At 33.4% G+C, this 230,686-nt stretch carries 212 protein-coding genes, 3 tRNA genes, 1 other RNA gene, 1 riboswitch and 1 other annotated feature (1 of these 218 cut by a window edge); of the genes, 26 read left to right on the top strand and 190 right to left on the bottom strand.

Features of this window, described 5'->3' with window-relative positions; genetic code table 11:
• From HSACCH_RS09510 to HSACCH_RS09420, 19 genes are all read right to left on the bottom strand, one after another.
• On the bottom strand, positions 1–135 hold the beginning of the coding sequence (locus HSACCH_RS09510; protein WP_005489444.1) for a UDP-glucose--hexose-1-phosphate uridylyltransferase. The gene continues 1,428 nt to the left of window position 1, outside the view; the window shows 135 of its 1,563 coding nt (coding positions 1–135); it begins with the start codon at positions 133–135; its stop codon lies beyond the left edge, outside the window.
• 138 nt (positions 136–273) lie between these two features.
• Positions 274–1,290, bottom strand: coding sequence for a Gfo/Idh/MocA family protein (locus HSACCH_RS09505; protein WP_005489440.1), 1,017 nt, complete (start codon positions 1,288–1,290; stop codon positions 274–276).
• Positions 1,291–1,473: 183 nt separating this feature from the next.
• Positions 1,474–2,301, bottom strand: coding sequence for a carbohydrate ABC transporter permease (locus HSACCH_RS09500; protein WP_005489438.1), 828 nt, complete (start codon positions 2,299–2,301; stop codon positions 1,474–1,476).
• A gap of 3 nt (positions 2,302–2,304) precedes the next feature.
• Positions 2,305–3,225: a carbohydrate ABC transporter permease gene (locus HSACCH_RS09495; protein ID WP_005489435.1), complete on the bottom strand. Its 921-nt coding sequence runs from the start codon at positions 3,223–3,225 to the stop codon at positions 2,305–2,307.
• Between the two features lie 124 nt (positions 3,226–3,349).
• Positions 3,350–4,609 (bottom strand): ABC transporter substrate-binding protein, encoded by a 1,260-nt coding sequence (locus HSACCH_RS09490; RefSeq protein WP_005489434.1) that lies wholly within the window; start codon positions 4,607–4,609, stop codon positions 3,350–3,352.
• A gap of 357 nt (positions 4,610–4,966) precedes the next feature.
• Positions 4,967–6,097: an iron-containing alcohol dehydrogenase family protein gene (locus HSACCH_RS09485; RefSeq protein WP_005489433.1), complete on the bottom strand. Its 1,131-nt coding sequence runs from the start codon at positions 6,095–6,097 to the stop codon at positions 4,967–4,969.
• 78 nt (positions 6,098–6,175) lie between these two features.
• Positions 6,176–7,894 (bottom strand): dihydroxy-acid dehydratase, encoded by a 1,719-nt coding sequence (ilvD, locus tag HSACCH_RS09480; protein WP_005489432.1) that lies wholly within the window; start codon positions 7,892–7,894, stop codon positions 6,176–6,178.
• A gap of 21 nt (positions 7,895–7,915) precedes the next feature.
• Positions 7,916–9,547 (bottom strand): alpha-glucosidase, encoded by a 1,632-nt coding sequence (locus tag HSACCH_RS09475; protein ID WP_005489431.1) that lies wholly within the window; start codon positions 9,545–9,547, stop codon positions 7,916–7,918.
• 10 nt (positions 9,548–9,557) lie between these two features.
• Positions 9,558–10,424, bottom strand: a complete 867-nt coding sequence (locus tag HSACCH_RS09470; protein WP_005489428.1) for a carbohydrate ABC transporter permease — start codon at positions 10,422–10,424, stop codon at positions 9,558–9,560.
• Positions 10,421–11,431, bottom strand: coding sequence for a carbohydrate ABC transporter permease (locus HSACCH_RS09465; protein WP_005489426.1), 1,011 nt, complete (start codon positions 11,429–11,431; stop codon positions 10,421–10,423). The genes HSACCH_RS09470 and HSACCH_RS09465 overlap by 4 nt, the downstream gene beginning before the upstream one ends.
• A gap of 67 nt (positions 11,432–11,498) precedes the next feature.
• Positions 11,499–12,779 (bottom strand): ABC transporter substrate-binding protein, encoded by a 1,281-nt coding sequence (locus HSACCH_RS09460; RefSeq protein ID WP_005489423.1) that lies wholly within the window; start codon positions 12,777–12,779, stop codon positions 11,499–11,501.
• Between the two features lie 75 nt (positions 12,780–12,854).
• Positions 12,855–14,477, bottom strand: a complete 1,623-nt coding sequence (locus HSACCH_RS09455; protein ID WP_005489422.1) for a glycoside hydrolase family 13 protein — start codon at positions 14,475–14,477, stop codon at positions 12,855–12,857.
• A gap of 467 nt (positions 14,478–14,944) precedes the next feature.
• Positions 14,945–15,571: a GntR family transcriptional regulator gene (locus tag HSACCH_RS09450; RefSeq protein WP_005489421.1), complete on the bottom strand. Its 627-nt coding sequence runs from the start codon at positions 15,569–15,571 to the stop codon at positions 14,945–14,947.
• A 95-nt stretch (positions 15,572–15,666) separates the two neighbouring features.
• The gene (gene uvrC / locus HSACCH_RS09445) at positions 15,667–17,517 is read right to left on the bottom strand and encodes an excinuclease ABC subunit UvrC (protein WP_005489420.1); all 1,851 of its coding nucleotides are present in this window, start codon (positions 17,515–17,517) and stop codon (positions 15,667–15,669) included.
• A gap of 46 nt (positions 17,518–17,563) precedes the next feature.
• The gene (locus HSACCH_RS09440; protein WP_005489419.1) at positions 17,564–18,142 is read right to left on the bottom strand and encodes a transposase; all 579 of its coding nucleotides are present in this window, start codon (positions 18,140–18,142) and stop codon (positions 17,564–17,566) included.
• A 120-nt stretch (positions 18,143–18,262) separates the two neighbouring features.
• A complete protein-coding gene (gene uvrA, locus HSACCH_RS09435; protein ID WP_005489418.1) occupies positions 18,263–21,073 on the bottom strand; it encodes an excinuclease ABC subunit UvrA in 2,811 nt (936 codons plus the stop codon).
• A gap of 107 nt (positions 21,074–21,180) precedes the next feature.
• Complete coding sequence (gene uvrB / locus HSACCH_RS09430) at positions 21,181–23,208, bottom strand: excinuclease ABC subunit UvrB (protein ID WP_005489417.1); 2,028 nt, start codon at positions 23,206–23,208, stop codon at positions 21,181–21,183.
• A 261-nt stretch (positions 23,209–23,469) separates the two neighbouring features.
• A complete protein-coding gene (locus HSACCH_RS09425; protein WP_005489416.1) occupies positions 23,470–24,258 on the bottom strand; it encodes a PRC-barrel domain-containing protein in 789 nt (262 codons plus the stop codon).
• 161 nt (positions 24,259–24,419) lie between these two features.
• Positions 24,420–25,151 (bottom strand): glycerophosphodiester phosphodiesterase, encoded by a 732-nt coding sequence (locus tag HSACCH_RS09420; protein ID WP_005489415.1) that lies wholly within the window; start codon positions 25,149–25,151, stop codon positions 24,420–24,422.
• A 233-nt stretch (positions 25,152–25,384) separates the two neighbouring features.
• Here HSACCH_RS09420 and HSACCH_RS09415 point away from each other — a divergent pair, with 233 nt between their 5' ends.
• The 4 genes from HSACCH_RS09415 to HSACCH_RS09400 all read left to right on the top strand — a co-directional run bounded on the left by HSACCH_RS09415 (position 25,385) and on the right by HSACCH_RS09400 (position 29,602).
• The gene (locus tag HSACCH_RS09415) at positions 25,385–26,272 is read left to right on the top strand and encodes a carbohydrate ABC transporter permease (RefSeq protein ID WP_005489414.1); all 888 of its coding nucleotides are present in this window, start codon (positions 25,385–25,387) and stop codon (positions 26,270–26,272) included.
• Between the two features lie 15 nt (positions 26,273–26,287).
• On the top strand, positions 26,288–27,115 hold the full coding sequence (locus HSACCH_RS09410; RefSeq protein WP_005489413.1) for a carbohydrate ABC transporter permease: 828 nt from the start codon (positions 26,288–26,290) through the stop codon (positions 27,113–27,115).
• A 206-nt stretch (positions 27,116–27,321) separates the two neighbouring features.
• Positions 27,322–28,617: an ABC transporter substrate-binding protein gene (locus HSACCH_RS09405; protein WP_005489412.1), complete on the top strand. Its 1,296-nt coding sequence runs from the start codon at positions 27,322–27,324 to the stop codon at positions 28,615–28,617.
• Positions 28,618–28,777: 160 nt separating this feature from the next.
• On the top strand, positions 28,778–29,602 hold the full coding sequence (locus HSACCH_RS09400; protein WP_005489410.1) for an HAD-IIA family hydrolase: 825 nt from the start codon (positions 28,778–28,780) through the stop codon (positions 29,600–29,602).
• An 84-nt stretch (positions 29,603–29,686) separates the two neighbouring features.
• On the opposite strand, the gene HSACCH_RS09395 is transcribed toward HSACCH_RS09400, so the two are convergent.
• The 19 genes from HSACCH_RS09395 to HSACCH_RS09305 all read right to left on the bottom strand — a co-directional run bounded on the left by HSACCH_RS09395 (position 29,687) and on the right by HSACCH_RS09305 (position 52,755).
• Positions 29,687–30,331 (bottom strand): helix-turn-helix transcriptional regulator, encoded by a 645-nt coding sequence (locus HSACCH_RS09395; protein WP_005489408.1) that lies wholly within the window; start codon positions 30,329–30,331, stop codon positions 29,687–29,689.
• Positions 30,332–30,528: 197 nt separating this feature from the next.
• Positions 30,529–31,962, bottom strand: coding sequence for a Na+/H+ antiporter NhaC (gene nhaC, locus HSACCH_RS09390; RefSeq protein WP_005489407.1), 1,434 nt, complete (start codon positions 31,960–31,962; stop codon positions 30,529–30,531).
• Between the two features lie 125 nt (positions 31,963–32,087).
• Complete coding sequence (locus HSACCH_RS09385; RefSeq protein WP_005489406.1) at positions 32,088–33,476, bottom strand: tyrosine phenol-lyase; 1,389 nt, start codon at positions 33,474–33,476, stop codon at positions 32,088–32,090.
• Positions 33,477–33,498: 22 nt separating this feature from the next.
• Entirely contained in the window at positions 33,499–33,882 is a 384-nt protein-coding gene (locus tag HSACCH_RS09380; RefSeq protein ID WP_005489405.1) for a RidA family protein, read from the bottom strand.
• 318 nt (positions 33,883–34,200) lie between these two features.
• The gene (locus HSACCH_RS09375) at positions 34,201–36,219 is read right to left on the bottom strand and encodes a methyl-accepting chemotaxis protein (RefSeq protein ID WP_005489403.1); all 2,019 of its coding nucleotides are present in this window, start codon (positions 36,217–36,219) and stop codon (positions 34,201–34,203) included.
• A gap of 135 nt (positions 36,220–36,354) precedes the next feature.
• A complete protein-coding gene (locus HSACCH_RS09370) occupies positions 36,355–37,590 on the bottom strand; it encodes a S41 family peptidase (protein ID WP_005489402.1) in 1,236 nt (411 codons plus the stop codon).
• Between the two features lie 81 nt (positions 37,591–37,671).
• On the bottom strand, positions 37,672–38,514 hold the full coding sequence (locus HSACCH_RS09365; RefSeq protein WP_005489401.1) for a YitT family protein: 843 nt from the start codon (positions 38,512–38,514) through the stop codon (positions 37,672–37,674).
• 29 nt (positions 38,515–38,543) lie between these two features.
• A complete protein-coding gene (locus HSACCH_RS09360) occupies positions 38,544–39,278 on the bottom strand; it encodes a WecB/TagA/CpsF family glycosyltransferase (protein ID WP_005489400.1) in 735 nt (244 codons plus the stop codon).
• The gene (csaB, locus tag HSACCH_RS09355; protein ID WP_005489399.1) at positions 39,266–40,336 is read right to left on the bottom strand and encodes a polysaccharide pyruvyl transferase CsaB; all 1,071 of its coding nucleotides are present in this window, start codon (positions 40,334–40,336) and stop codon (positions 39,266–39,268) included. The genes HSACCH_RS09360 and csaB overlap by 13 nt, the downstream gene beginning before the upstream one ends.
• A 3-nt stretch (positions 40,337–40,339) precedes the next feature.
• The gene (locus HSACCH_RS09350; RefSeq protein WP_152416010.1) at positions 40,340–42,298 is read right to left on the bottom strand and encodes a DUF5693 family protein; all 1,959 of its coding nucleotides are present in this window, start codon (positions 42,296–42,298) and stop codon (positions 40,340–40,342) included.
• Between the two features lie 16 nt (positions 42,299–42,314).
• Positions 42,315–43,413, bottom strand: a protein-coding gene (gene prfB / locus HSACCH_RS09345) for a peptide chain release factor 2 (RefSeq protein WP_235044012.1) whose coding sequence is annotated in 2 segments (ribosomal slippage) — positions 42,315–43,343 and positions 43,345–43,413 — 1,098 coding nt in all. Because the reading frame shifts where the segments join, the coding sequence is not laid out codon by codon here.
• 5 nt (positions 43,414–43,418) lie between these two features.
• The gene (secA, locus tag HSACCH_RS09340) at positions 43,419–45,986 is read right to left on the bottom strand and encodes a preprotein translocase subunit SecA (protein WP_005489395.1); all 2,568 of its coding nucleotides are present in this window, start codon (positions 45,984–45,986) and stop codon (positions 43,419–43,421) included.
• A 260-nt stretch (positions 45,987–46,246) separates the two neighbouring features.
• Positions 46,247–46,831, bottom strand: coding sequence for a ribosome hibernation-promoting factor, HPF/YfiA family (hpf, locus tag HSACCH_RS09335; protein WP_005489394.1), 585 nt, complete (start codon positions 46,829–46,831; stop codon positions 46,247–46,249).
• A 100-nt stretch (positions 46,832–46,931) separates the two neighbouring features.
• A complete protein-coding gene (locus HSACCH_RS09330; protein ID WP_005489393.1) occupies positions 46,932–47,678 on the bottom strand; it encodes a ComF family protein in 747 nt (248 codons plus the stop codon).
• Positions 47,679–47,680: 2 nt separating this feature from the next.
• Positions 47,681–48,307, bottom strand: a complete 627-nt coding sequence (gene sigH / locus HSACCH_RS09325; protein ID WP_005489392.1) for an RNA polymerase sporulation sigma factor SigH — start codon at positions 48,305–48,307, stop codon at positions 47,681–47,683.
• A gap of 126 nt (positions 48,308–48,433) precedes the next feature.
• Positions 48,434–48,919 carry a D-glycero-beta-D-manno-heptose 1-phosphate adenylyltransferase gene (rfaE2, locus tag HSACCH_RS09320; RefSeq protein ID WP_005489391.1) on the bottom strand — a complete coding sequence of 162 codons (486 nt, stop codon included), beginning with the start codon at positions 48,917–48,919 and terminating at the stop codon, positions 48,434–48,436.
• Positions 48,909–49,919, bottom strand: a complete 1,011-nt coding sequence (locus tag HSACCH_RS09315; protein ID WP_005489390.1) for a bifunctional heptose 7-phosphate kinase/heptose 1-phosphate adenyltransferase — start codon at positions 49,917–49,919, stop codon at positions 48,909–48,911. The genes rfaE2 and HSACCH_RS09315 overlap by 11 nt, the downstream gene beginning before the upstream one ends.
• A gap of 9 nt (positions 49,920–49,928) precedes the next feature.
• Positions 49,929–50,456, bottom strand: a complete 528-nt coding sequence (locus tag HSACCH_RS09310; RefSeq protein WP_005489389.1) for a hypothetical protein — start codon at positions 50,454–50,456, stop codon at positions 49,929–49,931.
• 46 nt (positions 50,457–50,502) lie between these two features.
• Complete coding sequence (locus HSACCH_RS09305; RefSeq protein WP_040477388.1) at positions 50,503–52,755, bottom strand: phosphodiester glycosidase family protein; 2,253 nt, start codon at positions 52,753–52,755, stop codon at positions 50,503–50,505.
• 217 nt (positions 52,756–52,972) lie between these two features.
• On the opposite strand from HSACCH_RS09305, the gene HSACCH_RS09300 reads away from it, so the two are divergent.
• Complete coding sequence (locus tag HSACCH_RS09300; protein WP_005489387.1) at positions 52,973–54,610, top strand: radical SAM protein; 1,638 nt, start codon at positions 52,973–52,975, stop codon at positions 54,608–54,610.
• Positions 54,611–54,657: 47 nt separating this feature from the next.
• On the opposite strand, the gene galU is transcribed toward HSACCH_RS09300, so the two are convergent.
• The 6 genes from galU to HSACCH_RS09270 all read right to left on the bottom strand — a co-directional run bounded on the left by galU (position 54,658) and on the right by HSACCH_RS09270 (position 62,120).
• On the bottom strand, positions 54,658–55,527 hold the full coding sequence (galU, locus tag HSACCH_RS09295) for a UTP--glucose-1-phosphate uridylyltransferase GalU (protein WP_005489386.1): 870 nt from the start codon (positions 55,525–55,527) through the stop codon (positions 54,658–54,660).
• Between the two features lie 142 nt (positions 55,528–55,669).
• Positions 55,670–57,415, bottom strand: coding sequence for a phospho-sugar mutase (locus HSACCH_RS09290; protein WP_005489385.1), 1,746 nt, complete (start codon positions 57,413–57,415; stop codon positions 55,670–55,672).
• Positions 57,416–57,570: 155 nt separating this feature from the next.
• Complete coding sequence (locus tag HSACCH_RS09285) at positions 57,571–58,266, bottom strand: hypothetical protein (RefSeq protein ID WP_005489384.1); 696 nt, start codon at positions 58,264–58,266, stop codon at positions 57,571–57,573.
• 103 nt (positions 58,267–58,369) lie between these two features.
• The gene (locus HSACCH_RS09280; protein WP_005489383.1) at positions 58,370–60,061 is read right to left on the bottom strand and encodes an LPS-assembly protein LptD; all 1,692 of its coding nucleotides are present in this window, start codon (positions 60,059–60,061) and stop codon (positions 58,370–58,372) included.
• A 69-nt stretch (positions 60,062–60,130) separates the two neighbouring features.
• A complete protein-coding gene (locus tag HSACCH_RS09275) occupies positions 60,131–61,063 on the bottom strand; it encodes a hypothetical protein (protein WP_005489382.1) in 933 nt (310 codons plus the stop codon).
• A 31-nt stretch (positions 61,064–61,094) separates the two neighbouring features.
• On the bottom strand, positions 61,095–62,120 hold the full coding sequence (locus tag HSACCH_RS09270) for a hypothetical protein (RefSeq protein ID WP_005489381.1): 1,026 nt from the start codon (positions 62,118–62,120) through the stop codon (positions 61,095–61,097).
• Between the two features lie 163 nt (positions 62,121–62,283).
• Here HSACCH_RS09270 and HSACCH_RS09265 point away from each other — a divergent pair, with 163 nt between their 5' ends.
• A complete protein-coding gene (locus HSACCH_RS09265; protein ID WP_005489380.1) occupies positions 62,284–62,976 on the top strand; it encodes a cytochrome c biogenesis CcdA family protein in 693 nt (230 codons plus the stop codon).
• A gap of 103 nt (positions 62,977–63,079) precedes the next feature.
• On the opposite strand, the gene HSACCH_RS09260 is transcribed toward HSACCH_RS09265, so the two are convergent.
• The 74 genes from HSACCH_RS09260 to HSACCH_RS08895 all read right to left on the bottom strand — a co-directional run bounded on the left by HSACCH_RS09260 (position 63,080) and on the right by HSACCH_RS08895 (position 139,829).
• Positions 63,080–65,101, bottom strand: coding sequence for a methyl-accepting chemotaxis protein (locus tag HSACCH_RS09260; protein ID WP_407635732.1), 2,022 nt, complete (start codon positions 65,099–65,101; stop codon positions 63,080–63,082).
• A gap of 136 nt (positions 65,102–65,237) precedes the next feature.
• The gene (locus tag HSACCH_RS09255) at positions 65,238–67,634 is read right to left on the bottom strand and encodes a bifunctional diguanylate cyclase/phosphodiesterase (protein WP_005489378.1); all 2,397 of its coding nucleotides are present in this window, start codon (positions 67,632–67,634) and stop codon (positions 65,238–65,240) included.
• Positions 67,635–67,819: 185 nt separating this feature from the next.
• Entirely contained in the window at positions 67,820–68,518 is a 699-nt protein-coding gene (locus HSACCH_RS09250) for an outer membrane protein (RefSeq protein ID WP_005489377.1), read from the bottom strand.
• A 118-nt stretch (positions 68,519–68,636) separates the two neighbouring features.
• Entirely contained in the window at positions 68,637–70,520 is a 1,884-nt protein-coding gene (locus HSACCH_RS09245; RefSeq protein WP_005489374.1) for an S-layer homology domain-containing protein, read from the bottom strand.
• Between the two features lie 319 nt (positions 70,521–70,839).
• Complete coding sequence (gene ruvX, locus HSACCH_RS09240) at positions 70,840–71,256, bottom strand: Holliday junction resolvase RuvX (protein WP_005489373.1); 417 nt, start codon at positions 71,254–71,256, stop codon at positions 70,840–70,842.
• Positions 71,249–72,541, bottom strand: coding sequence for a DUF3084 domain-containing protein (locus HSACCH_RS09235; protein ID WP_040477344.1), 1,293 nt, complete (start codon positions 72,539–72,541; stop codon positions 71,249–71,251). The genes ruvX and HSACCH_RS09235 overlap by 8 nt, the downstream gene beginning before the upstream one ends.
• Positions 72,542–72,554: 13 nt before the next feature.
• A complete protein-coding gene (locus HSACCH_RS09230) occupies positions 72,555–73,655 on the bottom strand; it encodes an LptF/LptG family permease (protein ID WP_005489371.1) in 1,101 nt (366 codons plus the stop codon).
• Positions 73,656–73,670: 15 nt separating this feature from the next.
• Positions 73,671–74,390 (bottom strand): LPS export ABC transporter ATP-binding protein, encoded by a 720-nt coding sequence (lptB, locus tag HSACCH_RS09225; protein WP_005489370.1) that lies wholly within the window; start codon positions 74,388–74,390, stop codon positions 73,671–73,673.
• Positions 74,380–75,042, bottom strand: a complete 663-nt coding sequence (locus tag HSACCH_RS09220) for an LptA/OstA family protein (RefSeq protein ID WP_005489369.1) — start codon at positions 75,040–75,042, stop codon at positions 74,380–74,382. The genes lptB and HSACCH_RS09220 overlap by 11 nt, the downstream gene beginning before the upstream one ends.
• Positions 75,035–75,640: an LPS export ABC transporter periplasmic protein LptC gene (gene lptC, locus HSACCH_RS09215; RefSeq protein WP_005489368.1), complete on the bottom strand. Its 606-nt coding sequence runs from the start codon at positions 75,638–75,640 to the stop codon at positions 75,035–75,037. The genes HSACCH_RS09220 and lptC overlap by 8 nt, the downstream gene beginning before the upstream one ends.
• Positions 75,633–76,778 carry a lipid-A-disaccharide synthase gene (gene lpxB / locus HSACCH_RS09210; protein ID WP_005489367.1) on the bottom strand — a complete coding sequence of 382 codons (1,146 nt, stop codon included), beginning with the start codon at positions 76,776–76,778 and terminating at the stop codon, positions 75,633–75,635. The genes lptC and lpxB overlap by 8 nt, the downstream gene beginning before the upstream one ends.
• Complete coding sequence (locus HSACCH_RS09205) at positions 76,772–77,602, bottom strand: LpxI family protein (protein ID WP_005489366.1); 831 nt, start codon at positions 77,600–77,602, stop codon at positions 76,772–76,774. The genes lpxB and HSACCH_RS09205 overlap by 7 nt, the downstream gene beginning before the upstream one ends.
• Positions 77,603–77,612: 10 nt before the next feature.
• The gene (gene lpxA, locus HSACCH_RS09200; protein WP_040477343.1) at positions 77,613–78,431 is read right to left on the bottom strand and encodes an acyl-ACP--UDP-N-acetylglucosamine O-acyltransferase; all 819 of its coding nucleotides are present in this window, start codon (positions 78,429–78,431) and stop codon (positions 77,613–77,615) included.
• Between the two features lie 21 nt (positions 78,432–78,452).
• A complete protein-coding gene (gene fabZ / locus HSACCH_RS09195; RefSeq protein WP_005489364.1) occupies positions 78,453–78,902 on the bottom strand; it encodes a 3-hydroxyacyl-ACP dehydratase FabZ in 450 nt (149 codons plus the stop codon).
• A gap of 1 nt (position 78,903) precedes the next feature.
• Complete coding sequence (gene lpxC / locus HSACCH_RS09190) at positions 78,904–79,770, bottom strand: UDP-3-O-acyl-N-acetylglucosamine deacetylase (protein WP_040477341.1); 867 nt, start codon at positions 79,768–79,770, stop codon at positions 78,904–78,906.
• A 65-nt stretch (positions 79,771–79,835) separates the two neighbouring features.
• A complete protein-coding gene (gene lpxD, locus HSACCH_RS09185) occupies positions 79,836–80,945 on the bottom strand; it encodes a UDP-3-O-(3-hydroxymyristoyl)glucosamine N-acyltransferase (RefSeq protein ID WP_084815757.1) in 1,110 nt (369 codons plus the stop codon).
• Entirely contained in the window at positions 80,932–81,252 is a 321-nt protein-coding gene (locus HSACCH_RS09180; RefSeq protein WP_005489360.1) for a hypothetical protein, read from the bottom strand. The genes lpxD and HSACCH_RS09180 overlap by 14 nt, the downstream gene beginning before the upstream one ends.
• 13 nt (positions 81,253–81,265) lie before the next feature.
• Positions 81,266–82,150: a hypothetical protein gene (locus HSACCH_RS09175; RefSeq protein ID WP_005489359.1), complete on the bottom strand. Its 885-nt coding sequence runs from the start codon at positions 82,148–82,150 to the stop codon at positions 81,266–81,268.
• A gap of 44 nt (positions 82,151–82,194) precedes the next feature.
• On the bottom strand, positions 82,195–82,647 hold the full coding sequence (locus HSACCH_RS09170) for an OmpH family outer membrane protein (RefSeq protein WP_005489358.1): 453 nt from the start codon (positions 82,645–82,647) through the stop codon (positions 82,195–82,197).
• 83 nt (positions 82,648–82,730) lie between these two features.
• Positions 82,731–84,452 (bottom strand): BamA/OMP85 family outer membrane protein, encoded by a 1,722-nt coding sequence (locus HSACCH_RS09165; protein ID WP_005489356.1) that lies wholly within the window; start codon positions 84,450–84,452, stop codon positions 82,731–82,733.
• 10 nt (positions 84,453–84,462) lie between these two features.
• On the bottom strand, positions 84,463–88,914 hold the full coding sequence (locus HSACCH_RS09160; protein ID WP_005489355.1) for a translocation/assembly module TamB domain-containing protein: 4,452 nt from the start codon (positions 88,912–88,914) through the stop codon (positions 84,463–84,465).
• 30 nt (positions 88,915–88,944) lie between these two features.
• Positions 88,945–90,858, bottom strand: coding sequence for a SpoIVB peptidase S55 domain-containing protein (locus HSACCH_RS09155; protein ID WP_005489354.1), 1,914 nt, complete (start codon positions 90,856–90,858; stop codon positions 88,945–88,947).
• A gap of 23 nt (positions 90,859–90,881) precedes the next feature.
• Entirely contained in the window at positions 90,882–91,916 is a 1,035-nt protein-coding gene (mreB, locus tag HSACCH_RS09150) for a rod shape-determining protein (protein WP_005489353.1), read from the bottom strand.
• 107 nt (positions 91,917–92,023) lie between these two features.
• A complete protein-coding gene (locus tag HSACCH_RS09145; protein ID WP_005489352.1) occupies positions 92,024–93,310 on the bottom strand; it encodes a cation:proton antiporter in 1,287 nt (428 codons plus the stop codon).
• A 77-nt stretch (positions 93,311–93,387) separates the two neighbouring features.
• Complete coding sequence (locus HSACCH_RS09140) at positions 93,388–94,671, bottom strand: cation:proton antiporter (RefSeq protein WP_005489351.1); 1,284 nt, start codon at positions 94,669–94,671, stop codon at positions 93,388–93,390.
• A 79-nt stretch (positions 94,672–94,750) separates the two neighbouring features.
• Complete coding sequence (locus HSACCH_RS09135; protein WP_005489349.1) at positions 94,751–95,218, bottom strand: CBS domain-containing protein; 468 nt, start codon at positions 95,216–95,218, stop codon at positions 94,751–94,753.
• Between the two features lie 3 nt (positions 95,219–95,221).
• Positions 95,222–96,175 carry a 1-phosphofructokinase family hexose kinase gene (locus HSACCH_RS09130; protein ID WP_005489348.1) on the bottom strand — a complete coding sequence of 318 codons (954 nt, stop codon included), beginning with the start codon at positions 96,173–96,175 and terminating at the stop codon, positions 95,222–95,224.
• 82 nt (positions 96,176–96,257) lie between these two features.
• Entirely contained in the window at positions 96,258–97,508 is a 1,251-nt protein-coding gene (locus tag HSACCH_RS09125) for a UDP-N-acetylglucosamine 1-carboxyvinyltransferase (protein ID WP_005489347.1), read from the bottom strand.
• A gap of 74 nt (positions 97,509–97,582) precedes the next feature.
• Positions 97,583–98,146: a YueI family protein gene (locus tag HSACCH_RS09120; RefSeq protein WP_005489346.1), complete on the bottom strand. Its 564-nt coding sequence runs from the start codon at positions 98,144–98,146 to the stop codon at positions 97,583–97,585.
• A gap of 132 nt (positions 98,147–98,278) precedes the next feature.
• A complete protein-coding gene (locus tag HSACCH_RS09115; RefSeq protein WP_005489345.1) occupies positions 98,279–98,710 on the bottom strand; it encodes a F0F1 ATP synthase subunit epsilon in 432 nt (143 codons plus the stop codon).
• A 3-nt stretch (positions 98,711–98,713) separates the two neighbouring features.
• Positions 98,714–100,126 (bottom strand): F0F1 ATP synthase subunit beta, encoded by a 1,413-nt coding sequence (gene atpD / locus HSACCH_RS09110; RefSeq protein ID WP_005489344.1) that lies wholly within the window; start codon positions 100,124–100,126, stop codon positions 98,714–98,716.
• 23 nt (positions 100,127–100,149) lie between these two features.
• Positions 100,150–101,064: an ATP synthase F1 subunit gamma gene (atpG, locus tag HSACCH_RS09105; RefSeq protein WP_005489343.1), complete on the bottom strand. Its 915-nt coding sequence runs from the start codon at positions 101,062–101,064 to the stop codon at positions 100,150–100,152.
• 2 nt (positions 101,065–101,066) lie between these two features.
• Positions 101,067–102,689 carry a F0F1 ATP synthase subunit alpha gene (gene atpA, locus HSACCH_RS09100; protein WP_005489342.1) on the bottom strand — a complete coding sequence of 541 codons (1,623 nt, stop codon included), beginning with the start codon at positions 102,687–102,689 and terminating at the stop codon, positions 101,067–101,069.
• 1 nt (position 102,690) lies between these two features.
• Positions 102,691–103,251: an ATP synthase F1 subunit delta gene (gene atpH, locus HSACCH_RS09095; RefSeq protein WP_005489341.1), complete on the bottom strand. Its 561-nt coding sequence runs from the start codon at positions 103,249–103,251 to the stop codon at positions 102,691–102,693.
• Positions 103,248–103,748, bottom strand: a complete 501-nt coding sequence (atpF, locus tag HSACCH_RS09090; RefSeq protein WP_005489337.1) for a F0F1 ATP synthase subunit B — start codon at positions 103,746–103,748, stop codon at positions 103,248–103,250. The genes atpH and atpF overlap by 4 nt, the downstream gene beginning before the upstream one ends.
• Before the next feature lie 115 nt (positions 103,749–103,863).
• Positions 103,864–104,121 (bottom strand): ATP synthase F0 subunit C, encoded by a 258-nt coding sequence (gene atpE, locus HSACCH_RS09085; RefSeq protein WP_005489336.1) that lies wholly within the window; start codon positions 104,119–104,121, stop codon positions 103,864–103,866.
• A gap of 37 nt (positions 104,122–104,158) precedes the next feature.
• Positions 104,159–104,566 (bottom strand): ATP synthase subunit I, encoded by a 408-nt coding sequence (locus HSACCH_RS09080; RefSeq protein WP_005489333.1) that lies wholly within the window; start codon positions 104,564–104,566, stop codon positions 104,159–104,161.
• A gap of 87 nt (positions 104,567–104,653) precedes the next feature.
• Positions 104,654–104,911 (bottom strand): ATP synthase F0 subunit C, encoded by a 258-nt coding sequence (atpE, locus tag HSACCH_RS09075; RefSeq protein WP_005489332.1) that lies wholly within the window; start codon positions 104,909–104,911, stop codon positions 104,654–104,656.
• A gap of 21 nt (positions 104,912–104,932) precedes the next feature.
• The gene (gene atpB / locus HSACCH_RS09070) at positions 104,933–105,592 is read right to left on the bottom strand and encodes a F0F1 ATP synthase subunit A (protein ID WP_005489331.1); all 660 of its coding nucleotides are present in this window, start codon (positions 105,590–105,592) and stop codon (positions 104,933–104,935) included.
• 100 nt (positions 105,593–105,692) lie between these two features.
• Positions 105,693–105,914 (bottom strand): AtpZ/AtpI family protein, encoded by a 222-nt coding sequence (locus tag HSACCH_RS09065; RefSeq protein ID WP_005489330.1) that lies wholly within the window; start codon positions 105,912–105,914, stop codon positions 105,693–105,695.
• A gap of 146 nt (positions 105,915–106,060) precedes the next feature.
• Positions 106,061–107,101 (bottom strand): glycosyltransferase family 4 protein, encoded by a 1,041-nt coding sequence (locus HSACCH_RS09060; RefSeq protein WP_005489329.1) that lies wholly within the window; start codon positions 107,099–107,101, stop codon positions 106,061–106,063.
• A 104-nt stretch (positions 107,102–107,205) separates the two neighbouring features.
• The gene (upp, locus tag HSACCH_RS09055) at positions 107,206–107,853 is read right to left on the bottom strand and encodes a uracil phosphoribosyltransferase (protein ID WP_407635731.1); all 648 of its coding nucleotides are present in this window, start codon (positions 107,851–107,853) and stop codon (positions 107,206–107,208) included.
• Positions 107,854–107,878: 25 nt separating this feature from the next.
• A complete protein-coding gene (locus tag HSACCH_RS09050) occupies positions 107,879–108,376 on the bottom strand; it encodes a low molecular weight protein arginine phosphatase (protein WP_084815755.1) in 498 nt (165 codons plus the stop codon).
• Complete coding sequence (locus HSACCH_RS09045) at positions 108,363–109,496, bottom strand: L-threonylcarbamoyladenylate synthase (RefSeq protein ID WP_005489326.1); 1,134 nt, start codon at positions 109,494–109,496, stop codon at positions 108,363–108,365. Before HSACCH_RS09045 ends, HSACCH_RS09050 begins: the two co-directional genes overlap by 14 nt.
• A 35-nt stretch (positions 109,497–109,531) precedes the next feature.
• On the bottom strand, positions 109,532–110,401 hold the full coding sequence (gene prmC / locus HSACCH_RS09040; RefSeq protein ID WP_005489325.1) for a peptide chain release factor N(5)-glutamine methyltransferase: 870 nt from the start codon (positions 110,399–110,401) through the stop codon (positions 109,532–109,534).
• The gene (gene prfA, locus HSACCH_RS09035; protein WP_005489323.1) at positions 110,402–111,484 is read right to left on the bottom strand and encodes a peptide chain release factor 1; all 1,083 of its coding nucleotides are present in this window, start codon (positions 111,482–111,484) and stop codon (positions 110,402–110,404) included. It abuts the gene before it with no gap.
• Positions 111,485–111,522: 38 nt separating this feature from the next.
• Positions 111,523–112,101: a thymidine kinase gene (locus tag HSACCH_RS09030; protein WP_005489322.1), complete on the bottom strand. Its 579-nt coding sequence runs from the start codon at positions 112,099–112,101 to the stop codon at positions 111,523–111,525.
• A 179-nt stretch (positions 112,102–112,280) separates the two neighbouring features.
• Positions 112,281–112,520, bottom strand: coding sequence for a 50S ribosomal protein L31 (gene rpmE, locus HSACCH_RS09025; RefSeq protein WP_005489321.1), 240 nt, complete (start codon positions 112,518–112,520; stop codon positions 112,281–112,283).
• A 187-nt stretch (positions 112,521–112,707) separates the two neighbouring features.
• Entirely contained in the window at positions 112,708–113,967 is a 1,260-nt protein-coding gene (gene rho, locus HSACCH_RS09020) for a transcription termination factor Rho (protein WP_005489320.1), read from the bottom strand.
• 53 nt (positions 113,968–114,020) lie between these two features.
• Positions 114,021–115,040, bottom strand: coding sequence for a sodium:calcium antiporter (locus HSACCH_RS09015; RefSeq protein WP_005489319.1), 1,020 nt, complete (start codon positions 115,038–115,040; stop codon positions 114,021–114,023).
• Positions 115,041–115,160: 120 nt separating this feature from the next.
• Positions 115,161–116,018, bottom strand: a complete 858-nt coding sequence (locus tag HSACCH_RS09010) for a class II fructose-1,6-bisphosphate aldolase (RefSeq protein WP_005489318.1) — start codon at positions 116,016–116,018, stop codon at positions 115,161–115,163.
• Between the two features lie 38 nt (positions 116,019–116,056).
• Positions 116,057–116,689, bottom strand: a complete 633-nt coding sequence (locus HSACCH_RS09005; RefSeq protein WP_005489317.1) for a hypothetical protein — start codon at positions 116,687–116,689, stop codon at positions 116,057–116,059.
• Between the two features lie 120 nt (positions 116,690–116,809).
• Positions 116,810–117,583 (bottom strand): enoyl-CoA hydratase/isomerase family protein, encoded by a 774-nt coding sequence (locus tag HSACCH_RS09000; RefSeq protein WP_005489316.1) that lies wholly within the window; start codon positions 117,581–117,583, stop codon positions 116,810–116,812.
• 11 nt (positions 117,584–117,594) lie between these two features.
• Complete coding sequence (locus HSACCH_RS08995; RefSeq protein ID WP_005489315.1) at positions 117,595–119,205, bottom strand: CTP synthase; 1,611 nt, start codon at positions 119,203–119,205, stop codon at positions 117,595–117,597.
• Positions 119,206–119,264: 59 nt separating this feature from the next.
• The gene (argS, locus tag HSACCH_RS08990; RefSeq protein ID WP_005489314.1) at positions 119,265–120,926 is read right to left on the bottom strand and encodes an arginine--tRNA ligase; all 1,662 of its coding nucleotides are present in this window, start codon (positions 120,924–120,926) and stop codon (positions 119,265–119,267) included.
• A gap of 13 nt (positions 120,927–120,939) precedes the next feature.
• Positions 120,940–121,380 (bottom strand): DUF1934 domain-containing protein, encoded by a 441-nt coding sequence (locus HSACCH_RS08985; RefSeq protein WP_005489313.1) that lies wholly within the window; start codon positions 121,378–121,380, stop codon positions 120,940–120,942.
• 74 nt (positions 121,381–121,454) lie between these two features.
• The gene (locus tag HSACCH_RS08980) at positions 121,455–121,862 is read right to left on the bottom strand and encodes an NADPH-dependent FMN reductase family protein (protein WP_005489312.1); all 408 of its coding nucleotides are present in this window, start codon (positions 121,860–121,862) and stop codon (positions 121,455–121,457) included.
• Between the two features lie 135 nt (positions 121,863–121,997).
• Entirely contained in the window at positions 121,998–122,318 is a 321-nt protein-coding gene (gene trxA / locus HSACCH_RS08975) for a thioredoxin (RefSeq protein WP_005489311.1), read from the bottom strand.
• A 100-nt stretch (positions 122,319–122,418) separates the two neighbouring features.
• On the bottom strand, positions 122,419–123,078 hold the full coding sequence (pdo, locus tag HSACCH_RS08970) for a protein disulfide oxidoreductase (protein WP_040477337.1): 660 nt from the start codon (positions 123,076–123,078) through the stop codon (positions 122,419–122,421).
• Between the two features lie 197 nt (positions 123,079–123,275).
• Entirely contained in the window at positions 123,276–124,676 is a 1,401-nt protein-coding gene (locus HSACCH_RS08965) for an aminopeptidase (protein ID WP_005489309.1), read from the bottom strand.
• Between the two features lie 89 nt (positions 124,677–124,765).
• Entirely contained in the window at positions 124,766–126,541 is a 1,776-nt protein-coding gene (locus HSACCH_RS08960; protein WP_005489308.1) for an ATP-binding protein, read from the bottom strand.
• Positions 126,516–127,205, bottom strand: a complete 690-nt coding sequence (locus tag HSACCH_RS08955) for a response regulator transcription factor (protein ID WP_005489307.1) — start codon at positions 127,203–127,205, stop codon at positions 126,516–126,518. The genes HSACCH_RS08960 and HSACCH_RS08955 overlap by 26 nt, the downstream gene beginning before the upstream one ends.
• 123 nt (positions 127,206–127,328) lie before the next feature.
• Positions 127,329–128,078: a SurA N-terminal domain-containing protein gene (locus HSACCH_RS08950; RefSeq protein ID WP_005489306.1), complete on the bottom strand. Its 750-nt coding sequence runs from the start codon at positions 128,076–128,078 to the stop codon at positions 127,329–127,331.
• A 214-nt stretch (positions 128,079–128,292) separates the two neighbouring features.
• Positions 128,293–129,051: a SurA N-terminal domain-containing protein gene (locus tag HSACCH_RS08945; protein ID WP_005489305.1), complete on the bottom strand. Its 759-nt coding sequence runs from the start codon at positions 129,049–129,051 to the stop codon at positions 128,293–128,295.
• A 137-nt stretch (positions 129,052–129,188) separates the two neighbouring features.
• Positions 129,189–130,388, bottom strand: coding sequence for a chorismate synthase (aroC, locus tag HSACCH_RS08940; RefSeq protein ID WP_005489303.1), 1,200 nt, complete (start codon positions 130,386–130,388; stop codon positions 129,189–129,191).
• A 65-nt stretch (positions 130,389–130,453) separates the two neighbouring features.
• A complete protein-coding gene (aroF, locus tag HSACCH_RS08935) occupies positions 130,454–131,506 on the bottom strand; it encodes a 3-deoxy-7-phosphoheptulonate synthase (RefSeq protein ID WP_005489301.1) in 1,053 nt (350 codons plus the stop codon).
• Position 131,507: 1 nt separating this feature from the next.
• The gene (hisC, locus tag HSACCH_RS08930) at positions 131,508–132,620 is read right to left on the bottom strand and encodes a histidinol-phosphate transaminase (protein ID WP_005489300.1); all 1,113 of its coding nucleotides are present in this window, start codon (positions 132,618–132,620) and stop codon (positions 131,508–131,510) included.
• The gene (gene aroA / locus HSACCH_RS08925) at positions 132,617–133,909 is read right to left on the bottom strand and encodes a 3-phosphoshikimate 1-carboxyvinyltransferase (protein ID WP_005489299.1); all 1,293 of its coding nucleotides are present in this window, start codon (positions 133,907–133,909) and stop codon (positions 132,617–132,619) included. Before aroA ends, hisC begins: the two co-directional genes overlap by 4 nt.
• 9 nt (positions 133,910–133,918) lie before the next feature.
• Entirely contained in the window at positions 133,919–134,833 is a 915-nt protein-coding gene (locus tag HSACCH_RS08920) for a prephenate dehydrogenase (protein WP_005489298.1), read from the bottom strand.
• Positions 134,826–135,875, bottom strand: a complete 1,050-nt coding sequence (gene aroF / locus HSACCH_RS08915) for a 3-deoxy-7-phosphoheptulonate synthase (protein ID WP_005489297.1) — start codon at positions 135,873–135,875, stop codon at positions 134,826–134,828. The genes HSACCH_RS08920 and aroF (HSACCH_RS08915) overlap by 8 nt, the downstream gene beginning before the upstream one ends.
• 367 nt (positions 135,876–136,242) lie before the next feature.
• The gene (gene pheA / locus HSACCH_RS08910) at positions 136,243–137,109 is read right to left on the bottom strand and encodes a prephenate dehydratase (RefSeq protein ID WP_005489295.1); all 867 of its coding nucleotides are present in this window, start codon (positions 137,107–137,109) and stop codon (positions 136,243–136,245) included.
• A gap of 65 nt (positions 137,110–137,174) precedes the next feature.
• Positions 137,175–137,426 (bottom strand) — a binding site (T-box leader).
• A gap of 122 nt (positions 137,427–137,548) precedes the next feature.
• Complete coding sequence (locus HSACCH_RS08905; protein WP_005489293.1) at positions 137,549–139,036, bottom strand: sodium:solute symporter family protein; 1,488 nt, start codon at positions 139,034–139,036, stop codon at positions 137,549–137,551.
• The gene (locus HSACCH_RS08900; protein WP_005489292.1) at positions 139,036–139,236 is read right to left on the bottom strand and encodes a hypothetical protein; all 201 of its coding nucleotides are present in this window, start codon (positions 139,234–139,236) and stop codon (positions 139,036–139,038) included. The genes HSACCH_RS08905 and HSACCH_RS08900 overlap by 1 nt, the downstream gene beginning before the upstream one ends.
• A gap of 62 nt (positions 139,237–139,298) precedes the next feature.
• A complete protein-coding gene (locus HSACCH_RS08895) occupies positions 139,299–139,829 on the bottom strand; it encodes a transcription repressor NadR (protein WP_005489291.1) in 531 nt (176 codons plus the stop codon).
• A 142-nt stretch (positions 139,830–139,971) separates the two neighbouring features.
• On the opposite strand from HSACCH_RS08895, the gene HSACCH_RS08890 reads away from it, so the two are divergent.
• Positions 139,972–140,415, top strand: a complete 444-nt coding sequence (locus tag HSACCH_RS08890; protein WP_005489287.1) for an OsmC family protein — start codon at positions 139,972–139,974, stop codon at positions 140,413–140,415.
• A 47-nt stretch (positions 140,416–140,462) separates the two neighbouring features.
• Here the strand turns inward: HSACCH_RS08890 and HSACCH_RS08885 are convergent, their stop codons facing one another.
• Both HSACCH_RS08885 and HSACCH_RS08880 read right to left on the bottom strand, forming a co-directional pair.
• Positions 140,463–140,885 carry a hypothetical protein gene (locus tag HSACCH_RS08885; RefSeq protein ID WP_005489286.1) on the bottom strand — a complete coding sequence of 141 codons (423 nt, stop codon included), beginning with the start codon at positions 140,883–140,885 and terminating at the stop codon, positions 140,463–140,465.
• Between the two features lie 14 nt (positions 140,886–140,899).
• The gene (locus HSACCH_RS08880; RefSeq protein ID WP_005489284.1) at positions 140,900–141,535 is read right to left on the bottom strand and encodes a class I SAM-dependent methyltransferase; all 636 of its coding nucleotides are present in this window, start codon (positions 141,533–141,535) and stop codon (positions 140,900–140,902) included.
• Positions 141,536–141,744: 209 nt separating this feature from the next.
• On the opposite strand from HSACCH_RS08880, the gene rpsD reads away from it, so the two are divergent.
• Positions 141,745–142,341 (top strand): 30S ribosomal protein S4, encoded by a 597-nt coding sequence (gene rpsD / locus HSACCH_RS08875; protein WP_005489281.1) that lies wholly within the window; start codon positions 141,745–141,747, stop codon positions 142,339–142,341.
• 105 nt (positions 142,342–142,446) lie between these two features.
• Here the strand turns inward: rpsD and rlmH are convergent, their stop codons facing one another.
• The 21 genes from rlmH to HSACCH_RS08780 form a co-directional block, all read right to left on the bottom strand.
• Positions 142,447–142,926 (bottom strand): 23S rRNA (pseudouridine(1915)-N(3))-methyltransferase RlmH, encoded by a 480-nt coding sequence (rlmH, locus tag HSACCH_RS08870; protein WP_005489280.1) that lies wholly within the window; start codon positions 142,924–142,926, stop codon positions 142,447–142,449.
• Positions 142,927–142,928: 2 nt separating this feature from the next.
• Positions 142,929–143,759: an MBL fold metallo-hydrolase gene (locus HSACCH_RS08865; protein ID WP_235044011.1), complete on the bottom strand. Its 831-nt coding sequence runs from the start codon at positions 143,757–143,759 to the stop codon at positions 142,929–142,931.
• Positions 143,752–144,408, bottom strand: a complete 657-nt coding sequence (locus tag HSACCH_RS08860; protein WP_005489278.1) for a redox-sensing transcriptional repressor Rex — start codon at positions 144,406–144,408, stop codon at positions 143,752–143,754. The genes HSACCH_RS08865 and HSACCH_RS08860 overlap by 8 nt, the downstream gene beginning before the upstream one ends.
• Before the next feature lie 23 nt (positions 144,409–144,431).
• Entirely contained in the window at positions 144,432–146,396 is a 1,965-nt protein-coding gene (gene metG, locus HSACCH_RS08855; protein WP_005489277.1) for a methionine--tRNA ligase, read from the bottom strand.
• Between the two features lie 24 nt (positions 146,397–146,420).
• A complete protein-coding gene (rsmI, locus tag HSACCH_RS08850; protein ID WP_005489276.1) occupies positions 146,421–147,290 on the bottom strand; it encodes a 16S rRNA (cytidine(1402)-2'-O)-methyltransferase in 870 nt (289 codons plus the stop codon).
• 47 nt (positions 147,291–147,337) lie between these two features.
• Positions 147,338–148,060, bottom strand: coding sequence for a tRNA1(Val) (adenine(37)-N6)-methyltransferase (locus HSACCH_RS08845; RefSeq protein ID WP_005489274.1), 723 nt, complete (start codon positions 148,058–148,060; stop codon positions 147,338–147,340).
• A 3-nt stretch (positions 148,061–148,063) separates the two neighbouring features.
• Positions 148,064–148,390, bottom strand: a complete 327-nt coding sequence (locus tag HSACCH_RS08840; RefSeq protein ID WP_005489270.1) for an initiation control protein YabA — start codon at positions 148,388–148,390, stop codon at positions 148,064–148,066.
• Between the two features lie 20 nt (positions 148,391–148,410).
• On the bottom strand, positions 148,411–149,217 hold the full coding sequence (locus HSACCH_RS08835; protein WP_005489269.1) for a PSP1 domain-containing protein: 807 nt from the start codon (positions 149,215–149,217) through the stop codon (positions 148,411–148,413).
• Positions 149,218–149,238: 21 nt separating this feature from the next.
• Entirely contained in the window at positions 149,239–150,228 is a 990-nt protein-coding gene (gene holB, locus HSACCH_RS08830; protein WP_005489268.1) for a DNA polymerase III subunit delta', read from the bottom strand.
• A gap of 18 nt (positions 150,229–150,246) precedes the next feature.
• On the bottom strand, positions 150,247–150,606 hold the full coding sequence (locus HSACCH_RS08825; protein ID WP_005489267.1) for a cyclic-di-AMP receptor: 360 nt from the start codon (positions 150,604–150,606) through the stop codon (positions 150,247–150,249).
• Positions 150,606–151,232, bottom strand: coding sequence for a dTMP kinase (gene tmk, locus HSACCH_RS08820; RefSeq protein ID WP_005489265.1), 627 nt, complete (start codon positions 151,230–151,232; stop codon positions 150,606–150,608). Before tmk ends, HSACCH_RS08825 begins: the two co-directional genes overlap by 1 nt.
• A gap of 222 nt (positions 151,233–151,454) precedes the next feature.
• Positions 151,455–152,510, bottom strand: coding sequence for a thioredoxin-disulfide reductase (trxB, locus tag HSACCH_RS08815; protein WP_005489264.1), 1,056 nt, complete (start codon positions 152,508–152,510; stop codon positions 151,455–151,457).
• Positions 152,511–152,727: 217 nt separating this feature from the next.
• Positions 152,728–154,191: an IMP dehydrogenase gene (gene guaB, locus HSACCH_RS08810; protein WP_005489262.1), complete on the bottom strand. Its 1,464-nt coding sequence runs from the start codon at positions 154,189–154,191 to the stop codon at positions 152,728–152,730.
• Positions 154,192–154,501: 310 nt separating this feature from the next.
• Positions 154,502–155,101 carry a recombination mediator RecR gene (gene recR, locus HSACCH_RS08805; protein WP_005489261.1) on the bottom strand — a complete coding sequence of 200 codons (600 nt, stop codon included), beginning with the start codon at positions 155,099–155,101 and terminating at the stop codon, positions 154,502–154,504.
• Positions 155,101–155,409, bottom strand: coding sequence for a YbaB/EbfC family nucleoid-associated protein (locus tag HSACCH_RS08800; protein WP_005489260.1), 309 nt, complete (start codon positions 155,407–155,409; stop codon positions 155,101–155,103). Before HSACCH_RS08800 ends, recR begins: the two co-directional genes overlap by 1 nt.
• 1 nt (position 155,410) lies before the next feature.
• Complete coding sequence (gene dnaX / locus HSACCH_RS08795; RefSeq protein WP_040477332.1) at positions 155,411–157,330, bottom strand: DNA polymerase III subunit gamma/tau; 1,920 nt, start codon at positions 157,328–157,330, stop codon at positions 155,411–155,413.
• 67 nt (positions 157,331–157,397) lie between these two features.
• Positions 157,398–157,664: signal recognition particle sRNA large type (gene ffs / locus HSACCH_RS13790), an RNA gene on the bottom strand.
• A 33-nt stretch (positions 157,665–157,697) separates the two neighbouring features.
• Positions 157,698–157,789, bottom strand: a tRNA-Ser gene (locus tag HSACCH_RS08790).
• 59 nt (positions 157,790–157,848) lie between these two features.
• Positions 157,849–157,941 (bottom strand) — tRNA-Ser (locus HSACCH_RS08785).
• Entirely contained in the window at positions 157,928–158,392 is a 465-nt protein-coding gene (tadA, locus tag HSACCH_RS13785; protein WP_005489257.1) for a tRNA adenosine(34) deaminase TadA, read from the bottom strand. The genes HSACCH_RS08785 and tadA overlap by 14 nt, the downstream gene beginning before the upstream one ends.
• A 40-nt stretch (positions 158,393–158,432) precedes the next feature.
• Positions 158,433–158,509: transfer RNA gene (locus HSACCH_RS08780), tRNA-Arg, on the bottom strand.
• A gap of 347 nt (positions 158,510–158,856) precedes the next feature.
• Here HSACCH_RS08780 and HSACCH_RS08775 point away from each other — a divergent pair.
• On the top strand, positions 158,857–159,678 hold the full coding sequence (locus HSACCH_RS08775) for a nitroreductase family protein (protein ID WP_005489256.1): 822 nt from the start codon (positions 158,857–158,859) through the stop codon (positions 159,676–159,678).
• 77 nt (positions 159,679–159,755) lie between these two features.
• Here the strand turns inward: HSACCH_RS08775 and cls are convergent, their stop codons facing one another.
• The 5 genes from cls to HSACCH_RS08750 all read right to left on the bottom strand — a co-directional run bounded on the left by cls (position 159,756) and on the right by HSACCH_RS08750 (position 167,491).
• The gene (cls, locus tag HSACCH_RS08770) at positions 159,756–161,171 is read right to left on the bottom strand and encodes a cardiolipin synthase (protein ID WP_005489255.1); all 1,416 of its coding nucleotides are present in this window, start codon (positions 161,169–161,171) and stop codon (positions 159,756–159,758) included.
• A 10-nt stretch (positions 161,172–161,181) separates the two neighbouring features.
• The gene (lnt, locus tag HSACCH_RS08765) at positions 161,182–162,594 is read right to left on the bottom strand and encodes an apolipoprotein N-acyltransferase (protein WP_005489254.1); all 1,413 of its coding nucleotides are present in this window, start codon (positions 162,592–162,594) and stop codon (positions 161,182–161,184) included.
• Position 162,595: 1 nt separating this feature from the next.
• Positions 162,596–163,033, bottom strand: a complete 438-nt coding sequence (locus HSACCH_RS08760; RefSeq protein ID WP_235044010.1) for an MgtC/SapB family protein — start codon at positions 163,031–163,033, stop codon at positions 162,596–162,598.
• A gap of 142 nt (positions 163,034–163,175) precedes the next feature.
• Complete coding sequence (nifJ, locus tag HSACCH_RS08755; RefSeq protein WP_005489252.1) at positions 163,176–166,709, bottom strand: pyruvate:ferredoxin (flavodoxin) oxidoreductase; 3,534 nt, start codon at positions 166,707–166,709, stop codon at positions 163,176–163,178.
• Positions 166,710–166,882: 173 nt separating this feature from the next.
• A complete protein-coding gene (locus HSACCH_RS08750; RefSeq protein WP_005489251.1) occupies positions 166,883–167,491 on the bottom strand; it encodes a class I SAM-dependent methyltransferase in 609 nt (202 codons plus the stop codon).
• A gap of 149 nt (positions 167,492–167,640) precedes the next feature.
• Here HSACCH_RS08750 and HSACCH_RS08745 point away from each other — a divergent pair, with 149 nt between their 5' ends.
• Together HSACCH_RS08745 and HSACCH_RS08740 are read left to right on the top strand one after the other, a co-directional pair.
• Positions 167,641–168,984 (top strand): DUF2330 domain-containing protein, encoded by a 1,344-nt coding sequence (locus HSACCH_RS08745; protein ID WP_005489250.1) that lies wholly within the window; start codon positions 167,641–167,643, stop codon positions 168,982–168,984.
• Between the two features lie 38 nt (positions 168,985–169,022).
• Entirely contained in the window at positions 169,023–169,502 is a 480-nt protein-coding gene (locus HSACCH_RS08740) for a hypothetical protein (protein WP_005489249.1), read from the top strand.
• A 58-nt stretch (positions 169,503–169,560) separates the two neighbouring features.
• Here the strand turns inward: HSACCH_RS08740 and HSACCH_RS08735 are convergent, their stop codons facing one another.
• Positions 169,561–170,727: a nucleotide sugar dehydrogenase gene (locus HSACCH_RS08735; RefSeq protein ID WP_005489248.1), complete on the bottom strand. Its 1,167-nt coding sequence runs from the start codon at positions 170,725–170,727 to the stop codon at positions 169,561–169,563.
• 232 nt (positions 170,728–170,959) lie between these two features.
• On the opposite strand from HSACCH_RS08735, the gene HSACCH_RS08730 reads away from it, so the two are divergent.
• Positions 170,960–172,222: a glutamate-cysteine ligase family protein gene (locus HSACCH_RS08730; RefSeq protein ID WP_005489247.1), complete on the top strand. Its 1,263-nt coding sequence runs from the start codon at positions 170,960–170,962 to the stop codon at positions 172,220–172,222.
• Positions 172,223–172,287: 65 nt separating this feature from the next.
• On the opposite strand, the gene HSACCH_RS08725 is transcribed toward HSACCH_RS08730, so the two are convergent.
• From HSACCH_RS08725 to HSACCH_RS08715, 3 genes are all read right to left on the bottom strand, one after another.
• Positions 172,288–173,142: a Wzz/FepE/Etk N-terminal domain-containing protein gene (locus HSACCH_RS08725; RefSeq protein ID WP_005489246.1), complete on the bottom strand. Its 855-nt coding sequence runs from the start codon at positions 173,140–173,142 to the stop codon at positions 172,288–172,290.
• An 89-nt stretch (positions 173,143–173,231) separates the two neighbouring features.
• Complete coding sequence (locus HSACCH_RS08720; protein ID WP_005489244.1) at positions 173,232–173,864, bottom strand: hypothetical protein; 633 nt, start codon at positions 173,862–173,864, stop codon at positions 173,232–173,234.
• 47 nt (positions 173,865–173,911) lie between these two features.
• Positions 173,912–174,253, bottom strand: a complete 342-nt coding sequence (locus HSACCH_RS08715; RefSeq protein ID WP_005489243.1) for a phage holin family protein — start codon at positions 174,251–174,253, stop codon at positions 173,912–173,914.
• Positions 174,254–174,512: 259 nt separating this feature from the next.
• On the opposite strand from HSACCH_RS08715, the gene cysK reads away from it, so the two are divergent.
• From cysK to HSACCH_RS08700, 3 genes are all read left to right on the top strand, one after another.
• Positions 174,513–175,424 carry a cysteine synthase A gene (gene cysK, locus HSACCH_RS08710; RefSeq protein WP_005489242.1) on the top strand — a complete coding sequence of 304 codons (912 nt, stop codon included), beginning with the start codon at positions 174,513–174,515 and terminating at the stop codon, positions 175,422–175,424.
• Positions 175,425–175,709: 285 nt separating this feature from the next.
• Positions 175,710–176,936 (top strand): EAL and HDOD domain-containing protein, encoded by a 1,227-nt coding sequence (locus HSACCH_RS08705; protein WP_005489241.1) that lies wholly within the window; start codon positions 175,710–175,712, stop codon positions 176,934–176,936.
• Between the two features lie 47 nt (positions 176,937–176,983).
• Positions 176,984–178,087, top strand: coding sequence for a DUF362 domain-containing protein (locus tag HSACCH_RS08700; RefSeq protein ID WP_005489240.1), 1,104 nt, complete (start codon positions 176,984–176,986; stop codon positions 178,085–178,087).
• Positions 178,088–178,153: 66 nt separating this feature from the next.
• Here the strand turns inward: HSACCH_RS08700 and HSACCH_RS08695 are convergent, their stop codons facing one another.
• The 6 genes from HSACCH_RS08695 to purB all read right to left on the bottom strand — a co-directional run bounded on the left by HSACCH_RS08695 (position 178,154) and on the right by purB (position 187,410).
• Positions 178,154–179,272, bottom strand: a complete 1,119-nt coding sequence (locus tag HSACCH_RS08695; RefSeq protein WP_005489239.1) for an aldo/keto reductase — start codon at positions 179,270–179,272, stop codon at positions 178,154–178,156.
• 85 nt (positions 179,273–179,357) lie between these two features.
• Complete coding sequence (locus HSACCH_RS08690; RefSeq protein ID WP_005489238.1) at positions 179,358–182,519, bottom strand: alpha-mannosidase; 3,162 nt, start codon at positions 182,517–182,519, stop codon at positions 179,358–179,360.
• Between the two features lie 132 nt (positions 182,520–182,651).
• The gene (gene cysE, locus HSACCH_RS08685) at positions 182,652–183,308 is read right to left on the bottom strand and encodes a serine O-acetyltransferase (protein ID WP_005489237.1); all 657 of its coding nucleotides are present in this window, start codon (positions 183,306–183,308) and stop codon (positions 182,652–182,654) included.
• 135 nt (positions 183,309–183,443) lie between these two features.
• Complete coding sequence (purD, locus tag HSACCH_RS08680; RefSeq protein WP_005489236.1) at positions 183,444–184,736, bottom strand: phosphoribosylamine--glycine ligase; 1,293 nt, start codon at positions 184,734–184,736, stop codon at positions 183,444–183,446.
• A gap of 22 nt (positions 184,737–184,758) precedes the next feature.
• Positions 184,759–186,030, bottom strand: a complete 1,272-nt coding sequence (locus HSACCH_RS08675; RefSeq protein ID WP_005489235.1) for an adenylosuccinate synthase — start codon at positions 186,028–186,030, stop codon at positions 184,759–184,761.
• A gap of 81 nt (positions 186,031–186,111) precedes the next feature.
• Complete coding sequence (gene purB / locus HSACCH_RS08670; protein WP_005489234.1) at positions 186,112–187,410, bottom strand: adenylosuccinate lyase; 1,299 nt, start codon at positions 187,408–187,410, stop codon at positions 186,112–186,114.
• Positions 187,411–187,718: 308 nt separating this feature from the next.
• On the opposite strand from purB, the gene HSACCH_RS08665 reads away from it, so the two are divergent.
• Genes HSACCH_RS08665 through HSACCH_RS08650 form a run of 4 tightly spaced genes read left to right on the top strand, consistent with a single transcriptional unit; the run spans position 187,719 to position 191,496 of the window.
• On the top strand, positions 187,719–188,843 hold the full coding sequence (locus HSACCH_RS08665; protein WP_005489233.1) for a DnaD domain protein: 1,125 nt from the start codon (positions 187,719–187,721) through the stop codon (positions 188,841–188,843).
• 58 nt (positions 188,844–188,901) lie between these two features.
• Positions 188,902–189,924, top strand: a complete 1,023-nt coding sequence (locus HSACCH_RS08660; RefSeq protein ID WP_005489232.1) for an ATP-binding protein — start codon at positions 188,902–188,904, stop codon at positions 189,922–189,924.
• A 2-nt stretch (positions 189,925–189,926) separates the two neighbouring features.
• Positions 189,927–191,309, top strand: coding sequence for a replicative DNA helicase (locus HSACCH_RS08655; protein WP_005489231.1), 1,383 nt, complete (start codon positions 189,927–189,929; stop codon positions 191,307–191,309).
• Complete coding sequence (locus HSACCH_RS08650; RefSeq protein WP_005489229.1) at positions 191,302–191,496, top strand: hypothetical protein; 195 nt, start codon at positions 191,302–191,304, stop codon at positions 191,494–191,496. Before HSACCH_RS08655 ends, HSACCH_RS08650 begins: the two co-directional genes overlap by 8 nt.
• Positions 191,497–191,579: 83 nt before the next feature.
• Here the strand turns inward: HSACCH_RS08650 and HSACCH_RS13610 are convergent, their stop codons facing one another.
• The 34 genes from HSACCH_RS13610 to rnpA all read right to left on the bottom strand — a co-directional run bounded on the left by HSACCH_RS13610 (position 191,580) and on the right by rnpA (position 220,081).
• Positions 191,580–191,885, bottom strand: coding sequence for a PspC domain-containing protein (locus HSACCH_RS13610; RefSeq protein WP_005489227.1), 306 nt, complete (start codon positions 191,883–191,885; stop codon positions 191,580–191,582).
• 139 nt (positions 191,886–192,024) lie between these two features.
• On the bottom strand, positions 192,025–193,077 hold the full coding sequence (locus HSACCH_RS08640) for a porin family protein (protein WP_235044009.1): 1,053 nt from the start codon (positions 193,075–193,077) through the stop codon (positions 192,025–192,027).
• Positions 193,078–193,224: 147 nt separating this feature from the next.
• Complete coding sequence (locus HSACCH_RS08635) at positions 193,225–194,007, bottom strand: outer membrane lipoprotein-sorting protein (RefSeq protein WP_005489225.1); 783 nt, start codon at positions 194,005–194,007, stop codon at positions 193,225–193,227.
• An 80-nt stretch (positions 194,008–194,087) separates the two neighbouring features.
• Complete coding sequence (locus HSACCH_RS08630) at positions 194,088–195,338, bottom strand: ABC transporter permease (RefSeq protein ID WP_005489223.1); 1,251 nt, start codon at positions 195,336–195,338, stop codon at positions 194,088–194,090.
• Positions 195,339–195,350: 12 nt separating this feature from the next.
• The gene (locus HSACCH_RS08625; RefSeq protein ID WP_005489222.1) at positions 195,351–196,586 is read right to left on the bottom strand and encodes an ABC transporter permease; all 1,236 of its coding nucleotides are present in this window, start codon (positions 196,584–196,586) and stop codon (positions 195,351–195,353) included.
• Positions 196,587–196,588: 2 nt separating this feature from the next.
• Positions 196,589–197,278, bottom strand: a complete 690-nt coding sequence (locus tag HSACCH_RS08620) for an ABC transporter ATP-binding protein (protein ID WP_005489221.1) — start codon at positions 197,276–197,278, stop codon at positions 196,589–196,591.
• Positions 197,265–197,903, bottom strand: a complete 639-nt coding sequence (locus HSACCH_RS08615; protein WP_005489220.1) for a TetR/AcrR family transcriptional regulator — start codon at positions 197,901–197,903, stop codon at positions 197,265–197,267. Before HSACCH_RS08615 ends, HSACCH_RS08620 begins: the two co-directional genes overlap by 14 nt.
• A gap of 190 nt (positions 197,904–198,093) precedes the next feature.
• Entirely contained in the window at positions 198,094–199,086 is a 993-nt protein-coding gene (locus tag HSACCH_RS08610; protein ID WP_005489219.1) for a Gfo/Idh/MocA family protein, read from the bottom strand.
• 168 nt (positions 199,087–199,254) lie between these two features.
• Complete coding sequence (locus tag HSACCH_RS08605; protein ID WP_005489217.1) at positions 199,255–199,716, bottom strand: universal stress protein; 462 nt, start codon at positions 199,714–199,716, stop codon at positions 199,255–199,257.
• Positions 199,717–199,882: 166 nt separating this feature from the next.
• Positions 199,883–200,692 carry an ATP-binding cassette domain-containing protein gene (locus HSACCH_RS08600; RefSeq protein WP_005489216.1) on the bottom strand — a complete coding sequence of 270 codons (810 nt, stop codon included), beginning with the start codon at positions 200,690–200,692 and terminating at the stop codon, positions 199,883–199,885.
• 144 nt (positions 200,693–200,836) lie between these two features.
• Positions 200,837–201,280: a 50S ribosomal protein L9 gene (gene rplI, locus HSACCH_RS08595; RefSeq protein WP_005489215.1), complete on the bottom strand. Its 444-nt coding sequence runs from the start codon at positions 201,278–201,280 to the stop codon at positions 200,837–200,839.
• A 24-nt stretch (positions 201,281–201,304) separates the two neighbouring features.
• A complete protein-coding gene (locus HSACCH_RS08590; RefSeq protein WP_005489214.1) occupies positions 201,305–202,183 on the bottom strand; it encodes a DUF2232 domain-containing protein in 879 nt (292 codons plus the stop codon).
• Positions 202,184–202,273: 90 nt separating this feature from the next.
• Positions 202,274–202,489: a 30S ribosomal protein S18 gene (gene rpsR, locus HSACCH_RS08585; RefSeq protein WP_005489213.1), complete on the bottom strand. Its 216-nt coding sequence runs from the start codon at positions 202,487–202,489 to the stop codon at positions 202,274–202,276.
• Between the two features lie 17 nt (positions 202,490–202,506).
• Complete coding sequence (locus tag HSACCH_RS08580) at positions 202,507–202,986, bottom strand: single-stranded DNA-binding protein (RefSeq protein WP_005489211.1); 480 nt, start codon at positions 202,984–202,986, stop codon at positions 202,507–202,509.
• A gap of 24 nt (positions 202,987–203,010) precedes the next feature.
• Positions 203,011–203,310: a 30S ribosomal protein S6 gene (rpsF, locus tag HSACCH_RS08575; protein ID WP_005489210.1), complete on the bottom strand. Its 300-nt coding sequence runs from the start codon at positions 203,308–203,310 to the stop codon at positions 203,011–203,013.
• 182 nt (positions 203,311–203,492) lie between these two features.
• A complete protein-coding gene (locus HSACCH_RS13605) occupies positions 203,493–203,996 on the bottom strand; it encodes a phosphatase PAP2 family protein (protein ID WP_005489209.1) in 504 nt (167 codons plus the stop codon).
• Between the two features lie 79 nt (positions 203,997–204,075).
• On the bottom strand, positions 204,076–205,167 hold the full coding sequence (gene ychF / locus HSACCH_RS08565) for a redox-regulated ATPase YchF (protein ID WP_005489208.1): 1,092 nt from the start codon (positions 205,165–205,167) through the stop codon (positions 204,076–204,078).
• Positions 205,168–205,191: 24 nt separating this feature from the next.
• The gene (locus tag HSACCH_RS08560; RefSeq protein ID WP_005489207.1) at positions 205,192–205,371 is read right to left on the bottom strand and encodes a DUF951 domain-containing protein; all 180 of its coding nucleotides are present in this window, start codon (positions 205,369–205,371) and stop codon (positions 205,192–205,194) included.
• Positions 205,372–205,421: 50 nt separating this feature from the next.
• Positions 205,422–205,973, bottom strand: coding sequence for a tetratricopeptide repeat protein (locus HSACCH_RS08555; protein WP_005489205.1), 552 nt, complete (start codon positions 205,971–205,973; stop codon positions 205,422–205,424).
• 163 nt (positions 205,974–206,136) lie between these two features.
• A complete protein-coding gene (gene gcvPB / locus HSACCH_RS08550) occupies positions 206,137–207,570 on the bottom strand; it encodes an aminomethyl-transferring glycine dehydrogenase subunit GcvPB (RefSeq protein WP_005489204.1) in 1,434 nt (477 codons plus the stop codon).
• Positions 207,571–208,908 carry an aminomethyl-transferring glycine dehydrogenase subunit GcvPA gene (gene gcvPA / locus HSACCH_RS08545; protein WP_005489202.1) on the bottom strand — a complete coding sequence of 446 codons (1,338 nt, stop codon included), beginning with the start codon at positions 208,906–208,908 and terminating at the stop codon, positions 207,571–207,573.
• A 2-nt stretch (positions 208,909–208,910) separates the two neighbouring features.
• The gene (gcvH, locus tag HSACCH_RS08540; protein ID WP_005489201.1) at positions 208,911–209,294 is read right to left on the bottom strand and encodes a glycine cleavage system protein GcvH; all 384 of its coding nucleotides are present in this window, start codon (positions 209,292–209,294) and stop codon (positions 208,911–208,913) included.
• A 60-nt stretch (positions 209,295–209,354) separates the two neighbouring features.
• Entirely contained in the window at positions 209,355–210,428 is a 1,074-nt protein-coding gene (gene gcvT, locus HSACCH_RS08535; RefSeq protein ID WP_005489199.1) for a glycine cleavage system aminomethyltransferase GcvT, read from the bottom strand.
• A 128-nt stretch (positions 210,429–210,556) separates the two neighbouring features.
• Positions 210,557–210,640, bottom strand: a riboswitch (glycine riboswitch).
• 57 nt (positions 210,641–210,697) lie between these two features.
• Positions 210,698–211,384 (bottom strand): DUF554 domain-containing protein, encoded by a 687-nt coding sequence (locus tag HSACCH_RS08530; RefSeq protein ID WP_005489198.1) that lies wholly within the window; start codon positions 211,382–211,384, stop codon positions 210,698–210,700.
• 50 nt (positions 211,385–211,434) lie between these two features.
• A complete protein-coding gene (locus HSACCH_RS08525) occupies positions 211,435–212,283 on the bottom strand; it encodes a ParB/RepB/Spo0J family partition protein (RefSeq protein ID WP_005489197.1) in 849 nt (282 codons plus the stop codon).
• On the bottom strand, positions 212,261–213,037 hold the full coding sequence (locus tag HSACCH_RS08520; RefSeq protein WP_005489195.1) for a ParA family protein: 777 nt from the start codon (positions 213,035–213,037) through the stop codon (positions 212,261–212,263). The genes HSACCH_RS08525 and HSACCH_RS08520 overlap by 23 nt, the downstream gene beginning before the upstream one ends.
• Before the next feature lie 20 nt (positions 213,038–213,057).
• Positions 213,058–213,858 carry a nucleoid occlusion protein gene (gene noc / locus HSACCH_RS08515; RefSeq protein ID WP_005489194.1) on the bottom strand — a complete coding sequence of 267 codons (801 nt, stop codon included), beginning with the start codon at positions 213,856–213,858 and terminating at the stop codon, positions 213,058–213,060.
• A 102-nt stretch (positions 213,859–213,960) separates the two neighbouring features.
• Positions 213,961–214,692, bottom strand: a complete 732-nt coding sequence (gene rsmG, locus HSACCH_RS08510) for a 16S rRNA (guanine(527)-N(7))-methyltransferase RsmG (protein WP_005489192.1) — start codon at positions 214,690–214,692, stop codon at positions 213,961–213,963.
• The gene (mnmG, locus tag HSACCH_RS08505) at positions 214,679–216,589 is read right to left on the bottom strand and encodes a tRNA uridine-5-carboxymethylaminomethyl(34) synthesis enzyme MnmG (RefSeq protein WP_005489191.1); all 1,911 of its coding nucleotides are present in this window, start codon (positions 216,587–216,589) and stop codon (positions 214,679–214,681) included. Before mnmG ends, rsmG begins: the two co-directional genes overlap by 14 nt.
• 25 nt (positions 216,590–216,614) lie before the next feature.
• Positions 216,615–218,009, bottom strand: a complete 1,395-nt coding sequence (mnmE, locus tag HSACCH_RS08500) for a tRNA uridine-5-carboxymethylaminomethyl(34) synthesis GTPase MnmE (protein ID WP_005489190.1) — start codon at positions 218,007–218,009, stop codon at positions 216,615–216,617.
• 142 nt (positions 218,010–218,151) lie between these two features.
• Positions 218,152–218,787 (bottom strand): RNA-binding cell elongation regulator Jag/EloR, encoded by a 636-nt coding sequence (gene jag / locus HSACCH_RS08495; RefSeq protein WP_005489188.1) that lies wholly within the window; start codon positions 218,785–218,787, stop codon positions 218,152–218,154.
• 2 nt (positions 218,788–218,789) lie between these two features.
• Complete coding sequence (locus tag HSACCH_RS08490) at positions 218,790–219,440, bottom strand: YidC/Oxa1 family membrane protein insertase (protein ID WP_005489187.1); 651 nt, start codon at positions 219,438–219,440, stop codon at positions 218,790–218,792.
• Between the two features lie 14 nt (positions 219,441–219,454).
• A complete protein-coding gene (yidD, locus tag HSACCH_RS08485; protein ID WP_040477328.1) occupies positions 219,455–219,664 on the bottom strand; it encodes a membrane protein insertion efficiency factor YidD in 210 nt (69 codons plus the stop codon).
• An 87-nt stretch (positions 219,665–219,751) separates the two neighbouring features.
• Entirely contained in the window at positions 219,752–220,081 is a 330-nt protein-coding gene (gene rnpA / locus HSACCH_RS08480; RefSeq protein WP_005489185.1) for a ribonuclease P protein component, read from the bottom strand.
• Between the two features lie 545 nt (positions 220,082–220,626).
• On the opposite strand from rnpA, the gene dnaA reads away from it, so the two are divergent.
• From dnaA to gyrA, 7 genes are all read left to right on the top strand, one after another.
• The gene (dnaA, locus tag HSACCH_RS08475) at positions 220,627–222,036 is read left to right on the top strand and encodes a chromosomal replication initiator protein DnaA (protein ID WP_005489184.1); all 1,410 of its coding nucleotides are present in this window, start codon (positions 220,627–220,629) and stop codon (positions 222,034–222,036) included.
• Between the two features lie 314 nt (positions 222,037–222,350).
• Positions 222,351–223,463: a DNA polymerase III subunit beta gene (gene dnaN / locus HSACCH_RS08470; protein WP_005489183.1), complete on the top strand. Its 1,113-nt coding sequence runs from the start codon at positions 222,351–222,353 to the stop codon at positions 223,461–223,463.
• Positions 223,464–223,548: 85 nt separating this feature from the next.
• Complete coding sequence (locus tag HSACCH_RS08465) at positions 223,549–223,767, top strand: RNA-binding S4 domain-containing protein (RefSeq protein ID WP_005489182.1); 219 nt, start codon at positions 223,549–223,551, stop codon at positions 223,765–223,767.
• Positions 223,768–223,770: 3 nt separating this feature from the next.
• Positions 223,771–224,889 (top strand): DNA replication/repair protein RecF, encoded by a 1,119-nt coding sequence (gene recF, locus HSACCH_RS08460; protein WP_005489181.1) that lies wholly within the window; start codon positions 223,771–223,773, stop codon positions 224,887–224,889.
• 9 nt (positions 224,890–224,898) lie between these two features.
• Positions 224,899–225,159, top strand: coding sequence for an extracellular matrix regulator RemB (remB, locus tag HSACCH_RS08455; RefSeq protein WP_005489180.1), 261 nt, complete (start codon positions 224,899–224,901; stop codon positions 225,157–225,159).
• Positions 225,159–227,081: a DNA topoisomerase (ATP-hydrolyzing) subunit B gene (gene gyrB, locus HSACCH_RS08450; protein ID WP_005489179.1), complete on the top strand. Its 1,923-nt coding sequence runs from the start codon at positions 225,159–225,161 to the stop codon at positions 227,079–227,081. The genes remB and gyrB overlap by 1 nt, the downstream gene beginning before the upstream one ends.
• Before the next feature lie 32 nt (positions 227,082–227,113).
• On the top strand, positions 227,114–229,729 hold the full coding sequence (gene gyrA, locus HSACCH_RS08445; protein WP_005489178.1) for a DNA gyrase subunit A: 2,616 nt from the start codon (positions 227,114–227,116) through the stop codon (positions 229,727–229,729).
• Positions 229,730–230,686: the final 957 nt, after the last annotated feature.

Raw genomic sequence — 230,686 nt, 5'->3', positions numbered from 1 at the left:
TGGACATTCTTCTATTTTTAAAATATCTCTAATTTCATTTCTAGCAGCAACTTTATCCCAGGGCCCCAATAAATTATTTATTTCACCATAAACCAATATTTTTTCTATTATCTGATTAACTTTTTCTGTTTTCACAATTTAACCTCCTGTCATAACCATCATCAAATCTGACTAAATTATCAAATTAAGCTTTAATAATTTTGCTTTTTAAAAATTATATAAATATATCTTAATTAATATTCTATTTGATTTGAAGATAAAAATCCAGCAAAATCAAGATTTTATGTGAAAATCATCTCTCAATTTAACAATAAGTTCTTCAGCTGCTGATTTTCGCATTGCATCCATTACCTCAAGATTCGCATAAGTTTCTGTCTCTACTTTTAAAGGAACTTCTTTATCGTTGATTACTGCTTCTGCAAAAGCTTCAACTTCCAACTGGTATTGAGGACCGGTTTCAGCAGACATTTTTTCTACTTCTCCATTTTTTTCTATTAAAAAATAATTATCTTCTTTCCAGCTGAAAAACTCTGGAATCCGAATAATTCCTTCTGTACCAATAACTTCAAGGTCCTGTTCATTGTAGGAGTTAATACTATAATATGCACTGGCAAAACGGCCTCCTGTAAAGTAAAGAGTTCCGCTCCCGCTTAAATCTACTCCTTCTGTTGTCTTTTTTTGAAAAAAATTAGCAACCTTTTTGGGCATTTCTCCCATTAGATAGCGAGAAACATTTACTGTATAGCACCCAATATCATTTAAGGCTCCTCCATCTAAATCAGCGTTAAGTCGAATATCATCCTTACGGTGGGTGATATCAAAAGCAAAATTACTCTTAATTTCTTTAATTTCACCTATTATTCCCTGGTCAATCATTTCTTTTAATCTAATTACAAAAGGCTGAAAACGATACATAAAAGCCTCCATAAGTTTTACCTTATTTTTTTTAGCTGCTGCAAACATCGCTTCAGCTTCCTTTTTATTCTTACCTGAAAGAGGCTTTTCACACAAAATATGTTTTCCTGCCTCAGCTGCTTTAATTACCCATTCTTTGTGTAATCCATTTGGAAGCGGAATATACACTGCTTCAACTTTTTCATCAGCAAGCAGTTTATCATAATCATTATAATAGACTGTCGCTCCAAAGTCATCCGCAAATTTTTGAGCCTTATCTCGACTGCGGCTTGATACAGCGTAAAGTTCAGAGTTATCTGCGCCTAAAATACCAGGAATTACAGCCTTTCTTGCTATATTTGCACAACCTAAAATACCCCATTTTATTTTTTTCATTATTTAGTCACTCCTATTATATTATTCTAAAAGTCGTAATTTTAATTTTTGTTTATTGCTCATAATAATTAATTCTTGAAAAAATATTAATTTCCTCTTTGTCTATTTACTTTTAAATTATGAGATAAAGATAAAACTCAGCCTATCTCAGACTGAGTATACCTAGCTCTATATGTTCTAAATTTAACCTTTTACAGATCCAGCCAACATACCTTTAATAAAGTAACGACCAAAAATAATGTAAACTAAAAGTGTTGGCAGTGCAGTTATAATAGCTCCACTCATCTGCACATTCCACTCAACAACCTGACTTCCTGCAAGATTAGTTAGGGCTACAGTTATCGGCTGACTTTGAGTATCAGTTAAGGTTACAGCAAAAAGAAACTCATTCCAAATATTTGTAAACTGCCAGATAAAAACAACTACAAATGAGGGAATAGAAATTGGGAAAAAGATGTGTCTATAGATACTAAAGATATTAGCTCCATCAACTTTAGCCGCTTCGGTCAGTGCATCCGGCACATCCTGATAATAATTTCTAAACATCAAGGTAGTAATCGGCAGTCCATAAACAACATGAACTAAAATTAGACCTGGGATTGAGCCATAAAGACCAATTGATTGCATAAACTGTACCAGTGGAAAAAGCACACTCTGATATGGAATAAACATTCCAAATAAAATCAGAGCAAAAAGAGTATCTGAACCTTTAAACTTCCAGTGAGATAATACATAACCATTCATTGACCCCATAATCGCTGAAAGCAGTGTAGCTGGAATTACCAGATAAAAACTATTAAGTACATTTGGAGCCAGCTTAGCAAAAGCCTCTTTAAATCCTGCAAGAGAAAAAGAGGATGGAAACTGCCACATAGTATTAATTGATACTTCGGAAAAACTTTTTAAACTCGTAGATAAAAGAACATACATCGGAGTTAGAAAAAACAAGGCAAAAATAATCAAAATAGCATATCTTATTACTTTTTCTTGTGTAGTCATTTTGTTATTCATTGGCTAATCCTCCTTAAAGCTGTGGACTAGATATGGAATAATTAGCAGTCCAACCATCATTAGAAGCACAATCGCAATTGCTGAACCTGTTGAATAGCGATTGGATCTAAAGGTTGCCTCAAACATATAAACCGCCGGTATATCTGTAACATTATTCGGTCCACTACCTGTCATTGCATAGATTAAAGCAAAGGCTTTAAGTGAAACATGAGCCAGAACTATAATCGCCGAAAGAGTAATTGGCTTTTGAATTGGAAATAGTATTTTAGTAAATATCTGCCACTTACTGGCACCATCAATCCTAGCTGCCTCAATTAACTGCTGATCAATTCCTCGAAGACCAGCCAGCCACATGGCCATTGTATAGCCGGAATACTGCCAGACAGCAGCTATAACAACTGCAATCAAGGCAATGTTAAAACCTAAAATATTTGTAGTGCTAGTAAACCATCCCCACTGCAGTGAATTTAATCCAAGCTGCTCAAAAAGCAGGTTGATCCCCTGAGGATTATTGGGCAGACGTCCAGGAGCAAAAATCCAGCGCCAGACTGTACCTGTTACAACAAAAGAAATTGCCATCGGAAATAGATAAAGGTTCTGAAAAAAGTAACCGCCTTTAGGTTTATTATTTAAGATTAATGATAATAAGATTCCAATCGCCAGACAGCCGAGAATAAAAAAGAGAGTAAAATAAAGAGTATTCCAAAGATCTGTCTGAAATCTTGATTCCCGCAGCAGACCTACATAATTATCTAAGCCCACATAATCTTGAGCCTTTTTCATAAATGCAGAAAAAGTATCCCAGTCAAGCATTGAAATTTGAACACTACGACTAATAAAACCATATACAAAAACTGCCAGGGTTATAATTGACGGTGATAAAATTGCAAGTGAAGTAAGAGATTCTTTCTGTTTTCTTTTCATTTTTACCACTCCATAAATAAATCTTCCCCTCCCACTAAATTAAAGGAGGGGAGATATTTTAATTCTTGCTTTAAATAATTACTGGATTAATATCACATTTTAATAACTATTTAATAACATTTAGTTACTGCACATATTCTTCATGATTTGCCTGGAAGTTTTCAAACGCTTGATCTACATCACCAGTTGTAATAAATGAATTAATTGTATCATTCATTGCTGTAATAAAGCCTTCTGGTGCAGCAGAACCATGAACAATAGAAGGTGTTAAGGTATCATTTGCAAAATCATCCATAGTATCTGTTAAATAAGGATCATATTTACTCTTATCAGCATCTAAACGAGCAGGTATTGAACCTTTAATTGGATTAAATGTATCCTGACCTTCTTTAGATGCGATTATTTTCAACCATTTTTTAGCATTTTCAGGATTTGGAGCACCTTTTGGTAGGCCAAAAGTATCAGTTACAACTACAAAAGAACCTTCTGTACCTGGAACTGGCATCCAACCAAAATCTTCACCTGGTGTCCAGCCTAATGTTTTTAAGTAACCTTCTGCCCAGTCACCCATAATATTAAATGCTGCTTCACCTTCGTGAACCATCTGTGTTGCATCCTGCCAGGTAAGAGCAGAGTGATCTTCATTAACATACTGCATTAGATCTTTAAAGTGTACAAGTGCTTCTCTAATTGCTGGATCATCAGCAGCTGTCTCGCCATTCCAAAGACCATTATATCCATCAGGTCCTAGAGTTGCTACTAATAATGTCTCAAAAACTTGACCAGCAGGCCATTTATTAGTATCACCTAAAGCAAGTGGAACTACACCTGCTTCATCCAATTTAGCTAAAGCATCTTTAAAGCTAGCTAAATCTGTTGGAGGTTCAACATTATTTTCTGCAAGTACTTCTTTATTGTAAAATGTAGCGTTTGAGCGGTGAACATTAACAGGAATAGAATAATATTCGCCTTCATAAGAAGACATTTCTAAAATTTGTTGATTAAATTTGTCTTTTACTCCCCATTCTTCCAGCAGACCAGTAATTGGCTGCATCATTCCAGTTTCAACATAGGTATCAACTAACTCTGCACCCCCGTGTACCTGGAATGAATCTGGAGGATTTCCCCCAACCATTCTGGTTTTAAGTACAGCTTTAGCATTAGAACCTGCACCACCAGCAACTGTAGCATTAATAACTTCAACATCAGGATATTCTTCATTGAAAAGTTCAATTAGAGCATTTAGACCTTCTTCTTCTCCACCACCGGTCCACCAACTAAAAATTTCAACTTCCTCATCTTGAGCCATAACTGAAAAACTTGAGACAAAAAGCAAAGCCACCACTAATAATACACTTAACAACATTCTCTTTTTAAATAACATTTTTTTGTCCTCCTTATTTTTTTATTCAGACTTCAATAAATGTTTAAATCGTAAAATTATATTTAAATGAACTTACCACCTCCGTATTTATTATTTAATTTGATAATTTAGCTAAACAAGATATAGATTTACAAAAACTCACTTCAATATTATTATATCATATCAGATGAAAATTAAAAGATTATTTCGAAAATTATGGATAATCCAAGCTATAATTTAAATAAATTTATTAAAGTCTATTAGATAAATAAATCTCCTTTTTGATAGACAGATTTTGTTATTTAATCTATCTACCAGCAGGAGATTATATAAATTTATAGCGTTATTTTTTTATATTTATTTTTAAATGACTAATTTTTATTCACCTTTTAATTCAAAATAATTAACTTTTGCTTCTGCTCTTTTCATTGCCTCAACAATCATTGTTTCGGTTACCTTCATCGGCATTTTTAACATAACTGTATCATTAACTGATTTAGATGCTGTTTTCTTCATATTTTCCTCTGTCAAAGAAAGTCCAAGCCCTTTAAAAGAGGGAATCAAACCAAGCTGATTGAAATAGTTTATCACATCATCTATATAGTCCTGTGGCTTTTCTTCTAAGTAGAGCTGAACTATAATCCCATAGCCAACTTTTAGGCCATGTAAAAGTTCATGTGATTCTGCTAAAGCAGTCATCCCATTGTGGATAGCGTGGGCCGCTGCTCCTCGAGAAGTGTTCTGGCCGAGACTCTGAATAATTGTGGTCAGGTAGATATTTAAATCAATAACTTCTTTTAACTCCAACCCAAGCTCATTATTTTCACACTGCTTAACAGCCTTAATAGCTTCATTTCTCATCTTATAATATAAAATCTCAGCTAAGTTCATAGCTACAACTGTTTCCAGGCTGGTATTATCTATTCCACTTGCCACTGCTTGACCCTCATACCATTTAGCCAATGAATCTAAAATTCCAGATTTTAAATATTTAGCAGGTGCCTCAGCAATAATTTGAGGATCAACCATTACCAGACGAGGGTTCTGAGTCATAAAATAATCTCTTTCAAACTGACCGTCTTCAGTATAAACTACAGCAAAAGCTGAGCCGGCAGCACAGGTGGCTGCAATTGTTGGAACTGCTGACACAGGCAGTCTCAGATCTTCGGCAGCTGCTTTGGCAGTATCAATCGCTTTTCCACCACCAACACCGATAATTAGATCAGCCTTCATCTTTTCTGCCTCTTCTTTTATCAAATCAATATTTGATTGTGAAACCTCACCCTTAAAAATATTTTTTTGCCAGTAAATACCGTGCTGATCTAAAGATTCAGTTAAATCCTTTTCTGCAGCTTTAAGTGCTCTCACACCTCCACTGATTAAAACTCTTTCTCCCCATTCACTAACATAGGCCCCAGCTTTTTTGAGAATCCCTTTTTCATTTACATACTGGGCCGGTGCAGCCTGCAAATATGCTCTCTGGGGATCTAACTTAACTTTTTTAGCCATTTTTTCACCTCATATAAAAATTATTTATATATAACTAATTGTACTACAGAAAGCTTTACTAAACTCATAATTTTAAGATTAATCCATACCAATATAAGCACCTTTAGCAGCCGAAACAGCATGGCGGACATAAAGCCCCAGAGTTCCACTATTAAATTTGAATTCTGGTTTGACCCATTTTTCTTTTCTTCGAGACAGCACAGCTTCAATTTCTGCTGCCGATTTTTCTTCACCGGCAATACCGATAATATTCAATTTGCGTTCTGGAATATCAATCTCAATCAAATCTCCATCTTCAATCAGAGCAATTGGCCCACCATCTATCGCTTCTGGGGAAACATGACCGATTGCCGGACCACGTGTAGCCCCTGAATAACGTCCATCTGTAATCAGCGCAGTAGAAGTATTTAAAACTTCATCAGAAGCTATTGCCTCACTGGTATAAAACATTTCCGGCATTCCACTTCCTTTTGGGCCTTCATAACGAATAATCACTGCATCACCGGAAACTATATCACCTGAAAGCACTGCTTCCATAGCCTTCTCTTCTGTATCAAAAGCTTTGATCTTTCCTTTAAATTTATGCATTTCCTGCTCAACAGCAGAATGTTTGACAACTGCTCCCATTGGTGCCAGATTCCCCTTGAGCACTGCTAGAGAACCCTCATCATTAATTGGCTCAGCAGCCGGAAAAATTACATCATCCGGTAAATTGGCTGGAGCCTCAGATGACATGTATTCTAAATAGCTGTAACTTTCTAGTTCAGCCAGATTTTCTCCTAGAGTCTTACCGGTGATAGTCAGCTGATCTATGTGAAGATAATCCTTAAGCTCCTTCATTACTGCCGGCAGTCCACCTGCATACCAAAAATAATGGGTTGGATACTTGCCACTGGTTTTAATATTGGCAATAAAAGGAATCTTGCGGTGTATCTCGTCAAACTCATCCAGCTCAATTTCAATTCCAAACTCATGTGCAATTGCTGGAATATGTAAAAGAGCATTGGTAGAGCCACCGATTGCTGCATGAATCATCATTGCATTTTCAAATGATTTGCGTGTAATAATATCAGAAGGTTTAAGTCCTTTTTTGACTAAATCTACTAAATAATGGCCTGCTTCTTTTGTCATCTCTGCCAGAGCTGGACTGGTTGAAGGAATTAAAGCTGCTCCCGGTAAAGCTAAACCGAGTGCTTCCGCCATCAGCTGCATTGTAGATGCTGTCCCCATAAACTGACAGGCTCCACAACTGGGACAGGCTGAATGTTGATATTCTTTAAATTTATCTTCTGTAATCTCACCCCGCTGCAGTTTTGCAGAATAGGTTCCTATCATTTCCAGGGTTAAACCATCCGGACCTGGTGCCATTGATCCTCCTGGAATATGAACTGCAGGTAGATCAAGGCGCATAATTGACATTAGATGTGCAGGCACAGATTTATCACAGCTGGAAAATAGTGCTATTCCATCATAAGGAGCTGCCATTGCCTGAATTTCAACCATGTTGGCTATCATTTCTCTAGAAACCAGAGAATAATTCATTCCATCATGACCCTGAGCAATCCCATCACAAATATCTGAGGTTGTCATTCTGCTCCCCATTACATCGATATCTTTTAATTCATTTTTTAACAATGAAACATATTTATCCAAATGAAAACTTCCCGGATGACCATTACCATAAGTATTGGCTATTACAATCTGCATTTTATCTAGATCTTCTGCTTTCCAGTCCATTCCCATCCGTAGTGCATCAATTTCTGCACCTTGTTTTCTTATTTTTTGACTTCTAAGCATATAAACAACTCCTATTTATAACTATGTTTTAGAGATATACAATCGAGCTTCATAAGGCTGCAACTTTTTACAATCATAATTATTATAATTGCATAATTCTAATTTATTTAGATCTAACTTTATCTTCTTTTTCCTTAAATCAATTAAATTCCCAGTAAAATTCAATATTATATAATAAACATTTTTATTAGAGCTTCTCTTGAAATAGTACACCTCTTTATCTTTTTTAAGTAAATCTTTGTAATCACTATATATTAGATCCTTATTATTTTTTCTAAAATAAATTAATTCTTTATAAAAATTGCATACAGAATTTGGATTATTTATACTGCGTTTTACATTAATAATTTTGTAATTGGAATTAACTTTTAACCATGGTTCTCCATTAGTAAACCCAGCATGTGTTTGATCTGACCACTGCATTGGTGTCCGTGCATTATCTCTGCTTTTTTCCTTTAATTTATCAAAAAAGTCTTCCTCAGCCAAATTTTTATTCAGCATATCATAATACTTATTGATGGTTCTAATATCATTATACTCCTCAATAGAATTAAACCCCACATTTATCATTCCTATTTCTTCCCCCTGATAAATATATGGTGTGCCAGGAAGTGTTAACAACATCATTGCAATTAGTTGTGCTGATTCTTCGCGATATTCTTCATCATTGAAAAATTTGGAAATTGGACGGGGTTGATCATGATTAGCAAAATATTGGCTTAACCATCCACCTTGTTCCTGTACTTTATACCATTTAGATTGAATATCTTTAAACTTTAAAAAATTTTTACCATCATAATTGTCTAAATTAACATGTTCAAAATGAAATATCATATCCAATTCATTTCTATTTTCATTAACATATTTATGACCATCTTCAGGAGTTACAAATGGAGTTTCTCCAACTGTCATTACATCATATTTACTTATCACTTCATTTTTTAATTCATTTAATATCTTATGACTTTTGGGTAAACTACTCCATTTTTCTGGACTATCTGGTCTTTTACTATCAGGAAGGCCTTGTTCTTTTGCTATAAAATTAATCACATCCATTCTAAAACCATCAATCCCTTTATTTAACCACCAATCTACCATTTTAAAGATATCGGTTTTCACTTTTTCGTTTTTCCAATTAAGATCAGGCTGTTTTTTGGAGAATAAATGTAAATAATACTGACCTCTTGATTCACAATACGTCCAAGCAGATCCGCTAAATCTTGATTCCCAATTGTTTGGAGGTTCTCCATCTACTGGATCTCTCCAAATGTAATAATCTGAATATTTATTGTTTTTACTTTTAGATGATTCCTTAAACCAGGGATGTTCATCTGATGTATGGTTAATTACTAAATCCATAATTAATTTCATGTTTTTTTTATGTATTTTTTCTAACAAATTATTAAAATCATCCATTGTACCAAATTCTTCCATAATACTATAATAATTAGAAATATCATATCCATTATCATCATTAGGTGATTGATAAATTGGACTTAACCAAATAACATCTATTCCTAAATTTTTAAGATAATCTAACTTTTCAGTTATACCATTTAAATCTCCAATTCCATCATTATTACTATCCTTAAAACTACGAGGATATATTTGATATACTACAGCTTCTTTCCACCATTTTCTATTTTTATTCATTTTGTCCTCCTTAACCTTTAATTGCACCAGCAGTTAGACCAGCAACTATTTTCTTTTGAAAAATAAAAACAAGTAATACTATCGGAATAGTTACGACGACAGCAGCAGCCATTATTTCTCCATAAGGTATTTGTCTTGTAACTTCCCCTGAAAATAAAGCTATTGCAACAGGTATAGTTCTTGCTGCAGGATCAATGGAAGTAAAGGTTAAAGCAAATAGATATTCATTCCAAGCTTGAATAAATGCCAGCAATCCTGTAGTAACTAAAGCAGGAGCAGTTAAAGGTAGCAAAATCATATAAAATGTTTGAAAGGGAGTAGCTCCATCTACTTGAGCTGATTGCATTAATTCTTTTGGCAATTCTCTAAAAAATGACGTCATCACCCAGGTTGTAAACGGTAAAGTAAATATCATATATGATAGTATCATACTTGGTATAGCATCAATATTTAATGTGTTTATTACTGCATATAAACCAGATAATACTGTTACCTGTGGAAACATAGTCATAGCCAATATAGTATATAAAGTTATTTTTTTTCCTTTAAATCTTAATTTACCAAGAGCAAATGCCGAAAAAGAACCTGATAATAAAGATAAAACTGTTGTGCTTATAGCTACAATTGTACTATTAATCATACCTCTCAAAAATTGATCATTTCGAAAAATATTAATATAATTTTTAAATGACAAATCAACTGAATTATTCTCAGTATTTTTAGGAACAATTGTAGTTGGTGACATCTGTAATTGAGATTCTGTTTTCAAAGATGAGTTAACTGCCCAATAAAATGGAAATACCAAATACACTACAATAATTAATAAAACAGCAACAAATAATATGTTTTGAATAATCTTATCTAGATTTTTAATCATTCGTTTTCTACCCCCAAGGTTTTCATATACATTACAGCAAAGATGAAAATTATTATAAAGATTACTACACTTATTGCTGAGGCTAATCCCATAGCTCTATTACCAATTAATTGATAATAATTATAACTAGCCATTGAATATTTTTGCTGTCCAACTAAAACCTGAAATAAACCAAAAACTCTTAGTGAAGCTAGAGTTCTAAATATTAAAGCCACCGCTAATGAAGGTTTTAATAACGGAAGTGTTATAGAAAAAAACTGTTTTACTTTTCCAGCCCCATCTACTCGAGATGCTTCATACAATTCATTTGGAATCAATTGTAAACCAGCTAGAATTAGTAATGCCATAAATGGAGTTGTTTTCCATACATCAACCATAATTAAGGAAGGAAGTTGCAAACTACTTTCAGTCAAAAAAGAAATCTGTCCGTTTCCGATTCCTAACTTACTTAAAAACATATTTAAAAATCCAATTCTACTCGGAAATAATATCCACTCCCATATTCTTGCTGAGACAACAGTTATTACTGCCCATGGCAACAACATTATTGCCCTCATAACTCCTCTCCCAATAAATTTACTATTAACTACTAAAGCAATTATAAATCCAAATAGCGTTTCCAAAAAAACAGCAAAAAAAGTGAAAATAATAGTGTTTATAATTGATTCGATAAAATCTGGATGAATAGAACCTATAACATATTGTTTATTCAAAAGCGAGAATGTTTTTAATTCTTTATACCGCTTTGGTTCTCTTGGAAGAACTTCAAATGCATATGTATCTTCAGGCATTTCTTTTATAGTTAAAGAAAATAAAGAAGTATAATTATCCAAACCAACAAATTCTGTTTCTTCAACCCCAGCAAATACTCTATTAGTAAAACTTGTATAAACTACTTGACCTAAAGGATAAACCGCCACAATTAATAAAATTAATATTGTTGGAATTAGCATTTTATAAGCTAAACTTTGTTCTTTTTTAAATAAATTGTTAGTAATTTGAGACATTTTAAACCTCCTAAAATTAATCTTAGTTTTCCCTGAAATCAGGGAAAACTAAGATAATATCTGTCATCTATTTAATTTCAAATCCAGTAATATCTTGAATTTCATATTGTAAATTTCCTAATGCTTCTGCTGCTTCCTGTTCTCCATTCAAAACAGAATGTACTGACTGAAAGAAACTTGTAGATACTTCATTATAATTAGGAGCAGTCACAGTTGAAGGTCTTGGAACTGCATTCATAAATACTCCATATAAGTCTTCAAAAAAGGGCCTTGCTGCTAAAACTTCTTCATCTTCATATAATGATTTAATAGTTGGATTGTATGACTCTTCAATTGCACGATATTTTTGTGCCTTTTCCGATGCCATAAACATTGCTACATCAGCTGCAGCCTCTTTATTTTGACTGTATTTACTTACTGCAAGCTGCCATCCACCTAAAGTAGAAGCTGACATTCCTGGTTCATCACCCGGAAGCGGAGAAACATCAAATTTACCTTTAATAGCGCTATCTTCAGAATTTCCTAAACTATATATATATGGCCAATTCCTTATAAAGGCGGCATTACCATTTTGCCAAATATGTCTAGAACTTTCTTCTTGCAATCCAGTTACGGAAGGAGGACTAATCTCTCCAACCCAAGAAGCAGCCCTATCAATAGCCTTAATTGCCTGATCATTATAAATAGTAATTTCTTTATTACTATTTACAATTTGACCACCATTATGTGATGCAACCCATTCTAAAGCATCACAAGTTAAACCTTCATAAGCATTTCCTTGCCATAAGAATCCCCAGAAATCTTGATTACCTTTTTCTCTTTCTCCAGCTTGAATAGTTGCAGCCATCTCTTCCAATTTATCCCAAGTTTTCGGAGGAGCATCATAACCATATTCTTCTAATAAATCTGTTCTGTAATATAATAATCCTCCATCAGTATACCAGGGCATTGCTATCAGTCGACCATCTAACGTATTATTTTCTACTATGGCATCAAAATGTTTATCAACAATTTTTTCAGCACCATAATCATTAAAGTCTATTAAATGATCAGCTAATATTCCTGGCCAAACAACATCAACAGTATAAACATCCACCTCAGAACTTTTCGCCTCAAAAAACTGTAGATATAAATCTAGTCTTTCAGTGGATGATGAAGGAGTTTCTAATATCTCTACATTAGTTTCAGGATTTTTCTCCATATACATATTGGCAAGTTCTTTAGCTGAATCAACTGAATTACCACCAACAGCTATAGTTACAATCTCTTGGTCCTGAGCTAATAAAGGTATTGAAAATAGTGAAATAATCAATAATGAGAAAAGTGAAATTTTAATTAATCTTTTCATTTTTTAATCCTCCTATATTTTAAGTTAATATGTTCATACTATACTCAAAAACACTTAATAACTATCCCCCTTTCCTTAAATTTTTTTTATTAAAATTTGTGCTTCATAAGGGCACAAATGATCAACTTGATTATTATAATTATTAAAAACTAATTTATAATCTTCAGATATATTTTGATCTAATTCTATTTCAGAATCTGAAAAATTCAATATTATTTTCATTTTAGTTGTCTTGGACTTTCTCAAATATATATATTTATTATTTCCAGAACTTATTTCTTTATATGATCCATAAACTAAACAATTACTATATTTTTTTCTTAAATTAATTAATTTTTTATATGTTTCTAATATAGAATTCTCATCATTCTGAGCTGATTTAACATTTATCTTTTTATAATTAGGATTAATTTTAAGCCAAGGTTTGGTATTACTAAAGCCGGCATACTTTTCAGCTGTCCACTGCATAGGTGTACGTGCATTATCTCTACTTTTATACTTCAATTTTTGGAAAAAATCTTCTTCAGAATAACCAGTTTCAATTAAGTCCCAGTATTTATTAATAGTTTTTATATCATCATAGTCCTCTATAGAATCAAAGTCTACATTTGTCATTCCAATCTCTTGCCCCTGATAAATAAATGGAGTCCCAGGTAATGTTAATAACATTGTAGCTAATAAAGTTCCTGATTCTCTTCTGAAATTTGCATCTCCATATTTTGTAATTGAACGCGGTTGATCATGATTTTCTAGATATTGAGCAATCCAAGCATTTTTAAATAATTTATCATACCAATTCTGTTGAATTTTTTTAAAATTATCAAGGTTATGTCCTTTAAAGTCAGGAAGTTTTAAATGATCAAACTGAACTACCATATTAACTTCTTTATTTTCTTCACATGTATAATTATAGGCTGTATCTAAATCAGCATAACCTATTTCTCCAACAGTCATAAGATTATTAGGAGTAAATAATTCTTCATTAAATTCATTTAATAATTCATGAACTTTTTTTCTATGAGTATATTCTGGAGCTGCAAAAAGCTGGCTTTCATCATCAAAATCATTAATATTTATATCTGTAAATTCTTGACTTTTTCCCAAATGATGAATAGCATCTAATCTAAATCCAGAAACTCCTAGATCTATCCACCAATTAATTATTTTTTTGAATTCGTTCTTTACATCTTCATTCTCCCAATTCAAATCAGGCTGTTCTTTAGAATATAAATGTAAATAATATTCATCACGTTCTTCATCATATTCCCAGGCTGGACCAGAAAAAAACGATTTCCAATTATTAGGTTTTTGTTTTTTCCAAATATAGTAATCATTTTTTTTATTCAATTCTTTTTTAGAATTTTGAAACCAGATATGTTTATGAGATGTATGATTCATAACCAAATCTATTATAATCTTAATATCTCTTTTTTTAGCTTCTTTTAATAAACTTTTAAAATCATTTAAAGTTCCAAATTCTTTCATTATTTTTTTATAATCACTTATATCATAACCATTATCATAATTTGGTGATTCATTTATTGGAGTTAACCAAATAACATCTACACCTAAGTCTTCTATATAATCAATTTTTTCTATTATACCCCTTAAGTCCCCAATTCCATCATCGTTACTATCATTAAAACTCCTTGGATAAATTTGATAAACAACTGCTTCTTTCCACCATTTTCTATTCAAAATATTCCTCCTTTAATCTTATGATTTAATATCTGAAAGATGTTTTTTTTAGGGAATATTTATCTTGATATACCCATCCCCCATTATCAGTCTTACTTTCAACTTCAGGTTCTCCCAGCTGAAAATTTCCTAATTAGTTGATATTTTAAGAAAAAGCCAGAGTTATGGAACTTTAAATAATTCTAACTTAGTAATTTTCAAAACTATCAGCTCCGCCCTAAAAGATAAACCAAATTAAATTTTTAAAATTATAATCAAACTTTATTATCTTATTAGCTTTTTTGACATCAAATATTCTTTATTTGATATGTGATATATCAGATTAAATAAAATTTTTTTATTTTAAATAAAGACTTAACTACATTATTTATAAGTAATGCCAATTAAATTGTAATTTTCTTTTTATTTTTATTATTATAATATTTAACTGTAAATTACACCTTTAATTTACAATCTTTTTCAATTTTTTAAGTTCTTTTTTTAATTTCAGCGTCCTCTGAAATTTGAACTTGATCTAGGTGCCTGAATAAAATACTGCGGGCCTTTTCTTTATTTCCTTCCAGAATGCAATCTATTAACCTTATATGTTCCTGTCTAGATGTTTCAGATCTCTTATAATTTAAATAACTAAAAAGCATAGTATAATGATTAATCATCTTTAAATAACTGTCAATCAAATAATCATTATTTGAGGCAAAAATAACCTCTTTATGCAGCTGAGTATCATAATTACTAAAATATTTCTGGTTGCCATTTTTAAATTTTTCCTTAAGTTTAGCTAACTCTTTTTTATCTATTTGATCAAAATAATTATCAAGACAGTATAATTCATGCATCTTTCTAACTTCTAAAATATTATTAATCTCTGCTTCAGAAAAATTCTTGACAAAAAATCCTACACGTGGCTTGTTTTCTACAAGTTCTTCATTTGCCAGTCGGCGCAATGCATCTCTTACAGGCATCAGAGAAATACCATTCTCCTCAGCTATTTTTCTAGTATTAAGCTGTTCACCAAGTTCTAATTCTCTATTTAAAATCTGTTCTTTGATCATTGTATATACCTGATCTGTCAAGCTTTGTTTATTAATAACCATAATAACACTTCCTAATATTTTCTGTGATATATCAGATGCTCTATATTACAACTTCAAGACTGAGATCAAATCTCCTGCAAAAATTTTAATTTTTTTTAATAAGCTCTCATATTATCTCTTAAATAATCATAAATTTTGCGGGCCGTTTTTCCACTTATACCATCTACTTCTTTTAACTGCCAGATCTTAGCTTCTCTAATTTTAGCCAGAGAACCAAAATGCTGCAGCAGAGCATTCCGTCTGGTCTCTCCTACTCCCGGAATCTCATCTAACATTGAATGAGTTAATCTACGTGATCTTAACTTGCGGTGATAGCTAACTGCAAAACGATGCGCTTCATCTCTCACCCGCTGCAGCAGCTGCAGAGTTGGAGTGTGATGTGGTAAAGTTATAGGCTTACTCTCTCCAGGTTTAAAAATTTCTTCTTCTCGTTTAGCCAGTCCTATAATCGGAAGATCTTCTATTCCTAATAACTCTAAAATTTCATAAGCAGCACTTAGCTGCCCTTTACCCCCGTCTATTAATATCAAATCCGGTAATTTCTTATCTTCCCGCAATAATCTAGCATATCTTCTTTCGACAACTTCTTTCATACTGGAAAAATCATCTGGGCCTTCTACAGTTTTAATTTTAAAACGACGATAATCCTGCTTAGAAGGGCGACCATTTTTAAAAACTACCATTGAAGCTACTGAATCTGTACCCTGAATATTAGATATATCAAAGCCTTCAATATGATAAGGATCATTTTTCATCCCCAAAATTTCTCCAAGTTTTTCTACTGCACCTGAAGTTCTTTTTTCTTCATATTTGCTGCGTATATCTTCCTTTTTAAGATTTTGCTCAGCATTACGCTCAGCCATCTGCAGCATCTTCTTTTTATCACCTTTTTGAGGATACTGAATACTCACTTTTTTTCCTTTAATATCTGCAAGGCGTTCGGCCAGCAAATCTTGATAATTAATTTCTGTATTTAACAAAAGTTCATCCGGAATTCCAGCAGCCTGTTCATAATACTGCTGCAAAAATGAAGCCATCGTTTCTGCCTTACTTTCTTCTTCTGTTCCCTGCAAAATAAAATATTCCTGACCAATCAACCGACCATTTCTTACAAGCAGCATCTGGGCACAAGCAGTATCCTCTTCACTTTGAACCAAAGCAACTACATCTTGATCAATATTTTTATCAGTCATTACTTTTTGGCTTTCACTTAACTTCTCAAAAGCCTGCAGTGCATCTCGAAAACGGGCTGCCTTTTCAAAATTTCTTTCAGCTGCCGCTTCCTTCATTTTTTCTTCAACCTGCTGTTTCAATTCTTTTTGACGTCCGGATAAAAACAGACAGACCTGATCGATTAATTCATGATAATCTTCCTTACCAACTGCTCCAATACAAGGACCCAGACACTTGTCTATATGAAAATTTAAACAAGGACGCTCTTCCGGTTGATCTGCTTTTAATTCTTTTTTGCAGCTTCTGAGTTTAAAAATATCCTTAATTACATCTAAAGTCTTATAAATTGCATCCACATCAGCAAATGGACCAAAATATTCTGCTCCATCATTTTTTACTATCCTAGTTTTAAAAACTCTTGGAAAATCAACATTTTTAGTTACTTTAATAAAAGGATATGTCTTATCATCTTTAAGCCGAATATTAAATTTAGGCTGATGTTTTTTAATTAAATTAGCCTCTAAGATATAAGCTTCCACTTCTGTATCAGTCATTATATAATCAAAATCATCTATATATTTAACCAGCATTCTGGTTTTATAAGTCTGATCATTTTTGCGAAAATAAGAACGAACCCGGCTGCGGAGAGATTTAGCCTTCCCTACATAAATAATCATTCCCGTTTCATCTTTCATCAGATAAACCCCGGGCTGGCGGGGAAGCTCCTTCAACTGGGCTTCAATATGTTTTTTACTATATTCATTATCTGTCATTTGTATCATCCTTTTATTTATTGGTACCTGGTTATAAATATTTTTTTCACAACTCACATTCCAACTTAATATCTCGGTCCAATTTTTTATTAATTTCTTCTAATTCAACATACTTTCTATATAGATATCTATTATTGTCAAAATAAGATAAAATTATCTTTTCATTAACAAGGCTGTTCTCTTTGATTCCTAGATAAACAGTATAACTACTTTTACTATATAATTCAGCTCTACTCACTATTGAAGCTGTAACTGGATTTAAATGAATATAGCGGCTAACTCCCAAATTATACAAGTTATCTTCAATTAATTTAGAAAAATATCTGCCTTGAAAAAGATGCCCCACTAAATCATATTTATAGTTAAAATATTTTGCGTAAAAAAGATTAATCCGGTGCATTAATTTCCAAATTTCAACTTCTTCAGTCTTGATCTGTAGATGAATATGATTAGTCATTAAACAATAGGAAAGTAGAGAAAAACCGCAATTGTCTTTAACTTTTCTTAAAATATCAAGATAAAAACTGTAATCTCTTCTGTCTTGAAATAGATGACATTTGCGATTGCCTCTACTGACAATATGATAAACTGCCCCCGGATACCAAACTCTCTTTTTTCGAGCCATAGTCATTCACCTTCCATTTATTGGATTTGTTGTATAAAATTATATCACAAATCCACAAACAATTAAAAGCAAATGTGAAATATTTATTCTGTACCCGGTACCAATATATCAATTTATTCACTACAGCACTTCTTTTAAAAATTTAGCTGTATATGAATTCTTATTTTGAGCTACCTCTTCTGGAGTACCTGTGGCAACAACATCTCCACCTTTTTCTCCACCTTCTGGCCCTAAATCAATAATATAATCAGCTGATTTAATTACATCGAGATTGTGTTCAATAACAATCACTGTATTACCATCTTCACGTAAACGATGTAAAACTTCTAGTAATTTTTTGATATCAGCAAAATGGAGTCCAGTTGTTGGCTCATCTAATAAATAAAGAGTCTCCCCTGTACTTCTTTTACCTAGCTCTTTGGAAATTTTAATTCTCTGTGCTTCACCACCAGAAAAAGTAGTAGCTGGCTGACCTAGTCTTATATAACCAAGCCCCACATCATACAGTGTCTGCAGGCGGCGGCGAATTGGTTCAATATTTTCAAAAAATTCTACTGCCTCTTCTACAGTCATCTCAAGCACATCTGCAATTGTTTTGCCTTTATATTTTATTTCTAGGGTTTCACGATTATAGCGCTTACCATCACAGACATCACAGGGAACATAGACATCAGGTAAAAAATGCATTTCGATTTCTTCAATCCCCTGACCTTTGCAGGCTTCACAGCGACCTCCTTTAACATTAAAACTAAAGCGTCCAATTTCATAGCCGCGCTGCTTGGCTTCAGGAGTACTTGCAAAAACATCTCTAATATAATTAAAAACTTTTGTATAAGTTACAGCATTAGAACGAGGAGTTCTACCAATTGGTGACTGGTCAATATTTATCACTTTGTCAATCTGGTCCATTCCTTCTACCTCATCATGCTCACCTGGATGCAGAGTTGAATCATGAAGTTCCCGCATCATTTTTCTCTTAAGAGTATTATTAATTAAAGTACTTTTACCTGAACCAGAAACTCCTGTAACACAAGTAAAGGTACCCAGAGGAAAATTAACATCTATATTTTTTAAATTATGCTGCCTGGCCCCTTTAATACTGAGCCACTTTTCGCCAGTTTGATATCGATCTTCAGGTACATGAATCTTCTTTTTTCCTGATAAATACTGTCCGGTAAGTGATCGCTCTTCAGCTAAAATATCCTTTAAAGAACCTTCAGCAACAATTTCTCCTCCGTGTTTACCAGCACCAGGTCCCATATCAATGATGTAGTCTGCAGCTCTTATTGTTTCTTCGTCATGTTCAACTACAATAACAGTGTTCCCTAAATCTCTGATATGCTTTAAAGTGCTAATTAAACGGTTATTATCCCTCTGGTGCAGACCAATACTGGGTTCATCTAAAATATATAATACTCCCATCAAACCAGATCCAATCTGAGTTGCCAACCTTATCCGCTGTGCTTCACCACCAGAAAGAGTACCAGCTGAACGTTCAAGACTTAAATAATCAAGTCCAACATCCAGTAGAAATCTTAATCTTTCCCTAATTTCTTTTAAAATCTCTTTACCAATTTGAGCTCGACGATCATCAAGTTCTACGCCTTTCAAAAACTCATGCGCCTCTTTTATTGTATATGAACTAAACTCAGCAATAGAAATTCCTCCAACTGTTACTGCAAGCACCTCCGGTTTTAAACGCTGTCCATGACAAACTTGACAGGGAATTTCATTCATATACCTTTCTAGCTTTCTATGAGCACTTGTACTATCAGATTTTTCCATTCTTTCTTTTAAATAACCTGTAATTCCTTTAAATCTTGTTGTGTGATCTCTGGTTCTACCATAACGGTTAGTATAAGGAAAGGTAATTTTATGATCATCACCATAAATCAACTTGTTTAATATTTTGTCATCTAAATTTTTGATTTTTGTTTCTAAACTAAAATCATATTCTTCAGCCATTGCTTTTAAAAGAGCAGGGTAATAACGGCTTGAAGAACTGGCCCAGGGAATAATTCCCCCATCATCAATTGATTTTTCTTTATCTAAAATTAAATCAGGATCAAATTCTTTTTTAACCCCCAAACCATCACAATTTTCACAGGCTCCATAAGGTGAATTAAAGGAAAACATCCTTGGAGACATTTCTTCAAGACTTATATTATGCTCTGGACAAGCAAATTTTTCACTGTAAGTTGTCAGTTCACCTTCTATTTCGTCAATCATAACTAATCCATCTGCATATTCTAAAGCAGTTTCAACAGAATCAGCCAGACGTTCTCTGATTCCTGATTTAACTACCAATCGATCAACTATAATTTCTATATCATGCTTAAAATTCTTATCTAATTTTTCTGCATCCTCCAGGAGAATTGTTTCTCCATCAACTCTTGCTCTAACAAATCCATCTCTCTGAGCTTGCAGAAAAGCACGCTCATGTTCTCCCTTGCGACCGCGCACAATAGGTGCCAGAACCTGTATTTTGGTTCGTTCTGGTAATTCCAGAACCTGATCAACTATTTCATCTACTGTTTGAGATTTAATTTCCTTACCACAGATAGGGCAGTGAGGAATTCCAACTCTGGCATAAAGTAACCGCAAATAATCATGGATTTCAGTTACTGTACCTACAGTTGAGCGTGGATTACGGCTTGTTGTTTTCTGATCAATTGAAATTGCAGGTGATAGTCCTTCTATATATTCTACCTTTGGTTTTTCCATCTGACCCAAAAATTGACGCGCATAAGCAGATAGTGATTCCACATATCGACGCTGGCCTTCTGCATAAATTGTATCAAAGGCTAATGAAGATTTACCTGAACCACTCAAACCTGTTATCACAATTAATTTATCCCGTGGTATATCTAAATCTATTTTTTTTAAATTGTGCTCTTCAGCACCCTTAACTATTAAACGTTCTAATCCCATTTTAAAAATCCACCTCTTTTATATTATTGATCCCGGACTCTTGTTAAAAATCAACTGTATTTGAATAGTTATTCCTTTTAAATTTATTATAAATGTCCGGTGCTCTATTACATTTTTTCTAATTTCTCTTCCAATTCTTCAATTTCATCTCTAATCTGAGCAGCAACTTCAAATTCTAAATCACCTGCTGCATCTTCCATTTCAGCTTCTAAATCTATAATTAAATGTTGTATTTCTTTGCGAGTCATATCATCATAATTTTGACTATTATCATCAGGATCTTCATTGTTTTGACTCTTGTCATAATAACGACTCTTATCTTCAGAAACCACCATATCGACTGGTTTTACAACATCTCTTACAGGTTTAATAATTGTTTCTGGAGTAATATTATTATCTTTATTATGCTGAATCTGTATTTCTCTTCTTCTTTCAGTTTCATCAATAGCGGTTTTCATGGAATTAGTAATTTTATCAGCATACATAATTACTTTACCACCAACATTCCTAGCCGCACGGCCAATAGTCTGAATCAATGCCCGCTGTGAACGAAGAAAGCCTTCTTTATCGGCATCTAAGATTGCCACCCTGGAAACCTCAGGTAAATCAAGTCCCTCTCGTAAAAGATTAATCCCAACAAGTACATCAAATTCTCCCAGACGAAGATCACGAATGATTTCTGAACGCTCAATTGTATCAATGTCTGAGTGAAGATAACGAACTCTAATTCCAGCTTCAGCCAGATATTCAGTTAAATCCTCTGACATTTTTTTAGTTAAAGTTGTAACCAGAACTCTTTCTCCATCGCCAACAACTTGGCGTATCTCTTCCAGCAGATCATCAATCTGACCATTAGTAGGTCGCACATCGATTTCCGGATCGACAAGACCAGTTGGGCGGATTATCTGCTCAACAATTTGCTGGCTGTGTTCTCTCTCATAAGGACCTGGAGTTGCGGATACATAAACAGCCTGTGGTACTACCTGCTGAAACTCTTCAAAATTAAGAGGCCTGTTATCAAGAGCAGATGGAAGTCTAAATCCATACTCTACCAACTTCTCTTTGCGAGAGCGATCTCCAGCGAACATTCCTCCAATCTGTGGGACTGTCATATGAGATTCATCAATTATTACCATAAAATCATCTGGAAAATAATCTAAAAGTGCCATCGGCCTGGAGCCAGGCTCACGCCCTGCTAAATGACGGGCATAGTTCTCAATCCCAGAACAAAAACCCATCTGCTCCAGCATTTCTAAATCATAGCGGGTTCGCTGTTCCAATCGCTGTGCTTCAACCAGTCTATTTTCTGCTCGTAGTTCTTTCAAACGTTCTTCCAGCTCAGCTGAAATCGTTTTGATTGCTCGCTCAACCTTATCTTTTGGAGTAACAAAGTGGCTGGCCGGATAAATTGTCATTTCATCTATCTCAGCTTCAACTTCACCTGTCACAGTATTAATTCGAGTAACCCGCTCAATTTCATCTCCAAAGAGTTCCACTCTAATTGCAACATCTCTATAAGCAGGAAAAATATCAATTACATCTCCCTTAACTCTAAAATGTCCACGAGAAGTATCCATATCATTGCGGCTGTACTGCATAAAAGTCAGGCTTCTGGTAATCTCTTTCCTATCCATAATTTTGCCAACTTCAAGATCCAGTGATAAATTCAAATAGTCATCTGGAGAACCTAGACCATAAATACAGGACACACTAGCTACGATTAATACATCTCGTCTTTCAAAGAGAGAAGTCGTAGCAGAAAGTCTAAGTTTTTCAATTTCATCATTGACAGAAGCATCTTTTTCTATATAAGTATCTGTTTGAGGTACATAAGCTTCCGGCTGATAATAATCATAATAACTAACAAAATATTCTACTGCATTATCAGGAAAAAACTCCTTAAATTCACTGGTAAGCTGAGCTGCCAGAGTCTTATTATGGGCTATAACCAGAGTTGGCTTATTAACTTCTTCCACCAGTTTAGCCATTGTGAAAGTCTTACCTGTACCTGTTGCTCCAAGCAATGTCTGATGGCTATATCCTTTTCTTATTCCTGCAGCCAGATTGTCTATAGCCTCAGGCTGATCACCTTTTGGCTCAAAAGGGGCCTTTAAATTAAACTGTCCATCCTTCACAAACTATCCCCTCCATATTATTTAAATCAAATTATTATTTTTGAAAATTAATATCCGATAATTTTTCAAAGTTAAAATTATTATACCCTGTTTTAATAAAAATATCAGTAAAATTTGAGACATTTTTATTAAAGTGAATATATGTTTAGTTATACTATATTATTATATCAATAATCATTACTAATTTAAAGCCTTATTTAATTTATATTAAAACTAAAGACAAAAAAAAAGAGCCCAACTAAGGGCCCTTATAATACTATTTTATTCCCAATATTTCTTTTCATCATAATGATCATAAAGTAATTCTTCATAATTCTTATCGATGAAATCTTTTGCTTCTTTTGGTTCTTTGTATTCTGGTGAATCTTCGATTTCTTTTTTGTCTTTATTAACAAAAATTTCTTGATCAAACCAGCTAATACTTTCAATCCAGTCTGGAGCAATTAAAACAGATTTACCTTCCATAATATTTCTAGTGTCAATTAAGAGGTATCTTATGATCCAGCTGTCTTCTTCCTCAACAAAAAGATCTTCTAGATGACCAAATTTATCATCTTTCGCGTGGATTTTATAACCTCTAACTTCTTCTAAACTTCTTAAATTAGTTGCAACTATATCTGCTTTTTGCTTGGCTTTTTCTTCTTTCTTAATGGTTTTAAAATCAAGCAACTTCTTCCGTTCTGTTATTCCTGCATGAATAAGCTCACTGTCACTTGAATGAGTTTTTTTCCAATAGTCAGGCCAACCAAAATATTCAATAAGTGCTTTTTCTTTTGCTTTTGAGATAGGCTCGTTTTGTTCTATACTTGGTGAATCTTCAAGCTGTTCTGAGGATAAATTAACATGGATTTCACTATTGTCAAAATCAACATTGTCAATAGCATGAGTTGAAATTAGAGTCTGTTCATGTTCTAGCCAGTTTCCAGTATCAATAACTAAATAACGAACTACAAACTGATTTTGATCAAAATAAAAATCATCAACTTTACCCAATTTACCATTTTTACCATTTACTACAAACGATTTAAGGGAATGTAGTTTTCTTAACATTTGGCTCACCTCTTTATAATTTTTAGCCTAAAACAACTGACAGCACTATCTAAACTAAATATTTTGTCCTAATCTATATTAGTTTCCTTAAAGCCAACTCCCTGTAAGTTAATTATACTATTTATTGAGCAAAAATTCAAACTATATAAATTAAAACTTAATTAAATATTTTTGGCATTTTTTCTTAATTTTTGAATCATCTCAATATTATCTGTTATGATCATATCGACTCCTTTTTCCAGTAAATCTACAACTGATTCTGAGTAATTAACAGTGTATGCACAAATTTTCATCCCCATAAAATGAGCCTTTTCGATTGTCTTTTGATCAATTGTTAAAAAATGCATATGTAAAGCATCAAATCCACGCTTAAAAGCATAATCAGCAGGATTAATAATTTTAGCCATCAAAAGAGCTCCAGTCTTAATTGCAGGTTGTATTTTTTTAATTTTTTCTAAACTGTAATGGTTAAAAGAAGAAATAATAACCTTATCTCGAATTTTAAACTCATCTACAAGCTTTAATACTTTTGTTTCCAAATTCGGGTAAGAAAGATGATTTTTTAATTCTATATTTATAATCTCCATATCCTTAACTATTTCTAGAACCTCTCTTAAAGTAGGTATTTTTTGATTTTTAAACTCACTACTAAAAAATTCACCCACGCTCATGTCTCTTAATTCTGCAAAGGTATGATCTTTGACCAAACCACTACCATCCATTGTCCTGTCAATAAACTCATCGTGAATGACTACAATTTCTCCATCTTTTGTTAACTGCACATCAAATTCTACCCCATCTGCTCCCAATTCAACTGCTTTTTTAAAGGCAGCCAAAGTATTTTCTGGATATCCAGCCACACCACCACGGTGTCCAATAATTTTTGTCTTCATAATATTCACTTCCTTTTATAAAACTTTACTTTATCTGACTTTAATAATTCAATTATATAATACAACTTTTTTGGTGAAGCTGCAAATTATATCTACTAATATGTGAAAATAATTTATTTTTTTACCATATTTTAAGCAGGTCTTTTCTTTTCCATAGAGAAATATAAAAATGTAAGATTATTATAACTCTATTTGAAAAATTAAAAATATTATAATTATAGGAGGTAATCAGATTGAACAGCAAGTTTGCTAAAAAATATAGATATTTGGCTTACCTTTTAATTACTCCATCGATCATTATTGTTACAACTTTTTTAATTTATCCTTCAGTCCAATCACTTTATTTAAGTTTTTTCCGCTCTACTCCTTTTGGTAACAGACAAATGTATGTGGGTTTTCAAAATTTTCACCGACTGTTAACTTCACCTGCCTATTGGAATAGTTTGACTCGCTCGCTTGTTTTTACAGCAATTACAGTTTTTATTTCTATTGCCTCTGCTTTAGTGCTTGCAGTAGTTACAAATAAGAAAATTAGAGGTGCAAAAATTTATAAAAGTCTTTTAATTTGGCCTTTTGCTTTTTCTTTCGCTTTTTCCGGTATCATCTGGGGAGTTTTAATGCACCCCAATGTTGGGCTGATGTCTTATTATCTTAAAGTATTGACTACCATTGATTTCAATTGGATTAACAATGGTACAGCAGCCTTTATCTTAATAATTATTGCTTCCAGCTGGAGAATGCTTGGCTATAATTTCATTTTTTTCATTGCTGCTTTACAAAATGTTTCTCCAACTTTATTAGAAGCTGCAGATATTGATGGTGCAAGCCCTTTTACAAAATTTTGGCGCATTACATTTCCTTTAATTTCACCGATAACATTTTTTCTGCTGATCATGAACACTCTTCAGGTCTTCTTTTTAACCTTTGGAGTTGTAGATGTTTTAACTCAAGGAGGTCCAGCTCGCGCTACAGATATAGTAACCTATAAATTATTTAGAGACGCCTTTTTAAGTATGAGAACTGGTTATGCATCTGCTCAATCAATTATCCTCTTTGTCTTTGTTGCAATTATAACAATTATTCAATTTAAATATGCTGGCGAAAAAGTATTCTATCAGTAAAGGAGCGAATTCGAAATGAAGCGCAAAAAATCAACCACAATTTTTATTCATATATTTTTAATCATTTCTGTACTTTTAGTCTCATTTCCAATACTGTATGCTTTTATGGTCAGCACGCTTAATGTAAATGAAGTCTATTCTTCCCCACCAAAAATACAGCTTGGAAATAATATGATTAATAATTACAAAGCAGCCTGGCAGCGTTCAAATATGGACAAACTTCTCTTTAACAGTGCATTTATTTCTATAGTTACAGCAGTTGGGAAAATTGTTCTTTCCATTTGTGCTGCTTTTGCCTTTGTCTATTTTGGTGATTTCCCGGGCAAAAACATACTTTTTATTATGATTTTAATTACTCATATGCTGCCACTGCCAATTAGAATTGTTCCTACTTATCAATTAATGGACAATTTAGGCTGGCTCGATACCTATTATGCACTGACAATTCCTTTTTTCGCCAGCGCTACAGGGGTGCTTTTATTCAAACAATTTTATATGACAATACCAGAATCACTTTTAGAAGCAAGTCTAATGGATGGGATTACACCTTTGAGATTTCTCTGGTCTATTTTAATTCCACTTTCTAAAAGTAATATTGTTGCTCTATTTACAATAGAATTTATCTGGGTTTGGAACCAATATTTATGGCCGCTGGTAACAACAAATAGTGCCAATGTACGTGTAGTTCAAATCGGTTTAAAAATGTTAATTCCTTCAGATGCTCAACCAGAGTGGAACGTAATCATGGCAGCTTTAATCATTGGTGTTATACCACCATTATTAGTTTATTTGACTCTGCAGAAAAGTCTGGTTGAAGGATTTGCCATGCAGCAAGATAAATAAAGATAGATATAATTTATGATCTATATTAAAGGAGGGATATGCTGAGCTGAAATCAAAAGATTAATATTTAATTGGGGGTGAGATTAAAAAAGTTCAATTTGAGAAGTTGAATGATTATCTCAAAATTATCTTGTCTATGTCATTTTCATTTTTCATCAAAAAAAGGAGGTGTAATCTTCATTTATTCAAATAAATGAAGAAAATTTATGTTTAAAAAATCTATTATTATTTTAACCTTAGTCACTCTCTTTACTTTTAGTGCAGCTATGGTTTCTGCTCAGACAATAGAATTGGAATTTTGGCATGCCATGAGTGGTGGTCGTACTGCTGCAGTAGAAAGAATTGTTGATGGATTTAATGCAGAGCATGATGATATTAATGTAACAGCTCAATTTACAGGTAGTTATGCAGAAACTTTAACACAGGGGATTTCTGCTGTACGGTCAGGTAATCCACCCCACATTATTCAGGTTTATGAAGTAGGTACTCAAACTATGTTAGATAGTGAAGCAATTGTGCCTGTTTACGAAATAGCCGAAGGTAAAATTGACTTTGGCAGTGTTATTCAGCCTATTTTAAATTACTACAGTGTTGATGGTAAATTATATTCTATGCCTTTTAACTCTTCAACTGCTATGCTTTATTATAACAAAGATGCATTTGCAGAAGCCGGTATAGAAACTGTCCCTGGAACCTGGGCTGATATTGAAGAAATGGGTCTGCAAATAATTGAGAATGACGCAGCTAATCACGGTTTATCATTTGGTTGGCCAGCCTGGATCTTAGAACAAATGCATGCTTATCATAACCAACCTTATGCCAATAATGATAATGGCAGAAGTGGTCGAGCAAGTGAAGTTTACCTTGATCGTGACTTTGCTAAAATGGTACTAGGAACCTGGACAGATTTAGTAGAAAAAGATGTGATTGCTTATGGTGGACGAGAATATTCAGCTAATCAAGACTTCTTAGCCGGTGAAGTTGCAATGTTAATTCAATCAACTTCTTCTCTAAGTTCTATTATAGAATCTGCTGATTTTGAAGTTGGCACCACTTTCTTGCCTCGTTTTGAAGGACAGGGTATTGGTAACTCAGTTATTGGTGGAGCATCACTCTGGGTAATGCAGGGACACAGTGATGCAGAATATGAAGCAGTAGTAGAATTCTTTAAATATCTGAGTTCAACCGATGTAACAATTCAGTGGCATAAAGATACAGGATATTTTCCTGCTACAAATGCAGCTGTTAAAACTTTAATGGATAATCGCTGGTTCAGTGACAATCCTAACTACCTAACTGCTTTCCTACAGGTTTTAAGTGGAGTTCAATCACCAGCAGCTAATGGTGTGCTCTTAGGTAACTTTGTAGAAATTAGAGATATTGTTGATACAGCTGTAGAAGAAGCATTTACAGGAGTTTCTTCAGCTGAGGAAGCTTTAGACAAAGCTGATGATCAGGCTGATAGTGTACTGGAAGATTATACAGAGCTATTTGGTAATTAGAATTATCAATAATATTTAAAAGATAAATGTTATAAGCTCAAAAAGAGAGCCTTAACTTTTTAGTTGGGCTCTCTTCTCATAATTATAGCGCTAATTTACTGTAAAATAATTATACCTATAAATATAGTTAAATAGTTGAAGCAATTGAAGGGAGAAGCCGATGAGTGATTTAAAAGAAATAAACTTTTTTATATTAGATATGGATGGCACCATTTATCTTGAAGATAAAATACTTTCAAAAACACTTGATTTTTTAGCAAAACTTGAAAAAACAAATAAAGATTACATATTGTTGACTAATAATTCTTCTAAAAACAGAAATGATTATCAGCAAAAACTTTCAAAAATGAATATTAATCTTCCTCCAGAAAAAATAATTAATTCTGGAGAAACTACTGCTGCTTACCTGGCAGCTCAAGGTCGAAAAAAAGGAAAAAGAATTTATCTTTTGGGAACAGATTCTCTAAAAAAAGAAATGGAACGTTTTGGACATCAGATTATAAACAAGGAAAAAAAGATTAGAGAAAAGCCAGAGAAAGTTGATTATGTAGTTTTAGGATTTGATAAAACTTTAACCTATCAAAAACTGTGGGATGCACATCAATTAATATTATCAGGTGTAAAGTATATCGCAACTCATCCAGATTTAGTCTGCCCCTTACGAGGTGGAAAAACACAACCGGATACAGGTTCAATGATAGAATTACTAGCCGCCTCTACAGGCATGAGGCCTCTAATTGTTGGTAAACCTTCTAAACTTACTGTAGAATTTATTTTAAAAAGATTTAATTTAAAAAAATCCGAATTAGCTATGGTAGGAGATCGTTTATATACTGATATGAAAATGGCTCATGAGGCAGGCATCACCGGCATTTTAGTCTTAAGCGGCGAAACTAAGCGAGAAGATCTAAAAGATTTAAACGATAATCAAAAATACTTTAATTATGTTTTCGAAGATGTCGGAGGAATTATAAACCGTTTATAAAAATTATCGATATCAAAAAGAGGATAAAAACAATCTGTAATCTAATTTTACAAGACTGTTTTTATCCTCTTAATTATTAATATATTAATGATTTAAATATCTATAAACTGTTGCTTCTGAAGTCTGGAGTTTTTTTGCAACTTTAGAAACTGAATTCTTTAACAAAAAGACTCCTCTTTTATCTAGCTTTTTAGTAATTTCTTTTTTTTCTTCAGCAGTCATTCTGCTTGGTGGAATTGATTTGCTACCAATCGAATTTTCAATCATTGAATCAATTAATTCTTCAATAGAAGAAGTGAAATTCTCAGCAAAATTTTTGTCAGTATTATTTTCTTCAATATCATTTCTTTTCCCGATCATAGTATTTAAAAGATCTCTAGCTTCAATATATCTGCTCAAATCAATATTTATACATAACATGGCAATAACCTTTTCCTTCTCATCTCTAATAAAATAAGTTGATGATCTAAGTTCCTTACCATCATGTGTTTTGCCATTATAATTAGATAAATAATCACATTCAAGATTTTCTTCATCTTTTAACACATTTAAAGCTAAATCAGTTAAAGAATCTCCAATTTTTCTACCGCTAATATGATTATTTTCAATAGCAACAATTGAATTCTCAAAATCTTCAACATCATGAAGCACAACCTCACAATGTTCACCCATAACTTCAGCTAAAAACTCTGTTAATATTTTGTATTTAGTTAAAATTTTATCCTCCACAATTCTACCTCCTCAAAATTTAAATTTGACTCTAATAATATTAAATATTATTTAATTTGAACTACTCTATGCTCTTTTCTATAAATATGTATTCCTTCATATCATAGTATAACTAATTTAAAAGACTTAGGTCAAGTTAAATTTTTTGTTTGTAATAGATAAAAGGCTCAATCAAGAGCCTTTTATCTATTATCTATTTACATTGATTGTGTTTTTTTCAATTCTTGATTTTCAAGTCCTATTTCCTTATCTTCATCTAATTTAAATACTGCTACACCTAAAAATGCATATATAATAGATATTAGTGGAGAAATGAAAGGAGTAAAGGTATATGGAATATATCCTAAACTAATATCTAAAACATTTTGTATGTAAACTGAAACTACTCCCCATGGTAATACTGCACAGCCTAAAGTAGCAGCAGATTCTAAAGTTCTAGATAAAACATTAGTTTTGATATTCATTTCCTTATACGCTGGTGATAAAGTTCTTCCTGGCAGAAGCATGGAAACCATCATTTCACCAGTAGCTAAAAGCATTATATAAGCTGATCCTAAAGTTGCTAAAATTAAGTTTCTTGGAGTCTTGATATATTTCATTAAAGAATTTAGTATCACTTTTAAAACTCCAGTTTTTTCTAATATACCACCCATTGCAGTAGCCGCCATTATAATTGCTACTGTACTCATCATACTATTTACTCCACCTTGAGTTAAAAGGCCATCGATTAGTTCAACACCTGTATTTGAAACATAACCATTGGCAGCCACATTGATTAAATCTTTAAGAGCAGCTCCTTGAGTAAAGACTGCAAAAACACTTGCTGTCATAAAGCTTGCAGTTAAAGTTTTAACCGCTGGTGTTTTATTTAAAGATAATATAATTACAACTAATGGAGGTATTAAGGTAAGTAAAGAAATATTAAAATTGTTTTGTAAAGTATTTAAAAGGGTATTTACTTGTTCTAAATTTGATTGTCCAGCCAAAAAACTACGGCCGATAAAAGTATAGAGCGCTAAACTTGTTAAAGCAGTTGGGATTGAAACATACATCATAGAACCAATATGATCAAATAAACCGGTATCACTCATTGCAGCAGCAAAGTTAGTCGAATCTGACATAGGAGATAATTTGTCACCAAAAATGGATCCCGAAACAACGGCTCCAGCTGTTACAACTGCTGGTACTCCAAGTCCTTCAGCTACTCCCATCATTACAATTCCCATTGTTGCAATAGTTCCAAATGAACTTCCAATCAAAAGTGAGGTTATTGTACAGAGTAAAAATGCACTAGGTAAGAAAATACCAGGTGATAACAATTTCAAACCATAATAGACCATAGTCTGTATGGTTCCTCCTAGTATCCAACTTCCTACAACCATTCCAATCATTATAAGAATCATTAATACTCCAAGACTATTATTTATACCACTAATCATGCCTTCTTGAATATCTTCCCATTTATAACCGAGATAAGTTGCAAATATAGCAGCAGTAATTGCACCTAAAACCATAGCTGTTTCTAATACTAATGCGGTATTAATACTAATTAAAATAACAAAAATAACTAGAGATAATGCAAAAATAGATTCCTTAAAAGTTGGTTCTCGCTTTTCTCTATTCTTTACCATTATTATATACTCCTCTCAAGTATAGCTTCCCTTTTACTATTTTCTTATTTTTCAGATTTTTCAACTTTTTAATTAAGCAGCTGAGATATTATATCTCAGCTGCTTTAAGTTTATGATTTGATTGACTATTCAGCTATTAATTGATCATTTAGTGGTTCAAATTCAGAAGTGAAGAATCTTAGTGTTGGTGGTTCATATACAAATTCCAGACCACTGATCTTGTCTCTCTTTTCATAAAGATCAATAACTGCATTAGCAACTACATCCATGTGAGCATAAGTATATACTCTTCTTGGAATAGTTAATCTTACAGTTTCTAATTTTGGATAGTGATGAGTACCATCTGCATCTCTTCCTGCAGATACAACACCTCTCTCCATAGATCTAACACCAGATTCAAGATAAATTGCTGCAGCTAAAGCCTGAGCTGGTAATTGATCCTGGCTTAAGTGTGGTAAGAATTCTCTTGCATCAATGAAAACTGCATGTCCACCCACAGGTTTTATAATAGGAATTCCAGCTTCTTCAAGCTTATCTCCTAAATAACGAACCTGCTTAATTCTATGCTCAATATAATGTGGATTAACTGACTCACGGATACCAGTAGCCATAGCTTCCATATCTCTACCAGCCATACCACCATATGTGGGCATACCTTCGTATACAACTACTAATGATGTAGCTTCTTGATACATATCTGCATCATTCATGGCTAAAAAACCACCAATGTTAACCATGCAGTCTTTTTTACCACTCATAGTAGCACCATCAAAGTGATTCATCATTTCTTTCAAGATTTCTTTAACACTTTTATCTTGATATCCATCTTCTCGTTCTTTAATATAATAAGCATTTTCAACACATCTAGTAGCATCTGACATTACCATAATATCATTTTTCTCTGAAATTTCTTTAACTTTTTTAATATTTTCCATACTTACAGGTTGTCCACCAGCCATATTTACTGTTAGAGCAACATTAATATATGGAATGTTTTCTGCACCGACTTCTTCAATTAAATTTTTATATTTCTCTATATCAACATTACCTTTAAAATCACCTTTCACATCAGGTTGGTGTGCTTCATCTACAATTACATCAACAAATTCACCGCCATTTAATTCCTGGTGAGCTTTTGTAGTTGTAAAGTACATATTACCAGGTATGTAATCTCCTTCTTCAATCATAATCTGAGATAAGATATTTTCAGCACCTCTACCCTGGTGAGTTGGAACTACATGATCAAAACCATAAATTTCTTTAACAGTTTCTTCTAATCTAAACCAGTTTTCACTACCACCATAAGCTTCATCACCGATCATTAATGATGCCCACTGCTTATCACTCATTGCAGTAGTTCCACTATCAGTTAGCAAATCAATATATACATTCTTTGAAGGAAGTAGAAATGTATTATAACCTGCATCTTTCAGAATTTCTTTTCTTTCTTCTCTGTCTGTCATTTCAATAGTCTCAACTGTTTTAATTTTAAACGGTTCTGCTGGATATTTCATAATAATTTAGCCTCCTATTTTTTTACTTTCTTTTTTTAGCAATTGCTTCTATTTCTATTAAAGAATCTTTTGGTAATTTAGATACTTCAATACAAGATCTTGCTGGTGGTGCGCCATCAAAATATTCTGCATAAATTTTATTAACTTCACTAAAATTATTTAAATCACTCAAAAATATTGTTGTTTTTAAAATGTTATTACAGTCAGAATTAGCCTCATTTAAAATGAATTTCAAATTATCTAAAGATTGTTTTGTTTGTTTTTTAATATCATTTTCAACCATTTCACCAGTTTCTGGATCCATTGGTAATTGGCCTGAAGTGAAAATAATATCATCACTTAAAATTGCCTGCGAATATGCTCCAATTGCTGCTGGAGCATTCTTAGTAGAAATTTGTTCTCTCAATTTAAATCCTCCTAATTTTATATATTTATTAAAATAATCTATTTCCTATATTGATCCATCTCAGTCCCCCTTATTTGAATTTAATTAATTAATAAATTATTTTTATTGTGATAATAACTTATTATTATAATAACAATTTATTATTATTATGTCAAGAGTTTATTATAAAATTTTGAAAATTATTTTCTTTTCAATTATTTAAAAGCTATTTAGAGCATAAAAAAAACTCCCTCTTGCAAGGGAGTATCTTTATACTATTCTTTTTTAATAACATGATCAATTTTTAAATCTATTTATCGTAATTATAGAATTTCAAATCTAAAATTCAAATTTATTAATTGATTTAGCCAGGCTTTCTGCAATTTGAGCCATATTTTTAGCAGAAGAAATAATTTCTTCAGTAGCAGCAACCTGTTCTTCAGAAGATGCTGCAACTTCTTCGGCATTACTAGCAGCTTCCTCACTTACACTATTAACCTCTTTTAGATAATTTTTAACTGTGCTGCTGTTTTCCTCTACTTTATTAGTCTTGCCATTTATTTCGTTGATGCCTTCAACTACAGCTTCAGAATCATTTTTAATATCTTCAAATACTTTACCTGTATTTTCAATATTATTTACACTCTTATCTACCTTATTTCTATTTTGATTCATCTTATTAACTGCATTTTCTACATTATCCTGAACCTTAGCAATTAAATTAGAAATATTATCTGTAGCACTTTGTGACTCTTCAGCTAACTGTCTGATTTCATCAGCAACTACTGAAAATCCACGTCCTGACTCACCTGCACGAGCTGCTTCAATTGCTGCATTTAAAGCTAATAAGTTAGTTTGATCAGCTATTCCTCTAATTAATTCAACAATTTCGCCAATTTCCTGAGAAAGCTCACCTAATTTATTAATAGTAGCTGATGCTTCTTCAGTATCTTTTTTAACTTCATTAATTCCATCAACTGACATATCAACTTGTTTAGTTCCAGATTCTATGTTATTCATAACTTTTTCAGTATCTTCTCTCATAACACTTGCTCGCTTAGAAATCTCAATCAAATATTCTTCTAAATTCTCAAAAACTTTTTCAGTTTCATCAATTTGAGCAGACTGTTCTTCCGCCCCAGAAGCTACATCCTGTATAGAGCGGCCAACATTTTCAGCACTGTCACCAACCTGTTCTCCAGCTGCTGATAGCTCCTGACTGGAAGCCGCTACCTGATCAGCCTGTTTTGAAATATCTGAAATTATTTCAATTAGACTTTCTCTCATTTTATTTAAGGCTTTCATTAATAGATTAAACTCATCTTTATTTTTAGAAACTTCCAATTCAGATTTAAGATTTCCATTTGCTATATCATTTGCAAAATCTAAGATAGATTTAATTGGACTAACAATATATTTACGGAAAGCAATAAAAATAATAATACTTAATAAAACTAATATAATGATAGAAGCAAATATAATACGACTGATTATTGTATTAGAAGCTTCTTTAATCTCACTTTCAGGAACCTCAGCCATGATATAACCTGGGATTTCATCCAATTGTCTATAGGATACCAGTCTTTTTTCAGCTTCTAACTGATAAGTAAAATATTGTTCATTATTATTTGTCAATGAACTTAAGCTGAAGTTTTGATCAATATTTTCTTTTTCTAAAACTTTTTCAATTTCTGGATGAGCTATATACTGCCCATTTTGATCAACTATATAAGATTGGCCCTGCTGCCCAACCTGAACGTCATTAACCAGGTTACTTAAAAAGTTTAAATTAACATCTCCACCTAAAACACCCTCAAACTGACCATTGATAAAAACAGGTGTTGCAATAGTAATTACAAGTTCTTCAGTTGCAGCATCTACGTAGATATCTGTCCAGATAACCTCAGAATTCGACTTTGCATCTTGGTACCAGCTGCGGTCTCTCGGATCATAATCGGAAGGTAAAGAAACTTCAGGAAAAGGATAATGATCTCCCTGTGGTGTACTAAAATACAAATAGTTGAACTGATCATTATATTCAGCTACTCTGCTGAAAATTATTTTCTTTTCCTCATAGTCACCCTCAACTATGTTCTTATTTGTTGCCAGAGTTTCAATAACCTTTCTGGTCCCTCTTAGTTGATTTTCTACCTCACTATCAATATACTCAACTGTTTTTAAATTCCTGTCTAAAGCCAGCTTAGTTGTTTCTTCCTCAACTTTATTACTAATAAAATAAGTTAAGACTGAAAAGGCTAAAATTAAAATTACCACTACAGTTAAAATTGCCTTCACCGACAAACGGTTCATAAATGAAATTTTTTCTTGATTTGAAGAATCTTTTTTATTTTTTTTCAATTTTTTTATCCTCCTGTTTTAATTTGTAATTTTCTCTTTTTAATTATTTATATATTATATTCCCTTAACACAATTAAAGAAACCAGACAGAGCTGGTTCCTTTAATTTAGAAATTTATTTTTTTTATTGATTTTTCTATTCTCCGGCAGCTTTTTTATCCTGGAAATCTCGGACAAAAATCATATTTTCCATTTCTTCAAGAGCCTTATCTAACTGCTTATCACTACCGTCTTCCTGAGCAGCTTCTAGATCTAACTCAACATTTGTGCCCGGTTCAATTCCTTTTTCGTGAATATAATTTCCATCAGGAGTATAATAACGCGCAGTAGTTATGCTGACAGCAGAACCATCTTTAAGTGGTACAACTGACTGTACAACACCCTTACCAAAGGTTGTTGTTCCAATTAACTTACCCCTATCATAATCCTGAACAGCACCTGCAACAATTTCTGAGGCACTGGCAGATCCTTGATTAATTAACACAATTAATGGAATTTGAGTATCAGATGAGATCTTTTCATTAACTTCTAAAACTCTTTCAGTCTCATCTTTTTGTCTAACAGAAACTACCACTCCCTCATCTAAAAATACTGAAGCTACATTTACAGCTTCATTCAATAAACCACCTGGGTTATTTCTTAAATCAAGAATAATTCCACGGGCTCCCTGTTCTTTTAAGTTGGCAACGGCTTTTTCAACATCTGTTCCTACATCTTCAATAAACTGAGCTAAAGATATATAACCAATGTCTTCAGTTTTCATTTCAGTCTCCACATAAGGAACTTCAATATCTTTACGAGTTATTTCCACATCAAAAGGGTCTTCATCTCCACGCTTAATGGTCAAAATAACATCTGTATCTTCTTCTCCCCTCATCATATCTACAGCTTTCATTTGTGACATTTCTGCTGTTTTCTTGCCATCAATGGCAGAAATCACATCCCCAGCCCTTAAGCCAGCTTTTTCTCCGGGAGTATTTTTTATTGGAGAAACTATAGTCAATTTATTGTCCCTCATTGTAATTACAATTCCGATACCACCATAATGACCTTCATATTCCTGCTGCATTTCCTCATATTCTGAAGCAGACATAAAATATGAATAACGATCAACTTTATTTAACATTCCGTCTATGGCACCTTCAATTAAAGTTTCAAAATCAACATCCTCAACATAATAATTCTGCAGCAAAAACATTACATCTTGAAAAGCATCTGCTTTTGTGTAATCATTTGCCTGCTGTTCTTCTGTAATTTGATCATCAACTGTTCCATCCTGCGCAGAAACTACAAAAGAAAAGGAAAAAAAGATTAATAATATTAAACTAAAAAATATTATTTTATTGTTAAAAGCTTTTCTAATTTTTTTCATTAAATCTGCCACCTACTTTCTATAATTGTATAAATCAAAAAAATTACCACAAAAAATTATAATTTCATTCTTATTCTAGTCTTAACGTACTATTTCTGTAAAACCTTCGCCAAGCACTTCGTGAACATTACTAATAATTACAAATGCATCTTTATCAATATCAGCTACTGCTCTTTTTACTTCTGAAACTTCAGAGCGGGAAATAATACAGAGCAGCACTCTCTTTTTTTCTCCAGTATAACCACCCTTAGCTGCAAACTCAGTTGTACTTCTATTTAAATCATCAACTACCATCTGATTAATTTCTTCGGCTTTATCAGAAATGATAAGTAATCCTTTTTTAAAGTTTAAACCTTCTTGTATAACATCTATAGTTTGAGAAGTAATAAAAATTGTAACTGCTGCATAAAGAGCAACTTCTAAATTGAAAAAGATTCCGGCCAGGGTTACAACAATTCCATCTGCAATCAATAACCCTTCCCCAACAGAAATGCCTGTATAATAATTTATCAATGATGCAATTAAGTCCGTACCCCCTGTAGTTCCACGGAATCTAAAAACCAGACCCAGACCAATACCTCCGACCACGCCTCCATAAATTGAAGCTAATAACAGATCATCAGTTAGAGAAGTCATATGTGGCTGCAGCAGATCAGTGAAAATAGAAAGAGAAGCTATTCCATAAATGGTTCTAACTCCAAAACTCTTTCCCATAATTTTTACCCCTGCGAGGAAAAGAGGAATATTTATAATTAACATAGTTATTCCAATTGGAAAAGATGTTATGTAATAAATAACAGTTGCTAAACCACTTACTCCCCCAGCTGCAATTCTATTTGGCACCAAAAATACAGTTAAGGCTAGAGCAATTAAAAAAGAGCCCGCCGTAATTCCTAGATACTCAATTATATTTTTTTTGTTCAAAATTTATACCCCCTGATAAACTTATACACTTATTCTAGATATTTAGATTTTAATACTAAAAAAATAAACTTAGGTAATGATAACATTCTACCAAAACGAGACGGCTCCTGCAGTAATCTGTAAAACCATTCTAAGGCAGCCTTCTGCATCCAAAGCGGTGCTCTATTGACTTCGCCTGCCAGCACATCAAAACTACCACCAACAGTCACTGCAGCCCCAACCTTCAATTTTTTTAAATTACTATCTAAAAATTTCTCCTGCAGTGGAACTCCCATTCCCACCAACAGTAAATCAATGTTTTTTGAATTAATTTCTTCAATTATTTTCTGCTGATCATCATAATCTATATAACCGTGGTGATAACCAGCTATATTTAAATTTGGATAATCTCTTTTTAAATTTTCTACTGCTCGATCAACAATACCCGGTTTGCTGCCTAAAAAATAAAAATTAATATCTTCTTCTGCAAATTCTTTGAATAAAGAGCTGATCAAATCAAAACCAGCAACTCTTTCTGGCAAAGGCTGCCCTAAAATTTTAGAAGCAATAACAACTCCAATCCCATCCGCAGTTGCCAAATCAGCAGAATTTAAGATTCTAGCAAGTTCAATATCTTCAGCTGCCATTGCTATCATTTCTGAATTTGGAGTTACAACTAAAGAACTTTTTTCGTGATCAAAAATTAGTTCTTTAATTCGCTCAACTGACTGCTCCATATTTGCCTGATCGATATTTACATCAAGTATTTTTATCAGCTTTCGCAAGAGTCAACCTCCTCTAAAACAAGCTCAGCAAAACTCTCTGCTTCAATATTTTTCTGCTTCAAAAATTCTGCATTTTTTTTGCGAAGGCTGTATTTTTCACCAAATATATATTCCAATTCATTTACTACTTTTTCTACCTCTAAATTTTCTAATTTTATTAAAGGTAAATAATCTAATTCAGACATTAATCCTTCAATTTTGGGGTCATAACTCAAAGCAAGCAGCGGAATTTTATTTAAAAGAGCAAAAATGAGACTATGTAAACGAACACCTATAAATAAATCTAGATGAGAAAATTCTTTTAGTGCTTTTTCAGGTGCTTCAGGCAAATTATTAATTTCAGCTTCAGAGTTTAATTTATTTTTTAACTGTTGAGAAATTCCTTCATCTGAGCCCTGATGCATTGGAAATATGATAAATTTAATATTCTTAGCTTGAGAAAATCTATTTAAAGCAGCAGCTAATTGATTAATATAGTCTACTGACCAGGGCCTAACAGAAACTCCGATTTCGATCTTACCTTTAATCCTTTGTCTTTTGTTATGTAAAGGATCATGAAGTCCAAAGACTGGATCAACTGTTAGCTCAATATTTTTTTTGACTCCAATTTTCTTTAATAATTGTTCAGTACCTTTATCTCTAACACCTAATAAATTAAATCTATTTAAAGTAAAAGATGTTAACATCTGGCTCCATTTTTTATTTAAAGGGCCAGCACCCTGAGCATAAAAAACAGTTTTTGTTCCCTGAATTTTTGCCAACCAGGCAAGTCCTAAATAATAAGGTACAGAAAAATTACCAGTCACATCCTGCAGTAGACTGCCACCACCACTAATAAAAAGATCTGCCTCAGCTAGTGCTGATAAAATTTCAAGAATTGAATTGCGGCTAACCGCCTTAACATTATATAATTTAGCTGTTTTGGCTGGAGAAGCTGACAAAACAGTTATCTCTAAATCTTTATTTTTCTTTTTTAATAGTGAAGTTATACCAGCTAAAATCGCCTCATCTCCGAGGTTATTAAAGCCATAATAACCAGAAATCACAATTTTTTTCATTTTTTAACCCCATAAATAATAATATTTTTTATAAAAACGATTGAATAATTTATAAATAAAAATTAAAACTAAAGCTATTACAAAACTGAGCCAATAAGCATGAAAAGTTCTCAGTAGTGATATTATAACAGGTGTATGAAGATGAGAAAAAGTGTTGACTGTTGTAATAACTCCAACTGAAGCCAGCATTAAAAATGGATAAAAATAAAGCTCTTTTCGTTTTTTAGCACTCAAATATAACGAAAATATAAAGATTGGATGTCCAATCAAAAACTCTTTAAAACGAGGTCGCACATAAAGTATTTTTTCTAAGAAACTGCGGACAGTTAATTCCCATGCAGGTACCGGCAGCAGAGGAAAATTGCCTGTTCGACCAATATAAATAATTGCTATTAAAGCCAGGCCTCCTGCAATAATTAAATGTTTAATTTTAATAACACTTTCCAGCAGCCTGGGTATTTCTTTTGTTAGTTTTTTTCTACCTGGTTGAATAAAGTAATAAAGTGAAATAATAATTAAAGGCAGCAAAAACGCTATTTTAACACCTCTAAAATCATTAATCTTAAAAATAAAATCACTGCTGTTTAGAGCGGCACTCACAAATATTCCTCCGATTAAAGCAGTTAAAACAGCTGCAGAAAAATTAAAGAACAGATAAGAAAGACTTAATCCACCCTCAAGTTCTTCCCCTCCTTTATCTTTTTCCAGTAGAAAAATAATAACAGCTACCGAAGGAAATATTATTGCTGAGCCAAGAGCAGTTATCTGTCTTAACAAAACTTCTCTTCCACTCTGTAATAAAATCATTCCAGCTCCAGCAGATAATAAGAAGAAAATATTCATAAAACTTGAATAATTAAAAGCACTAAAATAATTTAAAAGTAAAATTCCAGCAGCAGTTACTCCTAACAAAACTGTTAAAAGGTGCCAACTTGAATTACTAAAATACTTGGCTGCTTCAGAATTACCTAATTTATATCCTTCAGTCTCTAAATTAGAACTCAAAGCAGAAAGTAGATTTAAATTTCTTTCAACCAGCCGATTTCCCTTAAGATAGGGTTTATGATAAATGATTTTTACATTTCTCTCTCTAACTGAAAGTAAATAACGGCTTATTATTTCTTGATCAGCTGCCTGTTCAACTTCCTCCTGCTGCATACTGTGAGTACGAAGCATTTTATAATCATTTAATACAGCTAATTTTTCTGCTCCAGCTTGAGCAGCTATAAAAGCCTCTACTTTACCAAAAGTTAAACCATACTTCTCCATTAAAGAAGCAGTTTCTTGAATTTTATTTGGATAACCGGTTACTTCTTCACCATCAAAAATTAAAAATTTCGGTTTTATCAGTTCAAGATTACTTTTTAAAGCAGAGAAAGCATTAACTTTATTATTGCTCCTGTATGCGATCTTTAAACCAAGTTCTTTCGCTTCTTCAACCTGATTAGAATTATACCCTAAGCTTAAATCTTCAAGGCTTTGATGCCAGTTAGGAAAATAAAGTAGATCATAAGCGTTAGTCTTTATTAACTCAATTGAATATTCTGCTTTAAGTTCTGGTGCCAAATTATTAATCTGATTTTTTAGAGAATCACTAAAAACTGCAAAAATAGCTGAATTATCGAGTTGATCAACCTCTATTCCACTATTTTTTAACATATTTTGTAATTCCTCACCTGCAAAAAAAATATCCAGAGCTTCTAATCTTTTTACACTACCCTTATCTATAAAATCTTCTAAGCTCTGTTGGTAAACAGCTAAGGCTGTAATTCCATTTTCTTTTAGATTTTGCAGATTTATTCCTGGAGCCAGCGCCTTTAACTCTGTATAACTTTCACCATCCATAACTATTTCTACTCCCGGCTTTTGGTCGACCTTATTAACTCTTGCTGTTAGAGTAAAAGCTGCTGCAATAAAAGTTATTAAAATAATTCCGATCAGTATTTTCTTCAAAAAATTCACCTTTTCTATAAAATATTTACTTTGCGCTTTTATATTTTAAATATGATTCTATAAATTCATCTATATATCCATCCATCACCTTATCTACATTACCTTCCTCAAAATCGGTGCGGTGATCTTTAATCATATTATAGGGATGGAAAACATAAGAGCGAATCTGGCTGCCCCAGGCGATTTCCTTATGTTCACCGCCCAGTTCATCAATTTTTTCTGCCTGTGCCTCTTCTTTCAGCTCAAGTAGTTTAGAAGCTAAAATTTTCATCGCTGTTTCCTTATTTTTATGTTGTGACCGCTGGTTTTGACACTGAACCACAACTCCAGTCGGCTGGTGAGTAATTCTAACTGCCGAATCAGTTTTATTTACATGCTGTCCCCCAGCTCCACTGGCCCTATAAGTATCTATTTTTAAATCATTTTCATTAATATCAACTTCTATATCATCATCAATTTCTGGCATTACATCAACCGAGGCAAAAGAAGTATGTCTTCTGCCTGAAGAATCAAAGGGAGAAATCCTGACTAAACGATGAACTCCTTTTTCTCCTTTTAAATAACCATAAGCATAATCACCATTAACCATCATAGTCACACTTTTAATTCCAGCTTCTTCACCAGAATTAAAATCTAGGGTCTGCAGTTCATATCCATTTGTTTCTGCCCAGCGGCTGTACATTCTAAGCAGCATCTGCGCCCAGTCCTGAGATTCTGTTCCACCAGCACCTGGATGAATAGATACAATTGCATTATGATCATCATATGGCTCATTTAACCGCAGTTTTAATTCAAGTTTTTCCAGTTCTTTTTCAAGCTCTGTTAAAGTAAGCTTTAACTCACTATCTAAACTCTCATCTTCTTCTGCTGCCAGTTCGAAATAAACCTCTGCTTCTTCAAATTTTTCTTCCAGCTGCTCGATAACTTTTAATCTTTTTTTAATCAGATCAAGTTTCTGCGATTTTTTGCGTGCATTTTCTTTGTCATCCCAGAATCCACCAGCAGCCATCTCAGCTTCTATATCTTTTTTGTTTTGAAGCAGTTTTTCCCGGTCAAAGTAAATCACTCAAATCCTGAAATCTCTGCTTTAATTCTGTAAATTTATCTTTAAAGTTTTTGCTCACTCCAATCATCTCCCACAACATTTTTTATATTTTTTACCACTGCCACAGGGACAGGGATCATTACGACCAGGTTCTTCTTCCTTAACTACAGTATTCTGACCAATACTTCCATTGCCAGCGTTAGCTTTATCTCTGCCCTTGGCTTGACCTTCTAGAGCTGTCTCTGGCGAGGAGTAATTTAGCTGTCTTTGATTAATTTGTTCTTTTGGGATTCTTTCTTTTTCTTCAACCTCAACTTTAAAGGCAGTTTCTACTATATCTTCTCTAATCGAAGAAGTCAGTTCATTAAACATATCAAAGGATTCAAATTTATATTCTGTCAATGGATCCTTTTGCCCATAGGCTCTCAAACCAATACCCTGTCGAAGTTCATCCATATTATCAAGGTGATTCATCCATTTGCGATCTATTACTCTTAAAGATAAGAATTTAATTATTTTATTGAAACGATCTGAATCCACTTTTTCTCTTTTCGCTTCATAAGCAGCTAAAGAACTGAGTGTTATTTTTTCTTTAATGTCAGTTTTTGATATAGAGTCTAAATCATCAACATTTATTTCCTTAGCAAGACCAATACCATGTAAATATTCAAACATTCCTTCTAAATCCCATTCATCTGGGTGTAAGTCTTCTGAAATAAACATTTCCATTACATCATCTAAAAGCTGTTCCAGCATCCCAGCAATTTTTTCTTCTAATTCATCTGTAGTCAGCAGAGTTTTGCGCTGTTCGTAAATAACCTCACGCTGCTTATTTAAGATATCATCATATTCTAAAATTGCCTTTCTGAGATCAAAGTTTCGACCCTCTACTTTTTGCTGGGCTCGCTCAATAGAATTAGATATCAGCTTATGCTCAACCGGCTGATCTTCTTCTACACCCAGTTTATCTAAAATACCGTTAATTTTATCTGAACCAAAGAGTCTTAATAAATCATCTTCTAAAGAAACATAAAATCTAGAAGATCCTGGGTCTCCCTGACGACCAGCACGTCCCCGCAGCTGATTATCAATCCGACGACTTTCGTGACGCTCTGTTCCTAAAACATGTAAACCTCCGAGTTCTACTACACCTTCACCTAAAACAATATCAGTACCACGACCAGCCATATTAGTAGCAATGGTAATGCTGTTTTTCTGACCAGCATCTTTAATGATATCAGCTTCTCGTTCATGATTTTTAGCATTTAAAACTTCATGAGGTACTCTTTCTTTTTTAAGCTCTCGACTTAACATCTCCGAATTTTCTATATCAGCAGTACCAACAAGTACCGGCTGACCTTTTTCATATCTTCCTTTTATTTCTTTAATTACAGCTTTATATTTAGCCTCTTTATTTGTAAACACCAGATCAGATTTGTCATCTCTAATCATTGGTTCATTTGTTGGTACAACTACTACCGGCATATCATATATTTTAATAAACTCTTCTTCCTCAGTTTCTGCAGTACCTGTCATTCCAGAAAGTTTATCATACATTCTAAAGAAGTTCTGCAGAGTAATCTTAGCAAAAGTCTGGCTTCCTTTTTGAACTTCTACGCCTTCTTTAGCTTCTATAGCCTGATGTAAACCCTCACTATAGCGGCGACCTTCCATTACTCTACCAGTAAATTCATCAACTATTTTTACAGCTCCATCTTTAACTATATAATCTCTATCTTTTTTCATTAAAGTATGGGCTTTTAAAGCCTGGTTTAACTGATGATTGAGCTTGAAATTTTCTTCTGAATAAAGATTATCTACATTTAATTTCTTTTCTGCTTTCTTAACACCAGCTTCAGTTAATGTTACAAGTTTGTTTTTTTCATCAATCTCATAATCTTCTTCGCGCTTTAAAGCAGGAATAACTCGATTAAATTTTCGATAATCTGAACTTTTTTCCTGGACCGGACCTGAAATAATTAAGGGAGTCCGTGCCTCATCAATTAAAATACTATCTACCTCATCTAAAATTGCATAGTGATATTCCCGCTGGACTAAATCTTCTTCCTTATAGGCCATATTATCACGCAGATAATCAAAGCCAAATTCATTATTAGTACCATAGGTGATATCACAATTATAGGCCTCTCGCCTTTCGGCTGGAGACATCCCACTTAAAATTACTCCAACTGACATTCCTAAAAAGCGATAAATCTGACCCATCCATTCACTATCTCTTTCGGCCAAATAATCATTAACAGTTACTACATGTACACCTTTGCCGCTTAAAGCATTTAAATAGACAGGTAGAGTTGCAGCTAAAGTTTTACCCTCACCAGTTTTCATTTCTGCAATTTTACCCTGATGAAGTACAATTCCTCCTAAAAGCTGTACATCATAATGACGAAATCCAGCTTCAGTGGACCTCTTAGAAGCTTCGCGTACTACAGCAAAAGCCTCCGGCAGCAGTTGATCCAGACTTTCACCATTCTGATATCTATTTTTAAATTCTTCAGTTTTAGCTTTTAATTCCTGATTATTTAGAGCTTCCATTTCCGGCTCTAAAGAGTTAATTTCCTCTACAATCGGTTCTAATTTCTCTAATTCTTTTTCATTTGCATCTTTAAATAAGTTCTTGAGGAACTCAAACATTTATCTTCCTCCCTAAGGTTAACTTTAATATCCATTTGATTATATTTTTAATCGTTTTCTCTAATTAATAGCCATTTATTATTTCAATCAAAATAATTATATCATCTTAGGCTTTAAAACTCAATCAAAGCCGGAGTTCTCATGATTAGAATTTCATTAGTTTTAGTTGAGGATATTTAAACTATATTAAAAAAAGCTGAAGAACTGAAAAAAGGATGCTCAACTAAGAGCATCCTCATTAAATCATTATTATTTAATTATTAACCAAACGTAGGCTCAATTAAGCCATAATGTCCGTCTTTACGCTTATAAACCACATTGGTTTCTTCTGTATCAGCATTGTGGAAAACAAAGAAGTCATGATCTAAGAGATCCATCTGCATACAGGCCTCTTCTACATTCATTGGTTTCATTGGGAAGCGTTTTGTTCTCACAATTTGAGGTTCAAAAACATCTGTATCGACATTTTCCTCATCATTACCCAACTGATGGTTTAAAACCTGTTCTTTTCGCTTCTCCTTATATTCTTCTTTATATTCCTGTTTTTTCTCGATGTATCTATCATGAATTTTAGTTTTATATTTTCTAACCTGGCGCTCAAGTTTATCCATTACACCATCAATAGAAGCATACATATCGCCAGAAGCCTCTTCACCTCGTAGAATTAAACCCTTAACAAAAGCTGTAACTTCTACAATATGTCTTTCTTTTTCTACTTCCATGGAGATCTGAACTTCCATCGGTTCTCCATTGAAATACTTTTCTAGTTTCCGCACCTTCTCCTCTGCGTGCTTCTTTAGAGCTGGGGTAACATCAATGTTTTTACCATAAGTCATAATTTTCATGAAGCTCACTCCTCTCTTACAACTATTAGTATTGTTATATTTTACTTCTGTATATTATATTATTCTACAAATTAGATATAATTCCTGCTTAATCTTTTAATTATTCTATTTTTACCGGAACAGATGCTGTTGTCAACACATAGACATTAGCAGCTTCCATTTCTTTTAAAATAAAGTGAGATATTTCAGAAGAAGTCGTTCCGGTGGTGATAATATCATCAATAATTAAAATATTTTTATCCTTAAAAATAGCTGAATCAGTGTCTTCCTCAAGTTGAAAAGCCCCTTCCAACTCCATTTTTCTAGCCTTTTTAGTCAGTGTATAAAGTGGAAGTGAGTCTTTAACTCTTGAAATAACATCTTTATATTCAATTTTAATTTTTTTCGAAAGTGCTTGAGCTAATCTTGCTGCCTGATTATAACCACGATAATTTTTGCGTTCTCCGTGCATCGGAACTGGAATTAAATAATCTATATTTTGATCTTTAAAATATTCATCATAGTAAAGAAATAACATCTGGGAAAAAGGACCCGCTAAATCAGGTCGATGACCATATTTATATTCTAATAAAACCTCTCTTGCATAACCTGAATAAGTAAAAACACTGCGGGCAAAATTATACGGTGGTCGCTCTTCGCTGCATTCTGGACAGTGTTGCCCCTCAATTAAAACTGCTGGCACAACTTCTCTACCACAGATTGGACAGGCTTCTGTAATAAATGAAAATCGCGAAAGACAGCGATCACAAATTCCTTCAATTTCTGAGTGGTCATATTTGCGTCCACAAGCCAGGCAGACCGGTTTTTCAGGATAAATTAAATCTTTTAAAACATCAAGTACTTTCAATTTTAATTAACAACTCCTTTGAGATTGTAATGTTCACGAAGATCATCAATCTTTTTCCTGGCTCTTTGGAGAGCATTATCAACGGTTTTTACATTAATCTCAAGTTCATCAGATATTTCTTGATAAGATTGGCTATTTAAATAAAGCATAAATACATTCCACTCTAAATCTGTTAACTCTTCTGAAAGCTCATCCATAATTGTAACTAGAGTTTCCTGACAGATAAACTTTTTTTCTAGATCTTCGCCTTCATCTGGTAAAATTTCGTTGAAAGTCCTGCCAGTTTCATTACCATAGTCCAAGCTTTTATCAAGAGAAGCAGATGTATTTAATGGCATATGTTTCTGTCTATTTGCTTTTTTAATTGCAGATACCAGCTGTCTGTGTACACAAAGCTGTGAAAAGCCCCTAAAGGAAGCCCCTTTCCCTTCTTTAAAGTCTCTAATTGCCTTATATAAACCAACTCTACCTTCCTGAATTACATCATCGCGATCCAGGCCTTTGATAAAAAAGAATCTAGCCTTAGCATAGACTATATCCATATTTTGATCTATTAGATATTCAATTGCAAAGTCATTTCCAGCCTGGGCCATTTCTATAATCTCTTCTTCTTCCTTCTCTTTAAACAAGAGTATCCCCCCATCCTGGTACTAGTTTACCCTCAAAAACTAATTAGATCCTGAAATGAAATTCCTAATTCCAGCATTGTAACTCCTAAAAGTAAGAGGGTAAGCAGAATAAGAATATGAAGCTGATTATTTTTCATCTTTACTCTGCCTTATCTTTTTTATTATATTAGTTGTTGATTTACCTTTAACCTCTGTTATTAAGACTATTTTCCCACCATAACTGTAAACTGTTTCTGCTTCCGGGAGATCTTCAATTCTGTAATCTCCACCTTTAACATAAATTTGTGGTTTTATTGCTTCCAGTAAAGCCTTACAGTCAATCTCAGAAAAAAGCACCAAATAGTCAATCATCTCCAAAGCAGAAAGCATTTCCAATCTCTCCTGCTCTGGAACAAAGGGTCTATTTCCCCCTTTTAATTTCTTAACAGAACTATCACTATTAACAGCCAGCACTAATTTATCTCCTAAAGCAGCTGCTTTTTTTAGATAACGAATATGGCCGACATGTAAAATATCAAAACAGCCATTAGTAAAAACTATTAATTCTCCTGCATCTTTTTTTGCTTCAATTTCGGCTTTTAGCTCATCTAATTCCATAATTTTAGCTGTCATTTTTATTCACTTCCCTGATTAGTTCCTCAGCTGTAACTGCAGCAACTCCACTTTTGCGAACAACAATTCCCGCAGCATAATTAGCAATTCTAATTGCTATTTCGACTGCTGCTCCTGCAGCAAGTGCTAAGATTAAAGTCCCAACTACTGTATCACCAGCTCCAGTTACATCAAAAACTTCGGAAAAATTAGCTGCTGGTATATGTTCTATTTTATCTCCAGGCGCAAAAAGAGTCATTCCATCTCCACCCTGAGTTATTAATAAATACTTTAGTTCTAGTTCTTTTCTCATTTTTAAACCAGCTTTTTCTACTTCAGCCTGGCTTTTTAGTTGAGATCCATAAATTTCAGATGCCTCTTCCAAATTTGGAGTAGCAATTACTGATCCCTTAAATTGGGGTAGCTGGTAACGACTATCTACAGCAGAATATTTGCCAGCAGCTGCAGCAGTTTTAACAAATTTAGAAGTGGTATCCTGATTGAAAATCCCATTCCCATAATCAGAAAATAATATAGCATCACTCTCAGCAATATTTTTTTCTAAATAGCTGTTCAATTTATCACTCAATTCAGCGCTGATATCAAAGCTCTTAACTTTGTCAACCCTAACAACCTGCTGTCTGACTATCTGTTCTCCACCTGCTAAAATCCTTGTTTTTTCAGCAGTGGGACGGCCGCTGTCTTTAAAAATGCCATCAGTAATAATATTTCTTTGATTCAATTCTTTTTTTAATGCTGCTGCAGATAAATCATCCCCTACAACTCCCAGCAGATCAACCTGAGCTCCCAGACTTGCAATGTTAGCTGCTGCATTAGCACCACCACCAGGCAGAATTTTTTCCTGCTGATGTTTTAAAATCAAAACCGGTGCTTCCCGCGAAAGCCGCTCTGGATCTGCAATAATAAACTTATCTGCTATTAAATCACCTAAAACCATAATTTTTTTATCTTTAAATTTTTTTATATATTTTATAAGTTCTTCAGCCTGATAATTATCCATTTCATCCCCCTAGAGCTTAACCTTAATCCCAAGTTTTATTACATCATTATCTAAGTCCCAGTATTGATTAGCTACACTTATTTCTAAATCACTTCGAGGACCTATTCTGTAATTAGCGCCACCCTTATAAAAAGCATGATCATCTAGATCATCATCAATAAAATAATAAGTCTGCCAGAAAAAGCTTAAATCAGCACCACGGGTAGCAGCTGCTAAACCAAATGCCTTACCAAAATCAAGACCATCAACCTCATTTGTCAGCATCAGATTCAGATCCAACCTGAAGTTATCTTCCATTAACATGTTTAAACCCATATTTGCTCCAAAATAAAAGTCATCTCCATCAAAGGCTAAGTTAAGCTTAGCTGGATGAATGTTATTTATCATAAATTCTGGCTCTAACTCCAGAGTGTCTACATCTGATGCATCACCTGAAATAGAATAAGTAACTGAATTTAAATTAGCAGCCCCCACTGCAGAAATTGAAATGACTAAAAATACTGCTGTAAATAATAGTATCATTGATTTTTTTAACATCCTATTGCCCCTTTATTTGATATTTTAATATAAAATTTAATTAAAGTTAATTATTTTTTTCATCAACTATCACGCCATTAGAAATTAATCTCTTTTCACTTGGGTTACTCATTGTAAAACCTCGAATAACCATTCGGGCTGAGCCGCCTCCATCTAAGTTTATAGCCTCAACTGCTCCTAAACCTTTTAAAGTTTGAGCCAGCTCCTCTAAGCTCATTCCGACACTTAAATCTGACTGTCTACCATCAATAGTCAAAAGCAGCAGATGATTATCTTTAGTCAAAGCGACAGCAGTTCTGGGTGCCCGCCCATTTAAAATATCATTTTGAAAATTTTCTTCTTGACCAGTAATATTAATTTTTCCAGCTTTTAAAAGCCTTGGACCTCCACCAACTGCATGTACTATCTTATTTTCATTTAAATTTGGACTAAAATTATAATTTAAAGTAATTTTTTTATTTTTTAGTTCTGGTATAAGATTTTTAATGTCTGATCTTTGAGCCGAAAATCTTATTATAAAACCATCAGGTGGAATAGCTGTTTTCACTCCTGCTTTATTTTCTACTCCTAAAATCTTATTATCTCTAACCACAACATCATAATGGTCCTGATCTAAAGCAGACATTCTGGGACCATAGAAGTAATTGAAAACTATAATTTCTTCTTTTTTAGCTTCTCTATTTACTCCATCAATTTTTATTTTTTGCTCTGCTGGCCCGATTAATAACTCACCCTGCCAATCTACCTGAGCAAAAGAAATATTATTATCTTGATCAATTAATAAGGCACTTCTCTGGTGGATGGGCTCACTAACAAGTTCCTGATTTATATAAAGCAAACCAAGAGGTCGACCACTGTAATGAAAATAGCCACCATTGACACCAGCAATTGCCTTGTGTCTTTTAATTAAATCAGCCAAATCTTCTCGCCCAGGAACTAATCCTTGAGCTAAAACTGGTTTTAGTTTTAATCTGTCATTATCAAGATTATAGTCTATAACAGTAATTACTCTGGGACCAGACCAGCTCATCTGCCTTATTTCTTTTAAATATAATCCGCGCTCTATCCGAGCAGAAAGCTTCTCTTCACTATCAATTAAATTATTTAAATTAACTATTTCTGAGCGGTCATAATAATAATTAATAATTTCTTCGTAATTATATTCTGCTTGTGCTAAAGCAACAGTACCTGTTTTAGGTTTATTAATACTTTTCAGGGAAAAGTCTTTATTATAATAAAATTCATTATCCCGAATTAAAACTTCAGATTTTGTCGCCGCAGCAGCTTCTTTGAATGCAGGATTTAAAGAGCCAAACTTTAGATAGTTTAAATTTTCGAGTCTTGCCCCCTGTGTTTCCAGCTGATATAAAATAGAAGTTCTATACAAAACTGCCTGAGCTTTTAAAGCCCTGCTTGGGGCAGCGAGACTAAAGTAATTCTGCAGTAGATGAGCAGTTAATTCTTCTATCTCAGTTTTATAAGAAAATAAAACAGAATCTGCTAAGGGGCCCAACTGGAATTCACCCTGCATCTTTTTAGAATTCGCTTTAAATTCCCCTTCTATCTCAAAGACATAAGCTTCTTTTAATTTTTCGCCAGCTTGATTATAAAGGATTAGCCCTTCTTGTTCCGGAGGAGAATCCTCAGCTGCTCCAACTTCATTTTCCGTCTCCGCTTCATTTTCAGTCTCTACTTCAGTTTCAGTCTCTACTTCAGTTTCTGTTACTGCTTCGGCTTCAGACTTAGCAATATTTCTATTTTCAGCAAGTTCAAGCTCACGCGGCCAACCATTATAGCCTGCAGCTTCTAAATCCTGCTGCAGTTTTTCAGCCTCACTTCGCTGATCATAAAAACCTGCAACTACCTTAAAGAGCTCGTCTTCTGCTAAAATTATAAGTTCCGCTTCTATTTTCGCAGCAGCTTCAGCTTTAAAAGCTTTAGCTTTCGCTTCAGTAGAACTTGCCATAATCTGGATTCCCCAGCCGGCTTTCAGCTCTGCTGCTGTTTGAGTTTCTTTACTCTTTTTGATATCATTCTGGCTAATAAAATATATTTCTCCCGCTTTAAGGCTGATGTCCTCTTTATCTGCAGCAGATACAACAGTATCAGTGCCAGCTTCTATTTCTATTTTCTCAGCTGGTGAAAAGATAGGGATACTAATTATTTTCTCACTTTTAACAAATTCAGTCAGATTCCCCTGAAAAAATTCTGCTGCTGCAGGGGTACTCAAAATTAGCAGTGCTATAAAAATATATAAAATTATATATGAAAATTTTCTTAAATTCTGCAAGTTTTTCATCTCCATTAATAAAAGAATTAAATTTGTTTCCCTACTTATATATATTTTATCTCAAAGAGCCAAATCCTGCCTAAAAAATCAATTATTTAGCTATTTTTTCACTAAAAGCAGTTTATGTTATACTATATGTATTAGAACTTAAAATTAATGTATTAGAATTTAAAATTTAAAAAATAATTAAAATTAGAATAGATTTCATATTAGAAAGGATTTTAAAATGAAAAACAGCAAAATAAAAATAACTATTATCGATGGCTATTTAGATGAACCATCCTGCCTGGGAGTTCCACCCTACATTTCTCCACATGTTAGATATCTATGGGGAGCTTTGTTAGAAGCCGGTGTTCAGGCTGCTAATTTAAATTATATCACAATTGATGAACTACGTCAGAACAAAAATGAGGAACTCGAAAAATTAGAAAGTTTAGATCTAGTAATTTTAATTGCCGGCACAACAGTTCCCGGCCATTATTTAGGCGGCCAGCCAGCTTCTGCAGCTGAAATTAAAGAAATTGGGCAAAAGCTTTTTTATCCTACCAAAGTTTTAGCTGGTCCAATTACTCTAATTAAAAAAATGAAAGAGAAATTTGAAGATGATTATGATCTTCTTGCTTCAGAAATTGCAGCTTTAGATCTCTATCAGCGTCTGCAGGCAAAAGAAATAGCTGCAGAGCAGAGAAATGAGTATATTAACCAATTTTCTTTAACTGGAGCTCAAGTTGTCAAAGAACATCCTAATTACCCACATATCATTGCTGAACTAGAGACTTTTAGAGGCTGTCCGCGATCCAGTCACTGTGCTTTCTGCAGTGAAAGACTTAAGAAATTAACCTACAGCCGTCAACCTGAAGCTCTTAGTAATGAAGTTAAAGCTTTAGCAGCCGCTGGCATTCACCACTACCGGCTGGGCAGCCAGACAGATCTGCTGCTTTACGGGGCTCAAAAGAAAAGGGAAGATTTTATTTTAAACCCAGCTCAAATTAGAGAGCTCTATCAGGGCATACGAAAAGCTGATCCTAAACTGCAGGTATTACATATGGACAACATGAATCCTGCCGAAATAGCAAGACATCCAGAAAAAGCTGGTCAAATAATTGAAACTATTGCTAAATATAATACTCCCGGTGATACAGCTGCCTTTGGTCTGGAATCTGCTGACCCCTTAGTTTTAAAGAAAAATAACATAGATAGTACAGCTGAAGAAAATTATTTTGCCATCAAATTAATGAACGATATTGGGGGCAAACGTGAAGATGGGATTCCAAAGCTGCTGCCGGGTCTAAATTTTCTCCACGGCCTAATTGGTGAAAGAAAAGAAACTCTAAACTATAATTATGATTTTTTACAAAAACTGCTCCAGGATAATTTAATGCTCAGAAGAATCAACATCCGTCAGGTGGTTCGACTGGGTAGTTATCCTGAAATAAAATATAGCCAGGGTGAATTTAAAAAATATAAAGAAAAAATCAATCAAGAAATTAATCAAGAAATGCTTAAAAGAGTCTTTCCCACCGGTGTTATATTAAAAGATCTTTATTCCGAAAAAAAGAAAGGAAGCTTAAATTACTGCAGACAGCTTGGAACATATCCGATCTTAACAGCAGTTATTGACCAAAATGATGATTTTTTTGACCAGGTAAAAGTTATAGATCACGGTTATCGTTCAATTACTGCACTCAAATGGCCTAAAAAAGTCAATGAATACAGTAAAAAAGAACTGGAATCTATACCAGGCATCGGCAGCAAAAGAGCTTCCAGCATTATTTTAGAAAGACCACAGAATAAATTTGAATTAAAGCAGCTGCTTGGCGACAATTTTAAAGAAAAAACCTTAAATGAATTCTTTAAATTCTAAGATCCGAATCAATTCTGAATCTAATTTTTAAGCTAAATTGTAATTATTTAAAAATCTTTTGTAAGTTCTTTTAGATATTTTTTAAATTCTGGTCCTAGATCTTCTCGAACCAAAGCTAGCTCTACAGTTGTTTTGAGAAAACCCATTTTATTACCGACATCATAACGTTGACCCTCAAAGTCATAACCATAAACAGCTCGCTGATCCAGTAAAGTCTTTAAAGCATCAGTTAGCTGTATTTCTCCACCTTTACCAGGGGCAGTGTTTTCTAATATTTCAAAAATATCAGAAGTAATAATGTATCGACCCAGAATTGCAAGTTGAGATGGTGCTTCAGCTAAAGCTGGTTTTTCTATTAAATCTTGCACTTTATAGAGGTCTCCATCTTTTTGACTAAAGTCAACTATTCCATATTTATTAACATCTTTTTTAGCTACTGTTTTGCAGCCTAAAATTGCAGTTTCTTTTTTTTCATAAGCTTCCATCATCTGTTTGATTACTGGTTTTTGAGAGTGAATAATATCATCACCGAGCAAAACTGCAAAAGGCTCATCTCCTACAAAACTTTTTGCACAATGGATTGCATGGCCTAATCCTTTTTGCTCTTTTTGTCTAACTGAATGAATAGTTATCATTTGAGATATATCTTGTACTTCTTTTAATAATTGTGTCTTGCCCTGCTTTTCTAAAGCTTGTTCTAAGGCCAGGGATTTATCAAAATGATCTTCTATACTTTGTTTGTTTTTTGAGGTTATAATTAAAATATCTTCAATTCCTGCTGCAACTGCCTCTTCTACAATGTACTGAATTGAAGGTTTGTCTACAATTGGCAGCATTTCTTTCGGTTGAGCTTTTGTAGCAGGTAATAATCTAGTTCCCCAGCCTGCTGCTGGTATTACTGCTTTTTTTACTTTCATTGTACCACTCCTCACATTTTAATTATCAATTATATTATAACATTTATTTAAAAGAATGTTAAAAAAAAGAGAGGCTGCAGAGCCTCTCTTATATTGATTAATAATTATTTAGCTAAAATTGTTCTAAGATCTAATTAAAAAATTAAACATTCTCCATTATTTTATCCATTTCGGCAATAATCTTTTCTTTAAACTCAGCCAGTTTCTTTTCTGCAGCAGCCTTATCTTTATCCTTAACTGCAAAGTAGAATTTCAACTTTGGCTCAGTCCCAGAGGGTCTAATTGTAAGTTTATTATTACCCTCAAGTAAATATTGAAGAACATTAGATTTTGGAAGTTTTAGTTCTTCTTCTCTTCCTTCTTTCAGATATGAAACTTTTGATTGCTTATAATCTTTAACAACTTCAACCTCATGTCCTGCAATTTTTTCTGGGCTCTTTTCTCTTAAGTGAGCGATGGTCTTTGTTATAATCTCCTGACCTTCTTTACCTTCAAGTCGAATTGAATGAAGATCTTCAAGATAATAACCATACTCTGCTCTTAATTCTGCCAGACGCTCAAGTAAAGAAGTCCCTTCTTCCTTATATTTTAAGGCCATAATAGCAACAAGACCTGCTGCAACAGCAGCATCCTTATCTCTAGCATACTTGCCAATTAAATAACCTAAACTTTCTTCAAATCCTAAAATAAATTCTTTATCCCCTGACTTTTCGAATTCAGTCATTTTTTCCCCAATAAATTTAAATCCAGTTAGAACATCTAAAACTTCTACCCCATAATCAGCTGCAACTTCAGCAACCATATCTGTAGAAACAATTGATTTAACAATTACGCCATTATCAGGCAGTTCTCCAGCTTCTTTGGCCTCTCTTAATAGAAAATCAGCAAATAAAACTCCTGTTTCATTACCATTTAAAAACTGATAGTTACCTTCAGTATCTCTAACTGCAGGCGCCAAACGATCACAATCAGGATCTGTTGCCAAAATAATTTCTGCATCCTTTTTTTCTGCAAGTTTTAGAGCCAGTTCAAAAGCATCTCTGTCTTCAGGATTTGGACTTTCAACAGTAGAAAATTCAGAGTCGCCGTCTGCCTGTTCTTCAACAACATTTAAATTAGAAAATCCTAAGTTACTTAAAAGTTTTGGCACAACTGTACTTCCAGTTCCATGTAAAGGAGTATAAACTACTGATAAATTGCTACCCTTCTCGGCTGCTAAATCAGTATCTGGTAAAACTCCCATTAAAGTCTGCTGATAGCTCTCATCAACTTCACTACCTATATAATTTAAAAGCCCCTGATTAACGGCTTCCATTTCGTCCATTGTTTTAACAATAGAAAAATCATCTATTTCTTCAATTTCAGCAATAATATCTCTTGCCTGCTCAGGAACAACCTGACCCCCATCTTCCCAGTATAACTTATATCCGTTGTATTCGGAAGGATTATGGCTGGCAGTAATAACTATTCCACCAATTGCATCAAGTTCTCTGACAGCATAAGAAAGTTCCGGAGTTGCTCGCATTCCGGTAAATAAATATGTTTTAATTCCATTAGCAGCTAAAACTAAAGCCGCCTCTAAAGAAAATTCTGGTGAATTATGGCGGGAATCATAAGCGATAACAATTCCTTTGTCCTCTCCATTATCACTATAATTAATTATATAGTTTGCCAGTCCCTGAGTAGCTTTACGAACTACATATTTATTGATTCTATTGGTTCCAGCCCCCATTTTACCTCTCATTCCACCTGTTCCGAATTCTAAATTTTTATAGAAACGATCTTCAATTTCTGCTTCATTATCCTTAATAGCTTCAAGTTCCTCTTTTGTTTTTTCATCAAAATAATCACTTACAAGCCAATCACGATACCTGGACATATAACTCAAAATTGATCAACTCCTTTGTTGATTAACAGTACTATAGTATTGTACTACTTATTGGAAATATTATATCACAAATAAATTTTTTTATAAAGTTTTTACAGAAATCTGAGTATATTAAGTATATTTTGACAATTCGTTTTAAAGTTGGGTAAATATTATTAAAACTTATATTTAAAATTTAAGGAAATCTTACGGCCATCTTTGTCAGAACGGTTGGAATCATTGTCATTTCTCTGCCAGTCATATTGAATTTTACTGTCTAGTTTCAAATTTTGACTCAGCTGCCAGCCCCATTTTAAAGCTATCCGCTCCCGCTGATAATCAGAATCAGGGCTAAGTTCATATTCTGTCCACTGTTTTTGTAAAATTAGTTGATAATTATGAATATCATTTTTCTTATACTGTAAAGTATACTGCAGCCTGGCCAGCTGATAATCCTTATAATCATAATCTGCTTCTAAATAATCCTTATCTCGAAAAAGAACTTTGAACCTGTTTCTTAATTTTTCAGTTAAATAAAACGTGTAATTTCCTTCTGTTTCTAAATTGAGGCTATTATAACTCTGACTCTGCTCATATATTTTTTCCTGCCGCTGGACCTTTAAATAATAGTATTCGCCAACTGCAAGTTTTTGTTTATATTTGAGCCACTGTTTATCATAACGATAGTAATCTAGAGGCTCATCATTTTCCCAATTACCTGGATCGGTGTACATTCGATCACCATTTTCAATACTGCCGCTGATTTCTGGTTTATAATTTTTTGCCAGAACTGAAGGATTTAAAAATGCGAGAACTAAAATAAAGAAAACTAAAGCTAAAATAAAACTTAAAATATATGTACTCTTTTTCATAAAAATCACCCTTTACCTTCCTATTTCACGGCCTAATAGAAAAGTCCTCTATTTTAAGTGATTTTTATCATAATTGTAATGAATATCCATTATATATTTATTTTTAAATTTCAAAGCCAAAGCTAAAAGTTTCATCTATAAATTCATAGTTGAGATAAAAACTGTAACAGTCTTCATTTTGAGCAAAGCGCAGATTAATTTCTTCCCAATCATCTAAATCAAGATCATAAATGGCATTTGAACTAATATTAAAAGATGACTGCTCTAAATCACGCTCAACATTTAAACTAAGTGAAGGTTTTACTAGTCTTTCCTGTTCTTCTCTGTCATCAATTAGTGGACTTTTACCCCAGGGGTAATTTTTCTCAAAGAAAAGAGAAGAATTAAGTTCCATTTTCTGATTCAAGCTGGTATTATAGCTAAAACCTGTATTTAAACGGGTGTAATAATAATTATAATCATAAGAGCTGCGGTAATGATCTAAACGATAGTTATAAGCTAAATGATAGTTAAGTCCTTTAGCTAAAGGCTCTTTTAAATTATAAGCCAAACTAACTCTCTCTTTATTTAATTCTACGCCTTCATTTTTGACCCGCCCTGAACCAACAGTTGTTCTAATTCCCAGCACTCGTGGAAAGTTAAGCGTTAAATAAGGATAATAGTTATAACTTTCGCCAGCAATATATTTAAGATTCCAGTTAATAGAATGCTGATTATAACTCATTAAATATTTTTCTTTAACCCGCTGCTCGTCAAAATCATATTCCTGTCTAAAGCTTGTATTTAAGCCATTAGTAAAGTAATAATGACCGGCAAGTAAATATCTATTTTCGTTATCTTCAGCCCTTAAATCTCTACCTACACCGGCCTCCAGAGCATATTTATCTCTATCGTAAAGAATCGAACTGAAAAATTCTTCTTCAAAGTCATCCAATTCCTCATCATCAAGGTCATAATTATATAAATAATCATAGCGATTTTTAATAGTTAAATAATCTGTCAGCTGATAAAAATTATTAATTATTCGCTCTTCATATCTATCGTATTCTCTTCCTTCTGTCAGATAAAAAATTTCTCCACTGCTTTTATCACCAATCTGATATGGATATTTAAATTCTGCAGTCAGACCTCGATCATTGTCATAGCCAAGTTTAGGGAAGGGAAAAGCATTTTTTAAAGGGCTTTCTCCATCACTGGGGTCATATTCAACTGAATAATATGGCAGGTAAAACACCTGTATATTAGCGATATAAGGGGCTATTCCGAAAATATCTAGCGAATTATCGTCATTGATTTTTATTTGTTCAGCTTTAAAGTGGTAGTGGGGTTCTTCTCTAATACAGGGTGTAAATTCTGCCGATTCGATTTCTGCTGCTACTGGTGAAACTGAAAGGATTTTAAGTATTTTACCGGAAAAATTAATTTCTCCGATACTTCCTTCAGCTCCAAAGAGCTCTCCTTTTTCACTTTCATAATTATAAGTTAAGCTATCTCCGTAAAGATCATCTTTTTCAGAATGGATTACTACATTGCCTGATGCTTTAATTATCTTTGTATTTGTATCAACTGTTATTTTATTTGATTCAACTACAAAGTCAGAAGCTTTAAAAACAGCATTACCTTCAAAAAGCACTAGCCCTTCTGCCTGCAGAAAAGTTATATCATCAGCTGTCAGTACATAATTATCTGCCGACTCGGCTTCAGCCGCCAAAACAGAAGAAGCAAAGCTAATAGAAAAAATTAGGCTTAAAATAATTATTAAAGTGATTTTGCCTTGAGTAATATTATTTAGCACAATAATTCTCCTAATTAATTTTTAAAACCTGCCCAAGTTTAACGCTCAGGCAGGTTAATAATCAAAAATCTATTTTATAACTACACCATATAGTTCTTTGCTTTCAGTTACCTGAATATACATTTCAGATCCGGCAGGAATTTCTTCATCTTTACCTTCTACAAAATAGCCGGCTACTACTCCTGGTAGACCAAGAATAGCTGTTCCTAAAACACTGGCCCCGATTGCAAATTTCTGCGATTCATTTTCTTGCTGAGCTTCTTTCTGGATAGCCACAGCCAAATCTGACCCATCTATTGTTTCCAGTTGAGGAAAGCCAATTTTAATATCGCCATCTTTACCCATTTTGCCAGCTTCTTCAATCTCAGTAATTTCTAATTTACCGCGGCTGCCTTTAGGTATAATCAATGTGTTTTGAACTTTAACATCTTCCATTACTTTATAAGCAACTTTTTCACCTCTACGAGCAGTGTTAGAATTAATTTTATCTAATAATTGAACTCGTATTAATTGGTTATTGCGGCTTTCTACTTTTTTAACGGGCATTTCCTGACCCTTAATAGTTAAATTATATAACTGTTGAATTCTTTCTTTAATTGGGCCCTGATTTACTTCTCCGCTAACCATTTCTTCTAAGCCATTTAGCCTCTGAATCAGATTCCCTCCTGCTAATTCTCCTCTAATTGACCACTCAATGGTATTATATAAAAATAATAAAGAGGGTGATTTTTCAGAGCTAATTAAAAAATCATTAATTAATTTTTCTGTCCGTTCTACAATTGAACCGGATTGTTTGGCATTATAGACTGTTTCTTCTACCTCGTCTACTCTGGTTAAAATAGGTTTATCCGAAACTGAGCCATAAAGTATTGTTTCTATTTCTCCCAGTTCTGCCAGTGGAATAATACCTGCAGCTTGAACAGAGCTGAATTTCAAAAAAGGTGTAAAAACTAAAACTGTTAGAACAAATATACTGATTATTTTTCTGATTTTTAATGACAAAAGACCTACACCATCCTTTTATTTATATTTATTAAAAGTCTATTTCAAAAGAAGCTCTAATTTTTTTCTCTGCTTCTTCTTCATCTTCTCCTTCAATTAATTCATAACCTAAAGCCAGACCATAATCTTCACTAATATTAACTCCAATACCTAAATCCCAGGCAGTCTTTTGCTGATTTAAGTCATCGGTTAACTGATTTAAATCAAGCAGTTTATAAGAAGCACTAAAAGTTGCCAGATTATTAAAGGCAAAATCTACACCTGTTATTCTTTGAGTAATCTCATCTGCTGTATCAACCTGATAACTGGCTCTAATTGAAGATCCTTCTGGATAATTATATTCTACTCCAAAAACTGTCGAATCTCCTGCAAGTTCCCAGTCTTCATCATAATAGTCACCAAACTTGTTGTTGTCGATAAAATCAGCAGATAAAGTGACCCGTTCATTACTTTTATAAGCTACCCCGAGACTGCGGCTGCTTTCTAATTCATTTTGATAAACTTTTCTAACATTATTATTTACTGCAGCTGGATTGTCATTATCCGGCTTAAAGTCATCATCTATATTTTGATCGTCATTAATGTTTTGATTACTATCTTCAATATTTGCTTGGCTGCTATTTTTAATATCCCACCATTCTTCATTTAAGATGGAATATCCGGCTCTGATTGAAGTCCGAGAATTTAGTGCATATTCTAATTGAAAATTGGCTGTTGTTTCTAATTTTTCATCTTCTTTTTGAGAATAATTTGCATCAAAATCTAAATCATTTAAAATATTTAAATGCTGAGAGTTATTAAGTGTTGTTTCGGTTAAAGAAAAATTATAATTTTCAAAAGCTAACTGATCTATAGCCTGATCTTCTTCGCTGTCAAATTTAGAAGCAATACCAAGCAATTCCTCTCTGGCTGATTGAGAAAAATCCTTCTCTTGAGACAGGTCTAGCTCCTCTAAGTTAGTGTCTTCATCAACATTAAGTTTTTGATTTTCTTGAGCGTAAATATTAAATGAAAATAATAAAATTAAAATTATTGATAAAGCAATTAATTTTTTCACCTGCCTGCCTCCTTTCGAAATCTAATTACACACTTTAATTATAACAGATATCAAGTCAATAATCCAGACAGTTGAGATAATATTTTATATTGCAAAATTTAAATGTTATACAATATAAATTAACTATGTTATAATAAAGTAAATATAGAAAGGTAGTGATTTAATGTCTGTAGAAGTTTCTTTTATTGCTGCTTTATCGGCAGGTCTGCTTTCTTTTTTTTCACCCTGTATTTTACCTTTGATTCCAACTTATTTATCATATATGCTTGGTGATTATGCTAAAGCCCAAAAAAAAGATAAAAATCTTTCTTTAATTATAAGATCTCTTAGTTTTATCAGTGGTTTTACTGTTATTTTTATTCTACTTGGTTTATCAGCAACTTTTTTAGGCAAGTTTTTAATTCAAAATCAGAGCCTGCTGACAACTGTTGGTGGAGTGATTATTATTATTTTTGGTCTGCACTTAACTGGCATCTTTGAAATTAAATATTTTTACAGAGAAAAGAAATTTGAGCTTCCTCATTATTTAAAAGGGAATTTAAAAGCCTTTGTAATGGGAGTAGTGCTTGCAGTTGGCTGGACTCCCTGTATTGGCCCAATTTTAAGTTCAATTTTAATTGCAGCCAGCAGCAGAGCTAATATAGCAGAAGGTGGCCTTTTATTATTTTTTTATGCAGTCGGGCTTGCAGTACCCTTCTTTTTAACAGCAGTTTTTATGGATTATCTTTTACCTAAATTTAAAGCTTTTAATAAATACTTACCTGTAGTAAATAAAATAACGGGTACACTTTTAATTATTTTTGGCTTAATGATGGTTACAGGTTATCTGGAAGTTTTAAATAGAATGTTATTGTAAATAACAAAGCCTTCAACCAGAATTTAAAGTTCTGATTGAAGGCTTTTAAAATATAATATTAAGTTTTAATAAAGATTAACTCTCTTAATTTAAAAACTTTTAATTATAAATTAAACCTTGCAACTAAGTCTTCTAATTGTTCTGCTCTGACTGAAAGCTCATCTGCTATATTTGAAACTTGATCTACAGATGCACTCTGTTCTTCACTGGCAGCTGCTACCTCTTCTGCAGAAGCTGAAGTTTCTTCTGAGATTCCGGCAATATTATGAGCATTTTCTGAAATTTCTTTACTAAAGTCATTTGTCTGTTTCACAATTTCTGCCGAACGTTTCATTCCTTCACTTATACTCTGTAGAGCCTCTCTAATGTCACTAAAGGTAACACTCGCTGATTCTACAAGTTCTTCTCCATCTAAAATTTCTTTTTCACTAACTTTCATTTCACTGCCTACAGCCTTAGTAGTTTGAGAAACTTGATCAATTAATTTTTTAATCTTTTCAGCTGAAGTTGAAGATTCTTCTGCTAAATCTCTAATTTCATCTGCAACTACCGAAAATCCTCTGCCTGCTTCTCCAGCTCTGGCAGCCTCAATAGCAGCATTTAAAGCTAATAAATTAGTTTGATCAGCTATATTATCTATAATATCAATTATGCTGCCAATTTCTTGCGAAATAGATTCTAAGTTTCTGATATCTGCAGCGACTTCACGCACAGATTTAACTATCTGTTCCATCTGTTCATTTAACTTATTCATTTTAGTAAAGCCTTTTTCTGTTACTTGATTCATATTTTCGGTCATTTCTACTACCTGATCATTATTATTTTCTAAGTTTTCAATACCTTCAGAAAGCTGCTGAATATTTAAAGAAACATTTTCAACACTTGTAGCCTGCTCATCTGCACCTGTAGCAACTTCTTGGATTGATAGTGCTACCTGTTGAGAAGTATTACCAACTTCTTTGGAACTCTCATCCAAATAATCTGCAGTATCTGAAACCTGGTCTGAAGTTTCTTTAATATTTTTAACAAGATTTTTTAAATCTTTAACCATACTATTAAAAATATTACCCAGACTACCGAGCTCATCCTGACGCTTGATATCTAATTCTAGATCAAGGTTACCTGCTGAAACTTTTTGCATCTGATTACCATAATTTAAAATTGGTTTGACTATGCTTTTACGAACATAAAATGTTATTATTAAAATCAGGATTACTAAAATAATAAGAGAAATAATAATAATCTGTCTTAATATCTCTCTGTTGGCACTATAGGCTTCTGCAAGTGGTACCTGGGCAAATACTGAAGCGTTAAGGGCTTCAACAGGCACAAAAGATGCAAGTTTCTGCTCTCCACCTTCTGTATATTCTAAGTAACCACTCTCTCCTGCTAAAGCATTGCTTAAATCAATATCCTGGCCGATATCGTAACGTTCATCAACAAGATTCTGATCTGGATGAGCAAGTGTTTTACCTTCTTTGTCAACCATAAATGCATATCCCGCTTCTCCCACTTTAGTAGAAGCAATTAACTCACTAATAACTTTTAAAGAAATATCACCTGCCATTACCCCAACAGAATTTCCAGCTAACTCTACTTTTTTGGCTACTGAGATAATAATTTCTCCACTACCGGCATCAATATAGGGATCAGTCCAGACTACCTCGTCTGTTTTGACAGCATTTTTATACCAGGGCCTCTGCCTTGGATCATAACCTTCGGGTAGATTCTGATCAGGTTTAATATAGATTTCTCCATCAGCTGCCCCAAAATAAACACTTTTAAATTGATCATAATTTGCTAAAATACTGTTAAAAATAGAATTCATCTCTTCAATATCAGTGTTTTTAACTGAATTTTGAGAAGAGGCAAATTCTATTATCGATTTACCATTATTTAAAAAACCATTGATCTCCGACTTTAAAACTGTTGCGATATCATTATTTCTGGTCCTGGCCATACCCGTTATTTTATCTGCTGCTGTATCATTAATCATATAACCAAGTCCAATCATCCCCAAAATTACTACCACAGATATTATTGTAATAATTTTAATACTTAAACTCTTATTAAAATTTAACTTACCAAAAAAGCCCTTACCATCCTGATCTGACAAACTAATCACCTCTCATATTTTTATCTAAAATAATACTAAAACCTAAGCCCAAATTAACAAAATCTTATATCTCACTATTTTACATTATTCGACATTTATAGCTATAAACCTCTAAATAATGTTAAATTAAATTAATTTACTTACTTTATACAAATTTTTGCTCTAACAACTCTTCAATTTCTACAAAAGGAACTGCCCTGCTGAATAAATATCCCTGTATATAATCACAATCAACAGTTTTCAACTTATTCAATTGTTCTCTTTTTTCGACTCCTTCAGCCACCACCGGTAAATCAAGACTATGGAATAAACTAATTAAGCTGTTGATAGTTTTTAAGTTTTCATATTCTAAAAACTTTTCAATTAAGACTTTATCAAGCTTTACCTTAGCAAAAGAAATATAGGTTAAATAGCTCAAAGAAGAATAACCAGTTCCAAAATCATCGAGAGCTAATTTAATACCCAAATCACTTAACTTTCTTAAATAATTTAAGGCCTTTTCTTTTTGATTTATTAAAAGACTTTCTGTTATTTCAATCTCCAAATATTTAGAATCAACCTCATTTTCTTTTAACTTTTCGGCTATAAAATCAATGTAATCCATATCATTTAACTGCTGCACTGAAAAATTCAAAGAAATCTTTATCGGTTTATTTCTTAAATTTTGCAAAATAGCTAAATCCTTAATTACCTTTTCTGTAACCCATCTGCCAATTTCAATAATTTGCCCGCTTTCTTCTGCTACCGGAATAAATTTAGCAGGAGATATATTATGCTCTTTTAATCTCAACAGAGCCTCAAAAGATTCAATTTCACCACTTGCTATATTAACCTGAGGTTGATATTTTAATTCGAAAGCATTATTTTTTACAGCACGGCGAAGTATTTCTCTAATTATTTTTTTATCTTTAATTTTATTAAAGATTTCCGAAGTATAAAATAGATAATATTTATTACTGAGTTCTTTTACCTGATACATTGCTGTATCAGCCATAGTTATCAATTCGTAACTATTAGAAGAATCTTTTGGGTAACAGCTAATACCCAGACTAAAATCAAGGTAGAATTCATTTTTATCAATTAAAAAGGGCTCAGAAACTATTTCTTTTAACTTCTTTATATATTTTTCAATCTCTTCCTTTGAATTAATATTTTCAATCAGCAGTAGAAATTCATCCCCACCATATCTAGCAACAAAAACATTATCATTAAAAGAGCTTAAAAGAAGCTGACTGAACTTTTTTAATAATTGATCGCCATAAACATGACCAACAGTATCGTTAATTTCCTTGAAATTATCAAAATCTAATAAAATAACCGCAGCTTTTGTTTTCTTTTTTAAAACATCTTTTAATTTTTTCATAAACTTTCTTCTATTGGCAAGACCCGTTAAAGGATCATGATTGGCCTGGTGTTTTAAGTCTTCACTTAGATTTGTTATTTCCTGGTTATATGCTTCTAATTGCTGATAAGCAGCTGAAATTTCTCCTGTCATATAATTAAAACTTTGTGATAGTTTACCTATTTCGTCATCTCTTGTTTCAGAAATATTTACCTCAAAGTCCCCATTAGCAACTTTCATAATCTTATCAATTAAATTATGGAGGGGATCAAGTAAATATTTTTTGTTAATTAAAAAGACTGTTATAATCAAAATAACAATAATAAGGAGACTTATTTCAAATATAATGAATTCCAGCTTATTTCTAACTGAAAAAGCTTCCTCACTCTTAATCTGGGCAAAAACAGTACTGTTTAGACGTTCTAAAGAAACAAATGAGGCTAATTTATAATCTCCATTATTTTTATATCTTAATGAACCAGATTTACTCTGGGAAATCTTATGATAATCTATTATCTTATTTATATTAAATCTGTTTTCTATTAGACTTCTATCAGGATGAGCAATAACCTCTCCACTTTGATTTGCTATAAAAGCATAACCTGTTTTACCTATTTTTTTATTTGCAATAGTATCACTAAGCTGTTCCAGCAAAATATCTCCTGCTAAAACCCCTATAATTTCTCCCTGATTATTTCTAATGGGCAGAGCTGCCGTAATCATTAAATATTCTTCATTTGCATCCAGATAAGAATCTGTCCAAATCATCTTTTCTTGCTCTACAGCCTTTTGATACCAGTTTCTTGTTTTAGGATTATAATCTGCTTTCAAATTAATATCAGGATACATTAACATCTGACCATTCTCATCAGCATAATAGAGATATTTAAGTTGAGAGTATTCCTTTTTTATAGATTCTAATAAACTTAAAATTTCTTGATCATTATCCAGTCTTTTTTCTAGAAAAGAGGCAGTTAAATAAATAATATTTTCAGTATTATCTAAAAAGTTATTTACATTATTTTTTAAGGCTTTTGCAATTTCTAAATTAACTTCTCTAACCTGACCACTCAATTCTTCTGAAAATAAATTATTAAGTGACCAGCTTAATAGAGCAACAAAAATAATAATGATAAAAATAATGGCCCAGTTAACCTTTACTATTAAGCTATTATACCATTTAACCTGCTTATTATTCATTTAACATCTCCTTTCTTTTAATTATAAATTTAATTTTATTATTTAAGCCTATATAATATAATTCCACAAAATTAAAGCTATTCCTCTAAAATCATGATTAATGGAAGAAAAATACCAAAAACCCTTAAAGCAGAATTGAAATCTCTGCCTTAAGGGCTCTTTAATATTGCAAGACTTTAATTAGTTTAGAAACTATAAGTTAAACCAGCTGTATAAGCAAACCCTTTACTGTAAATATTACCCTGCTGCTCATCATCAAGTTCAATATATAGATAATCTAACTGAGCATTGAAGTCCCAGTTTTCTGCAAATGATCTATTGTAACCAACACCAGCACGTAAACTAACACCATTGTCTAGATCATATTCATTTTCGCCTGGTTTTACAGAAGTATTTGGATTTAGACCAGGAATAGCTGTATCATAAACATAGCCATTCAAATCAGTTGTCTTTGTTCCCTGATGATAACCAATACCACCTGTAGCATACCAGTTTTCATTAATTTCATAGTCAGCTAAGAATGTTAATCCATGTAGATCAACAGCTATTGAATTATCATAAGATGTTCCGCCAAAAGTATAACTTTGTTCTACTTCACCAAAAATATACTCATATCTAATGTTTAAATCCCATTTATCATTAATTTTCTTTTTAGCACCTAGATATAAAAGTGGAACACGATCAATATTATCAAACTTATCTACATCTGGATCTACACCTTCAGCAACAGTATTAAAACCATCTATGGTATCATTATAAGTATCTAAAGTTACATTAACAATCTGCAAGCCACCAATTGCTTCCCAATCAGCAGCTGCTGCACTACCTGCCATCAGTCCTACTATCATCAAAGCCATCATTAACACTATAATTTTATTCTTCACGTTTTATAATTCCTCCTTGTGTATTTACATAATTTTCCTTAAGACATAAAAAACCCGAGGGACAATCCCCCCGGGTTGTTTTTTTATCTATTTTGTTTCTTTTAGCTATAAGCTATATTTAGAAGCTTACAGATAATGAAGTTGTCATACCATTACCTTGACCTTCATTGATTTCATCTAATTCTCCATCAATGAAGAATGCTTCTGTATTCCAAGTAATGTTATCAGCTAACTCTTTATCAGCAAATGCTGTTAAATAGTTATATGTGATAGCGTCTGTACCAGCTTCATCTTTAGTTTTGTTAGTTAACTCAGCACCAAGAGTAAGTGTTTCGTCCCAAGCATACTCAGTACCTAAAACAATTATCATTGTTTCATAATCATCTGTATAGTCATCATTCATAACAAATTCTACAGATGCATTATTAGTAAAGTCACCATATACATTTTCTAAACCAAGTTCAACAGTACTCTTATCTTCAGGTTCATTATGATCAACTAATGTATAAGCACCAGTTACTGTATTGTTTTCATTCAATACATACTCAGCACCAACGTTGAACATATCATAGTCTGAAGCTTCTTCTAAATCATTGTATGGGCCAACAAAATCTTCTCCAACTGTTTCAATAGTTGCATCTAATGTCAATTCTTCAGTTGCAACGAATTCACCGTTTACATTAAAGTAAATATCACTATCATCATCTGCAGCAACTGCTTCTGTAGCAGAAGCGTCAGAGTCGTAAGTTGTATAAGCGTCTCTCTCCCAATCAGAAAAAGCTACTTCCGCACCCATAGAAATTGCATCAGTTATAACTACATCTTCAATTTGAGCAGCTAAAATAGTAGTTTCGTTCTTCTCGGCAGTTACAGCATACTCAGCCATATTAAATCCGTCGAAATCAATATCTCTAGCATGATATAATTTTCCTGTTACTCTACCGAATTCCATATCTCTAGCTACTTCTACACCATAATATTCTTCATCATTAGCATCAGAATCAACAGTAGTAGTTCCAAAAGTATCTTCACTTACATCTGCACCTAATACAAATGTTTTAATATCATTATCCATGTAAGAAGTTGTCATTTCAATACCTTCACGATCTTCTTCATCGTTAAAGTATGGTGCTACAGAATAATCATTTAAATCTCCAATCTGGAAACTATAGTTATTATAAGAAACTTCTAATAACGCAGAATCCATCATAAAATCATTTTGATTAGTTTCAGATACAGCGTTAGCTACATGATCTTCTTCAGTAAATACATTTGCAATAGTATCTACATCTAAGTTAAATGTAGCATCTCCTAACATACCGTTGATATTAAAGTCATATTCTTGGAAGAATGCTTTTTTAGATGTAAATTCATCTGGATCAGAAGTGAATGATTCATCAATAGCATCTCCATCTTCTAATAAATTAATAGTGTATCCTTCTTCAGCAGCGTCTTCACCATAACTAGCAGCTTCAAATGTAGTTGTTACGTCCATACCAAATTCAATGTTATCTTCTGGTACTTCCATAGCTTCTACTTTAGCAGCTAATTCGTCTACGTCTTTACCTAGAGTATCAACTTCTGCACCAAGAACCTTAAGTTCAGATCTTAGTTCAAATGTTAATGCATCAACGATATCTGCTACTTCTTCAGCTTGTGCATCAGAAAGCTCATCGTTAGTGTTCTTTTCCATTAAAGACTTAACGATAGCAGTAACGTCTTCAGCTTGACCAGTAGTTAGACCTTCGCCCATAGCTTCCATTTCATCAACAATGTTATCTAAAGCGCGGCTAACCATTACAGCCATTTCGTAACGAGTCATTGACTGCTGACCTTTGTACTCACCATCTGGATATCCTTCAACGATACCAGCGGCAACTAACTTGTTAATAGCATTATATGCCCAGTGATCAGAAGGTACGTCTGAGAAAGAAGCACCAAAAGCAGGCATAGCTAATGCTACGACTAACATTAAAGCAATTGTAATTGTAAGTTTTTTCATTATTAAAATCCCCCTTGATTGTTTGTAATGTTTCTTTTTTCATATATAAGTTCTAATAACCTATACAATCATAGAGGACATCCGAGCGAGTTTCCTAGTTTCCTCTTCATCTGTCCAATCGATGTAAATATAAGCATTGTAGAACTCTCATAACTCTACCACTGCGCAGCTTCGGGGGGCACCTCCTTTCCACCGCATTTTAGCTTCGAGTTTATAAGCTTTATTAAACTTTCAATTTGCAAGTTAAATTATAACAGCTTATTAATCTAGCTGTCAAACCTAAATTTAATCTTTTTCCTCAAATCCTATTGTAAGGGGTCTAAGACTTTTTGTCAAGTTTTTCGAGATATTTTTCACCAATAATCAAGGCTGCATAGTCATCTAAAGGCTTTTTCAGCTTCCAGCTAACAATTTTTCTGAGCAGCTTTTCGTAATTAGACATTGGTTTTTCCTTCAAGTAACGGGCTTGAGCTTCTTCAGTAGTAAATTCTTCTTCAACCAAGTTAATTTTTTTATTTTTGAAATTATTTTCTAAAATTTCAATTATTTTTTCGGCTCCTGTGCCATTACCAATAATGATCTCTTCAATCTGGTATATCTTAAATATTTCTCTTAAATGATCAATTAATTCCTCTATTTTAACAATAGTCTTTTCTTTTTCCTGGGCCTTATAATCTAAAACAGCTGTACCAACCTTATAACTACCGGGATCTAGAGCAAGCAAATGTTTATTCATCAGCATTTTGCTCCTCAGCTGCTGTTTCAAGTTCAAATTTAAGATTATCGCTCAATCTATCTTCTCGCCAGATATTAGTAGTTGCATAGACATTTACCTTAACCTCAGCCTGGCTGGAGCGGACTCGATTAACTAATTCATAGAACTGGCTGAAGTTAATAGAACCAACCTGACCTGAATTGTCGGGTAATAAGCCCTGATTAATTGCTTTTTCATTAACATTTTGTAATAAAGCTTCTAGTTCACTTTCAATTTCTTCACTGCTTTGATCAGAACTAATAACTCGACTGCTAATTAGAGAATCTTTTTCGAAAACTATAAAATCCTCATAAAGCTGGAAGTTGGCATAAAGCCAGTCATTTTTAGGAACATTAACTCGGGACACTAAAGAAACAATAACTCTACTTCCCTGGTCCATATTATATAAAATGCGGGCAGCATTTAAAATATCCTCTGTCTGTAAACGTAAGGCCATCCCGGTTTCTTCATTAACCTGAATCTCCTGATTTAAAGCAACTTGATTTGCTTTTTGTAGATACTCATTTAAAGCAGAAATAGTCTCCTGTTCACTGCGACCACCTTCTAAAACATCATTGTAGATTACATCACCTTTCTGGTAGACTATATCCTCACCCATATAATAAATCACACCAGCCTGCAGCTGATTTGCTACCTCTCTCAAATCATCATAATCAGCCTCTAAGTCGGCAATCTGTTCCTCTAGCTCAGTCACCTGTGTTTCTAAATCCTCTCTCTGAGAACTCAGTTCGGCAACTCGATTCTGCAGCTGATCTCTATTTTTAGCCAGCTCTTTTAATTCGTTTTCTACATTTTTCAGTTCCTGATCTTTAGCTGCAATTTCTTGTTCTTTTTCAGTAATTTCTTTTTCTTTTGCCGCTATTTCCTGTTCACGTTCTTCTATTTCCTGCTGCAGTCTTGATAGCTCCTGATCTCTTGCTGCTAATTTTTGATCTCTTTCCGATAACTGCTGGTCTCTTTCGGCAAGCTGTTGATTTAATCTTTCTAACCTATTTAAAACATCATTAATATTAAATAATGCATTTCTTAACTCAGAATAAACTCCCAACAAAATTGTGATAGAGAGTACAGCAATTAAAACACCGGTTAAAATTGTAATTATTATTGACGAATAACGGGGGCGGAGACCAAATAATGAGACTCGCTTTTTACCCATCTTCATTCCAATTTTATCACCAATAAAGGCTATTAAACCACTTAAAATTACCAAAGAAATTATAATGACAAATGCGTTAATAATCTCCACCTCCTTTTTTAAATCACTGGCGGGCTGTTTTAATCAAGAGCCCAATCCCAACAATAAAAATTACTATATTCTGCAGCCAGGCACCAAGCCAGGGCTGAATACTGCCCTGACTACCTAAGGCATCACCGACAGTCATTAAAACATAATAAATAAAAATAATGATAATTGAGATACCAAAGCCTGTGGCTGAACCAGCTGACCGCTGAGGTTTAATCCCCAGGGGAGCTGCCAGCAGAGCAAATATAAAGCTGGCTAAGGGAATAGAAAAACGATGGTGCATTTCAACTCTTTCCTCATAAGCTGCTCTTCCCTGCTCTTCTTTTAAGGCTATATGCTCATTTAATTCTCTAATATTCATCTCATCTATATCTTTACCAAGTTTTCCAGCCTGAGCTGGAGAATGGATTTCTTCATTTGAACGGTAAGAACTGAATTCGAGCGCCGGCTGCCTGTTGGATCGATCTAAGAAAAAAACAGTCCCGTTATAAAAATGCCAGCCATCACTTAACCATTCAGCACTTTCTGCTTTGAGCACTGAATTAGGTTCCCCAGCTTCAAAGCTCTGGACCACTACATCTTCCATTAGCCCATTATCTCCATTAAAACTGTGGGCATAAAGCATATAATCTGGGCGGCGGGTGCTGCTGTCCATTGGAGTTAAAAATAAATCATATTGAGTTTCCGGTCTCTGCTCACCGTGTCGGGCCTGATACATTATCTGTTCAGCCTGATAGTTAGCATTAGGAACTAAAAACTCCGAAATTCCAATAGTCACTCCACTGGTTACAAGCCCCATAATTAAAGCAGGTAAAACCAGTGAAATAATACTGACCCCGCCTGCTCTCATAGCAGTAATCTCACTATCACCAGAAAGCCTATTATAGGCCATAATTGTCCCCAGCAGTGAAGCCATCGGGAAAGTGAGAACTATAATTTCTGGCAGACTTAAAAAGAAGAGCCTGATTAAAGTAAAAACCTCTACTCCCCACTCTGTATAAAATTCTGTCAGCTCAAAAATTAAATCAGTCCCAATAAAAATACCGGTAAAAGCTGCTACTCCAAAGAAAAATGGTGCAATCAATTCTTTATAGATATATTTATTAATGGTTTTCAAAAAAGATGCACCTCACTAAATTTTGAATTTGTCACCCAGATAAAACTTGCGGGCCTGCTCGTTTTCTGCAATTTCTTCTGCACTCCCTGATAAAAGAATTTTACCCTCATGCATAATGTAGGCTCTATCTGTGATTGATAAAGTTTCGCGAACACTGTGATCAGTTATTAAAACTCCCAGACCACGGTTTTTTAGATATCTAATTATTTCCTGAATATCATTAACTGCAATCGGATCAACTCCAGCAAATGGTTCATCAAGTAAGATAAAAGCAGGATCTGCTGCCAGAGCTCTGGCAATCTCCACTCTTCTTCTTTCGCCACCAGAAAGCTGAAAGCCTTTGCGGTTTCTTAAATTTTCAATATGGAATTCTGCTAAAAGTTCCATAATAATAGTTTCCATTTCCTTCTCACTTAGTTCTCTATATTCTAAAATAGCTTTTAGATTTTCGCCAACAGTTAATTTGCGAAAAATTGAGGCCTCCTGTGGTAAATAACCAATACCCATCCGAGCTCTCTTATAAACAGGAAGCTTAGAAATGTTGTGCTGGTCAAAAAAGATTTGGCCTCCATCTGGATTAATCAAACCTAAAATCATATAAAAAGTTGTTGTCTTACCAGCACCATTTGGACCTAGCAGCCCAACAATTTCTCCTCTTTCCACCTGCAGATCAACTTCGTTGACTACTCTTTCGTTATTATATTTTTTAATTAGTTTTTGAGCTTTAATTGTCATTCCCTGCTGCCTCCGAATTCTGATCGGAATTATCTGCTGATACTTCTTCTTTAGGCAGAGTTACTTTAGCCTGACCCTGCAGCTTAACTTCTTCTGTTTTTTGATCTATCTCTGCAGCTTGAGCTTCAAAGCTTTCTCCATTTCTCTCACCGTTGACATTACCCTCTAAATGCATAAATTCTCGGTCAAGGTAATATGTCAGCTGATCGGCCTCTGCCCAAAAATCATTATATTCCAAATAGACATTGCCTTTTACTTCGATTCGATCTTCAGCCTGATAAACAGAAATTTTATCACCCTCTAATAATGAGCTGGGTCCTTTGATTTCCGCATCACCTATTAAATGTATAATCTCTTCTTCTAGATTACCAGTCAGCTCATCTGCCTGACCCTGATACTCCTGATAGAAAAATTCTACATTTTTTCTAAATTCAATTTCACCATTAAAACGGCGGTAAATCGCCTCAGCCTCAGCCGTAATCCTGAGCTCATCATAAATTAATTCCACATTGCCCAGGGCAGTAATAATCTGACCATCTTCAGTCTGCTGCAGATCCAATTTGTCACCATTTAACTCTCTGGCTGCATTAGCCCCTGCTGCAGGTACTACTAAAAATATTATTAATAAAATTATAAAAATTTTTTTATTCATGATTAGACTCCTCTTTGTTAGAACCTTCTCTCAGCTCTTTAAAAATTATTTGTGCTCTTTTAGTACTGTCTTTTTGAGCTAATTTTAAATCTTTTAAATCAAGGTCAGAACTAAAAGTACCAGCAGTAGAATTAAAATTACTGCCGCTTATTTTAACCGAGCCCCTGCCTTCGAGATAATTCTGCTGCATATCATAATCGAGTTCAGCTGCTAAAATATGATATTCTGCGCTATCTATTACAACATTACCTCTAATCTCTAGATATTTGCGGTCTGTATAATAAGTACCAAAATCACCATCTAAAGTGTAAAGCAGCTCATCACTTTCGGTAGAATAAACCTCCACTTCAACCGGGCTTAATTCCATTCGCTGCTCATCTTTAAAATTATCAACTTTATCACTTTTAAGTTTTAACTTTTGATTTTCCTGGTCATTATAAATAGTGAATTCTACACCTTCTAGTTCTTCTTCTGCCAAATTCTCTTCCTCAACTGCTGGATCTTCGGGCACAATCGGAACTTCATAAATAGTAAAATAAAAAGCCAAAGCTATAATTATAAAAATAAAGAGCGCTAAAAAAATACTTTTTCTATCCACTATTTTTTAGCCCTCCTTCTTTAAGCAGTAAATCTGCTGTTCTAGCTACTGCCCCGCCACCGCCAAGTTTTTCTCTGACTGTCTGCAGTTTCTTTTTTATTTTATTTAATTTGTTTTGATCATTTAACCACTCTAAAGCAATTTCTACAACTTTTTCTGCTTTAAAATCATTCTGCAGCAGCTCCGGTACAACCTGGCTGCCATAAATAATATTGGGCAGACCAACAAATTCTATCTTAAAAATATATTTAGCCAGAAAATAAGAAGTCCAGGCTGCCTGATAACAGATAATCTGCGGCGTATTTAAAATTGCAGCTTCAAGTGAAGTAGTACCAGAGGCTGTAATTATAAATTCCGCTGTTTTCATTATTTTATAATTGCTTTTTTCTATTATCTCAGCTTCAATTTGACTCTGTTCAACAAAAGATTGCAGATAATCTTTATTAATGCCATCAGCAGCTGAAACTAAAAATTTTAAATCAGCTTTCTCTTTTTTTAATTCAGAAGCTGCCTGCAGCATCTCAGGCAAAAGAGATTCTATTTCTCCACGGCGGCTGCCGGGGAAAAGCCCGATTACTCTCGCCTCAGCTTTGATTTTAAATTCTTTTTTCAGCTCAGACTTTTGAGCTGAAACTTCAACCAAATCTAAAAGTGGATGGCCTACAAAAGTTACTTCTGCACCTGCCTGCTCATATACATCTTGTTCCATTGGAAACACAGCAGCTATTTTAGTGCCATAAGAAGCCATTTTAGCCGCCCTTTTTTTGTTATAAACCCAGGCAGATGGTGGAAAATAATTGACTGCTTTAATTCCTGCTTGACTGCAGGCTTTAGCAAGTTTCATATTAAAAGCAGAATAATCTACCAGAAATACTAAATCTGGTTTTCTCTCTCTAAGTAATTCTTTCAGTTTAGATAAATGCTTAAAATGCTGTCTTAGATTTTTAAAAGCTTCAATATAGCCAATAGTACTGATCTCTGTTGGATCAATTAAAATCTCGGCTCCCATTTCTTTTAAAGCAGTTGAGCCCATGCCAAAGATTTCAACTTCCGGATATTTTGCTTTAACTTTTTTTAGCACTGCAGCAGCATGCATATCACCAGATATCTCTCCTGCAGAAACCATTATTTTTAGCAAGGTAGGATCAATTCTCCTTCATTAAATTCTGCTGCCGCTACAATGATATTATTAGCAGCTGCTTGTTGACAGAACTCTTCTCTATTTAAAATAAATGTTTTGTCAGCTTCAATAATTAAAGCCTTTGCCTGAGCCTCAATTAAATTATTAAGTGTTTTTAAGCCAACTGTAGGAATATCAAAACGAAAATCCTGTTCTTTTTTGCTGCATTTAGCCATTACAAGACCCGGGCCACCATATTCAGCCGCTCTTTTAATCGCTGCATCAGTTCCTTCAATCGCCTCTAGAGCCATCACCGCTCCATCTTTAACTAAGGCAGTCTGGCCAATATCAAAACGGCCTAAATTATAGGCAGTCTCAAAGGCAAATTTCATTTCTTTTTTGGTTTTTAAATCAGGATCACCTGCTAAAAGACCTGCTTTAGCTAAATGATCTTCCAATAAATAAGTCTGGGGTATAAGTTTAATCTCTCTTTTTATAAATTCTTCGGCCAGAGCTAATAAAATTGTATCATCATTAAAATCAGGCAGTTCAGCCAGTATCTGCTGTAGAGTCTGGTCAGGATTGAAATTATCAAATAAATGAGCCTTCTGCACCTTACCCAGCCAGATAATCTCCTCAACCTTATTTGCTTCTATAATTTTTATGATTTCTGCAAATTGAGTTAAATTAACAGTATATTCTTCAACAGCAAGATCAGAGAAATCTGCTGTAATTTCTTCTGCTATTTTTAAGATTATAAAGTCTTCGCCGGCTGCTTGTGCTCGCTCAGCCCAGAGATGGGGTAGTTCACCCCACCCTGCAATTAAAGCTTTTTTAGTCATTTATTTTCACCTACCTGCAAATTCCGCGGCTGGCATTACGTAAAAAACGCAGGAAATGCTCAATTTCTTCACTGGCATCTAATTCCTGATCCATCTTTTCTATAGCTTCGTCAATATTTAATTTAGATCTATAGAGAGTTTTATAAGCTCTTTTAATTTCTCTTCTTTTTTCTGGAGTAACTCCATTTCTTCTTAAGCCAACTACATTAATACCATTGACTCCAGCTGGATGACCATCTACTAAAATATAAGGAGGTACATCCTTAACTACCTTAGAGTGAGCTCCAACCATACTCATTTTACCAATACGTACAAATTGATGGACTCCAACCATGCCTGCAATTACAGTGTGATCTTCAATTACTACATGGCCTGCTAAATTTGTTGCATTAGACATTACAATATGGCTGCCTAATTGACAATCATGTGCTACATGACAGTAAGCCATCAATAAATTATCATTACCAATTCTTGTCTCCCCGCCACCATCAGCGGTCCCCCGGTGAATAGTTACATTTTCTCTTATTGTATTATCATCACCAATAAAGAGATAGCTTTTTTCTCCATCAAATTTTAAATCCTGAGGCTCAAAACCGATAGATGCCCCATGGAATATTTCATTATTTTTACCAATAGTAGTCCAACCTTTAATTACAACATGTGGACCAACTACTGTTCCTGCTCCTATTTCTACATTTTCTCCTATAATTGCATAAGGTCCGATTTCTACATTTTTCCCGATCTTAGCTCCAGGAGCAACAATCGCTGTTTCATGAATATTGCTCATGTGGAGCACTTTCCCCTTTTTTTCTGCTGCCAAGACTATCATTCCCCTTCCTTAGGTCTCAAACTATTTTTTTTCAAAAGTAAACATCATTTCAGCTTCTGCAGCAAGATCATCGCCCACATAAGCTTCTCCACGCACTTTAGATACTTTTTTGCGCAGTCTAACTATTTCAACCTTTATTCTTAACTGATCACCTGGTTTAACAGGTGTTCTAAACTTTGCCTTATCAATACTAGTGAAAATCGGAAGTTTATCTTCCATTCCTTCAAAACTATAATAAATTAAGATTCCTGCTACCTGAGCCATTGCTTCTACAATTAAAACTCCCGGCATAATTGGATGATCTGGAAAATGCCCCAGAAAAAATTCCTCATTAATAGTTACATTCTTGATTCCAATAATTGATTCCTTTTTCTTTATTTCCTCAATTTTATCAACTAATAATAAAGGATAACGATGTGGGAGTATCGATCTTATTACACTAATGTCAATTATCTCGTTTACCTCACTCAAATTAATTTTCCTCCTCAAGCATTTTTTCTCTAATTTTTTCTGCTAATTTTACATGCAGCCTGTGGCCTGATTTAACTGCCATAATATGGCCTCTGATTCTTCCATTTAAAAACATATCTCCAACAACATCCAAAATTTTATGCCTTACAAATTCATTTTCAAATCTAAGTGGATTAACTGTTTTATCTGCTTCAATTAAAACTGCATTATCAAGACTTCCTCCCAGGGCCAGACCCTGCTCATGCAGTTTTTCTACCTCAGAAGCAAAGCCAAAGGTTCTTGCCTTAGATATTTCTTCAGCAAAATCCATTTTTTCAGCCTCAAATTCAAAATAGCTGCTTCCAATTACAGGATGATCATAATCTAGGGTATATGAAATTTTAAAACCATCATAGGGCAAAATAGCGATATATGAATCCTCTTCTCTAGCAAAGATGGTTTCTTCTATTTGGTATACCTTTCTTGGGGCCTGCTGCTTTCTGAGACCACTTTTGATTAATTCCTGATAATATGGAAAAGCACTGCCATCAATTACCGGTATCTCTGGACCTGATACTTCAATCTCTAAGTTATCTATACCACTGCCCCAGATTGCCGCCATTAAATGTTCTATTGTGCTTATTTTTGCTTCTTTTATTTTATGACTTCCAATTGTAGTATTTCTAATCAAATTAACTACGGAAGCTGGCTTAGCTTTTACTTTTATTTTTTGATTTAAATCTGCACGATAAAATACTATCCCTGTATTTTCAGCTGCAGGCATCAACCTAATTTTTGCATCCTCACCAGAATGTAAGGAAATTCCCTCTACAACAATTTCTTTTTTTAAAGTCTGCTGTGCTTCATTTTCTATATACAAATCCGTCATCCTTTCTTTCTAATGCCTTTCAATAGTCTATTATATATTTCTTGACACTAGAATTCAAGAATTATTTATTTTTCTAATTCTGTGATTCTTTTTTCCAGTTCTTTTATCCGTTCAATATATTTAGGCAGTCTTCTTAAATAAGCCTGTTCTTTAAGAGCGTCACGGTGGATTTGTGCTGGTGCTCCCGAAATAAAATCACCTGCATTAGTTCTAGAGGTAACCATTGCTCGAGCAGCAGCAATCGTATTATCAGCCAGTTTAATATGACCAACAACTCCCGCTTGACCGCCTAAAGTAACTCTGCGTCCTAAAGTTGTACTGCCAGCAATTCCAGATTGAGCAACAAGCAGGGATTCTTCTCCTACTTCAACATTATGACCAATTTGAATTAAATTATCAAGTTTTGTGCCCTGTTTAATTATCGTCGGCCCACTTGCCCCTCTATCAATAGTAACATTGGCTCCAATTTCTACTTTAGATTCAATAATCACATTACCCTGCTGTGGTATTTTATGGTGTCCACTCTCATCTGTAGCAAAACCAAAGCCATCAGAACCAATTACAGCACCGGATTGGATAATAACATCGTTTTCAATAATTGTATCTCTTTCTATTATTACTCCTGGATGAAGCAAACAATTCTCTCCAATTTTAACATCCGGTCCTATAATTACTCCTGGTGCTATAATGCTATTATCACCTATCTGAACATTTTCTGCAATTACAACTCCCGGGTGAATAGAAAGATTTTTACCAAGCTTACTGCTTTGATCGACAACTGCTCTTTCCGAAATTTCTTTGTTCTCATAAGGACGAGGTGTTAAGATATCTGCAATTTTAGCATAAACTCGGCGTGGATGATCTGTTAGAAGAAAAGTTTTTTCTGCTTTCAAATCAGATTCAACCTGCTCACAAATTTCATAACTGCTGACAATAACTGCAGCCTCAGACTTTAAAGCCTCATGTAGGTACTCTATTTGATCAGCAAAAGTAACAGAAGTCTCAATGCTTTCGGAGACACCACGTGCATTATCTACTACTAATTCTCTGTTTCCTTTTATTTCAGATTCTGTGATTTCTGCTAATTTAGATATTTTATATTTATTTTCTTTTTCCCTCTCTGCTATCAATGTTATTTGTCCTCCCCATTTAAATATATAGTTAATTTTCGGCATCAATTTTTTTAGCTAATTGACTACTTATATCTTTACCACCTTTATAAAGCTGGTGTTTTGTTACTACACTGCCGTAATTGTTCTCCTCAGCAAATTCTGCTGCTGCTTTTTTTATTATTTTAAGGATTTCTGCTTCAACAGTTTCTGGTTTTTTATTTTCTGCAGCTTTTGAACTAAGATATTCACTTTCTGCTAACAGAGTTTTAATTTCTACTACGGCAACTTCTGCTTCAGCTTCCAGAAAAAATGGAAGTACTAATGTAATAATTAAAATAAATACTGCAGCTGCTTTACGATAATAATGCATTTGCTTTAACTCCTTAGTAATATTCTTGACTTTCAGCTATTAATTGATCCATTTCTGCTGCTTTTTCTTGCTTTTTTTGGCTAAGTTCTAACTTTATCTCCTGCCTGTAAGCTGCTAATTTTTCTTTTATCTCAGCTTCTCTATTGTTTATCAATTCTTGATGTTTACTTTCGAGCTGCTGTCTATAACTGGCAAATTCTCTGTTAAAATCCATTATTAAAGCTCTTGTTTCCTCAGATATATCTTGATTTAAAACAGTATTTTTTTCGGCCAGAAGTTTTTCCTGTTCCTGCTCTACCTGACGCAGTCGGGCTCGATATTTTTCTTTTTCTTCCTCATTTTTGGCTAAAACTTCAACTGCAATCCTTAAATTAATAATTTTTAAATAATTATTTCTTATTTCCTGTTGACTGTAATCAGAATATTTTTCTTTTACCTGTTGTCTAATCTTCTGCAGTTTTTCTGATAACTCAGCTTCTAAGTTCTGCCTTTTTTCCTGCAGCAGTTTTTCGCTTTCATTATTTAAGTTCATTTTCAGCTCATTTAAAGATAAATCTTCTTCTTCTTTTAAGCCGTTAATTTTATCTAAATGATTACTTGTTAAAACAGTTAAAACTGCATTTTTGCTTGCAGCCATCACCTTAAAACTTCTTGTTTTTAGTGCTGATTCAAAACTTTCTTTCTCAGCAGTATTTAGAGAAAGGCTGCCATTTCCATCTTCCTCAAAAACCTTTAAATTGCTTGGTTTTTTTAAACTTTCACTATCAAAACTATAAACCTGATAATCATCTGCTACCTCAGGCGAAAAAACATAGACGAGGAGAAAAGCAAAGAATAATGCCATCAAAATGGCTGTCAAAAATTTAAGTGAAATAAAATGATAATCTTCTCTATCCATTACAATTCCCCTCCTATTATTTTAACTTCCCTTTTTATAATTTTTTACCACTCACTTTTTAATTTAGCCAGCACATCATCAGTTAAATTAAAACCACCATAAAGCACGTCTTCCTCTTCTAAAACAAATTTAACCTGTTTTTCAGCTGCTGTTTCAATTATAATTTTTTCAACTTCTTTTAAAACAGAGTCTAATAATTCAGCTTCTAAATTTTGCAGGTCTTTTCGATACGAGTTTAAAAGTTCTTTTTGTTCAGCTCCAGAAAGTTCTTCACCATTTTGTTCCAGCTGTTGTTGATATTCAGCCGCTTTTTGATTCAGTTTCTGTTCAGCAGCTGTTCTTGCTGGATGTTCAGCAAAAACTTTTTCTAGATTTACATAAGCTACACTATCAATACTTTGATCCTGCTTAAATAAACCCAAAAGCAAGACTGAACTTAAAATAGCAAGCAGTAATACTATTACTGCAATCTGAAACTTTCGGTCACTCCATTCCATTGCTTTCTGCCTCCAGATAAATTATTTTATCGCTTGCTTAGCTAGATTACTGTTTAGATTACTGCAATAATTGATTTTAATAATTAAAATGTATTTCCTATACTGAAGTGCAGCTGCCCATCAGAATCTTCATTCCAACCATAATCAAGTCTTAGCTGACCTACAGGGGTATTCATCCGCATCCCTAATCCATAACCAATAGATAAATCATCTAGAGCAATGCTGTCAGTATCTGCCCAGACATTACCGGCATCTGTAAAGATAACGCCCGTAAAACTATCGTTAAATGGTATTCTGTACTCTACATTAAAGAGCAGTAGATGATTGTTAGCTTCTTCATCATCAAAGTCACTGCGTTCATAACCGCGCAGACTATCTGAACCACCAAGGTCATATTCTTCACCGGCTAATGGAGTTTTGCGATCACTTAAACCAAGCTTCATCCTTAGTGCCCAGGCATGATTTTTAAACCCTGGATAATATCTTCTTGTATCTAAATTATACTTAGTAAAGTCCATATCTCCACCCAAAAAATCTCCGGCATATTCTACACTCAGGTTGTTGATTGAACCAGAGGTAGGATGAAATCTATTATTAGAAGTGTCACGATTAAATGAAAGTGTCATCGAACGAAGTTCATTATCAGAACCAAAAATCGTTTCACCTTCTACTGCAGAAACTCCATTGGCAGTAGCGGTTTCATTCCAAATTTCTTCTGTATCTTCAATTTTGTACCTCAAAGATGTTCTCCAATCATTAGGCAGTGGGTGGCCTAAACTGATACTACCACCTCTGCTTTTTTTAAGATAATCTAAGTCATCAGAGGTAGTTCTGTCTGTTTCTCGATCATAAACACTAAAACCAAAAGAGAATTCGCTGTCCCAGAGATAAGGCTCATAGAAATTTAAGGAATAAGTTGTGGTATCCCCAAACTGCCATTTAACACCAATATTCTGACCGTTACCAAACAGATTTTTTTCACTGACATCCACAAAACCTATCCAGCCATCATTGGAACTATAACCTCCACCAAATTTCAAGTTACCAGTTTTTCCTTCTTCCAGATTGATAACCAAATTGGCAGTGTTTTCTTCTGGATTTACCCGCTCAAGGGTTGGATTTAGATTAACAAAATAGCCAAGTCTGCTTAAATTTTGAAATCCTTTTTGGATTTTTTTGATATTAACTACTTCTCCAGCAGTAATTGGCATTTCTCTTAAAATTACATCATCATCCGTTTTAGTATTACCGCTGATTTCTACAGAATTTAGATAACCAGGGCTAATATCAATAGTTAATACTCCTTGATCTGAAACATTAACATCTTTAAAACGAGCTAATATATAACCGTCATCCTGCATTTTTTCCTGCAGACTTTTAAGATTTTCGTTCATTTTTTTAACATTTAAAACAGTATTTAAATTCAAATCTAAAATTTCTAAGATTTTATCTCTACTGTAAATAGGCTCATTTCCTGTTATCTCTATTTCTTTTAAAATAGGGTTTTCTACAACTTCAAAGATCACATTGAGCCCACCCTGATAATTTTCAAAAACTATATTAACATCTGAAAAATAACCCATTTCAAATATGGACTGCATATCTGCTCTTAAAGATTCTTGATCAGTTTGATCTCCAACCTCTGTAGCTACAGAGTTAAGAATTTCGAAATCACTGACATATTCATTTCCCTCCACAGTGATTTTAGTTACCTCATCAATAGGTATATTCTGGGCTGCAGTTACCCCTGAAAATAATAATAAAGCTAACAATATTATTGAGCCAAAGAACAAATTCTTCCTCATATTTCTCCTCCTAAAATTCAATTTCATTTTCTAAAGTTATTTGATATTCATCATCACCAAAATAGCTTCCCTTTAAAGTTGTTATCTCATTTAATCTGTATTGGAAAGATATTTCATTATCGCCTACATCCTCGCCAAAAAATGCTGCATATTCAAGGTAAAAACGCTCACTTATATTTTTGCCAAGATAAATAGCAACCTCTCTTTCTAAACCATACTGAAGAGCATCGATCTCTATTCTATCTAAGGCGAAAGCTGTTCTAAAATCTGATTCAATACCTGAAATTACATCTTCCTGCAAAAAGCTATTAGCAATTCTAATTAATTCCTGCATAATTATCTGCTGGACTCCTATATCTTCTCCTCCAATTATTGCAGAGCCTAAAGCACCTCTGCTTGACAAAAGATTTAAAATTTCTTCTTCTGTCATTTCCGGATTGGAACTAAAACTAATATTCATATTATCGGCTGGTCCATTTAAGATAATATTAATTTCCCGACCACTTGCATAAGTAGTCGCATTTACCAGCAAATTAGGAATATCTCTTTCATCAACCGGTGTAAAAAGAGCTTCAGCATTATTTAAAGTAAAGCGAGAGTTATAGTAATTAAATCTACCCTCAGTACTTCTAAGTCTTCCCTCCATCATCAACGAGTTATCGCGGCTTTGATTAAAATCAAGACTTAAATCACCATTTTGAACTAAAATATCTATATTAGAATTTTTAACTCTTACATTATTTCCTGGGATAAGCTCGAGATCAATGCGGGGTACAAGGGTGTTTCCAGACTCAATTGACTCTGCCTCAGCTTCAGTTTCAGATTCAGCCTGGTCCTGAGCTGCTGGCCATTCAAAAGGAATACCAACCATAAAATTATATAGATTGATCTCTCCTTTAAGTAATGGATCCATCAGTGGACCACTAAAGCTTAGTTCAGTATCAAAAGGCCCTTCTAAAGAACCATAATCAAAATATAATTCCTGACCATTTAAGCTTAAATCCCAAAAATTATCTAGCTCTAACAGATTAAAAGCCCCAGCAATTTCGAAATCTCCATCTACAAACTCTCCCTTAACATTTTGCAAAACTGCGCGGTCATTTTTAAAGTTTATCTGGGCCTCATAATTTTTGATAGGAGACCAAATTCCAACTTCTAATGATTCGCCTTCAATTCCTAAATCTCCACTAAATTGAGGGGATTGCATAGTTCCTTCAGCCCTTAGATTACCATTCAGTTGACCATTTCCAGTAATTTGATCACCAAAGAAAGACAAGATAAAGGAAATAGGCAGTGACTGCAGCCTAGAACTTAAACTTAACTCCTCATCATTAAAAGAATAACTTCCATCTATATCTAAATTTCCGCCTTCCAGAAAAGTAATGGTTTCTGAAGCAGAAAATCTTCTGTCATTTTCTAATAAAATATTGCCTTCAATTGACTCAATAGCAGTATTATTAATTTCAATTCTATTAAGATTGTGACTTAAATTTAAAACCGGGTTGCTAAGCCCACCACTTATATTACCACTGAGACCAAGCATTGCATTTAAATCTAAATTAAAGTCATATTCTTCAGATGAAAATCCAAGTGGTATTTCTGATCCTTTAAAATTCAGATCAATTTCTCTACCAATTTCTCCATTTAAATTAAAACTGCTCTGTTCTGCTTGAGCCAGATAAGCATCTATATTTACTGACACATTGTATTGACTACCTTCTGTCTGAATCTGATTTTTTCCCTTCAGTGTAACTTCTTGAGCGAAGGGGGATAGACCTAAATATTTTTCTAAAATAATCTGGGTTGGTACTTCAACCAATTCAAATTCAAGTTCAGTTTTTGGATTTGCACTTAGATTAAATGCCTGACCATTTAACTGATATTCTCCTGAGGCAAAATCAAAGGCAAATTCATTAATATTAAGCTGATCATTTTGTAGATTATATTCGAAATTATTTTCCTTTATATCTAATTTTAAACCATCATAATAGAGAGCTTCGGAAGCAAGGTTGAAGTTGATAATCATTGCTTCTATTGGTCCTTTAAGAAAACCAGCCACCTTTAAACTACCGGAAATTTTATCCGAAAACTCGGGGTAGTTATTTAAATATTTTTGAATTTCAATACCTTCTAATTGATAGTTTAAATCAAAACCAGTCTCTAAATTATAAATACCAGAAGCTTTAAAGGCTAAGTTTTGATGTTCAAAAGTTAAGTTTTCAATCTCAAAGTTGCCATTTTCTTTTTTTATGGTGCTGCTCAAATTTGATAGTTCAAATTCCTGGCCCTCAAAAGTAACTATGGGATTAGAGGTATTGATTCTAAAATCAAGATTATAGTCACTGATAGCTCCAGTTAAGTCAGCATTCAAATACAGTTGACCACTTAGAGGAAGCTCATTTTTTGAAGCAGAAGCAAGGTCTTGAAAATATAAGTTTTCACTTCTAATATTTAAATCCATTGTCGGTTTTGCTGATAAATTTTTTATTCCACCTTTGGCCCGAATTAGCGACTGATTAACAGAAGCTTTAGCTTCTGTCAGTTCAAGGTTATCATTTTCATATACAGCTCTCATTTTTATATTTTCCAGAATATAATTTTGATATCCTAATTCGTCCATCTTTAAACCAATAGTAATTTGAGGATTATTAAAACTATCAGCAAGGCGGCCTTCTGCATATTTAATGGTCGGATTAATTTCATTTATATAAGCAAAATTAAAATCAAATAATTTATTTATAATAGCTGGCTCAACATTTTTTGCAGCATAACGAAGATCAAATTCTTGAGCCCCAAAATCTATTTCACCAAGCAGATCAAAATAAGCAAAATCACTAACTACTTTTAAAGAATCAAAAAATAGTTTTTGATTAGTATACCAGAATTTGCTCTGTAAATTAATCTCACTATCTTGCTCTTCTAAATTAAAGTTAAAATCAAGATCTCCAGAAGCTGAAATACCACGCTCGATATTATAATAACCAGCAATATCCAAAATAAAATCGAGTCTGTCAGCCTCAACTTTTCGAAGCTGCTGTAGATATGACTCAGCTAAGTTATATTCTTCTAAGAGTAATATCAAGTTGTTTGAAATTTTAATTTCTTCAGCTTCAGCACTTAAAAGATAATTTCCCTCTTTAAGATTATAACTTGCCTGGACATCTATTTTAGAATCGTCAGCTAGTCTAAGCTCAGCTTGCTCTACAAAAATTTCATTATCAATTAATTTTAAAGTTAAATGTGAATTATTGATATCCGCATATTTATTAATGACATTTTCAGCTCTAACATCTGCATAAGCTCGCTTTAGCTGCTGCTGCTTACCTTCCAGTTTCAAATCAAAAGAGATATTTCCTGAACTTAATTCAGGTTTTAAGAAATCATAATCGTATTTAAAGTCAGCTGCTGTTAATTTTATCTGATACTGATAATCCGGATCAACTTTTAAAGAAAATTCCACCTTATTGTTGTCCAGCAAAAATTGATTATCAACTGCAGCTAAATTAAATTCTGGGCCAGATAAAAGCAGCTCTAAATCATTAAAGTTTAAATTTAATTTTTCGTTTTGGCTGTTTCGCTGGTAAAAAGCTGCCAGGTTTAATCTGGAAAAATTAATTTCTGAATTATAATTTACAATTTCCGTTTCTCCAAATTCAACTTCTCCTTTAGCAGAAAAATTGCCGGATGCTGAATTAAGATCAATATTCAAAGCCTGAAAACTATAACTTTTATTTTGCAGCAGCTTTACAAAGGGCTTTAAAGCTAAACTTTTGCCATTAAAATAAAGATTAGCTCTATCATTTTTTCTCTGCAGCTGCAGATCTATATTTTCTCCTTCTAGATTAGATAACTTAAAATCTTTATACTTTAAATTATTAATCAGAAGTGAAGTTGATAAATTTAAACTATAATCTTTAGAACTTTTGGCATCTAAACCAAGATTTAGGCTACCAAATTCTAGATTAAAATCTTGATTTTTAATAATTAACTGCGAATCTTTAATATTGACATTAATATCCTCTAAAAATTTGGGCAGATCATAATCAGAAAGACGAAATTCTTGAGATTCAGAGTTATCAATTATTAAATTATCTGCTTTATTTTCAGAAGCAGCAGCTAAAAAATTTTCAGTAATTATAATTTCAGCATTTACTGCTTCTAGAAATCTAATTTCTATTAATTTATCAAAATCTCTAAAATTTAAATTATAATCGAGATTAAGCCGCTCCATTTTAAAACGATTCCCATTTTGATCTTGATAGGCAAACGAATTAAGACGAATTCGATTTAGAGGCCATAATGAGACAGAGCTGAAAGAAATTTCACCAGAAACTCTTTCTTCCAGAAAAGCAATAATATCATCTTTAAAATATTGGGGTAAACCACTTAGCAAACTGAAAAAATAAGCTGCAATCAGCAGTACAATTAACACCCCTAAAAGATATTTTATTTGCTTATTCATTTAAAAACCTCCACAACTCTTTGTCTTTAATTAATGATCTTTGCCATTTTCGGATCCCATATCATTCTCTGGTTCCGAACTGGATTCTGATTCTAAACTTTTAGCTTCCGAATCTGCAGCTGTTTGTTTTTGATCCGGGCTAAGTATTTCTAAATCAAGATTCAAACTCCCTTCTAAAACATATTCAGTGCTATATCTTTCTTTTATTTCTTCAACCTCAGGCTCAGCTGGATTAATATTTCTGTTTTCTGCAGGGTTTTTCTCCCCTTCTTCATCACCCTGTTCTTGATTATCTTCAGCAGCATTCGGTGGTGTTTCACTACTTTCTTGATAAACCGGAGCTGCATATGAAGGATAAAGCTGTAAGATAAGATCATTATTGTCTGGTGACTCAAGATAAGCATTTAAAATTGATTCAAAACTTTTATGTCCGGATATTTCAGCTTCATTTAAACCGCCCTGACTTTGCATGGGGGCTGTATCCTCTGGTCTAACTGTTTCTCCAGTATAACCACCGTCGATAAATAAGGTCGCTATTCCTGGCTCTGCATCTTCTGGAACTTTCATATTCAGTGTTTTGGTTTCAGTTCCATTCCGATAGCGGTGTAAAGTAAGCTCTACCTCCAGCTGATCTCCGGGATAAATTTCCTCATTTAAAACTTTTGCTTCCTGAATTAAAGCTACACTATCTTTTTTCTGAAAATCCAATTCCAATCTAATATCGATTAAATTTATTTCTTTAAACGGGTTTGTTAAAATTAAATCCAAAAGCCGGGAAAAATCATTAAGTGCCATACTACCAATATCACTTTGACTGTAATACATATTGCTCGACTCTATCTGCAGCTCAGGCAGACCTCTGCCCATAATCTTAACTTTTGATTCGGCTGACCCCGGACCAATTCTATCCAGAGCAGAATCAACTGCCTGTAAAGCAGCACTATTAGAAAGAGAAGAAAATAAATATTCATCATTAATTATCTGCAGACTAACCTCTTTCAGCAGCTCCCCATTTTCAGAAATAGATATATATAAAGGAGTGATTCGCGGATAACTGTTCATTCTACCTGCAATCCCAGCACCTCTATCCTGAGTTACTGAACCTAGCAACCTATGGTAGGGTGAACCTAATTTAAAGGGTTGTTCTGAACTTGGTATAACAGCGCTAATGTTAGCTCGACTTAAAAGATAATTTACATCACCTCTATTGGTAAATGGGTGACCAAAAGCTAAAAATTGGCCGTTATCAATATAGGTTAGAGTACCGATAGAAGCAACACTAATATCACCTCTGACCAATTGTACTGCAACCGCTTCCCCTGGTTCTGGTTCTTTTAGACTTTTATCCTCTTCTCTGATTCCTGAAGATGGAATTACTTCCAGATTAAGTTCAGAAAGGGTTTTTTCTAATCTATTCAAAGCCCGTCCATTAATTCCACTAACCATTATTGGACTTGAACTTCTTATGATATTTTCTCCTGGAGTAAATTTTTCGATATCAATCTCCATCTCACTAATACTATTACTTTTTTCTTTTTTATTATTTTGTTCTAAAAGTTTAAGCATTCTTCCAATTGGAGTTACCAGCCCATAACGATGGTCACTATTATTCCAACCATAGCCTATTGCTCCAATAAGAAGATCATTAATATAAATCGGACTTCCGCTCATCCCAGCTGCAATACCACCAAATTCTTCGACTTTTGCTCCTGTTAACTTAATTAAGATTAAGTTTTCATCTAGGCTGCGGTTATCCAGCACATCAATAATTTCAACATCAAATTTTTCTATTTTAGTGCCGGAAAAAACAGTTTTACCATAGCCTGTCATTCCAGCTTCTACTTCATCTAAAGGCATAGTATCTTCTGCAGCAAGTACTGGAATATTAATAAAAACTAATGCTATTAAAATGTATAATAAAATTTTCCTTATATTTTTATCCAACTTTAATCACTCTCCAGTTACTTTTAAGAAAAAACGCCCTGATTTCCTGTACTTAAAACATTTGAAATTTTATCTAATTCATTTAAAGCCTGGCCAGTCCCTTCTGCAACACAGGTTAAAGGATCATCACTAACGAAAACTCCAACCTCTGTCTCTTTGCTGAGGAATTTATCAATTCCTGCAAGCAGAGAACCACCACCTGTTAAAATAATTCCTTTTTCTACTATATCAGCTGATAATTCTGGAGGTGTTTGCTCCAATACTCTTCGAGCAGCATGTGCTATATTATCCAATAATTCTTTAAAAGCCTTATTTGTTTCTTCAGCCGATAACTCGATATGTCGGGGTAAACCTGTCATTAAATCTCTTCCCTTTACTTCAAATTTAGCTGAGAAATTTGGATCTGCACTGCCTATATTTATTTTGATCTCTTCGGCAGTAGACTCACCAATAACCAAATTATAATTTTCTCGGACATAACGTACTAGGGCTTCATCAAACTTATCGCCACCAACTCTGATTGACTCGCCAACTACAATTCCACCCAGAGAAAGAACTGCAATTTCTGTAGTCCCACCTCCGATATCAATAACCATATTCCCTTCGGCCTTCTCAATCCCAAGACCAGCTCCAATTGCTGCTGCTATAGGTTCTTCAATCAGATAGGCTTTGCGAGCACCAACCTGGACAGCTGCTTCTAAAACTGCTCTACTTTCCACACCTGTAACTCCTACTGGAATACAGACCATTATTTGCGGCTTGATAAATCTACTTTTAACTCCTACTTTTTTCAAAAAACTTTTGAGCATCATTTCTGCAACTTCAAAATCTGCTATTACTCCATCTTTTAATGGGCGAACCACCTTTATATTGGCTGGAGTCCTCCCTAACATTCTTCGAGCTTCTTCGCCAACGGCAATTATCTTATTTGATTTTGAGTCTAAAGCAACAAAGGAAGGTTCCTGCAAAACAATTCCTTTACCACTTTCATAAATGATTACTGTTGCTGTTCCAAGGTCAATCGCAATTTTTTTGCTGAATTTATTTAATATATTCAATAGATTACTCCCCTCTGTTAATTACTTTTTAAATCATCAGTAATTTTAACATCCTTTTAATGTAATTTTTCTAAAAAGAACAGTACTACAATCCTCTGTTGACAACTTTAACGCTTTTCGGCTTCTCCGGATTTTATAACTGCTGCTTTTGTAAATAAAGGACCAAAAATCTCAGTCAAAGCTGCTGTTAAAATTACCATATTGAATATCATTAAAGAAACATCTGAAACTACTGTAAACTGTTTTTGAACTGAAAAAGCTAGAGCTATAGCAACTCCACCCTGAGGAAACAAACCAAGACCAATATATTTCTTTACTACAGGAGATACATCAAAAAACTGGCCTGCTAACATTGCACCTCCATATTTACCAATAATTCTTGATACTAAAAAAACAAAAGCTGTAATTAAAAAAACTGAAGATCCCATCTGCGAAAACCTGATTTCTGCACCAGCAAAAATAAAGAACATTGCATATAATGGTATTGTTAAAGTGTCTAGATATTCTGAAATATCAAGATTCTTTTCAGCAAAGTTCCTGATTGCAAAGCCGAGTGCTAAATTAGCAATTAAGGATGATAATCCAAAAACTAAGCTCAAAGCTGAACTTAAGACTACCGAAGTCAAAATTGCTACAACTTTTTTAGTTTTATCATCTACCATACTGATATAATGCTGAGTTAAATATCCAATCAATAATCCAATTATTATGGCTGCTGAAATTTCTACCATTGGAACCAAAAGCAGCTGAATCGACAAAGCTTCTCCTGCGCCAATAAACATCATAGCAACTGGACTGATCAGAGCAAAAAGAATTAGGGATAAGGTATTATCTAAACCTACTACCGCCATCAAAGTCGAACTGAGAGGTCCTTCCGCATTATATTCTTTTAAAACCATTATTGTTGAAGCGGGAGCTGAAGCTGCAGCAATAGCACCCAAAAGAAGTGCCATATAAATTGGGGCTCCAATTATATAGACGGCTAAAGCTGAAATTATAGCCCCTCCAAGAGCTTCAAAAATAGTTATAATATATATACTTTTACCAAGCCTTTTAAAAGTTCTTAATGAAAGTTCACTACCAATTGTAAAAACTATAAAAGCTAGTGCAATTTGAGTAATATAGTCTAGTTTTATAATTAAAAACTCATACCAACTGTGAAATTCACTTTCCAAAAATGGAATTAAATTTAAAATATCTGGACTGATTACTATCCCAAATAAAACATAACCTACTACAATTGGTAAACTGTATTTTTTAGAAAATATTATCGCCAGCATCGCCAGTACGAGAAAAAACGCAATTAAATAAATTGCTCTAGTCTGCAGCTCATTGATATGAAACCAATGCTGTAGTTGTTCAAGCTCAATTGCCGCTTCTACATTGTTTTCCATTCTCACACCCCATTATAAACTATCAATCTTAAAATAAAATTAAAATAATTGTGATCTTTGTGTGAAAGCTAGATCAGCTAATCCATTTTTCCTTCTCCGGACTGAATGACAGCGTATTTTGTCATTAAGGGACCAAAAACTTCAGTTATCGCTGCAGTAAGCAGCAAAGTGTTAAAAATCAAAAGCCCAACCTGAGTATCTTGAACATACTGTTTTTGGACTGAATAGGCCAAAGCAATAGCTACCCCACTCTGAGGTAAAAGTCCAAGTCCAATGTATTTTTGTACTGATTCCGGGGCTCCAGAAAATCTCGCTGCTAGAGTTGACCCCCCCACCTTACCGATGATACGCGCAGTTAAATAAACAAATGCTATCAGCAGAAAACTAAGGGAACCCATCTCTGAAAATCTGATTTCTGTACCTGCTATTATAAAAAACATTGCATAAAGTGGTACTGTTAGTGTGTCCATTTCCTCTGAAATTTCCAAATTCTTTTTAGCAAAGTTACGAACTGCAAAACCAACAGACATATTTGCTATTAATGCTGAAAAGCCAAAGTAAATCGAAAGAGCAGAACTTAAAGTAATTGCTGTAACAATAGTTAATATTTTACGAGTTTTTTCACTAAATTTGATTAATAGATATTGAGTTATGTAACCAAAAAATAACCCTAAAATTATTGCCCCGAAAATTTCGATTAAGGGCACAACAATGATTTCTGATAAGTTGATTGTGCCTCCACCTTGATACTGCGAATAAGCAATCGGGTTAATTAAAGAAAAAATAATTAAAGCAAAAGCATCATCAAGGCCAACAACCGCCATAATTGTTGAAGTTAATGGACCTTCTGCATTATATTCTTTTAAAACCATTACTGTTGCAGCGGGAGCGGTAGCAGAAGCAATTGCCCCAAATAAAAGAGCCATATAAAGTGGACGTCCAATAAGATAAACCGCTGAAGCAACCACTAAAAAAGCCGCAGCAGATTCCATAATTGCTATCGAAAATATACTTTTTCCAAGCCTTTTGATAGTTTTTATTGAAAGCTCACTACCAATTGTAAAGGCAATGAAGGCAAGGGCAATATTAGTTACATAATCTAAATTGGATAAAATAAAAGTATACATTCTAGACATTTCCTGGTCTATTGCAGGAATAATTGATATTATATCAGGACTTAATATAATACCTAAAAATACATAGCCAACAACTATTGGAATTCTATATCTTTTAGCTAATAAAACTACTAAAAAAGCAAAAAGTAGTAAAAAAGAAATTAAATAAAGTTCTTTGTTAGCAATATTATTTAAACTCATCCATTTCTCAACATCATGTGCTGAAAAAGATACTATATCATTCATAAATTTCATCCCTTTTTAATTTAATTTTTCTTATAAACTTATAAATCCATTATTATAAGTCTATTAAACAAAGAATATTTTATTTTTCATCATCTTTATTCTCTGCCTCATCTAATAAGTAATGCAGTAGATTAGATCTTTCAATAAAGCCCCTTAAATAGTTCTCATCATTAACAACAAAAAGCATTGACTCTTTATTATTTAGCATAATATCAGCTATCTTTTTCATATCACTGTTTTCTTTAACTGCATCTCGGTTCCGAGACATATATTTTTCTACCTTTTCATCTTTAACATACTTTAAATTTTCTACAGCTTCATTTACTTCATAAAAAAGACGGCTGCTGTCTAAAAAACCAAAACTTTCTGGAATAATATTTTTTAGAATATTATTACTATAAATTGTACCCACCATTTTATTTTGATTATCAACCACCGGTAAGACCGAATGTTCGGATCTATACATTAAGATTATAGCCTTGCGAATACTATCATCTGGAGTAACTGAATTCATTGTTCTAATCATGTAATCTCTTACAATACTCAATCTTTACACCTCCAGCTTATTAATTTCTAATCTATCTAAACAACAACTATATTCTTCTCTACTAGTTAAATAAACTTCTTTGTTTTCTGCAATCCATAAAGCTGCTGATCCACCCCTGAGATTTGCTTCTATAAAATCAAAGTCATCTGTTTGAAAAGTGTAATCTAAAAAGGCAGTATTGTAGGCATCACTTGCGCCTAACCAATTAATAATGCAATATCCGGTTGGAGACAATTGATAAACATCACCATTTTCATCAAAGAGTATCCGGTCACAGTGGAAAGGTATCATAACTCTTTTGGCACCCATTTCCTGCATCTTCTTTCCAGCTTTAATATAATCTTCTTTTTCGTTCATCTCAATATCTAGAATTGATTTGTGATGTTTAAAGTAAGGAGCTACAATATCCGGCTCTGATGCTAAAGCCAATTTTAAAGCCTCACCACTTGCCTGAAGAAATACTTTTTTTCCAAGATCTTTGGAAATTTTTATTAAGCGTTGATAAATATCAAAATCCACCCCAGCTGGAACTGAACCTGAAATTAAAATGCATTCACTTTCTGAGATTGATCTTTTAAAACGTTTTATTAATTCTTCTACTTCTTCTTTTTCGACTCTAAATGTATAGTCATTGTATTGAGTATAAGTTGCAGGATCTTTACCAATCACCTTAACATTATTTCTTATTTCACTTTCTACAGGGATATAATTACTGATAATATCATGTTTTTGAACCATTTTTTCAAAAAACAACCCCTGCTTACCACCAACAAAACCAATATTTTGTACATCTTCATAACCGAGTGATTTAAAGTTAATTGCACTAATTAAACCTTTACCACCAGGATAAACCTTTAAATCTTCTTCACTATAAATAAATTGATTTTTCATAACCTCATTTTTATCTACAAAATATTCGCGGTCAATTGCAGGGTTTAATGTAACTGTTGTAATCATTTTCTTCACCACCTTGTTTTATTGAAAAACTCAAATTGATTTCAAAACAGAAAACCGCTGAAATATCAGCGGCAGGTTTTATTTACTCAGATACTTTATTTATTGATGCTCCAACTCCCCGGAGCCTCTTTTCTATATTTTCATAACCTCGCTCAACATGATAAATATCTTTTACTTCTGTTTGCCCTTCAGCAGCCAATCCTGCCAGAATAAGTGCAGCTCCTGCTCTCAAATCTGTAGCTCTTACTTCGGCACCACTCAGGCGCCCAGGTTTGATGAGGGCACTGTGTCCATCAATTTTTATATCTGCTCCCATTCTTTTCAATTCATCTACATGCATAAATCGATTCTCCCAAACTGTTTCAATAATTAAACTTGTTTCATCAGTTTGAGTTAGTAAAGCCATCATTTGAGACTGCATATCTGTAGGAAAACCAGGATATGGTAAAGTTTTAACATCAACAGATTTCAAATTTTTGCTTGCTTTGACTCTAACTCCTGCAATATCTTCTTCAACAGTAATACCCATCTCATGCATCTTTGCAATTAATGGTTTTACGTGTTCAGTCAAGACATTACGCACAAAAACATCTCCAGCAGTAATAGCAGATGCTATCATATATGTACCAGCTTCAATTCTATCAGGTATAATACGATGCTCAACTCCATGCATCTCATCTACACCTTCAATTTTTATTATATCTGTACCTACACCTTTAATTTTAGCTCCCATAACGGTCAGGAAGTTCGCTAAATCTACAATTTCAGGTTCACGAGCAGCATTTTCAATCACTGTTTTTCCTTCTGCTCTGCTGGCAGCAATCATAATATTGATCGTTGCCCCAACACTTGGATAGTCCAGATAAATTTCTGCTCCGGTTAAATTATCAGCCTTAACATCCACAACTCCATGGTCCAGATTAACTTCTGCACCTAAAGCTCTAAAGCCCTTCAAATGAAGGTCAATAGGCCGATTACCGATATTACAACCGCCAGGTAATGTTGTTCTGGCATGTCCTGATTTAGCAAGCATTACGCCTAAAATATAATATGAAGCCCGTAATTTTCTAGCTAGCTCATGATCTGCCTCTGTTTTGGAAACTGCAGTGGGATCAATTTCTATACGATTCCGATCCCGCTTAACTTTTGCACCCATTTCTTCAATTATACTACATAAATTTGTTACATCTCTAAGTCTTGGAATATCTTCTAAAACTACTCCAGAATCAGCAAGTAGTGATGCAGCTATAATTGGTAATGCCGCATTTTTTGATCCTCCAACTTTAATTTCTCCTTCAAGTGGATTCAAACCTTGAATAATATACTTGTCCACCTCTAAAAGCCCCTTTCTAAATAAATCACGCCTTTAAAGGCCGCTTCAGTCAAATTTTATCATAGTAATGACAATTATTTTTTTTGGCAGCCTATACAGCTTGTACCTGTTATTTTATCAAATATGCCAGCTTTTTTATAATTAATTTTTTCTTCCGGCGCTTTGTCCATTAATTCCTTCCAACAATCACTGCAGAGCAAAGAGCCTGCATTCTTTATAATTTTATCAGATACTCCCTTTTTTTGCAACTTTTCTTCTCGCTCAGGAATCCTGCCAAATTGTTGTGATACTGCATCTTTTCCAACAACTGCCAAAGCTACATCTCCACGGAATTCAGGTGAGTTTTTTCTATTAAAACGAACCCCTTCTTTTCGCGCCCATTCTATATATTTTGAAATATGATTTTTAGCAATATCTCCCCTAATAATCAATTTATATGCTTCGTCATTTTTTAAAGCGCCTTTGACTTCAGGATATAATGCCTTTTCTTTAATTTGGTCTTCAGTTAAATAAGCAATTACCCTTTCTTCAAATTCACCCAAAAATCTATTCTTTTCTCCTTTTTTTATCTCTTTAGATCCAAAAGCTCCCTCGCGAGCAGTTTTCTCCAATTTACTTTCTCCGTTATTGTTTTTCATAGAGTATACCCTCCTGCTAATATTTTAACACTTTGCAGAGGTAATGTGCAACTTTCATTTGCTATTAAAATCAATGCAAAAAAGGACCCTTCTCAGGGTCCCTTTTTATATCTAATTTCATTTATTGTGTTTTTATAGGCGGTCATAGCCGTGATCATGATGTCCAGCTGCCTTAAGGCGAGCCTTTGCACGATCATAAGCTGCTTCCGCACGAGCGAAATCAACATTATCTTTCTCTTTTTCTAGCTTTTCTTCAGCTCTCTCTCGAGCAGCTTCAGCCCTTTCAATATCAATTTCTTCCGGCAGTTCAGCTGTTCTAACAACCAGATTAATCTGATCCGGCTGAACTTCCATAAAGCCGTCACTAATTGCTATCTGGATTTCCTCACCATCTTTAACAACTCGCACAACTCCAATCTTCATTGCAGTTACTAAAGGTGCATGGTCAGGTAAAATACCAATCAGGCCATCTATCGCAGGTCCTTCAATCAAATCTACCTGCTCACTATAAGCCAATTTTTGTGGAGTTACTACATCTAACTGAATTTTTGGTGCAGCAGCCATTGGCTACTCACCTTCTTCCAGCTGTTTAGCTTTTTCTACTGCGTCTTCGATTGTACCTACCATATAAAAAGCTTCCTCTGGTAGATCATCATAACGCCCTTCTAAAATTCCTTTAAAACCGCGAATTGTGTCATCCAGTTCAACATACTGACCAGGAGTTCCTGTAAACTGCTCAGCAACAAAGAATGGCTGAGATAAGAATCTCTCAATTCGACGAGCTCTATTTACTACAATCTTATCTTCTTCAGATAATTCGTCCATACCTAAGATGGCGATAATATCCTGTAAGTCTTTGTATTCCTGTAAAATCTCCTGAACCTCACGCGCAACATTATAATGTTCTTCACCAATGATTCTTGGATCAAGAATATTAGATGTTGAATCAAGTGGGTCAACAGCAGGATAAATTCCTTTTTCCACAATATCTCTGGAAAGTACTGTTGTAGCATCTAAGTGAGCAAATGTGGTTGCAGGAGCAGGGTCAGTCAGGTCATCTGCAGGTACATATACTGCCTGTACAGATGTGATTGAACCTTTCTTGGTTGAAGTAATTCTCTCCTGTAAAGTACCAACATCATATGCAAGAGTTGGCTGATAACCTACAGCTGAAGGCATTCTACCTAAAAGAGCAGATACCTCAGAACCAGCCTGGATAAAACGGAAAATATTATCAATAAATAATAATACATCCTGACCAGCTTCATCACGGAAATACTCTGCCATTGTTAAGCCTGTAAGACCAACACGCATCCGGGCTCCAGGCGGCTCATTCATCTGACCAAAAACCATGGCCACTTTATCCAAAATGTCTGCCTCCTGGAATTCAAGCCAGAGGTCATTACCTTCTCTAGTTCTTTCTCCTACACCAGAGAATACAGAATAACCACCATGCTCTGTTGCAATATTATTTATTAGCTCCTGGATAAGTACTGTTTTACCAACACCAGCACCACCGAAAAGACCTACTTTACCTCCACGAGTATAAGGTGCTAAAAGGTCAATAACCTTAATACCAGTTTCGAAAAGTTCTGTTGTAGACTCTAAATCTTCAAATTTAGGAGCTGGACGGTGAATAGGCATTCTTTCATCTGTTTCTACCTCACCACGATTATCAATTGTATCTCCTAAAACATTAAATACTCTTCCCAATACAGCTTCACCTACAGGTGTGCTGATTGGTGCACCCTGATCAACAGCTTCCATTCCTCTAACTAATCCATCAGTTGAGGACATAGCAACAGAACGAACTCTATCATCACCGAGCTGCTGCATTACTTCACAGGTTAAATCTATATCTTTTTCTTCATTCTCTATTTTAACTGCATATTTAACCTTTGGTAATTTTCCATCCGGAAATTCTATATCAACTACCGGACCAATAACCTGAACTACTCTACCTATGTTCTGGTCACTCACGCAAATTCCTCCTTTATAAAACTTTATTTAAGTGCCTCTGCTCCACCAACAATTTCTGTGATTTCTTTAGTAATTTCTGCCTGACGAGCTCTATTATATTTAAGTGTTAAATCATCTATCATCTCACTTGCATTTTCTGTAGCAGAATCCATTGCAGTCATTCTGGCACCAAATTCACTCGCTTTAGACTCTAAAAGAGCTGAATAAATAACATTAATTAAATACTGTGGTAAAATGTTATCAAAAACTTCAGCTGGCGAAGGTTCGAATATATAATCGACATATTTTTTAGTATCGCTGCCTTCTTCTGCTGTCTCTGCATCCATCTGCTGCTCATCATCGGATTCAATTTTTTTTGCTTCCTCGGCAAATTCTTCTACCGGTAAAAGCTGCATCTTTTTAACTGTCTGACTGATAGCAGAATTAAAATGAGTATAAATCATAGATACCTTATTAACATCTTCTGCCTCAAAATGATGAATAATCTCATCAGCAATATTGTTGGCAAAACCATAACCTGGATAATCATCAAGCTGAACATATTCGGCCATTATATCCGCTTCACGTCTTCGGAAATAATCTCGTGCCTTACGGCCTAAAACCAGCAAAGAAACCTCTTCTTCCGTTTCTACAATTTCTTCAGCTATATCCATTACCTTATGATTATAGGCTCCACAGAGACCTCTATCTGCTGTAATAACAATCACTAAATGCCTGCCGCCTTCTCTTTCTGCTAAAAGTGGGTGGTTTTTTTCTTTAGTCCTTGTAAAAACTCCCCTCAAAACTTCAACTGTTTTATTGAAATAAGGTCTGGCATCTTCTGCTCTATCCTGAGCATTTTTCAGTTTAGCGGATGCAACCATTTTCATAGCTCTGGTTATCTTTTGAGTGTTTTTAACACTACCTATCCGCCGCTGAATATCTCGCATATTCTGCATTGTTATTTCACCTCAGCTTCCTCTGCTTCGGTATCAGATCCCTTAGAATCATTAACTTCAGTTTCAGCTGATTCATCAGATTCATTAGAATCCATATCTACAATAGTATTTTCTTTAACCTGGAACATTTCTTTAAACTCTTTAACCATATTATCTAATTTTTCTTTAAGCTCATCAGATAATTTTCCAGATTCAAGAATCTCATCTTTGATTTCAGAATAGTTGTTGTCTACAAAGCTAAGATATTCTTCTTCAAAACGCTGTAAATTATCAACTGGAAGATCATCTAAATGACCATTAGTTACCGTATAAATTATAATGATCTGTTCTGCTACCGGCATTGGCGAATACTGATTCTGTTTTAGAATCTCTACAATTCTTTCACCACGGGCCAGTTTCTGCTGTGTTGATTTATCAAGGTCAGATCCGAACTGTGAGAAAGCCTCAAGTTCACGATACTGAGATAAGTCAAGACGCAGAGTACCAGCAACATCTTTCATTGCCTTTATCTGAGCATTACCACCAACACGAGACACAGAAATACCTACGTTAACAGCAGGTCTTACACCTGAGAAGAATAACTCACTTTCCAGATAAATCTGTCCATCAGTGATAGAAATTACGTTGGTAGGAATAAAAGCGGAAACATCTCCAGCCTGTGTTTCAATGATCGGCAGTGCAGTTAAAGAACCTCCACCTAAATCATCATTTAACTTAGCTGCACGCTCTAATAAACGAGAGTGTAAGTAGAACACATCACCAGGATAAGCTTCACGTCCAGGTGGTCTTCTTAAGAGAAGTGACATGGAACGGTAAGCCACCGCATGTTTGGAAAGATCATCATAAACTACTAATACATCTCTATCATCTTCGTACATAAAATGCTCACCCATCGCACAACCAGAATAAGGTGCGATATATCTAATCGGAGCTGGCTCACTTGCTGTAGCAGAAACCACTATAGTGTAATCCATTGCTCCTTCTTCTCTTAATCTTTCTGTAAGTTGAGCTACGGTTGAGTTTTTCTGTCCAATAGCTACATAAATACAAATTACATCATTATCCTTCTGATTAATAATTGTATCAATACCAATTGCTGTTTTACCAGTCTGGCGGTCACCGATAATTAATTCACGCTGACCTCTACCAATTGGAGTCATTGCATCAATTGATTTTAAACCTGTCTGTAATGGAACTTCAACAGGCTGACGCTCAACTACACCAGGCGCCTCAGATTCTACAGGACGATATGTATCACTATCAATTGCCCCTTTTCCATCAAGTGGCTGTCCAAGTGGGTTTACAACCCTACCTAATAAAGCCTCTCCAACAGGAACCTCAACAACACGACCGGTACGTTTTACATCATCACCTTCTGCAATTAATGTTTCGTCACCGAGTAAAACAACACCGATATTATCTTCCTCAAGGTTTAAAGCCATTCCGAATACTTCATTAGGAAATTCTAGAAGTTCTCCGGACATAGCATCTTTAAGTCCGTAAACATGTGCGATACCATCTCCAACATCTAATACAGTACCTACACCCACGGATTCTAATTTTTGTCCATAATTATCTATTTCTTTTTTTATAATAGAACTTATTTCTTCAGGTCTCAGTTTCAAATTAATTCACCCCTAACTTACTTACTGGAATCGCCTTCAGCTTCTGCTTTAATGAACTCAGTTCATTGCGCAGACTGCCGTCAATAATATAGTCTTCAATTTTTAGAACAATACCAGCAATGATTTCTTCATCAACATTATTTTTGATCAGTATATTATAATCTAATAGTGAATCCAATTTTTCTTTTAATTTATCAAGAATAGAATCATTCAATTCTACCGCTGATGTGACTTCTACATGTAGGATACTTTCGGCATCATCAACAAGAGTGTTAAACTCTTTGATGATTGATTCTAAAAAGAATTCTCTTCTTTTATCAATTAAAATAAAAAGAAAGTACAAAATATCCTCTTCCATCTGTTCAGCAAATATTTGATTTAACGTATTTTTCTTGTCTTCTGGTATAATTCTTTGATGAAAAAGAAGCTCATTTAAATCTTCATTTTCAAGTGTTAACTGCCAGAATTCATTCAAATTTTCTTTTAGTTCTAAAAGATTATCATGTTCTTTTCCAAGCTCAAATAAAGCTCGACTGTATTTGGAAGCTACTTCATTTCTCATTGCAGCTCACCCAGTTTCTCTTTATCTAAATCATCTATAAAGTCCATAATCATCTGCTGATGTTTTTTCTCGTCTAACTGCTCTCGGATTAGTTTATTTGCTGCTAGAACAGTGTAATCAGCAATGCTGTCTCTAAGTTCAGCTGCTGCTTCCTTTTTAGCCTGCTCAATTTCTTCTAACTTCTTGGCCTTTAAACTTTCAGCTTTTTCTTCTGCTTCATTTATTATATTTTTAGCCTTTTTATTGGCTCTAGTTTCTGCGTTATCAACAATTTCTTGGGCTTCACTATGAGCATTCTTCAGTTTTTCCTCATATTCAGCCTTTATTTCTTTAGCCTCTTCTCTGCGAGCTTCAGCATCATCTAAATCACCATTAATTTGTGCTGCTCTTTTGTCAAGTATCTCTTTAATTGGTGAATAAAGAAATTTGCGCAGTAAATAAAGAAGTACAAAAAAGTTAAGTAACTGCCATAACATTGTAGTGTTAATATTAACCAAGAGTACATTCACCTCCTGAAATATAATGACCCATTATAAAATGGGAAAATAGTCGCTAAATATAGTAAGTACTATTAAGTCAGGAGATTGCTCCCCCGACTTAATCTACACTTTACTATATTGTAAAGATTAAAACAATGGCAATAACCAGTGAATAAATACCTGTTGACTCAGCAACAGCCTGACCTAAAAGCATAGTTGTAATAATGTTACCTCTAGCTTCTGGATCTCTGGCTACAGATTCTACAGCTTTACCAGCAGCATACCCCTGACCAATACCAGGACCAATACCTGCGATCATTGCAAAACCTGCTCCTAAAAGAGCTGAGGCTCTAATAACTGTGTCAATAACTTCTGGTGCGAATTCTACCATTATAATTTCCTCCTTTCAATATTAAAAACAAAAAGTCTTATTTATACTCATCAAATTTGCTTTGAAAAGTATCCTTGAGTAAATCAACAATTGACATCAGTATGACTACAAATTTTATCATAAATAGTCCTACTGCTGCAGCAAGAAAGTTTAATTTAACACTTCTAGCTGCACTAAAAAGCACTACAAAATAGAGGGCATATTCTATAAAATATCTGTTACGTATAAATTTCTCTGCTGACTCTTCTTCCATACTCAATGCCCTAATTATGTTATTATATTTTAATCTTAAAAGAAGTGTAGCAATCACAAGCCCAAATATAAATCCTAAAGTAATATCGAATTCACCAGCCAACAATGAAGAAACAATTGGAAAAAGCGAAAATAAGTATGTTATTTTCAGAATTTCTTTTTGTAATTTCTTTGGATCATCAATGTTTTTCATTTATTACTCCTTAGTCATTAAAATTTGGTCTTTACTTCCTTTAAGTATTAAAAACAAAAGTAAGTTTAACTTAAAGTTAATTAAAATTTAAATTCCATAAATTAAAAAGATAGCAATAACCAGTGAATAAATACCTGTTGAGGCTGAAATTACCTGACCCAATAACATTGTTGTAATAATCGGACCTCTAGCCTCAGGCTGTCTTCTCACGGCCGATGTTGCTTTTCCAGCAGCAAAGCCCATACCTATTCCCGGACCCATACCTGCCATCATTGCGGCTCCAGCGGCGATATAAGAAGCAGTTGTAATAACTGTTTTTACTACTTCAGGCGTAAATTCAATCATAATTTGCCTCCTTTCTTAATGTTAAGACTTAGCAACTGAAATATAGGCAATTGCAACCATACCAAAGATTAAAGCCTGAATTGCTCCTACAAAAACTCCAAACCAAGCATGTAATGGCACTGGTATTAAAGCAGGTGCTGCCTGATAGATTAGAGTAATAATAATACCTCCACCTACAATATTTCCAAAAAGACGGAATGAATGAGAAATCGGTTTTGCTAGTTCTCCAATTATATTAATAGGGAGCAAGAAAATTACTGGTTCCGCAAAGCCTTTAATATAACCCCAAACTCCGTATTCTCTCATACCTTCGTACTGAACCACTAAAAATACTACAAGCGCAAGTCCAAGTGTTGTGTTCAAATCCCCAGTCGGATTAGTCACACCAGGTACAACTCCAATCAGGTTTCCAATTCCAACATAAATAAATATTGTTGCAATAAAAGGAAGAAATCTCCATCCCTCACCCGGAAGCATTGGCTCTATCTGTTTATAAATTAATTCTACCATAAATTCTGCTACATTTTGCTTGCCATTTGGTCTAACACTTAATTGTGAAGTCAAATATTTAGCTCCAAGCAAAATAATAACAACAGAAACCCAACCAACTATTAAGGTATCGGTTATTGGAAATAATTCATTGCCAAATAAATAAAACTGTATTTGTGGACCTGGATTCAAAATATTTCCTCCTCTCTTAAAATAATTTTTAAATAAGAGTTTAAATGGATTGTAAAAATAACAGTTCAAATAAATAAAATAATCAGAAAATAGATTTTATTTAATCATCAAAAGTTGAGATAAGCAGCTTATAAACTGAATAAAAACCAGCTGCCAGACCAACAATTAAACCACTAAGTTTAAATAAAAGATCAAAACCTAAAAGATTGTCTATTAAATAACCAGAACCAAAACCAATTGCAGCAGCAGAAACTATCATTAGACCAACTTCTGTCAATAAAGAAAGTCCTCGCATAATCTGACGCCAATCTTTGTTATCCATTTTTACCTTATCCTTTTCATATTTTATTATATAAAAAACAAAGTTGCAAGTAAATTTGTGAATTTAACAACAAACTTTTTTAAAAAAGCAAATAATAAAATACATTATTTATTTAATTATTAAAAATATAATTTTTCTGTAAAAAATTAACTATCTTCCAGTGAACAACCTTCTTTTGGCAGTTCCACAGAAAAGATGCCCAGCTTCTTAGCTCCATAAATAACACTTAAAATTACAGCAATGAAAATAATTAAAGCATGGTCAAATTTAATACCATTAATAACAAAAGCAATTGTACCCAGAATTACACTAATAATGTAGACTGAAATAACAGCCTGCTTTTGATTCATACCTATTGCCAAAAGTCGATGATGAATATGACCATGATCAGCCTCTCCAATTGGACGGTCATTAAAAACTCTTCGAACAATTGCAAAGGTTGTATCTAAAATAGGAATTGCCAGGGCCAGCATCGGCACAAAAATCGTCACTGCTGTTGCACTTTTTAAAGCACCTGTAATAGATACAGCAGCAATTATATAACCAATAAACATAGAGCCCGTATCTCCCATAAAAATTTCAGCTGGATTAAAGTTGTATTTCAAAAAGCCCAAACAGCTTCCCGCCAGCAAAATTGCAAGCATCGGTGCCACAATCTGATTTTCCTGTAAGCCAACTGCAAAAAGAGTTAAAACAGCAATTATTGAAACCCCTGCCGCAAGTCCATCAAGCCCATCAATTAAATTTATAGTATTAATAACACTAACAATCCAAAAAACAGTAAAAGGAATTGTATAAATTCCTAAATAAATAAAACCACCAAATGGATTAGTTATAAAGTTAATTTTAACACCATAATAAATCAAAATCAATGCACCAATTATCTGTCCTCCAAATTTTAGCGGAGCAGATATTTCAAATTTATCATCCAGCAGTCCTAAAATTAACATAAAACTACCGCCAATGATAATCCCTTTAATTGTCTGATTAGCGGGTATAAAAAATCTTAACGGAATCATAAAGGCGAGATAAATTGCTGTACCACCTGCCGTTGCTATAATTTTTCTGTTTATTTTTCTATCTCCAGGTTTATCAACAAAATTCAGCTTATGCGCAAGCTTAATTATAACTGGAGTTATAATTAAAGATAAAATTAAAGCAACTATAAAAGCAGCTAGATAGAACACTTACCTCACCTCCTTAACGTTTAATAATATCGGTTTTTTAAACAATCCCTTTATTTGTGTTCAATAATTTTTGAATATTTAGCAAGTCCTCGGCAGCAAAACATTTACTTAGTACCGTATAATCGATCTCCTGCATCACCAAGACCAGGGACAATATAAGCATGATCATTTAATTTCTCATCTAAAGCAGCTGTCCAAATATCAATGTCAGGATGTGCATCCTGAATCTTTTTAATTCCTTCGGGAGCAGCAACTAAAGCCATAAATTTAATACTGCGTGGATTTCTTTCTTTAATGAATTTTATTGCTTCCATAGCTGTATTACCAGTAGCCAACATTGGATCCACAACCAACAAATCTCGCTCTTCAACATCAGTTGGCAGCTTACAATAATATTCTACTGCTTCTAAAGTTTCGGGATCTCGATATAAACCAATATGGCCAACACGAGCAGCCGGAATAAGTTTTAAAACGCCATCCAGCATTCCTAGTCCCGCTCTTAAAATAGGTACTATACCCATTTTTTTACCAGCAATCATTTTGAATTTAGCTTTGGTGATCGGGGTTTCAATTTCTACATCTTCTAATGGCAGATCTCTTGTTACCTCATAAGCCATTAAAGTTGCTACCTCATCGGCAAGCTCTCTAAATTCTTTAGGTCCAGTATTTTTATCCCTCATTATTGCTACTTTGTGTCTGATTAACGGATGATCCATTACATGTAATTCACTCAAAGTTATTTCTCCCTTCATATTATATTATTCTACCAAAAGAGGCTTAATCCTCCTCTATCAGCGGAATGTTCTTCATTTTTTTTAATAATTTCTTTAAATTAGCTTCTATTTCATCTCTTGTATTCCTATATACTTCTTCAGAAAGCCCAAACGGATCTTGAATATCTTTAGAGTTGGATTCAAACTGACTTAATTCTTTTAAGGTAGATATCTTATCAGCTAAACCAGGATATTTCAAAATTAAAGCCCGACTGTGTTTGCGGGTCATAGTAATAATCAAGTCTACTTGATTCAATTCAACCTCATCTATATTACGGGAGCTGTGATCTGTGATGTCTATCTTAATTTCTTTCATTACAGATTTTGCCTTTTCATTAACTTCAGCCCCCTTAACAGCTGAAATACCGGCTGAACAGACTTCCCACTCTTTCAACTCAAATTCATCATTTTTTTTAATTAAATCTCTAAATAAATACTCCGCCATAGGACTCCTGCACGTATTTCCTGTGCAAACAAATAAAATTTTCTTAATTGTTTCCACCTCCCGGCTGAGAATAATTTTCCGCTGTAGCTGCTTTATAAATTCTATTCATAACTGCTTCACCAATCCCTGCAGAGTCAAGCTCTTCAATATAAATTTCAGCTATACTTTCATCATTATCAAGTTTTCTAAGCAAATCAAAAAGATTTTTAGCAAGCTCTTCTGGTTGCTTGTGACTAAACACTTTTAAAAGTTCTATTTTTTTATTAGAAAAATCTTCAACTTTAAATTCACTTTCTCTAGCAGTTATAATAGCAATTTTTTTACTATCAGCTTTGCTTAATGCTTGATTTAAAACAGAAAGTTTATCAGAAAAATTAAATATAAATACTTTTTTTTGAGGAGCATAATGCCGATATTTCATTCCAGGAGACAGCACTTTTTTGTCTTTTAATTCAGCGGCAAGAATTACTTTTTCGCCTAAAAATTGAGCGATTTCTTCTCTGCTGATTCCGCCTGGCCTTAAAACTTTAACCTTATCTTCTCTAATATCAATAACTGTAGATTCTACCCCAAAGTGACAGAATCCACCATCAAGAATTAATGGTATTTTCCCCTTTAAATCATTATAAACATGACGGGCTCTAGTGGGACTGGGAAAGCCCGAAGTATTTGCACTTGGTGCTGCCAGGGCGAGTTTTGATTTTTCTATCACCGCCAGCATTAAAGGATGCGCGGGCATTCTAACAGCAATAGTATCTAAACCAGCAGATGTTTCAGTAGGGACCTTACTATTTTTAGGGAAAATTATTGTTAAGGGTCCAGGCCAAAATTGAGACATTAATTTCTCAGCTTTATCAGAAATATCTTGGCTGATTAATTCTTTAAGTTGTGATTTTTTTGCTATATGTACAATCAAAGGATTATCTTGCGGTCGACCTTTGGCCTTAAATATCTTTTTTACAGCTGCTGGATTTTTAGCATCAGCTGCCAGGCCATAAACTGTTTCTGTTGGCAGACCTACTACTTCACCTTTTTTTAAGAGTTCTGCAGCCTCAATGACTGCAGAATCTTTTTGTAATTTTTTCATGAATTCTAAATCATTAATCAAGTCACTCATCGAGTTTAGTTTAAGATCATGATGGTATTCGGTTTCTTTAATTTTAGTTTGAAATTGCATTTATTTCACCCAATTTTAACTGCTGCAGTTATATTTTATTCAGGATCTTTTTTATTAAAAGTTGCAGAAACAATCCGATCATTTTCCGAATAATCTTTTTTAACTTCAACATCAGTCCAATTATCCCCAAAAATATTTTTAACAGCTTTTGCCTGCTGATAACCTATTTCTAAAAATATTTTACCACCATTTTTGATAATTTTTTCAGATTGAGGTATTAAACTTTTATAGAAATCTAAACCATCTTCTCCTGCTTCTAAAGCAGTTTTGGGTTCTTTTTTTACTTCTGGATCCAAATCTTTCATTTCAGACTTTGAAATATAAGGTGGATTAGAGACTATAATGTCAATATCTGTGATTTTTCTTTTTATAAACTCAGTTAATAAATCACTTTTTAAAATACTCATTCTTTCACTTAATTCATGTTTTTCCATATTATGGCTTGCAATTTTTAAAGCAGTTGGAGAAACATCTACTCCCACAACTTTTGCATTCTCAAGATAATGAGCAAGGCTAACTGCTATCGCTCCACTCCCTGTACCAACATCAATTATTTGGGGGCTCTCCATCTCATTCTGGCTGCAGTATTCAATTACTGCTTCTACTAAATTTTCTGTATCAGGACGAGGAATTAAAACCCCTTCTCTTACTTTAAATTCTAAAGACATAAATTCTTTTTTTTCAGTAATATAAGCAACCGGGATTCGTTGAGCTCTTTTTTTGATCATCTCTCTATAACTATCAATCTCATTATTCTTTAACGGATAATCATATTTTACATAAAGATTGATTCTTTCCATATCAAGTAGATCCGCCATTAAAACCTCTGCGTCAAGCCGGGAACTTTCGATCCCTCTTTCAGCCAGAAATTGGTCACTGCGGTTAAGAAGTTCTTTAATATTCATTTAGATCTTCTCCAATCTCTTGACATTGTCCTCCTCAATTAAGGCTTCAACTATAGGGTCAAGATCTCCGTCTAAAATCTTATCAAGCTGATGTAAGGTCAGATTAATTCGATGATCACTAACTCTTCCCTGAGGAAAATTATAGGTTCTAATTTTTTCGCTTCGGTCACCAGTACCTACCTGTGATTTGCGGGCTTCTGCTCTTTCCTTCTGTTTTTCTTGTTCTTTTTTCTCCTGCAGGCGGGCACGCAAAATACGCATTGCCTTTGATTTATTTTTATGCTGAGATTTTTCATCCTGACAGGAAACTGTAAGACCAGTTGGATTATGTGTAATTCGAATAGCAGAGTCAGTTGTATTTACACTCTGACCACCAGGCCCACTGGATCTAAAAGTATCAATTGTTAAATCATTAGAATTTATTTCTACATCTACTTCTTCTGCCTCAGGTAAAACAGCCACAGTAGCTGTTGAAGTGTGGATCCGACCACTAGACTCAGTTGAAGGGACACGCTGAACCCGGTGAACTCCACTTTCGTATTTCAAATATTTAAAAATATCTGTTCCTTCAATTGTAAAAATAATTTCTTTGAATCCACCAGTTCCAGACTCATTAGCACTCATTATTTCTACTTTCCAACCTTTACCTTCTGCATAACGAGAATACATTCTGTATAAATCTGCTGCAAAAAGTGCAGCTTCATCCCCACCAGCACCGGCTCTGATTTCTACAATAACATTTTTCTCATCATTGGGATCATCAGGCAACAGCATAACTGGCAGCTGTTCTTGTATTTTTTCTTTTTTAGGCTTTAACTCTGCAATCTCTTCTTCAAATAAAGCCTGCATTTCTGGATCATCATCAAGCTCCATCATTTCTTCAGCTTCTTTGATTCCTGCTTTTGCTTCTTTATATTCCTTATATTTATCTACAATTTTTTTTAATTTTGCATGTTTTTTTAGTAATTTTTGATATTTAGCGCTATCATTAATTACCTCTGGATCACTTAATTTAGAATTTAGTTTTTTGTATTTTTTTACAAGTTTATCTAGTTTTGCTTCTAAATCATTTACGTCAAACATTTATATTCCACCTCATATTATCTTAAAAATTGATAAAATTATTCTTCTTTAATAGCATGACAACTTCTACAGCGAGCTTCATAAACCTCAGCTGCTCCAACTAAAATGACGGGATCATCTGCTGCAGCTGGCTCACCATCAATTAATCGCTGAGTTCTACTTGCAGGTTCTCCACACTGGATACAAATAGCATGCAGTTTATCAACATATTCAGCTCTAGCCATCAATTCCGGCATTGGCCCAAAGGGCTGATTGCGAAAATCTCTATCTAAACCTGCTAAAATAACTCTTTTCCCTCTATCAGCCAGATCTTCACAAATTTCAATTAAATCTTCATGAAAAAATTGAGCTTCATCAATACCTACAACATCTACACTGGCATCAATTCTCTTTAAAATTTCTTCTGGATGATCTACAGGCACTGCTTCTATACTGTTTCCACTGTGAGAAACAACATCTTTTTTACTGTAACGATTATCTAAAACTGGTTTGAAAACTTTAACTTTCTGTTTAGCTATTTTTACTCTTCTCAATCTTCGAATAAGCTCTTCGCTTTTTCCACAGTACATTGGACCAGTAATCACTTCTAACCAGCCACTTTTTGTTATTTTATACAATTACTCCACCTCGTCATTTTAATGCTTATCTATTTTAATTAGATTATTAAATTAATTTCTATTTTAAAATTAATCTACTCTCTTAAAATTTATAATTTAAAGCCAATTATTAAAAAAATTTCTAAAAAAAAAGCAGAGCAATTAAGCCCTGCAGCAGAAAAAAGGATTTCTTATCCGTTCTACTCAGAATCTTTTTCTGATTCTTCTTCTGAGCTTTCGTCTGAAATCCCATATTTTTTATTAAATCTTTCAACACGACCACCTTTTTTGGCTTTGCGCTGTTTTCCTGTATAGAATGGATGACAGCTAGAACAAACTTCAACCCTAATATCATCTTTAGTTGACTTAGTTTTATAAACCTCGCCGCAGGCACAGGTTATTGTAGTTTCTTTAACGTCTGGGTGGATTCCTTCACGCATCTATATCACCTCTCTTGCATGCATAATTATTGTTACACCGATTATTTTATGTCTTAAAAATCGGTCTGAAGACATAAATCTTCACGCTAAAATTTATTATAACATAGCCCTTTTAGCTATGCAAGGAAAAGCGAGCTATTTTAAAAAATAAGAATTTTCTCGCCTTTGCTTAAATAAATTTCGAACCTTAGCTTTTAAAAACTTTATCCAGCATCTTCAGCAATTCCTCATTGTCTTTAGTGTTTTTAAGCTGTTTGAGGAAAGTTTTCATCAGTTCATAATCTGTCATGTTTTCTGTCTGCTGACGAAGTTTCCAAATAATCTCTAGCTCTTTTTCACCTAAAAGCATTTCTTCTTTCCTGGTACCAGAGCGATTAATGTCAATTGCAGGGAACATTCTTCTCTCTGCTAGACGACGGCTTAAATGCAGTTCCATATTACCTGTACCTTTAAATTCCTCGTAAATTACATCATCCATTCGGCTACCTGTATCAACTAAAGAAGTCGAGATAATCGTTAAACTTCCTCCTTCTTCTATGTTGCGAGCCGCTCCAAAAAATCTTTTAGGAAAATGCATAGCTGTAGGATCTAGACCACCCGAAAGGGTTCTGCCGCTGGGAGGAATAGTCACATTTGAGGCTCTGGCCAATCTGGTAATACTATCGAGCAGGATTACTACATCGTTTTTATGTTCAACCAACCTTTTAGCTTTTTCCAAAACCAATTCGGCTACCTGTATATGTTCTTCTGGTGGTTCATCAAATGTTGAAGCAATTACTTCCGCATCAACTGAACGCCTCATATCTGTAACTTCTTCCGGTCTTTCATCAATTAATAAAATCATCATTTTGCTTTCCGGATAATTATAGCGAATACTATTTGCTATCTTTTTTAAAAGTACTGTCTTACCAGCTTTAGGAGGAGAAACTAAAAGACCACGCTGCCCTTTACCGATCGGGGCAATCAGATCAATTAAACGTGATGATATTTCATTTTTATGATATTCTAATTTATATCTTTCTTCTGGATAAAGCGGGGTTAAATCCTCAAAATGTGATCGTTCTCTGGCTTTTTCTGGATCCTGATAATTTACAGCCTCAATCCTTAAAATAGCAAAATATTTTTCGCTATCCTTTGGCTCTCTTACCTGACCTGAAACGACATCACCTGTTCTTAAATCGAAACGCCTGATCTGAGAAGCAGATATATAAATATCATCACTTGAAGGAATGTATTTAGACGGTCTTAAAAAACCATAGCCTTCATTTTGTATAATCTCTAAAACACCTTCAGCAAAAATGTTACCCCCTTTTTCTGTTCCTTTTTTTAAAATAGCAAAAATCAAATCTTTTTTTCGCATCTGCGAATAACCGCTAACACCCATTTTTTTTGCTATCTCATGTAACTCTGTAATTGTTTTTCTTTCTAACTCACTGATGTTAAGCACATCAAGTCCACCTTTCTTAAAATTTTCCTGTTTTATTATAAAATAATTTTAAACTAAATTACGTTCAGCCCCAGCTGAAAGAGCAGATAAACCCCTGCAAAATAAACAACTGCCGCTGCAATCGCATCCCAACCCATCCACATAAATGAACGCCGCGAGCGATAAAATAGTCCAATTAAAATAATTGTTGCCATAACTATACCAACTGTAGCTGTTAAAATATGAACTATTTTGGCATCCTCCAATAAAACTCCCTGCCGGTAAAAAACATCCGCAAAAAAGATTACTGTCATATTGAAAATATTACTACCAAATACATTCCCAACTGCCATATTATATGCTCCAATTTTAATAGCTGAAATTGTAGCAACTAGTTCCGGTAATGAGGTAGCTGCAGCCACTAATATTGAACCAATAAAACTCTGATCGATCCCAGTAACAGCAGATATTTGATCTGCAGTTAATGTTAATCTATACCCACTGAATACGATTACTACTGCACAGGCAGCAAAACCCAGCAGAGCTTTATTTAAAGTATAGTCTGGATTAAGATCATTTTCTTTTTTCTTATCCGCAGCATCAAGTGGATTATTCCGATCATAACGATAAATCATTCTGACACTGGCCAGGTAAGTTAAAAGCAGAATTATACTATCTACTCCGACTCCAAAAACACTTAAATTAAAGTTCATAAAATGGGATAAGATTAAACTGAAAACTACTAAAGCTGAGAGTAATACACCAACAAGACCGGAGAGGATGTGACTGTAGTTAACTCGAAGTAATAAAGGGCCTTTACCCTGAAGTAAATCTGCAAAAGCTAAAATAACAAGATTAAAAGTGTTGCTGCCAAAAGCATTACCAACTGCAATATCTGGAGCACCTACCAAAGCTGAACTGATACTTGTTACCAGCTCAGGCAGTGAGGTTGCCATTGCAATTAAGATCCCACCAATAAAAGCCTGTCCCAAACCACTTTTATCAGCGATTATGTCCCCAAAACGTGATAAATATGTTCCAGAAATTATTATGAAAATTGCCATCAAAACAAACATTAACCAGAGCTGTGTCAACTGTATCCTCCTTTTTAAAAAGATACCGGGCACTTGTAAAATATCTCCATTCATTAACCATCAGTGAGTTATCCTGGAAATATTTTACAAGTGCCCGGTACCCTGATTACTTAATCTAAATTACCAAGCTTGACCATCACTACCTAGGATTTTAATCTTTTCTTTTACCTTTTCAGCAATTGCTTCTCTACCAGGCCCACAATATTTACGTGGATCATATAGTTCTGGTTTTTCAGCAAAAACTTCTTTAACTTTAGCAGTAAATGACTGCTGGAAATCAGTATTTACATTAACTTTGTTAACACCATACTTAACACCAGTTTTTAGATCTTCTGCAGAAATACCAGAAGCTCCATGTAAAACAACAGGCATATCAATTAACTTTTTGATTTTATCAAGTCTTTCAAAATCTAATTCTGGTTCACCTTCGTAAACACCATGAGCAGTACCAATTGCAATTGCAAGTGCATCTACACCGGTAGCATCTACAAATTCTTTTGCCTGATCTGGATCAGTGTACATTGCATCTTTTTCTTCAACTGTGTGGTCATCTTCTGTACCACCAATTGTTCCTAATTCTGCTTCCACACTAACTCCAACACTATGAGCTGCTTCTACTACTTTCTTAGTTAAAGCAATGTTTTCCTCAAAAGATAATTTTGAAGCATCAATCATTACAGATGAGAATCCTGCTCTAATACACTTCATAATACTATCAAAATCACTACCGTGATCTAAATGTAAAGCAACTGGAATATCAATATTTTTTGTTGCAGCTTCTACCATCTGCATCACATAGTCAATACCAATATAGCGAATAGCTCCTTCACTTGCCTGTAAGATGACTGGGGAATCAAGTTCTTCTGCACCCATCATTATCCCCTGTAGAAATTCCATGTTATTAATGTTAAATCCACCAACTGCATAAGTTTTCTGATGTGCATCTTGTAAAATATCTGCCATTGGAACTAAATTCATTATTTATTTCCTCCTCTTATATAGTAATTCAGGGTCTTTTAAAAATTATTTGGTTTTCCCTGAATAGAGTGGATACACACTTTGTTTAACTGCCTTAACTTTTGTAGATCACTTTTATTGACAGCAGCTATATTTAAGAGCGCACCACAATCATTACAAATTAATTGAATTTTATCAGAAAATAACTCTATATTTATGTTATCACTGCTGCATTCACAACTCAAGGCACCTTCTTCAGCAATATCATGAATAAAATCTAATGCCTGCAGCATTATATCTGGATTTTTAAAATCATCAAAGCCTAATTCAGCCGCCATTAATTCTAAATCTTGTTTTTCTTTTATAATTTCTTCATTAACCAAGGTTGATTTACCAAAAAATCCTGGATTCAGACCTGTTTCCCTGCAGGAAAGGGGAATTAATTTTTTAGAATGCCAAAACTTATGCGCTGACACATTGATTTTATGAGCTTTATTACAGTGTAAACAAAAATAATTAATCTGCACCCGAGAATTATCTGTTTTTTTAATCGAAGCTTTTTCTGCTCCACAACTGCAGCTTAACTGCTTTAATTTGCCTACCGGAAGCTCAAAAATATTAATTTCTTCTCTTTCCAGACGACCACAGGCAGGACAACTTAAAGCAATTGTTGTTGAAAGTTTAATTAACATTTTTTATCCCGGCCTGTATTTATCAAGGCCAGGTCTTCACCTCCTTAACCTAATTATTCTTCATTGATTCTAAAAATCCTTTTTTGAATCTTAAAAATTAGGTTAAGTCAAATGTTTAATTTAATTATCTTCGTTAATAATTTTTTTTATTTCTCTAATTCTAACTCTATGCTCTTCTGTTTTAAAACATTCAGCAAAAGCTTCACTTTCATATTCATAACCGGCTTTAGAAGCATCCGCGTATTTTTTATTTACAGCTGTTTTAATCAATTTAACGGCTTTAGTAGAACGGTCAGTTATTTCCAAAGCTAAATCACGAGTCTCTGCAAGTAAACTTCGAGGTGTAACAACTTTATTTATTAAGCCCAATTCGTAAGCTAAAGCTGCATCAATTATATCACCTGTATATAATAGTTCTTTTGCTTCGGCTTCCCCAATTAATCGAGGCAGCCTCTGAGTGCCACCAAAAGCAGGGATGATTCCTAATTTAACTTCTGGTTGACCAAAACGAGAACGGGTTGAAGCAAGACGGAGATCACAGGCTAATGTTATTTCCATTCCACCACCAAGAGCATAACCATCGATTGCTGCAATTACAACAGGCGCACTATTTTCAATTAATTCACATAAACTTTGCCCTTTTTGTGAAAGTTTTTTTGCCTGCTCACTATCTAAATTTTCTAGATAATCAATATCCCCACCAACAGAAAAGGCCCTATTTCCTTTTGAAGTCAAAATTACAGCTGCTACTTTTTCCGCGGCAAAAAGTTCTTCTAAAGTTTGATACAACTCGTCTAATAACTCTTCATTATAAGCATTTAAAACTTCAGGACGATTAATACTGACTGTTGCTACTGGAGAATCAAAATCACATTTAACTAAATCTCCTGCCATGTTTTTCCCCCTTACTCTTTGTTATCCAAAGCTGCTTCAATAAAACTAACAAATAAAGGATGCGGTCTATTCGGTCTTGATTTAAATTCAGGATGAAACTGTACTCCCACAAACCAAGGATGATCAGGAATCTCGACTATTTCTACCAATCTATCATCGGGAGAAACACCAGTTAAAACCATACCTGCCTTTTCAATTTGATCACGATAATGATTGTTAAATTCATAACGATGCCTGTGTCTTTCATATATAACTTCTTCCTGATATGAATCACGGCTAATGCTCTCATCTTTTAATTTGCAGGGATAAAGGCCAAGACGCATAGTACCACCCATATCTTCTACATCATGTTGATCAGGCATTAAAGCAATTACTGGCTCTTTTTCATCTTCATCAAATTCACTACTATTAGCATCTTTAAGATCCAACTCATTGCGGGCAAATTCAATTACTGCACACTGCATTCCAAGACAGATTCCAAAGTAAGGAACTTTATTTTTGCGTGCATATTGTACTGCTCTTAATTTACCTTCAATTCCCCGATCTCCAAAACCACCAGGTACTAAAACACCATCTAAATCTGCTAATTCCTTTTCAGCTTGAGCTAAAGAATCCAAACCTTCTGCATAGATATATTCTATCTCAACCTCACAGTTATTAGCGATCCCAGCATGAGTAAATGATTCGGCTATACTTATGTAAGCATCTGGAAGTTCTACGTATTTCCCGACTATTCCAATTTTAACTTTATGATCACGATCTTTAATTTTATCAACAAGTTCAATCCAGTCTGTAAGATCAACTTTTTCAACTCTTTTTTCTAATTTTAATTTCTCTATTACATTTTCAGCCATTCCCTCATCTTCGAGCATCAGAGGTACTTCGTAAATATGTTCTGCATCAACAAGCTGAATAACATCTTCTTTCTCTACATTTCCAAAAAGAGAAATCTTATCTTTAACTTCCTGAGTCAATTCTCGCTCAGACCGACAGACAATTATATCCGGCTGAATACCAATTCCCCGCATTTCCTTAACAGAATGCTGAGTTGGCTTGGTTTTAAGCTCTCCTGCAGCTTTTAAATAAGGAACTAAGGTGCAGTGCAAATAAAGAATATTATCTCTACCTAAATCATTTTTTAGCTGTCGAATCGCTTCTAAAAAAGGCAGGCTCTCAATATCACCGACTGTACCACCAATTTCAGTCAGTACTACATCAGCATTGGTTTCCCTTCCAACCCGGGTTACTCGTTCTTTAATCTCATTTGTAATGTGTGGAATCACCTGAACAGTCGCACCTAAATAATCTCCCCGGCGCTCCTTTTGAATAACTGAACCATAAATTTTACCGGTGGTAACATTGTTGCTCTGACTTAAATTAGTATCAATAAAACGTTCATAATGGCCTAAATCCAGATCTGTTTCCGCACCATCATCAGTTACAAAAACCTCACCATGCTGATAGGGACTCATTGTACCTGGATCATAATTAATATAAGGATCAAATTTCTGAATACTGATTTTAAGACCTCTGCTTTTAAGTAGACGTCCCAGGGAAGCTGCTGTAATCCCTTTACCAAGAGCAGAAACTACTCCTCCTGTCACGAAAATATACTTGGTCATGTTATTATCTCCTCCGCTTTTAATCTTAAATTAATGAATAAATATTTATCTTAAAACATTTACATTTGTTCTGGAGCACTAATCCCCAGCAGTGTTAACACGTTTTTAAGTACCTGACGAGCAGCATTTACTAAATATAGCCTAGCTTCTGCTAATTTATCATTATCTGTATTTACCCGACAATTATTATAGAATGAATGAAAAGCAGTTGCAAGGTCATAAGCAAAAGTTGTTAAATGATGTGGCTGTCTTGATTCTGCAATCATCTTAATTTCCTCAGGAAATTTAGCCAGCATTTTCATTAAGTCGATTTCGGCCTCATTTGTTAATAAATCCAGATTTTCATCATCAGCCTTAAGTTCAGCATTATCTAAAATACTGTGGATTCTAGCATGAGCGTACTGGACATAATAAACTGGATTATTGCTTGATTCTTCTTTAGCCAATTCTAAATCGAAGTCAAGATGGCTGTCAGTGCTGCGCATTACATAATAATAACGGGCTGCATCTGTACCAACTTCTTGATTTACCTCAGTCATAGTAACAAAACTACCTGCTCTTTTAGACATTTTTAGTTTTTCACCATTGCGGAGCAAATTAACCATTTGAACTACAATTACCTCTAATTTGTCTTCTTCATAACCAAAAGCTTCAATTACTGCCTTCATCCTTGGGATATAACCGTGATGATCAGCACCCCAAACATTAATCAATTTATCAAAGCCACGCTCCAGTTTATCTAAATGATAAGCCATATCTGCAGCCATATAAGTTGGAGAATCATCTGATTTAATAATTACTCGATCTTTATCATCACCAAATTCAGTTGATTTAAACCAGATTGCACCTTCCTTTTCGTAAATATAACCTTTTTCTCGCAGCAGATCAATTGCATGCTGAATTTTATCAGGATGCAGGGTCCTTTCGCTGAACCAGCTATCAAATTCTATTCCAAATTCTTCTAAATCAGCTTCAATATTTTTAAGCATTTCTTGATATGCATATTCGCGACAGATCTCAAGCCTTTCTGCCTCTTCTCTATCCATTAAATCTGAATCATACTCTTCATATAAATCCTGAGCAATTTCTTTAATATAATCTCCACCATAAACATCTTCGGGCATTTCAATTTCTTCACCCAAAAGTTCCCGGTATCTTAAAAGAGTTGATTCGCCTAAAATATCCATCTGATTCCCTGCATCATTTATATAGTATTCTCTTTCTACATCGAAACCAGCAGCTTCCATTATCGAAGCCATTACATCTCCTACTACTGCCCCACGACTGTGACCAACATGTAAAGGTCCAGTTGGATTAGCAGAAACAAATTCTACCTGTACACTTTTGCCTTTACCCTCATCAATTTTACCATAATCTTCTGCTCTTTTAGTAATGATCTTTAAGTTATTCCATAACCAGGCATTTTTAAGCTTAAAATTAATAAAACCAGGGCCAGCAATGCTAACATCTTCGACAATTTCACTTTCAAAATTTTCAACAATAATTTCTGCTATCTGGCGCGGGTTCATTCCTGCCTGACCTGCTAATACCATTGCTAAATTGGTTGCATAATCGCCATGACCTTTTTCTCTGGGTACCTCAATTGAAACTTCTGGTACCTTTTCCAAGTCCAAATCTCCATCAAAAATAGCTTTTTTAACACTTTCGACCAGAAAACTGATTAGTTCAGCTTCTACAGCGGCCTGTAAATTTTTCTGCAAAACAATAAACCTCCTATAAATTTCCTTTTAATATTTTATAATTTATTTTCAAATGGTGTTCAGCATTTAACTCTCCACCTAAATAAACCTGATAATTTATTCTAATCAGACCAGAATTTTCGCCAATCTCCATTTCTAATCTTTTTGTTTTAACTGCCATTTTAATTTCCCCATAAACAGTTTTAAAATATCCTTCCTGCTTTTTTCCACAAATAAAATCCTGTTTCATTGCTGCAGGTTCATGCCGCAGAAGTAAAACACGCTCCTGCTCTGGATCAATTTTAACAATCGTTTGGGCTCCATCCATACCTTCAGCGTCATCTTCATAACTTAAATATAATTTTTCATTCTTAATATAGAATTCGCCCTGGTAGTTATTATTAATCTGCTGCGGTTCATTATCATCGATAATTTCTTGTATATTCTCTAATTTGATCGAAACATTTTTACTCATACTTTATAAACTCACTCCAAATTTTTATAATTTGAAAAAACCACAGCCCAAATTTTAACTGCGGTTTTTAAGTTCTATATTTTGATATTTTTTCCAAATTCTACTGCTGATTGGTGGTTCTTAATTGCTTTAAAATTCTTAACTATACAACCCTGTGATTCGAGAGCTGCCATTACTTTTTTTAAGGCCTTATTCGTTGCAAAAAGGCGGGGTTTAACATATGCTACAGCATCAGAACCAACAGTTCGCTTAGATTCTGATAAAAATTTATTTAAAGATTTATCTATTTTACCTTTAAAGATGCCTTTAGTAGGACTGCCTGCCACTATTAGATCATATGGATAAAAAGAAATACCATTCCCAATATCTTTAGTGTTTTTCATATCTACTCTAAAACCTTGTGTTTCTGCTCCTTCTTTTATCCCTTCGGCAATATCTTTTAAATCAGCATCCGGTGTATGTATTATTAATAAACGCTGCACTAATAACCCTCCTTTTTTAATCAATCTTAATTTTATCATAAAACTTTCCATTTTTACAGGGTTATCTAAAAGAAAATATAAAAATCCTCTCTTCCTATTATAAAATAAAAAGAGAGGATTTAAAAAAATTAAAATTTATTTTAATCCTAATTTATTTACAAGCTTATTTTTAGGCATATACCCAACCAATTTATCTTTAACCTTACCATCTTCCATAACTAACATTGTTGGGATACTCATAATACCATACCTAGAAGCAGTAGTTTGATTTTCATCAACATTTAGTTTTGCAACCTTAATCTGATCACTATATTCATTTGCAATATCTTTTACTACAGGAGCTACCATTCTACATGGTCCACACCATTCTGCCCAAAAATCAACTAAAACTCTTTTATCAGAACTTAAAACCTCATCCTCAAAATTCACATCTGTAACTTTAACTGGTTCGCTCATTATTAAATTTCCTCCTGATTAATTATTTATTTGTACCCGGTACAAGTGAATTATCTCATTTGTACCCGGTACAAGTGAATCAAAATACAAAGTCTTTATTTTAGCTAGCTGCCACAGCTAGATTTTTAATTTTCTTTAAGATAGTTTTTGCTGGAACCGCTCCAACCTGCTCATCTGCACCAGAATTAATTACAGTCTTTGGTACTCCTGATACGTCATAACTTGCTGAAAGCTCTTCAAATTCCATAGCTTCTACCATTTCTCCTCTGACCTTAGGGTTAATCATTGCCATTTGATGAGCAACTCTAACCGCACGAGGACAATAAGGACAGGTAGGTGTTATAAATACCTGCAGTAAAACATCAGTATCAATTGCCATAATTTCTTTTTTAATATCTTCAGCCAGGTCTATTCTATCCTTATCAGACATATCTAAAATATCTTCTATTAAAGAAGTAAATTCATAGCCTGATGGAATTCCATAAAAATGGACTCCACTATCCTGACCTTCATTATTTAAGAAAATAATTGCTGGTGCTCTATCTACACCAAATTCTTCTGCTTTATCACTGCCTAATAAATAAGTTTCAAAGTTTACTCTTTCATCAAGTGCTGTTACTTCATCTAAAATTTCTTCAGTATCACCACAATACTGACAATCTTCTTCTTTGGAAAAGAAAAGTAAATTAACTTCGTCTTTTAAATTTTTAGTAAAAAGTTCTTTGATTTTATTTTTTTCTTCTTGATCTATTTTAGCCATCATATATCACTCCCTGGGTTTTATTAATTATTAACTTTAATTTTAAAAAAATCAAAATATAATTTCAGCTTGCAACATTTATTATATACGATATAGAATTAATTAAAGTTAAGCAATTAACATTTTGAAAAATTTAAACATAATACAAAAAATAATATTTGTGTTATATCTGTATTTAAAATCTTTATAAGCTCAGTTTAATTCTCTAAAAATACATTATATGCTAAATAGGAATGGTAAACATCTGCTTTACTAACAACTTCATAAGGGGAATGCATTGAAAGGACAGCTGGACCACAGTCAACTACATCCATATTGTAATTGGCTAAAAATTGAGCAATAGTACCGCCACCACCTTCATCAATTTTACCCAGTTCAGCAGTCTGCCAGATCACACCAGCATTATTGAAAATACCTCTGATTTCTCCCATAAATTCAGCACTAGCTTCGGAAGCACCGGCCTTACCTCTTGCACCAGTATATTTAGAAATTACAATTCCTTTGCCGAGATAGGCTGAATTATGTTTAGCATAAACTTCAGCAAAATCAGGATCGTAAGCTGCACTAACATCAGCAGAAAGCACTTTTGAGTTTTGCATTACTTTACGTACTATCAGTTCACTATAGTTCTCATAATACAGATCCACTAAATTAGCTACCTGATCTTCAAAAAAGTGGGACTGCATTCCAGTTGAGCCCATGCTGCCTACTTCTTCTCTATCCATTAGCAACAAAATCGATGTATAATCAGGATCTTTAACATCTAAAATCGCCTCTAAAGCTGTATAGCTGCAGACACGGTCATCATGACCATATCCTGCCAGTAGAGCTCTGTCAAAACCTGCATCACGAGTTTTAAAAGCAGGTACAACCTGCAGATCAGCACTGATGAAATCTTCTTCTTTAAAGTCATATTCAGCTTCTAAATGATTTAAAATAGCTGTTTTAATTTTATCTTTCGCATCTTCATCATCAACAGGAATACTGCCAACAACTACATTTAACTGTTCACCACTAATTCCCTCATCCATGGATTTTTTCATCTGCTTTTTCCCAAGATGTGGTAAGACATCACTGATAAAAAAGATTGGATCATCTTCCTTTTCCCCAATTTTAACTTCTATCTGACTGCCGTCATCTTTAACAACAACTCCATGTAGTGCAAGCGGCATTGTTACCCACTGATATTTTTTAACTCCACCATAATAATGGGTCTTAAACATTGCCATTTCACCATCTTCATATAATGGATTTGGTTTTAAATCAAGCCTTGGTGAATCAATATGACTTCCTACAATTTTCAAACCTTCTTTTAAATCTTTTTCACCAATCACTGCTGCCATTAAAGCCCGAGATCGATTTTCTACGTAAACTTTATCACCTTTTTTCAATTTGTCATACTCAGTAATATTTTTAAAACCAGCAGCTTCTAACTCGGAAATTGCTGCACTGGCAAATTCTCTTTCAGTTTTATTTTTAGTTAAAAATTCTGCATAATCTTTATTAAAAGCAAAGACTTCTTCTCTCTCTGCTTTACCCATTTCTGTCCAGGCATTTTTGGCCTGATATGAATTATCATTCTTTTTTTCTTTAGTCATCTATAATGCCTCCTATTTTATTAGTTTATTCTAAATAATTATATCAATAAAAATAGCTAATTGTAAGTAATCAATTTACAATAGTTAAATTAAATTTCTGTATTTAAAACAAAGGCAAATTCCGATCCTTTTTCAAGATTTTTCTGATAAACACTGCCTCCATGTAATTCTATTATATCTTTAACAATTGCCAGGCCAAGTCCACTACCTCTTTTTTGACTCTGAAAAGCCTTTTTATTTATCTTATAAAATCTTTCCCAGATATTTTTTCTTTCTGCTTCTGGCACACCGGGCCCCTGGTCTTGAACAGCAAATTTAACAGCTGAATTATTTTTATTTAAAATAATTTTGATTTCTCCCTCAGCAGGAGAATATTTAACTGCATTGTCAAGCAGATTAATTACCACCCGTTTTATTTTATCAGCATCAATTTCAAGCTCAATATCTTCTTCAATTTGATAGCTAAAGTTCTGCTCAACCTCATTTACAATCTGATAGTCTTCCAGCATATTATAAAGGAATTTTGAAAAATTAACTCTATTTTTGCTAATAATATCTGACTTCAACTCAGAAATGCTCAAAATATTATTAACCATTGTTTCCAGGCGGTTGCTTTCTTCAATAATCATATTTAAATATTTTTCTTTAGCTTTTTTTCTACTGACTGCTCCATCATAAACTATTTCAGCTGCTCCCCTGATAGATGAGAGTGGTGTCTTTAACTCATGCGAAACATTTGCCACAAAATCATTCTGCAGTTTTTCAAAACGCCATCTCTCACTAATATCCTGAAAAATGACAACAACTCCCCAAAATTTTTCGTCTTTAAAAATAGCGGTGCTGTGAAGAAGTAAATATTTATCGGAATCTGGTATTTTAATTTCTAAACTTTTATTCTTTTCTTCTTCAATACTTTTTTCAATCAGTGAAATTAATTTTTGGCTGTTCAATAACTCAGGCAGCTCAGAATCTAATTTTGCTTCTTGATCAAGCTTAAAATCTGATTGAGAGATGAAAATATCCGAAAATGATTTATTTAATAATATGATTTCTTTATCAGAATTTAAAGCCAGTACTCCCTCTTCCATTCCAGAAAGTATATAGTTTAATTTATTTTTTTCTTCTTTTAAATTATTCATATTTTTAGAAAGTGTTTTTGACATTTCATTAATACTTTTAGCTAAGTTTTTTAATTCCCTTGTTTTTTGATCTTCATTTTGCTCTATAAAATTACCACGACTAATTTCTTTTGCTGTCTTGCTGATCTCATTTAAAGGATTTGCAATATTTTGGGCCCACAGAAAAGCAAGAACTAAAGCTGGAAATAGAGAAAATAAAATTAAATAAAACATTATTTTTTGAATTTGAGCCACAGTAGAATTTATTCCCTGAACAGATGTGAAAAATAATAGTCCATATTTACTTGTTCCAACATCCATCGAAGCTGCATTTAAAAGCATTGGCTTATCAAACTGATCTGACTCAACTCGACTGGACAGCATTTTATCATCAAATATTTGTGTATATCCCTCAAAGTCAACTTTTTCATCACTGCGGCCGGGAAAGCTATATATAATAGCACCCTCCTGATCTGTAAGCCAGATCTGGCCCCTGTTCTGGCGGGCAGTCAGACTCAATATTTCATTAATTCTTTTTTCATCTCCAGCAAGCAGCGGCTGCTTGAGATCACTTTTTAACTGATTTAAATTATATAAAACTTCATTTTTTCTTCGGTTGTAGAGAAAATCTTCTAAATAGTAAATAACTGTTAAACCAAATATAATTATTATGATTAATGAAAGAATAATAAATCTAAAAAATAATTTACTAAACAGACTGTCAGACTTCCAATTTTTTAGCTTCAAATTTATAACCTACCCCCCAGACTGTCTCTATAGCTTCTGCTGCTTCTCCTAACTTCTGGCGCAGTGATTTAATATGAGTATCAACCGTACGTACATCACCAAAATAATCATAACCCCAAACTGCTTTTAATAAGTTTTCTCTCCGAAAAACTTTTTTAGGGTTTTTAGCCAGATGCCAGAGCAAAGAAAATTCTTTTGGTGTTAATTCAATAGTCTCATCTTTGTATTTTATAAAGTGTTCTTCTTTGTTAATTATCAATTCTCCAAAACTCATTGAATTAGCAGCCTCAGAGTCAGTTTGATATCTGCGCAAAACTGCTTTGATTCTTGCTACAACTTCACGAGGACTAAATGGTTTTGTAATATAATCATCTGCTCCTAATTCTAAACCTGTTATTTTATCAGTTGACTCATCTTTAGCACTTAAAAAAATGATTGGTAGTTCAAATTCAGGTCTAATTCGCTGACAAAATTCCCAACCATCTTCATCTGGAAGCATAATATCTAAAATTAAAACATCAAAATCATCTGCATTTAAAAGCTGATATCCTTTGGCAGTATCTTCGGCGGCATAAACACTAAAACCCTCAAATTTAAGATAATCTTCTAAAATTTCTCTGATATGTGGGTCATCATCAATTATCAAAACTTTTTTTTCATTCATTATTCCACATCCTCACAGTTTGATTTTAATTTTATTATAACATAAAGAAAAAAGCCCTGCTTTTATGGCAGGACTTTAGTTTATCTAACTTTTATCTAAACACTATTATTTAAATATTATTATTTAAATATTTTTTTCTATTTCAGCATTTTCTCTTAATTCGTCTAAATAATCGTTTATTGCCTGACCCTGCTTTTGCTGTTTCAGCATCTGCTCTAAACGAGGTTTTATTTCTTCAAAAGAAGTGTCCTGACCACTCTGAGCTAAGGCATCTTTATTTTCATCATAAGCCTGCTGCAGTTCTTCTTCACTGACTTCAATGTTTGCAATAACTTTTTCTTCAATTAATTTATTGATTTTAATTTGTGGATTATTACTAAATTCTTCTTTATATGCAGCTTCGTTTTCATAACCCTGCTGTTCTAAGATAGATAAGAACTGTTCTTCATCCATCTGCTGCTGCTGTAAAATAGCATTTTTCTGCTGCTGATAAATTTCATCTTTTTCATCTTGACTTAAAGTAATATCAGCTTCTTCTGCAGCCTGCTTTAATAAGACATTATCAATAATACTATCTAATTTTGCATTCTGCAGTTCTTCAAGCACTTTACTACCAGCTTCAGAACTTGCTAATATCTGTGCTAATTGTTGATCCACCTGACTTACCTGCTGTAAAATTTGATTAACATTTGCCTGCTGAGCTAACTGTTGCGAAGTTATTTCTTCTCCATTAACTGTTGCTACAACCTGATTATTGGTATTTAATGATTGATCAGCTGGTTGCTCACCGTTCATTTCCATATCTTGAGCCATTACAGTTGTCGGAACCATCAGAACAGTTATCAATAAAAGTGAAAGTAAAATCTTTTTCATTAAATAAAGCACTCCCTTTAAATTACTATTTACTTAACTATAGAAATATTTTAGTTAAGAAATCTTTTTATTATCTAAATAAAATTATATTTTATAAATGTGATAAAAATGTGAGAGAAAGATTAGAACTCTTTAAAATTATTTTAAATATCTATATATAAAGTTAAAACAGACCCATTTGGGCCTGTTTTTAGAAAATATATTTTAAGAGAGATTAAATATTTTTAGTTATTTCTGCATCTTTCCTTAAGTCACTCAAATAGTTATCTATTTTTTTCCTCTTTTTTTGCTGTTTTAACATCTGCTTGAGCTGTGGTTTTAGCTTTTCAAATGAAACATTTTCTTTACCCTGAGCAAAAATTTCTTTATTTGATTCATAAGCTTCTTTAAGTTCTGATTCACTAACTTCAATATCAGCTGCTATTTCTTCTTCAATTAGCTTATTTACTTTAAGTTGAGGATTATTTAAAAACTCATTTTTATATTCTGTTTCATTTTCATAGCCCTGTTTTTCTAAAACTGATAGAAACTGGTCTTCGTCCATCTTATTTTGATCTAAAATTGCCTGCTTCTGTTTTTGATAGATCTCATCTTTTTCCTGAGAGCTAAGACTGATTCCTTCTTCTTCGGCTTTTTGTTCAAGTAATATGTTATCTATAATTGAATCCAGCTGTTGTTTCTGATATTCTTTTAAAACATTATTACCAGCTTTAGACTCAGCTAAAATTTTAACCAGCTGTTGATCAACCTGACTTAACTGCTGTAACAATTGATTTATATTTGCCTGCTTCTTTAATTCTGCCTGAGTAATTTTTTCACCATTTACCTCTGCTACTGCAGAATTGCTGTTTATGTTTTCTGCAAGTGCCGAATCAGCTGGCTGTTCACCATTGATTTCCATATCTTGAGCCATTACAGTTGTCGGAACCATCAGAACAGTTATCAATAAAAGCGAAAGTAAAATCTTTTTCATTTTTAAAACACTCCTTTGAGAATTTTGATTTGAAATTTTTAAATATTTGTTGTTCATTTCTCATTTCTCAATTAGTAGTATAAACAAGGAATGTGATAAAAACGTGAGAGAAAAATTAAAAAAGTATATTAATTAGATTAAAACTTTCTTAACTGTTCTAAATAATTCTTATAATTGCGTTTGATTTCAAGCATACTGTCTCCCCCAAATTTATCAGCTGCACTCTGAGCTAGGACAATAGCAGTAACTGCCTCCCCAACTATACTGGCAGCTGGAACTGCACAAACATCTGAGCGCTCTTTAGCAGCAGTAGTTTCTTTTTTAGAAATTATATCCGCTGAATGTAAAGCTTGAGCTAAAGTTGGTATTGGCTTCATTGCCAGGCGAATAATCAATTCTTCTCCATTACTCATTCCACCTTCAATACCGCCTGCCTGATTAGAACTGCGGTGAAAACCCTGTTTAAGATCATAAAAAATTTCATCATGAGCTTTAGAACCTGGAAGTCCAGCTCCTTTAAAACCTGATCCAATTTCCACACCTTTTATTGCCTGAATCCCCATTAACTGAGCTGCTAATTTACTTTCAAGTTTCAAATCCCAGTGAACATGGCTGCCCAAACCAACCGGCAAACCGGTCACGACAATTTCAAAAACTCCCCCAACAGAGTCACCATTTTCGCGCCAGGAATCAATTAAATCCTTCATTGCTTTAGTTTTAATACTGTCTCCACAGCGCAGTGGTGTCTGATCTAAACTAGAAAAATATTCTTTGACAGCTTCTTTGCTCTCGAATCTTTCTGGATCTTTTGCTTTTAAGTCAGTCCAGGTTTCACTTTTTAAACTGCCAATCTGAACAACATGACTGTATACCTCAACCCCAAATTGTTCTAAAAATTGTCTGGCTACAGCACCAACTGCAGTTCTAGCTGCAGTTTCTCGAGCACTTGCTCTTTCGAGTACATTTCGTAAGTCACGATGATTATATTTTAGAGCACCCGGAAGATCAGCATGTCCGGGGCGGGGATTAGTCAAAGCTTCTATCTCAGCACCTCTTTCTTTATCAGGTGCCATGGCTTCTATCCAGTTTTGCCAATCTCTGTTTTCAATAGTCATACTTAAAGGTGTGCCAAGACTCTCTTTATGTCTAAGACCAGAATTAATTATTGCCTGATCACTTTCTATTTTCATCCGGCCTCCACGACCATAACCCTGCTGTCTTCTATATAGCTGTTCATTTATCTTCTCAACTTCTACTCTCAAGCCTGCAGGAAGACTTTTAATTACTGCAGTCAATCTTGGTCCATGTGATTCTCCAGCTGTAATATATTCAAACATTAAATGCCTCCTCATTAATTTCTTATCTTTGATTACTCAATTCTTATTTATTTCTAATTTAAAACCTATTCATAGGCAATTTTCTTTTCTCGAGATTTAAATGAATTTAGAGAAGTCATAATAGCATTTAATTCATCCATCAGCAGTCTGAAATTAGCTGGTTTTAAAGATTGAGGTCCATCAGATAAAGCGTTTTCTGGATGAGGATGAACTTCTACCATGATTCCATCTGCTCCAACAGCTGCTGCTGCTCTAGCAACTGGGGTTACTAGTTCCCAGCGGCCAGTACCATGACTTGGGTCAGCAATTACCGGCAGGTGACTTATTTTTTGGACTAAAGGAATTGAACTTAAGTCCATTGTATTTCTTGTTTCTTCACCAAAAGTTCTAACTCCTCTTTCACATAAAATAACCTGGTGATTTCCTTCATTCATCACATATTCTGCAGCCAAAAGCCATTCTTTAATTGTTGCTGCCATACCACGTTTTAACATAACTGGTTTATTAAGTTTCCCAATTTCTTTTAACAAAGCATAGTTCTGCATGTTTCTAGCCCCGATCTGAATAATATCTGCATACTTACAAACAACATCTATATGTTCAATATCCATTAGTTCTGTAATAACTTTAAGACCAGTTTCTTCTCTGGCCATCGCTAATAGCTTAAGTCCTTCTTCACCAAGCCCCTGAAATGAATAAGGTGATGTTCTAGGCTTAAATGCACCCCCACGAAGTATTTTTGCCCCTGCATCCTTAACTATTCTGGCAGTCTCCAGCATCTGTTCTTCGCTTTCTACCGAGCAGGGACCAGCCATTACAGTCAGTTCGGCTCCACCAACTTTAACTCCATCACCCAAATCAATGATTGTTTTTTCCTGTTTGAAATTCCAGCTTGTTAGTTTATAGGGATCAGAAATAACAACTACCTTTTCGACAGCACTCATAACCTGCAGTTTTTCTTTTAAATTAACTTTTTTATCGGGTGCAGCTCCAACAACACCAACAATTGTAGTTTCTGCTCCTGTATCAGGATGAGCCGAAAATCCTTCCGCTTCTATCAACTCAATTACTTTTTGCTCATCAGCTTTAGTTGATCCCCGTTTAAGTACAGCTATCATATTATTCAGTCCCTTCTAGTAATAACGCTTTTAACTTTCTAATGAAATATTCATTATCCGCTCTGGTTCCAATAGTTACTCTAATCCAGGTATCCATTCCAAATTGTTTACCCGCTCTAATTATTACTCCCTCTTGCTGCAGCTTTTCAAAAACTTCTTCAGCTGGCATTTCTGTATTGACCATCACAAAATTAGCTTCAGTTTTTATATAATCCAAGCCTAATTCTTCAAATTTCTGATAAAGAAAGTTTTTTTCTTTTTCATTTAAGTTCTGACAGATCTCTAAATGAGATTCTGATTTTAGAGCTGTTACTGCAGCTTTTTGAGCTAATCTGTTCACATTAAAGGGTCCTCTAATTCTATTTAAATAATCTATTAACTCTGAGTCAGCTAGAGCATAGCCAATTCGCATCCCTGCTAGTCCATAAACTTTTGAGAAAGTACGCATTAACATTAAATTAGAGTGTTTATCTAAAAGTTCTACTCCATCAAAATGATCTTCTGCAGTTATATACTCATGATATGCCTGATCAACTATCACTAAAATCTCATCTGAAATTCGCTCCAAAAATGATTCGATCTCTTCTTTTTCTAGCATTGTTCCGGTTGGATTATTTGGATTGCAAATTAAAATTGCCTTAGTCTGATCAGTGATCTTAGATTCCATTGCTTTCAGATCGTGTCTATAATTTTCGTCTAAGGGAACTTTTATATTGTTACCGCCTCTTGATTTTATTGATAGTTCATATTTAATAAATGAGGGGTCCCCCTGAATAACCTCATCTCCTGACTTTAAAATTAAAGTCATTAAAAGATCTAAAATCTCATCTGAGCCATTACCCAAAAATATTTTTTCCTGATCCAGTTGATATTTTTCTGCAAGAGCAGATTTTAACTCTCGGCTATCTGAATCTGGATAAAGAGAGATGTTTTTAGCCTCAGATTGTATTGTGTCAATCACCTGAATTGCCGGTCCCAAAGGGTTTTCATTAGACGCTAGTTTAACTATTTTTTCTAATCCATATTCCTCTCTTACCTCTTCTATACTTTTGCCTGCTTGATAACGATTAATTTCCTTAACTCCATTTGCAATAGATTCAATTATCTTTTTCACTTTACCACCTCTAATAAAAGTTCTTTAAAATTCGGAAAAGAAGTTGAAATGATTTCACTACCATTAATAGTAATTCCTTTTTCAGTGTTTAAAGCTAAAACTGCCAGTGACATCGCGATCCGATGGTCGTGATAACTATCAACTTCAATTCCGCCTTCAACTGTTTGTATTCCAATAATTTCCATGCCATCTTTGTTTTCTTTAATTTCTATACCCAATTTTTCAAATTCATTTACTACAGCTTTTATCCGATCCGTTTCTTTAACTCTCAGTTCTTCAGCATCTTTGATTATAGTTTTACCTTCAGCCATAACTGCCATTACAGAAATAATTGGGATTTCGTCTATTAATCGAGGAATGATTTCTCCACTGACTTCGCATCCCTTTAGCTTAGATGCTTTAACTAGAATATCTGCAGTTGGCTCACCACCTTGTTCTTTTCGATTTAGAAGTTCAAGATTTCCATTCATCGCTTCTACAACTTCCAAAAAACCGCTTCGTGTTTCATTAATTCCAACATTTTTAATTAAAAGTTCTCCGCTTTCTGCTAAAAGTCCAGCTGCAATAAAAAAAGCTGCTGAAGAAATATCTCCAGGAACCTTTATCTTAAAAGGATTCAGCTTCCTTTTAGCTGCTTCTTTTAAAATAATTCTATCTGCTTTAATTTCTAAATCTATACCTGCACCCTTGAGCATTCTTTCTGTATGATCTCTGGAAACTGCTGGCTCAATAATTACAGTTTCACTTTTTGTTTTTAAGGATGCCAATAATATAGAAGATTTAAGCTGAGCACTAGCAACAGGAAGTTTATATTCCATACTGCTTAATTCCTGACCGTTAATACTGAGTGGTGCTAAACCATTCCGGCGGGACCAGATTTCAGCACCCATTTTTGAAAGAGGTCCAATTATTCTCTGCATTGGCCGTTTGCGCAGTGAATGATCGCCTGTTAAAACTGAATAAAAATCTTGAGATGCTAAAAGTCCAGCTAATAGTCTCATTGATGTACCTGAATTCCCGCAATCTAAAACATCATCTGCTTCTTCGAGTCCATCAAGACCCTTACCTTTAACAGTATATCTTTCTTTAGCTTTTTTTTCAATTTCTATACCCAAATCACGCATGATTCCCATTGTACTTAAACAGTCCTCGGCCTCTAATAGACCCTCAATTTCACTTTCTCCTTCTGCTATTGATGATAAAATTAATGATCGATGCGAAATTGACTTATCCCCCGGAACTTTTATTTCACCACTAATTTTTTTTGCTGGATTAACTTGATATACCATCTTTTCTCCTCATTTCTCTCTACTTTTATTTTTAATCTCTGCTGCACTTGCCAAAAAATTATAAATTTTGTTTTCTTCATTATTTTCTAAGTTCAATTGTAATTCTTTTAATTCAGCTATATATTCAGTTACCAACTCTGACAAATTCTTTCTATTCGAAATAATTATATCCTGCCATAATTCTGGTGAACTTCCTGCGATTCTGGTCATATCCCGATAGCCACTTCCAGAAAGTTCTAAAAAACTGCTGTCCAAATCCCTTTTCGAGCTTAAGTTAACTAAAGCTGAAGATAACAGATGAGGAAGGTGGCTTAAATAAGCTGTACAGCGGTCGTGCTCTTCCGCCGAAATAATATGGACTTTAGCTTTTAGATTTTCAATTAATTCTTTAAGCTGCTGCAGCTGTTCTTCCTCCACATTTGAGTTTTTTAAAGCTTCGTCTGTAGGTAACAAACTTTTGCTTTCTTCAATCCAGGGAGTTAGAATAAAAGGCGCATCTTTAAATAAATCAACCTGATGCCAGTCTAAACCTGATTTATGAGAACCGGCCATTGGATGCCCCCCCACAAATATTTTTTTAGTCCCTGCTAAAATTTCTTTGGCCTGCAGCATAATTTCTTTTTTGGTGCTGCCCGCATCAACCAGCAGCTGTTTTCCCTTGCTTCCATCTTTAATTTTTCTAATTACTGAAGGAATTGCCGCTACCGGTACTGCGATAAAAATCAGCTCTGCCTCACTTAAATTATCTTTAAGCTCCGTAAATCCTTGATCAATAATCTCCAATTTCTCTGCTTTTTTGATACTTTCTAAACATCTATCGACTGCCGTTATTTTAATATTAGGATCATATTTTTTTAAAGCTGCTGCCAGGGAGGCTCCTATCAAGCCTATCCCGACAACAGCAATTTTTTTAAATTTAGGCATATGCTATTTTTCTTTCTCTAGCCTCAAAACTATGCAGAGATTCGGAAATAGCATTTATTTCGTCCATCATTAACTGAAAGTTTTTAGGCTTTAATGACTGAGGGCCATCAGAAAGTGCATTTTGAGGATCAGGGTGAACTTCAACCATAATTCCATCTGCACCAACAGCCACTGCAGCTCTTGCAACTGGAGTCACTAACTCCCAGCGCCCTGTACCATGACTAGGATCAGCAATTACTGGTAAATGACTTAACTGCTGCACTAAAGGAATTGAACTTAGGTCCATGGTATTTCTGGTCTCTTCCCCAAAAGTTCTAACTCCTCTTTCACATAAAATAACGTTATGATTACCATTATTCATTACATATTCTGCAGCTAAAAGCCATTCTTTTATAGTAGCTGCCATACCTCTTTTAAGCATAACCGGTTTATCTAATTTACCAATTTCTTTTAAAAGGGAGTAATTTTTCATGTTTCGAGCCCCAATCTGAATAATATCTGTATATTTGCAAACAACATCTATATGTTCAATATCCATCAATTCAGTTACAATTTTTAGACCCGTTTCCTCTCTAGCCTCTGCCATTAGCTTTAATCCTTCTTCTCCTAAACCCTGAAAAGAATAGGGAGAAGTTCTTGGCTTAAATGCTCCCCCACGTAAAATTTTAGCTCCTCCAGCTTTAACAATCTTTGCAGTTTCTATTATCTGTTCTCTACTTTCTACAGAGCACGGTCCGGCCATTACTGTCAGTTCTGGGCCTCCAACTTTAACTCCATCACCTAAATCAATCACAGTTTTCTGCTGTTTGAAATTCCAGCTGGTCAGTTTATAGGGATCAGAGATTAAAACAACTTTTTCTACTGCCCCCATCGTCTGTAACTTTTCTTTCAAATTTGATTTTCTGGCTGGATCTCCTAAAACACCTACTACTGTTTTTTCAACTCCCTGAATTGGATGGACCTCAAAATTTTCTCCTCTAATTACCTCAATGACTTGATTCTTATCTTCTTGACTTGCATTTCTTTTTAATACTGCTATCATAATTAATTCTCCTCTCTACTTTTAACTACCGTTTTATTAAAATACTATAAAAATGCAAAAAATCGCCCCTTAGTCAGGGCGATTGATATCGCGGTACCACCTGTTTTAATCTCATTAAATAACAGATTATCTCTCTGGAAGCTAACACTTCCGCACCGGGTAACGACGGTTGACGGCCTTTAAGCTTACTCGTTTAACTTTCAGCTGGCAACTCAAGAGGTGTATTTCAGCTATAGCTTACTAGGTCCTCTTTCAAAGTTTTTAAGTGAATTTATTTATTTAATGAGTATTATAGCAGGCAATTTTACTTCTGTCAAATAAAAATACTGCTTTTTCGCCCAAATATTTAGTTTTTAAAATTCAAAAATTATTCCATTACTGTCTTTGTATAAGAACCTAAAAGTCTAAAATAAGATGACATTTTTTCCACTTTTGCTAGGGCTGAACTTAGATTTTTATCACTAATACACCCTTTTAAATCAATGTAGAAAATATATTCTCCAAGCTGCTGCCGGCTGGGGCGAGACTCAATTCTTGTTAGATCTATATTCTCTTCAGCAAATTTACCAAGCATTTTATAAAGTATTCCCGCTTCATTGACCTCTGGAGCACAAATTATAGATGTTTTAAAATCACTTGCTGCCGATTCTCCAAGATGATTATTCCCGGAAAAATCTTTATTTTTTTTGGCCGCTAACACAAAGCGAGTTGAGTTTGGCAAATCTCCCTGCAAATTATTTTCTAGAATTTCAAGATCATAAATATCAGCTAATCTTATTGATCCAACCGCCGCCCTATTCTTAGCTTCCATTGCTTTTTTTGCTGCTGCTGCTGTGCTATCTGTATAAACAATTTTCGCATTTTCAAATTCTTTCGCTAAATAATTTCCAGATTGAGCAATTGCCTGAGGGTGACTGTAAATCTCTTTAATCTCTGCTTTAGTCACTCCTTTCTGAGCCAACAAATAATGAGAAATTGGCAGTATAATTTCTCTATAGAGCTTCAATTCCGAATGCTGATATAAAAGATCAAGACTTAAATTAACTGATCCCTCAAGTGAATTTTCTAAAGGCAACAGTCCCAGCTGAACCTGATCATTTATTACTGCCTTAACGATATCCCTAATTGATGAGAAACCCTTTGTTTTACCCCCATGCTTTTTACAATAAATTGAAATTGCCTGTTCACTAAAAGTTCCAGGTGGTCCTAAATATCCATATTCTAAACTACTCATCTACTCACTCCTATTCTGGTATTTTATCTAATCGGTTCAGAAAATCAAAAAACCCCCGTTCTAATTAAAGAACGAGGGTTTGAATTCTCGTGGTACCAATCTTTTTGGCTGATAAAAAGCCCACTCAACAATTACAGAAACTTAGTTAGTTCCAATAATCTGTCAGGATAACGGTAGACAGCCGGTATAAGCTTACTTTTTTGTTCAGCTAACAACTCACAGGGGAACTTCACTAAAACACTTACCGGCAGGCTCTCACTAACCCTGCTTCGCTGAGATAAATTATTCCAGTTACTTTCCCTGATCAAAGTTTTTTAATATTATTTGTTGTTTTTTTAACTTTAACTCAAGTTTTTTTAATTTTACCTTATAAAAAATATTTTGTCAAGCAGAATTTATCATTATAAATTTTATTTTAGTTTAATTTTAAGTAAAAACATTAAATTATGTTTCTTTTGTTACACTCTTTATTGATATAATCAATAAACTCGTCGGCCTTCTTTTTGGGAGCTTTTGTAAACAAACTTAAAATAATAAAAATAAAGGTCGAAACTATCAGAGTCCAGACTCCAGCCCCATAACCGAACGGACTCCAACTGCTTAACTGTAGATACAAAGCAGTAATTGAACCAATAATGATACTGCTCAAAGAAGCTGCTGCTGTAGCTTTTTTCCAGAAAAAAGCACCAAACATAGAAGGAACCACTACCAGTAGTCCAATTGAAGCTGCTACTGAGAGAGCAGCAATTAAATCTAACTCCTGAATTGCAAATAAAAATCCTAAAAGTGCAATAATTAAAATAGCAATTTTAGCAGTCCTCAGCTGTCTTAGATTCTGATCTTTCTCCAGATTATCTTCCATATTTTTAAAAATATCTCTTACTGCCAGTGACGATAAAGTTAGCATAATTGAGTCAATAGTAGAAATAGCTGCTGCTGTAATTCCAATCATAGCTACCAATGCTAAAATATCTGGCACATATTGAGATGCCAAGAGCTCCGGTGTTGCCAGGTCAGCATTACTCAGTCCAGGAATTAAAAGCCTAGCTGAAAAACCCCAAAAAACTGAAACTAGGGTATAGATAAATCCAAAAAGCAGAAAACCCTTAATCATTGTTTTCATCGCTTTTAAATCCCTCGGAATGAAAAGGCGCTGACTGACTTGAGGATTAGAAATAGAAAAGAAAAACCAGGGCAAACTTAAGCTAAGAAAAGTTTTGAATTTGAAAAAACCCGGTCCCGGGACAGTCAGTACATTTCCTTCCAGGGCTGCCAACGAATCAAAAAAAGCTTTAAAGCCACCCAAATGCTGATAAACTACATAAAACAAAATTATAATACTGATTAAAATCATAATCAATGATTGCAGAGAATCAGTCCAGGTGACAGATTTCATCCCAGCAATTAAAGCCCAGGCAATAGCTAAAACAACAGCAATTCCAACCCCAAATATAAATGGAATTTCGCCTCTAGAAAGTCCATTTAATAGGTAACCAACTCCCATTAGCTGTACAGCAAGATATGGAATTAAAAAAACAAAAGCTGAAAGTGAAGCTGCAAAAGCTATCCATTGATTTTGATAGCGGTCACCCAGCATTTCATAGGGAGAGACGTAGTTGTTTTTTTTACCAATCAACCAAAAGCGGGGTCCAAAAAATGCTACCAAAGACAATCCAGATAAATAAACTAACTCAAAGCCAAGAGCTCCTACCCCACCTGAATATGTAAAGCCTGCCAGGCCAATCATCATAAAAGCACTATAGGTGGTTGCACTATAAGAAAGAGCAGCCACAAAACCACCTGTATTTCTGCCACTTAAAAAATATTCGACAACCCCCTCATTCATTTCTTTTCTGGCCATTAAGGCAACTATCGAACCAATTATTATGTATAAAATCACTGCTGTATATAAATATGTGATTGACATTAATTACTCCTCCAGTAAGTTGTAATTTTTATAGTTATAAAAATAACAATTAAAGCAAAAAGAATCCAAAATAAAAAGGCTCCTCTAAAAAGATTAATTGAATTAAGCATTAGATAAGGTATGGCAAAAGCGGTAATTATCAGCAGTAAAATTAATAATGTATAAAGCCAACGCAACTTTTTTAATTTATCATTTTTCAAATTTATAACCTCCAAATATTACAGCTCAAGTTTACAGGTGTCTTGACAGTAAAAGCAAAAAATTATTCTTCCATCAAGTATCCCTTTTCTTTTAATTCTTCTTTAATTTTTTTTAAAACCTGCATATTAACAGCTTCAATTGTGTGTAAGTGAACTCCCTCAGTTAATTTTGAAAGTAATTGAGCCTCATTATTTTGATAATTTTTGATAAAATTATCGACCTCTTCTATATTGCTGATCATTAAATTCCCACTAAGGTCTCCATAAATAGGATGTTCAACCTTAACATCGATAACTCTGCCTCCATAATTAACCACAGTTAAAAGTTCATCTTTTAATTCTTCCTGATCTCCATGAGAACAGGCAATAGAAGTTTTAACAGTTGTCATTCCTAAGTTCTCTTCATAAAAATAGCCCTGAGAAGTAGCAACTATTTTCTCTCCTTCTGCCCTTAAAAGAGCAACATCCTGGACAATAACCTGACGACTAACTCCAAATTCCTCTGCCAATTGAGAACCAATTAACGCCTCTTTTGATTTTTTTAATCTCTGCAGTAATTTATCTCTTCTTACTTTAGTTTTAATTATTATCACCTCAATAATTTAATTGCTATGTTATCTATTCTATCACCTGTCTTTACATCTGTAAAGATATTAAGCTATTTAAAAAGAAGGAATTTGATTTAAATTATAGAATAAATAAAAATAGAGTAATTAAAAAAATTTTTAATGGAAGGTGATTATAATTATAGCAAAATATTCTATTCAGGCACAAGGTAAAAATGATACTAAAACAGTTGTTGAAACAACTGGAGGTTTAAAAATAACTATTGATGAACCAGAAAGACTTGGAGGTGGCGGAGAAGGTCCTAATCCAGTCGAATATCTATTAGCATCTTTAGCAGGATGTTTAAATATTGTAGGATATCTTGTTGCCGGTGAAATGGGTTTTGAATTAGATGATTTAAAAATTGATATTAAAGGTAAGCTTGACCCTGCAAAATTTAGAGGGAAATCTGAAAACAAAAGAGCTGGATATCAAGAAATAGATGTATCAATTGATGTTAAAACAGATGCAAATGAAGAAACTTTAAATAAATGGCTAAAAAAAGTTAAAGAACGATGTCCAGTTAGTGATAATATTGCTAATCAAACACCAGTTAAAATTAAAATGGCTTAATAATAAAAATCCCTGCAGAAAATTATGCAGGGATTTTAATATTAAATTTACTTTTCAGTCTGAATTAATAGCCTTCCGCCACCAACATAGCTTTTATTTGGAAAAACCACTCTTACCTGATAAGGGAAATATTCCCCACTCATTGTATCTTGATAGCTCTTTTTCATTATGATGACCTGGAATTGAATAGCTTCATTCTCGACATAATAAATCTTATCTTCTCCAGCTGGTCCAAGCCATAAATCGTCTACAGGTGCTTTAATCTCTAAATCACCATAATCATTAACAAACTTTATTCTTTTATCATCTTTAACCTCAACTAACCAACCTGGTTCATTACCAACTGCTCGAAAATGAACTCCTTCTTCTTTTGCTTTTTCCCAAACATCAACATCTTCAGCACTTACTACTGCTGTTAAAAGAAAAGTTAATGCAAAAAAAGCTGTCATTAACACTAAAATTTTTTTCAAGAGTCTCTCCCCCTCTAAACTTTAAAAAGAATATATTTTTCTTGATCAGTATAAATTATTTCCAAATCAAATATTGAAGCAATTTTATTAAAAGTTTTTTCATTAAAAAAAACTATATGGGTAGGATCCCACTTATACCACCAATCTTCAAATTCTTCTGGTCCAGGATGAAAAGAAGTCATTACTGCCAGATAAGAATCTTCTTTTAAATGTGAAGTTAATAGTTTCATTTCTTTGATAGGATCAGAAAAATGTTCAAATACTTCTGTCGAGGTAATTAGGTCATATTTATTTTTTTCAAAAACTTTTTCTGGAAAAAAATAGGGATCATATATGTCGACATTGAGACCCTTTTCTTTTAAAAGATCAGCCAACACTGGACCTGGGCCACAGCCAAACTCTAGTACATCATCCATTTGTTCTAAATTGAGATGTTCTTCCAGCAATTCCTCTATAAAATCTTTAAACATTGTAACATAACCTTCATTCTGATGATTATTATCATGACCTTCATATCTCTCTTTTTCTTCGGTTTGATCTACAATATTTTTTGGAGAAATAAAAATCACTTCACAATCATTACAGTGATAATAATTATCTTCAATGTTTATTTTTTCTAAATTATCACTTCCACATACTTTACAATTCAAATTTCCACTCCTTAAATCTTAAATTATTAACTACTCTATTTTATATTATATTATATTACTCTTTACTTTGTAAATGAATTTGGCTAAAATTATTATAATTTTATTTTAAAATTGTTAAACAAGAACTATAAACAATTCATAAATCTTGATAAGATAACTATGGATTAATAACCGCGGCTAATAGTTATTAATAAGGAGGAAATTTAAAATTGGCCAGAAAAAGAGGTCCAAGATTTAAAGAATCAAGAAGATTGGGTGTTAATATTTATGGACATCCTAAGGCAATGAAAAAAGCAGATGGTACTTTTAATCGTGCCAACAAAAAATTATCAAATTATGGTCAGCAGCTTTTGGAAAAACAGCGCTTACGTGCTTACTACGGCTTGATGGAGAAAAAATTTAGTCGTTATGTACAACAGTCTACAAAAGAAGCTGGTGTAACCGCTAATAATTTGATTAAAAAATTGGAGAAACGACTCGATAATTTAGTTTATAGAGCTGGTTTTGCTCGTTCAATCAGGCAGGCTAGACAAATGGTTGTCCATGGACACATTTTAGTTAATGGAGAAAAAATAGATATCCCATCTTATCAAATCGAGATTGGAGATCAAATTTCTCTTAGAGATAAATACAGAAAAAACAATTTATTTAAAGAAAATTATTTAGATCGACATTTAACTCCAATTAGCTATCTAGAAAGAGATTATGATAATTTTACTTCAAAATTAATTTCAGAAGTTGAAATTAATGAAATACCAATTGAAATAAATGATCAGCTTGTAATAGAGTTTTATTCCAGAAAATAAAATATGAAAAAAAGTGCCCATAATCTAAATTAATTTTTGGATTAAGGGCACTTTTTTATTATCTATTTAATTTTTTAAAAATGGCTCCGCAAACAGGAAGTCATTTTACAAATGATATGGTTCATTATTATTAATTTTAAAAGCTCTATATATCTGTTCTAATAAAATTAAACGAATCATCTGGTGAGTAAACGTCATATGCGATAAAGAAAATCTATAATCTGCTTTCTGGATTACAAAGTCACTTAAACCTGTTGCCCCACCAATTATAAAAGTAAAGGAACTGTATCCTCTAACCTGAAGATTATTAAGTGATTTAGCAAAACCAGTTGAAGTCATTGGTTTTCCATTAACATCAAGAGCGAAAATATATGTTCGTTCAGGAATCTTTTTTATTATTCGCTCACCTTCTAATGCCTGCAGTGCTTCAATATCTTTATCTGAATAATTTTTTGGAACAGTTTCATCGCTAATTTCAATAATATTTAAATTGCAGTAACGACTTAAACGTTTTTTGAATTCCTGAATGCCTGGTTCTAAAAATGAAGATTTTAAACTACCAACTGTTATAAGGTTAATATCCATAATTAAAATAATTCCTTATTCTTCTCTTTTTTATCAAGTCTAAAAAGCGGTGTTGTTTTAGACTGTGAAGCACAACCCATCCTTAAATCTTTACCAACTTTAAACCCAGCTTCTTTAAGAGCATTATTAACAGTGATATAAGCTACTTTAGGATTATTGTTTTCTTCACTTAAATGAGCTAAAACAACTGTAGGAAAATTATCTTTAAGTAAAGAAGGTAATAAAGCTGCAGTATCATCATTCGATAAGTGTCCTTCTTTACCTTTAATCCTATTTTTTAAAAAATAAGGATATTTCCCAGTCATCAACATTTCTAAATCATGATTTGATTCAAGAACAAAAAAATCTGCTCCTTTTATTTTAGTAATTATATCTTCATTTGTGACACCAGTATCAGTGGCCAGTACAATTTTTTTATCTCCCACCCGACAAACATATCCGACTGGTTGAGCAGCATCATGTGAAATCGAGTATGGTGAAAATTTTAGATCACCAACTATAAAGTCCCCTGTAAAGACCCTACGGTTTTTAGTTTTTATTTTACCTAAATCAGACTCCGCCTCCGCCCAGGTACCATCATTGGCATAAATGGGAAGATCATAACGGCGAGAAAGTATTCCTACCCCTTTTATGTGATCCTTATGTTCATGTGTAATTAATAAAGCATTTAAGTCTTCTGGTTTTAAATCTAAAGCTGCCATTCTTTTTTCTAAAGCTTTGCCACTTAAACCAGCATCAATTAAAACAGAATATTCACCAGCGCGAATATAAGTAGAATTACCTTTACTGCCGCTGGATAAAACTGCTGTTTCTATTCTCACTTCTTTATTCACCCTTTGCTTCAATTTCTTCCTGCCAACTTAAATGATATATCAGAGAAACTATACCTACTGCTAAGTCCTCATTTTTAACTTCAATTTCCTCTGGAACCCGAAGTCGAGTCGGAGCAAAATTCCAAATTGCTTTAATTCCTGATTCAACCATCTCTTCAGCTACAGCCTGAGCATCATCTGTCGGAACAGCAATTACTCCTAATTTAATATTATTTTCCTGTACTATCCTGCCTAAATCATTAACACTTACAACTTCACGCCCGTTAATTAAATTCCCAATTTTAGCTGAATCACTATCGAAAACATGAGTGATTTCAAAACCCATCATGGAAAAACTTTTATAATTGACTAAAGCATGACCTAAGTTACCAGCCCCAACTAATACTGCTGGCCAAATTCTATCGACACCTAAAATTTTACCTACTGACTTCCTTAATTCATTAACATTATATCCAACCCCACGACGACCAAACTCTCCATAATAAGAAAGATCTTTACGTACCTGGGTTGATGGAATATCCAGTTTCCCCCCCAAATCTTTAGAAGAAACTACATCAACATCTTCAAAAGTATCCATCTTATCAAGACATCTGTAATATAAAGGGAGTCTTTCAATTGTTGCTTTAGGTATATTCTCTCTATCTTTCATTGTTAATTCCCCCTAATTGAAATTTATTTTACCTGACTTCCATTTGCTATATCAGCACTAACTGTTGATAAAACCATATTTTCTTCTGGATCAGTTGCAGCTAAAATCATTCCTTCTGACTTAACTCCAAAAATTGTAGCTGGTTCTAAATTAGCGACAATTAAAATCTTGCGTCCAATAACTTCTTCGGCGCTGAAATGTTTTGCAATTCCTGCAACCAATTGTCTTTTTTCTAAACCAATATCAACCTTTAATTTAAGTAATTTGTTACTGCCTTCAATTTTTTCAGCCTCTATAATTTCAGCAACTCTAATATCAGTGTCCATAAATTCTTCGAAAGTAATTCTATCTTTAATTTCTGCTAATTCCAAATCAGTTCCCTCCTTCTCTTTCTTTTCTGATGTAGACTCTTTTTTGCGAGCCTCAACTTTCTCAAAATATTCTTCTAAATCTATTCTTGGAAACATTGGGTCTCCATTATACACTTTAACACCTGTTTTTAATGCTCCCCACTCTGTATCATTCCAGGTAGCATTTTTTATAGCTTCTAACTGACCAAGCTGCTCTCCCATTTTATAAGGAGCCTCAGTTAGGAAAGGTTTTAACATTACAGCAATAATCCTTAAGGATTCTAATAAATTATAAAGTACAGTTTTTAATCTTTCACGATTTTCTTCTTCTCGGGCCAGAACCCAAGGAGCAGTCTGATCAATATATTTATTTGTACGGCGAACAAAATTCCAAATCTTCTCTAAAGCAACAGTATATTTTAACTTTTCCATCTGTTCTTCGACCACTATTTTTGTCTCATCCGCAAGATCAATCAATTCCTTATCTACTGCTTCTTTAATTGAGGGCTCAGGAATTTCACTGTCAAAATACTGTTCAACCATTGACACAGTTCTATTTAAAAGATTGCCAAGATCATTTGCTAAATCAGAATTAATTCGCTGAATTAAGGCTTCTGTAGAGTAAGTTCCATCTGTACCAAAAGCTACTTCACGCAGCAGATAGTAACGAATAGCATCTTTGCCAAAGTCATTTATTAAAACAACTGGATCAACGACATTCCCTTTAGATTTTGACATTTTTCCAGTATCACTTAAAAGCCAACCATGTCCAAAAACTTGATCTGGCAGCTCTAAATCTAAAGCCATTAAAATTATAGGCCAGATTACTGTATGGAAACGCAAAATATCTTTCCCTACAAGATGTAAATCTGCCGGCCAGTAATGTTCAAAATTTTCTGGATCTGTTTCATAACCAATTGCAGTAATATAGTTACTTAAGGCATCAATCCAAACATAAATAACATGATCTTCATCAATTGGAACTGGAATTCCCCAGTCAAAGGTAGTTCTAGATACACTTAAATCATCAAGACCATTTTCGATAAAATTAACCATCTCATTACGGCGTGATTCTGGCTCAATAAACTCTGGATGACTTTTTATATGTTCTAAAAGTCGATCTGCATATTTACCCATTTTGAAGAAATAACTTTGTTCTTCAACCCATTCTACCGGTCGGTGACAGTCAGGACATACCTTTTCTTCATTCTCTTCTTCTAGCTGCCTTTCAGCCCAAAAAGACTCACAAGGGGTGCAATACCAACCTTCATAATTACCTTTGTAAATATCACCTTTATCATAAAGCTTTTTAAATATTTTTTGAACTACTTTTTCATGACGCTCTTCAGTGGTTCTAATAAAATAGTCATAGTCAATATCAAGTTTATCCCATAATTCTTTAAAAGTTTCAACTATCTGATCAACATATTCTTTAGTTTCCTTACCAGCTGCTTCAGCCTTACGCTCTATTTTCTGACCATGTTCATCAGAACCAGTCAAAAACATAGTATCAAAACCACGCATTTTCTTATAACGAGCAATGGTATCAGCAGCCACTGTTGTATAAGCATGACCGATATGTAGTTTGTCACTTGGATAGTAAATTGGTGTAGTTACATAGTAAGTATCTCTGCTCAAAATTATCATCCTTTCGAAATTTATTTACTCAAATTTATTCTTATCGACTGAAATAACAACTGCTTCTTTATAAACATCACTTTTGGGAAGTTCCCTCAATTTTGCTACCTGTTTTATAGCCTGTTTTTTTGTCATTCCACTCTCAATTAAAAGCTTAAGATGTTCCAAAATGCTTAATTCTTCCCAGCCTTCACTTTCTGCTTCAACTTGACTGCGTCCAGCAACAACTACAACAATTTCCCCTTTAATTTCCTGTTCTTTAAGTTTATGTTCTAACTCGGCCACTGTTCCGTAATATTTTTCTTCGTGCATTTTGGTAATCTCACGGGCAACAACCGCCTGCCGGGTGCTTAATTCTGAGCTAAACTGACTGAGATCTTTAAGTGTTTCTTTAAGTCTATAAGGAGATTCGTAAAAAGCTGTTGTATCTTTAGCAAAAGCTAATTCTTCCAAGAACTCCTGCCTTTTTTTGCCGGAGCGAGGAATAAATGCTTTAAATGAAAAAGAAGAAATGTCAAGTCCAGAAACTACTAGAGCTGCCAGAAAGGCGCTCGGGCCCGGAATCGGTATAACTTCAATTCCTGCTTTTACAGCTTTTTTGACTAAAATCTCTCCTGGGTCTGATACTCCAGGCATTCCTGCATCACTGACTAAAGCAATTTCTTTCCCTTCTTTTAAAAGCTCAATTAACTCCCTGCTTCTTTCTCTTTCATTGTGCTCATGATAACTAATCATTTTTGTTTTGATAGAAAAATAATTTAAAAGTTTCTGGGTTCTGCGGGTATCTTCACAGGCAATAAGATCAACATTTTTTAATGTATCCAGCAACCTCTGGCTCACATCATCTAAATTGCCAATAGGAGTTCCGCATAAATAAAGATTTGCTGCTTGCAAAAAATAACCCCCTGTAAAATAATAATATTAAAACAGCATGTTAACTGTTATTTTTGACCATAGATTTCTTTTAGTTCGGCAGTATATTCACTACTGTTATCTTGATAAATAATTAAAACTGGTTTTATCCTTAAACCTGGATTTGCTCCTTTTTTTGCCTTAAGCATAAAAATATCTGCTTCTTTATCTCGACGAGCCTGGACCAACCGCAGTTCTTTCGCCTGACAATTATATTGAGCTAGAGTTTCAATAACCTCTGTTAATCTTTCAGCTCTATGAACAAGAAAAAAATGTCCTCCATATTTTAAAAGACGTGCAGCTGCAGCTACCACATCCTCTAATTTTGCATGAATTTCATGTCTTGCAATTGCTATATAATCATTTTCCTTCATTTTACCACCTTCAACCGGTAGATAAGGAGGATTAGATACTACTACATCAAAGCTCCCTGCTTCCAGCTCAGATTCTAAACTGCAGAGATCAGCATTTATAATTTTAATATCTTTTTCTAGATTATTAAATTCTACATTACGTTTTGCTAAATCAGCAGCTTCAACCTGAATTTCAACTCCAGTAACTTTTACATTATTATTTTTATATGCTAAAAGCAGTGGAATCACACCACTGCCTGTACCAAGATCAATTACTTTATCTCCGTTTCGGAGTTCCACAAAATTTGCTAAAAGTACAGAATCAGTTCCAAATTTGAAAAATCTATCATCCTGTATAATCTCAAGTTCTTCTTCAATTAAATAATGAATCTCTTCCATAACTTATTTCTCCTTACCCTGATTTTCTAGCAGATTTAAACAGAAAAGGCAATCCCCTTTTCTTTTTTCTCCAAAACTTAAAGGACAAACATGATAACCTTCATCATAGATATGAATTAAATTACTGTAACCTTCTTTTTCAACCACAGCGTCTTCTGCTTCTTCTTGATCTTTAAAAAGCAGAGATCTCAACTCTTCATTTTCTCGCTCTAATTCTTCATTTTCTTTATAAAGCTGATAGGTAATATCTTTAAGTTTGTGAAATCGGAGGGAAAGTGCCTCTATTTGCTCCTGAAAATGGGCAAGGCTGCTTAATATTTCTTGATCCATTAAATTTCCTTCCTTTCAAATCAATTTAAATCATATTCATCTAGGTCATCTACATCTACTTCTAAATTTTCATCAGTTCCAATATCAACTTCTACAGTATGTTTAACAAGATTTCTATCCACTACTTTTCCCTTACCCATCTCTAACTCGATTTTTTCGCCTACATTTGGCATTAATTTCTTTAGAGTTTTATAGGTTTGAGCTTCATACCGTAGACAGCACATCAAACGTCCACAAAGACCTGATATTTTGGAAGGGTTGAGTGAAAGATTCTGTTTTTTTGCCATTTTAATTGAAATTGGTTGAAAATCTCTTAAAAAAGTAGCACAGCAAACAGGTAAGCCGCAAGGACCCAGTCCTCCCAACATTTTGGCTTCATCTCGGACTCCAATCTGTCTCAATTCAATTCTAGTTTTAAATACAGATGCTAAATCCTTAACAAGCTCTCTAAAATCAACTCTTCCATCTGCAGTAAAATAGAATATAATTTTATTATGATCAAAAGTATATTCTACATCTATTAATTTCATTGGCAGATTATGTTTTTCAATCTTCTTTAAACAAATGTCATATGCCTCTTCTTCTAATTCTAGGTTTTTTTCATATTTATCTCTATCTTTTAAAGTTGCCTTTCTAATTACATCCTTTAAAGGCGCAACTATCTCTTCATCTGATATTTCTTTTTTACCAACAACTACTTCGGCATATTCTATACCCCGGGCAGTTTCCACTATTACATAATCACCGGTTTTTATTTCAAGTTCACCAGGATCAAAATAATAGATTTTTCCGGCTTTTTTAAAACTAACTCCAACTACCGTATTCATTAAAATACACACCTCATTTATCTATTCTTGATCAGGCTGGCGCAGTTTGAAAAATAAAACTTCCAGACTAAGTTTCTCACGAATATTGCGTTCTATATATTCTTGACTTTGAGCAATCAATTCTAAATTTTTAATTATATTCTGCAGATTTAACTCTGCAGCAAGTTCTCTTAACTCCTCTAAATAGTCTTGATTAATCACTGCATCCAGATAATCCTGTTTAATCATCATTATATCGCGATACCAGTCTGATAGCAAATCAAAACAGGGGAAATCATTTTTAAGCAGTGAGCATAATTTATCTGTAATTTTGAAAATTTCAATTGTGTTTTTAGATTTAATCTTTTTTAAAAAGTCATAAATTTCTTGACGATGTTCAAAATAGTTATCTATTTTAGTAATATCAAGTGCTTTACCAGGACTGCCAGCAGCAGCACTACTAACTATCTCTGCCTGTTCATTATTTAAACCTTCTTCTAAAAGCAGATCTTTAATTTTTTGTTGACTTACACTACTTAATTTAATCTGTTGACAGCGAGACACAAGTGTTGGCAAAAGTTTACCGCTATCTTCTACAAGCAAAACAATGGTTGCAAAAGATGGAGGTTCTTCTAAAGTTTTTAAAAGTGAATTAGCTGCTTCTTTTGTTAATTTTTCTGCTGATTCTATGATATATATCTTATGATCACTATCATAAGGCTTATACGCAATTTCTTTTTTCAATTCTCTAATTTGATCAATAGAAATAGCAGTTTTATCTTCAAGTACAGAAATAGTTTTAAAATCAGGGTGATTATGATGATCCATTTTGCGGCAGTTAATACAACTCCCACAGCTGTCTAATCGAACTTCCTCACAAAAACTGGCCTTTGCAAATTCAAAAGCCAGTTTTGATTTGCCGCTACCTTCTTTAGCCGAAAAGAGATAGGCGTGGCTTATTCGATCTTTTTCTATTTCATCCTGTAAAATTTCGATAGCTTCTTCTTGACCAATAATTGAGTTGAAACTCATTTAAAAACTCCTCTTAGCTTAAAGTTTAATAAATTGTTCTACATCTATAATAAATACTGTTGCTCCACCAATTTTAATTTCCATTGGAAAAGAATAATATCCTTCTAAAGAATTGGCAACAGGTGACATCGGTGCCACTGTTTTTTTTCGCGACTCACAATTTTCTCTAATTATTTCTAATACCTCATCAACATGACCTTCATCTGATCCAATCATAAAAGTAGTATTACCCTCTCGCAAAAAACCACCTGTAGATGCCATTTTTGTTGCCTGAAAACCAGAAGTAGTAAGTGATTCTAAAAGATCAGCCGCATCATGGTCATGGACAATGGCAACTACCATTTTAACTGTTTTACCTGTTTCTGCTCTTTTTTCCATTAGAATAACCTCCTGCTAATAATGTTTTCTATATTTTTTTGGACATTTTCTATGCTCTCTCCTGCATTTACCAGTGCAAAACGGTCTTTTTCTGCCATCTTTAAATATGCTTCTCTTACTCGCTGATGAAATTCATCTACTTCTCTTTCTAATCTGTCACCTTCAGCATCAAAACTTTGTGCCCTTGCCCTTTTTAATCCTTCTTTAATATCAATATCTAAAATAAATGTTAAATCAGGCCAGGTGGAATCAATTACCCAATCATTAATTTGATATACTATCTCATAATCTAGACCACGACCAGCAGCTTGATAGGCTAAATTAGAATCTGCAAATCTATCAGAAATAACTATTTTACCCTGTTCTATAGCAGGTTTAATCTTTTCTTTAACATGCTGAGCTCTATCGGCAGCATAAAGAAGAATTTCTGTTCTGTAATCCATCGATTCATATTGAGGATCTAAAAGCAAATGTCTGATTTTTTCACCTAAGGGAGTTCCTCCAGGTTCTCTACTGACTAAAACATCATAACCTTTATTCTTTAAAAATTCTGCCAGTAAATTAATCTGTGTCGTTTTACCTGAACCCTCAATACCTTCGAATGTAATAAAAAAGCCTTCTGTCAAAACTGCCAGCCTCCTCAAAACTTTGTTAAAATAATCTTAATTATATTCTAATTATACAATAATCATCCCACTAATGCAATAAAAGAAAAGTCGACTAAAACATCCTCTTATAGTCGCTTAGGATGTTCTGTCGACTCACAAATTAATAATCTCATTATATATTATATTCTAGATTTTTGTTTTAAATAACTTTAAAAATTTAATTTTTCAATAAAGATTAATTTAATCTAAACTGAGACTAAGACTCAATCCGCCTTCTTCTTTTTTTGCTGTATCTGAAGAATCTTTAGCTTCATCTCCTGCAGCATGATTTTTCATCTTAACTTCTTTTGCAGGGAAAGAATTTTCTTTTTCTTCAATATATTCCGAGGCTTCAATTGCTGCTTTAGCTCCCGAACCAGCAGCAATAACAACCTGCCTATAATCTGGATCTTGAACATCACCACAGGCAAAAACTCCTGAAATATTAGTGTGCTGTTTTTTATCTGTTAAAATATAACCATGGTCATCAAGCTCAATCTGGCCTTTAAGACATTCAGTTCGCGGCTTATGTCCAATGGCAATAAAAAGTCCTTTTACATCAAGGTCTCTTTCCTCATCTGTTTTATTATTGAAGATACGAATTCCTTCAAATTTCTTTTCGCCTTTAATATTTTCAACCTCTGTATCCCAGAGAATTTCAATGTTTTCTTTATCTTTAACTCTGTCACCTAAAATTTTAGCGCCTCTAAATTTATCGCGGCGGTGAATAATATAAACTTTAGCTGCAAACTTAGCCAGAAAAGTTGCTTCCCATAAAGCAGTGTCTCCACCACCTACAATTGCTACTTCCTTATTTCTAAAGAATGCTGCATCACAAGTTGCACAGTAGGAAACTCCATTACCTCTCATACTGTCTTCCTTTTCTAGCCCCAAAGTTCTAGGTTCGGCTCCAGTTGCAATGATAATAGAATCAGCTATATATTCTCCACCTTCTGTTTTAACAGTAAATTTATCTCCCGAGAAATCAACCTCTTCTGCACTTTCATATTTTAAGCGAACACCAAAATTTTCTGCTTGTTCTGTCATTTGCTGAGTTAACTCAAAACCACCAATTGGTTCTGGAAAACCTGGATAGTTTTCTAATTCAGATGTTGTTGTTATTTGTCCTCCTGGCTCTGGACCATTTAATACTAGTGGTGCAACTCCATTTCTCGCAGCATAAATTGAAGCAGATAAACCACCCGGGCCACCACCAATAATAATCAAATTTTCTTCCTGTCTATTTTTATCGTTCATTATTAATTCCCCCTGTTATGAACTTTGATAACAATTTAGAATTTTATTATAACTTGAATTTATATTCCAATTTACAAATATAATCTTAATACTATTGCCCTTATTTTTCTGTTAAACTTACAACAAAACTTTTTAATCTAAAAAAAATAAGAAGTATTAAAAAACTCTCTGCCAATAAAAAACAGAGAGTTAAAAACAAAATCTTTAATTTAATTCTTTAATCAACACTATAATTAGGGGCTTCTTTTGTTACCTTTACATCATGAGGATGACTTTCTCGAAGTCCTGCTGCAGAAATTTTAATCATTTTTGAATCTTCAATTAAGGATTTAATATCAGGAGTCCCACAATAACCCATACCAGATTTTAATCCTCCGACCATCTGATAAATAGTTTCTGCTAATGTACCTTTATAAGGGACTCTCCCCTCTATTCCTTCAGGCACAAATTTTTCTGATTCAGTTTCATCTTCCTGGAAGTAGCGATCTTTGCTTCCTTGTTTCATAGCACCGACTGAGCCCATGCCGCGATACACTTTATAACTTCTACCTTTATATATTTCTAGTTCTCCTGGGCTTTCTTCTGTACCTGCTAACAAGCTTCCAATCATTACAGTATTGGCACCAGCAGATATCGCTTTAACAATATCTCCAGAATATTTTATTCCACCATCAGCAATAACTGTCTTACCATACTTTTTAGCAACTTTTGCAGCATCATTAATTGCAGTTATTTGAGGAACTCCAACACCAGCTACAACTCTAGTAGTACAGATTGAACCAGGACCGATACCTACTTTGACTACATCTGCCCCAGCTTTAATTAGAGCTTCAGTTGCTTCCGCCGTTGCTACATTACCCGCGACTATAGGAAGCTCTTGATATCTATCTTTGATTTTCTTAACCACATCTAGAACATTTTGAGAATGTCCATGAGCAGTGTCAATTATTAAAAGATCAACTCCAGCTTCTACAAGAGCTTCTACTCTAGCATCAGTATCATTTCCAGTTCCTACTGCTGCCGCTGCCAGCAATCTTCCGCGTTTATCCTTTGAAGCCTTTGGATATTGTTTCGCTTTTTCTATATCTTTAATAGTAATTAATCCTCTTAAAATACCATCTTCATCTACGATTGGTAATTTTTCTATTTTATGTTTTCTTAACTGTTCTTTTGCTCCTTCCAAATCAGTACCAACTGGAGCAGTGACAAGTTCTTCTTCTGTCATTACTTCGGAAACAGGGCGCTTATAGTCTTCTACAAAACGAAGATCTCTATTTGTTAAAATCCCAAGCAACTTTTCATTTTTATCAACAATAGGCACTCCTGAAATATGATATTTAGACATTAAAGCTTCCGCTTCTTCTATCAAAGCATCCGGAGATAAAAAGAAAGGATCAACTATTACTCCACTCTCAGAACGTTTTACACGATCAACCTCTGCCGCCTGAGCCTCTATAGGCATATTTTTGTGAATTACACCAAGTCCACCTTCTCTAGCCATCGCAATTGCCATATCACCTTCAGTCACCGTATCCATCCCGGCAGAAATGATAGGCGTATTTAAATAAATATCATCAGTCAGTTTAGATCTTGTACTAACTTCTTTTGGAACTACATTTGATTCTGCAGGAATCAGCAGAACATCATCAAAAGTCAAGCCTTCTTTAATTATTTTTTCCATAACCAACCTCCTAGAGTTTTGTGAAAATTAATACTTAAAATTATGAACTAAGAACTACTTAATATATTTATATGTAATAAAATGAAATAGATGGATAATTATTATATGAAATAACAATCTAATATTTTAAGTATTTTAACAAAGTACTGAATAAATGTCAAGCGCAGCTTACACCTACTGTTTGAGGAACCATTAATTTCCAAATATTAATCATTTAGCTATTAAAAAATACCCACCATCTCAAATTTGAAATGACGGGTGATCGCTTAATTATTTACTATTAATTAGTTCGGAAACCGGCAGCTGAACTTTATAATTCTCTTCTTCCTTCTAAGGCTTTAGAAAGAGTAACTTCATCTGCATATTCTAAATCTCCCCCAACAGGAATTCCATGTGCTATACGAGTTACCTTTACTCCTAAAGGCTTAATCAGTTTAGCAAGATACATTGCAGTAGCATCACCTTCTGCATTAGGATCAGTTGCTACTATAATTTCTGTAACTTTATCTTTTTCTAAACGAGGAATCAAAGAACGAATTTTTATTTCATCTGGTCCGATTCCATCCATCGGTGAAATAGCACCATGCAGCACATGATAAAGACCATTATACTCACCTGTCTTTTCCATGGCTACAACATCTCGGGGGCTTTCAACAACACAAATTGATGTTCTATCCCTCTCTTCAGATTGACAGAAAGTACAGGTATCACCCTCAGTTAAGTGATTACAGTTTGAACAGTAATTGATTTTTTCGCGCGCTTCAATTAATGCATCTGCTAAATTTTTCACATCATTTTTAGGCTGCCCCAATATATAAAAAGAAAGACGACGAGCAGTTTTAGGCCCTATTCCAGGCAGTTTACTCAGCTCGCCGATCAATTTCCCCATTGGTTTAGGATATGGATTCATTAAGGCATTCCTGGCAGATTCATTCCACCAGTTACTTTACCCATTTCATCATTTACCATTTCCTGAATTTCGCGCATACCCTGATTAACAGCTGCCAGAACTAAATCTTCTAACATTTCTACATCATCTGGATCAACTACTTCAGGATCAATCTGAAGATCAACGACTTCCTGCTTTCCATTAACTACTACCTTAACAGCGCCACCACCTGCAGTCGCCTCAAGTGTCTTTTCTTCCAATTCTTCCTGTACTTTAGCCATTTTAGCCTGCATCTTTTGTGCTTGTTTCATCATTTTTTGCATATTCATATTAATTTCCTCCTCTATTTTCCAAAATTGATTGATCAACTTCAATGATCTCACCAGAAAAAACTCTGGCCAAATTTTCTATATCTAAATCACCGGCAAGCTCATTTTGATTTTCAGTAATTTGAGAAGCTGGTGTTTTAGTTTCTAAACTATTTTTAGCTGTATGAGCATCATCTAAAATATTTTTTTGCTCATTATTATCTCTATCCATCTTATCAATTTTTTGATTTTTTTTAGAACTGCTATCTTCAACTAAATCAAGATCATCTTTTTGCTTATCGTCTATTTTGTCATTTAACTCTTTTTTTTTAGTTCCAAGTTGAAGCTCTAATTCTACCGCCTCATTTAAAACATTCCTTAAAACTCTAGAAATTAAAGCTTTATTAGAAGCAGCTCCTTTATAATGAAATTTCTTACTTTCAGGAAAAGAAACAATAACTGTTTTATTGTCTACAGCTGTTGGTGCTCCTTCTCTTAAAAGGGCCTGTACAGAAATATCTAGCTGTTTGGTTTCATTTAAAATTTTAGCCCAGTTTTCTTTAACATGTTTAAGACTAAGACCAGCATTATTTGCTGTTTTGACTGGCTTCTCTATTTTTGCTGATTTTGCTTTTTTATCTGTTTTAATATCTTTTTCATTTTCAACTTTTTCGTTCTTAGATTCTATTTTTTCTTCTTTTATTTTTGATTGTTTACCTCGATCACTGTTAGCTACAGCTTCCGTTTTTTTAAGATTAAGCTCTTTTTTAAAACTAGAATCATCTCTGCTGTTTAATATATTATCTAATTTAAACTCAAGCTCTGAAAGCCTCGCTTCTAAACTATTACTACTTTCTCTACTACTTAATTTTATAACACTTATCTCCAATTGTAAACGGGGTCTTGCACTGGAACGTAATTTTTCTTTTAAGGATGCAAATTCGTCAATAATATTTGTAATTTCTTTAGTACTTAAATTTGCAGCTATAGAAGCAATTTCTTCTAAATAACTGCGTGAATATTCGAGAATACCAGAATCAATCCCACATTCTTTAATCAAAAGTAATTCCCTACAGTATTCTATTAATTCATCACTAAATCTTTCTATTCCAAGTCCAGACTCCAACTGCTTATTCAATAATTCTAAAGCCTTTTGACTTTCTTTTTTACTTAAATGAACTAAAAATTGCTTTAAATCTGATTTGTTAATTCTCCCCAACATTCTAGTAACTTCTGCAGCACTTAGCTGACCATCACTAAAGGAAATGGCTTGATCTAAAAGGCTAATTGCATCTCGCATCCCTCCTCGAGCACTGCGAGCTAAAATATCAAGCGCCTCTTTATCAATTTCATAACCCTCTGAATCGGAAATATATTTTAAACGTTTTTTAAGATTAGTTAAAGTTAATAATGTAAAATCAAAACGCTGACAGCGGGACATAATTGTTGTAATAACTTCATGAGGCTCAGTTGTTGCCAAAATAAAAACTACACTTTCTGGAGGCTCTTCTAAAGTTTTTAAAAGAGCATTAAAAGCCCCTTTAGTTAACATATGAACTTCATCGATAATATATACTTTATATTTGCCTTCACCAGGATAAAATTTTACCTTTTCTCTCAATTCTCTAATTTCATCAATACCCCGATTGGAAGCAGCATCAATCTCAATTACATCAAGAGAGTTACCCTTTTCAATTCGCTGACAGGAATTACACTCACCACAAGGTTCATGGTCTGCATTTGGATTAGCACAATTAAGTGATTTAGCAAAAACTTTTGCTGTGGAAGTTTTACCAGTTCCGCGAGGCCCAGCAAAAAGATAGGCATGCGCTACTCTGTCATTTTTTAAAGCATTTTTTAAAGTCTGTTTAACCTGATCCTGTCCAATCAGATCATTAAAATTTTCTGGCCTATATTTTCGATACAGAGAGAGAAAGGACATTTTTTTCACCTCTAAAATAGTATTATATAACAAAAACACCCTATTCCGGGTGTTTAAAAAAAATTGGCCGCACACCGTGTTTCGAAGATTTTCTCCCAGGCGTTACCCTGACAGTTGGCTCGAACCAGGCACCCTCGCGGCACATGAAGCGACTTGTTTACCGCTGCTTCCTCCCGGATCTGACGGGGTTCACAAGACTTCATTGCGCGAGACCCAATTGTCAACACTACTTATCAGGGCCAGACCCTGAAAGAAAAAATCCTCAGCCACGGCTTCAATCCTGCTATAGCGGTTTGCAGGTTATAGGGCACCGCTACCGCCCCATTTAGTACGGCCAAACATTAGTAAAAAATTATAAAATTTTTAATGGCGGAGAGGGAGGGATTCGAACCCTCGGTAGGTGAAAGCCTACACCCGCTTTCCAGGCGGGCCCCTTAAGCCAGACTCGGACACCTCTCCGTAATCTATACTTTGAAAATTTATATATATAATCTATGAATGATATGGATAAAATATAATGGCGGAAGGAGAGGGATTCGAACCCTCGAGACAGTAAAACTGCCTACTTGATTTCGAGTCAAGCGGTTTCAGCCAGACTCACCCATCCTTCCGTTCTCTTAAATCACGGAAAAAATCTTTTAAAAGCTGAGCTGCTTCTTTCTTCATTACACCTGCCTCAACTTCAACCTGATGGTTAAAACGCTCATCATTTAATAGTTGATAAAGGCTATTAACAGCTCCTGCTTTGGGATCACTGGCTCCATAAACAAGACGTTTTATTCTTGACTGTAAAATTGCTCCTGCACACATTGGGCAGGGCTCTAAAGTCACATAAAGCTGGCAATTTTCCAAGCGCCAGCTAGCCTCATTTTTAGCTGCTTCTCTCAGAGCAATCATTTCGGCATGAGAAGTTGGATCCTGAGTTTGCTCCCGGAGATTAAACCCACGGCCAACAACTTTATCATCACAGATAACAACTGCACCAATTGGAACTTCAGCTCTTTGATAAGCTTTCCTGGCTTCTGCCAGGGCCATTTTCATATATTTTATATCATCTTCCATAGAATATCTCCTGAAAATAAAAAGTTAAAAAAATTTAAAATGGCGCACCCGAGAGGAGTCGAACCCCTAGCCTTCTGATCCGTAGTCAGACGCTCTATCCAGTTGAGCTACGGGCGCACGCTGTAAAATTTATTATGTCGAGGATCTTTCCCTTTTTGGGGTTTAAAACCTTAAAACAACAGCAAGTGAACGGCTGATTGTTTCAGACGACGATTATTATTATAACAGTATAAGCTTATTTCGTCAAGGACTTTTTTTAATTTCTCATCTCGAATTAGGAGATTTGCAAAATGTAATGCTCGGGTTTTTTGAGACCAGCTGCAGTATCTAGTCTCACGCTAATTTTCGCTATTACTTAGTTAATATTCATTGACAGAATCTGTAAACATTAGTATACTAAAAATCACATAATTACATAAATGCTCATTTTTGGAGAAATAAAAATAGTAGGAGTGGTATTTGAAATGATGAAAGTAGATAAAGAAAAATGTATTGGCTGTTCTAAATGTCTTGATGATTGTTTAGTAAATGATATTATAATGGTCGAAGGAAAAGCTCAAATCAAAAATGAAAATTGTTTTAAGTGTGGGCACTGTATTGCTATCTGCCCTGTAAATGCAGTCACTACTTCGGAATACAATATGGACGAAGTAAAAGAATATAAGGAAAAAGAATTTTCAATATCTGCAGATAATCTCTTAAATTTTATTAAATTTAGAAGGTCTATTAGACAATTTAAAGAAAAAGATGTGGAAGAAAATAAAATAATCAAAATAATAGAAGCCGGCCGCTTTACCCCAACTGGCAGCAACCAACAAGACGTCTCTTTTACAGTAGTTAAAGATGAAATTGATAAATTTAGAGAACTAATATTAAAAAATTTAAATAAAAAAGGAAAATCAATACTTAATAACCTAAGACCAGAGACAATGAAATTTAAAAAGTATGCTGAAATGTGGATGCAAATGTATCAAGATTATCAAAATGAATCTGTACATAACGACCGTTTATTTTTTAACGCTCCAATTGTAATTGTTATTTCAGCTAATTCTAGTATTAATGGCTCTTTAGCCTCCTCTAATATGGAATTAATGGCAAATGCTTTAAATCTAGGTGTATTATTTAGTGGTTTCACCTTAAGAGGAGCAAAAGACAAAGAAGAAGTTAGAAAATTTCTCGGAATTAAAAGTAATAAAGAAATAGTAACAGCAATGGTTATCGGCTATCCGGATGTAAAGTACTTTAGAACTGTCCCAAGAAAAGAAGCTGATATCAATTGGAAATAATTTTATTTTTATAACAAAGTTACAGGGATAGCAATTTGATCAAATTGCTATCCCTTAAATGTTATTGACTCTATTTTTTATAATATTGGTGAAAGTAATCTAGATACAGATTCTCTCAATTTCATTGTCCAGCCTCTATTTTCAAACTCCTCTTTAGTTATTTCATTAGAAAATTCCAGGTCTTCTTTAAATAAATTATCATGATATTTGGCTTTTTCTTTATCATAAACAAAAGCATTAATTTCAAAATTAAGCTTAAAACTACGCACATCCATATTTGTTGTACCAATCGAAAGCACCCGACTATCAATACAAATAGTTTTGCTGTGTAGAAAACCTTTAGTATAGCGATAACAGCGAGCTCCAGCATCTAAAAGTTGTCCTACAAAAGAGTTATTTGCGGCATAAACAAATGGGTGATCACCACGATCAGGAATCATTATTTTTACATCAACTCCAGAACGTGAAGCAATTATTAATGCTTCTAACATTGATTGATCAGGGATAAAATATGGTGTCTGAATATAAATTGTCTTTTCAGCCTCATAAATCATTTTCAAAAACATAGCCTTAATTTCTGCCTCCCTAGAATCGGGACCACTACTTACAATCTGGATAGCAGAATCCCCCTTAACTTTACTTTCTGGAAAAAATTTTTCTTCTTCCAAAAGATCCTTACCAGAAGCAAACTTCCAATCTAATAAAAAACGATACTGCTGACTTTTAACACTTTCTCCAATGATTTTAAGGTGTGTATCTCTCCATTCTCCAAAACGATCTGAAAACCCAAGGTATTCATCTCCAATATTAATCCCGCCAAGATACCCAATTTCTCCATCAATTATTAAGTTTTTGCGATGATTTCTATAGTTTATATCCAATACAAAAGGCGCAAATGAAACAACCTCAACTCCAGAGTCTTCTAAATTAAAGAGTGTATACCGAGATAGATCTCTACAACCCATTTTATCATAAAGTAATCTTACCTCTACTCCTTCTTCTGCTTTTTTAGCCAGAATTCTCATAAACTTATTTCCCAGCTGATCATCATTAATAATATAATAATTAGCATGAATAAATTTTTTTGCATTTTTTAAATCATGGAAAAGATCTTTAAATTTATCCTTCCCATTACTATAAATTTTTAGCTTGTTATATCCCATTTCTGAAGGCAGCTCATTCTTAAAAGCTATTCTCATTATACTTTGTTCTAAATGGTCAAAAAAAGGTTTTTGTTGATCTAAATAAAAATTAACATATTGAACTTTATTATTTAATGTATCAGCCTGCTGCTTTCTCTGAAAAACCTTTCGTTTTTTCGGAGTCAATCCAAAAAACAAATAAAGAATAAAACCAAGCACAGGAATTAAAGTTAAAATTAAAAGCCAGGCCCAAGTTGCAGTAGGATCTTTTCTCTCAAAAAAGATCAATAAAATAATAAAAATTATATTTAAAATTATTATACCTGTAGGTATAAATGATAAAAAATTCATAAGTTTATCCTCACTTTTCCATAATTTTTAGATTAAATAAATGATAATTTTTATTCGAAAGTACTTTTTTATATTCCCCAGAAGGGTAAATTATCCCATTATAAGAATAATTGCCTGTTTTTATGACAGGTACTCTATTTTCTACAGCTCTAAATACTGCTGCCTGCCACATTATGTTTTTTAATAATCGGTTATTATTAAACCAGGCTTCATTTGTTTGATTTACTATAAATTCAAATTCTGCAGCTTTAGCTTTAACAAATGAGGGATAAAGTATTTCAGAACAAATTACTGTTTTCCACTTTAAGTTTTTGGTTTTAAATAAAACTTCTTTTTCACCAGCATTGAGAGAAGAGAAATTATATGGAGTAAATCTATTTAACAGTTCCAAAAATGGATAGGTCTCACCAAAATAAAGAAGAAGTTTTTTATCATAACGAGAAATTATTTCTCCAGTCTCTGAAATTAAAAAAGAGCTATTATAGCGACCCTTACTTGAATCTCTTCCAGCTAAAGAACCAATCTGAATAGGACTTTCAGCTTCTGCTGCTATTTGCTTTAAAAATTTTTTTCTATAATTTTTATCAGCGTAAAAATCAAAGGTTATATTTGTTTCTGGAGCGATAATTAATTCTGCCTGTTTCAAATCTGAAAGTGCACCTAAGGTTAGTTCTATATTTTGATCTAATTGTTTTAGGGTCCATTTTTTATTCTGGTCAATCTTAGTTGTAATAATTCCAACTTCAATATTTTGATATCCATTTTTAGCCTTGATCTTTTGCAAATACTGCTGTTCTTTAAAATTAGAAAAACTAAAGATAATTAAAAATAAGATTACTATAAAAAACACATCTTTAAATTTTTTTTGAAATATAAATTGAAAAAGCAGACCATTAACAAAGACCAAAATAAAGCTTACAATCCATATTCCACCTATTTCGGCCAATTGAATAAAACTTAAAAATTCTGCTTGAGTATAAGATAAATTGCCAAGCGGAAAAAAGCTTAGCAAATAATAACGAATCATTTCCATTGTAGTCCAGCAGAGTGCAAAAAGAAAAGGATTGAATTTATTATTATTAAATAGATTTCGCTGGAGATAAAAATATATCAGAAAAAACACTGGGTATATTAAGGACATTAATGAAAATAGTAAAAGCAAAATTAATATTATTAAAAAAAATGAAGATCCTGTATATAACTTGATTGAATGATATAAAAAATTAGCAGTAAAAACTAAAATCCAAAAGCCAAGATTCCAACCATTAAAAAATATACTTTTATAGTCTAGTTCACCTTCTTTAATATTATAAAGATAATATAAAAATGGTAGGAATCCAATCCAGCTTAAAAAATATAAATTAGGATAATAGTTTGCCGTCGTTAGTAATGCTGCTGCGAAAAATGTTAAAATAATCCCCATGTTACATTCGCTTCTTTACAGAAGGCGCTATTCGCAAACTAATAAAAATAATTAAAGCTGCAGCAATTGAAATATCATATAAACCATAACCCACTGCTAAACCCAAACCAGCAACTCCCCAAAGACTGGCTGCTGTGGTTAATCCTTCTATCTTATCTTCCTGTTTAATAATAGTTCCTGCACCTAAAAACCCAATCCCACTGACAACCTGGGCCGCCAGTCTAGCTGGATCACCTTCAACTCCGTCAATTAAACCGCTAGATTGTGCAACTTTAACTGATAAAATCATAATTACACAAGAAATAACAGCAACAATTACATTTGTTCTAATTCCTGCAGCCTTATTTTGCTTTTCTCTATCATAACCAATCAAAGATGCTAATATAGCCGCTATAATTAACTTCATAATTCCATTCCAGTCTAAAATCAAAATAGACACCTCCATTCAATCTATAATAATATACTTATACAAATTTATTTAAAATCCTTTATTTTAACCCTGCACCTTTACACTATATAAAAAGACCAGCGGCGTCCCGCTGGTCTTTTATCTTTAATCTTATATTTATTTTGAGTCTAATTTACTCATCTTCCTTTGGAGCATAAGCTGTTTCTAGTCTCTTGTAAGACTGATAACGCTCTTCAGCATCTTCTTCTGCTTTTTCAAAGAGATCTTCTGCAAGCTCAGGGAATGTCTTCTGTAAGGAAGAGAAACGTACCTCACTGAGCAAGAATTCTCTGAAGCTTTCGGTAGGCTCTTTAGAATCCATAATGAATGGATTTTCTCCTTCACCTTTAAGCTCTGGATTAAAGCGGAATAAGTGCCAGTATCCAGACTTAACAGCATCTTTTTCCTGACTAACACTACAGCCCATACCTTTTTTAAGTCCATGTGAGATACATGGAGCATAAGCAATTACTAAGGAAGGACCATCAAATGCTTCAGCTTCTTTGATAGCCTTAATAGCCTGATTCATGTTAGCACCCAGAGAAATCTGAGCAACATAAACATAGCCATAAGTCATAGCCATCTGGCCTAAGTCTTTCTTCTTAATCTTCTTACCTGAAGCAGCAAACTTAGCAGCTGCAGCAGTTGGACTAGCTTTAGAAGACTGTCCACCGGTGTTAGAATAAACCTCTGTATCAAATACAAGTACGTTTACATCATCACCAGAGGCAAGAACATGATCTAAACCTCCATAACCGATGTCATAAGCCCAGCCGTCTCCACCAAAGATCCACTGTGATTTCTTAGTAATAAATTCTTTACGGTCAACTATCTCCGCAATTACTTCGTTGTCACTATATTTAGCGAGTAAAGGCATCATTTCTTTTTTGATTTCCTGAGTTTTCTCGCCGTCATTATAGTTATCTAACATTTCTTTCATTAATTCAGTTAATTTATCATCTAAATCAAGTTCAATTGCTTCTTCCATCAGATCAGCAATTTTAGCTCTAATCTGTACATTTGCTAAGAACATACCATAACCATACTCAGCGTTATCCTCAAATAAAGAGTTACCCCAAGCAGGTCCATGTCCCTCTTCATTAGTAGTATATACAGATACAGGAGCAGATCCACCCCAGATTGAAGAACAACCTGTAGCGTTAGCAATAATCATTCTATCACCAAATAATTGAGTTACAAGCTTAGCATAAGCTGTTTCTCCACAACCTGCACAAGCACCATGGAACTCAAGTAATGGCTGCTGGAACTGGCTACCTTTAATATTAAACTGATCCATTTTATCTTCTTTAGGAGTTATCTCATCAATAGCATAATCCCAATTATCTGCTTCTTTTTCTGCCATTTCTGCAAATGAAGTCATTTCTAAAGCATCAACAGGACATACATCAGCACAAACACCACAGCCAGTACAATCATAAGGACTTACCTGAATCTTATACTGTAAACCTTCTAACTGCTTACCGCGTGCATCAAGAGTTTCAAATCCTTCTGGAGCATTAGCTGCTTCCTCTTCATCGAGTAAGAAAGGTCTAATTACAGCATGTGGACATGCGAGTGAACACTGGTTACACTGAATACACTTATCACTTAACCAGTTAGGTACATTAATTGCAATACCACGTTTTTCATACTTAGAAAGTCCTGGAGGGAAGTGTCCATCTTCACGGCCAACAAATGTACTTACAGGTAATTCATCACCTTTTTGTGCGTTAACAACTTCGAGTACATTTTTAACAAATTCTGGCACGTCATCTTCCTCTTTCTCTTCTGCGCTTTCAGCATTAGACCATTCTGCAGGAACATCAATCTTAACTAATGCATCCAGAGCTTTATCTACAGCTTTATTGTTCATCTCAACAATCTTATCACCTTTATGACCATAAGATTTCTGAATAGCTTCTTTCAAATATTCAACAGCTTCATCAACAGGAATAATATCTGCAACTTTGAAGAATGCAGTCTGCATAACCATGTTAATTCTCTGTCCTAAACCAACTTCTTGAGCAATATCTACAGCATTAATTGTGTAGAAATTAATATCGTGATCAGCGATATATTTTTTCATTTCCGCAGGAATATTCTCAGTTAATTCATCTTTTGACCAGGTACAGTTAAGAACAAAATTTCCGCCATCTTTTAAATCCTGTACCATTTCAAATTTATCTACATAAGATTCATTATGACAAGCAACATAATCTGCTTCGTCAATTAAGTAAGTTGACTTAATTGGCTGCTCTCCAAATCTTAAGTGGGATACTGTTACACCACCAGATTTTTTGGAATCATAAGAGAAATATGCCTGGGCATACTTATCAGTCTTATCACCAATAATCTTAATTGCATTCTTATTCGCTCCGACAGTACCGTCAGAACCAAGACCCCAGAATTTGCAGCGAACTGTACCCTCTGGAGAAGTATTAATATGTTCTTTTGGTTCAAGATTAGTATGTGTAACATCATCATTAATGGCAAGTGTAAAGCCATTTTTAGGATTGTCTTCTTTAAGGTTATCAAATACTGCCTTAAAGTGAGTAGGTGTTGTATCCTTAGAACTTAAACCGTAACGTCCACCAACAATTACAGGACGATTTTCATGGTCATAGAATAAAGATCTTACATCTTCATAAAGTGGTTCTCCTACTGCACCAGGTTCTTTAGTTCTATCTAATACAGCAATCTTCTCAGCAGTTTCTGGAAGAGCCTTCATGAAGTATTTTTCGGAGAATGGACGATATAATCTTACTTTAATTAAACCAACTTTTTCTCCTTGATCAACTAAGTATTTAACAGTTTCTTCAATTGTATCAGTTGCAGAACCCATTGCTACAATAATATACTTAGCATCTTCTGCCCCTACATAATTGAATGGATGATACTCTCTGCCTGTAAGTTCAGAAATTTCCTGCATATAATCTTCTACGATATCCGGTATTGGCTCATAGAAACTATTGCAAGCCTCACGTGCCTGGAAGAAAATATCAGGGTTTTGAGCTGTCCCCATTGTTGTAGGACGCTCAGGATTTAATCCTCTATGTCTGAATTCACTAACTTTACCGTAATCAACTAATTTTTCTAAATCATCATAATCTAAAACTTCTATTTTTTGATACTCATGAGATGTTCTAAATCCATCAAAGAAATGCACAAAAGGTATACTTGATTTAATTGATGCCAAATGAGCAACACCAGCTAAATCCATAACTTCCTGAACACTACCGGAAGCTAGCATAGCTGTACCAGTTTGTCGAGCAGCCATTACATCGGAATGATCACCAAAAATTGATAGAGCATGTGTAGCAACAGTACGTGCACTAACATGAAATACACCAGGCAACTGTTCACCGGCGATTTTATACATATTAGGCAGCATTAGTAATAATCCCTGAGAAGCTGTGAAAGTAGTTGTTAAAGCTCCAGCTGCTAAGGAACCATGTACTGCACCAGATGCTCCTCCCTCAGACTGCATTTCAGTTAACTTCACTTCTTGATCGAAAATGTTTTTGCGACCATTAGCACTCCATGAGTCAACTAATTCAGCCATTGGAGATGAAGGAGTAATAGGATAGATTGCTGCCACATCAGTAAATGCATATGCCACATGAGCTGCAGCAGTGTTTCCATCCATTGTTTTCATTTGTTTTGCCATTATAATTTTCCCTCCTATTATTAAGGTAGATTTGTATTATTATTTCCTCTTTAAGTATAATACTTTACAATTCTACTGTCAAATTTTTCACATCTTTTATTATAACTTTTTCGCTTTCTGAATTGTTAGAATTATTTAAATAAGAAAGCTATTCACCAAGCCATGATATTTCTCTATTCAAAAGACTTTTTTCCTTGAATAATATAGAGTGATTTATTTAGATACTCATGCTCAGTTTTTAATTCATTTTTGCCAAGCATAGAGACTAATTTTTGCGGTTGATAAAAGTTAACCGGTTCCCCTGCTAATTTTTCAAAAAACACAATTAATCTGGTAAAAAAAGAACTTGGATCGAATTCCAAAATGTAAATTTTTGCTCCCGGTTTGAGCACTCTTGCTGCCTCTTTTAAAGCAGGCTCAACACGTCTAAAATGATGTAAAGCATCAGAAATAATAAGATAATCAAAAAGATCATCATTAAAAGGTAAATCTGCTGCATCAGCAAGTATATGGTTTACTGGTTGGGAAAAGCTTTTTTTCTGCCCCTTTTTTAACATTGCCTTTGATGGATCAACTATTGTAATCTCTAAATTTTGAGGCAGGTGATTAACCAATTCTCCAGTTCCACCACCCAAATCAAGCAGACTTTTATTCTTTTTTTCAAAGTTTGACTTTAGCTCTTCTTTTTTAATTCTTTCACCAAGTTCAACTAAAACTTTATGATGACCGGATATTTTCATTGCTAAATCAAAGAAAGGGGCTGCCAATGTAAATAAATCCATTTATCTCACCTCTTAGAATCATTATATCACAAATTTCAAATATTAACATTTTGCTTTTTTAAGTTAAGTTTTTACCTTTAAGCAGGAATAAAATGGACCGGTGCAGAACTATATTAGTAACAAATTATACTTATACAGGAGGGATTGAATTGAAAAAAATCATTTTGTTATTATTAATATTTTTATTACTATTACCAGCAGCTGCTTCTGCTGACAGGGGATCCATACCTTATATCCCAGGAGTTAGAATTTTTGAACCGAGTCAGGATGCTTTAATCGCCTGGAATGGCGAAGAGGAAATTCTAATCCTGGCAACTGAATTATATGCTTCAGAAAAAACCAAAATTTTACAGGTCCTACCCCTACCATCTGAACCTGAGGTTAAAAAATCAAGCCGGGATGTTCTAAGAAGGGCCAATGAATTTGTTATGCAGAAAATTTTTGATGATTTACGACAGCCTGTGCTCAGAAACGATATGCCAGAAACTCCTGCTGCTGAAATTAAAGAAGAAGTTGTCATTGGATCTCATGATATCCTTGTAGTTGAAGTTTTAAATCAGAATTATTTTGTTAACTGGGTCAATAATTACTTAAAGGAAAAAGGAGAAAAAGCTCCTCAAATTCCTGAAACATTAAAAGAAACAATTAATAATTATATTAATCGTGGTTATAATTATTTTGTTTTTGATACTATTGAAGTCAGTCCAGATCCTGAGATGAATGAAGCAATTTCTTATACATTTAAAACCGATAAACTTTATTATCCTCTAGAAATAACTAAATCAGACCATGGTGTCAGCGAAATCAGTCTGTTTATTTTGACAGACCAAAATCTTATTAATTATAATGGAATCGAAAAGGACAGAATTATCGAAAGAACTCCAGCTGTTGAATTAAGCATCGTTGATTTAGCCTATATTTCAGAAGATATTGATGATTTGTTCACTGAAAAATCTGATGATTTTCTAATCGCAAGTTCAAATACTCGACTTTTAAACTGGTCGATAAAAGATAACTTAGCTAACTTTAATTCTGATTTACTAGTTGATAGTAAAATAGAAGGGCTGCTTAAAAATGAAATAATTTATCAGGGGACTACTTTTATAGATGTGCAGGCTGAAAAAAATTATCCTTATTCTAGCGAAAAAGAAATAGAGACTATTTCGGGTGTAGCAGAAATGAGAATGGGAAGTAGAATGCACCCCTGGTTAGCTCGTTCAATTAACGGTAAAGCCTTATTTAGTGCCCGTACAAATAAAATAATTACTAACTTTGATGCTGAAGGCCAAAAGATTACAGTTAAAGGATACAGCAGTAAAGAAGCACACATAGCAATGAGAGATCCTATAGATAAAATGCCAGTTCTAATAAGTATCAGAGACGTCTTCTATGTAACAGAAATAGTTGGCTGGACTCCATATAATGGTATTGTAGTTAGCAGTGATGGCAAATTGAATGATGAAAGAACCCATTTCTGGTTAAAAGACAAATAAGATTAAGCTACCTCTAAAATCTAGAGGAGGTTTTAAAGATGTGGTTTCGAAAAATATTTATAAGCACACTACTTATTATTTTTATAGTCAATCCTTTAAGCGCAGCTGAATTAGAAAATTATTATCTACAGACAAGTTTTTATACCCACCATTATAGCAATAAGGAATATCAAAATAATCAACAGAATTTAATCGGTATTGAAAGACATTATTCAAATAATCAATTAAATGGTATTGCTTTTTTTAAAAACACTTATGATCAAAATACCATCTATATTTACAGCGGCAAAAACTATTATTTATCTAAACTTGGGAACACAGAAATCACTGCTAAATTAACCTATGGAATTGTTCATGGCTATGATGATGAGAATGGAAAGTATAGCACATGGATGCATGATATGGGGACATTCCCAGCTTTAGTTTTTGCTGTTGGCCTCAGAAAAAAACCTTATCGATTAGAAATAATTCCTTTTGCTGATGCAGGAATTATTATTACCGGAGGCTTAGAATTTTAAAAACCTCCCGTAAAAAATTACGGGAGGTAAATTTGGCTGAGCAACTGAAAGTTAAGCTTTAATTATTATTAAATAAATCTCTAGTATAAACTTTTTCTGCTACATCTTCTATTTCTTCAGCCATTCTATTTGCTACAATAATTTCGGATTCTGCTTTAAATTGATCTAAATCTTTAATGACTTTTGATCTATAAAATTCTTCAGCTTCTAAAACAGGCTCATAAACAACTACTTCTATCCCTTTTGCTTTAATTCTTTTCATTACACCCTGAACCGAAGATTGTCTAAAATTATCCGAGTTTTTCTTCATTGTCAACCTATAAATGCCAACCTTTTCAGGCTGCTGTTTGACAATCATTTCGGCAACGTGATCCTTTCTAGTTCTGTTGGCATCTACAATTGCCTGCATAATATTATTTGGAACATCTTCGTAATTAGCGAGCAGCTGTTTTGTATCTTTTGGCAGACAATAACCACCATAACCAAAAGATGGATTATTGTAGTGATCTCCAATTCGTGGATCTAAGCCAACACCTTCAATTATCTGTTTACTATCTAAATCTCTAACTTCAGCATAAGTATCTAACTCATTGAAGAAAGCAACCCGCATAGCAAGATAAGTATTTGCAAATAACTTAATTGCTTCTGCTTCGGTTGAATCGGTAAATAAAACTTCTATATCTTCTTTTTCTGCACCTTTAACTAAAAGATCTGCAAATTCTTTAGCTCTTTCAGATTGTTCTCCTACAATAATTCGCGAAGGGTAAAGATTATCATAAAGAGCTTTTCCTTCTCTTAAAAATTCAGGAGAAAAAATAATGTTTTCTGTATCAAATTTTTCTCTTAATTCCTTAGTATAGCCAACCGGAACAGTTGACTTTATAATCATTACAGCATCTTCATTAAAAGACAGTACATTTGCCACAACCGCCTCTACTGTTCTTGTATTAAAATAATTTTGGTCTGGGTCATAATTAGTAGGTGTTGCAATTATAACATAATCAGCTTCTCGATAAGCTTTCAAAGAATCAGTTGTCGCCCTTAAGTTAAGTTCTTTATTAGCTAAATAGTCTTCTAACTCAGCATCAACAATTGGAGATTCTCTCCTATTAATCATTTCAACTTTTTCTTCTATGACATCTACAGCAGTTACCTCATGATTTTGCGCAAGTAAAACTGCATTTGAAAGTCCAACATAACCAGCCCCTGCAACTGTTATTTTCATTTTATCATTCTCCCCTATATGTAAATTTTATATTGATGAATAATTTCTCAATCTAATTCTATTATAAATGTCTTTTATATTCAAACAAAAAGATCGACATATTTTGCTATTTAATATGCTGTGTTTTTAAAATCGGCTTAAAATGCAGGAAAAAGTTGATTTATTTATAATATATTAATATAAGTAAATACGTAAACTTAATTTTTAAAAAAATATTCAGAAAGGATAAATTATGGATTATAAAAAACAGCTTGAAACATTAAGCAGTTACTTTAAAAATGCTGAAAGCAAAAAAGAAACTCATAAAATTGGTGTGGAGTTTGAACATTTAATTCTTCATGAAGATTTAACTGCTGTTTCTTATTTTGAAAAAAATGGAATAGAAAAATTACTCGAAGAACTAAGCAAAAAGTCGGATTGGGAAAAAGTTTATGAGGGAAAACATCTAATTGGTTTAAATAGTAATAATAAAGCTATTACTCTTGAACCAGGTGGGCAGTTAGAATTAAGTATTATTCCCTTTGCTGATCTAAAGCAAATAGAAACTATTTATCTTGACTTTATCGAAAAGCTTGTAAATATTTTAAATAAATGGGACCAAAAAATAGCTGTTTTAGGTTATCAACCTCACAGTCTGATTAATAATATTCCACTTTTACCTAAAAAACGTTATGATTTTATGTATAAATATTTTAAAGATAAGGGGAAATATGCTCATAATATGATGAAGGGAACTGCTTCAGTCCAAATGAGCATTGATTATATTAATGAAGAAGATTATATTAAAAAGATGAGAGTTGGATATTTTATCTCTCCTGTAATTTATTATCTTTTTGACAACACACCTTTTTTTGAAGGTAAAAAAGCAGATAAATCAAGTGCTAGAGAAAATATTTGGACTAACTGTGACAGCCAGAGATCAGGAACTATTAATGATATATTTGATAAAAAATATGGCTATAATGATTATGCAGAATATCTTTTAAAAATACCTCCTATTATAAAAAAGAAAAATGGGAAACTAATTTATACAGATAATAAAGTTCTAAAAGATGTAATGGAGAATGATAAAACCAAAGAAATTGAACACTTTCTATCTATGGTTTTTCCTGATGTAAGAACCCAAAAATACATAGAGTTTAGAGCAGCTGATGCTCTTCCTTATCCCTATAATTTTGCTTTTATAACTTTATTAAAAAATATATTTTATAATCAGAAGAATTTAAATTATTTATATCAACGCTCTTTGAAATATAACCAAAAAAAGTTTATAAATTTTAAAAAGGAAATGGTTGAAGATAAAAAAAGTACTAAAAGAAGTGAATTCATAGCAGAGATTTTAAAAAAGACAAAGAATACCGCTACTAAGTATGAATTAGACTTTCTGAAAATATTAGAGGCAAGTTATTTGAAATATGGTCCACTTAAATTTAAGACTTTAAATAATTTAGACAAAGGAAAAAAAGAAGCGCTTAACTGGTGTTTATTAAACTAAAATGAAAGCCCAGGTGATTTCAACTTGATAGTTGAAGTCCACTGGGCTTTTTAGTTAATATTTAACTATTCTTCTTTCATAAATTTTTTAAAGAATACTATAAAAACTGACAACATTAATCCTAAAACTGCTGCAATTGCAATATTTAATCTTATATTAGGACTAATTTTATTAGATTTTTTTGGAGGGAAGTTTAAAACTCTAAATGCTCTGTGATCATTTATTTCTCCTTTTAATTTTCGATAATCAGCCAAATATTCTCTTTTAGTTTTTGACAAAATATTCAATTTAGAATTAACACTTGAAATAATGAATGCTTTATCAATTGAAACATCTTGAAAATTATTTAAAATTTCATTAGTTTTATCAATTTCTTTATCTAAGTTTTCAATTTCATTATTAATCATAGTCAAGTTTCTTTTCTTTTCTTCCAAAATTTCTTCAAAATAACTATTTGATCTTCTTTCAAATTCATTTATAATAGCATTTAAGGCAATATATAATTTTTCTTGATCTGCACTTTCAGCTTGAAGACTAATAATACCCCCATATACCGCGCCCTGCATTCCTTGTTCTGTTAATCTCAAGTTAGAAATAATTTTAGTATTAATATTATTTATACTGTTAGAATTTAAATCAACATTTTTTAAAGCAGGAACAATCAATTCATCACTTTTTAATAATTCATTTATTGACTCAGTTTCACTATAATTTCCTTTTGTGTTAGACAATTGTACTGTCAAGGAATTTTGATAGTTTGGTATAATAAAATTAGCAGAATAAACATATGAAATCAACACTGATAAAACTGTTAAACCAATTATAAAATATTTATGCTCCCACAGCAGAAGCACATATTCTCTTAAATCTATTTCATATTCATCATAATAATCCGGCCTCTGGTTTTCTTTCTGACTCATCAACTACCCCTCCAAAGTATATACAATTTAACATGAATTATTTTAACTTACTATTAACTAAAAATCAAGATTATATTTAAAATAATTCTTTAGTTAACAACCAATTTCTGTAAATAATTTAAATTCAACTCAAAAATTTCTCCTGCAGATGGCCAAAGTATTAAACTTTGTTGAGAAAAATTAGCTTTAATCTCAGAAGCATTTTTCCTATTAATTAAATATATATTTTCGTTGTTTAAATACTCAATACTGCTTATATTACTATATTTTATATTAAGCGGACTGCCTAAAGAAGTTTTAATACTAATGCTATCTTCTACAGTATTAGCAAAGAAAAAATCACCATTTGTAGTTGTAATATTAACTGCCTTATTATCCTTAAAGCTACTGGTATTTGAAAAATTAACAGCTTCAATTTCAGCTGAACTATAACTGCTTTGACTCGAATCTAATGCAATGGTTATCTCATCCAATAATTCTCCACTAAATCTATTATTTTCAGATAAACTAAATACAAAGTTCCCAGCTTCTTTTTTTATATTTTTCAGAAATCGACTTTGAATACTAATTTCAGCGTAAGAAGTTCTAATTTTGATACTGCTGTTTCTTATTTCACCTCTGAATGATTGGCCGTTCTGTAATTTAATTTGATCTGCAGAAATGACTGTTGTAAAAGTTAAGATGAATAAAATAGTTAATACTACTAAGTATCTATTTTTCATTTTTTTTGACCCCCTGAAGATAAAACGTACTGTAAAACTAAAATTAATTACTCTTCAAACATACTGTGCAAGATACTGGAAACAAAACTAATAATTATTGACGCTAGAATAGCAGATAGGAATCCATTTACTATAAAACCAGGTACAAGTACTGAAGTTAAAGATATCATAATTGCATTAATCACCAGTAAAAAAAGTCCAAAAGTTAATATAGTAAAGGGTATAGTTAAAATTGTAAAAATTGGTCTGATAAAACCATTAACAAATCCTAAAACGATTGCTGCAAAAAAACCTGTCCAAATACCTGTTACAGTTATTCCAGGCAAAAGATAAGCCGCCACTAACAAAGCAACCATTGTTGAAAACACTTTAGCAAAAAAATGTGTCATAAATATTACCTCCAGTTATGATTTTCATTTTATAATTTTAATATATTCCCATTACTTTCTTATTATCTTATTTCTATAGTAATTATATTATACCTTTTTATTTATAATAATAAAAGAATTTCAATAATTTTTTTAGATTAACAGGTCATTTATATTCTTTTTTTTAGATATAGTTGACAGTATTGAAATACTATATTATAATATAATTCAAAGTAAAGTAGTCAACTTTATACTTGTATCAAGTTTAGGAGGTAACTTAATGATTTTTAATGATGTAACCGAACTAATAGGTAATACCCCATTAGTTAGATTAAATAACTTGGTTTCTGAAAATGAGGCTGAGGTTGTTTTAAAATTAGAAAGTTTTAATCCAGGCGGTAGTATCAAAGATAGAATTGCTTTTAATATGATAACTGAGGCAGAAAAGTCAGGAGATATTAAACCAGGTGGTGTTCTGGTCGAACCCACTAGTGGTAATACTGGAATTGGCATTGCTATGGTTGGTGCTGCTAAAGGGTATAAGGTAATCTTAACTATGCCAGAATCAATGAGTGAAGAAAGAAAACAAATGCTCAAGGCATATGGAGCAGAATTAATTTTAACCCCCGCTTCCGAAGGAATGAAGGGATCAATCGCCAAAGCAGAAAAGATTGCTGCTGAAAGAAATGGTTTTATTCCATCTCAATTTAATAATCCAGCAAATCCAGATATACATCGCAAAACAACTGCCAAAGAAATAATTAGAGACACCAATGGTGAAATTGATTATTTTGTAGCAGGAGTTGGAACTGGTGGAACTCTAACTGGAACTGGAGAAAAATTAAAAGAAATCATTAATAACCTCAAAGTAGTAGCAGTTGAGCCAGAAAATTCAGCTGTTATATCCGGTGATCAAGCTGGTTCTCATAAGATTCAGGGGATTGGTGCTGGTTTTATACCTGAAGTATTAAAAACTGATGTTATTGATAGAATAGAAAAAGTAAAAAATGAGGAAGCTTTTAAAACAGCTAAGAATTTAGCTCTTAAAGAAGGCATTCTTGCTGGAATTTCAACTGGAGCTGCAGTAGCCGCTGCACTAAAATTAGCTAAAGAAATCGATAGTAAACAAAGGATTGTAGTGATTGCTCCAGATACAGGTGAACGATATTTGAGTACAGGCGTATTCACTTAAATTACACACTTCATCTATTTTCTTTTAAACAATTTTTTTATATTTTTTAAAAATTTTTCCCCGATAATTCAATATAAATTGACTGAAGAATTTCCCCTGTGAAAGGCCCGGAGGACCCCCAACCTCCCGGGCTATTTTTTTTGTAAAAATATAGTTTTTAGTGTATAATTTACATAAATGGTATTTTAGAGTTCAAAAAAGTTAAACTTTTGCCCTTTTAAGCTAACTTGTCTCTTAACAATAATTAAACTATATTTTAAATACTTATAAAGTGAGTTGATATTAATGAGAAAATCAATTGCGGCCAGACAGCCAGTACTTGATTCAAGTCAAAAAGTCATTGCTTATGAAATTGTCTTTAAAGATTCCTTTAAAGAAAAAAGAAAATCATCTATGCATAAGCTAAGTGTTGAAGAAATCAGTAATGATCTGGAATTCTTCGAAGAAAGCAACTTAGCTGATGGTAAAAAGATTTTTGTTGATTTTAATTCTGAACTTATCAAAAAAGAAATTGCTGCTCTATTATCAAAAGAAAATATAGGAATTGAAATTTCTGAATCAGGAAACTCAGCCTTAGAAATTGTCGAAGAAATAAAGGCGTTAAAAAAAGAAGGCTATCTCATTATCTTAAATAACATAAATTTTTCTACACCAGAAAACCCTCTATTGAAATATGCTGATATAATTAAGTTAGACTATAAAAAGTCTACTAGAGAAAAACATCAAAAGCAGCTTAAATATTTAAAAGAAAATTACTCTTCTAATCTTAAATTTATAGCTAAAAATATTAATGAGCCTCAAGAATTTAAAGCTGCCAAGAATGCTGGCTTCGACTATTTTCAGGGTGTTTTCTTTACCAAAGCTGATTTAATTGAAGATGGTGGAACACCCGGTTATAAAGTGAATTATCTTAATGTTTTAAAAGAATTAGATAAAGAAGATGTTGATTTTGAAAAACTGGAAAAAATTATTAAAAATGATATATCAATGACATTTAGTCTTTTAAAAACAATCAATGCGTCTTCTTATGGCTATAATGTGTCATCAATTAAACAGGCCTCTACTCTTTTAGGAGTTAAGGGATTAAAAAAATGGAGTTTAATTTATCTGGTTAAAGGCTTAAGAGATGATAAGCCTGATATTCTTTTTGTTAATACTCTAACCAGAGCTAAATTTGCTGAGCTGCTGGCAGAAGATTTTGATATAGCAGAAAAAAGTGGAGATCTATTTACTATGGGTATCTTTTCAATGATGAATGCCTTTTTAAACAAACCTTTGGCAGATATACTTGAAGAAATTTCTTTAACTAAAGAAATAAAAGAAGCCTTGTTAATTCGCGAAGGAGTTATGGGAGAAATTTTGAATTTAATTATAGCTTTCGAAAGAGTTAAATGGAATCAGGTTGCTTTAATTGAAAAGAAAAATCAGCTTGATTCAAAAAAAATATATAATAAATATCTTAAAGCAGTTGATTTTTCCTATGAAACAATGAATATTCTAATTCAAAAGTAAAAAAATATTTTATTTTATAATTAAAACACTAAAAAAGGGGATATATTATGACAACTAAAGTTTTTCGAGCAAATATGAAGGCATCTTCTGGTAGTGAAAGTCTTGTTAAAAAGCTAGCTAAAATATTCTATAAAGCAGGTTTTCATAAACTAATTGACGCAGATGATTTTGTAGCTATTAAACAGCATTTTGGAGAACCTGGTAATACTGCTTTTATTAGACCAGTATTCACCAGAGAAATTGTAAAAATTGCAAAGAAACTAAATGGTAAACCATTTTTAACTGATGCTAACACACTTTATACTGGTGAGCGTTCTAATTCAGTAGATCATTTAAATGCAGCAATAGCAAATGGCTTTTCTTATGCTACTGTTCAAGCCCCAATTATTATAGCTGATGGATTAAAAGGAAAAGCTTCAACTGAAGTAGAAGTAAATTTAAAGCATTTTGAAAAGGTCAAAATTGCTTCAGAAATTCTTGAAGCTGATGTTTTAATTAGTCTAGCACACTTTAAAGGCCACGAACTATCAGGATTTGGTGGAACTTTTAAAAATATCGGTATGGGGCTCGGAAGCAGAGCAGGAAAACAAATGATGCATTCAGCAGTACTACCAGAAATTACAGAGTCAGAATGTATTAAATGTATGCAGTGTGTAAAACACTGTCCAGAAGATTGTATAACAATAAATGACCAAGAAAGCAGCATTAACCATGAAATCTGTATTGGCTGTGGAGAATGTGTTGTGACCTGCCCAACTGATGCAATTTCAGTAGAATGGGAATCTACTAGTGAAGGTATGGAAGAACGACAGGTTGAATTTACTTACGGAATCGTTAAGGATAGAAAAAATGTATATATCAACTTCATTACTAATGTCTCACCTGATTGTGACTGTGCTGGCTGGAGTGACCGACCAATTGTTAATGATATTGGCATACTTGCTTCTAAAGATCCAGTTGCTTTAGAACAGGCTTCATTAGATTTAGTTAATCAAGCTAAGCCAAAGGGTATGCTCGAAAATCGGGACTTAAATCCCGGGGATAATAAATTTAAGGCAGTTCACCCAAATACCGATGGAGGTTTAAGACAAATTGAATATGCTGCCGAAATTGGAATGGGCAGCAGAGAATATGAATTAATTGACTTATAAAAGATTAAAAAAAATTAAAGGCTCAGCATTTGCTGAGCCTTTTTAATATCTAGTGATTTCTTAAAGCTATTTCATAATATCGCTTTCACCTAATTTATAATCTACTATCTCTAATTTGTTTTTTACATCAAGACCATATTTGCAGGCTTTAAAATCAGCTGTTTCTTTTAATAAGTCTTCAGCTTTTATTTTTAATTCATTGTATCTTTCAACTGCCATTTCTTTATCACCAAACCAAAAACGAAGCCGATCCCTTAAAGCATAATCAGCAGGGTTGCGTGGTCTACCATCATACATCTGACGGTCATAATAACCCTCCATTTTAAATACCTCTTTTATATTCTCGCCAAATTCCTTAGAAACACTGCAGCTATCACATTGACGACAAATATAATCACCTAATTCTTCTGCGTTAGAAAATAGTTCCTCCTTTTCCTCCTCAGACATCGGCTCAAACTCTTCAGCTAATTTCAAATCCATTTCCAGCATTTCTTTGTTATTCATACCTGTTACTACTGCGTCAACTGGCAAAGAAAAAACATAACGAAACGCATCTTCCACATTTTTCCACAAAAATCCATCTGCAAGGGGTTTCATACAGAGTGTACCGATATTTTTTTTCTTAGCTAATGGCAGCACTTCATCTTCTAGCTTGGGGAAGTTAAAGTTATCAAAATAATTAAAATGAGTCATCATTACCTCAAATTCACCTGTTTTCAAAGCTTCAATTAAAACATCAGGCTGTCCATGAGCCGTAATCCCAATATGTTTGACTTTCCCCATTTGTTTTGCCTCTTTAGCTGCTTCTAATGATCCACCTGGTTTTAATATTTCTTCTAAATCAGCCTTATCTTTAACCCCATGCATAAAAATTATATCAAGGTAATCAGTCTGTAAATTTTTTAAACTGCGATTTATCTCAGTCATTGCTCCTTCAGCATCTCTAACTCCAGTTTTGCTTGCTAGAACAAGCTCATCTCTTCTATCTTTTACTATTTCACCAATCTTTTTTTCAGATTCTCCATCACCATAGGAAGCTGCGGTTTCCAAATAATTTCCACCTTGCTCTAGATAATTGTCTAATAGATCAGCCGCTTTATCAGCTGGAATTTCTATTAAATGAAAGCCTCCAAAACCAAGCAAACTGACTTCTAGACCGGTTTTTCCAAGTTTCCTTTTTTCCATGATTATTCCTCCTCTTGCTTGAACTAAATTTATCAAGTTTGTCGAAAGAAAATAGCTTCTAAATCTTTGATTTAATGGAAGATGTTCACGAACTAACCTTAAAAGTTTTAATCTCATAAGGTTTTATCTCAAATTCAAAACTATCAGCTTCAAATTTTACTTCAGCAATATCTTCTTCAATTAAATTACACTCTTTTATTTCTTTAAAATCAAAATCTAACTCAACATTTACTGTTTCTCTTCTATTTCCATATTCATAAAATCTTAGAATAAGGGCTTCACTTTTTTCAGCCTTTTTAACTGTTTCTAAAATAGTACTTTCAGCATCAATTTCTATAAATGACTTCTGCTGTGGCTGCTCCCCTAAAGAAATTGAGGAAATTACTGTTTGCAGGGGATAGTTCAGCTGATAAGCTTCCTTTACTGTTTCTCCTTCAAACCAGTCCCCACCATGTGGATAAAGACTATAAGTAAAGCTGTGTTGGCCCTGATCAGCTTCTGGATCTGGATAAATTCCTGATTTAATCAATGTTAAACGCATTGTTTGATCTTTAATATCATAACCATATTTACAATCATTTAAGAGGCTGACTCCATAATCTCTCTCCGATAAATCTGCCCATTTATGGCCAACTGTTTCGAATTTAGCATAATCCCAACTTGTATTCCAGTGCGTATTTCTTTCAACATTTCCAAATTGAATTTCATATGTTGCTTTAGTTGTTCTAAGGTCAACTGGAAAAGCTGTTTTAAGAAGGATTTGTTTTTGCCGCCAGTCAATATTTGTTTTGAAGTCGATTCGCCGTTGATTGGCATAAATTATCATTTTTTGTTTTATAGTTGAATCTAAAAGTTGCCAATCTAAGTTTACTATTATTCTATCTGAAAATTTATTTATTTTCATTTCTTTTAAATCGTTAACTTGATACTCTTTTTCCTGATAGTAAATATCAATATCCCAGGCATCAAATCGAATTGGGCGATCTTCAAAAGCCTGCAGAAGGTTAGCTTTGCTGCCTTCTGGAAGTATTTCTCTTTGATACTGCCGATCAAAAATTGAAATTATCTGCCCCTGCTCATTAAATTTTATCCTATAATATCTGTTTTCTATCATTTTTTTATCATCTTTAAGTTTAAGCAAATTTTTCTTGCTGGCAGCCCCGACATTATTAGAATTACTTTTTGATTTTAAATATTGAATTTGTCTTTCTCTAAAATCGGCTTCTTTTTTAGCAGCAATTTCTGCTTCCAGTTTTAAACCATTATTACTTTCAACGATATTATATGATTTATAACCGTTGGCAGGTATGTTATCGAGCAATATTTCTCTACCATCAAATTCAATATAGTCAGAGCGCTGCCAAGGTAGAGAATTAAAGACAACTAATTTCTTTTGATCACCTTTGATTTGAGCTGCAATTTTTTCTAAACTCGAGTTTAAGGTTGCTTTGGTGCTCGCAAAAACTTCTTTATATTCAGCTGCACTATCCTGATAAACTTCTTTAATTGATGAGCCAGGCAGAATATCATGAAATTGATTTTTAAGTACTATTTCCCAGTTCTGATTAAAGATCAGTTCTGGATATTCTAGATAATTTTTGGCTGAAGCCAAAGAATTAAAAAATTCAGCATCATGGAGTAAAATTTCAGCTTTTCTATTATTTTTCTTAATCTCAGCTTGAGAAGTGTAGGTACCCCGGTGGTATTCTAAATATAATTCTCCATCCCAAACAGGTAAATTATTGTTAGAACTGACTCTTTGATCCAGCCTGTCAAAATAAGATTCTGCTTTGCCAAATCTTATTTCCGGGATTCCTGGTATCTTTTTCATGTTTTTTCCTGCTTCAATCATTTCTCTAGTAGGCCCACCCCCACCATCTCCCCAGCCATAGGCTAAAAGAAGTTCATCATTAATATCTTTCTGTTGATAATTATCCCAAATTCCTTTAACTGATTCTGGATTCAACAAACCATTATAGGTATAAAATGATTCATTATGATTAACTTCAGGTGTTGTAATAAAATGAGTTAAAACTTCTGTTCCATCTATACCCCTCCAATTAAAAGTATCATATTCAGGACTATTAAATTGATTCCAGCTAATTTTAGTTGTCATAAAATATTTCATTCCACTTTTTTTAATTATCTGTGGTAAAGCCCAAGAATAACCAAATACATCCGGCAGCCATAAAATATTCCAATCTATCTCAAATTCCTCTTTAATAAATTGATGGCCGTGTAAAAACTGTCTAACTAAAGATTCTCCTGAGGTCAGATTACAATCTGCTTCTACCCACATCCCTCCAGTAACTTCCCATTTCCCTTCTTTGATTTTTTCTTTGATTTTGGCATAAATTTCTGGGTAGTCTTCTTTAATAAATTTATATAATTGGGGACTTGACTGGACAAAAGTATATTCTGGATATTCATCCATTAATTTTAAAACTGTTGAAAAGCTGCGAGAACATTTTTCTCGTGTATGCAGCAATTTCCAAAGCCAAGCCACATCAATATGAGAATGACCAACTACAGTAATTTTAGGCAAATTAAATTCAGTATTTAACTCAGCCAGCGATTCTTGAAGATACTGATAGGCTGATGCTGTTGTCTGTAAAAATTTTTTGGATTTAACTTGCCTAAAATCGATAATGTTTAAAGAATTATTAAGAATATTTAAAAGTTTTTCGCGTAAATTATTTCCAGAAGGCATTGTTTTAATAGATTGATAAAGAGTCTCAGCCAGATAATAATATTTTTCTACATTTTTATTTCTATACACTAAAGCAATTTTTTTAAATTCTTGTTTCCCTTCTTTAAGACCGCTAAATGCTTTGAGCACTACCTCTAAATTCTTGTTTTCTAATTCTTTTTTTTCTAATTTAACTAAAGAATGCTTACAATCAAGACCCTGAATAACTTTACCATTCAGATAGAGCAGAGATTCAGACCCTTTTAAATTACCAGAATCCCCTCTGCCAGCTATAATTTTTAAATAAAAATTTCCCGGCTCTATTTCCCAAGTTTCAGGTACATTTATCTGAGTTCTAAACCAACAGCTGATATCTTTACCACCCCATTTTGTTCCAACTTTAAAATCTTCCCCCTTGAGTTTTGAAAAATCGGGTAATGTTTTTTCTTTAATTTTAGCTGGATATTTTTTTAAATGTCCAGAAGCTATTTCTTTTTGATTAAGTGAAGATTTTAAATCTTTTAAGTATCTTTTAATTTTTTCTTCTTTTAAAAACATTATTTCACTTCCTCGATTTAAAATTTTGAAATATTCAGTTAATTTTTCACATCTACTTTTATTATATCACAGCAAGAAAAAAATGACAGCTCAATCAAGAAACTGTCATTGACTTAATTATTTATTTAAATTTTAACCGACATCTTCAAATGAATCCTTAGTTATAATTTCTTTTTTTAACTTTAAAAATTCTTCTTCCAATTCACTTAATTTATCTTTAATTGGATCCGGTAAATCAGCATGTTCTAAATCTCTTTCAGGATGAACTTTACGCCCATCTCTACTTACAACTCTACCCGGAATACCAACTACTGTAGAATTTTCTGCTACATCCTTTAAAACTACAGAACCTGCTCCAACCTTTGCATCATTACCAATTGTTATTGAGCCTAAAACCTTAGCTCCGGCTCCAACAACTACATTGTTGCCAATTGTTGGGTGTCTTTTACCTCTTTCTTTACCAGTTCCACCGAGAGTAACTCCCTGGAAAAGTGTCACATTATCTCCAATTTCAGCAGTCTCACCAATTACTACTCCCATACCATGATCAATAAAGAATCCACAGCCGATTTCTGCACCTGGGTGAATCTCAATTCCAGTCATGAACCTTGCAAACTGTGAGATCAAACGCGGAATAGTGTGCAATCCTTTTTTATATAACCAATGGGAAAAACGATGAAATAAAAGTGCATGCAAACCAGAATAAGATAAAATTACTTCTAGCAAATTATCAGCAGCCGGATCTCTATCAAAAATTGCATTAATATCACATTTAAGTGTTTTAAACATTTATTTACCTCCTGAATTCAATATAAATCGACAGGTAATATCTAATTATTTAAAAACCAAGTTATTTACTCAAGTTAATTATACAAATCCTAGAAGATAAATGCAAATATATTTAACAAATAACCCCTTTGAATTTTAGTCCACTGAGATATCTGGTACATCAGAAATAGTAAATCCTATATCTGTTCTATAATGCATATCTTTAAATTCTACATCATTAATATAATTATAAACAGTATCTATTACACTTAGTATACCTTCTCCAACTACTGTCATCCCGATTACCCGACCACTGTCAGTATAATATTTGCCATTCTCAAATTTAGTTCCAGAATGAAAGACTATTAAGTCATCATGATATTTTAAGTTTTCAAGACCTTTTATTTCATATCCTGTTTTATAAGTTAATGGATAACCTGCTGAAGCAAGTACAACACACACTGCATCACTATCATAAATTTCTATTTCCTTTTTATATTTTAATTTAACATCATTAGTCTTCTGCATTAACTCAATCAAATCTTCAGCTAATAGGGGCATAATAACTTGAGTTTCTGGATCCCCAAAACGAGCATTATAATCAATTACTTTAGGCCCACTTTCAGTTAAAATTATACCAACATGCATTACTCCTCTGTAATCTATCCCCTCACTATTAAGTGCGTGAAGAGTCGGTCGCAAAATTTCTCTGCAGATCTTATCCATCATTTCTGCATCAACATATGGCGAAGGGGAATACGAACCCATACCACCAGTGTTTGGGCCTTCTTCTCCTTCAAAAATAGCTTTATGCTCTCTAGTACTGGTTACAGGTAATATTGTCTGCCCATCAGTCAGAGCAAAAATTGAAACCTCTTCTCCTTCAATAAAATCTTCTACTACAATTCTATCTCCCGCATCTCCAAAAGCTTTGTCTTCCATAATTCTAGCAACAGCATCTTGAGAATCCTGATAATTAGAAGCAACTATTACTCCTTTACCTCCTGCAAGACCATTAGCTTTGATTACAAGTGGATATTCTGCATTTTCTAAATAATTAAGGGCATTATCAGGATCAGTAAAGACCTCATATTCACCTGTTGGTATATCATATTTATTTAAAATATCTTTAGCAAATGCTTTACTACCTTCCAATAATGCTGCCTGTTTTTTAGGTCCAAAGATCGGTATACCCCGTTCGACAAAATAATCGACAATCCCTGCAACAAGTGGTTCTTCGGGGCCAACTACAGTCATTCCTATTTCTTTTTCCTTAGCAAATTTTGCTAAGCTTTCTATGTCATTTGCTTTAATTTCTACTCTTTCTGCAATTTCTAACATACCATCATTACCTGGCGCTGCATAAATTTTATCAACATTATCACTCTGATAAAGTTTCCAGGCTAAGGCATGCTCTCTGCCTCCATTTCCTACTATTAATACCTTCATAACCGATCCTCCTCAATAATATTTATCTAATGATTGCTTGTTTCCGACCGGGTCCAACACTAATTATTTTGGCCGGGATTCCAATTAATTCCTCTATTCTTTTTATATATTTTTTTGCATTTTCAGGAAGTTGATCGTAATCTCTAATGTTTGTAATATCTTCTTCCCAACCGGGCCATTTTTCATAAATTGGCTCATAAGGAATTTCGCTTTCTAAATAAGGTGGGAATTCTTCTACAACTTCTTCTCCGTGTTTATAAGCTGTACATACTTTGATTTCATCCAGACCAGTTAAAACATCTATTTTAGTTAAAGCTATCTCGGTTAGTCCATTAACTCTAACTGCATGTTTTAAAATAGGAATATCAAGCCAACCACATCTCCGAGGACGACCTGTTGTTACTCCATATTCATGACCTTTATCTCTTAAAAATTTTCCCCATTCATTATCTAATTCTGTAGGAAATGGTCCAGCTCCAACTCTTGTTAAGTAAGCTTTAGTAACACCTATTACATCATCAATAGTTGTTGGTCCCATTCCACTTCCGGTGCAGACTCCACCTGCTGTTGGATTAGAAGAAGTAACAAATGGATATGTACCATAATCTATATCAAGCAAGGTTCCCTGTGCACCTTCAAAAAATATTTTTTTATTATTTTTATGTGCTTCATTCAGCAGCAAAGAAGTATTTGTTACATATGGTCTTAACTTTTCTATATAAGGTTGATAATTTTTAATAATCTCTTCTACCGTTAGCTTTTTGGAATCATAAACTTTTTCTAATAATTCATTATGGTAATCCAATGCTTTTTCTAATTTTGCTCTAAACCTTCCTTCATCCAATAAATCAGCTATCCGAATACCGCGACGAGCTGTTTTATCAGTATAACATGGACCGATTCCTTTACCGGTAGTTCCAATTTTACTGTCACCTTTTCTTTTTTCCTCTAAAGCATCGAGCCTTCTGTGATAAGGCATAATAACATGAGCAGTCTCTGATATATAAAGATTAGCTAAAGAAATCCCTCTTTCTTCTAAACCATCCATTTCCTCAACCATGGCCTCTGGATCTATTACTACTCCACCACCAAGTACAGATTTCTTATCTTCATATAAAATTCCCGAGGGTATTAAATGCAGTTCAAATTTGTTTTCTCCAACTATTACAGTATGGCCAGCATTATTACCGCCACCATAACGAACTACTAAATCAGCAGTTTTGGCAAGCATATCAGTAATTTTACCCTTACCTTCATCTCCCCATTGTGCACCAACAACTATTTTATTAGACATTTGAATTCTCCTCACATATTTATTATCTCTTAACTATAGTTTAACAAAGATTTGCGTAAAGTGCATCTTTTCTTACTCTTCTTACTCTAAAAGACCGGTGCGCTTAAAAATTTGATCAATATTTTTAAGATAAACCTGCCAGTCAAAAATTCTTTCAAGCTCCTCATTACTTAAATATTTACTAATTTCTTGGTCAGCAGCAATTAATTTTTTATATTCCTTTTTTTCTTCCCAGGCAGTCATCGCATTTCGCTGTGCTAGTTCGTAAGCTTCTTCACGACGAAGTCCTTTTTCAACTAAAGCCAACATTAGACGTTGAGAAAAAGTTAGGCCCAAAGTCTTTTCAAGATTTAATTTCATATTATCTTCATTAACTACCAACTCTTCAATCACACCCTTAAATTTATAAAGCATATAATCTAATAAAATTGCACTATCTGGCAGGATTACCCTCTCAACTGAAGAATGAGTTAAATCTCTTTCATGCCAGAGAGTGATATTTTCTAAGGCCGGAACCACATTACCACGAATAACCCGGGCCAGCCCACTTAAGCGCTCACAAACTATAGGATTTTTTTTATGAGGCATGGCAGAAGAACCTTTTTGCCCCTTGCGAAATCCTTCTTCCACCTCTAAAATATCAGTCCGCTGGAGATTTCTAATTTCTGTAGAAAATTTTTCTATAGAAGCTGCTGCAAGTGCAATTCGTTCTATAAAATCAGCATGTCTGTCTCTCTGCAAAATCTGAGAACTGACTACAGCATTTTTTAAACCTAATATTTCACATACCCTTTTTTCAACTGCTGGATCAATAGTAGCAAAAGTACCAACTGCTCCCGAAATTTGTCCAACAGCAACCACCTCTTCCAGTTGTTTAAAACGCTTAATCTGTCTCTCGATTTCCTGATACCAGTTTAGAAGTTTTAAGCCCCAGGTTATTGGCTCTGCATGAACCCCATGAGTTCTTCCCACCATTATTGTATCTTTAGCAGCCAATGCTTTTTCGGCTAATACATTATGTACTTTCTCTAAATCTTCTAAAATTATTTTGCAGGCCTGCTGCATTTGAATAGAACGAGCAGTATCCTTAATATCTGAAGAAGTAACTCCCTCATGTATAAAACGAGATTCCTCGCCCAATTTTTCAGAAACCCCTTCAATAAAAGCAATCATGTCATGACGTGTTTTAGCTTCAATTTCTTTGATTCTTTTTAGATTAACTTCAGCTTCTTTTTCAACTTTTTCGGCTGCACTAATTGGTATTTCTCCTAGCTCAGCTCTTGCCTTTAAAATAGCTAGTTCAATTTCAAGCCAAATTTCGTATTTGTTTTCCTCACTCCAGATATTTTCCATCTCTGCTCTACTATATCTTGAAAGCATATAAATAATCTCCCTTTCTTTTTTTTCCTTATTTAGTTTATATTTACTTTTAAATTAATATTAGGCTTATTTCGTCATTTTTAGTGCTGATAAGCCATAAATTAAGTTATTCTCTTTTTTTCAGTTTAATATTAGCAGATGCAGTAGGTGCTGTCAAGATTATCAGCCTCTGTAGTTGAATTTTAAGTCAATAACACATATAATTATTAACTGCAGTTAAGAAATTTATTGGATTTCTCTTAAAAAATCTCTCAAATCTGATATAATGATAATAAGAATTTAATTTCTGAAGGGTTGACGGTGATAAAATGAAGAAAATTTATTATAAAAAAAATATAGATTTAAGTGAACCTGAGAGTAGACAACTTTTAACTTTTGGGGACAGTTTAATTGAAAAAGGGTTTTTGCGTCAATTTTCTGGTGACGAAACTAAGGTTTTAATTTATCTTTTAACTCACCTTAAAGAAGACAATGAAATAGAAATTGAATTACCTCTGGCAGCCGGAGCTCTTGGCCTTAAAATAAAAAATCTCAGAAAAATAATTTCTAATTTAGCTGTGACCGGAATTATTAATCGTGAAACTGCTGAAGGAGAAAGTTTTTTTAATTCTTATTTAAATTTAAAAGCTGTTATTGAGAAAAAAGAAGAATCAGAGCAGTTTACAAATGTTTCTACAGCTGGAGCTGGATCAGAAGTAAGAAAACAGTTGATTAACAGTAATTCCGCTTCTGAAAATGAGATTGCTGCGGCTTTAATCTCTTTTTTACCACCTAATAATAGAAATATACATCGTCGAGAAGAAATAAAAAGCTGGCTCAATGATTTCGAAAATAAGATGCTTAAAGAGTTAGTTCGCAGAGTTGATAAATGGCTTAAACGCCAGGGTGGAAGTGATCATCTTCAGGGTGCTTATGCCTATTTAAAAGCTATTATAGATAACTGGTATCAAGAAGAAATTACAACTTATGAAAAATTACAAAAACAAGATAAACTACATCGAGAAACTAAAGAACTAGCCCGCGCCTATGGTATTAGGTCTTTTTCTTCTAATACAGCTCAACTAAAAACTTTTCAGAGCTGGTTAAGTGGAGAGCAGGCTTTAAGCAAAGAACTTGCTCTTGCTGCAATTAGAGAAGCTGTACGCCGCAAAAGAGACGGTCAGCCTTCTTTAAAATATGTTGAAGATAATTTTATTAATCCAATTAAAGAACTCGGTATCAGCAGCCTTGCTGATTTTAGACGCTGGCTGCAGAAAGAAATGGACCAAAAATCTTCTGAACCCGACCAACGAGATCAAAACACTTCTAAAAACAAAAATAAAAAAGAAGATAAAAACAAAGCTGATAAATCTAAAACAAAAAATTCAGATGAAAATAAGGATAATTACAAATGGAAGGATTTTTTCATTGATTTCGATAAATATAAAGAATAAAAATAATTTCTTAAATCGACAAATGGTATCTGCACAAAATTTGGAAAGGGGATAGATTATGCCACTACAGTTTAATTCAAATAAATATCAGGGTAAGGCCAGAGAAAAATACTTAGAAGCTGAAAAAAGAATACAAAAAATTCATAACCAATATCCTGATGTTAAGCAGGCATATAGTTATTTGAATTCCCTCAAAAGAGAATATAAAATGCTAAAAGTTGGCTTATTCAGCCAAGAAAAAAATGAGCAAAATTCAATTGAAGAATTAAAAAATGAAATTGATCATCTTGAATCTCACTATCACGAGCTTCTTAAAAAACACGATATTCCTCTAGACTATAAAGAGCCTAACTGGGACTGTGAAAAATGTCATGATACTGGCCGCATTTACAGAAACAATCAGTATCTTGTTTGCAGCTGTGCTAAAAGTGATTTAAGAAAACGAAAACAAAAAAATGGTAATTTACCCCGCCACCTACACACAGCTACCTTTGCTAATGCCAATTTGAACTACTATGAAGCTGATTTAATAACTGATAGCGGCATGAACTACCGTGAAAATGCCCAGAAAATATATAGTTTAGCTTCTTCTTTTGTCCAAAAATTTAATTCAGATGGTATCAGCCAAGGTCTTATTATTGAAGGACCAATAGGAAGTGGCAAATCATACCTTTTGGGATCTATTGCCAATGCTTTAATTGATCGGGGTATTCATTTTCGCTATATAGTTTATTCAGATCTGCTCCAGAAAATAAGGAGCAGCTATAATCAGGATAGTCCTGAGGCCGACGAAAAACAAATTTTAAGTACAGTTCAACAAATACCTGTACTTTTAATAGATGATCTGGGGACAGAAAAAGCAACAGAATTTGCATCTTCTACCCTTTATCAAATTATTGATCACCGCTACAGAGAGGAAAAACCTATTATTTTATCAACAAATTATTCAGTTAAAAATTTAAAAAATCGTTTCCCAGTAATGGGAGAGCGTATTTTTCAGCGTCTTTTAGAAATGAATAAATATTTAGAACTTGCAGGTAATGTACGAGTTAAAAAAATTGAAGAAAGACAGGAGGCCTAATTATGTCAGCAAAAGTACAAAGTGTAAAAAAAGATGATAGATATAATAAAAATGAATATCAGCTACTAGGCATCCTGCTGCAGTATCCTGATAAAATTGATGAAGTTGCTGATCTACTTGAGGTCAAACATTTTCTTGATCCTCAGGCTCAAATTATTTTTGATCTATTACTAAAACAATACCAGCAGGATAATCAAATTTCCCGAACAAAACTATTAATAGATCTTCAGAACCAGAACGCTGTTGATCAGGCTGAAGAAATCATAGAAAGGCTTACTTCTGGTTTTAATACTATAGATGAGCTAAAGCCAACAATTGATTTAATTAAAAAGGATTATCAGCGCTCACTTTTAAAAAGAGCATCAAATAAGCTGCAGGAATTGACTCAAGCTAATGATTTAACAATTGATGATTATCAGGCTCGCGCTCAAGAGATAATTTTTCAAGCAACAAATGAAAGTAATGACTTAGAAAAACATATCTACAATATGGAAGAAGTCCTTATGGAATCTTTTTCCAACTACATGGATCGTAAACATAAAAAGGCGGATGTTGGTTTACGCAGTGGTTTTATTTCTCTTGATAATCTAATTGGAGGTTTTAAAAGAGGTCATTTAACTGTCATTGCGGCTTCCACCTCTATGGGAAAAACAGCTTTTGCTATTAACATTGCTAAAAATGTTTTAAAAAGAAAGGCTAAGGTTGCTGTAATTTCACTTGAGATGGATGCAACTGAAGTTGTAGATAGAATGGTTGTCCAGGAATCTCAGGTTAATGCCTGGAAATATACTCAAGGAGAAACCAATGATGAAGAAGACCAACGAGTTTCCAAAGCTCTAGATAATTTACATGAGCTGCCTTTAATGATTTCTGATGAGCGCGGACTCAATACTGCTCAAATAAGAGCTCGATTACGGAAATTTAAGGCTCAAATGGATGGCCTAGATTTAGCTATTGTTGATTACCTGCAGATGATTCAGCTGCCAGAAGAACATGCCCAAAACACTTCGCGTGCTGTTGGTCAAATTGTACTACAGCTTAGAAATTTAGCTTCGGAACTTGATATACCTGTTATTCTAATTTCGCAGATTTCTCGTAGTTTTACAAGCCGTCAGGATAAAAGACCTGTTTTATCTGATTTAAGAGACTCCGGTAATATTGAGGAGGTTGCTGATGGTGTTATTTTCCTTTATCGTCATGCGCATACCTCTGCCAAAGCCCGCGAAGAAGCTGAGGCCGAAGGTACAGAAAGTGACACAGATATAATTATTGCTAAGCAGCGTACAGGTCAAACTGGAGCAATAAAACTCTTTTTTGAAGAAGAATTTATTCGCTTTGTTGATCCGGAAAATCTATCACTGGAAGGAACGATTCCCCATGGCTAATTTAGGCAGTTTAGATTTAAAACTGGTTCTTTCTTTTGCAAACGCCTATCGCCGCCTCAATGAAAAAGGAGAAATTAGTGATCAACAATTAAAAGAGGTTATGAAATTAGTTGAAAATTATCAAAGCTTTGCTCCAGATGAATTTAAAAAACGATTACATGAGATTTTTCCTAAAAGTGATTTTTAAAGCGTATACGCACCGGGAAGCACTCAAATTATATTTATGTTGAAGTTGAAAACTCCAGCCACTAAGCTGGAGTTTTTTTGCTGCTAAATATCATAATATTTGGAGTCATCATCATTACCATTTTTGTCCTGATCAGAATTGCTTTCCTCTTTTTCCTGTTCTTCATACACTGGCTCAGAGCTTATATCATAATCAACATCTATGTGTTCTGGTCTTTCTGGTATGATGGCCCAGGCTACAATGTAAGCCATAAGGCCTGCTCCCCAGATAAATATTAAAATTACTGCTCCCAAACGAACCAGAGTTGGGTCAAGGTCAAAGTATTCTGCTATTCCACCACAGACTCCACCAACTTTTTTGTTTTTTCGGGAACGATAAAGTTTTTTCATTATTATTCACCTCTTTATTTAGATTAATAGTTCTTTTTCTTCCACACTTCCACACAAAAGTGGAGGTTTTTAATTTGTTTCTTTATTTAATTATAAAACAAATTTAAAAAAATTAACAGACAGGAATGTTAGTTGAAGATTAAAAAGTGTAGCTTAAATTAATTTCTACAGCTTTAGCCTCTCCACCAAGCACCTCATCTTCTTTACCAGCGGCAATGCTGCCCCTCAGCTCAAGTAAAAGATTGCTGCCAAAAAGATAAGAATAATTAGGGATGAAAATTGTACTGCCATCATCTAAATAACTAACTGTCATAATTCCAATAGAAGAAAACTCATCAAGTTCATAACTTATATTTGTATTGAAAAAATCTAAATTTTCAAAAGAACTAGAACCTGAGTCTGCAGCAGGCTGCTCTGCTCCATTTTCTGTACCAAGATTGAAAAAATCAAAAGCTGAAATATCTCCTGCTGCACCTTCTAATCTTAAATACTCCCCCTGCAGAAAAAGCTGGCTGCCGGCAAGAAAATGATAGCTGTAATCTGCTCCAAGCTGATAGATATCATAGTCAATTTCACTATCCCGCCAGAGCCCATAAGCGCCATAAACTCCAAGCGGCCCAAGATCACCTTTGGCTGTCAGGCCATAACGTTCAAAATCAGCATTATCTGCCACAGGAGTCTGCACATAACTGGCACTTAAATCATAACCTTTATAAGTAGTCCTTCCTCTTAAGGCCCATTTGTGCTCTTTACCATCTATGTCAGAGGCCACAAAAGTCAAACCACTGCCCCAGTTAATCGGATAGTATAATTCAATTCCATTTACATATTTAGCCCTACTTTCTTCTTCTAAGTTTTCTGCACCCAAACTGTAATCAACTGGATTAATTAAGGCTCCATAAGACCAGGAAACAGGCTGTTTCCCCAATTTTACAGTTAGAGGACCTAGCTTTTGTCTTAAATAGAGCTTTTTAAACCAGAGTTCAACTTGATCTTCAGCTTCTTCATCAAGGCTAATAACAGTCCGATTTTGAATGTCGAGCGGAAAATCATACGGTAAATACCATTCTAACTCCAATTCTGCTGCCAGAGAATTATTCAGTTCTGAATCAGCATAAGTTAAATTACTGTTCAAACTAGCCTTACCACCAATATCAGCAGTTAGCACCGGCTTTGAAAATAAAATAACCAAGCTGATCAATATTATTAATAAAAAGCTCTGGCTCCTAGTTGAAAATTTCATTTTTAAAATCACTTCCCCATAACTTTGCCGAAACTATTATTTTAATCAGATTATCTACTTTTTTTATTTTCTTTTTCATTTTCTTTTTTTAAAATTTTAGCGTAATCTTTCCAGAGTAAAGATATTATCGGGCAATTCAGGGTTAAATTCGATTTTATTTACTATAAATTCAGTACTTGTATTCTGCCGCAGTTTATTTTCCATTACCATATGCACTGGATACCAGCGGCCTTCAATTTCTTCTACCTCTAAAATATAAGCCTCTTTAAGCAGTCTGCCACTTTCTGCGTAAAGCTCTTCTTTTAAACCAACAAATCTCTCTTTGTCAATCCAGACTACTCTTCTGTAATAACTAACCTCTTTACCGGGAACTTTTACCCCTTCTAATTTATAGGTAGGTCTCCCTTTATATTCTTCTTCAGCAATAATTTCAAAGTTATAAAGATCTGTCAACTTGTCAGATTCAAGCATATCCTGATAGGAAAAATCACTACCCATCATCCCCTGCTCTAACATATGGCCTGAGATCTTAACTAGATCCTCAGCCTGAGGAAAAAACATCCAAAGATCATCATCTCTTTTTAAAAATCTGGTTCCTCTATCTCGCGGATTTGTGAATTCTGCCAGCGCTTTTTCTTCATCCTGCCAACTGCGCATAGTTTTTGTCTGAGTTCTGCCACTATTTTTAATAATCATTTCCGCCTCTGAATAAGCAGTAATTATATATTCATTTTCATCTCGGCGGTTAATTATTTCTTCTGCAGTTAAGTCCTCTGCCGCTGCAGAAAAGTTGACCATAACTAAAATAATCAAAAACAATAAAATATTAAATAAGACTTTTGATTTTCTATGCTTTTGATTTTTAAAATAATTAAACATAATTCTATCTCCTTTCTGAATACCCTTTATATTAAAATTTATTTTTCTGTCTCAAAATTGAAAAACTGTTCTTTTAGATTTTAGATTTCACGCAGAGCCTCAGTTGGATCAAGTTTTGCTGCCCTTCGTGCCGGAATAATCGCAGTTAAAGTTGTGACAACTACTCCAATTATAAAAGCAAATACCATATGCTCAAATTTATAGGTCGGATAAATAATTGGATTCATCAAAACATCAATATCTTCAAAAGCTGCACTATAATCAAAACCTACTTTAGATAAATAATAGTTTAGAGCACCTCCGCCAAGAGCTCCTAAAAAGCTGCCGATAACTGCCATTGCAAAACCTTCTAGAATAAAAAGTTGTAAAATTTCTCTACTTTTTAGGCCGAGTGCACTCATCATTCCAATCTCCTGAGTTCTTTCTTTAACTATCATTACAAGAGTATTAATTACTACTATTGAGGATAAAAGGACTAAGAAAAGATAAATAAAATTATAGATTGTCTCACTGACTTCTAATAGCTGAATAAAGCTGTTTCCATTTTTCCAGCTCTGGGCCAGATACTTTTCTCCTCCATTTTGATCTAAATAATTTCTAACAGCAGGAAGATAGCTCATAACCTGATCTCTATCATCAGTCACTAAAAGCAATTCTGTACTTTCTCCATTTAAATACAACAGCTGTCTTGCCGTATCAAGTGGCATAAAAACAACCTGTTCATTTAATAAAGGCAGATTACTCTCTAGTTTACCAACTATCTCAAAAGTTGCTCCCTGAAATGAACTGAAGGCTGTAGTATAGACCATTGTCACTTTTTCGCCGACACTTCTATTAATTTTATCCAGCAAATCTGTCCCCATCACAACTTCTCTTTTGCCGGCTTCTACCATTCTACCTGTAGTTAATTCACGACCGATATTGGTAAATTGAATTTCTTTGTCTCCCTCAACTCCCCAGGCCAGCATCTGAACTAATTCTTCTTCAGTACTTACTGCCGCTCCAAATTTCAACCGGGGAATTACCATTTCAATTCCTTCTAGACTAATTAAGTCTGATTCCATCTCTGCTAGCGACTTATTTTCTAAACCATTAACAGTATAATTTAAAGAAAGCAGTTTTTCTTTTTGTTCATATTCCTGATCAATTATTTTGATATGACCTGTATCATAGTGGATATAAAGTGAATAAGTATCCTCAATCATACCATCAATTAAGCCCCTTGTAAAAACAATTACCAGCACTGCAAAGGCAATAGCCAGGATAGAAACTACAGTCCTCAATTTGTTTCTAAACATATTTTTGAAAGCAATATTTATTAAAAACTTCATCTCCTAACCTCCTTAGCGATGATAAATTGCTTTTACGGGGTCTTTTCTTGCAGCCCATAAAGCAGGGAAAACACTTGCCAAAACGGAAATTGCTACTCCATAGAAAAAAACAAAGACAAAAGAATTAATTTCCCAGCCGGCATATATTGTACCTGTTAAAGGAAACCCATAATTCATATCTCCCCCAGCCGTTATGGTAGACATATCAATTCCATTAATATTGAAAATAGCAAGTCCAATTATTCCCATAATGATTCCCATTATACCTCCAATAAAGCCTATACCAGCCGCTTCTCCCATAAAGGTATATACAATTTCTCTTTCATGCATTCCCAGAGCTTTCATCATTCCCAGTTCTTCCATCCGTTCTAAGGCAGATAGAATAACTGTGTTGATAATTCCAACTGCTGCTAGCGTCAGGATTACCGCCAGTACAACCTGTGTTTCAATATCCTGCATTTCAATCATAGTTACCAAACTTCTGGCTGCATCTTTCCAAGAATAAGCTTTAAAAGGTGATTCTAAGCTTTCACTTAGACTTTCTGCTGCAGCCACTGCCTGATCCTGGTCCTCTAATCTAACTACATAATGACTAATTTTATTTTCTATATTTAAACGATTTTGAGCGGTAGATAAAGGCAAAAAGACATTGCTTTCGTTTAAACTTGGGTGAGGAGTGTTAAATAAACCTACTATCTCTCCATCAATTGTATTAAATGTTTTTTCTTCTGTTCTAATCAGCATTACGGCATAATCTCCAAGCTTAAATTCCATTAATTCGGCCAGCTTTGCTCCCATTATAATTTCGCTGCTGGCCTGTCTGGGCATTCTTCCTTCTACTAGATACTGTTCCAATTCAAAGACAGTGCTGTCTTTTTTTAAATCAATCCCAACTCCAGTCACCGGGAGTTCGTCTATTCCGTTGTTTAAATTAACAGCAAAATTAAGCCTCTCTGTCATAGCTTCAAAACCTTCAGTTTCTTTTATCTTATTTTCAAGTTCTGCTGAAGGTATTATTAAATTTTTTAAGGGAAGTTCTTTTCTATCTTCCCAATAACTCTGATCTGCTACCTGCAGATGACCACTTTCTAAATTAATAATATTATCAAATGACATCTCGGTCATACCTAACATTAGGCCTTCTGTCATCACATAAATTAAAATAGCAAAAGCAATTATCAGAGCAGTGATCAGAGTTCTTCTTTTGTGACGAGTCAGATTTTTAAATGCCATTTTCAGAAAAAACATCACTAATCCCTCCTCTGATCTTTACTAATTTTTCCGTCCTTAATTTCAATTAAGCGACGGGCATAATCCATCACTTGAGGATCATGGGTTGAAAAAATAAAGGTTGTATTTAATTCTTGATTCATTTCTTTCATTAATTCTAAAACCTCTTTACTAGTTTCCGAATCAAGATTTGCTGTTGGCTCATCTGCTAAAACAAGTTTTGGTTCTTTAATTAAAGCCCTTGCAATTGCCACTCTCTGTTTTTGACCGCCAGAAAGTTCATTTGGACGACGGTTAGCCATATCCCCAAGTCCTACTTCTTCTAAAAGTGACATAACTTTATCTTTTCTTTCTTTTTTGCTGTGTTTATCTATTAATCTGATTGCAAATTCAACGTTTTCAAAAGCAGTTAAAACAGGTATTAAATTATAACTCTGAAAAACAAAACCTAAATTGTAGCGTCTTATCTCTGCCAATTCTTTATTCTTTAGATCATTGATTGAATGACCATCAAAAATAATTTCTCCAGCCGTTGACTTATCAAGACAGCCTATCATATTTAAAAGTGTAGTTTTCCCAGAACCTGAAGGACCAAAGATAGTTGTGAATTCTCCCGATTTAATCTCCATATCTATACCTCTCAAAGCAGGCACTTCTATTTTACCCTGTTGATAAATTTTTTCCAGCCCAATTAGTTTAATTAGTGACATTTTTATCCCCCTTTGCTATACCATTTTTCATAATATAAAGCAGTTTATCTACATACTTCATAATTTCATCCAAATTATCAGGATTGTGATTTTCAAAAAAATAACTGACAATACTGATTGAAAAATCAGTTAAAATATGAGCAGTAAATTTAATGTCAATCTCTGGATCAACTTCTCCTTTATGAACAGCTTCTTCTAATAACTGTAAAAAAAACTCATTGCTTTTAGGCCGGCTATCAGCATAAATTTCTTCTTTCAGTCTTTCATTATTTCCATTCAACAATTTATTACCAATTTCAGAAAATAATGGGTATTCTTTTTTAAACTGAATGCCGGCAATAAAAAGCTTCCTTAAAAGCTCAAAAAACTCCAGTTTCTGATAATCCTGTAATTTCAGAGAAAGAAATTTCATTTTCTCAGCTGTTGCCTGATCAATAATATATTTATAGAGATCCTTTTTATTTTGAAAATACTGATAAAAACTTCCCTTAGAAATATCTGCCTTTTCAATTATTCTGTTAATACTCGTTTTTAAATATGGATAAGCGGCAAATTCTTTTAAAGCAGCATCTATAATTCGGCTTTTCTTTTCAGCTTCAAGATTAAAAAAAGTTTGTTTAGGCATTGCCTCACCTTCTTTTTTATTTTATGTTAGTTTTCAGAAATAATATGACTTTATAGTCATGTGACTTCGTAGTCATATTATATTCCTTTAATTTTAATTTGTCAATTTTTTTTGAAGACTTTAAGAAAAAAGCTGCTGCTCCTTCTTCTTAAATTAATTTTATAAAATAAATTTAAAGTTATAAGTAATTTTAATATGCTTTATTGTTATAGTAATCTGCAATTATTTTATCCATAATTTTAGTTGTTCTAGCTGCACTTTTCCCTGTAGAAGGAGACTCCCCAATGCCAAGCAAACTCTGAACCACTTTTTCTATAAGAGGCTGTTGTACATGTTCTGGATAAGAAAATTCTATTTTTTTTAGTCCATTTTCATTCTCCAAGGTTATTGCTTCCTCACTAAAAGAAGAAAATTGGATTCGTCCTTTGTTACCAATAATCTCATTTTGATCAAGATTATGATAGCCATTAAAAGTCCAACTCCCAGTTCCCTGGATATAATTTTCAAATCTAAAACTCATTACAACATTGTCTTCAGCAGGATAATATCCTCCCTGATTGATAGCAAAACCAGCTGCTGACTCGATTGGCCCAAAATAGTAATCAAATAAATCAAGTGTGTGTGCTGCCAGATCTAGAAATTTGCCTCCACCTGCAATTTCAGGTATGACTCTCCAGGGAAGATTCTCTTCTTTTTTTTCGTTTTCCTGCAGCGGCTGAGCTAACTTGATATTTACTGCTCTAACCTCACCAATTGCCCCAGTTTCTAGCAGCTCTTTAATTTTCAAGAATCTAGGCATTGCTCTCCTATAATAAGCCACATGCAGTTGGACTTCATTATCGTTACAGATCTTGATCATTTCTTGAGCTTCTTTGTGATTTCGGGCCATAGGCTTTTCGACATAAACAGGCAGTCCCGCCTCAGCTGCCATAACTGTATACTTTTTATGAGTAGATGGTGGTGTTGCTATATAAACAGCATTAACCTCGGAATCTTTTATTAGATCTTCTGCCTGATCATACCAACGTGCTACTTTATGACGATCAGCATAATCTTTTGCCAATCTTCCTGTACGCCTCATAACTGCTACTAATGATGATTTGTCTATTTTATTAAAGGCTGGTCCACTTTTCTTTTCTGTTACGTCACCACAACCAATAATACCCCAACATACCTTTTTCATTTAAATTCCTCCCATTTTGTCATCTTGAATTTTATAATTATTAAAATAATACAAAAAAAAATACTTCCAAGCAAACAGTCAATTTAAATCAATTAGACCGTCTACTTGGAAGTATAATATAATTTTAAAAAAGATTTAATAAAATAGTTTAATGAGTCTATCAAAAAATTATTTTACAACCATAACTGTTTTTTTGGAGTGTCTAACAATCTTGTCACTAATACTGCCAAGCAGGAACCTTTCAACTTTTCCATGGCCTTTATCTGCAACAATAATCAAGTCAAAATCATTTTCTTCTGCATAATCACAAACTTCATCTGCAGGATCACCATGAACCAGTATTTTTTCAGGTTCTATTCCTTTTCTTTTGAAAAATTCTGCATCTTGATCAAGTATTTCTTGTCTTTTGGCTTTAATTGTATCTTCCTGCTGCTGCATTACATTTTCTAAAGTCTCAGCAGATAGATAAGAGGCCACTTCATTAAACTGGTTGACTGGGACCTGAGCAGTTTCAGTATAAACATGAATCAAGGTTACTTCAGCTTCTAAACTTTCAGCAAGTTCGGCTGCTTTTTTAGCAGCTTTTTGTGCACTTTGCGAGCCATCAACAGCTACCAGAATTTTTTTCATAATATCGACCTCCTGTAATATTATAGTTCTCTATATCTCAAAAAAATCCTTTTTTCTTTTAGTCGAATCAATAACATTATTAAATTCGGTAATTTTAAGTTTTCACATGAAACATTTTAGTTTTAATTAATCTCTTTTTGGCTTAAAATTAAATATGTTTGAATTATCATTCCCCCATTAATAATAAGGCTAACTCATTATATTCTAATTGAGATACTTTGTATTCCCCTTTACTCTGACCATCTTTTAATACACTAACATAGTCAGAACTTATAAATACTTCTTTGATTTCTGAAGTAAAATTAACTATAGTGATTCCTTTTGCCTTTAACTTTTTTAAAAAATTAAAAAATATTTTCTTTTTATCTGAAGCTAAATTAACAACTGCCTGATCAATTATTAAAATTTCTACCCGACAAGAAAGAGCTTTTAACACTGCTACCAGCTGTTTTTCTAATGGGCTCAATTCAACCATTTTTTGGTCTGGTGATAAATCTATAGTCAGCAGACTAATTAGTTCTTCTGTTAGCTCAACCATTTTCTGATTATCAATAGATTTAAAAAACAAAAAAGATTTAAGTGGTTCTCTGCCAAAAAATATGTTTTCAGCAACCGTCATTTCAGGAAAAACTGTAGATTTTTTTTCAGTATTTCCTTTTTTATTGAATTGAAAAACTCCTAGTGGATCTTTTTCAGGATTAACTGCCGAATATTGGTCTATTAAGTAAATTTTATTTTGATTTAAATTTTGAAGCTGCTCTCTGCTAATATTTGCTCCCTCAATAATTAATTCTGCATTCTCAAAATCTTTTTTAGCTGTTAAAAATTTTAATAACTCATTTTTACTCTGCTTATTTTTAAATAAGACTGAATGAATACTATCTTTTTTTATTTTTAAATTAAAATTATTTAAAATTTGTTGTCCGTTAATTTGAGAGCTTAGATTCTTTATTTCTAAACTATTACTATTTTTCATCTTTTCACCTTCTGCTTCTTAATTTTTTTACCAAAGAAATGCTGTGAATATTAAAAAAAGACCACCATTAATAATTATATTAATAGCAGTCTCAGAATATCAAGAAAATATTTTGAATCTAAATTTATTACTTAGCTTACTAGCTTACTTTTCTTTAACATTAACTTTTAATAATGCTGTGATATCATCATAGATTTTTACTTCAACAGTATGCATTCCTAAAGATTTAATTGAATCATCAAGCTGGATCTTTCTCTTGTCGATATCATAGCCTTTATCAGAAGCTGCTTCAGCAATATCTTTTGTATTAACTGAACCAAATAATCTACCCTTTTCGCCAGCTTTAACCTTGATTTCAAATTTTTCAGATTCTAATTTAGATTTTAATTTATTAGCATCTTCTCTTTTTTCATTTTCAAGACGATTCTTTTTTGCTTCTTTTTCTTTCATTTCTTTAATTTTCTGCTGAGTTGCCTCTACTGCTAAACCGCGCGGCATTAAATAATTACGTGCATAGCCATCAGCTGCCTCAACAACATCGCCTTTAGAACCTAATTTCTTAACATCTTCTGTTAGTACTACTTTCATAATAACTTGCCTCCTTAATCATTTTTAACCAGGTTGGTTATTCTGCTTTCTAAAATTAAACCACATATCTAATAATCCTAATAAAATTAAAATCATCGGAACTGGTGGAAAAATCAAAATCAAAAAAATCATAAATGACTTTATTAAAACAGAACTACTTTTCTTAGATAAAAAATACATCAAAACTGCAAAGCCCTGCAAAAATGCCAGGAAAAACATAAATATATTTATGTTCAAAAAAATCGAGTTTGAAGTAAATAAAAGAGAAACTACAATTAAAATTGATACAATCCAACGTGGTAAATACCATCTATTTATGGGTTTATATAATTCTATATTTAAGCCTCTTCTTCTTAAGTACCAGGCAGAAACATAATAATTTAAAACCCCTGTAATTGTTGCTGAAACAAATAATAGAGATGGGAATATTTTCTTAATTAAATTCATTTGGGTTGTTATTATTTGTTCTAATGATTGTTGATCGCCACTTAAATTTTGGACTGCCTGCTGTAATAATGTTTGATAATTTAAGTTTAACATTCCAGAAGCAACATAAAAAATCAAAAGTTGTGAAATTGTTACAGCAATTACAGCTACAATTAGAGTTTTAAAAGGCGATAAACCTTCTTTAATTACATTACCGATAATAAAACCTACAAATCCAAAACCAATTATAGTCATCAAACCCATAACAGTTCCAAATAAAAAAGCATTTATTAAAGCTGCTATTATAACAACTCCAATTACCCCATTACTCTCCTTTTTTTGAACAAGATATACTATGGGTACCGGCCAGAGTATCATAACTGCCATTGATAAAAATGGAATAAAATAATTAATTGCAGTCAATAAAACTATATAGGCCAAAGTTCTAATACTATCTTTATATCTTCTAATATCCATCTAAATTATCACCTCATCTGCCGGCAAAAATTAATAGCATTATTAAAGAAAGGAGGCTCCATCATAGATTTTGCCTCCTTAATTAAATACTTATTCTTTTACATATGGCAGTAAAGCAACTGATCTAGCTCTTTTTACTGCTTTAGTAATTAATTTTTGATGTTTAGAACAATTTCCTGTTACACGACGTGGCATAATCTTACCACGATCTGTTAAATATCTATTTAAAGTTCTTAAGTCTTTATAATCTATTTTTTTATCTTCGTTTGCACAAAAATGGCATGACTTATTTCTACCTCTAGGCATTAAAATTTACCTCCTTTTTAAAATGGTACATCAAAATCATCAGCATCAAAATTATCATCAAATTGAGCATCAAAATCATCCTGCTCCTGTTTTTTGTTCTGCTGAGCAGACTTCTTATTATTTCTCTGCTGATTACTATTATTTTGAGTCTGTCCCTGATTATTACTGCGGCTGTTATTTTTTCCGAAGTCTAGAAAACGCACATTATCAGCGTTAACCTCAGGATTTATATAAGTTCTATTGTTGTTTTCGCTTTTGCGAATCTGTAAGGACCCATCGACTCCAACCAGTCTACCTTTTCCGAGATGACGGGCACAATTTTCCGCCAGACCCCGCCAGGTTACAATATTGATAAAATCAACATCTCTATCTCCATCACGGTTAGTATAATTTCTTTCTACTGCCAGTGTAAAATTACAAACTGGAGTTCCATTACTGGTATAGCGAAGTTCAGGATCTCGTGTCAGGCGGCCGATTAAAACAATTCTATTTAGCAAGAGTATTCACCACCTAAATTTATATTATGCATCATTTCTAACTACTAAATAACGAAGTACACCATCCATAATCTTAAAGATTCTTTCTAACTCATTAACTACTGTTGTCTTAGCGTTGAATTCTAAGATTGTATAATCACCAGAACGATAATCTTTAATCTCATATGCTAATTGCTTTTTACCCCAAGCATCAACTTCATTTACCTCTCCATCGTGGTCTGAAATAGCATTTTTCACACGCTGAAGAATATTCTGCTTTTCTTCATCTTCAAGATCTGGTTTAAGTACAAAAGTTGTTTCATAATCTCTTTTTCTAATTTCCATTTACTGTCACCTCCTCCACACGGACTAATGGCCCTGCTGCTAGCAGAGCATGGATTTTTAACCAATCTAAATTATAGCATCTATTGGCTTTAGATGCAAGTTTATTTTGCTGAAAAGAATAATAATAACTATTATAGAACTCAATGTTTGAAGCATTCTAGTCAAACTGAAAGCATTTAGGTTCAGATTAAAAAATTAAGAAAACCAAAATGTAAAATCAATACTATGAGCCAGGTTCCTAAAATATCGGAAGGATAATGAACCGCCGTCATTATTCTAGAAAGAGCAGTTAAAATCGCTAAAAAAATCATTGTTATTCCTATTTCTGGATTTATCTCTAAAAATGCTAAAGAAATAATTAGAGAGCTTCCAGTATGTGTGCTGGGAAAAGAATGATCTTTTCTCTGTTCTACTAAAGCTTTGATATTATGTTTTGCAAATGGACGAATTCGATTATATAGGTATGGTATAAGCTTAGCCAAAAAATAAAAGACAGCAGGAATTAATATAAATTCTTTTAAAACTTTGTCATTATATATTAAATAAATTACTGCAGCAAAATATATTGTTGAAAAAAATATAGAAGAAAATTGACTAATAAAAACCACCGCTTTAGAAAGTCGGCGGTGATTAATATTAAAGTTATATAATTTAAATAATATTTTTAGATCTAATTTTTTTAGCATATCTTTATCCTTATTTAGTGTCTAATACAATAAAAATATTGTCTAAAACTTTGCTTAAATTTAAAGATTAAAGTATTAATTAGACATTAAAACGGAAATGACAGATATCTCCATCCTGCATTATATAATCCTTGCCTTCTAGTCTTAATAAGCCTTCCTCTCGAGCTTCAGCCATTGAACCAACACGTTTTAAATCTTTAAAGCTTACTATTTCAGCCCTAATAAACCCTTTTTCCATGTCACTGTGAATTCTTCCTGCTGCTTCTGGAGCAGTCGAGCCTTTTTCCACTGTCCAAGCCCTACACTCTTTTTCACCTGCAGTAAGAAATGTAAGTAGATTCAACAATTCATAACCAGCCTTAATTACTCGATCCAAACCGGAATCATTAAGTCCTAATTCATCTAAAAACATTTCTTTCTCATCTTCATCTAACTCAGCAATATCAGCTTCGATTTTAGCACTTACTTCTACAACTTTGGCTCCATCTTTTTCAGCATGGGCCTTTACGTCTTTAACCAGTTTATTCTGGCCTGTATTTATATCTTCCTCATTAACATTTGCTAAATAAATTATTGGCTTAGCACTTAAAAGCTGCAGTTCTTTTACTAAACGCTTAGCAGTTTCATCAAGTTCTAACTGTCTAATATTTTTACCTTCTTCTAAAGCATCTGAAATTTTTTCTAAAGCAGCTAACTCTTTTAAATAGATTTTATCTCCACTTTTAGCTTGTTTTTTTGATTTTTCTAATCTTTTTTCAATTTGACTTAGATCTGCCATCATTAATTCGGTATTGATAATATCAATATCTCTATCAGGAGAGATTTTACCATCAACATGTGTAATATTTTCATCATCAAAACATCTAACAACTTGGGCTATCGCATCTACCTCTCTGATATGAGCTAAGAATTTATTACCAAGCCCTTCACCTCTGCTTGCACCTTCAACTAAGCCGGCAATATCTACAAATTCAATCACTGTAGGAGTTTTCTTTTCTGGTTGATATTTTTCTGCCAACCATTCCAATCTTTCATCAGGAACTGGTACAACTCCTATATTGGGATCTATTGTACAAAAAGGATAATTTGCTGCATCAGCACCCGCTTCTGTTAGTGCATTAAAAAGAGTTGATTTACCTACATTTGGCAGTCCAACAATTCCTATTTTCATTAAATAATCTTCCTTCCTCAAAAATTAAAGTTTTTTCTTAACACTTTTCTCAAATTTATTTCTTGCTAACATAATTACTCTTTCACAGGTCTCACATTTCGCTTTAAAATCCATGCCTACTCTTAAAATTTCCCAGGTTTTGCCGCCACATGGATGAGTTTTTTTAAACTCAACTCTGTCTCCAACCGAATAATCTTTCGGCATTTTAAGACCTCCTTTTCACTTGGTTTTGTTCTTAATTTTCAAATATAAATTTATGTTAAAATTATATATAAAATTATCAGTAAAACAACTGCTAAGAATGCAACAAAAAGACATCCAGGTTCTTTATAAAAAGGCTTGTCTGTACTTAATTTATAACTAATACTCCCTTTTTTTCTTGCTTTTTTAAGATATTTAACAGATTCAGCATAATTACCTTCTTCCCGATAAATAACTCCTAAATTATTATAAGCAGGACCATAATCCTCATTAGCTTTTATTGCCTGATGATATAACTCTTTTGCCCTTTCTAAGTTTTCCATCTCTCGAGCAATACTTCCCAAATTAGTTATGGCTGGAGCATAATCAGGATCTTGATCTAATATTCTAATTAACAGCTTTTGTGCTTCATTAAGCTTTTTTTGATAAATATGAACTACTGCCATTTTATTCAATGCAGGCAGGAAATCAGAATTTTCTTCTAAAAATTCATTTAATTTTTTTGAAGCCTTTTTTCTTTTGCCTTGCTCTATTAACTCTACACATTCTTGATATTTCTTCTCTTGTTCTTCTGAAAGCTGTTCTTTATAATAGGACTCTTTCATATTTTCACCCACTTTTTAGTTAACTTCAATTTTAGATTATATCATAAAACAACCTTAAACTGCAAAAATGGCCCAAGTGGGCCATTTGCATTTATTATAGCTTAAAGTTAAAAAATAAAACCAAAGATTAAAATTACTTTTACCATAATGTTATTTTTTTTAATTACCAGCGAAGATTAGGATTTCTAGCAGCTTCAGTCTCATCTAATTTCCTAACTGACGTTGAATGAGGTGCATTTTTAACAAGTTCCGGATTTTCTTTTATTTCCCGGGAAATAGTTAGTAAAGTTTCCACGAAATGATCTAAAGTTTCTATATTCTCTGTCTCTGTGGGTTCAATCATCATTGCTTCTTTAACTACAAGTGGGAAATAAATTGTCGGAGCATATTGATCGTAATCCAAAAGTCTTTTAGCTATATTAAGTGTTGAAGCTCCTTCGGCTTTCTGGCGGCTACCGGAAAGCACAAATTCGTGCAGACTATCTTCTGCATAAGGAAGTTCAAATTTATCTTTTAATCTGGCTTTTAAATAGTTAGCATTTAAAACAGCATTTTCTGTTGTCTTTTTAAGCCCTTTTCCTCCCACTGTTTTAATATAAGCCCAAGCTCTGAGCATTACTCCATAATTACCGTAAAAACTATGAACTTTCCCGATTGACTTAGGGCGATTATAATCCCAATAATATTTTTCTTCATCCTTTTTTAGCAGTGGTTTTGGAAGATATGGTGCCAGAAAATCTTTAACTCCTACCGGGCCAGAGCCGGGTCCTCCACCACCATGAGGGGTAGAAAATGTTTTATGGAGGTTAAAATGCATGAGATCAAAATCCATTAAACCGGGTTTAGCATAACCCATTATTGCATTCATATTTGCTCCATCATAATAAACCAGCCCACCTACATTATGAACCATCTCGGTAATCTTTAAAATATCTTCTTCAAAGATACCAAGAGTATTAGGGTTAGTAAGCATCAAAGCAGCCGTCTCTTGATCTAGGGCTTCTGCTAATTCATCTAAATCAACCATCCCTTTTTTATTAGATGCTATTTCAACAACTTCAAAGCCTGCCATTGTTGCGCTAGCAGGATTTGTCCCATGGGCTGAGTCAGGTACTATAACTTTAGTTCTTTTTTCTTCTTTATCTTCAAAATATTTTTTTGCTATCATTAGCGATGTAAATTCTCCATGAGCACCAGATGCAGGTTGTAATGTTATTTCATCCATAGCACTAATTTCTGCTAAATCTAATTTCAATTGATACAATATTTCTAAAGAACCCTGCAGCTGCTCTTCCGGCTGATAAGGATGTATATTACTTAACTCAGCTATTCTAGCAATTCTTTCATTTCGTTTTGGATTATATTTCATAGTACATGAACCTAAGGGGTAAATCCCAGAATCCACACCATAATTAAGTTCACTTAACGCTGTATAATGCCTGACCACATCTACTTCACTAACCTCTGGTAGTTCAACCTCTTCTCTTAAATAATGACTTATTTCTTGATTAAACTCACTTTTTTCTACCTCAAGTGGAGGTAGAGAATATCCTTTACGACCAGGACTGCTGTAATTTTTAATTAGTTTCTCCTCCACTTAAAGCACCTCCAAATTTTCTAATAAATTATCCATTTCAGCTTTTGTTCTTTTTTCAGTAACACAAACTAGAATCCCATCTTCGTCAATTCTTTTTAAATCATAACCAACTAATATATCTTTTTGAAGCAATTTATCTATAATCTGACTACTTTTCTCTTTTGTTTTAACTACAAATTCATGGAAAAAATTATCCTTATTAGCTACTTCAAAACCGGATATTTTATCAATTTTTTTAGCCAGATAATGAGCTTTATGGTAACACTGCTCTCCAACCTCTTTTAAACCAGTTTTACCCATGGTAGACAGATATATTGTAGCCATTAAAGCATTTAGAGCTTCATTGGTACAAATATTAGAGGTTGCTTTTTCACGACGAATGTGTTGCTCTCGTGTCTGTAGAGTTAAAACAAAACCTTCTTTCCCTTCGATATCCGTAGTTTTTCCTACAATTCTACCTGGTAATTGACGCATCATTTTTCGATTGTCCCTGCAAGCCATAAAACCAAGGTTAGGACCTCCATAATTTAGCCCACTCCCTAAATTCTGAGCCTCTCCAACAACTATATCTGCATCAAATTCAGCTGGTGCCTTTAAAACTCCCAGTAAGATTGGATTAACTATCACTACAAAAATAATATTTTTATTTCCTTTGGTTATTTTTGAAATTTCTTCCATCTTTTCTATAGAACCATAAAAATTTGGGTATTGCAAAACAACTACTGCAGTTTTTTCATCAATGTTTTCTTTTATTAGTTCAGGTTCAATGATATTAGCTTTGCTTTCTAAATCAATAAATTCTAATTCTGCTCCAGAACCATATGTTTTTATAACTTCTCGATAAGAAGGATTAATGGTATCAGGCAGCAGCACTTTAGAACGTCTAGAAATTCTAGCCCCCATAGTTACAGCCTCTGCTGCTGCTGAAGCTCCATCCAACATAGAAGCATTTGTAATCCCCATTCCGGTTAAATCAGAAATCATACTCTGATATTCATAAATAGCCTCTAGTGTCCCCTGACTTAATTCAGCCTGATAAGGAGTATATGCCGTATAAAACTCTGATCTAGATATTAAAGCATCAATGACCCCTGGTACATAGTGATCATAAGCTCCAGCCCCTAAAAATGAGATTTGCTGATCAAGACTTTTGTTTTTCTTAGCAATATTCTGAGCTTTTCTCATTAATTCTAGTTCAGAAATACCAGCTTCAATATTTAACTCATCATCAGCTTTTACTGCTTCTGGAATCATCGAAAAAAGATCTTCAACCTCTTTAATTCCGATTTCTTTAAGCATTTTATTTCTTTCTGCTGCTGTATTGGAAATATAATCCATGATTATTCCTCCTCTATAAAATCAGCATACTCCTCTGCAGATAAAAGTTCATCAAGTTCTGAATCATCAGCAGGATCAATTTTAATTAACCAACCTTCTCCATATGGATCATCATTAATTCGTTCTGGATTATCTAATAAATCCTCATTAACTTCAATAACTCTACCACTTACTGGAATAAAAGTATCCGAAACAGCCTTAACAGATTCTAAAACTCCAAAACTGTCATCTTTATCAAATTCTTCATCTACCTCTGGTAATTCAACAAATACAATGTCGCCTAATTCTTCCTGAGCAAAATCTGTCACCCCAATTACTAAACACTCTTCCTCTTCTCTAACCCATTCATGATCTTCTGAGTAATATAAATCTTCTTTTACACTCATTTTTTTGCCTCCTTTAATTTTTAAGATAACATTTCACTATCCATTTATATATTTAAGGTCTTAAACAAAAGGACCTTTTATAACTTTAGCTTTCACTTTTCTGCTTCTAACTTTAATTTCAACTTCTGTGCCAGAAGCTGTGTGTTCAGATTTTAGATACGCCATAGCAATTCCCTGTTCTAAGGTTGGAGAATAACTTCCACTTGTAACTTCTCCTATTTTTTCATCTCCGATATAAACTTCATGACCATGCCTGGCTACTCCCCTCCCTGTAATTTTTAAGGGAGTCAATTTTCTAGGGCAGCAGTTAGCCTTTATATTTATTAATTTCTCTCTTCCAATAAAATATCCTTTATTTATAGCAACTGTCCATCCCATATTTGCTTCATAAGGATTGGTGTTTTGATCAATATCATTACCGTAAAGAGCATACATTTTTTCTAGTCTTAAGGTGTCTCTAGCCCCTAAACCGCAGGCTTTAATTCTAAAATCAGATCCAGCATCTAATATTTGCTTCCACACATTTTTCGCTTCTTCTGTCTCAAAGTAAAGTTCATAGCCTAATTCACCTGTATAACCTGTGCGAGAAATTATCATTTCTATTCCGGCTGCTTTAGCCTGCCTAAATTTATAATAATCTAAAGAGTTTAGGTCAATATCTGTTAGCTGCGTTAATATTTTTTTAGACTCTGGACCTTGTAGAGCGATCATAGCATATTTATCTGAAAAATTTTCAGCCACAGTTTTATCAAGAATATTTTCTTTTATCCAATTAAAGTCTTTTTCTATGTTTGAAGCATTTACCACTAATAAATATTCATTATCTTTTAAACAATAAACAAGTAAGTCATCAATTATCCCACCATTTTCATTGCACATTGGTGTATAAAGAATTTTTCCTACCTCTAGTTTCTGCATATCATTTGTTATTATCTGTTGTAGAGATTCAGAAGCGGTTTTGCCACTGACAAGTATTTCTCCCATATGAGACACATCAAATAAACCACATTGATTTCTGACAGCCTTATGTTCTTCAATTATTCCACTATATTCCACCGGCATTTCCCAACCACCAAAGTCAGTCATTTTAGCTCCCATTTCTTTATGCAGTTGATTAAGTGGTGTTTTTTGCATAATTAGCCCCCTTTTAATTAAAAAGCCTTTTAAACTAACAGCCATTTGTGAAATTTATCTAAAACAAACAGAACAGGGAGCCGGAAAAAATCCGACTCCCTGTTCATAAAAAATTATGTTCAGAGTTACGTCCAGCTGAATTCTTTTTGCCTGAGAGTTTCAGTTCCCCTTGCTCCTTCGGCGCCAGTAATGATCTCTCATCCAGCCTTCACCCGTTTTAATTCAATTATCTATTTTAATTATATATCATTTTCTTAATTATTGCAAAATTAAAAAACAAAAGCAGATAAAATTACAGCTACTAATAAAGCCGGTAATAAATTCCCTGTTTTTATTTTGCTAACTCCCAGCATATTTAACCCAATAGCAGTAATTAAAAGACCCCCACTAGCAGTCATAACCCTAATCATATCTTCAGTTAAATAAACAGCAGCCCAACTTGATGCAAGAGTTATACTACCTTGATAAATAAAAATAGGAATCACAGAAAAAGCAACCCCAATTCCAGTGCTTGCTGCAAACGCAATCGAAGTTATTCCATCTAAAAGTGATTTAGTATACAAAATACTTGGATTACTGTTCAGACCGTCTTGAATTGCCCCCATAATAGCCATAGCTCCAACACAATAGATTAGACTGGCCTGCACAAAGCCCTGTACAAAAAGATCGTCCCCCCCACCAAATTTTTCTTTTAAACTCTCACCAAATTTATTCAAACGTTTTTCAATCTGCAGTGACTCACCTATAACAGCTCCAATTACTAGACTAAAAATAACCAGCAAAATATCTGGATCTTTTTCTATACTAAAAGCCATCTGCATTCCAATTAAAATTACAGCCAGACTAATTCCATGGATCACTGTGTTTTGAACTTTCTCAGGAAATCTACCTCTAAAAAGAACCCCGACTGTACTTCCCCCTAATACAGCTGCTATATTAACAATAGTTCCAATCATTAAATATCACCTATCTACTCTCTTTATAGATATTTGTTTCATGTGAAACACTAATTCAGTTTATCTAATAAGTCATTTAATTTTTCTATACTATCAATTTCTATAGTTAATAAGTTGTTTTTCTTTCTTTTCTTGATATTTACTTTTGTCTTCAATTTTTTCTCTAATTCAACTGCTGCTTCCTGCCAAATAGGCTCTAACTCTTGTTTTTTATTTTTCTTTTTTTCGTTTTCAAAAGGATTTTTTAATTTATCTACATATTTTTCAGTCTCCCGGACTGTCAGGTCTTGAATAATTATATTTTCACAGGCAGCAACTTGTTTTTCTTCCTCTTCTAAAGATAAAAGAGCTCGTGCATGACCTATTGTAATTGCACCATGCTGTAGATGATTTTTAACCTTTTCAGCAAGCTTTAAAAGTCGAATCATATTTGAAACATTAGAGCGACTTTTACCAACTTGTTTTGCAAGTTCAGCTTGAGTTATACCAAAATTATCAATCATCTCTTTATAGGCAGCAGCTTCTTCAATTGGGTTTAAATCTTCACGCTGTATGTTCTCAATTAAAGCAACCTCCAGCATCTCTTGATCATTAAAATCTCTAATTACAGCCGGTATTTTTTTTAGTCCAACTAGTTTTGAAGCTCTCCAGCGTCTTTCGCCTGTAACAATTTGATATTTTTCAGCTTTAATTTTTCTAACAGTAATTGGTTGGATAACGCCTTTTTCTTGAATTGAGTTCGCAAGTTCTTTTAATGTATCTTCATCAAAATTGGTTCTCGGTTGAAAAGGATTGGGTTCTATTTGATCAGTGAATACGTCTTCAACTCTACTTTGATCAATATTATCATCATTGTTTATAAGCGCACTTAAACCTTTACCAAGTCTTTTCTTGCTCAAGAGAGATCACTTCCTCTGCTAATTTTCTATATGCCTCTGCACCTTTTGAGTTAGAACTATAATCAAGTATTGCTTTACCGAAACTTGGAGCTTCACTTAGCCGAACATTTCGAGGAATAATTGTTTCAAAAACAAGTTCTGAGAAATAATCTTTAACTTCATCTATTACCTGCTCAGACAAATTAGTTCTAGCATCATACATTGTCATTAAAACTCCCTCGATTCTTAAATCAGAATTCAAATTTTTTCGAACCAATTCAATGGTATTCATCAGCTGCCCTAAACCTTCTAAAGCATAGTATTCACATTGAATAGGGACCATCACACTATCAGCGGCAGTTAAAGCATTTAAAGTCAGCAAACCCAGAGAAGGAGGGCAGTCAATTATTATATAATCATAATTTTCATTAACTGTTTTTAAAGACTTCTTTAGTCTGCTTTCCCTTGATATAATAGACACTAACTCAATTTCTGCACCTGCCAATTCTATGTTAGCTGGAATAACATCTAAATTATCATTATTACTATGCAAAATTGCTTTTGAAGGCGGCTCCGATTCAATTAATAAATCATAAATTGTAAATTCAACTTCTGCTTTTTCTATTCCAAGACCGCTGCTTGCATTACCTTGAGGATCAATATCTATCAGCAAAACTTTATTATTCTTCTCTGCCAGGCCAGCACTTAAGTTAACTGCTGTAGTACTTTTGCCAACCCCACCTTTTTGGTTGACAATCGCTATTTTTTTAGCCATTATTTCACCTCTTTATAACTCTATTTTGAAAGCTTAATATAATATTCTATGCTATTTTGATCATCATTACGTTCTAATTCAACTTTGATACCAGAATCTTTAATTTCTGAAATCCTTTTTTCTAAAGAATTAGCAAAAAGCCTTAAATCATCAGATATATGTTTGATTTGACTTTTGTTTCTTGAAGGTTTCATTTTTTTGTTTATTAAATTTTCGCTTTCTCTAACATTAAGATCTTTTTTCTTGATTTCCCCAATAATATTTAGCTGTTCCTTTTCTGATTTAAGTTTTAGTAAAGCTCTTCCATGTCTTTCACTTAAATCAGCAGCTAAAATCTCTTTTCTGACATTAATTGAAAGTTTTAATAAACGCAGCTTATTAGCAATAGTTGATTGACTTTTAGAAACTCTAGCAGCCAATTCATTTTGAGTTAAATCAAATTCATCTAAAAGCCTCTGATAAGCTTGTGCTTCTTCCAAAAAATTCAAATCCTTGCGCTGTAAATTTTCAATAAGCGCTATTTCAGCCATTTCTTGATCATTAAAATCTTTAATTACTGCAGGAATAACTTCTTTTCCCAAAAATTTAGCAGCTCTAAGCCTTCTTTCACCAGCAATTAATTCATATCCACCTTCAATTTTTCTAACAATAATAGCCTGAATTAAACCAAAATTGTCAATTGATTGCGCTAGTTCTTCAATTTCTTTCTGTTTGAATTCTTGACGTGGTTGAAATGGATTAGTTTTTATTTTTTCTACTTTTATTTCTGTAATTTGTTCCTTGTTTTTTTCATTTTCCTGATTCAAAAAAGGAATTTTCATTAAAAATTACCCCCACTTAGACATATATTTCTCTAAAATAGTTGAATATCCTTTATAATAATTTAAATGCTGGCTAAACTTAATTAAGCTTTCTAAAAAAATTTACAGAGGGCGCTTTTTAGGTATTCCAGCCCGTCTAGGATATTTTTTATCAGTTAAATCAGTTTTTTCTATTACAATTAGGTATCTTTCCGCTTTAAGCCCGGGAACATCAAGCTCAATTGTTTCCTTAATCTCTGCACCTAAGATATTTAAAGCTTGTTCAGCCTCTTTAATTTCTTCCTTATATTCAGGGCCTTTATAAAGATAAGCAAATCCACCTATTTTTAGAAATGGAACTGCATATTCCAATAAAACATTTAATGAGGCCACCGCTCTTGAACAAACATAATCAAAAGAGCCACGCCATTCTTCTATTTGTGCTAGATCCTCAGCCCTGCCGTGGGTAGCATCAATACCTGTTAGGCCAAGTTTATAACTCAATTGGTTTAAAAAATTAACTTTTTTAGAAGAAGAATCTAATAAATAAAAACTATCTCCGGGCAAAAATAATTTTAAAACCATTCCTGGAAAACCAGCTCCTGTTCCAATATCTAACCATCTTTTTCTTTGCCCAAGATCCAATTGATTTAAAATAACTAAAGAATCTAAGAAGTGTTTTTTTATAACTGCTTCTGGTTCTGTAATTGTACTTAAATTATATTTTTTATTTTCTTGAATAAAGAACAGGTAATATTCCCAAAGCTGTTCAAGCTGTTCATTACTATAAGATATATTTAACTTTTTAATTCCTGACTCTAATTTTTCAATAAACTTCTCCTTATTGATCTCCATTCTGATCATCCTTTTTCTGCCGATTGTATTGCTCAAGATAAATCATTAACGCTGAAATATCAGCTGGAGACACACCAGAAATACGAGAAGCTTGTCCTATTGAAATGGGTCTTATTTTATTTAGTTTTTCCCTTGCTTCAAGTCTTAGATTTTCTAGATCATTATAATCTAATTCTTTCGGAATCTTCTTTTCTTCCATTTTTCTAAATTGTTCAACTTGAGCTTCCTGACGGTCGATATAACCTTTATACTTCACCTGAATCTCAATTTGTTCTTGTACATCTTTTTTAATTTTAGGTAAATCTTCAGCAAAAAATTCAAGGTCTTTATAAGAAATTTCTGGACGTCTTAGAAGTTTCTCTAGACTTACTGGTTTACTTAAATTTCCGCTTTCCAATTCTTCTAATTTAGCTCTTACCTCTTTAGTTGGATTAACCTGATTTTCATCTGCTCTTAAATATGCAAGAGCTTTTTTAACACCTTCAACCTTTTCTTGATAATGCTCATATCTTTGATCACTTACAAGACCAATTTCTCTGCCAAGTGGAGTTAAACGCTGATCTGCATTATCTTGTCGAAGTAGTAATCTATATTCTGCTCTAGAAGTCATTATTCTGTATGGTTCAGGTGTGCCTTTAGTAACTAAATCATCAATTAAAACTCCGATATAAGCCTGGGAACGTTTTAAAATAATTGGATCTTTTTCCTGTAAGTTTCTGGCTGCATTAATTCCGGCAATTAAACCCTGTCCAGCCGCCTCTTCATAACCAGAACTACCATTAATCTGTCCTGCTGTGTATAAACCTTTAACTTTTTTAAGCTCTAAATCAAGTTTTAGCTCTTCTGGATCTACACAATCATATTCAATTGCATAACCCGGACGCATAATTTCTACATTCTCTAAACCAGCTATAGTTTTTGTCATCTCAATTTGCACATCATATGGTAAACTGGTTGGAAGACCAGAAACATAATATTCATCTGTATCCAAACCTTCGGGCTCTAAAAATAGCTGATGCCTATCTTTATCTGGGAAACGAACCACCTTATCTTCAATTGAAGGGCAATAACGAGGCCCAACGCCTTCTATCACTCCACTAAAAAGAGGAGTTCTTGCTTTGTTTTGATCAATAATCCTGTGTGTTTCTTCATTTGTATAGGTCAAATAGCACATTACTTGTTCCCCTGTAAGTGGATTTGATTCAAAAGAAAAATTCAATCCTTCTTCACCTGGTTGAGGTTCCATTTTAGAAAAATCAAGTGATTTTTTACTTACACGAGGTGGGGTTCCAGTTTTAAATCTTCTTAAATTAATTCCTAAATCTTTTAAACTTCCTGAAAGTTTATTAGCTGGATACTGCTGGTTAGGACCAGCATTAAATTCAGCTTCTCCAATTATTATTCTTCCTTTCAAAAAAGTTCCGGTTGTTAATATAACTTTTTTGCCTGGAAAAAATATTCCCGTTTTTGTAACTACACCTTTTACCTCACCATCTTCAACAATTATTTCTTCAGCAATCTGCTGTTTTAAATCAATATTATCTTCCTGTTCTAAAACTTGTTTCATTCTTTTGTGATAATCATCTTTATCTGATTGACCTCGCAAACCATGAACAGCTGGTCCTTTGCTTGTATTCAGCATTCTAATCTGAATCATTGTTTCATCCATATTTCTAGCCATTTCTCCGCCTAAAGCATCAATTTCTCTTACTATATGAGATTTTCCCGGTCCTCCAAGCGAAGGATTACATGGCATAAATGCTACATGGTCTAAACTAACTGTTAAAGTAAGAGTTTTTAAACCCATACGTGCTGGGGCTAAGGAGGCTTCGCAGCCTGCATGTCCTGCACCAATTACTATTACATCATACTCCTTTGGATATCTATGAAAATCCATTATATCTCTCCCTTTTTATTAATAATTATTTTCCAAGACAAAAATCATTAAAAATTCTATCTAAAATATCATCAGCTACAGTTTCTCCTGTTATTTTTCCTAATGCATCCAAACAGTCTTTTAAATCTATTGTTAAAAAATCATAAGGCATATTTGTTTCATGTGAAACAATTACTCTCTCTATTGCTTCCAAAGCTTTAACCAAAGCATCTTTATGTCTGCTTTGAGTAACTATTGTTTCAGAGTCCATATCAATATCTTCATCTAAGATTTCTTTCAAAATATCATTTTTTAACTGGTTTAAACCTTCTTCTGCTAATAATGATATCCAGAGAACACTATGCTCAGAAAACTCTTTTTCAATTTTTTTCTTATTTGTTTTTGCTGGTAAATCAGTCTTGTTAACAACAACTATTAAAGGTTTATCTTTAATTAATTTATAAATTTCTCTGTCTTCAGCAGTAATACCCTGACTAATATCTAACATAAACAAAACTAGATCCGCCTTTTCTGCAGATTTTCTAGTCCGTTCTACCCCTATTTTTTCAACAGCATCTTCTGTTTTTCTAATACCTGCTGTATCGATAATTTTAAGAGGTATTCCTTGTAAATTAACGTATTCTTCAATTACATCTCTGGTTGTCCCTGGAATATCAGTAACAATAGCTCTTTTTTCTTCTAAAAAATAATTTAAAAGACTTGATTTTCCTACATTTGGTTTACCAACAATTACTGTTTTTAAGCCTTCTTTATAAATTTTACCCTGTTTGCTGCTTTTTAATAACTTATCTATCTCTTCTTTTATATGATAGAATTTATCGTCTAACTTCGCTGGAGAAAAGCCTTCAACTTCATCTTCGGGATAATCGATTGCCGCTTCCAGATGAGCAAGTATTTCTACAGCTTCTTCTTTTATTTGATCAACTTTTTTGGACAATTTACCATTTAATTGATCTACAGCTAAATCAAGACTTTTTTCAGTTTTCGAGTTTATCACTTCTATAATTGCTTCTGCTTGAGCCAAATCAATTCTTCCATTTAAAAAAGCTCTTTGAGAAAATTCTCCTGCTTCTGCAAGACGTGCCCCATTTTTTAAAACTAAATCTAAAACAGACTTTAGGGGAGTCATTCCCCCATGACAGTCAAATTCTAATACATTTTCACCTGTAAAAGAATGCGGTCGTCTCATCATTATTGCCACTACTTCATCAATAGTCTTATCATTTTCGGGATCTTTAATGTGACCATAATGAGCAGTATACGTTTTCTGTTTAGATAGCTTCTTTGTTTTCTTTATTGAACTAAAAATTTTATCTCCAATTTCATAAGCCTGGGGACCACTAATTCTTATTTTACCCGTTCCTCCAGTGCCAAATGGGGTTGCAATTGCTGCAATTGTATCTTCTTTTAAAATATCCATTACTTAACACCTCCTAAAACATAACCCAGCAGAGAAATTTCCTGCTGGGTTAATGATAAAAGCCATCTGCTTCTTTAATTTTTCTATTTATTATAACTGCACCATAAATGATACAGCTCTTTTATTTATATTAGATAATTTATTACTTATCTAATGGTTCTATCATAACTTTACGGTAGGGCTCTTTTCCCTCACTGTATGATTTAACATTTTTATTTTCTTTAAGCGTTATATGAATAATCCTTCTTTCGTGTGGTGGCATTGGTTCTAACACAACTTTTCTCTTCTTTCTCTCTGCTTTAGAAGCAAGCCTTTCTGCCAATCTCTCTAATGTTTCTTTCCTGCGATCACGATATCCTTCAGCATCAAGTAGAACTCTGAAATATTCTTCCAGTTCTTTATTTATATAGATAGAAGTTAAATACTGCATTGCATCAAGAGTTTCTCCTCGATGACCAATTACTAATCCTAGTTCTTTTTCTCCTGTTAAGTTATAGACAACCTGTTCTTCATTACTTTTTTCTTCTAGTATTTCTACACCTACATTTATATTAGCTTTATTTAAAAGTGTCTCTAAAAATTCTTTACCCTTTTTTACAGGATCAAAAATTTCATTCACTTCTACAACAGCATCTTTTGCTCCAATTAAACCTAATAATCCTTTACTTCCTTTATCTATAACATTAATTTCAGCATCTTTTCTGTCAATTTCAAGCTCAGCTAGAGCCTTTTTCACTGCCTTTTCTACATTTTTAGCTTCTACTTTTATGCTTTTCATATTTACTTTGCATCCCCCTTGATTCTGCTGGGTTCTTTGGATAAGAAATACTGCTGTGCTACAGTAAATAGAGTTGATGTAAACCAGTATAATAATACACCAGAAGGTAATCTAAAACCAATAAAGATTATAAAAAGCGGCATCATATACATCATCTTATTACTTTTGCCATCTCCACCAGATATTTGTTGAGTCATATATGTTTGTCCAAACATAATAACTGCATTTAACAGAACTATAGCAATATCAGGTTCAGCTAAAGAACCATTGGTTATAGTTCCAATCCATAAAAAGGCTTCATTTGCCATTTTATCACCTAAAGCAAAAATCGTTCTGTATAAAGGAATCAAAATAGCCATCTGAACAATCATTGGCAAACAACCAGCAGCCGGATTAACTCCATGTTCCTGATAAAGATTCATCATTTCTTCTTGCTGCTTTTCTTTATCATCTTTATATTTTTCTTGAAGTTTTTTTACTTCAGGCTGTATTTCCTGCATTTCCCTCATTGAGCGCGTCTGTTTTGCAGTCAGTGGATAAAGAACAATCTTAATCAATAAAGTGAAAATTATTATTGCTAAACCATAATTACCAACAATATTGTAAATAAAATCTAGAGCATACGCCATTCCATTAATTAACCAATCAAACATTTAATAAATTCCTCCTATTCTACCGGATCATAACCGCCTGGATTGAAAGGATGACAGCGAATAATTCTCTTAAATCCCATCCATCCACCTTTAAAAGCTCCATATTTTATTATCGCTTGTTTGCTATATTCAGAGCAAGTAGGATAAAAACGACAACTTTTTGGAGTCCAGGGAGAAATAATCTTCTGATAGATTCTAATTAGAAATAAAAATAATTTTTTCATTTTATCACCTTTTTTAACCAGTTTCATAATCATTTAATAATTATGTAAAATTAAATTGAGATAATAGATCTTATTACCTATTTGTAATTAAATTATATTCATTTTTTTATATAATTTATTTACATCTCTTTTTAAATGTTGATAACCAATTTGAACAACCGGTTTTCTGGCAATAAAAATTATATCATAACCTTTAAATTCTTTTTCTTTTTCAAACTCTCTAATAATTTCACGCAATCTTCTCTTTAACTTATTTCTAACAACAGCATTCCCAATTTTTTTACTAACTGATAAACCATATCGATTTTTTTTACCCTTTTCATAATTTAAACAATAAATAACAAGATTTCTTGTAGCATATGATTTTCCATTTTCATATACTTTTTTAAATTCTTTATTCTTTTTAAGACTCTCCACCAAATAACCCCCAGCTAAAATAATCCACAACTAAGACGATTTTATATTCATACATTTAAAATTATATGCTATTTACATAGTAGAGTCAAGGAATTTTAATCTTATCCACAAGATAAATTTTTGAGGACATTGTTGATAATTTGTTGATAATCTGTTATTATTAATATGGTTATTCTAATTTAATTTTATTCCTTACTGAATCAACAGTTAAAACAATATTAACAATTTGTTTATAAAATTATCAACAAAACTATAAATTACAGCTAAATACAGCTACTTATCCACAATTTCTTAATTTTTTATCCACAAACTGTTAATAACAATCACCATCTGTGGATATCTTTTATCCTTTTATTAACAATTTTATACTATTTTTTAAAAATAAAAAAGCAATTTTACTGAATTAACAGTAAAGAGCTGTTCGTAATTTTTGTGGATAACATCTGCACTTGTCCACAATTTTGTGGATAACACCTTATTTATCCCCGTTAATTGGGGATAACTTTAACTTAAGCTTAATTTTTTAGAATTACAGGAGGTATTTTATGTCTTTCTCTCAAAAAGAATTAGATCACATCTGGAAAAAAACTTTAGAGAATATAAAAGAAAAAATAACAAATCCAAGTTTTAATACCTGGTTTTCAGAAACTAAAGCAGTTATGACTACAGCAGAAAATCAGCTTGTCTTACAGGTTCCAAATAATTTTATTCAAGAATGGATTGAAAGTCAGTATACAGATCTTATTGAAGAAATTTTGAAAAATTTAACTGGTAATAAATGGACTTTAATCTTATTAACTCCCGAAGAAGTTAAAAAGTTTAAAGAAAATAAAAAGAATTCTAATGATAAAAAAGAAGAAAAATCTGAAATAACTGTTGAAAATGAAAATACAGAAGAAAATAATGTTGAATCAGAATTAAAACAAAATGGATTTAATCCTAAATATACTTTTGATACTTTTGTAGTAGGTAACAGTAATCGATTTGCTCATGCGGCATCGCTTGCAGTTGCTGAAGCTCCAGCAAAGGCATATAATCCCCTTTTTATTTATGGTGATGTTGGTCTTGGTAAAACACATTTAATGCAGGCTATAGCTCATTTTATTCTTAAAAATAATCCTGATTACAAGGTTGTTTATGTTTCTTCGGAAACCTTTACGAATGAATTAATTAACTCTATAAAAGATGATTCAACTGTAGACTTTAGAGATAAATACAGGAATATTGATATTTTATTGGTTGATGATATTCAATTTTTAGCAGGTAAGGAAAGAACCCAAGAAGAATTTTTCCATACCTTTAATACATTGCATGAGTCAAATAGGCAGCTAATTATATCAAGTGATCGTCCTCCAAAAGAGATTCCTACCTTAGAGGAGAGGCTTCGTTCCCGATTTGAATGGGGTTTAATTACTGATATTCAAAAACCTGATTTAGAAACTAGAATTGCAATTTTAAGAAAAAAAGCAGATATAGAAAATCTAACTATTCCAAATGAAGTAGTTATTTATATTGCTAATAAGATTCAATCTAATATTAGAGAATTAGAAGGCGCTTTAGTTAAGGTAATTGCTTATTCTTCACTTGTTGACCGAGAAATTGACGTTGATCTAGCTAGAGAAGCTTTAAAAGATCTAGTTAACAAGAAGAAAAATGAATCAATTGAAGTCAATATAGAAAGAATCAAAAAAATTATAACAGACGACTATAATTTAAGAATGGAAGATATGCAATCTAAAAAAAGAACCCAAAATATTGCTTTTCCCCGTCAAATTGCGATGTATTTAAGTAGAGAATTAACTGATTTTTCTCTACCACATATTGGAGATGAATTTGGTGGCCGTGATCATACTACTGTTATTCATGCTCATAATAAAATTCAAGAAAAAATAGAAAATGAAAATGATTTTAGTAATAAAATTGAAAGATTAATTGATACTATTAAACATGGATAATCTATAATTTAACCAAATTTATTTTTATATTTTTCCTTATAATATACTATATTTTATTATTAACATTTCTTGTGGATAATTATTAAGAGGCTTGTTGATAGATTGTTAATAACTTTTAAATGTTAATATGTGGATAACTCTTGTGCTATTCGTTAACAACTTATCTACAGGCTAAATCATGCTCTCATTGGTCTTAATAGGCTTTTACACATATTCACAGCCCCTACTACTACTACTACTAGTTTTATTTATAAATTAACCAATATTATATTTCGGTAATTTTGTTAATAACTTTTTATCTGGAGGGATACATTTTGAAATTTTCAATAAATCAAAAGAATTTATATAATGCTTTAAATATAGTTAGACGAGCTGTAGCTAAAAACCAAACCTTACCTATTTTAACAGGAATATTTTTAAATCTAAAAAATAATACATTAACTTTAAAATCAACTGACCTGGAATTAGGAATAGAATATAAGTTACAAGTTGAAGGTCAAATCGATGGATCAATTGTCCTGCCTGCTACCCAATTTTCAAATATTATTCGTGAATTACCCAATGAAACAATTAATATTGAATTAAATAAAGATAAATGGCAGCTTCAAATTAAATGCATTAATTCTTTATTTAAAATAAATGGTTATGATCCTGATGAATTTCCAAATTTACCTCAAGTTGAAGAAAGTGCAAATTTTAAACTTCCATCTAGTAAATTTAAAGAAATGATAAAAAAAGTTAGAATTTCTACTTCAAAAGATGAAACTCAGCCTGCTTTAACAGGAGCTTTATTTGAAGTTGAATCAGAAAAAGTAAAGATGGTTTCTACAAATACATATCGTTTATCATATATTGAAGCACCTTTAAAAACTTCAGTTAATGAAAAAATTGCTGTTATTTTACCTGGAAGTACTTTACAGGAACTAAATAATTTATTAGAAGATGAAGGAACTGTAGAAATCGAAGTTGACAACAACTATGTTCGTTTTAATTTTGCTGGTATAGAAGTAATTTCGAGATTAATTGAAGGTAAATTTCCTAATTATGAGCTGGTTATTCCTGATGAATCAAACAGTAAATTTAGTGCAGATCTTTCTCAACTGCATGGATCTGTAAAAAGAGCATCTTTAATTGCAAAACTTGATGCAAATATTATTACTCTTTCTGCAGACCAAGAGTTAATGGAAATTAATTCAACTGAGGGAAGTTCAGGTTATGCCCATGAAGAAGTAAAAATTGAGATGGAAGGCCCTGAACAAAAAATTAATATTGATGCAGGATACTTCATTGATGTTTTAAAAGTTTTAGATTCTGAAGAAATTAATATAGAAATGATAGGACCATTAAATCCCCTGGTAGTAAAATCGAAAACAGAAGCTGGGGATAAGTTTATTTATCTAATTATGCCTGTGAGGTCACAATCATAATTATAGTTTGAAAGTGTACTGGGGTGTGGAAATGTGAATAGTTATCAAGAGGTACACTTAAGTTAATTTAGGAGGTAATAAATAAATGAAAGAAATAAAAATAAAAAGTGATACAATTAATTTAGACCAGTTTTTAAAATGGGCTAATCTTGTTATGAGTGGTGGAGAAGCTAAACATTTAATTCAGGCAGGAGAAGTAGAGGTTAATGGTGAAATAGAATTAAAGAGGGGAAAAACTCTAAAAGTTGGAGATATAGTTTCTTTAACAGCTGAAGATAATAAATATAAAGTAAGTCGGGGATAATTAATGCATTTAGAAAGGGTTCTCTGCCGAAATTTTCGTAATTTTGAAGAGTTAATGATTGATTTAAATCCAAATTTAAATATTTTCTTGGGTGCTAATGGTCAGGGAAAGACTAATTTTTTAGAATCTATTTATTTAATGGCCACAGCTAATTCTCATAGAAGCAGTATTACTTCAGAAATGATAAGCTGGGATCAAGAAAAAGCACTTGTTCAGTTGCTTTTAAGGCGCAGAGAAGGTAAAATAAAGTTAGCCATGCGTTTAGAAAAAAGTGGACGCCAGGTTGAAATTAATGATAATCCTCTGGATAAAGTTAAAGAACTGCTGGGATATTTAAATGCAGTTTTATTTTCTCCTGAGGATTTAAAGCTGATTAAAGAAGGACCTTCACACAGAAGAGATTTTATAGATCTTGAAATTTCGCAGGTCAGTCGTTATTATAATCATCTTTTAAATAAATATGATCATATTTTAAAACAGAGAAATAATTTATTAAAGTCAATAAGAGATGGTAAATCAGCTGATCGAGAAATGCTTTCAGTCTGGGATGAGCAGATTGCTGCAGTTGGTTCCAAAATAATTTTAAAAAGAATAGAAGTTATAGATAAATTAAAAATTTTAGCTAGATTATCTCAACGCAAAATAACAGAGGGAAGAGAAAATTTAGAACTTGAATATGATATCTCTTTAAATAATTTTTCTAAAAAACTGGGAGAAGCTGAATTAAGAGAGCTTTTTATAGACAGTTTGATAGCAAAACGTGACCAGGAAATTTCTCGTGGTTATACAGTTATTGGTCCTCATCGAGATGATATAATTTTAAAGGTAAATGAAATGGATTTACGCAAATATGGATCTCAAGGACAGCAGAGAACTGCTGCTTTAGCATTAAAATTAGCAGAACTGGAATTTATGAAGTCAGAGACCGGAGAATATCCAGTCCTGCTTTTAGATGATGTTTTTTCGGAATTAGATGGTTTGAGAAGAAAAGCATTAATTAATATTATAGCTGATAAAATTCAGACTATAATTACAGCAACAGATGGAGAAAATTTATCCGGACTTAAAAATAACTCCTATAATGTTTATCAAGTCAAAAATGGGAGAATAAAAAGAGGGTGAATTAGACATATGTTTTTACATCTTGGTGATGGTTATATGATTCCTTCCAAGGAAGTAGTATTAATTGGTGATTTAGAGAGTACAACTTCATCTGAAATAACTGAAGAATTTTTAGATATTTCTGATGAAGAGGGATTTATTGTTGATTATTCCGGGGGAAATCCCCGTTCTTTTGTGTTAACAGGAGAGACGATTTATCTTTCAATGATCTCATCTAAGACACTTGGTGATAGAGTTGATAAGTTTACAGAAGAAAATGGGGGATATTGATGGATATTAAGAATAGAAGCAACTATGAAGCAGAACATATACAGGTACTTGAAGGACTTGAAGCAGTTCGTAAAAGGCCTGGAATGTATATCGGTTCTACAAGTATAGAAGGTCTACATCATTTAGTATATGAGGTAGTTGATAATAGCATTGATGAAGCAATGGCTGGATATTGTTCAGAAATATCTGTTGAAATAAAGCCAGGAAATGTAGTTAAAGTTCAAGATAATGGACGCGGTATTCCAGTAGAAATCCATCCTAAAGTAGATAAACCTGCAGTAGAAGTTGTAATGACAACTTTGCATGCTGGTGGAAAATTTGGTGGAGAAGGATATAAAGTATCTGGTGGTTTACATGGTGTTGGTATTTCAGTAGTAAATGCTTTAACTGAATGGACTGAAGTTGAAATTGCCTGGAAAGATGGTAAGGTTTATAAACAAAAATATGAAAGAGGAGTTCCTCAGCACGAGCTTCAGGTAGTAGGAAGTTGTGATAGTGACTGTACAGGTACTACAATTGAATTCAAACCTGATCCTTTAATTTTTGAAGAAATAGATTTTGACTTTAGAGTTTTAGCACAGCGTTTAAAAGAACTGGCCTTTTTAAATAAAGGTACAACTATCAAAATAATTGATAATCGTCAGGAAGAAATGAAAGAAGAAGAATTTCACTTTGATGGTGGTTTAGTCTCTTTTGTAGAATATTTAGCTCAGAGTAAAAAACCTTTATTATCTGAACCAATTTACATAGAAGATAAAGGGGAAGAAGCTTCAATTGAGGTTGCAATTATGTATCATCAGGGATATAATACCTCAATTTATACCTTTGCTAATAATATTAATACAAAGGAAGGTGGGACCCATTTAAGCGGATTTAAATCTGCCACCACTCGTACTTTTAATGATTATGCCCGCAGCAAAAATATTTTAAAAGATGGGGATGATAATCTTAAAGGTGAGGATATTAGAGAAGGTATGATTGCAATTGTTAGTGTTAAATTATCAGAGCCTCAGTTTGAAGGTCAAACTAAAACTAAATTAGGAAACAGTGAAATAAGAGGATTTGTTGACTCTGCAGTTTCTTCATTTTTAAAAACATATTTAGAAGAAAATCCAAAAGTAGGAAAGGCAATTATAGATAAAGCAATTAGTGCAGCTCATGCTAGAAAAGCTGCCCGTAAGGCTAGAGATTTAACTAGAAGAAAAAGTGCCTTAACTTCTACAGCATTGCCTGGTAAACTTGCAGACTGTTCTCGACGCAAAGCTGATGATACAGAAGTATATATTGTTGAGGGTGACTCTGCTGGAGGTTCTGCTAAACAGGGGCGTGACAGAGAGTTCCAGGCTATTTTACCTCTTAAAGGTAAAATTTTAAATGTGGAAAAATCACGCTTAAATAAAATTTTAAATAATGATGAGATTAGAGCTCTGATCACTGCTATAGGTACAGGGGTAGGAGAAGAGTTTGATCTAAATAATATTCGTTATGATAGAATTATTATTATGACTGATGCAGATGTTGATGGAGCTCATATTAGAACTTTACTGCTAACATTCTTTTATCGATACATGCGTCCTTTACTTGAAAATGGAAATATATATATAGCACAACCGCCTTTATATAAGGTTAAAAAGGGCAGAAGAGAAGAATATGTTTATAATGATAAAGCCCTAAAAGAGCTGCTTGAGGAAATAGGAAAAGATAGAGTTTCCATGCAGAGATATAAGGGTCTTGGTGAGATGAATCCTACTCAGCTTTGGGATACTACAATGGATCCAGATAATAGAATTTTGCTCCAGGTTAATATAGAAGATGCAATTATGGCTGATGAAACATTTTCTATTTTGATGGGAGATAAAGTAGCTCCTAGACGCGAATTCATTCAAAAACATGCCCGCGAAGTTAAAAATCTTGATGTATAATTTTATTAAAAGATAAAGGTTGGTGAGATATTTTGGATCAAAAAGCAGCAAGAGTCAAAAAAATTGATATAGATAAAGAAATGAGAACATCTTATCTCGATTATTCAATGAGTGTAATTGTAGGAAGAGCTCTACCGGATGTTAGAGATGGATTAAAACCTGTACACAGAAGAATTTTATATGCTTTAAATGACTTAGGTATGACACATACAAAACCACATAAAAAGTCTGCCCGGATAGTTGGGGAAGTACTGGGTAAGTATCATCCTCATGGAGATACAGCAGTTTATGATACAATGGTTAGAATGGCTCAAGACTTTTCTTATCGTTATATGCTGGTAGATGGCCATGGTAACTTTGGTTCAATTGATGGAGACAGTGCAGCAGCTATGCGTTATACTGAAGCAAGAATGTCATCCATCGCTTCCGAATTGATGACAGATATTAACAAAGATACTGTTGATTTTATTCCTAATTTTGACGATTCTTTAAAAGAGCCTGAAGTTTTACCAGCAAGATTTCCAAATCTACTGGTAAATGGTACTTCTGGGATTGCAGTAGGTATGTCAACAAGTATACCCCCACATAATTTAGGTGAAATAATAGATGGAGTTATTAAATTAATTAATAACCCTGAAATAACTACCAAGGAATTAATGGGAATTATTAAGGGACCTGATTTTCCTACAGGTGGTCAAATTATGGGGCGGGGCAGTATTTATAAAGCTTATAAAAATGGTAGAGGTAAGCTTACTGTTAGAGCAAAAACTAGAGTTGAGGATTTATCTGTTAATAGAAAACAAATTATTGTAGATGAACTTCCTTATCAGGTTAATAAAGCGCGTTTGATCAAAAAAATTGCAGATTTAGTTAAAGATGAAAAATTAGAATCAATTTCTGATATTAGAGATGAATCAGATAGAGATGGAATGAGAATAGTAATTGAATTAAAAAGAGAAGCTACTCCACAGGTTGTTTTGAATCAATTATTTAAGCATTCCAGACTTCAGGTTACCTTTAGTGTAATTATGATAGCTCTTGTAGACAAAGAGCCAAAGGTATTATCTTTAAAAGAAATTTTAGAACATTATTTAGAACATCAAAAAGAGGTAATTAGTCGTAGAACAAAATATGATTTAGATAAAGCTCTTGATAGAGCTCATATTCTTGAAGGTTATAGAATTGCTCTAGCAAATATCGATGAAATTGTTGAAATGATAAAAAATGCTGATGAGGTAGATACAGCTAGAATTAATTTAATGGAGAATTATGAGCTTTCTGAAACTCAGGCAAATGCTATTTTAAGAATGAGATTACAGAGTTTAACTGGTTTAGAAAGAGATAAAATAGAATCAGAATATAAAGATTTACAAGAAAAAATAACATACTATAGATCTATTTTGGCTGATGAATCAAAATTATTAGAAATCATTAAAGATGAAATTCTTGCAATAAAAGATAAATATAATGATGAGCGTAGAACTTCAATTATGAATAGAGCTACTGATTTAGAATTAGAAGACTTAATTGAAGAAGAACAGATTGTGGTTACTATGACAAACCAGGGTTATATTAAACGAATGGCTCTTGATTTATATCGCAGTCAGCGTCGTGGGGGTAAGGGAGTAATAGGTATTAGTACCAAAGAAGAAGATTTTGTAGAAAATATTTTTACTACAACGACTCATCACAAATTCTTATTTTTTAGTAATCAGGGCAGAGTTTATAGATTAAAAGGATATCAAATTCCAGAAACAGGAAGGCAGGCAAGGGGTACAGCAATTGTAAATCTTTTAGAATTAGAAAAAGATGAAAAGATTAATACTGTAATTCCTGTTAAAGATTTTCCCAAAGATGCTTATTTGATTATGGCTACAAAAAATGGTCTAATTAAAAAAACGGCTTTAGAAGAGTATGATACTAATTATACTGGTTTAATTGCTGTTAATTTAAGAGAAAATGATGAATTGATTGGTGTTAGAATTATAGAAGAAAATGAAAATATTTTCTTAATTACTAAAAATGCTAAGGCAATTCACTTTAGTGAAAATGATGTTAGATCTGTAGGTAGAAATTCTTATGGAGTAAAAGGAATTAATTTAGAAAAAGATGATAAAGTAATTGATATGGGAATTGATTATGCTGGTAATGAGTTATTAGTAATCACTGAAAATGGTTATGGTAAGAGAACACCTATTTCTGAATATAGAATTCAAAATAGAGGTGGTAAAGGAATACTAACCGCTAACATAACTGATAAAAACGGTAAATTAGCTGCAGCTAGAATTGTTGAAGAAGGTTTGGAAATGATGGTTATAACTCAAGATGGTATTATTATTAGAGTTGATGTAGATGAAATATCTACTACAGGCAGAAATACTATGGGAGTTAAAATAATAAATGTTGGAGAAGATGATAAAGTTGTCTCTTTAGCAAGAATAAATGATGATATAATAGAAGAAGATGAAGAAGAGATGGAAGAAAAAGAAGAATTAACTCCAGAGGAAAGAGCTGAAGCTCGTTTTAATAAGATTGTTGAAAAAATAGATAGAGAAGAAAGAGAAAAGAAATTAGATGAAGAAAATGAACTAGATGAAACAAAAGATCCTACAGAAGCAAATGAAGAAAAAGAAAATATAGAAGAATAAATAATTATAATTTTATATAAAAAAAGGCTCTACAAAAAGTGATGGATTTTGTGGAGCCTTTAAGTGAATAAAAAATGTAGTTAGTAAAATAAATGTTAATTAATTTACATCATAATAATTTATATACGATATAATATTTTCAACAAGATATTAAAACTATATAAATTGATATAACCTATAATTTTATAAAATAATAAGAGGTGATAAGTTTGAATAAAATAGAAAGATTTTTAAATGATTTTGCAGAGTTAACTTCACTTGGTTTTGGTCTAGGTAAAAAGATTGATAAAAATTCTGATGAATATATAGACTATTTTGGTTAAAAAAAGAAAATTAATAGGTAAAAAAATGAGTTCAAAAATTAAAAATAATAATAACTTCCTTTATAGTAGATTGGATAATGAAAAATAATATCTACTTGAGGGAAGTTTTTTTATTTTTTCCTTGACACATATGGCAATAGATGTTATTCTATTACTTGTCGCCGAAAAAGATATGATGTTTGGCCGACAAAAATTATTTTAAAAAGTTCTTGACAAAGCAAAAAGAGCTTGATAAGATAATAGACGTCGCACAAATAATCTCCTAAAATTTGAGATCAAAAATAAGCTCAAATAGAGATTATAAAAGAGCTAAATTTTAAAGCTTAAATATTTCTCTTCTTTATATATAAGAGAAAATAAAGTTTTGAAAATCAAGAAAAATATTCTAAAAAAGTTTTTCTAAAAAGTTCTTGACAAAGTGTGGCAGAGTTGATAAGATATTAAATGTCGCTGATAAAAAACGCGGCAGAAAATATAGAAGATAATTTGCAGAAAAGCAGATTTTGTGCGCTGGCCTCGATGGCCAAGTACAGAGCCGACCATTCGTAATAAAATGAAGGCTCAGTGAACCTTGAAAATTAAACAGCAAGCCAACGTTAATATACTTTGAGTGTTAAAACTTAAAAGTAATTAT

Origin of the sequence: Halanaerobium saccharolyticum subsp. saccharolyticum DSM 6643 (assembly GCF_000350165.1) — a bacterium.
In the GTDB taxonomy this organism is placed as follows: Bacteria; Bacillota; Halanaerobiia; order Halanaerobiales; family Halanaerobiaceae; genus Halanaerobium; species Halanaerobium saccharolyticum.
Note: the sequence above shows the minus strand (reverse complement) of the source record. Positions and strands in the feature narration are given on the sequence as shown.

Bases quoted from the DNA above. Each gene is read 5' to 3' on its own strand.
- ruvX (WP_005489373.1), bottom strand. From the start codon at position 71,256: ATGAATAAACATTTGCTTGCTCTAGATCCCGGTAGTTATAAGGTTGGT.
- HSACCH_RS09045 (WP_005489326.1), bottom strand. From the start codon at position 109,496: ATGCAATTTCAAACTAAAATTAAAGAAACCGAATACCATCATGATCTT.
- purB (WP_005489234.1), bottom strand. From the start codon at position 187,410: ATGCTTTCAAGATATAGTAGAGCAGAGATGGAAAATATCTGGAGTGAG.
- HSACCH_RS08635 (WP_005489225.1), bottom strand. From the start codon at position 194,007: ATGTTTAATTATTTTAAAAATCAAAAGCATAGAAAATCAAAAGTCTTA.
- mnmE (WP_005489190.1), bottom strand. From the start codon at position 218,009: ATGGATATTTTAAAAGAAGATACAATTGCAGCAATTGCAACCCCATTT.
- lpxD (WP_084815757.1), bottom strand. From the start codon at position 80,945: ATGCCGAAAATTAACTATATATTTAAATGGGGAGGACAAATAACATTG.
- pheA (WP_005489295.1), bottom strand. From the start codon at position 137,109: ATGAGTAGTTTAGAATATGGATATTTAGGACCACCTGGAACTTTTAGT.
- HSACCH_RS09460 (WP_005489423.1), bottom strand. From the start codon at position 12,779: ATGAAAAGATTAATTAAAATTTCACTTTTCTCATTATTGATTATTTCA.
- rpmE (WP_005489321.1), bottom strand. From the start codon at position 112,520: ATGCGTGAAGGAATCCACCCAGACGTTAAAGAAACTACAATAACCTGT.
- rsmG (WP_005489192.1), bottom strand. From the start codon at position 214,692: ATGGAGATCAATAAGGAGAAGTTTATTGAAAAATTAGAGTCAGGAATT.
- HSACCH_RS08590 (WP_005489214.1), bottom strand. From the start codon at position 202,183: ATGGATATTAGAAGATATAAAGATAGTATTAGAACTTTGGCCTATATA.
- hpf (WP_005489394.1), bottom strand. From the start codon at position 46,831: ATGAAAATTATGACTTATGGTAAAAACATTGATGTTACCCCAGCTCTA.
- HSACCH_RS08905 (WP_005489293.1), bottom strand. From the start codon at position 139,036: ATGTCAATCACATATTTATATACAGCAGTGATTTTATACATAATAATT.
- HSACCH_RS09425 (WP_005489416.1), bottom strand. From the start codon at position 24,258: ATGTTAAGAAAACTACATTCCCTTAAATCGTTTGTAGTAAATGGTAAA.
- upp (WP_407635731.1), bottom strand. From the start codon at position 107,853: ATGAAGGGAGAAATAACTTTGAGTGAATTACATGTAATGGATCATCCG.
- nhaC (WP_005489407.1), bottom strand. From the start codon at position 31,962: ATGGTAAAGAATAGAGAAAAGCGAGAACCAACTTTTAAGGAATCTATT.
- HSACCH_RS09310 (WP_005489389.1), bottom strand. From the start codon at position 50,456: ATGTTAAAAAAATCAATGATACTATTATTTACAGCAGTATTTTTAGTC.
- HSACCH_RS09485 (WP_005489433.1), bottom strand. From the start codon at position 6,097: ATGGCTAAAAAAGTTAAGTTAGATCCCCAGAGAGCATATTTGCAGGCT.
- rpsR (WP_005489213.1), bottom strand. From the start codon at position 202,489: ATGCCTAGAGGTAGAAATAAGTCATGCCATTTTTGTGCAAACGAAGAT.
- ilvD (WP_005489432.1), bottom strand. From the start codon at position 7,894: ATGCTTAGAAGTCAAAAAATAAGAAAACAAGGTGCAGAAATTGATGCA.
- HSACCH_RS08735 (WP_005489248.1), bottom strand. From the start codon at position 170,727: ATGAAAATAACAGTTGCAGGGGCTGGTTATGTTGGACTTTCAAATGCA.
- HSACCH_RS08555 (WP_005489205.1), bottom strand. From the start codon at position 205,973: ATGAAAGAGTCCTATTATAAAGAACAGCTTTCAGAAGAACAAGAGAAG.
- recF (WP_005489181.1), top strand. From the start codon at position 223,771: ATGCATTTAGAAAGGGTTCTCTGCCGAAATTTTCGTAATTTTGAAGAG.
- HSACCH_RS09475 (WP_005489431.1), bottom strand. From the start codon at position 9,547: ATGAATAAAAATAGAAAATGGTGGAAAGAAGCTGTAGTATATCAAATA.
- trxA (WP_005489311.1), bottom strand. From the start codon at position 122,318: ATGAGCGAACCAGTTAAAGTTACAGATGTGAATTTTGAGGATGAGGTT.
- HSACCH_RS08690 (WP_005489238.1), bottom strand. From the start codon at position 182,519: ATGTTTTTAAAAGAAGAAAAAATTAAAAGATACTTAAAAGATTTAAAA.
- HSACCH_RS08985 (WP_005489313.1), bottom strand. From the start codon at position 121,380: ATGAGTAAAAATGTTTCGATCAAATTAGAGAATATACAAGAAATTATC.
- HSACCH_RS09420 (WP_005489415.1), bottom strand. From the start codon at position 25,151: ATGAAGACAAAAATTATTGGACACCGTGGTGGTGTGGCTGGATATCCA.
- HSACCH_RS09115 (WP_005489345.1), bottom strand. From the start codon at position 98,710: ATGGCTGCTGCACCAAAAATTCAGTTAGATGTAGTAACTCCACAAAAA.
- HSACCH_RS08965 (WP_005489309.1), bottom strand. From the start codon at position 124,676: ATGACTAAAGAAAAAAAGAATGATAATTCATATCAGGCCAAAAATGCC.
- HSACCH_RS08615 (WP_005489220.1), bottom strand. From the start codon at position 197,903: ATGCCTAAACAAACTTTTTTTAATCTTGAAGCTGAAAAGAAAAGCCGA.
- lpxA (WP_040477343.1), bottom strand. From the start codon at position 78,431: ATGATAGTCTTGGCAGCAGAAAAAAAGGGGAAAGTGCTCCACATGAGC.
- rlmH (WP_005489280.1), bottom strand. From the start codon at position 142,926: ATGGATATTAACCTTATAACAGTTGGTAGTTTAAAATCTTCATTTTTA.
- rpsF (WP_005489210.1), bottom strand. From the start codon at position 203,310: ATGGAAATTAGAAAAAGAGATTATGAAACAACTTTTGTACTTAAACCA.
- HSACCH_RS09490 (WP_005489434.1), bottom strand. From the start codon at position 4,609: ATGTTATTTAAAAAGAGAATGTTGTTAAGTGTATTATTAGTGGTGGCT.
- HSACCH_RS09405 (WP_005489412.1), top strand. From the start codon at position 27,322: ATGTTTAAAAAATCTATTATTATTTTAACCTTAGTCACTCTCTTTACT.
- HSACCH_RS13605 (WP_005489209.1), bottom strand. From the start codon at position 203,996: ATGCTAAAAAAATTAGATCTAAAAATATTATTTAAATTATATAACTTT.
- HSACCH_RS08945 (WP_005489305.1), bottom strand. From the start codon at position 129,051: ATGAAAAAGATTTTACTTTCGCTTTTATTGATAACTGTTCTGATGGTT.
- aroF (WP_005489301.1), bottom strand. From the start codon at position 131,506: ATGATAGCTGTACTTAAACGGGGATCAACTAAAGCTGATGAGCAAAAA.
- lptB (WP_005489370.1), bottom strand. From the start codon at position 74,390: ATGACAATTAAAGCTCAAAAACTAATTAAAAAATATAATAACGAAAGA.
- HSACCH_RS09505 (WP_005489440.1), bottom strand. From the start codon at position 1,290: ATGAAAAAAATAAAATGGGGTATTTTAGGTTGTGCAAATATAGCAAGA.
- HSACCH_RS09385 (WP_005489406.1), bottom strand. From the start codon at position 33,476: ATGAAATATCCAGCAGAACCGTTTAAAATTAAAACAGTTGAGACTATT.
- remB (WP_005489180.1), top strand. From the start codon at position 224,899: ATGTTTTTACATCTTGGTGATGGTTATATGATTCCTTCCAAGGAAGTA.
- HSACCH_RS09440 (WP_005489419.1), bottom strand. From the start codon at position 18,142: ATGGCTCGAAAAAAGAGAGTTTGGTATCCGGGGGCAGTTTATCATATT.
- HSACCH_RS09180 (WP_005489360.1), bottom strand. From the start codon at position 81,252: ATGCATTATTATCGTAAAGCAGCTGCAGTATTTATTTTAATTATTACA.
- cysK (WP_005489242.1), top strand. From the start codon at position 174,513: ATGATTTTTAATGATGTAACCGAACTAATAGGTAATACCCCATTAGTT.
- HSACCH_RS09245 (WP_005489374.1), bottom strand. From the start codon at position 70,520: ATGAAAAAACTTACAATTACAATTGCTTTAATGTTAGTCGTAGCATTA.
- noc (WP_005489194.1), bottom strand. From the start codon at position 213,858: ATGAAAATTCCTTTTTTGAATCAGGAAAATGAAAAAAACAAGGAACAA.
- yidD (WP_040477328.1), bottom strand. From the start codon at position 219,664: ATGAAAAAATTATTTTTATTTCTAATTAGAATCTATCAGAAGATTATT.
- HSACCH_RS09000 (WP_005489316.1), bottom strand. From the start codon at position 117,583: ATGGCAGGAGATTTAGTTAAATGTGATTTTGATTCTCCAGTAGCAACA.
- gcvPA (WP_005489202.1), bottom strand. From the start codon at position 208,908: ATGGATTATATTTCCAATACAGCAGCAGAAAGAAATAAAATGCTTAAA.
- HSACCH_RS08705 (WP_005489241.1), top strand. From the start codon at position 175,710: ATGAGAAAATCAATTGCGGCCAGACAGCCAGTACTTGATTCAAGTCAA.
- HSACCH_RS09160 (WP_005489355.1), bottom strand. From the start codon at position 88,914: ATGAATAAGCAAATAAAATATCTTTTAGGGGTGTTAATTGTACTGCTG.
- HSACCH_RS09495 (WP_005489435.1), bottom strand. From the start codon at position 3,225: ATGAAAAGAAAACAGAAAGAATCTCTTACTTCACTTGCAATTTTATCA.
- dnaA (WP_005489184.1), top strand. From the start codon at position 220,627: ATGTCTTTCTCTCAAAAAGAATTAGATCACATCTGGAAAAAAACTTTA.
- HSACCH_RS08835 (WP_005489269.1), bottom strand. From the start codon at position 149,217: ATGAATACGGTAGTTGGAGTTAGTTTTAAAAAAGCCGGAAAAATCTAT.
- HSACCH_RS09265 (WP_005489380.1), top strand. From the start codon at position 62,284: ATGTCTGTAGAAGTTTCTTTTATTGCTGCTTTATCGGCAGGTCTGCTT.
- HSACCH_RS08650 (WP_005489229.1), top strand. From the start codon at position 191,302: ATGGCTAATTTAGGCAGTTTAGATTTAAAACTGGTTCTTTCTTTTGCA.
- HSACCH_RS09065 (WP_005489330.1), bottom strand. From the start codon at position 105,914: ATGGATAACAAAGATTGGCGTCAGATTATGCGAGGACTTTCTTTATTG.
- prmC (WP_005489325.1), bottom strand. From the start codon at position 110,401: ATGAATATTAAAGAACTTCTTAACCGCAGTGACCAATTTCTGGCTGAA.
- prfA (WP_005489323.1), bottom strand. From the start codon at position 111,484: ATGTTTGACGTAAATGATTTAGAAGCAAAACTAGATAAACTTGTAAAA.
- HSACCH_RS08730 (WP_005489247.1), top strand. From the start codon at position 170,960: ATGGATTATAAAAAACAGCTTGAAACATTAAGCAGTTACTTTAAAAAT.
- HSACCH_RS08655 (WP_005489231.1), top strand. From the start codon at position 189,927: ATGTCAGCAAAAGTACAAAGTGTAAAAAAAGATGATAGATATAATAAA.
- HSACCH_RS09285 (WP_005489384.1), bottom strand. From the start codon at position 58,266: ATGAAAAAGAGTACATATATTTTAAGTTTTATTTTAGCTTTAGTTTTC.
- uvrC (WP_005489420.1), bottom strand. From the start codon at position 17,517: ATGACAGATAATGAATATAGTAAAAAACATATTGAAGCCCAGTTGAAG.
- tadA (WP_005489257.1), bottom strand. From the start codon at position 158,392: ATGGAAGATGATATAAAATATATGAAAATGGCCCTGGCAGAAGCCAGG.
- gcvT (WP_005489199.1), bottom strand. From the start codon at position 210,428: ATGCAAAAAACACCACTTAATCAACTGCATAAAGAAATGGGAGCTAAA.
- aroA (WP_005489299.1), bottom strand. From the start codon at position 133,909: ATGGTATATCAAGTTAATCCAGCAAAAAAAATTAGTGGTGAAATAAAA.
- mnmG (WP_005489191.1), bottom strand. From the start codon at position 216,589: ATGGATTTTCATAGATATCCAAAGGAGTATGATGTAATAGTAATTGGT.
- HSACCH_RS09120 (WP_005489346.1), bottom strand. From the start codon at position 98,146: ATGAAAAACAATAACGGAGAAAGTAAATTGGAGAAAACTGCTCGCGAG.
- HSACCH_RS08845 (WP_005489274.1), bottom strand. From the start codon at position 148,060: ATGGAAGAGATTCATTATTTAATTGAAGAAGAACTTGAGATTATACAG.
- HSACCH_RS08955 (WP_005489307.1), bottom strand. From the start codon at position 127,205: ATGAATGAAAAAAAAGTTTTGATAATTGATGATGACCCACATATCAGA.
- HSACCH_RS08560 (WP_005489207.1), bottom strand. From the start codon at position 205,371: ATGCCGAAAGATTATTCGGTTGGAGACAGAGTTGAGTTTAAAAAAACT.
- recR (WP_005489261.1), bottom strand. From the start codon at position 155,101: ATGAATCCATATCCTAAACCAATGGGGAAATTGATCGGCGAGCTGAGT.
- HSACCH_RS09175 (WP_005489359.1), bottom strand. From the start codon at position 82,150: ATGGATAGAGAAGATTATCATTTTATTTCACTTAAATTTTTGACAGCC.
- aroC (WP_005489303.1), bottom strand. From the start codon at position 130,388: ATGTTTGAATATATTACAGCTGGAGAATCACATGGACCAAGATTGACT.
- HSACCH_RS08700 (WP_005489240.1), top strand. From the start codon at position 176,984: ATGACAACTAAAGTTTTTCGAGCAAATATGAAGGCATCTTCTGGTAGT.
- aroF (WP_005489297.1), bottom strand. From the start codon at position 135,875: ATGATAGCAGTATTAAAAAGAAATGCAAGTCAAGAAGATAAGAATCAA.
- HSACCH_RS08465 (WP_005489182.1), top strand. From the start codon at position 223,549: ATGAAAGAAATAAAAATAAAAAGTGATACAATTAATTTAGACCAGTTT.
- HSACCH_RS09400 (WP_005489410.1), top strand. From the start codon at position 28,778: ATGAGTGATTTAAAAGAAATAAACTTTTTTATATTAGATATGGATGGC.
- HSACCH_RS13610 (WP_005489227.1), bottom strand. From the start codon at position 191,885: ATGAAAAAACTTTATCGTTCCCGAAAAAACAAAAAAGTTGGTGGAGTC.
- cls (WP_005489255.1), bottom strand. From the start codon at position 161,171: ATGAATTTTTTATCATTTATACCTACAGGTATAATAATTTTAAATATA.
- HSACCH_RS09005 (WP_005489317.1), bottom strand. From the start codon at position 116,689: ATGTTAATTAAACTTTCAACAACAATTGCTTTAAGTTGTCCTGCCTGT.
- HSACCH_RS08860 (WP_005489278.1), bottom strand. From the start codon at position 144,408: ATGAAAGATAGAGAGAATATACCTAAAGCAACAATTGAAAGACTCCCT.
- HSACCH_RS08995 (WP_005489315.1), bottom strand. From the start codon at position 119,205: ATGACCAAGTATATTTTCGTGACAGGAGGAGTAGTTTCTGCTCTTGGT.
- holB (WP_005489268.1), bottom strand. From the start codon at position 150,228: ATGAGTTTCAACTCAATTATTGGTCAAGAAGAAGCTATCGAAATTTTA.
- HSACCH_RS09470 (WP_005489428.1), bottom strand. From the start codon at position 10,424: ATGATTAAAAATCTAGATAAGATTATTCAAAACATATTATTTGTTGCT.
- HSACCH_RS08620 (WP_005489221.1), bottom strand. From the start codon at position 197,278: ATGTCACTAATTAAACTAATTGGGCTGGAAAAAATTTATCAACAGGGT.
- guaB (WP_005489262.1), bottom strand. From the start codon at position 154,191: ATGGAAAAAATAATTAAAGAAGGCTTGACTTTTGATGATGTTCTGCTG.
- HSACCH_RS08610 (WP_005489219.1), bottom strand. From the start codon at position 199,086: ATGAAAAAGGTATGTTGGGGTATTATTGGTTGTGGTGACGTAACAGAA.
- HSACCH_RS08530 (WP_005489198.1), bottom strand. From the start codon at position 211,384: ATGATTGGAACTATTGTTAATATAGCAGCTGTATTAGGGGGAAGTACA.
- HSACCH_RS08715 (WP_005489243.1), bottom strand. From the start codon at position 174,253: ATGACACATTTTTTTGCTAAAGTGTTTTCAACAATGGTTGCTTTGTTA.
- nifJ (WP_005489252.1), bottom strand. From the start codon at position 166,709: ATGGCAAAACAAATGAAAACAATGGATGGAAACACTGCTGCAGCTCAT.
- dnaX (WP_040477332.1), bottom strand. From the start codon at position 157,330: ATGTCCTTTCTCTCTCTGTATCGAAAATATAGGCCAGAAAATTTTAAT.
- HSACCH_RS08825 (WP_005489267.1), bottom strand. From the start codon at position 150,606: ATGGAAAAAAGAGCAGAAACAGGTAAAACAGTTAAAATGGTAGTTGCC.
- HSACCH_RS09315 (WP_005489390.1), bottom strand. From the start codon at position 49,919: ATGGATAATTATCAGGCTGAAGAACTTATAAAATATATAAAAAAATTT.
- HSACCH_RS08840 (WP_005489270.1), bottom strand. From the start codon at position 148,390: ATGGATCAAGAAATATTAAGCAGCCTTGCCCATTTTCAGGAGCAAATA.
- HSACCH_RS09450 (WP_005489421.1), bottom strand. From the start codon at position 15,571: ATGGTTATTAATAAACAAAGCTTGACAGATCAGGTATATACAATGATC.
- HSACCH_RS08490 (WP_005489187.1), bottom strand. From the start codon at position 219,440: ATGTTTGATTGGTTAATTAATGGAATGGCGTATGCTCTAGATTTTATT.
- HSACCH_RS09145 (WP_005489352.1), bottom strand. From the start codon at position 93,310: ATGGAAAACAATGTAGAAGCGGCAATTGAGCTTGAACAACTACAGCAT.
- HSACCH_RS08750 (WP_005489251.1), bottom strand. From the start codon at position 167,491: ATGGATTTATTTACATTGGCAGCCCCTTTCTTTGATTTAGCAATGAAA.
- purD (WP_005489236.1), bottom strand. From the start codon at position 184,736: ATGAAGGTATTAATAGTAGGAAATGGAGGCAGAGAGCATGCCTTAGCC.
- HSACCH_RS09300 (WP_005489387.1), top strand. From the start codon at position 52,973: ATGAAAAACAGCAAAATAAAAATAACTATTATCGATGGCTATTTAGAT.
- atpE (WP_005489336.1), bottom strand. From the start codon at position 104,121: ATGGTAGAATTCGCACCAGAAGTTATTGACACAGTTATTAGAGCCTCA.
- atpG (WP_005489343.1), bottom strand. From the start codon at position 101,064: ATGCAGAATATGCGAGATATTCAGCGGCGGATAGGTAGTGTTAAAAAC.
- HSACCH_RS08920 (WP_005489298.1), bottom strand. From the start codon at position 134,833: ATGCCTAAATTTAAAAAAATTGCTGTTGTCGGGATAGGCTTGATAGGA.
- HSACCH_RS09010 (WP_005489318.1), bottom strand. From the start codon at position 116,018: ATGAATTTAGTTCCAATGGCAGATATTTTACAAGATGCACATCAGAAA.
- lnt (WP_005489254.1), bottom strand. From the start codon at position 162,594: ATGGGGATTATTTTAACATTTTTCGCAGCAGCATTACTAACGACGGCA.
- HSACCH_RS09370 (WP_005489402.1), bottom strand. From the start codon at position 37,590: ATGAAAAAAATTAGAAAAGCTTTTAACAATAAAATAATATTTTTTAGT.
- HSACCH_RS08950 (WP_005489306.1), bottom strand. From the start codon at position 128,078: ATGAAAAAGATTTTACTTTCACTTTTATTGATAACTGTTCTGATGGTT.
- HSACCH_RS09140 (WP_005489351.1), bottom strand. From the start codon at position 94,671: ATGAATGATATAGTATCTTTTTCAGCACATGATGTTGAGAAATGGATG.
- HSACCH_RS09130 (WP_005489348.1), bottom strand. From the start codon at position 96,175: ATGATTACAACAGTTACATTAAACCCTGCAATTGACCGCGAATATTTT.
- lpxC (WP_040477341.1), bottom strand. From the start codon at position 79,770: ATGACGGATTTGTATATAGAAAATGAAGCACAGCAGACTTTAAAAAAA.
- atpH (WP_005489341.1), bottom strand. From the start codon at position 103,251: ATGAGAAATGAAGTAGCTTCCAAATACAGTCGAGCTTTATTTGAGCTT.
- pdo (WP_040477337.1), bottom strand. From the start codon at position 123,078: ATGGCTAAAATAGATCAAGAAGAAAAAAATAAAATCAAAGAACTTTTT.
- uvrA (WP_005489418.1), bottom strand. From the start codon at position 21,073: ATGGGATTAGAACGTTTAATAGTTAAGGGTGCTGAAGAGCACAATTTA.
- HSACCH_RS08695 (WP_005489239.1), bottom strand. From the start codon at position 179,272: ATGGAAAAAAGGAAACTTGGAAAAACCGGTCTAGAAGTCAGTTTGCTT.
- HSACCH_RS08625 (WP_005489222.1), bottom strand. From the start codon at position 196,586: ATGTTTTTTCTGAAAATGGCATTTAAAAATCTGACTCGTCACAAAAGA.
- HSACCH_RS08740 (WP_005489249.1), top strand. From the start codon at position 169,023: ATGTGGTTTCGAAAAATATTTATAAGCACACTACTTATTATTTTTATA.
- HSACCH_RS09080 (WP_005489333.1), bottom strand. From the start codon at position 104,566: ATGAAAAACATTGATGATCCAAAGAAATTACAAAAAGAAATTCTGAAA.
- HSACCH_RS09500 (WP_005489438.1), bottom strand. From the start codon at position 2,301: ATGAATAACAAAATGACTACACAAGAAAAAGTAATAAGATATGCTATT.
- HSACCH_RS09220 (WP_005489369.1), bottom strand. From the start codon at position 75,042: ATGAATAAAAAAATTTTTATAATTTTATTAATAATATTTTTAGTAGTA.
- HSACCH_RS08800 (WP_005489260.1), bottom strand. From the start codon at position 155,409: ATGAATATGCAAAAAATGATGAAACAAGCACAAAAGATGCAGGCTAAA.
- HSACCH_RS09205 (WP_005489366.1), bottom strand. From the start codon at position 77,602: ATGACTAAAAAAGCTTTAATTGCAGGGTGGGGTGAACTACCCCATCTC.
- rplI (WP_005489215.1), bottom strand. From the start codon at position 201,280: ATGAAAGTAGTACTAACAGAAGATGTTAAGAAATTAGGTTCTAAAGGC.
- rfaE2 (WP_005489391.1), bottom strand. From the start codon at position 48,919: ATGACAGCTAAAATTATGGAATTAGATGAGCTAAAAGCCGAAATTGAA.
- trxB (WP_005489264.1), bottom strand. From the start codon at position 152,510: ATGAACGATAAAAATAGACAGGAAGAAAATTTGATTATTATTGGTGGT.
- HSACCH_RS08725 (WP_005489246.1), bottom strand. From the start codon at position 173,142: ATGAGTCAGAAAGAAAACCAGAGGCCGGATTATTATGATGAATATGAA.
- ychF (WP_005489208.1), bottom strand. From the start codon at position 205,167: ATGAAAATAGGAATTGTTGGACTGCCAAATGTAGGTAAATCAACTCTT.
- HSACCH_RS08675 (WP_005489235.1), bottom strand. From the start codon at position 186,030: ATGTCTAATAAAATAGTTGTTGGTGCACAATGGGGAGATGAAGGTAAG.
- HSACCH_RS09255 (WP_005489378.1), bottom strand. From the start codon at position 67,634: ATGAATAATAAGCAGGTTAAATGGTATAATAGCTTAATAGTAAAGGTT.
- HSACCH_RS09170 (WP_005489358.1), bottom strand. From the start codon at position 82,647: ATGGAATGGAGTGACCGAAAGTTTCAGATTGCAGTAATAGTATTACTG.
- cysE (WP_005489237.1), bottom strand. From the start codon at position 183,308: ATGTTTAAAACACTTAAATGTGATATTAATGCAATTTTTGATAGAGAT.
- gyrB (WP_005489179.1), top strand. From the start codon at position 225,159: ATGGATATTAAGAATAGAAGCAACTATGAAGCAGAACATATACAGGTA.
- HSACCH_RS08775 (WP_005489256.1), top strand. From the start codon at position 158,857: ATGATGAAAGTAGATAAAGAAAAATGTATTGGCTGTTCTAAATGTCTT.
- csaB (WP_005489399.1), bottom strand. From the start codon at position 40,336: ATGAAAAAAATTGTGATTTCTGGTTATTATGGCTTTAATAACCTCGGA.
- HSACCH_RS09410 (WP_005489413.1), top strand. From the start codon at position 26,288: ATGAAGCGCAAAAAATCAACCACAATTTTTATTCATATATTTTTAATC.
- HSACCH_RS08665 (WP_005489233.1), top strand. From the start codon at position 187,719: ATGAAGAAAATTTATTATAAAAAAAATATAGATTTAAGTGAACCTGAG.
- HSACCH_RS08660 (WP_005489232.1), top strand. From the start codon at position 188,902: ATGCCACTACAGTTTAATTCAAATAAATATCAGGGTAAGGCCAGAGAA.
- gcvH (WP_005489201.1), bottom strand. From the start codon at position 209,294: ATGAGTGTAAAAGAAGATTTATATTACTCAGAAGATCATGAATGGGTT.
- HSACCH_RS09165 (WP_005489356.1), bottom strand. From the start codon at position 84,452: ATGAGGAAGAATTTGTTCTTTGGCTCAATAATATTGTTAGCTTTATTA.
- HSACCH_RS08520 (WP_005489195.1), bottom strand. From the start codon at position 213,037: ATGGCTAAAAAAATAGCGATTGTCAACCAAAAAGGTGGGGTTGGCAAA.
- HSACCH_RS08720 (WP_005489244.1), bottom strand. From the start codon at position 173,864: ATGAAAAATAGATACTTAGTAGTATTAACTATTTTATTCATCTTAACT.
- jag (WP_005489188.1), bottom strand. From the start codon at position 218,787: ATGAAAAGCATAAAAGTAGAAGCTAAAAATGTAGAAAAGGCAGTGAAA.
- HSACCH_RS08630 (WP_005489223.1), bottom strand. From the start codon at position 195,338: ATGAAGTTTTTAATAAATATTGCTTTCAAAAATATGTTTAGAAACAAA.
- HSACCH_RS09465 (WP_005489426.1), bottom strand. From the start codon at position 11,431: ATGTCTCAAATTACTAACAATTTATTTAAAAAAGAACAAAGTTTAGCT.
- HSACCH_RS08605 (WP_005489217.1), bottom strand. From the start codon at position 199,716: ATGAAAAAAATTCTGGTAGCTGTTGATGGCTCGCAAAGTGCACAAAAA.
- HSACCH_RS09305 (WP_040477388.1), bottom strand. From the start codon at position 52,755: ATGAAAAACTTGCAGAATTTAAGAAAATTTTCATATATAATTTTATAT.
- HSACCH_RS08600 (WP_005489216.1), bottom strand. From the start codon at position 200,692: ATGAAAAATAGTAATAGTTTAGAAATAAAGAATCTAAGCTCTCAAATT.
- atpE (WP_005489332.1), bottom strand. From the start codon at position 104,911: ATGATTGAATTTACGCCTGAAGTAGTAAAAACAGTTATTACAACTGCT.
- galU (WP_005489386.1), bottom strand. From the start codon at position 55,527: ATGAAAGTAAAAAAAGCAGTAATACCAGCAGCAGGCTGGGGAACTAGA.
- secA (WP_005489395.1), bottom strand. From the start codon at position 45,986: ATGTTTGAGTTCCTCAAGAACTTATTTAAAGATGCAAATGAAAAAGAA.